The sequence below is a fragment of the Sorangium sp. So ce145 genome, from assembly GCF_051525985.1.
GTDB lineage: Bacteria > Myxococcota_A > Polyangia > Polyangiales > Polyangiaceae > Sorangium > Sorangium cellulosum_B.
Map to the genome: position 1 here is coordinate 10,288,249 of NZ_CP150315.1, position 230,686 is coordinate 10,518,934.

At 71.7% G+C, this 230,686-nt stretch carries 178 protein-coding genes, 1 other RNA gene and 2 pseudogenes (1 of these 181 cut by a window edge); 92 read left to right on the top strand and 89 right to left on the bottom strand.

Annotated elements, in window-relative coordinates; genetic code table 11:
• The first annotated feature begins 238 nt into the window (after positions 1-238).
• The 5 genes from WMF34_RS38190 (at position 239) to WMF34_RS38210 (ending at position 4,506) form a co-directional block, all read left to right on the top strand.
• Positions 239-640, top strand: a complete 402-nt coding sequence (locus tag WMF34_RS38190) for a hypothetical protein (RefSeq protein WP_437990880.1) — start codon at positions 239-241, stop codon at positions 638-640.
• A 118-nt stretch (positions 641-758) separates the two neighbouring features.
• Positions 759-2,129, top strand: coding sequence for a DDE-type integrase/transposase/recombinase (locus WMF34_RS38195; protein WP_437990881.1), 1,371 nt, complete (start codon positions 759-761; stop codon positions 2,127-2,129).
• Complete coding sequence (locus WMF34_RS38200; protein ID WP_437990882.1) at positions 2,126-2,941, top strand: ExeA family protein; 816 nt, start codon at positions 2,126-2,128, stop codon at positions 2,939-2,941. The genes WMF34_RS38195 and WMF34_RS38200 overlap by 4 nt, the downstream gene beginning before the upstream one ends.
• 190 nt (positions 2,942-3,131) lie before the next feature.
• Positions 3,132-3,299 (top strand): hypothetical protein, encoded by a 168-nt coding sequence (locus tag WMF34_RS38205; RefSeq protein WP_437990883.1) that lies wholly within the window; start codon positions 3,132-3,134, stop codon positions 3,297-3,299.
• Positions 3,300-3,423: 124 nt separating this feature from the next.
• The gene (locus WMF34_RS38210) at positions 3,424-4,506 is read left to right on the top strand and encodes a hypothetical protein (protein ID WP_437990884.1); all 1,083 of its coding nucleotides are present in this window, start codon (positions 3,424-3,426) and stop codon (positions 4,504-4,506) included.
• A gap of 703 nt (positions 4,507-5,209) precedes the next feature.
• On the opposite strand, the gene WMF34_RS38215 is transcribed toward WMF34_RS38210, so the two are convergent.
• Positions 5,210-5,353, bottom strand: a complete 144-nt coding sequence (locus tag WMF34_RS38215) for a hypothetical protein (protein ID WP_437990885.1) — start codon at positions 5,351-5,353, stop codon at positions 5,210-5,212.
• 274 nt (positions 5,354-5,627) lie between these two features.
• On the opposite strand from WMF34_RS38215, the gene WMF34_RS38220 reads away from it, so the two are divergent.
• The 14 genes and pseudogenes from WMF34_RS38220 to WMF34_RS38285 all read left to right on the top strand — a co-directional run bounded on the left by WMF34_RS38220 (position 5,628) and on the right by WMF34_RS38285 (position 15,548).
• Positions 5,628-6,578, top strand: a complete 951-nt coding sequence (locus WMF34_RS38220) for a TauD/TfdA dioxygenase family protein (protein WP_437990886.1) — start codon at positions 5,628-5,630, stop codon at positions 6,576-6,578.
• Positions 6,579-6,918: 340 nt separating this feature from the next.
• Positions 6,919-7,170, top strand: coding sequence for an addiction module protein (locus tag WMF34_RS38225; RefSeq protein WP_437990887.1), 252 nt, complete (start codon positions 6,919-6,921; stop codon positions 7,168-7,170).
• Positions 7,171-7,219: 49 nt separating this feature from the next.
• Positions 7,220-7,447 (top strand): annotated as a pseudogene (locus tag WMF34_RS38230) (type II toxin-antitoxin system RelE/ParE family toxin); the annotation flags it as partial.
• A 395-nt stretch (positions 7,448-7,842) separates the two neighbouring features.
• Positions 7,843-8,064 carry a hypothetical protein gene (locus WMF34_RS38235; protein ID WP_437990888.1) on the top strand — a complete coding sequence of 74 codons (222 nt, stop codon included), beginning with the start codon at positions 7,843-7,845 and terminating at the stop codon, positions 8,062-8,064.
• 263 nt (positions 8,065-8,327) lie between these two features.
• Positions 8,328-9,686 (top strand): hypothetical protein, encoded by a 1,359-nt coding sequence (locus tag WMF34_RS38240; RefSeq protein ID WP_437990889.1) that lies wholly within the window; start codon positions 8,328-8,330, stop codon positions 9,684-9,686.
• Positions 9,620-9,943 (top strand): hypothetical protein, encoded by a 324-nt coding sequence (locus WMF34_RS38245; protein WP_437990890.1) that lies wholly within the window; start codon positions 9,620-9,622, stop codon positions 9,941-9,943. Before WMF34_RS38240 ends, WMF34_RS38245 begins: the two co-directional genes overlap by 67 nt.
• Positions 9,940-10,914 carry a hypothetical protein gene (locus WMF34_RS38250; protein WP_437990891.1) on the top strand — a complete coding sequence of 325 codons (975 nt, stop codon included), beginning with the start codon at positions 9,940-9,942 and terminating at the stop codon, positions 10,912-10,914. The genes WMF34_RS38245 and WMF34_RS38250 overlap by 4 nt, the downstream gene beginning before the upstream one ends.
• A 132-nt stretch (positions 10,915-11,046) precedes the next feature.
• Positions 11,047-11,544 (top strand): hypothetical protein, encoded by a 498-nt coding sequence (locus WMF34_RS38255; protein WP_437990892.1) that lies wholly within the window; start codon positions 11,047-11,049, stop codon positions 11,542-11,544.
• Between the two features lie 158 nt (positions 11,545-11,702).
• On the top strand, positions 11,703-11,897 hold the full coding sequence (locus WMF34_RS38260; protein ID WP_437990893.1) for a hypothetical protein: 195 nt from the start codon (positions 11,703-11,705) through the stop codon (positions 11,895-11,897).
• Positions 11,898-12,161: 264 nt separating this feature from the next.
• Positions 12,162-12,413 carry an addiction module protein gene (locus tag WMF34_RS38265; protein WP_437990894.1) on the top strand — a complete coding sequence of 84 codons (252 nt, stop codon included), beginning with the start codon at positions 12,162-12,164 and terminating at the stop codon, positions 12,411-12,413.
• Positions 12,414-12,757: 344 nt separating this feature from the next.
• Positions 12,758-13,192, top strand: a complete 435-nt coding sequence (locus WMF34_RS38270; protein WP_157907204.1) for an ADP-ribosylglycohydrolase family protein — start codon at positions 12,758-12,760, stop codon at positions 13,190-13,192.
• 102 nt (positions 13,193-13,294) lie between these two features.
• Entirely contained in the window at positions 13,295-14,170 is an 876-nt protein-coding gene (locus tag WMF34_RS38275) for an alpha/beta fold hydrolase (RefSeq protein ID WP_437990895.1), read from the top strand.
• 78 nt (positions 14,171-14,248) lie between these two features.
• Positions 14,249-14,668: a hypothetical protein gene (locus WMF34_RS38280; RefSeq protein WP_012240129.1), complete on the top strand. Its 420-nt coding sequence runs from the start codon at positions 14,249-14,251 to the stop codon at positions 14,666-14,668.
• Positions 14,669-14,936: 268 nt separating this feature from the next.
• A complete protein-coding gene (locus WMF34_RS38285) occupies positions 14,937-15,548 on the top strand; it encodes a GyrI-like domain-containing protein (RefSeq protein ID WP_044966811.1) in 612 nt (203 codons plus the stop codon).
• Between the two features lie 82 nt (positions 15,549-15,630).
• Here WMF34_RS38285 and WMF34_RS38290 read toward each other — a convergent pair whose 3' ends face one another.
• Positions 15,631-15,933, bottom strand: a complete 303-nt coding sequence (locus WMF34_RS38290; RefSeq protein ID WP_437990896.1) for a hypothetical protein — start codon at positions 15,931-15,933, stop codon at positions 15,631-15,633.
• 291 nt (positions 15,934-16,224) lie between these two features.
• Here WMF34_RS38290 and WMF34_RS38295 point away from each other — a divergent pair, with 291 nt between their 5' ends.
• From WMF34_RS38295 to WMF34_RS38315, 5 genes are all read left to right on the top strand, one after another.
• Entirely contained in the window at positions 16,225-16,620 is a 396-nt protein-coding gene (locus WMF34_RS38295) for a hypothetical protein (protein ID WP_012240132.1), read from the top strand.
• A 275-nt stretch (positions 16,621-16,895) separates the two neighbouring features.
• Positions 16,896-18,125, top strand: coding sequence for a flavin-dependent oxidoreductase (locus WMF34_RS38300; protein WP_437990897.1), 1,230 nt, complete (start codon positions 16,896-16,898; stop codon positions 18,123-18,125).
• A 229-nt stretch (positions 18,126-18,354) separates the two neighbouring features.
• Positions 18,355-18,708, top strand: a complete 354-nt coding sequence (locus tag WMF34_RS38305; RefSeq protein WP_012240134.1) for a MoaD/ThiS family protein — start codon at positions 18,355-18,357, stop codon at positions 18,706-18,708.
• A gap of 1 nt (position 18,709) precedes the next feature.
• A complete protein-coding gene (locus tag WMF34_RS38310; protein WP_437990898.1) occupies positions 18,710-19,885 on the top strand; it encodes a WD40/YVTN/BNR-like repeat-containing protein in 1,176 nt (391 codons plus the stop codon).
• A 63-nt stretch (positions 19,886-19,948) separates the two neighbouring features.
• Complete coding sequence (locus WMF34_RS38315) at positions 19,949-21,859, top strand: aldo/keto reductase (RefSeq protein WP_437990899.1); 1,911 nt, start codon at positions 19,949-19,951, stop codon at positions 21,857-21,859.
• A gap of 20 nt (positions 21,860-21,879) precedes the next feature.
• Here the strand turns inward: WMF34_RS38315 and WMF34_RS38320 are convergent, their stop codons facing one another.
• From WMF34_RS38320 to WMF34_RS38330, 3 genes are all read right to left on the bottom strand, one after another.
• Positions 21,880-27,288 carry a hypothetical protein gene (locus tag WMF34_RS38320; protein ID WP_437990900.1) on the bottom strand — a complete coding sequence of 1,803 codons (5,409 nt, stop codon included), beginning with the start codon at positions 27,286-27,288 and terminating at the stop codon, positions 21,880-21,882.
• A gap of 297 nt (positions 27,289-27,585) precedes the next feature.
• The gene (locus tag WMF34_RS38325) at positions 27,586-28,527 is read right to left on the bottom strand and encodes a formylglycine-generating enzyme family protein (RefSeq protein WP_437990901.1); all 942 of its coding nucleotides are present in this window, start codon (positions 28,525-28,527) and stop codon (positions 27,586-27,588) included.
• Positions 28,528-28,532: 5 nt separating this feature from the next.
• Entirely contained in the window at positions 28,533-29,627 is a 1,095-nt protein-coding gene (locus WMF34_RS38330) for a PEGA domain-containing protein (protein ID WP_437990902.1), read from the bottom strand.
• Positions 29,628-30,231: 604 nt separating this feature from the next.
• On the opposite strand from WMF34_RS38330, the gene WMF34_RS38335 reads away from it, so the two are divergent.
• Positions 30,232-31,569, top strand: coding sequence for an AAA family ATPase (locus tag WMF34_RS38335; RefSeq protein ID WP_044966822.1), 1,338 nt, complete (start codon positions 30,232-30,234; stop codon positions 31,567-31,569).
• Positions 31,570-31,682: 113 nt separating this feature from the next.
• Complete coding sequence (locus tag WMF34_RS38340) at positions 31,683-32,207, top strand: hypothetical protein (protein ID WP_338055639.1); 525 nt, start codon at positions 31,683-31,685, stop codon at positions 32,205-32,207.
• 138 nt (positions 32,208-32,345) lie between these two features.
• Here the strand turns inward: WMF34_RS38340 and WMF34_RS38345 are convergent, their stop codons facing one another.
• The 3 genes from WMF34_RS38345 to WMF34_RS38355 all read right to left on the bottom strand — a co-directional run bounded on the left by WMF34_RS38345 (position 32,346) and on the right by WMF34_RS38355 (position 40,346).
• Positions 32,346-35,087, bottom strand: coding sequence for a hypothetical protein (locus WMF34_RS38345; RefSeq protein ID WP_437990903.1), 2,742 nt, complete (start codon positions 35,085-35,087; stop codon positions 32,346-32,348).
• A complete protein-coding gene (locus tag WMF34_RS38350; RefSeq protein ID WP_437990904.1) occupies positions 35,084-38,542 on the bottom strand; it encodes a poly-gamma-glutamate biosynthesis protein PgsC/CapC in 3,459 nt (1,152 codons plus the stop codon). The genes WMF34_RS38345 and WMF34_RS38350 overlap by 4 nt, the downstream gene beginning before the upstream one ends.
• A gap of 70 nt (positions 38,543-38,612) precedes the next feature.
• Entirely contained in the window at positions 38,613-40,346 is a 1,734-nt protein-coding gene (locus tag WMF34_RS38355) for a S53 family peptidase (protein ID WP_437990905.1), read from the bottom strand.
• 561 nt (positions 40,347-40,907) lie between these two features.
• Here WMF34_RS38355 and WMF34_RS38360 point away from each other — a divergent pair.
• Positions 40,908-43,343 (top strand): hypothetical protein, encoded by a 2,436-nt coding sequence (locus tag WMF34_RS38360; protein WP_437990906.1) that lies wholly within the window; start codon positions 40,908-40,910, stop codon positions 43,341-43,343.
• Between the two features lie 25 nt (positions 43,344-43,368).
• On the opposite strand, the gene WMF34_RS38365 is transcribed toward WMF34_RS38360, so the two are convergent.
• The 7 genes from WMF34_RS38365 to ppdK form a co-directional block, all read right to left on the bottom strand.
• Positions 43,369-44,898, bottom strand: coding sequence for a hypothetical protein (locus tag WMF34_RS38365; protein ID WP_437990907.1), 1,530 nt, complete (start codon positions 44,896-44,898; stop codon positions 43,369-43,371).
• A gap of 1,107 nt (positions 44,899-46,005) precedes the next feature.
• Positions 46,006-46,329 carry a hypothetical protein gene (locus WMF34_RS38370; protein WP_437990908.1) on the bottom strand — a complete coding sequence of 108 codons (324 nt, stop codon included), beginning with the start codon at positions 46,327-46,329 and terminating at the stop codon, positions 46,006-46,008.
• A 211-nt stretch (positions 46,330-46,540) separates the two neighbouring features.
• Entirely contained in the window at positions 46,541-49,315 is a 2,775-nt protein-coding gene (locus WMF34_RS38375; RefSeq protein WP_437990909.1) for a DEAD/DEAH box helicase, read from the bottom strand.
• 381 nt (positions 49,316-49,696) lie between these two features.
• A complete protein-coding gene (locus WMF34_RS38380; protein ID WP_437990910.1) occupies positions 49,697-50,434 on the bottom strand; it encodes a hypothetical protein in 738 nt (245 codons plus the stop codon).
• Positions 50,435-50,733: 299 nt separating this feature from the next.
• The gene (locus WMF34_RS38385) at positions 50,734-51,465 is read right to left on the bottom strand and encodes a PspA/IM30 family protein (protein WP_044966827.1); all 732 of its coding nucleotides are present in this window, start codon (positions 51,463-51,465) and stop codon (positions 50,734-50,736) included.
• Between the two features lie 89 nt (positions 51,466-51,554).
• A complete protein-coding gene (locus tag WMF34_RS38390) occupies positions 51,555-53,099 on the bottom strand; it encodes a hypothetical protein (protein ID WP_012240150.1) in 1,545 nt (514 codons plus the stop codon).
• Between the two features lie 202 nt (positions 53,100-53,301).
• Positions 53,302-56,064, bottom strand: coding sequence for a pyruvate, phosphate dikinase (ppdK, locus tag WMF34_RS38395; RefSeq protein ID WP_437990911.1), 2,763 nt, complete (start codon positions 56,062-56,064; stop codon positions 53,302-53,304).
• Between the two features lie 190 nt (positions 56,065-56,254).
• On the opposite strand from ppdK, the gene WMF34_RS38400 reads away from it, so the two are divergent.
• The 3 genes from WMF34_RS38400 (at position 56,255) to WMF34_RS38410 (ending at position 59,351) form a co-directional block, all read left to right on the top strand.
• Positions 56,255-57,193: an FKBP-type peptidyl-prolyl cis-trans isomerase gene (locus tag WMF34_RS38400; RefSeq protein ID WP_231864474.1), complete on the top strand. Its 939-nt coding sequence runs from the start codon at positions 56,255-56,257 to the stop codon at positions 57,191-57,193.
• 65 nt (positions 57,194-57,258) lie between these two features.
• Positions 57,259-58,488, top strand: a complete 1,230-nt coding sequence (locus WMF34_RS38405) for an AAA family ATPase (RefSeq protein ID WP_012240153.1) — start codon at positions 57,259-57,261, stop codon at positions 58,486-58,488.
• Between the two features lie 182 nt (positions 58,489-58,670).
• Entirely contained in the window at positions 58,671-59,351 is a 681-nt protein-coding gene (locus tag WMF34_RS38410; protein ID WP_012240154.1) for a c-type cytochrome domain-containing protein, read from the top strand.
• Positions 59,352-59,394: 43 nt separating this feature from the next.
• Here WMF34_RS38410 and WMF34_RS38415 read toward each other — a convergent pair whose 3' ends face one another.
• The 5 genes from WMF34_RS38415 to WMF34_RS38435 form a co-directional block, all read right to left on the bottom strand.
• A complete protein-coding gene (locus WMF34_RS38415; protein ID WP_012240155.1) occupies positions 59,395-60,042 on the bottom strand; it encodes a hypothetical protein in 648 nt (215 codons plus the stop codon).
• A 133-nt stretch (positions 60,043-60,175) separates the two neighbouring features.
• A complete protein-coding gene (locus tag WMF34_RS38420; protein ID WP_012240156.1) occupies positions 60,176-61,909 on the bottom strand; it encodes an ABC transporter substrate-binding protein in 1,734 nt (577 codons plus the stop codon).
• Positions 61,910-62,230: 321 nt separating this feature from the next.
• Complete coding sequence (locus WMF34_RS38425; RefSeq protein ID WP_437990912.1) at positions 62,231-64,036, bottom strand: acyl-CoA mutase large subunit family protein; 1,806 nt, start codon at positions 64,034-64,036, stop codon at positions 62,231-62,233.
• Positions 64,037-64,117: 81 nt separating this feature from the next.
• A complete protein-coding gene (locus WMF34_RS38430; protein ID WP_437990913.1) occupies positions 64,118-64,624 on the bottom strand; it encodes a hypothetical protein in 507 nt (168 codons plus the stop codon).
• A gap of 82 nt (positions 64,625-64,706) precedes the next feature.
• Positions 64,707-66,776 (bottom strand): OmpA family protein, encoded by a 2,070-nt coding sequence (locus tag WMF34_RS38435; protein WP_437990914.1) that lies wholly within the window; start codon positions 66,774-66,776, stop codon positions 64,707-64,709.
• A 442-nt stretch (positions 66,777-67,218) separates the two neighbouring features.
• Here WMF34_RS38435 and WMF34_RS38440 point away from each other — a divergent pair, with 442 nt between their 5' ends.
• Positions 67,219-67,986: a DUF4215 domain-containing protein gene (locus WMF34_RS38440; RefSeq protein WP_437990915.1), complete on the top strand. Its 768-nt coding sequence runs from the start codon at positions 67,219-67,221 to the stop codon at positions 67,984-67,986.
• A 25-nt stretch (positions 67,987-68,011) separates the two neighbouring features.
• Here the strand turns inward: WMF34_RS38440 and WMF34_RS38445 are convergent, their stop codons facing one another.
• From WMF34_RS38445 to WMF34_RS38475, 7 genes and pseudogenes are all read right to left on the bottom strand, one after another.
• Positions 68,012-68,269 carry a BolA/IbaG family iron-sulfur metabolism protein gene (locus tag WMF34_RS38445; protein WP_012240161.1) on the bottom strand — a complete coding sequence of 86 codons (258 nt, stop codon included), beginning with the start codon at positions 68,267-68,269 and terminating at the stop codon, positions 68,012-68,014.
• 124 nt (positions 68,270-68,393) lie between these two features.
• Positions 68,394-69,575 (bottom strand): thiolase family protein, encoded by a 1,182-nt coding sequence (locus tag WMF34_RS38450; protein WP_012240162.1) that lies wholly within the window; start codon positions 69,573-69,575, stop codon positions 68,394-68,396.
• A gap of 9 nt (positions 69,576-69,584) precedes the next feature.
• A complete protein-coding gene (locus WMF34_RS38455) occupies positions 69,585-71,966 on the bottom strand; it encodes a 3-hydroxyacyl-CoA dehydrogenase/enoyl-CoA hydratase family protein (protein ID WP_012240163.1) in 2,382 nt (793 codons plus the stop codon).
• 394 nt (positions 71,967-72,360) lie between these two features.
• On the bottom strand, positions 72,361-72,636 hold the full coding sequence (locus WMF34_RS38460; protein WP_012240164.1) for a hypothetical protein: 276 nt from the start codon (positions 72,634-72,636) through the stop codon (positions 72,361-72,363).
• A 274-nt stretch (positions 72,637-72,910) separates the two neighbouring features.
• Positions 72,911-73,129 (bottom strand): hypothetical protein, encoded by a 219-nt coding sequence (locus WMF34_RS38465; RefSeq protein ID WP_437990916.1) that lies wholly within the window; start codon positions 73,127-73,129, stop codon positions 72,911-72,913.
• Between the two features lie 213 nt (positions 73,130-73,342).
• Complete coding sequence (locus WMF34_RS38470; protein ID WP_157907208.1) at positions 73,343-73,750, bottom strand: hypothetical protein; 408 nt, start codon at positions 73,748-73,750, stop codon at positions 73,343-73,345.
• A 106-nt stretch (positions 73,751-73,856) separates the two neighbouring features.
• Positions 73,857-74,037 (bottom strand): annotated as a pseudogene (locus WMF34_RS38475) (hypothetical protein); the annotation flags it as partial.
• A gap of 305 nt (positions 74,038-74,342) precedes the next feature.
• Here WMF34_RS38475 and WMF34_RS38480 point away from each other — a divergent pair.
• On the top strand, positions 74,343-75,137 hold the full coding sequence (locus WMF34_RS38480) for a hypothetical protein (protein WP_437990917.1): 795 nt from the start codon (positions 74,343-74,345) through the stop codon (positions 75,135-75,137).
• Positions 75,138-75,401: 264 nt separating this feature from the next.
• Here WMF34_RS38480 and WMF34_RS38485 read toward each other — a convergent pair whose 3' ends face one another.
• From WMF34_RS38485 to WMF34_RS38500, 4 genes are all read right to left on the bottom strand, one after another.
• Positions 75,402-76,571, bottom strand: a complete 1,170-nt coding sequence (locus WMF34_RS38485) for a trypsin-like peptidase domain-containing protein (protein ID WP_012240169.1) — start codon at positions 76,569-76,571, stop codon at positions 75,402-75,404.
• Positions 76,568-78,373 (bottom strand): zinc ribbon domain-containing protein, encoded by a 1,806-nt coding sequence (locus WMF34_RS38490; RefSeq protein WP_012240170.1) that lies wholly within the window; start codon positions 78,371-78,373, stop codon positions 76,568-76,570. Before WMF34_RS38490 ends, WMF34_RS38485 begins: the two co-directional genes overlap by 4 nt.
• Positions 78,374-78,421: 48 nt before the next feature.
• Positions 78,422-80,359, bottom strand: coding sequence for an NADH-quinone oxidoreductase subunit NuoH (gene nuoH, locus WMF34_RS38495; protein ID WP_012240171.1), 1,938 nt, complete (start codon positions 80,357-80,359; stop codon positions 78,422-78,424).
• Between the two features lie 133 nt (positions 80,360-80,492).
• Positions 80,493-81,284, bottom strand: coding sequence for an ABC transporter ATP-binding protein (locus tag WMF34_RS38500; protein ID WP_437741927.1), 792 nt, complete (start codon positions 81,282-81,284; stop codon positions 80,493-80,495).
• 96 nt (positions 81,285-81,380) lie between these two features.
• Between WMF34_RS38500 and WMF34_RS38505 the strand changes: the two genes are divergently transcribed.
• The 6 genes from WMF34_RS38505 to folK all read left to right on the top strand — a co-directional run bounded on the left by WMF34_RS38505 (position 81,381) and on the right by folK (position 85,821).
• Positions 81,381-82,133 (top strand): polyhydroxyalkanoate synthesis regulator DNA-binding domain-containing protein, encoded by a 753-nt coding sequence (locus tag WMF34_RS38505; protein WP_012240173.1) that lies wholly within the window; start codon positions 81,381-81,383, stop codon positions 82,131-82,133.
• Positions 82,134-82,218: 85 nt separating this feature from the next.
• Entirely contained in the window at positions 82,219-82,854 is a 636-nt protein-coding gene (locus WMF34_RS38510; protein ID WP_437990918.1) for a sigma-70 family RNA polymerase sigma factor, read from the top strand.
• Complete coding sequence (locus WMF34_RS38515; RefSeq protein ID WP_437990919.1) at positions 82,851-83,717, top strand: anti-sigma factor family protein; 867 nt, start codon at positions 82,851-82,853, stop codon at positions 83,715-83,717. The genes WMF34_RS38510 and WMF34_RS38515 overlap by 4 nt, the downstream gene beginning before the upstream one ends.
• Positions 83,718-83,812: 95 nt before the next feature.
• Positions 83,813-84,769 carry a glutathione synthase gene (gene gshB / locus WMF34_RS38520; protein ID WP_012240176.1) on the top strand — a complete coding sequence of 319 codons (957 nt, stop codon included), beginning with the start codon at positions 83,813-83,815 and terminating at the stop codon, positions 84,767-84,769.
• A gap of 55 nt (positions 84,770-84,824) precedes the next feature.
• Positions 84,825-85,211 (top strand): hypothetical protein, encoded by a 387-nt coding sequence (locus WMF34_RS38525; RefSeq protein WP_012240177.1) that lies wholly within the window; start codon positions 84,825-84,827, stop codon positions 85,209-85,211.
• A gap of 112 nt (positions 85,212-85,323) precedes the next feature.
• The gene (folK, locus tag WMF34_RS38530; RefSeq protein WP_012240178.1) at positions 85,324-85,821 is read left to right on the top strand and encodes a 2-amino-4-hydroxy-6-hydroxymethyldihydropteridine diphosphokinase; all 498 of its coding nucleotides are present in this window, start codon (positions 85,324-85,326) and stop codon (positions 85,819-85,821) included.
• A 31-nt stretch (positions 85,822-85,852) separates the two neighbouring features.
• On the opposite strand, the gene WMF34_RS38535 is transcribed toward folK, so the two are convergent.
• From WMF34_RS38535 to WMF34_RS38545, 3 genes are read right to left on the bottom strand one after another with little or no spacing between them, the layout of a single operon-like run.
• Positions 85,853-86,422 carry a hypothetical protein gene (locus WMF34_RS38535; RefSeq protein WP_080599131.1) on the bottom strand — a complete coding sequence of 190 codons (570 nt, stop codon included), beginning with the start codon at positions 86,420-86,422 and terminating at the stop codon, positions 85,853-85,855.
• A gap of 4 nt (positions 86,423-86,426) precedes the next feature.
• Positions 86,427-87,203, bottom strand: coding sequence for a 3'-5' exonuclease (locus WMF34_RS38540; protein WP_012240180.1), 777 nt, complete (start codon positions 87,201-87,203; stop codon positions 86,427-86,429).
• Complete coding sequence (locus WMF34_RS38545) at positions 87,200-88,294, bottom strand: DsbA family protein (protein WP_437990920.1); 1,095 nt, start codon at positions 88,292-88,294, stop codon at positions 87,200-87,202. Before WMF34_RS38545 ends, WMF34_RS38540 begins: the two co-directional genes overlap by 4 nt.
• 59 nt (positions 88,295-88,353) lie before the next feature.
• Here WMF34_RS38545 and WMF34_RS38550 point away from each other — a divergent pair, with 59 nt between their 5' ends.
• Positions 88,354-89,151, top strand: a complete 798-nt coding sequence (locus WMF34_RS38550) for a response regulator transcription factor (protein ID WP_012240182.1) — start codon at positions 88,354-88,356, stop codon at positions 89,149-89,151.
• A gap of 73 nt (positions 89,152-89,224) precedes the next feature.
• Here the strand turns inward: WMF34_RS38550 and WMF34_RS38555 are convergent, their stop codons facing one another.
• Positions 89,225-90,595, bottom strand: coding sequence for an OmpP1/FadL family transporter (locus WMF34_RS38555; RefSeq protein WP_437990921.1), 1,371 nt, complete (start codon positions 90,593-90,595; stop codon positions 89,225-89,227).
• A 134-nt stretch (positions 90,596-90,729) separates the two neighbouring features.
• On the opposite strand from WMF34_RS38555, the gene WMF34_RS38560 reads away from it, so the two are divergent.
• Positions 90,730-91,407: a hypothetical protein gene (locus tag WMF34_RS38560; RefSeq protein ID WP_080599132.1), complete on the top strand. Its 678-nt coding sequence runs from the start codon at positions 90,730-90,732 to the stop codon at positions 91,405-91,407.
• Positions 91,408-91,420: 13 nt separating this feature from the next.
• Here WMF34_RS38560 and WMF34_RS38565 read toward each other — a convergent pair whose 3' ends face one another.
• The 4 genes from WMF34_RS38565 to WMF34_RS38580 form a co-directional block, all read right to left on the bottom strand.
• A complete protein-coding gene (locus WMF34_RS38565) occupies positions 91,421-92,617 on the bottom strand; it encodes a metallophosphoesterase (protein ID WP_437990922.1) in 1,197 nt (398 codons plus the stop codon).
• Between the two features lie 99 nt (positions 92,618-92,716).
• Positions 92,717-93,616, bottom strand: coding sequence for a hypothetical protein (locus WMF34_RS38570; protein WP_437990923.1), 900 nt, complete (start codon positions 93,614-93,616; stop codon positions 92,717-92,719).
• Positions 93,617-93,909: 293 nt separating this feature from the next.
• Complete coding sequence (locus WMF34_RS38575; protein WP_012240187.1) at positions 93,910-96,015, bottom strand: hypothetical protein; 2,106 nt, start codon at positions 96,013-96,015, stop codon at positions 93,910-93,912.
• A 69-nt stretch (positions 96,016-96,084) separates the two neighbouring features.
• On the bottom strand, positions 96,085-98,106 hold the full coding sequence (locus WMF34_RS38580; RefSeq protein WP_157907210.1) for a SpoIVB peptidase S55 domain-containing protein: 2,022 nt from the start codon (positions 98,104-98,106) through the stop codon (positions 96,085-96,087).
• A 129-nt stretch (positions 98,107-98,235) separates the two neighbouring features.
• Here WMF34_RS38580 and WMF34_RS38585 point away from each other — a divergent pair, with 129 nt between their 5' ends.
• The 17 genes from WMF34_RS38585 to WMF34_RS38665 all read left to right on the top strand — a co-directional run bounded on the left by WMF34_RS38585 (position 98,236) and on the right by WMF34_RS38665 (position 115,870).
• Positions 98,236-98,478 carry a hypothetical protein gene (locus WMF34_RS38585; protein WP_012240189.1) on the top strand — a complete coding sequence of 81 codons (243 nt, stop codon included), beginning with the start codon at positions 98,236-98,238 and terminating at the stop codon, positions 98,476-98,478.
• Between the two features lie 37 nt (positions 98,479-98,515).
• Positions 98,516-99,499, top strand: a complete 984-nt coding sequence (locus WMF34_RS38590; protein ID WP_437990924.1) for an aldo/keto reductase — start codon at positions 98,516-98,518, stop codon at positions 99,497-99,499.
• Positions 99,496-100,281 (top strand): phytanoyl-CoA dioxygenase family protein, encoded by a 786-nt coding sequence (locus WMF34_RS38595; RefSeq protein ID WP_012240191.1) that lies wholly within the window; start codon positions 99,496-99,498, stop codon positions 100,279-100,281. Before WMF34_RS38590 ends, WMF34_RS38595 begins: the two co-directional genes overlap by 4 nt.
• 344 nt (positions 100,282-100,625) lie before the next feature.
• Positions 100,626-101,321: a cytochrome c3 family protein gene (locus WMF34_RS38600; RefSeq protein WP_012240192.1), complete on the top strand. Its 696-nt coding sequence runs from the start codon at positions 100,626-100,628 to the stop codon at positions 101,319-101,321.
• Positions 101,318-104,317, top strand: a complete 3,000-nt coding sequence (locus tag WMF34_RS38605) for a TAT-variant-translocated molybdopterin oxidoreductase (protein WP_437990925.1) — start codon at positions 101,318-101,320, stop codon at positions 104,315-104,317. Before WMF34_RS38600 ends, WMF34_RS38605 begins: the two co-directional genes overlap by 4 nt.
• On the top strand, positions 104,314-105,747 hold the full coding sequence (nrfD, locus tag WMF34_RS38610) for an NrfD/PsrC family molybdoenzyme membrane anchor subunit (protein ID WP_012240194.1): 1,434 nt from the start codon (positions 104,314-104,316) through the stop codon (positions 105,745-105,747). The genes WMF34_RS38605 and nrfD overlap by 4 nt, the downstream gene beginning before the upstream one ends.
• Positions 105,737-106,504 carry a DUF3341 domain-containing protein gene (locus tag WMF34_RS38615; RefSeq protein ID WP_437990926.1) on the top strand — a complete coding sequence of 256 codons (768 nt, stop codon included), beginning with the start codon at positions 105,737-105,739 and terminating at the stop codon, positions 106,502-106,504. Before nrfD ends, WMF34_RS38615 begins: the two co-directional genes overlap by 11 nt.
• Positions 106,501-107,106, top strand: coding sequence for a c-type cytochrome (locus tag WMF34_RS38620; RefSeq protein ID WP_437990927.1), 606 nt, complete (start codon positions 106,501-106,503; stop codon positions 107,104-107,106). Before WMF34_RS38615 ends, WMF34_RS38620 begins: the two co-directional genes overlap by 4 nt.
• Positions 107,103-108,308, top strand: coding sequence for a hypothetical protein (locus WMF34_RS38625; RefSeq protein WP_437990928.1), 1,206 nt, complete (start codon positions 107,103-107,105; stop codon positions 108,306-108,308). Before WMF34_RS38620 ends, WMF34_RS38625 begins: the two co-directional genes overlap by 4 nt.
• Before the next feature lie 10 nt (positions 108,309-108,318).
• Positions 108,319-108,975 carry a hypothetical protein gene (locus WMF34_RS38630; RefSeq protein WP_012240198.1) on the top strand — a complete coding sequence of 219 codons (657 nt, stop codon included), beginning with the start codon at positions 108,319-108,321 and terminating at the stop codon, positions 108,973-108,975.
• On the top strand, positions 108,975-109,817 hold the full coding sequence (locus WMF34_RS38635; protein ID WP_012240199.1) for an SCO family protein: 843 nt from the start codon (positions 108,975-108,977) through the stop codon (positions 109,815-109,817). Before WMF34_RS38630 ends, WMF34_RS38635 begins: the two co-directional genes overlap by 1 nt.
• Positions 109,818-109,847: 30 nt before the next feature.
• Positions 109,848-110,792 carry a cytochrome c oxidase subunit II gene (coxB, locus tag WMF34_RS38640; RefSeq protein WP_231864477.1) on the top strand — a complete coding sequence of 315 codons (945 nt, stop codon included), beginning with the start codon at positions 109,848-109,850 and terminating at the stop codon, positions 110,790-110,792.
• Positions 110,793-110,811: 19 nt separating this feature from the next.
• Positions 110,812-112,449: a cytochrome c oxidase subunit I gene (ctaD, locus tag WMF34_RS38645; protein ID WP_012240201.1), complete on the top strand. Its 1,638-nt coding sequence runs from the start codon at positions 110,812-110,814 to the stop codon at positions 112,447-112,449.
• Positions 112,446-113,132, top strand: coding sequence for a cytochrome c oxidase subunit 3 family protein (locus WMF34_RS38650; protein WP_044966841.1), 687 nt, complete (start codon positions 112,446-112,448; stop codon positions 113,130-113,132). The genes ctaD and WMF34_RS38650 overlap by 4 nt, the downstream gene beginning before the upstream one ends.
• A gap of 15 nt (positions 113,133-113,147) precedes the next feature.
• On the top strand, positions 113,148-113,645 hold the full coding sequence (locus tag WMF34_RS38655) for a cytochrome C oxidase subunit IV family protein (protein WP_012240203.1): 498 nt from the start codon (positions 113,148-113,150) through the stop codon (positions 113,643-113,645).
• A gap of 193 nt (positions 113,646-113,838) precedes the next feature.
• Positions 113,839-115,311, top strand: coding sequence for a sensor histidine kinase (locus WMF34_RS38660; RefSeq protein ID WP_012240204.1), 1,473 nt, complete (start codon positions 113,839-113,841; stop codon positions 115,309-115,311).
• A 7-nt stretch (positions 115,312-115,318) separates the two neighbouring features.
• Positions 115,319-115,870: a response regulator transcription factor gene (locus WMF34_RS38665; RefSeq protein WP_437990929.1), complete on the top strand. Its 552-nt coding sequence runs from the start codon at positions 115,319-115,321 to the stop codon at positions 115,868-115,870.
• On the opposite strand, the gene WMF34_RS38670 is transcribed toward WMF34_RS38665, so the two are convergent.
• Positions 115,867-117,063: a trans-sulfuration enzyme family protein gene (locus WMF34_RS38670; protein ID WP_012240206.1), complete on the bottom strand. Its 1,197-nt coding sequence runs from the start codon at positions 117,061-117,063 to the stop codon at positions 115,867-115,869. The genes WMF34_RS38665 and WMF34_RS38670 overlap by 4 nt on opposite strands.
• Before the next feature lie 85 nt (positions 117,064-117,148).
• Here WMF34_RS38670 and WMF34_RS38675 point away from each other — a divergent pair, with 85 nt between their 5' ends.
• Positions 117,149-118,813, top strand: a complete 1,665-nt coding sequence (locus WMF34_RS38675; RefSeq protein ID WP_437990930.1) for a nitrite/sulfite reductase — start codon at positions 117,149-117,151, stop codon at positions 118,811-118,813.
• Positions 118,814-119,031: 218 nt separating this feature from the next.
• Here WMF34_RS38675 and WMF34_RS38680 read toward each other — a convergent pair whose 3' ends face one another.
• The 5 genes from WMF34_RS38680 to WMF34_RS38700 form a co-directional block, all read right to left on the bottom strand.
• Positions 119,032-121,146 carry an ATP-dependent helicase gene (locus WMF34_RS38680; RefSeq protein ID WP_437990931.1) on the bottom strand — a complete coding sequence of 705 codons (2,115 nt, stop codon included), beginning with the start codon at positions 121,144-121,146 and terminating at the stop codon, positions 119,032-119,034.
• An 88-nt stretch (positions 121,147-121,234) separates the two neighbouring features.
• The gene (locus tag WMF34_RS38685; RefSeq protein WP_437990932.1) at positions 121,235-122,218 is read right to left on the bottom strand and encodes a hypothetical protein; all 984 of its coding nucleotides are present in this window, start codon (positions 122,216-122,218) and stop codon (positions 121,235-121,237) included.
• A gap of 61 nt (positions 122,219-122,279) precedes the next feature.
• The gene (locus tag WMF34_RS38690) at positions 122,280-123,650 is read right to left on the bottom strand and encodes a serine/threonine-protein kinase (RefSeq protein ID WP_437990933.1); all 1,371 of its coding nucleotides are present in this window, start codon (positions 123,648-123,650) and stop codon (positions 122,280-122,282) included.
• A complete protein-coding gene (locus WMF34_RS38695; RefSeq protein WP_012240211.1) occupies positions 123,647-124,639 on the bottom strand; it encodes a serine/threonine-protein kinase in 993 nt (330 codons plus the stop codon). Before WMF34_RS38695 ends, WMF34_RS38690 begins: the two co-directional genes overlap by 4 nt.
• A gap of 191 nt (positions 124,640-124,830) precedes the next feature.
• Positions 124,831-126,216: an extensin family protein gene (locus WMF34_RS38700; protein WP_437990934.1), complete on the bottom strand. Its 1,386-nt coding sequence runs from the start codon at positions 126,214-126,216 to the stop codon at positions 124,831-124,833.
• A 224-nt stretch (positions 126,217-126,440) separates the two neighbouring features.
• Here WMF34_RS38700 and mrtC point away from each other — a divergent pair, with 224 nt between their 5' ends.
• Positions 126,441-127,283 carry a myxosortase MrtC gene (mrtC, locus tag WMF34_RS38705; protein ID WP_437990935.1) on the top strand — a complete coding sequence of 281 codons (843 nt, stop codon included), beginning with the start codon at positions 126,441-126,443 and terminating at the stop codon, positions 127,281-127,283.
• Positions 127,284-127,340: 57 nt separating this feature from the next.
• Here mrtC and WMF34_RS38710 read toward each other — a convergent pair whose 3' ends face one another.
• The gene (locus WMF34_RS38710) at positions 127,341-128,522 is read right to left on the bottom strand and encodes an AI-2E family transporter (protein ID WP_012240214.1); all 1,182 of its coding nucleotides are present in this window, start codon (positions 128,520-128,522) and stop codon (positions 127,341-127,343) included.
• Positions 128,523-128,664: 142 nt separating this feature from the next.
• Here WMF34_RS38710 and WMF34_RS38715 point away from each other — a divergent pair, with 142 nt between their 5' ends.
• On the top strand, positions 128,665-129,408 hold the full coding sequence (locus WMF34_RS38715; RefSeq protein WP_437990936.1) for a TM2 domain-containing protein: 744 nt from the start codon (positions 128,665-128,667) through the stop codon (positions 129,406-129,408).
• 84 nt (positions 129,409-129,492) lie between these two features.
• Here WMF34_RS38715 and WMF34_RS38720 read toward each other — a convergent pair whose 3' ends face one another.
• From WMF34_RS38720 to WMF34_RS38765, 10 genes are all read right to left on the bottom strand, one after another.
• Complete coding sequence (locus tag WMF34_RS38720) at positions 129,493-131,646, bottom strand: beta-galactosidase (RefSeq protein ID WP_437990937.1); 2,154 nt, start codon at positions 131,644-131,646, stop codon at positions 129,493-129,495.
• A 98-nt stretch (positions 131,647-131,744) separates the two neighbouring features.
• Positions 131,745-133,265, bottom strand: coding sequence for an NADH-quinone oxidoreductase subunit N (locus WMF34_RS38725; protein ID WP_012240217.1), 1,521 nt, complete (start codon positions 133,263-133,265; stop codon positions 131,745-131,747).
• Positions 133,266-133,268: 3 nt separating this feature from the next.
• Positions 133,269-135,542 (bottom strand): complex I subunit 4 family protein, encoded by a 2,274-nt coding sequence (locus tag WMF34_RS38730; protein WP_437990938.1) that lies wholly within the window; start codon positions 135,540-135,542, stop codon positions 133,269-133,271.
• A gap of 7 nt (positions 135,543-135,549) precedes the next feature.
• Positions 135,550-138,141, bottom strand: coding sequence for an NADH-quinone oxidoreductase subunit L (locus tag WMF34_RS38735; protein WP_157907212.1), 2,592 nt, complete (start codon positions 138,139-138,141; stop codon positions 135,550-135,552).
• A gap of 207 nt (positions 138,142-138,348) precedes the next feature.
• A complete protein-coding gene (gene yihA / locus WMF34_RS38740) occupies positions 138,349-139,116 on the bottom strand; it encodes a ribosome biogenesis GTP-binding protein YihA/YsxC (protein WP_157907213.1) in 768 nt (255 codons plus the stop codon).
• A complete protein-coding gene (locus WMF34_RS38745; protein WP_044966844.1) occupies positions 139,113-139,451 on the bottom strand; it encodes a gamma-butyrobetaine hydroxylase-like domain-containing protein in 339 nt (112 codons plus the stop codon). Before WMF34_RS38745 ends, yihA begins: the two co-directional genes overlap by 4 nt.
• A gap of 238 nt (positions 139,452-139,689) precedes the next feature.
• On the bottom strand, positions 139,690-140,709 hold the full coding sequence (locus tag WMF34_RS38750; RefSeq protein WP_437990939.1) for a Gfo/Idh/MocA family protein: 1,020 nt from the start codon (positions 140,707-140,709) through the stop codon (positions 139,690-139,692).
• On the bottom strand, positions 140,706-141,107 hold the full coding sequence (locus WMF34_RS38755; RefSeq protein ID WP_437990940.1) for a hypothetical protein: 402 nt from the start codon (positions 141,105-141,107) through the stop codon (positions 140,706-140,708). The genes WMF34_RS38750 and WMF34_RS38755 overlap by 4 nt, the downstream gene beginning before the upstream one ends.
• Positions 141,108-141,162: 55 nt before the next feature.
• Entirely contained in the window at positions 141,163-142,116 is a 954-nt protein-coding gene (locus tag WMF34_RS38760; protein ID WP_012240223.1) for an acetyl-CoA carboxylase carboxyltransferase subunit alpha, read from the bottom strand.
• A 122-nt stretch (positions 142,117-142,238) separates the two neighbouring features.
• On the bottom strand, positions 142,239-144,122 hold the full coding sequence (locus tag WMF34_RS38765; protein WP_049876505.1) for an adenylate/guanylate cyclase domain-containing protein: 1,884 nt from the start codon (positions 144,120-144,122) through the stop codon (positions 142,239-142,241).
• Positions 144,123-144,392: 270 nt separating this feature from the next.
• Here WMF34_RS38765 and glpK point away from each other — a divergent pair, with 270 nt between their 5' ends.
• Both glpK and WMF34_RS38775 read left to right on the top strand, forming a co-directional pair.
• Positions 144,393-145,904, top strand: coding sequence for a glycerol kinase GlpK (gene glpK, locus WMF34_RS38770; RefSeq protein ID WP_437990941.1), 1,512 nt, complete (start codon positions 144,393-144,395; stop codon positions 145,902-145,904).
• 276 nt (positions 145,905-146,180) lie between these two features.
• On the top strand, positions 146,181-146,966 hold the full coding sequence (locus WMF34_RS38775) for a UPF0158 family protein (RefSeq protein WP_012240226.1): 786 nt from the start codon (positions 146,181-146,183) through the stop codon (positions 146,964-146,966).
• A gap of 96 nt (positions 146,967-147,062) precedes the next feature.
• Here the strand turns inward: WMF34_RS38775 and WMF34_RS38780 are convergent, their stop codons facing one another.
• Both WMF34_RS38780 and WMF34_RS38785 read right to left on the bottom strand, forming a co-directional pair.
• Positions 147,063-148,400, bottom strand: a complete 1,338-nt coding sequence (locus WMF34_RS38780) for a carbohydrate porin (RefSeq protein ID WP_157907214.1) — start codon at positions 148,398-148,400, stop codon at positions 147,063-147,065.
• 1,286 nt (positions 148,401-149,686) lie between these two features.
• Positions 149,687-150,388, bottom strand: a complete 702-nt coding sequence (locus WMF34_RS38785; RefSeq protein ID WP_012240228.1) for a hypothetical protein — start codon at positions 150,386-150,388, stop codon at positions 149,687-149,689.
• Positions 150,389-150,488: 100 nt separating this feature from the next.
• On the opposite strand from WMF34_RS38785, the gene WMF34_RS38790 reads away from it, so the two are divergent.
• On the top strand, positions 150,489-150,974 hold the full coding sequence (locus WMF34_RS38790; protein ID WP_012240229.1) for a nitrate reductase associated protein: 486 nt from the start codon (positions 150,489-150,491) through the stop codon (positions 150,972-150,974).
• A 129-nt stretch (positions 150,975-151,103) separates the two neighbouring features.
• On the opposite strand, the gene WMF34_RS38795 is transcribed toward WMF34_RS38790, so the two are convergent.
• Genes WMF34_RS38795 through folP form a run of 3 tightly spaced genes read right to left on the bottom strand, consistent with a single transcriptional unit; the run spans position 151,104 to position 154,259 of the window.
• Positions 151,104-152,042 (bottom strand): CdaR family protein, encoded by a 939-nt coding sequence (locus tag WMF34_RS38795; protein ID WP_012240230.1) that lies wholly within the window; start codon positions 152,040-152,042, stop codon positions 151,104-151,106.
• Positions 152,039-153,343 (bottom strand): diadenylate cyclase CdaA, encoded by a 1,305-nt coding sequence (cdaA, locus tag WMF34_RS38800; RefSeq protein WP_012240231.1) that lies wholly within the window; start codon positions 153,341-153,343, stop codon positions 152,039-152,041. Before cdaA ends, WMF34_RS38795 begins: the two co-directional genes overlap by 4 nt.
• Positions 153,336-154,259: a dihydropteroate synthase gene (gene folP / locus WMF34_RS38805; RefSeq protein ID WP_437990942.1), complete on the bottom strand. Its 924-nt coding sequence runs from the start codon at positions 154,257-154,259 to the stop codon at positions 153,336-153,338. The genes cdaA and folP overlap by 8 nt, the downstream gene beginning before the upstream one ends.
• Positions 154,260-154,781: 522 nt before the next feature.
• On the opposite strand from folP, the gene WMF34_RS38810 reads away from it, so the two are divergent.
• From WMF34_RS38810 to WMF34_RS38820, 3 genes are all read left to right on the top strand, one after another.
• Positions 154,782-156,731 (top strand): HDIG domain-containing metalloprotein, encoded by a 1,950-nt coding sequence (locus tag WMF34_RS38810; protein ID WP_437990943.1) that lies wholly within the window; start codon positions 154,782-154,784, stop codon positions 156,729-156,731.
• Between the two features lie 65 nt (positions 156,732-156,796).
• On the top strand, positions 156,797-158,524 hold the full coding sequence (locus tag WMF34_RS38815) for an acyl-CoA dehydrogenase family protein (protein WP_012240234.1): 1,728 nt from the start codon (positions 156,797-156,799) through the stop codon (positions 158,522-158,524).
• Positions 158,525-158,804: 280 nt separating this feature from the next.
• Positions 158,805-160,016, top strand: a complete 1,212-nt coding sequence (locus WMF34_RS38820) for a serine/threonine-protein kinase (RefSeq protein WP_437990944.1) — start codon at positions 158,805-158,807, stop codon at positions 160,014-160,016.
• 69 nt (positions 160,017-160,085) lie between these two features.
• On the opposite strand, the gene WMF34_RS38825 is transcribed toward WMF34_RS38820, so the two are convergent.
• Positions 160,086-160,838, bottom strand: a complete 753-nt coding sequence (locus WMF34_RS38825) for a hypothetical protein (protein ID WP_012240236.1) — start codon at positions 160,836-160,838, stop codon at positions 160,086-160,088.
• Between the two features lie 66 nt (positions 160,839-160,904).
• Positions 160,905-162,005, bottom strand: a complete 1,101-nt coding sequence (locus tag WMF34_RS38830) for a DUF362 domain-containing protein (RefSeq protein WP_437741988.1) — start codon at positions 162,003-162,005, stop codon at positions 160,905-160,907.
• A 344-nt stretch (positions 162,006-162,349) separates the two neighbouring features.
• Here WMF34_RS38830 and WMF34_RS38835 point away from each other — a divergent pair, with 344 nt between their 5' ends.
• The 10 genes from WMF34_RS38835 (at position 162,350) to WMF34_RS38880 (ending at position 173,225) form a co-directional block, all read left to right on the top strand.
• Positions 162,350-162,976 (top strand): ComEA family DNA-binding protein, encoded by a 627-nt coding sequence (locus tag WMF34_RS38835; RefSeq protein WP_437990945.1) that lies wholly within the window; start codon positions 162,350-162,352, stop codon positions 162,974-162,976.
• A gap of 266 nt (positions 162,977-163,242) precedes the next feature.
• A complete protein-coding gene (locus WMF34_RS38840) occupies positions 163,243-164,730 on the top strand; it encodes a UDP-N-acetylmuramate--L-alanine ligase (protein WP_437990946.1) in 1,488 nt (495 codons plus the stop codon).
• Positions 164,727-165,599 carry an inositol monophosphatase family protein gene (locus WMF34_RS38845; RefSeq protein ID WP_437990947.1) on the top strand — a complete coding sequence of 291 codons (873 nt, stop codon included), beginning with the start codon at positions 164,727-164,729 and terminating at the stop codon, positions 165,597-165,599. The genes WMF34_RS38840 and WMF34_RS38845 overlap by 4 nt, the downstream gene beginning before the upstream one ends.
• Positions 165,600-165,689: 90 nt before the next feature.
• A non-coding RNA gene (gene ssrS / locus WMF34_RS38850) (6S RNA) lies at positions 165,690-165,882 on the top strand.
• Between the two features lie 402 nt (positions 165,883-166,284).
• Positions 166,285-166,989, top strand: a complete 705-nt coding sequence (locus WMF34_RS38855) for a hypothetical protein (RefSeq protein WP_437990948.1) — start codon at positions 166,285-166,287, stop codon at positions 166,987-166,989.
• Between the two features lie 3 nt (positions 166,990-166,992).
• Positions 166,993-168,810, top strand: coding sequence for an MXAN_5187 family protein (locus WMF34_RS38860; protein ID WP_437990949.1), 1,818 nt, complete (start codon positions 166,993-166,995; stop codon positions 168,808-168,810).
• Positions 168,811-168,853: 43 nt separating this feature from the next.
• On the top strand, positions 168,854-170,407 hold the full coding sequence (locus WMF34_RS38865; RefSeq protein ID WP_437990950.1) for an OmpP1/FadL family transporter: 1,554 nt from the start codon (positions 168,854-168,856) through the stop codon (positions 170,405-170,407).
• A 170-nt stretch (positions 170,408-170,577) separates the two neighbouring features.
• A complete protein-coding gene (trxB, locus tag WMF34_RS38870; protein ID WP_437545928.1) occupies positions 170,578-171,537 on the top strand; it encodes a thioredoxin-disulfide reductase in 960 nt (319 codons plus the stop codon).
• 10 nt (positions 171,538-171,547) lie between these two features.
• The gene (locus tag WMF34_RS38875) at positions 171,548-172,651 is read left to right on the top strand and encodes a uracil-DNA glycosylase family protein (protein ID WP_437990951.1); all 1,104 of its coding nucleotides are present in this window, start codon (positions 171,548-171,550) and stop codon (positions 172,649-172,651) included.
• A gap of 1 nt (position 172,652) precedes the next feature.
• The gene (locus WMF34_RS38880; protein ID WP_437990952.1) at positions 172,653-173,225 is read left to right on the top strand and encodes a DUF2085 domain-containing protein; all 573 of its coding nucleotides are present in this window, start codon (positions 172,653-172,655) and stop codon (positions 173,223-173,225) included.
• Between the two features lie 3 nt (positions 173,226-173,228).
• Here WMF34_RS38880 and WMF34_RS38885 read toward each other — a convergent pair whose 3' ends face one another.
• Together WMF34_RS38885 and WMF34_RS38890 are read right to left on the bottom strand one after the other, a co-directional pair.
• Positions 173,229-174,584 carry a hypothetical protein gene (locus tag WMF34_RS38885; protein ID WP_437990953.1) on the bottom strand — a complete coding sequence of 452 codons (1,356 nt, stop codon included), beginning with the start codon at positions 174,582-174,584 and terminating at the stop codon, positions 173,229-173,231.
• Positions 174,585-175,130: 546 nt separating this feature from the next.
• Positions 175,131-175,910 carry an ExbD/TolR family protein gene (locus WMF34_RS38890; RefSeq protein ID WP_012240248.1) on the bottom strand — a complete coding sequence of 260 codons (780 nt, stop codon included), beginning with the start codon at positions 175,908-175,910 and terminating at the stop codon, positions 175,131-175,133.
• Between the two features lie 62 nt (positions 175,911-175,972).
• Between WMF34_RS38890 and WMF34_RS38895 the strand changes: the two genes are divergently transcribed.
• From WMF34_RS38895 to WMF34_RS38905, 3 genes are all read left to right on the top strand, one after another.
• Positions 175,973-177,601, top strand: a complete 1,629-nt coding sequence (locus tag WMF34_RS38895) for an AMP-binding protein (RefSeq protein ID WP_437990954.1) — start codon at positions 175,973-175,975, stop codon at positions 177,599-177,601.
• Between the two features lie 73 nt (positions 177,602-177,674).
• Complete coding sequence (locus WMF34_RS38900; protein ID WP_012240250.1) at positions 177,675-178,280, top strand: hypothetical protein; 606 nt, start codon at positions 177,675-177,677, stop codon at positions 178,278-178,280.
• Between the two features lie 137 nt (positions 178,281-178,417).
• Complete coding sequence (locus tag WMF34_RS38905) at positions 178,418-180,406, top strand: hypothetical protein (RefSeq protein ID WP_437990955.1); 1,989 nt, start codon at positions 178,418-178,420, stop codon at positions 180,404-180,406.
• Between the two features lie 188 nt (positions 180,407-180,594).
• Here the strand turns inward: WMF34_RS38905 and WMF34_RS38910 are convergent, their stop codons facing one another.
• From WMF34_RS38910 to WMF34_RS38920, 3 genes are all read right to left on the bottom strand, one after another.
• Entirely contained in the window at positions 180,595-181,512 is a 918-nt protein-coding gene (locus tag WMF34_RS38910) for an alpha/beta fold hydrolase (RefSeq protein ID WP_437990956.1), read from the bottom strand.
• Positions 181,513-181,617: 105 nt separating this feature from the next.
• Complete coding sequence (locus tag WMF34_RS38915; RefSeq protein ID WP_437990957.1) at positions 181,618-183,243, bottom strand: multiheme c-type cytochrome; 1,626 nt, start codon at positions 183,241-183,243, stop codon at positions 181,618-181,620.
• A gap of 110 nt (positions 183,244-183,353) precedes the next feature.
• A complete protein-coding gene (locus WMF34_RS38920; RefSeq protein WP_012240254.1) occupies positions 183,354-184,826 on the bottom strand; it encodes an MlaD family protein in 1,473 nt (490 codons plus the stop codon).
• Positions 184,827-184,931: 105 nt separating this feature from the next.
• Here WMF34_RS38920 and WMF34_RS38925 point away from each other — a divergent pair, with 105 nt between their 5' ends.
• From WMF34_RS38925 to WMF34_RS38940, 4 genes are all read left to right on the top strand, one after another.
• Positions 184,932-186,089 carry a CAP domain-containing protein gene (locus tag WMF34_RS38925; RefSeq protein WP_437990958.1) on the top strand — a complete coding sequence of 386 codons (1,158 nt, stop codon included), beginning with the start codon at positions 184,932-184,934 and terminating at the stop codon, positions 186,087-186,089.
• Positions 186,090-186,265: 176 nt separating this feature from the next.
• On the top strand, positions 186,266-188,731 hold the full coding sequence (locus WMF34_RS38930; protein ID WP_437990959.1) for an Hsp70 family protein: 2,466 nt from the start codon (positions 186,266-186,268) through the stop codon (positions 188,729-188,731).
• Positions 188,731-189,114: a hypothetical protein gene (locus WMF34_RS38935; protein ID WP_012240257.1), complete on the top strand. Its 384-nt coding sequence runs from the start codon at positions 188,731-188,733 to the stop codon at positions 189,112-189,114. The genes WMF34_RS38930 and WMF34_RS38935 overlap by 1 nt, the downstream gene beginning before the upstream one ends.
• A complete protein-coding gene (locus WMF34_RS38940) occupies positions 189,072-190,646 on the top strand; it encodes a hypothetical protein (RefSeq protein WP_437990960.1) in 1,575 nt (524 codons plus the stop codon). The genes WMF34_RS38935 and WMF34_RS38940 overlap by 43 nt, the downstream gene beginning before the upstream one ends.
• 187 nt (positions 190,647-190,833) lie before the next feature.
• Here WMF34_RS38940 and WMF34_RS38945 read toward each other — a convergent pair whose 3' ends face one another.
• Together WMF34_RS38945 and WMF34_RS38950 are read right to left on the bottom strand one after the other, a co-directional pair.
• Entirely contained in the window at positions 190,834-191,952 is a 1,119-nt protein-coding gene (locus WMF34_RS38945; RefSeq protein WP_437990961.1) for a cation diffusion facilitator family transporter, read from the bottom strand.
• A complete protein-coding gene (locus WMF34_RS38950) occupies positions 191,949-193,181 on the bottom strand; it encodes an acetyl-CoA C-acetyltransferase (protein ID WP_012240260.1) in 1,233 nt (410 codons plus the stop codon). Before WMF34_RS38950 ends, WMF34_RS38945 begins: the two co-directional genes overlap by 4 nt.
• A 120-nt stretch (positions 193,182-193,301) precedes the next feature.
• On the opposite strand from WMF34_RS38950, the gene orn reads away from it, so the two are divergent.
• Positions 193,302-193,865 (top strand): oligoribonuclease, encoded by a 564-nt coding sequence (gene orn / locus WMF34_RS38955; protein ID WP_012240261.1) that lies wholly within the window; start codon positions 193,302-193,304, stop codon positions 193,863-193,865.
• 105 nt (positions 193,866-193,970) lie between these two features.
• Here the strand turns inward: orn and WMF34_RS38960 are convergent, their stop codons facing one another.
• The 4 genes from WMF34_RS38960 to WMF34_RS38975 form a co-directional block, all read right to left on the bottom strand.
• Complete coding sequence (locus WMF34_RS38960; protein WP_157907218.1) at positions 193,971-194,114, bottom strand: hypothetical protein; 144 nt, start codon at positions 194,112-194,114, stop codon at positions 193,971-193,973.
• A 224-nt stretch (positions 194,115-194,338) separates the two neighbouring features.
• On the bottom strand, positions 194,339-195,658 hold the full coding sequence (locus tag WMF34_RS38965; protein WP_437990962.1) for a serine/threonine protein kinase: 1,320 nt from the start codon (positions 195,656-195,658) through the stop codon (positions 194,339-194,341).
• Between the two features lie 283 nt (positions 195,659-195,941).
• Positions 195,942-196,397 carry a helix-turn-helix domain-containing protein gene (locus WMF34_RS38970; protein WP_044966860.1) on the bottom strand — a complete coding sequence of 152 codons (456 nt, stop codon included), beginning with the start codon at positions 196,395-196,397 and terminating at the stop codon, positions 195,942-195,944.
• Positions 196,398-196,505: 108 nt separating this feature from the next.
• Positions 196,506-198,317: an ABC transporter ATP-binding protein gene (locus WMF34_RS38975; RefSeq protein WP_437990963.1), complete on the bottom strand. Its 1,812-nt coding sequence runs from the start codon at positions 198,315-198,317 to the stop codon at positions 196,506-196,508.
• Between the two features lie 198 nt (positions 198,318-198,515).
• On the opposite strand from WMF34_RS38975, the gene WMF34_RS38980 reads away from it, so the two are divergent.
• Both WMF34_RS38980 and WMF34_RS38985 read left to right on the top strand, forming a co-directional pair.
• Complete coding sequence (locus WMF34_RS38980) at positions 198,516-198,893, top strand: hypothetical protein (RefSeq protein WP_012240265.1); 378 nt, start codon at positions 198,516-198,518, stop codon at positions 198,891-198,893.
• Between the two features lie 444 nt (positions 198,894-199,337).
• Positions 199,338-199,850, top strand: coding sequence for a hypothetical protein (locus WMF34_RS38985; RefSeq protein ID WP_437990964.1), 513 nt, complete (start codon positions 199,338-199,340; stop codon positions 199,848-199,850).
• A gap of 80 nt (positions 199,851-199,930) precedes the next feature.
• Here the strand turns inward: WMF34_RS38985 and WMF34_RS38990 are convergent, their stop codons facing one another.
• Together WMF34_RS38990 and argS are read right to left on the bottom strand one after the other, a co-directional pair.
• Positions 199,931-201,163, bottom strand: a complete 1,233-nt coding sequence (locus WMF34_RS38990) for a choice-of-anchor L domain-containing protein (protein WP_437990965.1) — start codon at positions 201,161-201,163, stop codon at positions 199,931-199,933.
• Positions 201,164-201,333: 170 nt separating this feature from the next.
• Entirely contained in the window at positions 201,334-203,067 is a 1,734-nt protein-coding gene (gene argS, locus WMF34_RS38995) for an arginine--tRNA ligase (protein WP_012240268.1), read from the bottom strand.
• Between the two features lie 114 nt (positions 203,068-203,181).
• Between argS and WMF34_RS39000 the strand changes: the two genes are divergently transcribed.
• Both WMF34_RS39000 and WMF34_RS39005 read left to right on the top strand, forming a co-directional pair.
• The gene (locus WMF34_RS39000) at positions 203,182-205,389 is read left to right on the top strand and encodes a protein kinase domain-containing protein (protein ID WP_437990966.1); all 2,208 of its coding nucleotides are present in this window, start codon (positions 203,182-203,184) and stop codon (positions 205,387-205,389) included.
• Between the two features lie 161 nt (positions 205,390-205,550).
• On the top strand, positions 205,551-205,871 hold the full coding sequence (locus WMF34_RS39005) for a hypothetical protein (protein ID WP_012240270.1): 321 nt from the start codon (positions 205,551-205,553) through the stop codon (positions 205,869-205,871).
• A 284-nt stretch (positions 205,872-206,155) separates the two neighbouring features.
• On the opposite strand, the gene WMF34_RS39010 is transcribed toward WMF34_RS39005, so the two are convergent.
• Positions 206,156-207,535, bottom strand: coding sequence for a GH1 family beta-glucosidase (locus tag WMF34_RS39010; RefSeq protein ID WP_437990967.1), 1,380 nt, complete (start codon positions 207,533-207,535; stop codon positions 206,156-206,158).
• A gap of 57 nt (positions 207,536-207,592) precedes the next feature.
• On the bottom strand, positions 207,593-207,796 hold the full coding sequence (locus WMF34_RS39015) for a CopZ family metallochaperone (protein WP_437990968.1): 204 nt from the start codon (positions 207,794-207,796) through the stop codon (positions 207,593-207,595).
• A 103-nt stretch (positions 207,797-207,899) separates the two neighbouring features.
• On the opposite strand from WMF34_RS39015, the gene WMF34_RS39020 reads away from it, so the two are divergent.
• Positions 207,900-208,679, top strand: a complete 780-nt coding sequence (locus WMF34_RS39020) for a helix-turn-helix domain-containing protein (RefSeq protein ID WP_437990969.1) — start codon at positions 207,900-207,902, stop codon at positions 208,677-208,679.
• 15 nt (positions 208,680-208,694) lie between these two features.
• Positions 208,695-209,123, top strand: coding sequence for a membrane spanning transport protein (locus WMF34_RS39025; RefSeq protein ID WP_437990970.1), 429 nt, complete (start codon positions 208,695-208,697; stop codon positions 209,121-209,123).
• A gap of 11 nt (positions 209,124-209,134) precedes the next feature.
• On the opposite strand, the gene WMF34_RS39030 is transcribed toward WMF34_RS39025, so the two are convergent.
• Positions 209,135-210,361 (bottom strand): ROK family protein, encoded by a 1,227-nt coding sequence (locus tag WMF34_RS39030; RefSeq protein WP_437990971.1) that lies wholly within the window; start codon positions 210,359-210,361, stop codon positions 209,135-209,137.
• An 839-nt stretch (positions 210,362-211,200) separates the two neighbouring features.
• On the opposite strand from WMF34_RS39030, the gene WMF34_RS39035 reads away from it, so the two are divergent.
• On the top strand, positions 211,201-211,896 hold the full coding sequence (locus WMF34_RS39035; RefSeq protein ID WP_437990972.1) for a Kazal-type serine protease inhibitor domain-containing protein: 696 nt from the start codon (positions 211,201-211,203) through the stop codon (positions 211,894-211,896).
• A gap of 64 nt (positions 211,897-211,960) precedes the next feature.
• Here WMF34_RS39035 and WMF34_RS39040 read toward each other — a convergent pair whose 3' ends face one another.
• The 9 genes from WMF34_RS39040 to WMF34_RS39080 form a co-directional block, all read right to left on the bottom strand.
• Complete coding sequence (locus WMF34_RS39040; RefSeq protein ID WP_437990973.1) at positions 211,961-212,710, bottom strand: hypothetical protein; 750 nt, start codon at positions 212,708-212,710, stop codon at positions 211,961-211,963.
• A 656-nt stretch (positions 212,711-213,366) separates the two neighbouring features.
• Complete coding sequence (locus WMF34_RS39045; protein ID WP_437990974.1) at positions 213,367-214,284, bottom strand: metallophosphoesterase; 918 nt, start codon at positions 214,282-214,284, stop codon at positions 213,367-213,369.
• Between the two features lie 308 nt (positions 214,285-214,592).
• Positions 214,593-215,696 carry an alpha-hydroxy acid oxidase gene (locus WMF34_RS39050; RefSeq protein WP_437990975.1) on the bottom strand — a complete coding sequence of 368 codons (1,104 nt, stop codon included), beginning with the start codon at positions 215,694-215,696 and terminating at the stop codon, positions 214,593-214,595.
• Between the two features lie 211 nt (positions 215,697-215,907).
• Positions 215,908-216,948, bottom strand: a complete 1,041-nt coding sequence (locus tag WMF34_RS39055; protein WP_437990976.1) for an expansin EXLX1 family cellulose-binding protein — start codon at positions 216,946-216,948, stop codon at positions 215,908-215,910.
• Positions 216,949-217,005: 57 nt separating this feature from the next.
• On the bottom strand, positions 217,006-218,370 hold the full coding sequence (locus WMF34_RS39060; RefSeq protein ID WP_437990977.1) for a hypothetical protein: 1,365 nt from the start codon (positions 218,368-218,370) through the stop codon (positions 217,006-217,008).
• A 264-nt stretch (positions 218,371-218,634) separates the two neighbouring features.
• Positions 218,635-224,340, bottom strand: a complete 5,706-nt coding sequence (locus WMF34_RS39065) for an AAA family ATPase (protein WP_437990978.1) — start codon at positions 224,338-224,340, stop codon at positions 218,635-218,637.
• Between the two features lie 379 nt (positions 224,341-224,719).
• Positions 224,720-225,661 carry a hypothetical protein gene (locus WMF34_RS39070; RefSeq protein WP_437990979.1) on the bottom strand — a complete coding sequence of 314 codons (942 nt, stop codon included), beginning with the start codon at positions 225,659-225,661 and terminating at the stop codon, positions 224,720-224,722.
• Between the two features lie 315 nt (positions 225,662-225,976).
• Positions 225,977-227,401 carry a hypothetical protein gene (locus WMF34_RS39075; protein WP_012240298.1) on the bottom strand — a complete coding sequence of 475 codons (1,425 nt, stop codon included), beginning with the start codon at positions 227,399-227,401 and terminating at the stop codon, positions 225,977-225,979.
• Complete coding sequence (locus WMF34_RS39080) at positions 227,398-228,945, bottom strand: YncE family protein (protein ID WP_012240299.1); 1,548 nt, start codon at positions 228,943-228,945, stop codon at positions 227,398-227,400. Before WMF34_RS39080 ends, WMF34_RS39075 begins: the two co-directional genes overlap by 4 nt.
• A gap of 523 nt (positions 228,946-229,468) precedes the next feature.
• On the opposite strand from WMF34_RS39080, the gene WMF34_RS39085 reads away from it, so the two are divergent.
• Positions 229,469-230,362: a fibro-slime domain-containing protein gene (locus WMF34_RS39085; RefSeq protein ID WP_012240300.1), complete on the top strand. Its 894-nt coding sequence runs from the start codon at positions 229,469-229,471 to the stop codon at positions 230,360-230,362.
• Between the two features lie 94 nt (positions 230,363-230,456).
• Here WMF34_RS39085 and WMF34_RS39090 read toward each other — a convergent pair whose 3' ends face one another.
• Positions 230,457-230,686, bottom strand: partial view of a hypothetical protein gene (locus tag WMF34_RS39090; protein ID WP_437990980.1) — the 3' portion only. Its footprint extends 19 nt past the window's final position; the window shows 230 of its 249 coding nt (coding positions 20-249); its start codon lies beyond the right edge, outside the window; its stop codon occupies positions 230,457-230,459.

Below are 230,686 nucleotides of genomic sequence, written 5' to 3' on the forward strand. Positions count from 1 at the left end.
TCGTGCTCCGGTTCGCGTGTCGAGGAATCGAAGCGGTCACAGTCTCGTCCACAGCGCGCTCGATATCAAGAGCTGGCAGCAGCAGTTGCCGACGGTCGAGGCGGTGCGCCCCGCTCGCTGCCCTGCGTGCGGAGCGGCGAGCCACCCCGTCGGGGCACCTCTTGGCCTCCACGGCCATGGCCTTCGCGAGCGGCAGGTGCGTGGCCCGGCCGACCCGAACGCGCCCGCCGTTCTTCTCGTGCTCAAGCTGCGCCGTTACCGCTGCCTGCCCTGCGGGGCGGTGATCCTCGTCGGTCCACGCGAGCTGCTGCCGCGGCGGCACTACAGCGCCGCGGCGATCGGCTTCGCTCTTGCGCTCTACGGGCTGGTGCTGGCGACCGTCCGCGAGGTGCGCCGGCGGATCAGCCCGCAGACGATCCTGGGCGCCACGGCCTTCACCGGCTGGGCCACGCTCCGCCGCTGGACGCGCGCCGTCGCGCATCGACGCCTCTTTGCCGCACTGCCGTTGTCTGATCCCAGCGCGATGCTGCGCCGCGTGGCAGCGAGCGCGGCGGCCTCGCTCGCCGCCTACGCGGAGCCGACCTCCCGGGGCGAAGCGCTGGAGCACCGAGCGTTCCTCGGCGCCGCGCACGCAGCGTGAGGGCGGCTGACAGCGACGAGCCCAGAGAACAAGGCCCACCCGAGAGGATCCCTCCCTCGACGAGCCTCGGTGGCGCACAAGGGCCCCGCGCCGCAGGGCGCAGAAAGGACCCTTCGATATGGATCTCGGACCTGCCGATCACGCCGAGGCCGTCGCGATCTTTCGCGCTTCGGTCATCGGCCCCGTCATGCACCGCGAGCTCGGCCGCGGACGGCTCGCCACCGAGCTGCGCGCCTTGAGCGCCCAGCGCTTCCGGCCGCCGGGCGCCGACAGCACGCGCACCTATTCGGTCCCCACGCTTGAGCGCTGGCTGTACGCCTACCGCGCCGCAGGCCTCGCCGGCCTTCGTCCCGAGCCGCGCTCCGATCGCGGCTTCGCGCAGGAGCTATGCGCCGAGCTGCGCGAGCTCTTGCTCGACATCCGGCGCGAGCATCCCGCGGCCTCGGTGTCGCTCATCCTGAGCACGCTCGTCGACGAGGGGCGCATCGATCCGGGCCAGGTCTCGGCGCCGACCGTGCGACGGTTGTACGCGGCGGCGGGTCTGTCGCGTCGGGCGGAGCGCTCGGAGCAACAGCCGAGGACACGACTGCGCTGGCAGGCCGAGCGGCCCGGAGCGCTCTGGCACGGTGACGTCTGCCACCTGCCGCAGTGCAAGATGGGCGGTCGGACGGTGCCTGTCCGCATCCATGGCTTGCTCGACGATGCCTCTCGCTACGTCGTCGCGCTCGAGGCGCACTCGACCGAGAGGGAGGTCGACATGCTCGGACTGCTCGTGGACGCACTTCGCCGTCACGGCAAACCGGATGCCCTTTACCTGGACAATGGCTCCACCTACCGGGGCGAAGTCCTCCGGACGGCGTGCTCGCGGCTCGGTATCACCCTGCTGCATGCGAAGCCCTATGACCCGCAGGCACGCGGCAAGATGGAGCGCTTCTGGCGGACGTTGCGCGAGGGGTGCCTGAGCTTCCTCGGCGAGGTCGCGTCGCTCAAGGACATCGACGCTCGGCTCAGGGCCTTCCTCGAACGACGTTATCACGCGGCGCCGCACGCCGGGCTGATGGGCAAGAGCCCCGCGAAGCTGTACGCGCAAAAGCCCGCCGGCGACGGCGCGATCGAGGAGCGGGCGCTGCGCGCCGCGCTGACCGAACGCAGCCGGCGGCGCGTGTCCAGCGACAACGTGATCTCCATCGACGGTGAAGCCTGGGAGCTCGACCAGGGCTATCTGGCTGGCCAGCTCGTCACGGTGGCTCATTGTCACGTCGCCCCGGACGCGACCCCGTGGGTCGAGCACGAGGGCAAGCGCCTGCCGCTCCGCCTCCTCGATCCGGCGAAGAACGCGCGGCGCCGGCGGCCGCCACGCGGCGGTCCGCTCGCACAAGGGCCGAGCCGCCCCACCGACTTCGATGTGACGAGAACGCTGCTGCGGGCTGGAAGCGAAAGTCCGCAGGCCTCGCAGCCCGACGACAGCTCCGAGGGAGGTGCTCGATGAGCGAGTCCTTCGTCCGATTCTTCGGGCTCTCCGAGTCGCCCTTCTCCAAGGAGATCCCGGACAGCGATCTCTGGCTGCCGCCCTCGAAATATGAGCTCGTCGAGGAGCTGTGCGACGCGGTCCACGAGCGCTCCCAGGTGCTGCTCGTCGGCGAGCCGGGCGCCGGCAAGACGTGCGTGCTGCGCGCGCTGCGCCATCGCTTGCCGCAGGCCGGATTCCGCCTGACCTACTGCCACAACGCCACGCTCGGACGCCGCGATTTCTACCGACAGCTCTGCCAGGCCCTCGGCCTGACCCCTGCCGCGACCGCGGCCGCCGTCTTCTACGCGATCAGCGCGCACGTCGAGAACCTCGGACGAGAACGGATTCACCCGGTCTTTCTGCTCGACGAGGCGCACCTACTTCATCAGGACACGTTGGACCATCTTCACATCTTGGCAAATTACGAATGGGACAGCCGGGCGCTGCTGAGTCTGATTCTGGTGGGGCTGCCCGACCTCAAGGACCGGCTGGAGCTGCGCAAGAACCGCTCCCTGTACTCGCGGATCGACCGACGCCTGTCGATCGGACCGATGACGGCGGATGATACGAGCGAGTATGTCCGCCTGCGGCTCGGCCGTGCCGGCTGCGATCGCGATCTCTTTACCTCCGAGGCGCTGACCTCGCTGCACGAGGCCGCCGGCTCGAGCCTGCGCGAGATCGACCGCGTGGCCACCGCCGTGCTGCGCGAGTCGGCTCGGCGGAAAAAGAAGCTCGTCGAGCGGGACGTCATGGCCCGGGTGATCGGCGACGTGAAGGGTGACGCCGACTGAACGGCGTCTACGCTCACGCGTGGCAGGCGCCGGCAGCCATCGCGCTGTCGGCGCCTACGGGCCATTCGACGCGATGGCCATCGCGCGTTGAGGGCCCCCGTGCGCCGGAGATGGCCATCGCCCAGCGGCGCGGCCCGTGCAGGCGGGTGATGGCCATCGCCCTCCTCGACCTTGCCCGCGCAAGCTCGTGATGGCCATCAACCAGACGGCGCGCAACGCCATCAATCAGCCTGAGCGTCAACAATGCCCCACGCTGCCCGGCGCGCTGCCGAACAAGGCGGTGGTGTTCGATGTTCCGGGCAGCCCGGCCCGCGGAACACCGTCAACGCGTTCGGCGGGTGAGTCCAAGACAACTTGACGTTGGTAGCAGGCCACATGCAATCTGACATAGTGTGTGAAATATGACTAAACAGAAGGCGAAGCCGCAGCCCGTACGGAGTCATCGCGTAGCAGGTTCATCCGCAGCAGCGACCGCTGCTGCGATGGCGCACAAGTGGGACCTCGCCTACGCGCTTAATAACCTCGGCGTCGTCACGCCATTCGAGAGCGAGTTCCTCGCCATCGTCCCCGCGTCAGATCCCCGTGTGGTGGAACTCGGACAGCGCTCGGCGGCATCTAGAGCCCTAATGTCAAGGTTCACAGATCCCTATGGCAGAGCAAAGAACGCATGCGCCCTGATCGTCCGCAGTGACGCTCCCGACAGCTGGCGAACCAGGCAAGCAATCGTCGGATTCCGGGACGTCTTCGCAATATCGTCGCTCGCGTACGGTTGCCAGATGGCGCTCACCACTACGGTGGGATGGAACCTGATCTACACGACTTACTTCGACCTGTACCCCATCGTCCCGACCGACGATGGGGACGATCTCATGACCATCACGGCCGCGGTCCGCGGATTCGACCCGGCCGCCGATTTTCGTGGCCAGGTTTCCCCGTATGTTATGAGCACGAATCTGTTAAGGCCTCAGCCCGATCCCATGCTCGTCGACAGGCTTCGCGACGAGTGGATCAGACACGTGCAGAGTAAGTCAAAGACACGTGAGGCTCTGTTCCGGTCCATGGAAGTGGCATATCAAGCCGCAAGTCTTCCGTTGGCCAACTCCGCCTACGAGCATGGCGCGAGAGTTGCTCTGTGGGTGAGTGCCTGCGAGATTCTCGCCAACAGTGCATCCGGGCGTGCGAATCTCGGTACCGTACTTGATCTGCTGGGAAAGGCGAAGTGGAACGATCGAAAGGTCGGCCACCGGCGGTACGTGGTCGAATATCCGAGGAATAATAGGAGACGAGTCAGCTTTGTCGGAAAGCTGTACCGGGAGCTCTACGTTGCTCGCAACGATTTTCTACACGGGAATCCGGTGCAGGTGGATCGGCTGTTCCCGTTCAAGGACAAGGAGAAGCCGTTCCTTAATCTGTTGGCACCGCTAGTCTACAAGGTAGCCGTCATGTGCTATGTCGACGAACTGCGCGACAAGCGACGCCGAGACGCGAAGGTCAAGCAGGATCTGGCCGACCTCTGGGAACAGGGAACGCTGGAAGAGGCATTCCTGAAGGTAGCGGAGGGATAGGCGAATTCAAGGTGCGCTCTTGAAGCATCGGCCCCATTGCTGTGCTGCGTGCGCCGGCCAACAACGGCCTGCACCCGACGGTGCGCGGAGTCTCGCTCCGCTCGGCACCGCGCCCCGCGGGTGAGGCCGCTGCCGTTGCGCGGGCGGAGCAGCGCGGGAAGCCGGGAGGCGCCCCCTCGACGTCGCCAGGGCTCGGAGCCACGTCGCCTGCCGAACAGGTATCGAGCATGCGGAAGACGGTGAGCTACGCGGCGTTGTTGCTCCTCGCCGCCGTTTCTTCGGTCCATCGGGGTGGCACGGTCGGTCGTCCACCACAGCCCGCGGAGTGTGGAGTTCTCCTGCATCGCGGACGGCGCCGCGGCCACGGGCGCGAGACGACGCCGGGGCTACCCAGGAAACTCACCGGGGCTGCCCAGGAGCCGTACAATGGTGACGAAGGACACCAACGGGGGCGCGCAGGAGGGGCGCGGAGGCCGCGCAGGACAGGGGCGAACATTGCGCAGGACACCAGCGGGGGGTGCAAAGGAACGCGCCCAGGCCGCGCAGGAACCCCCCCGGGGCTGCGCATGAGGGTCGACGGGGCCGCACAGGAGAGCACCGGGTCTTGCGCAGGAAGGCCAATGGCCTGCGCAGGACGGCCGGCGGCGCTGCGCAGGAGGCCGCCGCGCCGCCGCTCCGCCTGGTCCCCCGCCCCGCGATCACCTCACTGCCGTGCGCGCCGCGCGCCCCGCACGCCGCCTCCGCCGCCGCCCTGGCCCGGCGTGCCCCAGCCGCCGTCGCCGGCCCAGTCCGCTTCCTGGACGGCCTCGCTGATCGGTCCCCCCGGGGATTGCTTCGTGCGCAACACCGCACCCGCAACCCTGCTGCCTGCGGAGCAGGCGCGGCGGCACATCACGCTTCCGCCACCTCGCCGAGCCTCGTCGAGAGCCCCCCCTTGCTCCACGCGCGCTCGACGCGACGGACCGCGCGACCGCGTCGCCACGGCGGGGTGGCGCCATGCCCCGAGCTGTGCGGCCCTACAAGAATTGCTCGAGTCACCGGACTGGAACGGCACATGCTCAGGGCGAGCCGCGAGCTGGCGTCCAGGCTCGTTCATCTTTCAAGACTGCGAGAAGAGTGCCATGTCCGCCCTCATTGCCGAACAACAGACCCACCCTCTGCGGCTGGATGTACGACCGCTGACGCCCGTGATCGGGGCGGAGATCCACGGCGTCGACCTGCGCAAGCCGCTGGCCCCCGCCACGGTGCAGGCAATCGAGCAAACCCTGCTCCAATGGAAGGTGATCTTCTTCCGCGAGCAGGACATCTCCAACGAACAGCTGCTCACCTTCGGCCGCTCCTTCGGCCCGCTGACGCCGGCCCACCCGATCGCGCTGGGGCTCCCTGAGCACCCGGAGATCTGGGAACGAAAGGCCGCCGAGTACAAGGAGAACCACCGGTCGGACCTCTCCATCCCCACCGCCAAGCCGCCGCGCGACTACAAGGGATGGCACATCGACATCACCTTCGTCGCCAACCCGAACAGGTACTCCATCCTGCGCGGCGTGGAGATCCCGCCGTACGGCGGCGACACGCTCTGGAGCAACCTCGAGTGCGCCTACGACGGCCTGTCGCCCACGATCAAGGCGCTCGTCGACGGGCTCCAAGCCGTCCACCGCACGAGCAGCTATGATAGCGGAGAGCCCAGGCCTGGCCGCAAGGCCACAGGCCCGTTCGCCGCGCTTCACCCGCTCGTGCGCGTGCACCCGCGGACCGGGCGCAAATCGCTGTTCGTCAACCCGGGGACGACGAGCCACATCGTGGGCCTGCGGGAGCGCGAGAGCCAGGCGCTGCTCGACATGCTGGCCGACGAGGTGACGCGGCCCGAGTACGCGGTGCGCTTCCGCTGGACGCCCAACGCGATCGCCGTATGGGACAACCAGGCCACCGCCCACGCCGGCCCCATCGACTACGCTCACTTCGACCTGCCGCGCGTCGTTCGCCGCATCACCGTCGCAGGTGAGCTGCCCCAGGGGCCCGACGGGTTCCGCTCGCGGCCGCTCGAAGGCGAGCTGTTCGGCGTGCTCGGTTGACGCCGCGCCGCCACGCCGTCTCCGCGCCGGCGCCCCGGCTGGTCGGGTGGCCCCGCCCTCCGAAGACCGTGCCGACGATGGCCGCCTGTCAAGGCTGATCGAGTTCTCCGTGAAGCCCGGACGGGTGGCTCGCCGGCGGCGAGGAACCCTTCCGCTCGGGTACGAGCGGCCTCTGGTCGGGAAGGAGCCAGGCTCCGTTCTTCGTGACCTGCAGGCCGGCCCTCGCCGGGGAGCGGACCAAGGACCACGGCCGCCGCGAGTCGCGGCCCCTCGCCCAGGACCCGCGCCGGGGCGGGCCCGGCTCGTGACCCTGCCGAACTTGCGGTAAGCTCCCTGCATCATGAGCGAGGTCGAGAATGTCCTGGTCGCAGCGCTGCGTCTGTCGGCGGAGGACCGAGCGGCCGTGGCGGCCGCGCTGATCCAGAGCCTCGACGAGACCGAGCAAACGACCGAGAAGGTCGAGGCTGCGTGGGCCGAGGAGATCCAGCGACGTCTCGCCGACGTCGACGCCGGGGTCGTCACGCCGGTCCCTTGGCCGGAAGCCAGGCGCCGCATCCTGGCGGCTGCAGACGGACGTCGTGAAGCTCCTTGAGGTCCTGCCAGCCGCACTCGCGGAAGCCGAGTAGGCTGCGGCGTGGTACGCGGAACGGGATCCACGCGTAGCGGCACGGTTCGCCGAAGAGATCGAGGCGGCATTCAACCGAATTGCGGAGGCGCCGGACAGCTGGCCCTCCACCCGTTACGGGACGCGTCGGGTGCGTTTGACACGGTTTCCCTATCTCGTCGTGTACCGAGACGAGCCAACGCGCATTCTTGTCGTGGCCATCGCACACGCAAAGCAGAGGCCGGGCTACTGGAGGAAGAGGTGATGGGAGCGCCGCATGCGGTCCCACCAGGCCCTTGGACGCCGCGCCGCACACGCCGAGCCCGCCCCTGCGGCCGCCGCCTCCGCCGCCGCCCTGGCCCGGCGTGCCCCGGCCGCCGTCGCCGGCCCAGTCTGCTTCCCAGCCGGCCTCGCTGATGCGCCCGTCCTCCGCGCCGCCGGGTAATCCGTCACCGCCCTTGCCGCCGACGCTCGGGAGCCCGCCCTCGCACGGGTTCACCACGGCAGGCCCGCCCGCCACGGTCTCCGCCGAGCGCGCATCCCCTCTCCGTACATCCCATCGGCGCCGTCGGCTGCGTCGCTCGGCCCGGGCAAATCCTCGCCGTCATGGCCCCCCAACCATAGGAGGGGCGAAACCTGCCTCGGAGGATCTCGACCTCGGTGTTCGACTGGACGAGCATCGTGATCGGGCCAAATGAAGTGAGGATCATGTCAACGATTCTCGATACCCCGTCCGCGCCCGTGTCCTCGGCGGTCGCCGGCACGACGGTCAGCGGAAAATCCGAGAAGCTCGGGGCGGTGCGGTCGGCATCGTGGGTCCAGGCGCAGCTTGGCTGCCTCATCCCATCGAAGGGCCGCCTTCGCTCCACAGCCTGCGGGTGAGGCGGCGCTGAGGGCGGGAGCGCGGCGGCGGAGACGGGGGGCGGGGCGGACGCGGATAAAGCTGCATTGGCGGAGCCCATGACGCGCGCCATAGCGGCGGGATACCTCCCGGCCGCGAGCCCCCTGCCGCGCGCCGCGTGATTGACGGCTTCTGGCGGGAGCACCAGTGAATGTACAAGGCTGGCGTCGGTCGCCCCCGTCGAGGGCACGAATGCGTCAACCGTCGGTCGCGGCACCGCGGCGCCGAGGAGGAGGACCTCGCCATGAATCCACTGTTTTCCACGGGCCGCGCCCTGGCGATTGCCATCGCCCTCGCCCTCCCCGCTGCCGCCTTTGCGGAAGAGCGCCGCCCCCCGCAGTTCGTCGTGTTCTCCTTCGATGGGTCGCTCGCGCTGGACCGCTGGGAAGACACCCTCCGCTTCGCGCGCGAGCTCAGGGCGAGACAGGCGCCGGGCTTCGGCTTCACCTACTTCATCAGCGGGGTCTATTTCCTCGCGCCCGAGAACAAGACGATCTATCACGGGCCCAGGCACCACCCCGGCCAATCGGACATCGGCTTCAGCGGCAGCAGGGCCGACATCCTCGAGCGCATCGATTACGTCAATCAGGCCGACGCGGAGGGGAACGAGATCGCCTCGCACGCCAACGGGCATTTCCAGGCCACGGAGGAGGGCTGGACAGAGGAGGACTGGGGGAGTGAGCTCAGGCAGTTCAGCCTGCTCACCTTCGATGAGGTCTTCAGGAACAACGGCTTCACGGCCGCCGAGGCGGCCGTGCATGCCTGGCGCCCCGGGATCAAGCCGGGCGTGATCGGCTTCCGCGCTCCCTACCTCGCGGTCACCCCCGGTCTCTGGCCTGCGCTGAGGAAGTTCGGCTTCAAGTACGACGCGAGCCGCACGGCGCCGGCGGATTACTGGCCAGAGAAGCTCGATGGCGTGTGGAACTTCCCCCTGGCCGAGCTGAGGATCGCGGGCACCGGCAAGAAGACCCTCTCGATGGATTACAACTTCTACGACGCCCAGTCCAGCGCGCGGCCGGTGAGCGATCCCGTCAAGTGCAAGCAGTTCGAGGATCAGACCTACGAGACGTACCTCGACTACTTCCAGGGCAATTACAGCGACAACCGAGCGCCTCTTCACATCGGCCACCATTTCTCGCTCTGGAACCAGGGCGCCTACTGGAACGCCCTCAAGCGCTTCGCCAGCGAGGTCTGCGGGAGGCCCGAGGTGCGATGCGTGACCTACCGAGAGCTCCAGGAGAGCCTGGAGGCCTTCGGCGAGGAGCGGATCGCCGAGTTCCAGAGGGGAAACTTCCCGCGGCTGGATCTCGACAATCCGCGGATTGCCGCCTCTCCCGAGGGAGGCGATCGGGCAGCGGCGCCCCCGCCCAGCCCGGCGGCGCCGCCGCGAGCGCGGGGTCGCGTCCGGCGACCCGCATGCTGTCTTGGAGCCTCTGCGCTGCGTAGCGTTCCGCGCCGGAGGTGTGGATGGACGAAAGCAGACGCAGCTGGCGTGACCGGGTGGCGCACTGGCACAAGAGCGGGCACTCTGCCCGCGTGTTCGCGGAGCAGGAGGGGGTCAGCGCAGGCACGCTCTACTCCTGGAGCCGCCTGCTGGGGATGAAGCGAAGCGAGTACCGGCAGTTGTCGGAGAAGGAAGGGCCGGCCTCGGCCGGCTCGACCAGGCACACCTTGACAAGGTGGGGCAGCCGTCGGATACGCTATCTTTCCACGATGTATGGAAGCGACACGAGGGGGTGGGGTCGGACAGATGCCCGGATCCAGAGGACATACGCCTCTTCGGGTCGCGCGGCACAGTTGATTGCGATGCTGGCCAGAGACCCTGAAAGCCCGTTCCTTCATCTACCCAATCTTCAATGACACCCATCTGGACTACCGAACTTCCGTACTCGCTGACCGGCTCGATGGCACCTGTCTTTGATCCCATGACGGGATCTGTGCTGGTCTCGGATGGCTGGGGCACTCCTTTCGCGTCGTTGTCGCTTCGGCGCGTGTCATTGTCGGATGGCGAGGTCACCGGCACCGCTCGCGTCCGGTCCGCCGTGTATTCGACGGCTTTGAGCCCCTCGTCAGAATCCCTCCTTGTCGCATCCGGCAAGCGCCTTCTTGAGCTTGAGCGAGCGACTCTGCGCGAAATAAGGCGTTGGGACAAGGGTGTACCACAGTACGCTCACCACTCTGTGCGCATTGGCGAGCTCGCTGTGTGCATGTCCTCGCGAGGACCGACGGTAGGGCTCTTCAATCTCGATGACGGCTCCTGTCGCCGCAAGACAGTCGGTTCCTGCCAGGGGCTCTATCGTCACGACGCTCGAAGCGCGCTGATCTGTTCAGGCAGCGAGGGCGTCGTTGCGATGCTCGATGCCGCCAAAGTGACCCTCACGACGATCGCAGCGCCGGGCCCTTTCATTCATGCAGCGTACGCGGACCAAGCAGCTGTGGTTCTCCTTGGTCTCGGCGTTCCGTTTGACGTGACCAGTCAGAGCGTGACCCACAATCGCATGTCAGGACGCTTGGCATTCGTGCAAGCTCAGCCTGGCGCCAAGGTGGTCGCGATGGATGCCCCCGTCCCGTTCTCCTGGCTGAGCCTGAGTCCTGATGGCCGGCAACTCGTTCTTGCTGATGGGCAGGATGTCTATGTGTGCACGTGCGACGGAACCTTCGTGGACGTCGCGGCGCAGCATAAGCTCCCTGCCTCGTTCGAGGTCGCGCTGGTCGTTCACGATCGTGAGCTTCTGATTGCAATCGACACGCAATCCAAGCAAGGAGCTGTGTCTGCGTGGCGTATCGGGCTCCAACGGTCGCCATCGTCATCCTGGCTAACGAGTGCATGAAGCCGGCGGCTTGGTTCCCTGAAGAGGGCATCGCCGCTGGGCGCCGTGGCGCGTCGAAGGCCCAGCAGTCATACGGCGCCCAGCTGTCTTGCCACCCGGCGCGTTGCGGTGCTATTTTCCGAGCTGCGGGTCATGCACAGCCGTCAGGCCGACCTACGTGACCGCTTCCTGCGCGCTTCCATGAACCTGATTCAGCTGGCCGACGCCCTGACCGCATGCGCCGTCGCTGATCCCTGGGCGTTCGACGGCGGCGACTTCCTGGACACGCTCTCCCGGATCGAAATGACGGCCGGCATTCTTCAGCCGCCGTTTTGCACGGAGCTCGAGCTGAACGATCGCTTCATCGTCGTCGATCACGAGGCCCACGTGCCAGCGTCCTCTGTCTGGGGCTTCGCCGCTCGTGCGGAGCTTGAAGCGTTCATCCTTGGCCCCGCGGGGCTGACGAATCCGTTCACGACCTTCTGCGTCGCCTTCGTGGACGGCAGCTGCTGCCCGTTTCGGCTGCTCTACGTCGATGGCGCACGAGATGTCGAGTTCAGCAAAGCCGCGCAGCTGGAGCGCGACCCCTTTGGGCATGAGTATCCGGAGCTCCGGCTCGAATGGTCGCCGACCGCGCAACGTCGCTCGTGACGCGTCCGCGCAGAGAGAGGCCCAGAGGCCGCCTGACTGGCTAGCTCCGAGCACCGCGGTGCCAAGGTCGTTCGGATGGTCGGTCGACTCGCCCTGCGCGAAGGCGAGCGTCCCCCGTGGCGTCAGAGCGACTCGAGGTACGCCACGAGCCTTCTCGCATGGCCGCCCTCGGTCACCTTTCTCTGCCCATCGAGCAACGGCACACCCTCCAGGTCGCCGGACTTCCCCTGCATCACAAGGATCCATTGAATCGGATCCTGGTCGCGCAGGCCCAGGTCGAGGACATCCAGATCGTCACCGCCGATCGACTCCTGGCGCCCTACGATGTCCGTGTGATCTGGGCAGATGCATGAGCGTGCAGCGCGACGATGCCGGTGCTCGGGTAGCCGTTCTCGCCCCCTTGCCACCTCGCCCGCCCAGCCGCCGGCTCCTCCCGCTCCTCCCCCGGCGCCCCCCTTGGACGCCGCGCCGCACACGCCGAACCCGCCCCTGTGGCCGCCGCCTCCGCCGCTGCCCTGGCCCCGCGTGCCCCAGCCGCCGTCGCCGGCCCAGTCCGCTTCCCAGCCGGAGGCCGCATCGCCGTGGGTGGCGGACCCGAGCCATGCTACAGTTCCCCTATGTCCACCGAGGAACTTCTCGCGCAGGTGCTGCTGTTGCCCCGCCACGAGCGGGCCCGGCTGGCAGAAGAGGTGCTTTCCAGCCTTGAGGAGCCCGACGCCGAGGAGGTCGCAGCAGCGTGGACGGATGAGCTGACGCGCCGGGCGCGCGAGGTCGCGGAGGGTAAGGTCCAGACGGTCGACTGGGGCACGGCGCGGGCGGAGATCCTGAAGGAGCTCGAGGACCGGCGTGCGGGTCGAGCTTCATCCTGAAGCGCGCGCTGAGCTTCGTGCGGCGGCCATCGGTACGACGAGAGGCGCCCCGGGCTGGGCGACGAGCTCATCGCCGAGGTCTCGTCGATGCTCGATAAGATCGGAGAGGCCCCGACATCTTTTCGGATCTGGCCCGGGACTTCTCCTGTACCACGGAGCATTCGCAGAGCGACCGTCGACCGTTTTCCGTACGTCATTGCGTTCGAGATGCACCCCGAGCACACGCTCGTGCTCGCCATCGCGCATGCAAAGCGACGTCCGCTGTACTGGCTCACTCGTGCCTTGTGAATGGCCCGCCCAATACGGCAATGCACGCGACGCCGCTTTGCGCTGCGGGTAGATCAATGACGACCGTCGAGAGGCGAACGCGCGCACGCAGCTGCCTCCTCGCTGGTGCGCTCGGCGACGCATGGGGCGGTCCGTACGAGGGCCTTGCCGGGCCGGTACAGCCCGTCTTCCGAGAGGCTCCGCGGCTCTCCGATGACACCTGGCTGACCCTCGCCACGTGCGAGGCCATCGTGCTGAGCCGAGGACGCGTACAGCCGGAGCGGATCGCCGAGCGCTTTCGTCACTGGTTCGAGACGGGCCGCATCTCCGGCGTAGGCTCTGCGACGCTCAAGGCGCTTCGCGATCTCGCCGCTGGCGCCCACTGGGCTCTTGCTGGAGCTCGCGGTGAGTTCGCCTCAGGCTCGGGTGCTGCCATGCGCGCAGCGCCGTTGTCGTTCTTCCTGGACCCGAGCGTCGAGGCGGACCGTCGAACGATTCGGCAGGCGAAATAGGCCGCTTGAAGGGGGGGAGACAATAGCCGGCGCGCGATGGGCGTGTCACCTTCTGCCGGGAGGCCCGTCAGACGATTGAAGACATCGAAGGAGCCAGGTGCGATGAAAAAACCGGAGCTGGTGAGGTTCGAGATCGAGGGTGCCGAAATGGCGGTCCGCCTGGCGGGCGATCGCGAGAAGCCGGCGATCCTCCTGATCCACGGCTTTCCAAGCTCCTCGGAGTCGTTCCGGAACGTCATCGACACCCTCGCGCGGGACTGCTTCGTGATCGCCCCGGACCTTCCGGGGTTCGGCGGCTCCGAGCCGGTCGAGCGCCCCTCATTCTCGCGTTTCGCGGACATGATCGACGGACTGCTCGCGCGGCTCGGAGCCGGGTCCTTCCACCTCTACCTCCACGATTATGGAACGGCGGTAGGACTTCATCTCGCCACGCGCGCGCCGCGCAGGATACGCAGCCTCATCGTCCAGAATGCCAATGCTCATGAGAGCGGGATGGGGCCGCAATGGTCGGCGACCAGGGCCTACTGGGACGATCCCACGCCGGAGCGGGAAGCCGAGGCGACCGCGCACCTGACCTTCGAGGGGACGCGCGACCAATATCTGGGTGGCGTGCCCCGGGACATCGCCGAGCGCATCAATCCCAGGCTGTGGGAGGAGGACTGGCGGATCATGTCGCTCCCCGGCCGGCTCGAGACGCAGCGTGCGCTGGTGCTCGACTATCGCAGCCATGTCGCGAGGTTCGGGGAGATCGCCGATTATCTCGATCGCTGGCAACCCCCGGCGCTGATGCTGTGGGGGCGGCACGATATCTTCTTCGATCTCGAGGAGACCCTCTCCTGGATGAAGGCGCTCCCGCGCATGGAGGCGCACATCCTCGACGGCCCGCATTTCCTGCTGGAGACCCATCCGGCCGAATGCGCCGCGTTGATGAGCGCCTTCGTATCGTTCGTCGACTCGCGCATCATGTACGGCGGCTAACTGGCGCTTACAGCGGACGAGCTTGCGCTCGCCGCCGAAGCGCCGGTATCTTCGGCGAGCGGAGGCGGTAGGGGCGCGATGCGATCGGTCGTTGTTTTCCTGCGGGACACGATGGAGTCTGCGGTCACGGCGTACCTCGACGCCGCCTACCCGGAGCAGCGGGACCCGTGGGTCGTGTTCGTGGCCGGTGACGCCTGCCTGTACATCAACCTGTACCGGCACGGCCCTCTTGAGCACGAGCCGGAGGACTGGGCCGACATCGTCCAGAGGTTCGGGGGCGAGCCGGCGGTCTGCGTGATCGCCGACGTGTCCGGGCGGCACCCCGGCGACGCGCAGGTGGCCGGGTTCGTGGCCGGGCTGCTGTCCCGGTTCAGCGGGGCCGCGATGGACGACTACACCGCGCACCTGTGGTCGCTGGACGAGCTGCGGGGCGGGCACCGGGTTCGGGGGCACCCTTTCTTCGACTACAACGGCTGGTTCGCGGAGAAGAGCCGGTAGGGCCGGACGCAGGCGCTGCACCTGCGCTTGCGGGTTTGTGGGCTTTTGCGCCGGAGAGCAGCGGATTGTCCGTCAGCTTGAGCGCCGCGCCATGAACATCGAACACGGCTCGGTCTCGGAGAGTGGCCATGTCCCCGGGCATTGCTGCGAAGGAGTCGAAGCGCTAGAGCTTGCCGGTCGGCAAGAGGCGCCTGACCGGCGCTCGCAGCCGACGGCGCTGACGCGCCCCGGCTGGAGCGCAATACGTTGGCTATCATCAGGTGCATTCGTGTCGAAGATTGATCTCAAGAGGGAGCTCAAACATCTCTACCAGGCATCCGCGAAGGAGGTGGTTCAGGTTGACGTGCCGGCATTTCGGTTCCTCATGATCGACGGCGAGGGCGACCCCAACACATCACAGGCGTATGCCGCGGCAGTGGAAGCGCTGTTCTCCGTTTCCTACACGACGAAGTTCATGATAAAGAAGGGGGCGCAAGGAATCGACTATGCGGTCATGCCTCTCGAAGGCCTCTGGTGGTCGGATGACATGTCCGCCTTCACCTCCAATGACAGGTCGAGGTGGAAATGGACGATGATGATCATGCAGCCTCACTTCGTGGAGGAAGCGGTGATTCAGGCGGCCATGGCGGAGGTGAGGCGAAAGAAGGCGCTCCCCGCGGTTGACGCGCTCAGACTGGAGAACTTCACGGAAGGGTCATGCGCTCAGATACTTCATATTGGCCCCTTCACTGAAGAAGGGCCGACCATTCAGCGAGTCCATGACTTTATCGTTGCGCGCTCGGCGCTTGCAGGAAAGCACCATGAGGTGTATCTGAGCGACATACGCCGCGCCGATCCGGCCAAGTGGAAGACCATCATCCGCCAACCTATGATGCGATAGCCGACAGTTCGTTCGAGCCGGCGCCGCTTCGCGGCGCGGCTCGACTCAGCCGCCTGCCGGCCAATGACCAGGGCGATCGGCCTCAGCGGCCCTCTCGCGCCGCAGCCCTCGCCGCGCCGAGCCCCATTCCGAAGAGGGCCGCGAGGATCCGGCCCAGCGCCGCCCCGAGGCCAGGCGAAGGCTCGTCGCACAGCGTCGGTGCGACCGAGAGTCGCAGCCGGTCCCGGAGGATCTCCTGAGCGCGGCGAATGGATTGCGGATCCCGGCGGTCGAACCAGATGGCTTCGCCAGATGACTCGCTGGCCTCGGGGCCTTCGTCCTCCACCGGCCCGAGGTACAGGGTCACGGTGTGTCGTCCCAGTGTGGCAGGCGGGTCGATCCGCATGTTTCTGGGAAACAGCGTGCTCCGCGCTCGTGACAGCTCTGTGGCGCAGGCGAAGACTCTCCGTTGCAGCGCGGCGCTCACCCCGCGGGCGGTGGAGCGGACGCGGCCCCGTCGATGCATGGATAAGTTGCTGAACCAGCATCACTTTTCCGGGAGGGATGCGGATCGCGGAAGGTCCTACATGTCCACCAGCGCGTGCAGCGTGGCTGTACGGTGGGATGGCCACGACGCGGACCAAGCGGAGGCGCGCGGCCCCTGGACGCGTTATGGACACCTGGATACGCTCGTCGAATGAACGACTTGTTCGACGGTGACTCGAACGATCTGTTCCCGCCCGCCGACCGGGCGAAGATCGAGGCGCTCACGGAGGATCCGGACGCGACGGTCGGCTACGAGCTGAGCAAGGGGATGCTGGTCTGGTCGGATGAGATACCGCGCGACATCGATATGTCCACGTTCAAGAAGATTGTGATGCTCCTTGCCTATCGATCCATGATGTACCGGCCCGAAGAGTTCCGAGATAGCCAGAACGAGCTCGTTCGTGACTGGTTCCCGACATGCCGCGCGACATGGGAGAGGGCGAGGGCCAGCGGCCTCCGGTGGATCGGCTTCGCGCCGTCGCGCACCGATCCCGCGAACCTCGCGCGGCTCCTCGAGCTCGAGAAGAGCGAGTTCTCGGACATGTAGCCTGCGGGTGATCCCGAGGGCGTCCTGCTCGACGACCTTCAGGACCGGATCGGGAGGAGACGACCAGCTGCTCGGATCGAGCACGGTGCTGGACGCCAGGTACGTGCTGTCCTCGAGCGACGGCGAGGCCATCGTGGTATGGAACCGTGGACCGCTCGGCGCGCTCATTGCAGTACACGGCGGCCGCGATGATGACCCTCCGCGGCCGCCGCGCCGGCGATCGGCGGCGGCTTCAACGAGGGGCGGCGTCGAGCCGCATGTCTACGGGAGGACTTATGCAGGTGATCGTCGCGGGCGGTGGGATCGGCGGCCTGGCCGCGGCTCTGGCGCTGCACGGCTCGGGTCATGAGGTGACGGTGTTCGAGGCGGCGCCCACCATCCTGCCGCTCGGGGTCGGCATCAACCTCCTGCCCCACGCCGCCGAGGTGCTGGGCGAGCTGGGTCTTTTCGATGCCCTGTCGGCCCAGAGCGTGGCGACCCGCGAGCTCATCTATTTCAACCGCTTCGGCCAGCGCATCTGGGGCGAGCCCCGCGGCCGCTTCGCGGGTCATGCCACCCCGCAGCTCTCGCTCCACCGCGGCGCCCTCCAAGGCGTGCTGTTCGACGCCGCCGTCGAGCGGCTGGGCACAGGCCGGGTGCTCTGCGATCGGCGCCTCGCGGGCCACGAGCAGGGCGGGGGCCGCGTCGAGGCGCTCTTCCTCGATCGCGCGGGCGCGGCGTGGAAGGTCTCCGCCGATCTCCTGATCTGCGCCGACGGCATCCACTCGGCGGCGCGCGCCGGCCTCTATCCGGACGAGGGGCCGCCGATCTACGGCGGTCGCATCCTCTGGCGGGGGACCAGCCTGGCGGCGCCCTTCCTCACCGGCGCCAGCATGATCATCGCCGGGCATCAGGACCAGAAGTTCGTCGTCTATCCGATTTCCCCACCGGGGCCGGACGGCCGCCAGAGGATCAACTGGGCCGCCGATCTCGCGATCGCCAGGAGCCTGCGACGGGAGGACTGGAACCGGCGGGGCGACCCCGCGGACTTCCTGCCCAGGTTCGAGGACTGGCGCTTCGGCTGGCTGGATGTGCCCGGCCTGGTCCGGAGCGCCGAGGCGATCTACGAGTTCCCGCTGGTCGACCGCGATCCGCTGCCGCGCTGGAGCCATGGACGCATGACGCTGCTGGGCGACGCAGCCCATCCCATGTATCCGAACGGCTCCAACGGGGCGAGCCAGGCCATCCTGGACGCCCAGGCCCTGGTCCGCGCGCTCGACGCCCATGCCGATCCGGTGGAAGCGCTGGCCGCCTACGAGGCCGAGCGCCTGCCCGCCACCGCCGCCATCGTCGCGGCCAATCGCCGCAACGGTCCGGAGCAGTGCTTGCAGATCGCCTATGAGCGCGCGCCCAACGGCTTCGACCGCATCGAGGACGTCTTCGCCCCCGGCGAGCTGGAGGCCATCGCCGCCCGCTACAGGGTGCTGACCGGCCTGAAGCACGCCTCGGAGCCCCCCGTGCGCTGACGAGAGCGCTGACGAGAGCCCCCGGCACGCCCGAGATCCGCGAGAAGCCGGCTAACGTGCCAGCCCCTTGTCAGCGGCAACTCATCGGCCCCAATGAGGGCGCACGCTCCCACCGAATCAACCTACCTCGACGCAACGCGGCTGCGGAGGTGGTAGCGGAAGGGGAAGCGGGAACGGGCACGGGAACGGGCGTGGGAAGGCTTGGGCCCTGAGAACATCGGGGCTCTGCGTGGGGCTGCGTCTTGCCTGCCGGCCTTTGAAACCAATTGACGCGCGGCGAGCCCGGGAGTACGCCAAGCACGCCATGCCGTCTGTCCACCTGACGCGCCACCTCTACACCTTCTTTCCGCACCTCGAAGGTCAACACCTCATCGTCGAGGCGTCGACAGCAGGTGAGGTCGTCGCGGCCCTGGAGAAGCTCGCGCCCGGCATCGGCTTCTACATCTGCGACGAGCGCGGCCGCTTGCGGACGCACGTCAACATCTTCGTCGGCAAGCAGATGATCCGCGACCGCAAGGGACTCACGGACGCAGTCGCTGCCGACGACGAGGTCCATATTCTGCAGGCGTTGAGCGGAGGGTGAAATGGCAAGCCGTATCCTGGTAGGCACGCGAAAAGGCACGTTTATCGTCGAGAAAAAGAACGGCTCGTGGAAGCCGCGCCTCGCGGGCCACGCCGGCGGCGGCGTCAACTATGTCGCGCGCGATCCCTACACGGGCAAGCTCTGGGCGCTGCTCGGCTTCGGCCATTGGGGGGCCAAGCTGTCCGTCTCGACGGACGAAGGCGAGACCTGGAATGACAACCCCGCCCAGATCAAATATCCCGAGGGCGCTCGCTACATCGGCCAGGACATGTACGAAGACGCCGGCAGCGACTTCGGCGTCGGCATCAAGATCGTCACGCGCCCGGCCACGGTGCAAAAGCTCTGGATCATCGGCTTCGGCCCGGGCGGCGCGGTCTACGTGGGCACCATTCCGGGTGGCTTGTTCGTCAGCCGCGACGGCGGCGGCTCCTTCGAGCTCAACCGGCCGCTCTGGAACCACGAGTCACGCGGCGGCGACCTGTTCACAGGCGAGGGCAAAGGCGAGACGAAATGGTTTGGCACGCCGGCCTCCGAGGGTGGCGAGTTCGCCCCGGGCATTCACTCCATCGTGGTGGACCCGCGTGACCCGAAGCGAATGCTCGTCGCCGTGTCCACGGCGGGCGTCATCGAAACAGCGGACGGCGGAGAGACCTGGCAACCGCGCAACAACGGCATGCGGCTCGATCACACGCCCGAACCAGACGCCGAGTGGGGCCACGATACGCATTACATCGAGCAATGCGAGGGCGATCCCGACCATGTCTGGCAGCAGAATCACGTCGGGATCTACTACAGCAGCGACGGCGCCAAGAGCTGGCGCAAGGTGAGCCGTCCAGAGCAAGGCGTGCATTTCGGCTTCCCCATCACAGCGGACGCGAGGGACGGGCGCACGGCGTGGGTCGTCCCCGGGAAATCGGACCAGCAGCGAATCACCGTCGACGGCGCGCTCTTCGTGGCTCGCACGAAGGACGGCGGTGAGACCTGGGAGCAGCTCCGCAGGGGTTTGCCGCAAGAGCAAGCCTACGACGTCATCTACCGCCACGCGCTCGCCAACAAGGACGGCACCGTGGCATTCGGCACCACGACGGGCAATCTCTACGTGAGCGATGACGGCGGAGACGGCTGGACGACCGTCGCCAATAACCTGCCGCCGATCTATTCAGTACGCATGGCGTGATAGATCACAACATCAGCGCGAGCGCTTGCATCGATCCGCGGACCTGGCTACGTCATCGTCTCCGTGACTCCCGCCCCCTCGCCCTACGGTGTCCTAGGCCACCTCGACGTCCCCCTCGGCCTCGGCCTGCTCCGGCTGGCCACGGAGGGGCGCCCCTCAGAAGAGGACGCGACCGCCGTCATCCACGTTGCCCTCGATCGAGGCATACGCCTCCTCGACACCGCCGATTCTTACTGCCTCACCGACCGCGAGGCCCACTACGGCGAGCGCCTCGTCCGCAAGGCGCTCGACGCGTGGTCCGGCCCGCGCGACGACGTGCGTGTCATCACCAAGGCGGGCCTCACCCGACCCAAAGGGCGATGGGTCCCGGACGGCGGCCGCGACCACCTGCGCCGCACGGTCGAGGGCAGCCTGAAGGCGCTCGGCGTCTCGCGGATTTTCATGCTCCTCCTCCACGTGACCGACCCCAAGACCCCCCTCGAAGAGAGCCTCGCCGCTCTCGCCGAGCTCCAGAAAGAGGGCCTCGTCGAGCACCTCGGCCTCAGCAACACCTCCATCGCAGAGGTCCGCCAGGCCCAGCGGCACTTTCCGGTGCGGGCCATCCAGGAGGAGCTGAGCGTCCTCGATCGCGGCAGCGCAGCCCGAGGCCTCTTCGAGCTCGCCAAGCAAATGGGCATCCCGTTCCTCGCCCACCGGCCGCTCGGCGGTCACGCCAAGGTCGATAACCTCCTCAAGAACCGCGCGATCAAGCCCATCGCCGCGCGGCACAGCGTCACGTCCCAGGAGGCGGCCCTCGCGGCCCTGCTCGATCTCGGCCCCCCGGTCCTTCCCCTGTTCGGGGCGACCAGGCGGGAGAGCGTCGAGTCCTGCTTGCGCGCGCTCCGGATCCCCTTTGGCGCGCGCGATCGCGCCGACCTCTCGAAGACCAGCTTCGCGCCCACGGCCGATGTGCTGGCCTCGGTCGCGCCACCCGTGATCCCCGCCGGCCTGCGCAAGCTCGAGCCCGGAGAGGGCCCCGGCGATGCGCCCGAGGTGGTCGTGATCATGGGAATTCAAGGGGCAGGCAAATCGTCGGAGGTCGCCCGCTACACGGCCAAAGGGTACGCGCGCCTGAACCGCGATGAGCTCGGCGGCACGCTCGACGGCGTGGTCAAGAAGCTCGGAGAGCTGCTCTCCTCGGGGCAGACGCGGGTGGTCCTCGACAATACGTACGGCACGCGCGCGTCGCGCTATGCGGTGCTCCGGATGGCGCACGCGCACGGCGTGCCGGTCCGGTGCCGGTACCTGGCCACGCCCATCAACGAGGCCTACGCGAACGTCGTCCTCCGCGTCCTCGAGCGCTACGGCAAGCTGCTCGGGCCGGAGGACATGAAAGCGCTCGGCAAAGAGGATCCCAACCTGCCGCCGCCGCAGGCGCTCTCGCGGTGGGCTGCGAATTTCGAGGCGCCGCACGTGGATGAGGGCTTCTCGGTGGTCGAGGAGATCCCGTTTGCCCGGCGCGTCGATCCGCTCTTCACGGGCAAGGGCCTGCTCCTCGACGTAGACGGTACGCTGCGAACGACGAAGAGCGGCGAAATCTACCCGCGCGATCCCGACGACGTCGAGCTCCTGCCCGGTCGGCGCGCGGCCCTGGAGCGCTGGGTCAACGACGGATACACGCTCTTCTTCGTGTCGAACCAGAGCGGCATCTCGAAAGGATCGGTGACCGAAGAGGCTGTCCTGGCCGCGTTCTCGAGGACGATCGAGCTCCTCGGCCTGCCCGTGGCCGAGGTCGTGTACTGCCCGCACCCGGCGTTTCCGGTCGGCTGCTTCTGCCGCAAGCCCCTGCCGGGGCTCGGGATATCGCTGATCCAGCGCCACAAGCTCGCGCGCGAGCACCTGGTCATGGTCGGCGATATGGAGAGCGACCGGGAGTTCGCGCGAGCGCTCGGGGCGAAGTACATGACGGCCGAGGAGCTCTTCCCGGGCAAGTGAGCGCCCGCGATGAGCCGACTTCACGGCTCTTCCCAGGAGCGCTCGACCGCAGGCCGCTCCCGCTCGACGCGCCCGCTCCCCTCCTCCTGCCGGTCGCGGAACGGCGTCGACGCCGGCGGGAAGTCGCGGAGGCCGCGGCGGGCGGTGTAGTCGTAGCGGAGGAAGACCAACCCCGCGGCGCGCGGCGAGGTCTCGGCCAGGCTCGGGACGTCGAACAGGAACGTCCCTTCCACGCCGAGCGAGGCGCGGTGCCCGCGCGCGAGCCAGCTCCAGAACGTGAGCCCCGCGGTGAACGCGTCGCGCAGGAAGGCCTCGTCGCGCGTCTCGTTCACCGGCCGGTAGCTCGCGAGCCAGCCGAGCTGGATCCACGGCCACAGCCCCCGGCCGGGGAGCAGGTCGAGGTCGAGCGTCGCGTCGATGCGGTCGAGCTCCGACGGCGCCGGGCTCAGGCGCAGCGACGTGCCCGCCGTGACGAGCGCGTCGACGAACGGCCGGTACCGCAGGCGCGCCCCGAGCGAGGCCTGCGTGTCGTGCTTGGCGCCGTACAGCGTGTAGACGTCCTTGTCGGCGCCGATGAAGCCCCGCAGCGACTCGTCCACCATGAGCCACGTGAAGCCCGCCCACGGCGAGAGCGTGAGCCCGCCGAGCGGGATGGACCAGAACGCGGTCGCGCTCGCCCTGGCGCCCATGGCGTCGCTGGCGTCCGGCTGGAACACCACGCGGCCGCTCAGCGAGCCGCCGGGAACCCAGCCGCTCGAGCTCAGGTCGAAGCGCGCCTCCGCGCCGAAGCTCTCCGGCCCGTCGCGCAGGCGGCCGAACCCCGCGGCCGCGATCCAGGCGCGCCGCTCGATCAGCTCGCGGTGCACGTCGACGCCGAGCTCGAGGAAGCGGACCGGAAGACGGTGGTCCTCCTCGGCGAGCTCGCTGTCGGCGAGGCGCGCGTAGCCGCCGACGGAGAGGGGCCCCGGGTCCGGGTCCTCTCCCACCGGGGGTGCCGGACGAAGCAGCTCGTCCGCGGGCGCGATCGGCGCAGGGGGCGGCGGCGCGGGCGGCGGCACGCGCGGGCGGGGCGCGCCGTTCGCGACGGCGAGCTCGACGCGGAGCAGCGCCCGGCCGCCGGGCGAGGCGACGCGCAGCACGTGCGGGCCCTCGGGGAGGACGGCGACGCGGGACTCGACCTCGCCGCCGAGCCAGAAGAACGGCTCGCGCGTGACGCCCAGGCGGCGCGCGGCGCGGTCCTCGGAGGCGTCGAGCGCGAGCGTGCCCTCCTCCACCGCGCCGCCGCTCGACTCGCCGCCGGCACCGTCGAGCGGCGCCACCGAGAAGCGCAGCTGGCCAGAGGGCGCGGCCGCGGCGACCTCGGGATGGCAAGCCGGATCCCCGCCGTCCACGGGCGCGGCGCGCGCGCGGGGCGACGCGCACTCGTAGGCGGCGCGCGCGCGGATGCGCACCACGGTCGGGCCGACGAACGCGAGCTCCAGGGGGCGCGCGGGGTCGATGTCGTTCCAGGTCGACAGGACGCGGCCGGAGAAGGGCTGCGCCGCGCCGGCCGCGGTCGCGCGGATCCAGCCGAGGACGCTGCGGTCCGCCGGAGGCCGCGCCTCGATGCGGTGGCTGCCCCGCGGCACCTGCACGACGCAGCGGTCCGCCATCGGCGCGGGCGCCGCGGAGCACGCGACGGGCTCGCCGTCGAGCGCGATCGAGAACGCGCAGGGGGTCTCCTCTCGGTCGAGCGCCCGGCAGACGCCGTCGAGCACGATCGCGCCCGGCGCGGCGCGGTCGAGCCGGAACTCGGCGCGCGCGCCGTCGGTGATGAGGAGCGACGCCTCCGGCGCATCGACGAGCGCACGCCGCACCCGGACGCGGAGCGGCAGATCGCGATCGGCCCTCGCCCGGATCTCGAGCGTGGCCGTGCCGGCCGTGGCGTCGGCGCGCGGCGGCACGGCCCAGCCGGTCACCGGGGCCAGCCGCGCGAGGGAGGCCGGCGGGAGCTGGACAGGCGGAGGCGCGGCGCCGGCGGGAGGAGCCACGGCCGGGCCCTGCGCGGCGCTCCCCGAGGCCGCGGGCGCGGCGCCTCGCTGACCGGCGGAGGCCTCGCGGGCGGCCTCCTGGACGGCGAGCTCGGCGAGCACGAGGGCGCGCAGCGTGAGCCGTCGATCGGGCGCCGGGGCGGCGGAAGCCACGTCGGTGGCCAGGTTCGCGGCCCGGGCGAGCGCCGCGGAGGAGCGGTGGGCGAGCCCGATCCGGGTGAAGGCGTCGGCGGCGAGCTGCACCTCGCCGGAGCGCTCGGCAAGGAGGCCGAGCAGCAGCGCGTCCGCGCCCGAGCTGTCGCCTGCAGGACCCGCGAGCAGCGCGACGCCGCGCCGCGGATCGACGCCGGCGCGCGCGTCGCGCGCCGCCGCGAGCGGCGCGCGGTCGTCGGGCAGCGGGAGCGGCGGCACGCGCGCGGGCAGGCCGAGCGGGACCGCCACCGGGCTGCCCGGCGGCAGGGTCAAGGCGATGCTCGACGGCGCGCCCGCGGTCGACGCGCCGGGCAGATGCGCCGCGTCCCAGGGATCCTCCTCGGCGGGGCGGTCGAGCGCGGCGAGGGCCGGGAAGCCGAGGGCGTCGAGCGCCGCGGCGCGCTGCGCGTGGAGCGCGGCGCGGGCAGGTGAGGGCGCGGCGCGGAGGGCGCGCGTGGCGCCCCGGATCTGCTCGAGGGTGCCGTCGACGGGCGCGCCGTCCGGCGGGCGCACCGGCGTGACGGCGCGCGGGGCGCCGGGCGCGGCGGGGTGCAGGCGCACCGAGGCGCGGAGCAGCGTCGGCGCATCGGTCTCGACGCGCAGCTCGTGCGCGCCGGCGGGGACCGGGACCTCGATCGAGCCCGTGGCGCCGGCGCGCACCCAGGCCTCGTGGACGGCGGCGCCAGCGCGCACGCGGAGCACGCGCGCGGGACCGTCGGCCGGGGGCGGCGCGCCTCGCGCTCCGGGCGCCAGCGCCGCTGCTCCGGGCGCCGGCGCAGCGGCGCCTTGCGCTCCAGGCGACGGCGCAGCGGCGCCTTGCGCTCCAGGCGACGACGCAGCGGCGCCTTGCGCTCCAGGCGACGGCGCAGCGGCGCCTTGCGCTCCGGACGCCAGCGCCGCCTCGCCCGCCACGGCGGGCGGCGCGAGGACGACGCGGGCCAGCGTGGCGCGCTCCGGGTCGGGGAGCACGAAGGTCGCGGAGCCGTCGACCCAGGCCCACTGCACGATCTCGCGCAGCGAAGCGCACGGCGCGCGCCCGCTGCGCGGGATGCGCGCGAGCACCGGCGGAGCGCCCGCCGGCCGCTGGAACGTGCGCGCCCCGGGCGCCACGGCGACGACCGACGTGAGCCCGGCGCCGCCGTGCACCGCGGCCGGCGCGCCGTCGATGAGCACCGGCGACTCGGGGACCACCTGGCTCGAGGCGCTCCGCAGGAGCACCCGCGCGTGGGCCCCCGGCGGCGCTTCGACGTCGATCTGCGCGCGCGCGGCGTCGAGGAGCGTCCAGCGGAGCCCGGACCCCGCGTCCACCTCGCAGAAGCCGTCCGCGGCGGCGCGCCCCGGTGCGCCGCCTCCCGCCGGCGGCAGCGCGTCGCGAGGCGGCGCGATCGCGCTCCACGCGGCCACGCCGTCGGGGAGGTCGAGCGCGTCCCACGGGGCCTCGCGCGCCCAGGCGGTGCGCGCGAGCGGCGCCGCGCTCTCGACGTCGCCATGGCCGAGCGCGTAACGCTCCGCGAGCGGCGCCCCCGCTGGCCGGCGGCCGTCGCTCGGCGGCGACAGCGCCGCGCCCAGCGCGGACACGGCCGCGACGTCGTCCGGGTGCGCGCGGCCTCCGGCGGGCTCGCGCGGCGCCGCGGCCCCGGGCCGAGCAGGCCCGGACCAGGGCGCATCCGCGGCGCCCGGCTCCGCGTGCGCCGCGGCGAGCCGCGCGAGGATGGCGCGCTGGAGCGACGTGGCGCCCGCCGCCGCGCGGCCCTGCGCCGCCGCATCACCACCTTGCGCCGCGACCAAGGCCTGCGCCGCCGTGTAGGCTTGCGCCGCGCGCGCGAACGCCGCGCCGGAGGAGGGCGCCCACCGCACCGACTCGGCGAGGAGGAGCGCCCGGAGCGGCGGCGGCACGGCCGGCCGCGCGGCGAGGTCGAGCGCGGCCTTCGCGGCGTCCGGCGCGGCGGCCCGGTCTGCGGCGGCGAGGAGCCGCGGCGCCTCGGCGTGGACCGGCGCGCGATCGCCGTCGCCGGCCTGATCGCGCCGCGCCGCGCGATCGAGCAGGGCGGCGCGGTCGCGCTGCGGCGTGAGGAGCTCGGCGACGCTGGCGCGTTGCTGGTAGCCGCTGGCGGCGACGGCGAGCTCCCCCTCGACGACGTCGACGGTCGCCGCGCGCGCATCGACCGGCAGCGGCACCCGGATCCACCGCGGCTCGCTCCAGCGCGCGGCGTCCGCGAGGCGCGACCCGGTGCGAACGACGAGCTCCCGGACGACGGCGCCGCCGGCGCGCACCACGACGCGCGTGGTCCCGTAGGTGCGCGCCCGGAGGGCGATGCGCAGCACGTCCGCGCCGGGCGCGCGGAGCTCGAGCCGCGCCCCGGCGCCGAGCGAGCGCCATGGCGTGGCGCGCTCGACGGTCGGGAGATCGGAGCCTTCGCGGCCTCCGCGCAGCTCGACGCCGCGCGCCACGAAGTACGGCTCGACGAGCGGCCGGAGGAGCAGGGACTCCTCGAGATAGCGCGCGGTGAGCCATGCGGCCGCGGCCGGGGCGAGGCGCGCGGAGGGCGCGCCCGCCGCGGCCGGGGCGGAGAGCGCCGCGCGCGCGGCGTCGACCCAGCGGAGCAGCGCGGCCGCCTCGCCCGGCGCAGTGGCCGGCGCGGGCGCGCGGCCGCCGAGCCATGCGGCGACGTCCTCGTCGAGGCGGTACCAGGCCAGCGGCGCGCGCTCCCGTGCGGCGACCCGCACGGCGACCGGCGTGCCCCCGGCGCCGCGCGCGGCGGCCGCGCGCACGACGACGAAGCGCGCGCTCGACCACGTCGGGACCGCGAAATCGCGCGCGCCGGCCCTGGCGGGAGGCAGCGGCATCCAGGTGATCACATCGGGCACGCTCCCGACGCCGGAGCCGAGGCCGATCCCCGCGACGTCGCCCCGCACTTCCAGCCGGTCGCCTGGCTCCACGGGCACGAGGAGCAGCTGCCCTGCGGCGAGCGCGACGGGCGCGGCGGGGTCGGCCGCCACGGGCGCGGCGCGCGCCTCGTCTGGAGCGGGAGCGCCCTGCTGCGGGCCGTTGCTCCACAGCGCGACGCGGACGCTCTCGGGCGCGACCCAGGCGAGCGGCTCGGCGGCGGCCGCTTCGCGGGCGCCAGAGGCGCCGAAGGCGAGCACGAGCGCCGCGGCGAGCAGCGCGCGGCGGGCGGCGGCCCCGAGGAAGGCGTCGAGATCCACGGCGATTACCCTTGCACCATGCCCGCTTACGCCCCGCGCCGTGATCTACCGGGCTACCCGATTTCCGGGTTCGAGCGCAAGCGCGCGATCGGCGAGGGGGCCCGCGTTCCCGGGCACCGGTCCGACCGCCCACAGGACACCGGAAACGCTCGCGGCCGACCGGTCCTACCGCCTCCGGGACACCGGAAACGCTCCCGGCCGGCCGGTCTTACCGCCCCGGGCGCACCGGAAACGCTTCCTGAAAGCCACCGAGTCGACGGCACCACAGGCCTCGGTGCCGCCGTCGTGTCGCCGCCCCTACTCGTCCCGCGCGCAGCGGAAACCGTAGAAAGACAGCGCCCTCTCCGGAAGCTCGCCGATACGGTACGTCGGACTGAGCGTCTCCTCGGTGTGCGAGAACGCCCCTCCGCGGGAGCCCCTCCCGAAGCCTCCGTCGGTCAGCGCCGCGCAGTTGGTGCACGTCCCCGTCAGATCGGCGTGGTAATCGAGGACCCACTCGAACAAGCTGCCCGCCAGATCCGCCTGCTCCCATCTCCCGTCGCCCGCAGGGGATTTCGACCCGACGGACGGGATCGGGCACACCGTCGTCGTGGTATCGCAGTCGAACACCGCCAGATCCTGGCTCGGGGCCTCGTCTCCCCACGGATAGGCGCGGTGATCGTTCCCCCCGACAGCGGCGTAGTTCCACTCCGCCTCCGTGGGCAGCCGGCCCTCGTCCCAAGCACAGAACGCGAACGCGAGATACCAGCTCACGCAGTTGATCGGCGCGGCCTCGTTGCCGGCGGGCTCATCGGTCCACGTCCGGAAGTTGGAGTCGCATTGCAGCGAGGCCCGCAGCTCGTCCTGCCCCGCGGGCAGGCTCGCATCCCACGCCGGGTCCCAGCCGCTGCCCTGGATGAGCGGATGAGCGCCCACTCCCGCCTTCGGCCTGGTCGCCGGATAGCCCGCGACGAACTGCCGGAACCGGCCTACCGTCGCCTCGAAGCGATCGAGCTGGAAATCGGCGACCGTGGCAGGATAACGCACGTCGTTCAGGCGGTTGAACTGGCCGCCCACCACCTCGCCCGCCGCGCAGCAGCTCTCGTCGGCCGCCGGACCGCAGGTGGGCGCGACCTGCTCGCAGTGCGGCACGACGAAGACGTCGGGCTCCACGTCAGGGATGCACGCGCCCGCCGCGGCCAGCGGGATCGCCAGCGCGGCAAGAGGCCTGAAGACCACCACGCGGTTGCTCTCGCCCATGCGCATCAGAAGCTCCCGGAGATGCTGGCGCCAGCGCCGGACGGCGCGATCCAGGGGACCGCGACGGCCGCCGGCGCGGGCGCCGCCTCGTCGCCCGGCCGGACGATCCCATAGACCGCCACCCCCATCGCGACGAGCCCCGCGGCGCCCAGGCCGACGAAGAGCCCGAAATCGCGGTTCTTGCGCGCATTGTCGGCCGCGAAGTCATAGCCGGGGTCGCAGTACGTCCCGCCCGGGACCTCGCGGCAGTTCTCGCGCAATGCGCTGATCGCGGAGAGGTCGTCGATCAGGAACCCGACCGACGCGCCGGCGAGCGCGATCCCGGCGGCTCCGGAGATCCAGGCCCAGGCCGGGGTGCCCCCGCCTCGCGCTTCGTCCGCCTTGGCGGGCAGCGTCGCGGCGCTGGCCGCGGCCGCGGCCGCGGGTCGCAGCGTGAGCTCGACCGTCGTCGTCTCGCCCTCCGCGAGCGTGATCGAGCGGGTCTCTGCCTCGTGCCCGGGCGCGCTCGCGCGGATCTCGTGCGGGCCGGGATCCACCGGCAGGGGCTCTCCGAGCGCCGCTACCGGGAGCGCCGTGCCGTCGCGCAGCACCTCCATGCCGGTGGGCGCGCCCTTGACCACGATCACGAGCTTCGGTACGCGCGGCTCGAGGGCCGCGATCCCCTTGTTCGCGACCTCCTCCAGGCTCCGCCGCCGCTGCTCCCCGGCCGTCTCGCGGTTCAGGACGAGGGCCCGATGGTAATCGTGCCAGGCCGTCGCGAGCTTGCCCTCGCGCTCGCGGCAACGCGCGATGTTGATCTGGGTGCTCGCCGAGGGGTTGAGCGCGAGGCTCGCCTCGAACTTCGGGCACCCCGCCGCGTCGTCCCCCTTGTCGACGAGCGCGCGCGCGGCCTTGAAGAGCGCCTCCGCGGCCACCGGGTCGCGCGGCGGCTCCTGCGCGTGCGCCGCCGCGCCCCCGAGCGCGACCGCGACGGCAGACGCGAGGCCGGCGAAGGCGCGCGCGACTCGCGCGCGGCTGGCACCGCGGCGGGTGTCGGCGAGGCGAAGGATGGGCACCGCAACAAGGCATTTCCCGAGCGGGCTCGTCGTCGTTTCCGCCATGTGTGCTCGTTCCGCTGCTGCGAGCCGCGGGGGCGCGCGGGGAGACCCTACAACAAAAAAGGCGCACGACCAACCCATCAATGAGCGAGCGCATGGTTCGGCTTGACCAGGAGAGCCCCTTCCAATGCGATCCGCACCGCTCGACGTAGCTCCCACGTGGCTGTGCGGCGCGCGGTGCGTGCACACCGAGACCGGGCGGACTTCGGCAGCTGCGACCATCGCGACAACGGAGGCGTGCGCGAGCCGCGCACCGTGCCATTTCGTTCCCGTCGGCGATAAACGCTTTCAGATAACCCACTTGGCTCCGCACCTGCATGGATTACCGGGCCCGAGGGCCTCCCGCTGCGCTATCAGGCGAGCTCTTCCGCCGGAAGAACGCCTGGCCATCTGCTGCGAGCAGCCGCCGGCCGAGCGCTCAGCCGACGCGGTTGCTCTCGGCAGGCCGGTCGCCCGCCCTTGAGCCGGGTGCCGGCTCAGTTTGACTTCGGCGACACCGCACCGGCAAGAGCCGCTGGCGCCGCCCGCTTCGCATGGCCGGCTCAGCCCCGAGAACCGCTGGCCCGCGGGACTCATGTGCTGTAGGCTCTGCCACAAGGGCGCCGGAATGATCACCCGCATCGAGATAGACGGGTTCAAGTCTTTTCAGGGCTTCGCCCTCGATCTCGAGCCGTTCTCCGTTCTGATCGGCCCGAACGGAGCCGGAAAATCGAACCTGCTCGACGCGCTCTCGCTGCTTGCGCGGCTCGCGGGCAGCCCGCTCGCCGCAGCCGTCGGAGAGGGGAGAGGGCGGATCCGCGAGCAGTTCCGTCGCCGGGACGAAGAGCCGACCACGACGGTCGAACGCGGCTTCGGTGCCCTCGCCAGCATGGCGCTCGCGATCGAGGTGATCCTGCCGCGTTCCGCGGTGAGGGTCGGCCTGCGCGACGTACCGCTCCAGGCGACGCGGCTCCGTTATGAGGTGAACATCGAGCTTCAGCAGCTCAGCTCCATGAGAGAGCGTCTGACGGTCGTTCGCGAGGTGCTGCGGTCGATGACGTCGGATGAGGATGCATGGCTGAGGCGCCATCCAGCCTTTGCGTCGCGCCTACGCCATGGAGATGGCGGCGCGCTCGTGGAGTACGAGCGGGCTCTGACCGTGGCGGATCCGAGCGCGTCCCAGTTCTCGATGACAGCGACCGTGCAGTACGTTCCCGAGGCAACGTTTCTCTCGGAGCCGGAGATGCAGGCTCGCTCGCCGCACCTGCGCGCCGTCGCCGAGGAGCTCAGCGGCCTGCGCGTCCTGCACCTGGAAGCCCAACGGATCCGCGAGCCGAGCGAGCCTGGCGCACCAGCGAGGCTCTCAACGGACGGCGCCAACCTGGCGGCTACGCTGGCGGCGCAGAGCCCCGGCGCGATCGCCGAGATCCGGGCGGACGTTGCGAGCCTCGTACCTGGAGTCCGCACCTTCGAGGTCGTCGTCGAGGGCGACACGCTCGTCGTGCAGATGGAAACGTCCGATGGCCAGCGCCTCCCCTCGCGTGTCCTCTCCGACGGGACGCTGCGCATCCTGGCGCTCTCGACAGCGCTCCGTGCAGACGCATCGAGCGCGTTGATCGCGATCGAAGAGCCGGAGAACGGGCTCCACCCTGCGCGCGTACGGACGCTCATCGAGCGGATCCTGGAGGCGACGCAGCGCCCGGTCGCCAGCGACACCGAATCGGCTGCCGCTGGCACTGCGCAGGTGCTGATCACCAGCCACTCTCCAGTCGTCCTCGCGGCCCTGATGGATCACCCGGAGTGCATCATGGCGCTCGACCTGGTACGGCTGGGCAGCGGGCTCCGGCATACACGGGTACGCAGGGTTGCGCCTGTCGGTGTCATCGATCGCGAACAGTACATCTCCACAGCAGAGCTCCGGCGCATTTTGGAGACAGCCAGCCCCGCGGAGCTCGCGGAGGCATGACGTATCTGTGTGCAGGGCTCTTCGCCGAGGGGAAAACCGACTATGCGTTGCTACTGCCGCTCCTCGATCAGCTGATCCCCGCGCTCGCCGCCAAGGTGCTTCCCGAGGTTCCCATGATCGGCCCGAGCGTGGGCATCGACGCCCCGGCCCGCACGTCACGGCGGCGCGACGTCCGGATCGCGGCCTCCATTCGCGCGTATTGGGAGCAATGTACGCTCTTCGTCATCCACTCGGATGGATCGGGCGATTCCGAGCGGACACAGCGCGAGCAGATCGAGCCGGGGCTGGAGCTGGCCCGGGCAGAGTTTGCCGATCTGGCGGCCGCAGCGTGCGTTCCTGTGCGCGAGATCGAGGCATGGCTCCTCGTCGACGCGCTGCCGTTCCAGAAGCTGCTGCCGCCGATGTCGCCGCTTCTGCTACCGGCGGATCCAGAGAGCGTGCTCGATCCAAAGCGTGCGCTGGAAGAGGTCCTCACAGCGAGCGGCGGCGGTCGCCTCTGCGGTGCCGATCTCTACGATTTCTTCGGCGCCAACATCGACCCTCGGACGCTACGCCGACTGCCCGCGTTCCGCCGGTTCGAGGAGCAGCTCGCCGAGGCGATTCTCGCGGCTGCGCGGCCTCGATTCGCGCACACCTGATCGAGCCACGAGCGGTACGACAGCCACTGCCGACGTCCCTGGAAGACGCACTCTCCAGATCGCCTTGAACGTAACGCCCCAATACGCAGCGTCTCACGGGGTGCGGCAGCCGAGCGCTACGGCGCCGCCCGCTCCTCCTCACGGATCGTCCTCCACCCACAGCCGCGGCCCGTCGTCCCGCCCCGGCGCCTTCTGCCCGACCAGCACCGCCCCCACCCAGACCGCCTTCGCCGGCTCCCCCGTATCGCCCGGCTGCGGCCCCAGCAGCGACAGCCTCACCACCCGCTCCCCCGGCGAAAGGTCGTCGCCCAGCCGGATCACCGCGCGCCCCACCCCGTCCGTGCCGCGCTTCTCCGTCGCCGCCTCCCACAGCGTCGCGCGCGTCAGGTCGCCGCCGCGGCCCGCCAGCACGCCTTCCGGGATCGTCACCCGCCGGAAGAACGCCGCCTCCCGCGACGCCGGCTTCGCCCCCTCGAGCCGGTACCGGATCCGATAGTCCGCGTTCTCCCCGGGCGTCACCACGAACAGCACCAGGTGCAGCGTCTCGCCCGCCTCCTGCTCGAACTCGTACGTCATCGGCCGGCCGCGCGTCAGCTCGAACACGTCGCGCCGGCGCACGATCGCCCCGCCGTTCGCCGGCGGCGCGTCCGTGTACGCCACCCCCGTCTCGCCCAGCCCCTCGACCTCGATCCGCCGCGCGCCCGCGGGCGCCGCCACCCGGAGCGACCCCGACAGCGCCACGATCGGCTCCTTCAGCGCCACCTCGCCGTCCACGCGCACCGCCACCTCCTTGCCCAGCGACGCGCGCGCGGCCCGGTAGATCACCGACAGCCGCCCGGCCCGCGCCCCCGCCCCGTCCACCCGCACGTCCTTCGCCACGAGCAGCGGCGTCCACGCGTCACCCGGCGACGGCTCCCCCGCCGACTGCCACGCCGGCATCAGCAGCCGACGGCGCACCGGCGCGTGCTCCGGGACGAGCACCCGCTCCGGCCGATCCGCGTTCGACCTCCCGCCCTCCCCCGCCCGCTCGATCCGCACCTGCTCGCGCAGATCCGAGAAGCGCTCCTTCCGCTCCAGATCGTCGAGGTTGAGCGCCCGCACGTCCGTCCACGTGCTCACGTCGAACGGCGCGTAGCGCCACGTCTCGTCCTCGGCCAGCGTGACCCGGTACGGCAGCCGGTACAGCGTCTCGTTCACGCCCGGCTCGATCGCGCGCAGCCGCAGGCGCGTCCTCGCGTCGCCCGTGATCTCGATCCGCTCCACCCCCGCCGGCGGCCGGAGGATCGCGAGCCGCGGCTCGGACGCGTCGAACCCCTCGTTCCACCACTCGAACCGCGATCGCGGGAGCGTCACCTTGAGCTCGGCCCGCTCCGACGGCCCAGGACCCCACCGCGCCACCACCGTCGCGTCGCCCTGGTTCGCGCCCCCGCTCGCGTCGATCTCGGTCCGGATCAGCAGCCCGAGGAGCTCTTGCCCGGGCGCCATCCGCGCGATCACCGGGTCGCTCGGATCCAGCGCCAGGTAGCGCACGATCCGCACGTCCGGCGGCGTCTGCAGCCGCGCCGGAGCCGCCTCCGCTCGCGCCGCGGGCGGCTCCGCGGCAGTCCCCGGCGGGAGCGCCTCCGGCGCGGCGCCGGGGCCGCCCGCGCCCGCGGGCGAGGGCATCGCCGGGTGGACGATCTCGCCGATCTGCTGCATCGCCTGCGCCTCCGGCGCGCCGAACCGCACGCCGAAATCCGGGCCGACGCCGTCGATCACCACCGTCCGGATGTCCTCCCGCAGGAGCCGCACGGTGGCCCTCCCGAGCGGGCCGAGCTCGACGCTCGCGGACCCGCTCGCGCCGTCGGCGACCCGCACCGCGCGGCCCGGCGGGCCCTCGATGTCGAGCGACAGCGGGCCGCGGAAGTTCAGCGCGGCCGCGCGGCGCTCGCCGATCACGAACTCGGACGCGCCGCGCCCCTCGGCGCGCGGGTAAGGCATCCGGAACCGCCGCAAGAGAAGGCGCGACATGTCGTAGTCGATCCCCTCGCGGCCCCCCGCCTCGAGCCGCCGCGCCCAGCCACGGAGCAGCTCCTTGCGCGCCGGCTCCGGCAGGTCGGCGAAGCCGAGCGCCGACGTCCGGAGCCCGAGCTGCCGCCGCTCCTCCGCGTCGAGGCTCTGCTCGTAGACCGCGCGCGACGCCTCGCTGCGCTGGTAGCGCCCCTCCAGCCGGGACAGGATCGTCAGCTCGCTCGGCACGCGCGCGCCGTCGCCGCCGTCGCTCCCCACCGCGGGCTTCGCCCGGAGCCGCACCTGCCCGCCCTGCGGGAGCACGTCGTGCGTGATGAGCAGCGTCGAGCGCGGATCCGTCACCGCGCCCCCGCCGCTCGCGAGCCGCGCCGCGTACTCGCCCTCGCCGAGCGGGCGATCCGGATCGCAGCTGACCCGGCTCTCCAGATCGATCGCGTGCCGCGCGACCTCCTCCCCGCGCTCGTTCACGAACGCCGCGACGAACCCGTACGGGTAACGCCGCGCCGAGTCGCAGGCGTCGGTCCTCACGCTCCCCCAGGTCGTCACCTCCACCGCGTCGATCTCGGCCGGGACCTTGATCACGAGGTCCCGCTCCGGCTCGATGTGGTAGGCGAGGATCTCGTCCTCGGCCGGCAGCGCGCTGCCCAGCGGCGGCGCGCTCGACAGCTGCGAGAGCGCGAACGCCGTCACCCCGAGCAGCGCCATCGCGATCAGCCATCGCGGGTTCAGCGCCCTGCGCGGCGCGCCGTCGCGGGCACGGAACCCCGCCGTCGCCAGGCGCGCCCGCGACGGCGGCCGCGCCGCCGCGCTCCCACGCGGCGCGGCCGCCTCGTGGCCCCCCGGCGCGCGGCGCTTCGCCGGGGCGGTCACGGGGCCCCCTGCTGCGGCGCCGCCCCGGGCCCGGCCGCCTCGACCCGGAGCGCGCTCGTGCCGACGGTGACCGCGCGCCGCAGCCGCGAACCGCCGGGCACGGCCGCGCCCGGCACCGCGACGAGCGCGCCGTCGATCGGCAGCAGCTGCGCCTCCCCCGGCCGCGCCGCGATGACCCACGGGCGCCCCGTGATCACGTCGCGCCCGATCTCCACATGGCACTGCGCCTCGCGCCGCGGCGCGGCCGGCGCGCTCCCGCGCAGCGCGGCCGCCGCCGCGGCGCGCGCCGCGGCCGCCAGCCCTGCCCGAGGCGCCAACGCCACCGCTGCCCGCGACGCGTCCGACCCGGCCCGCGACGCGTCCGCCACCGCCGCCCGCGTCGCGTCCGCCTTCGCCGGCCCGGCCGTCGGCGCCGCCTGCGTCGCGAAGTGCGCCCTCAGGTAATACGGGTTCCGCTCGGTCGTGTAGCGCCGGAAGGGCTCCATCGCAGCGGAGAGATCGCACGCCGCTGTCACACCCCGGGTCGGGCAGAGCTCGTCCCCGCTCGCGCCTGCGCCGGCGCTCCCCGCGCACGACGCGAGCGCCTGAGCGCGCGCGGCCACGTCGAGCGGCTCGGGCGTCACGCCGAGCCGCGCGAGCCGCGCCTCGAGGCGCGTCTCCCCCTGCCCCGGCTCGACGAAGCGCCGGAGCTCGAAGAAGCGCCGGACCGCGCTGCCCATGTACACGATCGCGAACCGCCCCTCGGCGAACCGCTTCGCGTAGGCCATCGCCATGTCCGTCGCTCCGCTGAACGGCACCTGCTCGCGCGTACCGTCGAAGATCCCCACGCGCAGCTCGAGATCGCGCAGCGTCTCCAGCAGCGGCCCCGCGAACGTCGGCACGTGCCCCGGCCGCACGACCTCGTACCCGAACGAGACCACCGCGTCCCGCTCGTAGGTCCGATCCGCCTCGATCGCCTGCACCGACAGCGCGTTGCCGCCGTCCCCGACCCAGACCTCGTGCGCCCGCTGAAAGTAGCTGCGCAGCCCCTCGGCGCGCCGCACGTCGGCGGCCCCGCCCGGCTCCGCCGTGGGCACCGCCCCGGCGAGCAGCAGCGACTGCGCCGAGAGCGCGTCGGCGAGCGCGAGCCCCGCGCCGAACACCCCGATCTGCCACCGCGGCGCGGGCACCTCGACGAGCATCGCGCCCGTCAGCGGCGACCTGACCGCCTCCGTCGAGGGCGGCGCGGGCAAGATGGCGCTTGTCGACGCCGCAGGCGGCGACGCCGACGCATGCGCCAGCACGAGCCACGCCGGGTTCCCGCGCCGCTCCGGGCCGCCCTCGGCCGGCCCGGGCTCCGCGATGCCCCACGCCGCCGGCGCCGCGTCGGTGCCGCCGATGCGCACCTCGCGGAAGCCGAGGCGCCCGAGGATCGCCCGCTCCCACGCGGTCGGCGGCGCCGCGCCGGATGCGCCGCCGGGGCGCGTCGCCGCCGCGATCAGCCGCGGCGCCACCACGGCGTCGAACAGCCTGAGCTCCTCGAGCGACGGCGGGCGGAAGCGGCCCGGCTGGACCTCCGTCAAGGACACCATCCGCTTCGCGAGCTCCTCCTCCAGCGTCCCGGTCCAGCGCACGGCCTCCGGAGCGCCGAGCGAGCGCGCGCCGACCGCCTCGGCGACCTCGCGCGGCACGTGCAAGCGCGGCGCGTCGCCGAGGGGCGTGGACGGCTCCGCCGCCGGGCGGAACGTCATCGCTGTCTCGGCGCCGAGCCCCAGGCCGATCGACACGACGGGCAGCCCCGCCGGCGAGCCGACCACGCTGAGCTCCGGCCCGTCGCCGCCGCCCGGCTCGACGAGCAGCACCTGGGGGCTCTCCATCGCGTCGATCATCGCGGCCACGAACGCCTCGTCGTGGCGGCGGATCGCCCCGTGGCGCGACAGGAGCACGACCCCGGCCGCGTCGAGCAGCTCCGCGACCCGGAGCGCCACCGCCGGCAGCGCCGAGCCGAGCTCGGTGGGCGCGGCCAGCACCAGCCACTCGGGCGCGGGCGCGGACATCGCGCTCCGGCCGACGCGCTTGCGGATCGCCGCCCGCGGCGCGCTCGGCGTGTCGTCCGGATCGTCGAACCGCGGGCTCAGCACGTACCACGGCCGCTCGCCGTCGCCCTCCCGCGCCACCGACACCCGCGCGCGCTCCGCCGCGCCGAGCAGCTCGTCCGCCGGCTGCCCGTCGCGCAGCACGCCGCGCGCGAGCCGGTGGGCGATCCGCCGCGACTCGATGTCGGCGGCGATCGCGGCCGCCCTCGGACGCGGGCCGGGCCGGGGCGCCGTGTCCGCCAGCACGAGCGACAGCGCGGCGCTCTCGATGCGCGGCAGCGGCCTCGCCGCGGCCGCGGGCGGCGGCGGCGCGCCGCCCCAGCCGAGCGCCACGAGCGCGTAACCGACGCCGTTGCCGACGAGGAACGCGGTGAACGACACCTGGATCGTCGGCATGATCACGATGCCGACGTGCTCCTTGTTCCACATCTTCACGGCGAGCAGGCTCGGGAGCAGGTAACCGAAGCCGAAGTAGTCGACCATCTGCAGCCCCGGCGCGTACCGCACCATGGCGAAGCCGATCGCCATCTTCACGAGGAAGCCGAGCACGTACACGAAGATCATCCGCCGCGGCCCCACGAGCAGCATCCGGGAGAACGGGCGGACCGAGGTGATCCAGCGCGAGAGGTAGAAGACGACCAGCGCCTCGATCGTCGTCGTGAGCAGCTTCGTCGGCTCGTACCACGCCACGGCGAGCAGGCCGGGCACGAGGATGCCGTTGTAGTCCCACCCGTAGCGGACGTTGTTGCGCGCGCCGAGCAGCGCGCCGATGACCAGGATGATGTGGGCCTTCGGCAGCTCGAGGAACTCGAGCGACAGGCTCTCGTTGAGCACCTGGAAGCGCGAGACCGAGAGGTTCGTCGTCCGGAGCAGCACGCCGAGCACGAGCGCCGTCAGCGCCGTGACGACCGCGAGCCGCGGCGCCGCGCGCAAGAAGCCGCTGTTCCAGAAGGCGTTCGCGATGAGCGGCACCAGCACGAGCCCGATGCTGTAGAGCTCCCGCGAGTGCACGAAGTCGTAGCGCGCCGAGACCTCGGGCACGACGAAGCCCTCGACGAAGAGCCGCACGATCACCGCGCCGACGATGAACAGGTAGAACCGCTCGCGCCCGAACGCCGTGGACCACGCGCCCGTCCGGGTGATCCAGCGGCCGATCAGCGCGACGAACAGGTACGTCACGATCGACTCCGCGACGATGAACACCGCGGTGACCGGGGCCGCGAAGAACACCGTCGCGAGGTAGCCGGGCACGACGAGCCCCGCGTACGTCCAGCCGAGCGTCTCGGTGAAGAACGTCCCGAAGACGAGGCCGATCAGGACCGCGGTGTGGAGGCTCCGATCGAGCCCGTTCGGTGGAAAGAGCGGCAGGTTCTCGAGCATGCGGCGGGGCGGCGGCGGCGGGGCGGGTCGGCGCGCGCCGCCGCCCGGCGCGGTTGCCAGGGCGGGCGCGCTACGGCAGCGTGGTGGCCAGGCCGATCGCGCTCGGCGCGCCCCAGCCCGTCGGGTAGTCCCAGCCGGGCCCCGCGGCAAAGAACTCCGTCTGGCCGCGCACGACGTCGCGGAACGTCGCCTGCACCGCGGGGGTCGTATAGAGGATCGAGTTGAGGAACCCGGCGCGCGGCAGGCCCTGCGCGGCGCGGTAGCTGTTCACCACGGCGATGAGCCCCGCGAACGCGGGCGCCGAGAACGACGTCCCCCCGTACGTCCGCCACTCGCCGAGGTAGTAGACCCAGTACGGCCTCGGCGAGGGCGCGGCGTGCATGGCGACGTCCGCGACCGCCCGCTTGCCGCCGGACCCCTCGACGACCCCGACCTGCCAGGAGGGGATCGGGAACGAGAGCGTCGGGCCGGAGCCGGAGCCGGACCAGGCGAGCTCGTCCTCGACCTCGCCGTCGTCGTCGAGCCAGAGCGACGTCCCGCCGACCCCGGTCACGTACGGGCTCGCCGAGGGCGTGTCGGTCTGCGCCGAGTCGCCGGTCGCCGCGACCACGGTGATCCCGAGCGCCGCGGCCATCTGCGCCGAGCGGTGGTACTGGAGCCGCACGGCCGGCGGCTCGGAGTCCTCGCGGTGGGCGAACGAGTCCGTGATGACCGACACCTCGCCGCGGCCGATGGCCTCGTTGAACGTGTAGACCATCGACGTGTTGCGCGCGTCGGGGCCCTGGTACACCACGAGGTCCGCGCCCGGCGCGAGGCCGCCCGACCACGCCACGTCGAGCGTCGACTCCACGTAGCGCGTCGCGACCGGCTCCATCGTCTGGACGACCTCGGGGTTCGCCCGCTCCACGCCGAGCGCCCGCCAGAACGACTGCAGGTCCTTGTACTTGAAGGTCGCGCCGATCGTGACCCCGAGCTTCACGCCCTCGCCGGTGAACCCGAGCTCGTAGAGATCGTCGACGTCGTACGCGCCCGCGATCAGCGCCGGGGTCAGCCCCCCGTCGACGCCGGCCGGCGGATCCGGCTCGATCTCCCCGGCCTCGCCCGGGAGCGCCCGCGTGCTCGCCGCGAGATCCGCGGTGATGATGCCGGTCGTGCGAACGGACACCCACGTCGGCACGGTGAGCTGGCCGAGGGAGCCGTAGACGTCGAAGGGCGGATTCCCCGCCTGAGGGTTCTCTCGCTCGAAGACCCGGAGCTCCGTGTCGAAGGCCTCGTTGAACTGGCTCACCGTGCCGGTGAACTGGATCAGCAGCCGGTTCGTGGCCGTGAAGTTCACCTGCATCCCCTGCTCCTCGAGCCAGAGCTTCACGAGGTGCACGTCGCGCTCCCGCGGCGCGTACGCCGCGATCCACTCGTCCCGGGTGAGGTACTGGCGGAACCGCGGGCCCGTCGGGTCGTAGATCTCGGCGATCCGCTGCTCGAGCAGCCCCGAGTTGCGGATGGGGAAGCCCATCAGCGCGCGGACCACCTCGTCGCCCCCGGCCACGCCCTTGTCGGTGTACACGCCCGGCAGCGGGCTCGGGATGCCGTCCGTGGCCTCGGTGGGCTCACGCTCCTCCTCGGTGAAGTCGGGCAGCTCGTCCGGCAGCTCCTCCCCACCGGCGCCGCCTGCCCCACCGCCGCCGGCCTCGGCCGCGCCGCCGCCGCCGCTCCCGGCCGCGCCGCCGCCGCCGCTCCCGGTCGCGCTGCTGGCGCCCCCGCCGCCTCCCGCGCCCCCGCTGCCCGAAGAGTCTGCGATTTGCACATCCGACTCGCAGCCACAGCTGGAGGCCGAGAAGGCCACGCTGCTGACCAAGCTGAGCAGACCAAGGACGGGCGCGGCACGAAGCACAGGTGAAGCACGGCGCATACGCACCAAGGATTCAAGCCCCTTCCGACAGGCCGATCCAGCCGAATCGTCACAGCGCGCTGACGTCGCATCACACGTGCGCCGCCCGCAACACAACGCGCGTCGGCGGAGCGTTGGGAGCACCACGTCGCACCCTGTCGCGAACCGCTACGCCGCGGAGCCGCGGCCAGGTCGGAGATCGCGGCGCCGCGTCCAGGTCGGAGATCGCGGCGCGCCGGAGGACGAGAGAGGCGGGCACAACGGCTGCGCCTGGGGCCCCAGGGAGCGACCTTCTCGTCGCACAGCCGATGTTTTTGGCGCGGCGGCCCCGGGTGGACAATTGTATTGATTCGACCACGATGCGACGCTCAGGCTGCTCGGGGCGTCCCGCGACCCCCTCGATGGCCGCGGCCTTCAGCGATTATGGCGAAGACTTACCGTCCGCGGATCCCCAAGCCCTTTCGCATCCCGCGCCCGATGGCCGCGCAGGCGGAGGCGACGCGCTTCGGGTGGCTCACGCCTGACGTGCTCTCGATCGTCGCGGGGGCGCTGATCGCCGCCGTGGCGCCGCTCGATCGGCTCGACTACGTGGCGCGCGGCCTCACCGCGTCCGCGCTCGCCGACGCCGCGCCGTCCGCGCAGGTGCTGCTCGTCACGGCCTCGCCCGAGGCGCTGCGCGAAGGGCTCTGCGAGCGCTCGCTCCCCGGGCTGCTCGAGCGCGGGCGCGCGCGCGGCGCGCTGCTGATCCCCCCGGCCGACGCGTTCTGCGGCGGCGGCGCCGCCGCGAGCCGCGCGGGCGCCGCGAGCGCCGCGGGCGCCGCGCCGATCGTCCGGATGCCGCCCGAGCTGCTCCGCCTGAGCGCCGGCGATGTCGTCGGCTTCTTCCCGCTCGCGGCGGGGGAGCGCGCGCCGGAGCTCGGCGCGCTCGGCGTCTCGGCGGCGCCCTGGGTGCTCAAGAAGGCGCCGCAGAGCGTCCCGGCGGTCAGCCTGCGCGATCTCGCGGACGGCCAGGTCCCCGCGAGCGCGCTCGAGGGCCGCATCGCCGTGGTCGCGGCGGGCGCCGGCGGCGTTGCGCCCCAGGCGGTCGCGACGTCGGCGCTGCCGCCGGCGAGGGGCGTCGCCGCGGTGCTCGGCGGGCTGCTCGACGGCGGCCGGCGCGCCTCGGCGCCGGCGTGGGTGCCGGCGCTGTTCGTGCTGCTCGCGGGCGGGCTCGTGAGGAGCGCGCGCCGCCGTTACGGGAGCCTGGTCGCCACGGCCGCGCTGTTCCTCTGCGTGTTCGCGCTCGCGGCGGGGCAGGGCGTGCTCGCCGCGCGGGCCGAGGCGAGCCTCATCGCGCTGCCGAGCGCGCTGTTCGGCCTCGCGGTCGCGTTCACGGGGGTCATGATCGTGCGCGGGCTCGTCGTCCAGCGCTCCGTCGATCGCGCCGCGGAGCTCATCCAGCGCGCCGCGCTGTTCCGCATGCAGGGCGTCCACACGCTGCCGGACGAGGAGTTCTGGCCGCGCGTGGCGCGCCTCGCGGAGCAGGCGCACCCGGCCGATCTCGTGCTCGTCGCGGAGCTGCCCGCGGGGAGCTGGCACCTCCGGTTCTGGAACGACAGGCAGGGCGGCGGCGAGAGCCTCGTCGCCGAGCTCCGCCGCGACGTCCGCCGCCCGCCGTACAGCAGCGAGCAGGGCGTGCCGGCGATCCGCCTCTCGCGCCGGTTCCTGGCGAAGCAGGACATGCCGGCGGTCGTGGTCCCGCTCATCGCGTTCGGCGAGATCGAGGGGTACGTGTTCTTCTGCGGCCCGGTCGCCGAGTCGACGTTCTCACGCGAGCCGGAGCGCGCCGAGCACGTCGGCCGCGAGCTCGCGCTGCTCCTGCGCAGGAAGCGCCTCGCGCGCACGGCGCAGGCCGGCGCGGGCGAGGCGCGCGGCGGCGGCTCGCCGGAGGACGATCTCGTCGAGGGCGCGCGCGTCGCGCTCGACGACCTCCAGCTCTTCGGCTCGATGCTGCGCAGCTCGCCCGTAGGGCTGCTGTACGCCGACGCCTTCGGCGACGTCCGCTTCGTCGCGCCCGAGTTCGCGAAGTGGCTGCGGGCGCGCGACGTCACGGTGCCCGCGGAGAGCGCGAGCGCGGCGCTCCCGCCCGGCTCGCTCACCCTGGGCGACGTCCTCGGCGCCACGTCCGCGAGCGACGCTGCCGTGTCGCTCTCCAGCGTGATGGCGAGCGACGACGGCATCGAGCTCAGCGTCAGCGCGCCCGAGCCGGCCGTGCTCTCGGTGCGCCCGCTGCGGCGCGAGTCGGACGGCTCCTCGTGGATCGCGGGCTACGTCGCCGCGCTGATCCCCGTCCAGCAGGCGGCCCCGGTGTCCGACAACGTGCGGCCGCTCGCGGTGCGCGACGCCGCCGACCCGCTCTGCGCCTTCCAGCTCGGCGACGTCGTGGCCGACGCCGTCGCGAGCGCCGCCCGCGCGACGGGCAGGGCCGTGCGGCTCGAGCCCATCCGCGGCGCCACCCACGCCCTCGGCCACCGCGGCGAGCTCGGGCAGGTGCTCGAGGCGTTCCTCACCGACGTCGCGGGCCGCGGGCTCCCTGGCCACGGCCCCGTGGTGTCGGTGCGCGAGGCGCCCCAGGGCGTGCAGCTGTCGATCCTCGACGTCGGCTTCGGCCTCGGGCTGCCGGAGTCCGCGCTCCAGCGCGTGCTCACCGCCCCTGGCTCCGCCCCGGCCGGTCTAGAGCCGCTCGGCCGGCTGATCGTGGCGGTCGAGGACAGCCACGGTCACGCCGAGCTCAAGACCAACGACGGCTGGGGCATCACGCTCACGGTGACGCTCCTCAGGGCGCACCCGCGCGCGTTCGTTTCCGCCAACGAGGGCGGCAAGCCGGCCGCGCAGCAGAACGTCATCGCGATCGGCAGGGCGGGGCCGAAGTAGGCGCGGGCGCCGGGGCGTGGCGTGATCAGGTCGCGGGCACGACGGTGATCTCGCCGGTGGTGTAGAGCGCCGAGGTGTCCCAGGCGAGGCCTGGGGCGAGCGGCACGGTGATGTTCACGGCGGCGAACGTCCCCGCGAGGTCACCGCCCCAGCCCAGCAGGGCGATGGTGTCCCCGACCTGAAACGACACGGAGCTGTCGGCCGGCACGACCTCCAGCGCCCCATCGACGAGGAGGTCCCCGTCGACCTCGAGAAGCGGCGAGGGGCTCGATCCCCCGACGACGATCCTCAGGGTGGCCCCCGGCCCCTGGCTGTAGTTGCCGACGATGGCCGTCGCCGGGTGAGCCTCTCCGACCGAGAGCTCGCCCGACTGCGTGTTGGCGAGATCTCCCACGAAGCTGCCGGTTTCGAGGCGCCCGCCGGCGAAGTCGAGGTCTCCCTCCTCGACCTCCATGGCGCCCGCGATGAGGTCGCCGTCCTCGAGGCGCACGGAGGGCCCCAGGTAGGGATAGAGGCCGACGGCCTTCGGCGCGGTCCGGAGGAGGCCGTCGATGCTCACGAAGGCGTCCTTGCCGACCACGATCGACGGAGACCGATTGCCGCTGGCAAAGACGGTGACGTCGCCGCTGTTGAGCCATGACGCGTAGACGTCATTCACCTTGATGAAGGCCCCGCCGAGCTCGGAATGGATCTCGGTATCTTCCGTCACGAGGGTCCCGTACGCCCCGATGGTGAGCTCGCCATTCCCTTGCACCGTCCCTACGCGAAAGAGCCCCTGGTTGGTCCACGTACCACCCCAACCGCGCACGCTGGCCGCGGGGCGCATCAGAGCGTCTCGGTAGCCGATCCTGGCATTGATCGTGGAGACCTCGGCCCGGTCGATGTCCAGCGTGCCGAGGCTGTACATCCCCACGACGAACTCTCCTGTGCTCACCCACTTCGTCGCGGAGCCTGCCGCGGTCACGTGGCCGTTGCAGCTCGAGCAGCCCGACGCACCGCCGATGTAGACATTGTTCGAGAAGAAGCTCGCCCCTTGCTTGAGCTCGACGCTGCCCTGCGCCCTGAGGCCGACGTACGTATCCCCCAGGCTCGTCACGGTGGCGTCATACCCTTCGACGCGCAGGACCCCGTGGTTCTGCGAGGAGCGATCGCCCACCACGAGATCCTCGGTGAGCACCTCGGCGCCGCTCTGGACGACGAGCAGCCCATGACACTCATCGCCGCTGACGCAGATCTGGATGGATCCGCTGTTGGTCCACTTCGAGCCGTACCCGATGACCTGAACCGTGCCGTTGCGATCATTCCCCACCAATGCGCCCGCGCTGAACAGCTGCCCGCCGCTCGCGACGATCACCTCCCCGCTGGTGAAGGTGGGCTCCCAGGGGTTGCTCGCGCCGCCCACGCGGAGGGTGCCCGACCCCAGATCCCACGGGTCGCTTGGGTTCTGGGGCGACACATCCCCCGTGATGGTCACGTATGCATGAGCTGTTCCCGCCGTGCCCAGCGACGCCGCCGCGAGCAGGGTCGATAGAGCATATCGAATGTGCTTGTCCATAGATCGTACCCTCCGCCAATGGTCCAATGGCCATGAGAGCCCACCATCGCCCTGATGCCCCCGCGACGCGGGAGCGTCATGCGCGCGCAGTCCCCCACGATTGACTCTATAGATGGGTCAGTCGACCATGGCAACACAATTTAGTAATTTAGTTGCATTTGGTCATTTGTGCGTTCTGGCGTGCATTTGGCGTGCATTTGGCGTGCATTTTGGTCCGGACGAGATGGTCCAGGCCGCAGAGAGCAGGCCGCGAAACTCCGCGGCTCCCACTGCCGGGAACCGCAGAATCAAGCGCGGCTGGACTCCGAGCGACTCGGTCGATGGTCGATGGTCGATGGTCATGAGAGCCCGCCGTCGCCCTGACACCCCCGCGACGCGGGAGCGTCATGCACGCGCGGTCTCCCACGGTTGACTCTATAGATGGGCCAGTCGACTATGGCAACACAATTTAGTAAGCCGCCGCATCTTCGCGTTTGTGGCGTTTGCGGCGTTTGCGGCGTTTGGAGCGTTTGGGTCCGGACGGGACGGTCCAGGCCGCAGAGAGCAGGCCAGGAGCTCCCGCGGTTTTCCTGGCCGGGCACCGCGGGATCGCCGGAATGAGGGGACCGCCAAGACGCCATAAGACGCCAAGATTCTTGTGTTTTTCTTGGCGTTTCTGGCGCGCTTGGCGCACTTGGCGGCTCCAAGGACCCCACCTTCGGCCAAAGTACCCCACCACCCATCGCCTCGTAGACGGGGCGAAGCCCCCCGGACGTCCCACCGGGCGCCACGCGCCCCCGCCCTGCTCCCGTCTAGCAACGGCGCTTCCAGCGCGAACCGGCTGGCCCGATCGATCGCACCACCAGCGGAGTCGGCTGCGGCTCATCGCGCTCTCCTCGAACGCAGGTGATGCCCGATGGTCCCCACCGGTCACCGCGAATCCACACGGCGTACGCCCCTCCGATGCCGCGCGCGGCCGAGACATTCACGCCGAGAAGCGACGACGCGCTCTCCAGAGGAGGCTCGCCGCGCGGCAGCGACCGACGCGGGACCCGTCAGCCGCTCCCTGCAGACGCGCTCTCTGCTCTGCGCGCGGGACGCGATGATGCCGAGACATGGAGCGCCGCATCACGCCCGGCGCTCCTCGACGTCCGGGAGCGAACGCGATCCATGGAACGCGACGCAGCCGATCCGCTCTGCGCCTTCCAGCTCGGCGACGTCGTGGCCGACGCCGTCGCGAGCGCCGCCCGCGCGACGGACCGGGCCGTGCGGCTCGAGCCCATCCGCGGCGCCACCCACGCCCTCGGCCACCGCGGCGAGCTCGGGCAGGTGCTCGAGGCGTTCCTCACCGACGTCGCGGGCCGCGGGCTCCCTGGCCACGGCCCCGTGGTGTCGGTGCGCGAGGCACCCCAGGGCGTGCAGCTGTCGATCCTCGAACCCTCGCGAAGACACTCGCTCGTGACAAGGATCGACGGAGCCCCGGCGCTGCCGCGTCGACCAGCTCCCGCAGCAGCGCGAGACCGTGATGTACGCCTTCTCAGAACGCACCGACTACAGAGTTGAGTGCTGCGGGCGAGTTTTGCGCAATACATCCTACAGAGCTGAGCGCTGCGGGGCGGGCTCCGTGGAGCACATCCTCTAGAGTTGAGTACGCGACCGGGATCTACCGCGCTGCGCGCGGCTCGGCAGCGCGCTGGGCCGCTCCGGCCCCCAGCCTGTCGATCCAGGTCGCCGCCTCGTCCACGGCCGATCTCGCGAGCGCCGCATCGAGCGTCACGCCCGCGCGCGCGAGGGTGCCGAGGTCGTGGAGCCGCGCGAGCACGGCGTGGGCCTCGACGGGAAGCCCGCCGCTCGGCACCAGCTCCCGGTACACCACCGCGACGAGGGCCGCGTGCGACTCGGGCGCCGGCCCTTCCAACAGGCCCGTGATGGCCCCGGCGAGCGCCTCGTAAGCGGCTCGGGCAGCGTCCGCGGCGAAGCCCGCGTCCAGGACCACCTGCGCGAGCCGCAGTCGGTCCTGCGCGGCCCTCTGCGCGGCCTCTACTCGCGGGCAATGCGCGCGCGGGCGATCTCCGCCCGCCTCCGCGGCCTCCCCGCCGCCCGCCTCCGCGGCTTCCCCGCCGCCCGCCTCCGCAGCGCCGGCGAGCAGCGCCGCCGGCGCGGCCTCCTCCGCGGCGACCTGCGCCACGGAGGCTCGCGCCACGGCGCCGCTCGCCGGCGCAGCCTCGCTCGCCGACCATCCGGCAAGCAGCGCCGGCGCGGCCTCGCTCGCCGGCCATCCGGCAAGCAGCGCCGGCGCGCCCCGTCCTCCGGCCGCGTCGCCCGCCGCGGGCAAGGCCGCATGCACCTCCTCCGCTACCCCCTCCGACGCCGCGCCCATCGCTCCCTCCTCGGCCGCCGCCAGCACCTGCCGCATCTCGCGCAGCACCACCGAGAAGCTCGGCGCCGAGAGCTCCTCCACCGTGGCGTCGGCGCGGAGCGACGCCACCAGCACCTTGCGCTTCTCGCTCAGGATGCCCTCGATGCCTCGCTCGATGCCCTCCTCGGCGCAGAGGTAGGTCACGCTCACGCTGCGCCCCTGGCCCAGGCGGTGCGCGCGGGCCGTGCGCTGGTCGAGCCGCGCCGGGTTCCACGGCAGATCCAGGTGCACGACGTAGCTCGCCGCCTGCAGGTTGAGGCCGACGCCTCCGGCGTCCGTGCTCAGGAGCACCCGCACCGCCGGGTCGTCCCGGAACCGGTCGAGCAGCGCCGGGCGTCGGTCCGTCGGCACGTCGCCGTGGAGCATGGCGTGACCGACGCGCAGCCGGTCGAGCCGCTCGCTGGCCAGCTCGAGCATCCCCACCCACTCGGAGAACACGATGACCTTGTTCCGGGGCTGCGCCGTCACCTCGGCGATGAGCGCCTCCAGCTCGTCGAGCTTCGGAGACGCCTTCTTGCGGCGCCTCGGATCGCACAGCTCCAGGGCGTTGCACGCCTGCCGCGCCTTCATGAGCATCATCATGAGCCGGTCCAGCTCCTCCTTGCGCAGCGCCCGGCGCTCCGCGATCGCGAGCAGCCGGGCCGCCTGCGCGCGGTAGTCCGCCTCGAGCTCGCGCTGCTCCCGCGTGAGCGGCGTGTACCGCGTCTGCTCGAGGAGCGGCGGCAGATCGAGCAGCACCTCGGCCCGCTCGCGCCGGAGCGCGACCGGCGCGACGCGGCGGCGCAGCTCGCCGAGGTTCCGGTAACCGACGATCCTGCCGCGCTCGTCCTGGCGGTGGAAGTCGGCGTTGAACCGCCAGAGCGGCCCGAGCAGCGCGGGGTCGACGAGCTGCAGCAGCGCATACAGGTCGTCGAGGCGGTTCTCGACCGGCGTCCCCGTGAGGACGAACAGGAAGCGCGACGGGATCGCGCGCAGCGTCGCGGCCGTCTTCGTGCGGAAGTTCTTCGCGCGCTGGGCCTCGTCGAGCACCAGCACGTCCGCCGCGAGCGCCTTGAGCCGCGAGAGCTCGCGCCAGGTGAGCTCGTAGCTCAGCACCGTGTACGCCGCCTCCATCGCGAGCGCCCCCGTGCGCTGCGCGGGAGAGCCGCCGAGCACCGCGGCGCGCTCGCCCGTCCACCGCGCGATCTCCTGCGCCCACTGGTGCTTGAGCGACGCCGCCGTGACGATGAGGACCCGCCGCGCCTCCCCGCGCCGCCGCAGGAGCTCGCACGCCGCGATCGCCTGGAGGGTCTTGCCGAGGCCCATGTCGTCGGCGAGCAGCGCCCGCCCGTTGCGGAAGAGGTGGAGCACGCCCTCGCGCTGGTACGGGAAGAGCGGCAGCCCGAGAGCCTCCAGCGCGCCCTGCTCGCGGCCCGCCCGCGCATCGAGCGAGCGCCGGCGGCGCTTGCGCCAGATCGCCCCAGCGAGCCGCTCCGCCGCCGGCAACGCCGCGTGGACGATCCTGGACGCGGGCGCGTGATTCCCGAGACCTCCCTCCGACGCCATCCTCAGGAGGCCGCCGGCCTGCACGAGGCGCGCGCGCTCCTCGCGGAGCGACGCGGGCCATGCGCCGACCGCGAGCAGGCGCAGGCCGTCCTGCGCGTCGACCGTGAGCGTGGGCCGCGCCGGTGCGTCGATCCGGGCGAGCGCGCGGCGCCACGCCGGACGCTCCGCGACCGCGCGGCGCACGGCCTCGAGGTGCTTGCACGTGCCGAGCTCGTTGCCCAGGAAATCAGGGCAAGAGCAGGTGTCGTGGCGCGCGCCGGCGTCCACGAGATCGACGACGTACCGCCCCCCGCTCCCGCTCGCCACGGCGTAGTCGCCGTCGACTCGACCGCTGAGCGGCGTGACGGAGAAAGGCTCGCTGTGCGCTCGATAGACACGCACCTCACGCTCGTACCGGCGGACCGCGTCGGTGTCCTCGTAGTCATCGCATCGCGGGGAATCCCAGCGGGTCGGCTCGATCGAGACAGGGCGCACGGCGCAGCTTTGCCGCAGCCGCCGGGTTATCGCAACAGCCCAGAGGAGCGAACCGAGCATTGCATTTGGAGCCAGCTATTTCTCACCAGATCGACCGCGCCCACGGCCCAGCCCCCTCGCGCGGGACGGAGAACGCGCGAGCTCGAGCATGAAAGGGACTACTTGATCCGACTCCCGAACTCTTGCCGCAAACCGACCCGGAGGTTCCGCAAGCGGCAGAGTCGTCGAAGAGGGGGGTGAGCGCCATCGGCGTCGGCTCCACGCCGATGCGGCTTTGCCCAGAGAGAGCCCACATGAAGGCGGGAAGCGGGAAGATCATCAAGGTCGTCTTCCCGCCTTCCTCCATGTTCAAATTTGACCACTACCCGAGGGCGACGTTCTCTATTCGATCGAGAGGATGACGGCATCGTCCGTCACATGGGCCACGTCGAGCGTTCCGGTGAAGAGCTCCTCGAACGTGAAGTTGCGGAGGACGAGCGTGTAGCTCCCCTCGCCGATCGCCGCCGCCGCGTCCGAGAACGAGTGCTCCAGGCTGTCGATATCGATGTCCACCTCGAACCCGCGCGACGCGATCCAATAGGGATTTCCCTCGACCAGCACGGGCACCAGGGCGCACTCGTCGTTCGTGGGTTCGCCGCCGATGAAGTCGGTTTCCCCGACGCCCCAGGCCCCGTCCACGAACGTCGCGCAGCCCGCCGTGGCGGCGTCGTCGGGGGCGATCGCGAGCTCCGTCCTGTCGAGGCTGGTGCCGCCCGAGCCGCCGCCCTCCGCATTGCCGCCCGTGCCCGCGCCACCTCCGCCTTCGGCGCTGCCGCCCGTGCCCGCGCCACCTCCGCCTTCGGCGCTGCCGCCCGTGCCCGCGCCGCCGCCTTCGGCATTGCCGCCCGTGCCCGCGCCGCCTCCGCCTTCGGCGCTGCCGCCCGCGCCCGCGCCGCCGCCGCCTTCGGCACTGCCGCCCGCCCCCGCGCCGCCTCCGCCTTCGGCACCGCCGCCCGCGCCCGCGCCACCGCCGCCTTCGGCACTGCCGCCCGCCCCCCCGCCGCCGCTACCAAAGCTGACCTCATCATCCCCGCAGGCGACCAGCATGCACCCAAGAAAGACGATCGAACTCCACTTCATGCGCACCTCGGCTCTCTGTGACGCGCGGCAGCGTAACATGAGCTACAGATGCGCAAAAATACCGGCCCTGGCGGCTGCACCCGCGATCGCGCAGCGCGCGCTGCCCCGCGGCCCACGCGTGCCGGCGTGAGCGACGCCGCCCCCACCGCTCCGTCAGGGAGCCTTCGTCAGCTGTCGAAGGAAGGATGCTCGCCGACGCGGAATGACGCTCGATGCATCGCCAGCGCCGCGGCGCGTCCGGCGAGGACGGCCGCCGCTCCCCCGCCCTCCTGCCGCGCTTCTTCTCAGTTCTCGGCCCCTCAGGACCCGATCCGGATCCGCTTCTTCAGCGCGGCGAGCTCGTCGTCGACCGCCGACCCGCCCGGCTTGTCCGCGCTGCCGGCGCCGGCGCCGCCGCGGCCGTGCTCGAGCTGGGCGAACTTCGCCTCCAGCTCGGCCGCCGACAGCCCGCCGCCGGAGATCGCCTCCTCGATCTCGCGCGACGCCGCGACCTGCGCCACCTGCCCCTCGACCTGCTCCTCCATGCGCCGGAACTCGGAGAAGGCGCTCTGGCCGCCCCTCGCCCCGAGCCCCTCGGCCCCGCCGCCGGCGCGCTGCTGCTGGATCTGCGCCGCGAGCGTGCCCTTCCGCGCCTGGAACTCCTCCTGCTTGGCCTCCATGCGCTCGAGCTCGGTCTTCATCGAGAGCACCGCCGAGCGCTGCTCCGCGCGCATCGCCTCGGCGCGGTCGCGCTCGCCCACCACCCGCTTCTTCTGCACGAGCGCCTCGCGCGCGAGCTTCTCGTCGTTCGCCTTCAGCGCGAGCTCGGCGCGCTTCTCCCACTTCTCCGCCTCGGCGTCGAGCTCGTCGACCTTCTTGCGCAGCACCTTCTCGGCCGCCACCGCGTCGACCAGCTCCTTCCGCGCCGCGCGGACCTGGTCCTTCATCTCCTCGACGATGAGATCCAGCGACTTTTTCGGATCTTCCGCCTTGTCGAGGAGCGCGTTGACGTTGCTCGAGATGACCTTTCCCATCCGGTCGAAGATGCCCATGCCGCTAGCGTGCACCGCCCCGCCGCCCCTGTAAAGCGCCCGCGCGCGGGGCCGCGGGCGCCCCCCCGCGGCCCCGGGGAGACCGGCGATCAGGGAGGCGGCGGGTACGCCGGACCGAAGCTCGACTCCACCGACGACCGCGTCGTCAGCAGCGGCGTCTTCAGCGTCTCGTCCTCGTACAGCGGCCTCACCACGCAGGTGTCCTCCCCGCACTCCCCCCCCTCGACGAACGCGACGTCGGCGACCAGCCAGTACCGGGTGCTCCCGTCGGCCGGCGCGAACGTGACGGGCGCCTCCGGGTCGTAGAACCCCGTCGGGCCGAGATCCGCCCCGAGGGAGCCATTGCAGAAGATCTTGATCCGCGGGTGAACCGCGTAGTTCCGGCCATGCGCCGAGTAATAATGGACGCCGATCCGCGTCCACTGCCCGAACGGCGGAAAATCCACGTTGATGTTCTCGGGCGCGCAAAAATCATCGCTGTCCGGGTCCGTGACGTCGGGGTCGCACGTGATGTTGTCGATATCGAGCCGCGGGTTGTAGCAACCCTTGCCGAGATCGCGCCACGCCTGCCCGGCGCCGCGAGGGGCGTAATAACACGTGTTCTTGGCCTCCTCCGGATCCGCATACCAGCTCACCGGCTCCGGCGGCGACGCGACGTCGCTGAACCACCGCAGCTCCGGATCCGACCCCAGCGTGTCCACGGTGCAGTTGTTGTAACCGCAGTCGTCCGGCGAGCCCGCGACCGCCCACGGCCGCGTGTCGCCCGGCTTGTGCAGGTGCAGATCGAGATCCACCCCTTCGCCGCCGAGGTCGTGCTCCCACTCGAGCTCGACCCGGAGGCCGGGCGCGCCGACGTAAAGGGCGTACTCGCACGAGTCGGTCGCGCCGTCGGCGAGGCGCTTCGTGTAGATGACCGTGTACTCCCCCGACTGGAGCGGCTTGTAATCATCCGCCGGGCTCGCCCCGGAGACCGCCGGACACGGGTCGATGCCCGCGGGGCAAACCACGCTCCAGGTCTCCGAGCCAGGCTCGGCGTCCACGCTGAACGTGCCTGTCCCCTCCTTCAGATCCACGTTCGCGAACGGAGGTACCCTCAGCGCGTGGCACCCCGCGGGGTTCTCGCTGAAGCACGCCTCGGTCGCGTGGCTGCCGCCAACGCAGGGCCCCCAGACGCCCACCTCGTTGCAAAGCTCGGTGCCCGGAAAACACCCCTCCGCCCCGCGGTACGACGGATCACCCATGAAGCACGCGTGCGCCTGCCCCGCGACGCAGGAGCACGTCTCGTCGACCTGACCGTCGCAGTCGTCGTCGAGGCCGAGATGGTTGAGATCGCAGAGCTCCTCCGGACCGCACTGGGTCCCGCACGGGTTCACGGCAGCGTCGCCGGCGCCTGCGTCGTCGTCGCCAGGGGCAGACCCGCCAAGGCCGTTATCCGGAACGAAATCACCGCTGCCGCTGCCGCCCCCGGACGCGCCGCCGCCGCCCGCGCCACCGCCGCCGTCGCCGGGCGCACCGCCGCTCGCGCCGATCTCGACGTGCGGACCCGAGGCGTGGCAGCCGACCGCGACGAACGCACCCGATGTCGCGGCCCCGAGAAATGCGAGGAGCGCAGAGGAGACGCCGAGATGACGCATGAAACCTCCATGTCTCGCCAGCGCGCGGTGGAGCCGCTCGGGCAGTCAGGCGCGCCCGGCGAGACACCGGCGATGAACAGCGAGGTTCCTGGTTTAGCAGACCTGGCGCAATACCAAAGCTCGCACGAGCATAATCAAAGCACGCTCGTGAGAACGGATGTCCCGACGCCCTGTCCGGGCGTATGTCGCCGGAGGGTGGGTGTCAGTCCGTCGCGCGCGGACCCCTCGCGGCCTCGGCCGCGAGCGCCGCTTGCGCCGCGGCGAGGCGGGCGATGGGGACGCGGAACGGGGAGCAAGACACGTAATCGAGCCCCGCCCGCTCGAAGAACGCAATCGAGCTCGGGTCGCCGCCGTGCTCGCCGCAGACACCGAGCTTCAGCCCGGGCCGCGCCGCGCGCCCTCGATCCCGCCCGATCTCCACGAGCTCTCCGACGCCGGGCACGTCCAGCGACTGGAACGGATCCTTCGTGAAGATGCCGGCCTCGACGTACGCGCCGAGGAACCGGCCCGCGTCGTCGCGCGAGATGCCCAGGCTCGTCTGCGTGAGATCGTTCGTGCCGAAGCTGAAGAACTCGGCCTCCTCGGCCAGCTCGCCGGCCCTGAGCGCGGCGCGCGGGAGCTCGATCATCGTCCCGAACCGGACGTCGACCCGCCGCCCCTTCTCGGCGAAGACCTTCTCGGCGACCCCCTCGACGAGCGCGCGCGTGAGGGCGAGCTCGCGCCGGGTCATGCTGAGCGGGATCATGATCTCCGGCTCCACCTCGATGCCCGCCGCCGCGACCTCGCACGCCGCCTCGAGGATGGCGCGCGCCTGCATCTCGTAGATCTCCGGCGACGTGATCGCCAGCCGGCAGCCGCGGTGGCCGAGCATGGGGTTGTACTCGGCGAGCTCCTCGCTCTTGCGCTGGAGATCCTCCGCGGAGACGCCCGTCGCCCTCGAGAGCTGCTGGAGCTGCGCCTCGTCCTGCGGCAAGAACTCGTGCAGCGGCGGATCGAGCAGCCGGATCGTCACCGGCAGGCCCGCCATCTCCCGGAAGACGCCCACGAAATCGCTGCGCTGGAACGGGAGCAACTTCGCGAGCGCGCGCCGCCGCCCGAGCTCGCCGTCCGCGAGGATCATCTCGCGCACCGCCTGGATGCGCTCCTCGTCGAAGAACATGTGCTCGGTGCGGCAGAGCCCGATGCCCTCGGCGCCGAAGTTGCGCGCCGTCCTCGCGTCGTGCGGCGTGTCCGCGTTCGACCGCACCCGGAGGCGCCGGACCGCGTCGGCCCAGGCCATGAGCTCCTCGAACTCGCCGCTCAGCGCCGCCGGGATGGTCGGCACCGCGCCGAGGTAGACCGTGCCGGTGCCGCCGTCGAGCGTGATGAGATCGCCGTCCTTCACCGTGATCGAACCGGTCGCGCGCCCGTGATCGTCGTAGATCGTCACCGCCATCCGGCCCTGGCTCACGCTGATGGCCGAGCAGCCGGCGACGCAGCTCTTGCCCATCCCCCGCGCCACCACGGCCGCGTGGCTCGTCATGCCGCCGCGGGCCGTCAGGATGCCGCGCGCCGCCTTCATGCCGTGGATGTCCTCCGGCGACGTCTCGGACCGCACGAGGATCACCGCCCTGCCCTGCCCCGCGCGCCGCTCCGCCTCGTCCGCGCTGAACACCACCTGCCCCGTCGCCGCCCCGGGGCTCGCCGGCAGGCCGCGCGCGAGCAGCGACTTCGGCGCGCTCGGGTCGATGCTCGGGTGCAGCAGCTGATCGATCGAGCCCGGATCCACCCGCAGGATGGCCTCCCGCTGGCTGATCAGGCCCTCCTTGGCCATCTCGACCGCGATGCGCACGGCCGCGCGGCCCGTGCGCTTGGCGGTGCGGCACTGGAGCAGGAAGAGCTCGTTCTGCTGGATCGTGAACTCCAGGTCCTGCACGTCGCGGAAGTGCTGCTCGAGCTTGCCCTGCACCTCTACCAGCGCCGCGTACGCCGCGGGCATCCGCGCCTCGAGCGAGCTCTCGTCGTCTGCACCGCCGCCCTCGCCGGGCCTCGACAGCGGGTGCGGCGTGCGCACCCCCGCGACGACGTCCTCGCCCTGCGCGTTGGGGAGCCACTCGCCATAGAAGCGCCGCTCTCCCGTCGACGGATCGCGCGTGAACGCGACCCCCGTGCCGGAGTCGTCGCCCAGGTTGCCGAACACCATCGCCTGGACGGTGCAAGCTGTCCCCCAGGCCTCCGGGATGTCGTGCATCTTCCGGTACACCTGGGCCCGGTGGTTCTTCCAGCTATCGAATACGGCGCCGATCGCCCCCCAGAGCTGCGCGTAGGGATCGTCGGGGAACGGGCGGCCCGTCGCCCCGAGGACGATGTCCTTCTGGCGCTGGATCAAGGCCGCGAGCGACTCCGGATCGAGCTGGGAGTCGGGCACCTTGCGCTCGAGCTCGGCGGAGTTCAGGCGCGTCGCGTCGACGCCGAGCTTCGCGGCGGCCTGCCTGCGCGCGCGGCCGAGCGCCTCCTCGAAGCGGTCGCGGGGCACGCCGAGCACGATATCGGCATACGCCAGGATGAACCGCCGATAGGCGTCGAGCGCGAATCGCTCGCTGCCCGTGCGCCGCGCGAGCCCCCGCGCGATCTCGTCGTTCAGGCCGAGGTTCAGGATGGTATCCATCATTCCCGGCATGGACGCGCGCGCGCCCGAGCGGACGGACACGAGCAGCGGCGCCTCGGGGCTGCCGAACCCCGCGCCGCGCAGCGACTCCAGCCGGCCGATCGCTGCCTTGATCTCGTCCTCGACGCCGGCGGGGAGCGCCTTGCCCGAGGCGTAATAGGCGTTGCAGACCTCGGTGGTGACCGTGAAGCCCGGCGGCACCGGGATGCCGAGGCGGGTCATCTCGGCGAGCCCCGCGCCCTTTCCGCCGAGCAGATCCTTCTGCTGTGCGTCCCCGTCCGCCTGCCCCGCGCCGAAGAAATATATCGATCTCCCCATGGCGGGCGCACGCTAGACCGTCCTCGCAGTCAGGTCGAGAGCCGTCGAACGGCGGAATGGAGGTGCGACGGACGGACGGCCGCCGACGGCCCCACTCCGATCCAGAGCCGTCGGAACCGCGGCGTGCGCCTCACGCGTGCAGCTCACAAAAATACCGGCTCTCGACGGCGGACGAGCTATGAAGCCGCGCATGAAGCGCTTCTCTCTCGTCCTCGTTGCGATGTTCGCCGTCCCCCTCACCGCGTGCGACCAGAAGCCCGCCTCACAGGCGATCGCCGACGCGCCGGTGAGCGCCTCGGTCAAGCCCGCCCCGCCGCCGGCGCCCACCCCCGAGCCCGCCGCCTCGCCGCAGCCGCCGCCCGAGCCCGCCGGCCTGCCCGCGCCGCCGGACGTCGCGGCGCCGCCGGCCGACGCGCAGAAGACGGCATCGGGCCTCGCGTCCAAGGTGCTGGCGCCGGGCAAGGACACGGCGCATCCCGGCCCGGACGACAAGGTGACGGTCCACTACACGGGGTGGACCACGGACGGGAAGATGTTCGACAGCTCCATCGTCCGCAACGAGCCGGCCACCTTCCCGGTGGGCGGCGTGATCAAGGGGTGGACGGAGGCGCTCCAGCTCATGAGCAAGGGCGAGAAGCGCCGGCTCTGGATCCCCGGGGCCCTCGCCTATGGCGACACGCCGGCCCAGCCGGGCGCCCCGGCCGGAATGCTGGTGTTCGACGTCGAGCTGCTCGACTTCGCCCCCGCGCCGAAGCCGCCGCCCGCGCCGAAGGACGTGAAGGCCGCGCCGAAGACCGCGAAGAAGACCGCCTCCGGGCTCGCCTACCAGGTCCTGCAGAAGGGCACGGGCACCGAGCACCCGAAGCCGACGAGCCGCGTCGTCGTCCACTACACGGGCTGGACGACCGACGGGAAGATGTTCGACAGCTCCATCGTCCGCGACGAGCCGGCCACCTTCCCGGTGGGTGGCGTGATCAAGGGGTGGACGGAGGGCTTACAGCTGATGGTGAAAGGCGAGAAGGCGCGATTCTGGATACCGGCCGACCTCGCTTACGGCGACAAACCCACACGGCCCGGCGCGCCCGCCGGCATGCTGGTGTTCGACGTCGAGCTCATCGACTTTCGCTGAGCCGTCGGCCGGCGCTTTACATCCGGCCGACTGCCTGGTCACATGATGGCTGCGAGCGGCCAGGCATGCTGACATCCATCCGACTCAGGAACTTCAAGAGCTTCGCCGATCAAACGGTGGAGCTGTCCCCCTTCACGCTGCTGCTCGGGGCCAACGGCTCCGGGAAGAGCAACTTCCTCGACGCCCTGCGCTTCCTGCAGGGCGTCGGGCTGGATCTACCCCTGTGCGACATCTTCCGCGGCCGCGTCGACGGCAGGCGCGAGGTGTGGCCGGGCCTGCGCGGCGGCACGCAAGGGGCCACGCACAGGGGCGCCAAATCGTTCACCATCGAGAGCCGATGGGCGATCGGGAAGGAGGAGCTCACACACAAGATCACCTGTCAGGTCGAGCCTGACGTGATCGTGGAGCACGAGTCGCTCGAGGCGAAGTCGGCCGGGGGCCCGCTCTTCGACACGCCGGCGTCGGCGCTGAAGGGGCTGGAGGGGTTCGCCTCGGGCGGAGCGATGAAGGCGGCGTCGAAGAAGGGCCGCTCGATGCGGATCGCATCCATGGATCGCAACCCCGCCCGGCGCAGCCTGCTCGGCCAGATAGAGCACCACCGCGGGCGCGGCGAGGACGTGAGCCTCGCGGACGTCATCGCGCTCTGCAACGCGCTGCAGGTCGCGATGCGGAGCACGCTGTCGCTCGACATCGATCCTTCGCGGATGAGGGGTTATGTGCCGCACGAGATAGAGAACCTCGGCGCCGGCGGGCAGAACCTCTCCGCCGTGCTCCGCTGGCTCTGCCAGGAGGCCGAGCACAAGGCCGACGTGCTCGGCTGGGTGCGCTCGATCTTCGCGCCCGAGATCGAAGATATCGAGTTCGCCGAGACGGGCCTCGGCGACGTCATGATGGTGCTCGTCGAGAAGGGCGGCGCCCGCGTCCCGGCGCCGAGCCTCCCGGACGGCGCGCTGCGCGCGCTCGGCAAGATCGCCGGCGTGCTCACCGCGCCGGAGGGGTCGCTCCTGCTCATGGAGGACCCGGACGCCGGCTTGCACCCCGAGCGCGCCGCCGTGCTCGCGCAGCTCCTCGAGGGGGCGGCGCGGCCCTCCGTCTGCCAGATCGTGGCGACGACGCACTCGCCCGCGCTGCTCAGGGGGGTGTCGAAGCAGGGCCTCAGCCGCGCGATCGCGTTCCAGCGCGACCCCGAGACCTCCGCCACGACGACGCGCCGCCTCGCCGACCTCCCGCGCTTCGAGGACCTGGCCGAGCGCGATCCCGGAGAGCTGCTCTCCTCGAAGGCGCTCTCCGCGTAGACGCGACGAGCCGATCCCGGTACAGCACCATCATTTCATTGCAGTGTCGCAAGCTCGCGATAACGATAACTATTTTCACTTCATGAAATGCATTGTGGATGCGCACAATGCCATCTAGGGTCCTCCGCGAGTTGACGGCGCGGCGCTCGCCGCGCGAACACAGCGTCAAAGAGGGTCCTCACATGCTTTCCCAGAAAACTGCACTTCAACTGGTCCTCTGTCTGACCATCGGGTTCTCGGCCGCTGCCTGCTCTGACGACGGTGGCGAGACCGACAACAGCACCAGCACCAGCAGCTCGACCAGCAGCAGCGCCACCAGCAGCAGCAGCGCGGGCCAGGGCGGCGGCACCGGCGGGACCGACGGCCAGGGCGGCGGCACCGGCGGGACCGACGGCCAGGGCGGCGGCACCGGCGGTTCGGATGTCGGCACGGGCGGCCAGGGCGGCGGCACCGGCGGCGCCGGCACCGGCGGCGAAGGCGGCGAAGGCGGCGAAGGCGGCTCCGCCCCCGCCGGCGACCCCCTCTGCGGCGCGGGCACCGCGACCTTCGCTGATGTGCGGCCGATCCTGACGACGACCTGCGCGGGCTGCCACGGCAACGCCGGCCCCGCGGCCGCCGGCCTCGATCTCCGCGCGAACGCGGCCCATGGCGAGCTCGTCAACGGGAACAGCTCGGAATGCACCGGCCGGAAGCTCGTCGTGCCGGGCAAGCCGAGCGAGAGCTACATCATCAACAAGGTGCGCGGCTCCGGCCTCTGCGGCGACGACACGCGCATGCCCCCCCCGGACTCGGGCAATGCCCTGCCCGAGGCCAGCATCAAGAAGATCAACGACTGGATCTGCGCCGGCGCTCCCCAGCAGTGAGCCCGTCTGCCCGGCTCAGCGCCTGTCCCTGCAGCGCGGGCGCTCAGTAGACCTTGCAGCGCGCGCCGCCCGCGGCGCGCGCATACGGGATCTTCGCGCTGCGCCCCTTCACGTAGATCGCCCCGCCCGGAGCGGGCCTCGGGATCACGGCGCCCGTCGCGAGCGGCCGTCCTGTGGGCAGCTCCTCGACCTCGATGACGATATCGTTCCCTTCCTGATCGACCGCCGAGATCGAGGGTCGCCGGCTCTCCTCGTCGGGAGCGCCGCCAGGGCAGGGCACCCCGCGCGCGCTCAGCGCGATGGCCAGCGTGTTGGCCGAGGTCTCCGGCGCGCCGGCCGCCCACTGGAACCTGGGATCGCGCGCCTCCCCCACCTCCACGGCCAGGCAGCTGCAGCGCTCCTTGCGCGAGTCGGCGCGCGCGAGCGAGAGATCGTGCCGCACGCCCACCCACGCCGAGGGCGCCCGCTCCTCGGGCGTCGACGGGGCGCCGCCGAAATCGTCGGGCACGCCGAAAGCCCTGCGCGGCGCCTTCTTCTTCGCGCCCGCCTGATCCGCCGGCGCGACGGGATCGACGGTGCCGCCCTCCCAGAACGCCGCGGCGCCCGCGTGCTGGTTGCCGCCGCAGGCGGCGAGGAAGACTCCGGAGAGGAGCGCAGCGAAGCGCGCAATCTGGACGCCCGAGGGGAGCATGCAGCGCGATCTTCGCACCGGCGCCGCCGGCGGCCAAGGTTTGTGCTGGGTCGGAGAGAAAAGAGAGAGAAACGCTGCTAGGCGAGAACACACGCGCTGCGCGCCGGACGCCCGGCGCGCAACGCAGGAGCCGTCACTTCGGCTTGATCTCGGTCAGGACGAGCAGGTAGTCCGGCGAGTTGTTCGGCGACAGCTTCGCGTACGGGTTCTCCTTGCTGGGCCACCCGACGAAGCGCTTCGTGCTGTACTCGCCCCAGGACGGGTTCTTGAACAGCGGGATGACCGGCACCTGCGTGGCGTAGATCATCTGCAGGTCCTCGACGATGCTCTTCTGCTCCGCCGGATCCGTCGCGGCCGCGAACTTCTTGAACAGCGGCTCGGCCTCCTTGGCGGCGAAGCGGTGCCAGTTGCGGTTCGAGACCTCGCCGACGGCCTTCACGAACTCCGGCGCCATGAGATCGCGGTAGTAGTTGAACGGCGTGGGCTCGGTGTTGGTCCAGCCCATCGACATGTCGAACGTGCCCTTCTGGAGCGCCTCGAAGAACGCGCTGAAGTCGTACGTCTTCAGCGTGGCCTCGATGCCGACGGCCTTCAGGCTCTGCGTGGTGATCTGGACCGCGCGCACCCAGTCGGACCAGCCGGTCACGACGTTGATGTCGAACTTCAGCGGCTTGCCGTCCTTCGCGCGGATCCCGTCGGCGCCCTTGGCGTAGCCGGCCTCGTCGAGGAGGGCGTTCGCCTTGGCCACGTCGAAGGTCGTCCAGTCGCCGGCCGCGGCGGCCTTGTCGCTGCGCCAGCGCCCGTAGGCGTCGTCGAGCCCGGTCCCGTCCGCGCCGACCGTGTAGCCGTTGACCGCGACCTTCGCGATCTGGGCGCGGTCGATGGCCATGCTGATGGCCTTGCGCAGCTTGATGTCGTTGAACGGCTTCTTCGTGGCGTTCGGGTAGAGCGTCACGGTGCCGCCGACGAGCGGGAACCAGTAGTGGTTGTTCTCCGGGTCCTTGGCGACGTAGGTCTTGTCGATGTCGGGCACGAAGTTGCCGGCCCAGTCGACCTCGCCGTTGATGAGCGCCAGGTTCGCCTGGTCGTTGCCCGGGTACGCCGGGAAGCGCAGGCCCTCGACCGCCGGCTTACCCTTCTGCCAGTAGTTCGGGTTCTTGCCGAGCTCGTAGATCTGGTTCTGGAAGGTCTTCACCTCGGTGAAGGGCCCCGTCGCGACCGGGTTCTCGTTCGTGAACGTGACCGGGTCGGCGACGTCCTTCCACTTGTGCTCCGGCACGATCGGCTGATGGCCGATGTAGGTGAGGCCGGGGACGAACGCCTCCTTGAAGACGAACTCGACCGTGGTGTCGTTCTTGGCCTCGACCGAGTCGACGAGCTTCCACACGCCCGTGAGATCGAGCGCCGGGAACTTCTTGAGGAGCCCGAACGTGAACGCGACGTCCTTCGCCGAGAAGGGTTGTCCGTCAGACCACTTGACTTCGGTGCGGGTCGTGAAGGTGAGCTTCTTGTTCGCGTCGCTCCACTCGTACTTCGTGGCGAGCCAGGGGACGTACTCGCCCTTCATCGTGTTGTACACGATCATGGGCTCGTAGATGCCCGCGACGGTGGGGAAGCGCGTGGCCCCCTCGCCGAGAAGGGGGTTGAAGTTACGAACCCAGGACGCCTGCTGCTCCCTGGAGATGGTGACGAACTTCGCGCCGCCCTTCGCATCGCCCTTCGCAGCCGGCCCGGCCGCGGCACCGGCCGAGCCCGCGGGCGCCGTGCCACCGGACTCGGACTTGTTGTCGCAGGCCGCCGTGGCGCCGACAGATAGGACGAGCGCCGAAAGGGCAAAAATGCGGCGCGACATGGATCGACTCTTCATAAGCTTGCTCCTACGCGGCGACCTCGGTCGCCCACGACGATCCTCTCACTCGACCGACAGCTCGCAGCGCCGCAGCGCAGCGACAACAGCAGACCGTACGGCGGCGCCACGGATGAGCCGCGACTGCGGCAACCTGACGCCGGCGCACTCTACCGGCCGACGTAGAGAAGTGTCAACCTGACGAATCGAGGGATTCCCCGGCCACCGCGCCGCCCGCGACCTGATCGGATGCGCACGCCGGGGCCGCGGCGCACCGCAGCAAGCCGCGCGCGCTCCTACCCGCGCGATTACCCGCGCGATTCCCCGCGCGTTCCGGCGCGCTCAGAACTCGGCCGGATCGCTGTAGGTCCCCAGGACGTCGCGCAGCACGTCGCAGATCTCCTGCTCGGTCGCGTAGGCGCTGGCCGCCGCGATGAGGGGCGGCATCAGGTTGTCACGGCCGCGCGCGGCGCTCCTCACGTCGGCCAGGGCGCGCCGCACCCGGTCCTGGTCGCGCTGGGCCTTGACCCGGGCCAGGTTCTCGCACTGAACGCGCTGCACCTCCTCGTCGATCCGGAGGAGGGGGATCGTCTTCTCGCCCACCGCGGCGTAGCGGTTGACGCCCACCATGATCCGCTCGTTCGATTCCAGCTCTCGTTGAAACCTGTAGGCCGAGGCGGCGATCTCGCGCTGCGGATACCCCTTCTCGATGGCGGCCACCATCCCGCCCATCTCGTCGATCCGCTGGATGTACTCGAGGGCCTCCTTCTCCAGGCGGTCCGTGAGCCACTCCACATAGTAGCTCCCGCCGAGCGGATCGATGGTGTTCGCGACCCCGCTCTCGTGGGCGATGATCTGCTGGGTCCGGAGGGCGATGGTCACGCTCTCCTCGGTCGGGAGCGCGTACGTCTCGTCGAGCGAGTTCGTGTGGAGCGACTGGGTGCCGCCGAGCACGGCGGCGAGCGCCTGGAGCGAGACGCGGACCACGTTGTTGTACGGCTGCTGCGCCGTCAGCGACACGCCGGCCGTCTGCGCGTGCGTCCGGAGCTTCATGCTCTCGGCCTTCTTCGCCCCGTACCGCACCTTGAGGAACCGCGCCCACATGCGGCGCGCGGCGCGGAATTTCGCGATCTCCTCGAAGAAGTCGCTGTGGACGTCGAAGAAGAACGACAGGCGCGGCGCGAAGGCGTCGACGTCGAGGCCACGGGCGACGCAGCTCTCGACGTAGGCGAGCCCGTCCGCGAGCGTGAACGCGAGCTCCTGCGCGGCGGTCGAGCCCGCCTCCCGGATGTGGTAGCCGCTGATCGACACCGAGTTCCACCGCGGCACCTCGCGCGCGCAGAACTCGATCATGTCGGTCACGACCCGCATCGCCGGGCGCGGCGGGACGAGCCAGGCGTGCTGGGCGATGAACTCCTTGAGGCAGTCGTTCTGCACGGTGCCGCCGATGCGGCTCCGCGGGATCCCGCGCTTGTCGGCGAGCGCGATATAGAACGCGAGCAGCACGGCAGCGGGGCCGTTGATGGTCATCGACGTCGTCACCTGGTCGAGCGGGATGCCGTCGAAGAGCACCTCCATGTCGCGGAGCGTGTCGACCGCGACACCGCACATCCCCACCTCGCCGAGCGACCGCGGAGAGTCGGAGTCGTAGCCCATGAGGGTCGGGAAATCGAAGGCGGTCGACAGGCCCGTCTGGCCCTCTGCGAGCAGGTATTTGAACCGCGCGTTCGTCTGCTCCGGCGTGCCGAAGCCCGCGAACATCCGCATCGTCCAGAGCCTGCCGCGGTACATCGTCGGCTGGACGCCCCGGGTGAACGGGTACTCCCCGGGCAGCCCGAGATCCGCCGCGTGGTCGACCGGCGCGTCGGCCGGGGTCGCGAGGTCGGGGACGTCGATGCCGCTCCACGTGGTGAAGCGCTCGCTCCGCGGCGGGAAGCGCGCCGACGCCTCGGCGACCGGGCCCGCGCGCCACGCGGCCACCGCGCGCCGGAGCGCCGCGAGCCCTGCCTCGTCGAGCGCGAGCCCCTCTCCGCCCCCGCCGTTCGTGGAGCGGAGCGCGTCGCCGCCGCGCTCGCCGGCGTTTTCCGGGGACCCGACCGCTCGGTCCGCCGCGGTCTCCGGAGGGGGGGTGATCTCTCGAGGCGCCATGGCCGGCATTTTAGCGCGGCGCGCGCGCGACGACGCCGGACAATGCCGGCGAGCGCGCCGGGGCGGCGGGCGTGCGCCGCATCACGGGCACACCGCGTGGAACACCGCGGAGGCGACCGGCGTCGCCCCGTCCTCCAGCGAGTCCTCGATCGCGCCCGTGATGCGGATCCCCTCCGGGGCGCAGAGCGCCGCCGCGACCTCGGCCGGGAGCGTCCCGCCCTGAGCGCCGGTATCGACGTTGAACGCCATGGTGACATCGCTGTCCGGAGCGACCTCGACCGGCAGCGCCGCCGTGGTCTCGACGGGGAGCGGCTCGACGATCGAGGTCTTCTGATCGGCGCTCGTGATCGCGAAGGTGCGCACCGCGACGCGGCTGGGCCCGCTGGCCCGCGCGCTCAGGTGGAGCTCCAGCGCGAAGCTCGCGGTCAGGCCGGTCCCCAGCGCATTCGAGGAGACGGTCGCCTCAGGCGCCGCAATCGACGGCTCGACGAACACGGCCGCGTCGGTGTTGATGCAGCCGCTCGCCATCACGGCGAGCGCCGCGGCGGCGAGCGTGGTGGCGGCGGAGCGCCTGGCGCGGGCCTTCATGGGCTCACTCTCTCCCGGCCCGACCGGTCCTGTCCAGATCGGCGGCGCCGCGGTTCTGCTCCGGGCGGCGCCGCGTCTCCGCTCAGGGCGGCGGCGGGATGACGCCCTTGGAGCGGGCCAGGGCGCAGCCCAGCTCCACGTTGGTCGGCCCCTTGTCGGTCCGCACGACCTTGAACTCGACGCGCCGGTTCTTCTCCCAGGCGGCCGCGTTGTGGGCCGGATCGATCGGGCAGTACTCGCCGTAGCCCATCGAGCGAACGCTGTTCTTGTTGACGCCGCGCTGCGCCAGTGCCGCGGCGACCGCGTCCGCGCGGGCCTGGGTCAGCTTGAGGTTGTACGCGTCGGCCGAGCGCTCGTCGGCGTGCCCCTGCACCTCGATCATCGTGAACTCCGGGTGGTGCTTCAGCGTCTCGGCCACCGCCTGCACGATGCCGAACGACTCCGGGAGGATCTCGGCGCTGCCGGTCGCGAACTGGATCTTCTCGAGGATGACGATGTTGTTCTCCTCGATCACGACGCTGCCCTTGTCCGGGCACCCGTCCTCGTCCTCGAGGCCGTTGAACGTCTCCGGATCGTTCGGGCACTTGTCGACCACGTCCGGGATGCCGTCCCTGTCGTTGTCGGGCTCCGGGCACCCGTCCTCGTCCTCGAAGTCGTCCCTGTCCTCGGGGTCGTTCGGGCACTGGTCGGACTTGTCGGGGATGCCGTCCTTGTCGTTGTCCGGATCCGGGCAGCCGTCCTTGTCCTGGAAGCCGTCGCGATCCTCCGGGTCGTCCGGGCACTTGTCGCGCGAGTCGAGGATGCCGTCGCCGTCGCGATCGCCGTCGCTCCCCTCCGGGCAGCCGTCGTCGTCCTCGTCGCCGTCGCGGTCCTCCGGGTTGTTCGGGCAGCGGTCGTCGACGTCGAGGATGCCGTCCTCGTCGTTGTCCGGATCCGGGCAGCCGTACTTCCCGGGGGGCGAGTCCGCCTTCGTGTCCTGGAAGCCGTCGTAGTCCTCGGGCTCGTCGGGGCAGTCGTCCTGGTCGTCCTTGATGCCGTCGCCGTCCCGATCGCCGATCGACGGCTCGAAGACGAACCCGATGGTCGCGCGCTGCGCCGCGGACTGGAACCCGGGCGTGTACCCGACGCCGGCGCCGAGCATGAGGAAGCTGTTCCGCTCGATGAAGAGCTTGATGCCCCCGATCGCCTCGGCCGACAGCTTCTGCTTGGCGCTGTCGCCGCCGCCGACCTGCTGGGTCAGGTAGGTCTCGACCACGAGGTCGAGCGGCGTGAGGACGCGGTAGCTCATGCCGGCCCCGGCGGTGATCAGGTCGGAGTACTCGAGGTCCCCGTGCTCCAGCTGGAAGGTCGCGCCGTCCTGGCGCAGGCCGAACACCGGGTTCTTTCCGGCGTGGCCGCGGTAGCCGACGTTCGCCGCGATCCGGAACGGGTTGCTCGTCCCGAGCCGCTTCTCCAGCACGAGCTGCGGCCAGAAGAAGAACCCCGGATCCGACGCGAAGTCCTGGCTCCCGCCGACCCCGATCCCTGCCTGGGCGATCACCGCGAGCCCGATCACGTCCTGATCGGGGCGGAGGATGCGCGCCTTCGCGTGCACGGCCAGGTTGCCGAGCGCCTGCGCGTCGAGCGAGTCGTCGTTGTAGTTGGCGCTGCCGCCCGGGCCGATGTCGTCGACCGGCTTGCCCCCGTTGAGCACCACCGGGACCGAGAGCCCGACGACCAGGAAGTTGGCGATGCCGTAATCGAACTGGAACGTCCCCTGGAACGCGTGATTGAGCATCACCTCCGTTCCCCGGTCGTTCTTGGTGAGCGGCAGGATGTTGTGCCCGTAATCGAGCACGAGCCCCAGGCTGATGTCGTTCGCGCCGAGGATGTCCGCCCCGTTGACGGAGAAGAGCCCCTTGGAGTCGACCGCCGGCCGGAACAGGTGCAGGTCCATGCCGTCGCCGTTGGCGCCGTCTCCCGTGCGCGTCTGGGCCGCGGCGTCGCCCGCGGCGGCGGCGGTCATCGCTGCGCCGAGGACGAAGGAGAGCAGCCCGGCGCCCAGGCGGGAGGCTCGGCCGGGGCGCGCCTGGGCCGGGAGCCGGGCGTCGTTCGCCCCAGGAGCGCCTGGGAGCGGCGGTTCGGCGGGGAGCAGCGGGGAACGAGGCGTCATGGGAGGGTCCTCGGGATCGTGTGAGGTCGCTATCAGGCCAGCGCGTGGGGCGCCCGGCGCCACGTACCATCGCGCGAATTCCGGTGTCAAACAGACGACGCCGCGAGCGCGCGGCGCGAGCGAGCGCGGCGCCCATTTCGACGTGCCACGCGGCCGCCACGCGACCCTCCGCGCGCCCGGCGCCGGGCGCTCAGCTCGGGCGCGGCGCGCGCCCGCCGCCCCCTCGCGAGGGCCCGCGATCCGCCGGAATCATGAGTTGATGCACGCGGATGCGCGCCGGCGGGGCGCGCGGCCGAACGCCGGGACGTCCGGGTAGGGCGAAGTTGTCCGGACGATCGGAGCGGAGTATTCCGTGGAAGGTTGGGGCAACACGTGCTCGGCGCGCGCTCGAGGGTCGAGGGGAGGCCCCCGTCGCTCGCGGACCTCGCTCCTGGAGGAACAGATGCTGTTGACGAGATGGACTGGGGCGGCCGCGGTGATCGCGGCCACGGCGCTGCTCTCGTGCGAACGGGAAGGCGCGAGCGACGGCGACGGCGGGGGCGGCGGTTCCGGATCGAGCACGAGCGGGTCGAGCGCCGCGTCGAGCGCGACGACGGCGGGCTCCGGCGGGGCCACGGGCCAGGGCGGCGCGGGCGACGGCGGCCAGGGCGGCGCGGGCGACGGGGGCCAGGGCGGCGCAGGCGACGGCGGCGCCGGAGGCGGCGTGTGCGGCGACGGCGCGGTGGGCGGCGCCGAGGGCTGCGACGACGGCGGCACCGCGGCAGGAGACGGCTGCGACGCGGGCTGCGCCGTCGAGCCCGGCTACACCTGCGCCGGCGCGCCGAGCATCTGCTCGACGATGTGCGGCGACCGCCTGGTGCGGGGCGCCGAGGCCTGCGACGACGGCAACGTCCGGAACGAGGACGGCTGCAACGCCGTCTGCGTGATCGAGGCGGGCTACGAGTGCAACGGCGAGCCCAGCGCCTGCGGCCCGCTCTGCGGCGACGGCCTGCTCATCGGCAACGAGGGCTGCGACGACGGCAACACCGTCGACGGCGACGGCTGCAGCCCCGATTGCGACGTCGATCACGGCTACCTCTGCACCGGCGAGCCCAGCGTCTGCGCCCCCGTCTGCGGCGACAGCATCGAGGCGGGCCTGGAGGAGTGCGACGACGGCAACACCGCCGACGGCGACGGCTGCAGCAGCACCTGCCAGGCCGAGAACGACTGATCCGCGCCGCCGAGCGGCGCCCCTCTCAAGGCGTACGCGTCTTGAGGCTGTCGATCGCGTGGACGGGCGCCTGGTCGCCGGCCATGAGGTGGGCGATCGCCCCGTAGACCAGCCGCTGGCTCTCCAGCATGCTCTTGCCGGCGAACACCGGCGAGGTCACGACCAGGTTGAAGTGGCCCCCGCCGCCGGTCACCTCGGCGGTGGAGCCCTCGATCTTCGCTTCGATGGCCTGCTTCAGGGCCTCGGGGATCGACCCCTGAAAGGTCGTCAGGTGGCTCGGCATGGGCGATCTATAGGCGATCGCCCCGCCGCGGGAAAGCCGGAGCGCGGGGCTCGGGCCGCGGCGGGGCGCGCTGTCGACGTGGCCGACGCGACGGGATGGGAGAGGCGGGATCGGCGCGGTGGGATCAGGCGCGCGCGGTCGCGCCGGCCAGCTCGATGAGGCCGGCCGCGCCCATGCCGCCGCCGATGCACATCGTCACGATGGCGTACCGGCCGCCGCGCCGGCGCAGCTCGTAGAGCGCGGTCGCGGTGAGCTTCGCGCCGGTGCACCCGAGCGGGTGGCCGAGCGCGATCGCGCCGCCGTTCACGTTGAGCTTCTCCTCGGGGATCTCGAGCGTCCGCTGCACGTAGACGGCCTGCGAGGCGAACGCCTCGTTGACCTCGAAGAGGTCGATGTCGGCCATCTTCAGCCCCGTCCTCGCGAGCAGCTTGCGCACCGCGGGCACCGGGCCGATGCCCATGATGGCGGGGTCGACGCCGACGGTCACGAACGCCCGGAAGTACCCGAGCGGCTTCACCCCGAGCGCGTCCGCCTTCGCCTTGCTCATCACGAGCGCCGCGGCGGCGCCGTCCGACAGCGGCGAGCTGTTGCCCGGCGTGACGCTCCCCTTCGCCGAGAACGCCGGCTTCAGCCCCGCGAGCGCCTCCGCCGTCGTCTCCTTGCGGATCAGCTCATCGGTGCGGAAGTCGAAGAACGCGCGCTTGCCGTTCTCGAAGCGCACCCCCTTCACGGTGACGATCTCGTCCTCGAAGCGCCCGGCCGCGCGCGCCGCCGCCGCCTTCTGGTGGCTCTTCAGCGCGAACGCGTCCTGGTCGGCGCGGCTCACCTGGAAGCGGTTCGCCACGTTCTCCGCGGTGATGCCCATCGGCGTGTACACCGTCGGACACCGCTCCATCGCCTCCGGCGACGCGCTCAGCTTGTTGCCGGTCATCGGCACCATCGTCATCGACTCGACGCCGCCGGCGATGGCGATGTCGAGCGATCCCATCGCGATGCTGCCCGCCGCGCTCGCGATCGCCTGGAGCCCGCTCGAGCAGAAGCGGTTGATGGTGATCGCGGAGCCCTCCTGCGCCATCCCGCCGAGGAGCGAGACGACGCGCGCGATGTTGAGCCCCTGCTCGCCTTCCGGCATGGCGCAGCCGAGGACGAGGTCCTCGACGTCCTCCGGCTTCACCTGGGGGACGCGCTGGAGCAGCGCGGCGACGACCTCGCCGGCGAGCTCGTCGGGGCGCTTCAGCGCGAGCGACCCTTTGTGGGCCCGGCCAACGGCCGAGCGGACGGCCTCTGCAATTACGACGTCGACCATGGCGTTCACCTAGTTCCGGAGGGGCTTGTTGTTCATCAGCATGTACTGCATTCGCTCGGCGCTCTTGGGCTCGCCGCACAGGCTGACGAACGCCTCGCGCTCGAGCTCGAGGATCTCGTCCTCGGTCACCTCGCGCGCCCCGCCGCCGGCGCCGCCGCAGAGCACCTCGGCGAGCTTGCGCGCGATCTTCGCGTCGTGCTCGCTGGCGTGGCCGCCGGCGACAAGCGTGTCGATCATCATCTGCAGCGTCGCGATCCCGCTCTCGCCCGGCAGCTTGTACGCGCGCGGCACGGGCGCGTGGTAGCCGGCCTCGGCCAGCCCGATCGCGCGCGCCTTCACCTCGTACAGCTGGCGGGCCCGGTCGAACGAGACGCCGTCCGTCTTGCGGAAGAAGCCGAGCGCCTTCGCCTCGTCCGCGCTGGTGGCGACCTTGGCGAGGGCGATGTTCTTGAAGACCTGCGTCACGATGTCGTACGTCGGCACCGTCACGCCCTCGGGGATCCCCTCGAGCGCGCGCCAGAGCATGTTGAGCGTCCCCGCGCCGCCCGGGATCAGGCCGACGCCGACCTCGACGAGCCCCGCGTACGTCTCGGCCGCGGCCTGCACCGCGTCGCAGGCGAAGCAGAGCTCGAGGCCGCCGCCGAGGGTCATCCCGTAGGGCGCGGCCACGACCGGCACGCTCGCGTACTTCAGCCGCTGGGTCGCGTCCTGGTACGCCTTCACCATCTTCCGGATCGCGTCCCAGTCCTTGTTGCCCGCGGCCATGGCCACGAGGAACAGGTTGGCGCCGACGCAGAAGTGCTCGCCCTGGTTGAAGACCACGAGCGCGCGGAAGTCCTGCTCGGCCTTCTCGGCGGCGAGCGAGAGCATCCCGATCGAGTCCGGATCGAGGCTGTTCGCCTTGGTCTTGAAGGTGACGCCGAGCACGCCGTCGCCGAGGTCCCAGGCCTCCGCGCCGTCGTTGGCGAGCACGGCCTTCGCGCCCCTCGCGGCCGCGCGCGCGCCGGCCAGCGTCACGTTGCGCGGATCGACCGGCCGGGCGACGTACTCTCCCTTGAGCAGATCGAACACCGCCCCATCGGCGCGGTAGAACGACGTCGCGCCGCTCTGCTTCATGCGGAGGATCGACTCGGGCAGCTGGATGCCGTCCTTCTGCATGCGCTCGACGGTCTCGGCGAAGCCGAGCGCGTCCCAGGTCTGGAACGGCCCGAGCTCCCAGTTGTACCCCCAGCGCATGGCGTCATCGATCGCCACGATGCTGTCGGCGATCTCGCCGACGCGCCGCGCCGTGTACGCGAGCGATCGGGAGAGCACCTTCCAGGCGAACTGCCCGGCCTTGCCGGGGTCGCTGGCGAGCTTCTTCACGCGCGCGGCGGGGTCCTCGATCTTCTCGCACGACCTCGTGGCCTTCTTGATCGCCTCGTCGCCGCCGTGGGGGCGGTACTCGAGCTTGGCCGGGTCGAGCGTCTCCAGGCCTTCCTTGGCCTTGCGGTAGAAGCCGCCCTTGGTCTTGTCGCCGAGGAGCTTCGCCTCGATCATCTTCCGGATGTAGGCGGGCACCTTGAAGACGTCGCGGTCCTCGTCGCGCTCGAGCGCCGAGTAACAGTTGTCGGCGACGTGGGCGAAGGTGTCGAGCCCGACGATATCGCCTGTCCTGAAGCTCGCGCTCTTCGGGTGGGCCATGGCGATGCCGGTGATGGCGTCGACGTCTTCCGGCGCGAGGCCGTCCTCGATCATGAGGTGGATGGCGGTCAGCATCGCGTGGGTGCCGATGCGATTGCCGACGAAGTTCGGGGTGTCCTTGCCGAAGACGAGGCCCTTTCCGAGCACGTCCTCGCCGAGCTTCCGCACGCGGGCGACGACGGCGGGATCGGTGTCGGGCCCGACGACGAGCTCGAGGAGCTTCATGTACCGGACCGGGTTGAAGAAGTGCATGACGAGGAATCGCTTGCGGAAGTCCGCGGAGCGCCCTTGCATCATCTCCTCGATGCGCAGCCCGGACGTATTCGACGCCACGACCGCGTCGGGCCGCAAGACCTCTTCGAGCCGCGCGAAGAGGGCGCGCTTCGGCTCCATCTTCTCGATGATGGCCTCGATAACGAGGTCGCATTGGGCGAGCTCGGCGAAGTGGTCTTCGGTGTTGCCGGTGCGCACGAGGCGGGCGTTCGACGGGTGGAAGAACGCGGCGGGCCTGGCCTTGAGGGCCTTCTCGAGCCCGCCTGCGGCGAACCTGCTGCGGGCGGCCGGGTCCTTCTTCTCGGCGTCGGTGAGGTTCGGGGGCACGATATCGAGGAGCAGGACCTCGATGCCGGCGTTCGCGAGGTGGGCGGCGATGCCGCTGCCCATGACGCCCGCGCCGATGACGCCCGCGCGGCGGATTGGTTTCGTCATGCAGATCCTCCGGAGAGATGAATGGGGCGCAAACCATTGACGGAAAGGGCCCCGAGCGCAAGCGTATCCGAGGTGGACGGCCGCGCGGGAGAGCGAGCAAGGTTACGCGTCGCCGTCGAGGGCGCGCGCTGAATCGGCGAGGCGCCGCGGGACGCCGGGCGGACAAGCGCGGGTGTGCGACACCGAGCGACAGCTGCAATGAGAGGCGGCGCACGGCGTCCCCTGGATTACCGATGCCCCGTGCGTTCCGGTGATCGACCGTCCTCAGAGCACTTCCGTTTCCGGGAGAAGCGCGGGGAGATGGGATGTGGGTTTCTGGGATGGACTGAGCATGGCGCCCGGTGCGAGCGTGCTCAGGCGAGGCCGCGCGGGCGGGCCGGCTGGGGTCGGCCGCTCAGTGCCATGCCTGAGCGGACTGAACTGGCTGTCCGGTGCGGTCGTGCTCGGCGAGGAGGCGCTTCGAGATCTCGACGCACTCGGTGCAGGTGGCGAAGCGCGACTTGTGCAGGCACTGGATCCAGGTCGCCGACCCTTGTGCCAGGAACTCCTCCGGATCGAGGTGCTTGCCGCAGGCGACGCAGTGGATGTGCTTGTGCTCGTGAGGCTGCGCCGGGCGCGCGGGCGCGAGCGCCTTCCGCTCGCGCTTGGTGAGTCGCTTCTCTCGCTTCATGGTCTCCTCGATGGCGGGTGGCCGCACGGCCTCGTGCGGGCGCCGGTGAAGCTACCACGCGCCGCTCGGCGAGAGTTCCGGACGGCGGCGCGGCGGCGCGGGACGGACCTGCGCGACGTCGCCCGCGGATGGCGGCGGCGTGTGGGCGTGTGGGTTGACTTCGTCCAGGGGGTGTGCGTACCGGGCGAGCCGACCGCGCCTCCCCGGGCCCGCGCTGCGCTCGGACGGCGTTGCGAGAGCGGCGCGGAAAGTGGGCGCAGTGGGCCCGCGCGCGTTACCCCTCGCCGTCCTCGCAGCCACGGAGCGCCTCCTCTTCGTCCATCTCGGCGACCTCGGTCGCGTAGTACCGAAGGGAGTGATAGGTTCGTCGCAAGGCCTTCAGGAAATCGAGCCCATCCTCGAGGTTGTAGACGCGCTCGTAGCTAGGCAGCCCTTGCTCGAGGATGTCGCCCACCGCGTTCATGCAATCCGGGTGGAGCTTCACGATCTGCACGGGGGGCCCGCCGACCCGAGGACGAAGCGAGCCAGCGGGACGACCACCTGGCGCGCCCTGACGAGGTGGAGCTCCACGAATTTGACCTTGGCCATCTTGCTCTCCCTCTATCTGGGTTTTCAGCTCTTCGTCGAAGTTCGGGCCGGCGTATTTACGCGGCAGCACGTGGGGGAGCCACCACCGCTCTTCACGCGCCGCCTCGCGTCTCCTGCTTCAATGCGACTCTACGAAGATGACGGAGGTAGCCTGCTCGATCTCCGGTTTGTCGTAGACGATCCCCCCCGCGTCATTCTTGCGATAGATCTGGAACACCTGGACCGCTTCGCCAGAGGCTAGCTCCACGACGGCATGGATGGCGTCCACGTCCTCCGATGCGCCTCGTTCGCGGACGCGCACGTCTCGATAGAGCACGACCGCTCGGAGCTCCTCGGCCGCCGCGCGCTGCCGGAACGCGGTCGTGAGGAGCGTCCAGCCGTTGACACCGCCGTGCGGCGCCACGCCGATGGCATACTTCCCGGCGGCGTCGACCGCGATGGAACCGGGGAGAAATGTCCCCTGTTCCTCCAGAGCACTCTTTGCGACGTCGAGCACCAGCGCAACGAGACGCGAGAGCTCGCCCATCCTTTCGTGACGTTCGTTATTCATAGACGGTAGGATCGACTCTGATGGTTGATGGAGGTCTCGATGAAATACAGTGAGCCGCAAGGCGGAACGAACATGTCCTCCGTCATGACGTGATGCCGAGCAAGAAGAGGGCGTCCGCCCACAGCGGCCAGAGCGTGCGGAACGGGTGGGTCGCCAGCACGACGCCGCCGCGTGGAAGGCGCCGCACGTGGTAGGGGGGCGTGGCGCTCGATGAACTGGACGTGCTTGCGCGAGGTGACGTCCGCCTCGTAGGTGGGCGCGCCAGCTTTCGTTTCATTGACGTTCATCCGTCCTCAACGCACGAACCATCGCCGGGCTGCTCCGTGGCAGCGCGCCGCGCGTGCTTCGTGCCGTGAGGGGCCGCCCGCGCGTCCGACGGAGTCCGCGATTGTCCCCAAGGACGCCAAGTCTACGGAGCGCCGCTCGCACCAGACCGATAGAGCAAAAAACCGACGGTCTCTCACTCCCGCGCGCGCAACAATCCTCTTTCAACCGTCGAAACACCCATTGTAGCTTCTGCTCTCATTGCCGCCGTCCGGATCCCCCGGTCGGCAGGGAGGAACTCAGCATGGATTATTCGGACGAAGTCCTCGAGGCCACGCCTGAGCGCGTCACCAAGTTCTTGACGGGGATGGGCGCTGTCGCCGCGATCCGCACGTCGATGGCCGAGGCGGGGATGACGGATGACGACATCCTGGAGGGCCGCGCGCTGCTCCTCGACGTCCTCGCCGCTCCCCGCAAGATGGGCGCGCCGCCCGATACCGACGATGCCAGGGCGCAGCGCGCCGCGACGACGGAGCTCGACCAGTGGGACGAGCCCAATTTCACCCGTCATGGCGCCGCGCTCCGCCGTCGTTTCCCCGACGTGAACGCTTATGTCTTCAAGGACCTCGCGCCCTCCACCGGCACCGCCGCCGTCCAGGGAGTGGCCACCTTCCTCGCGCGGCTCGATGCCCTCGAGAATGGCACCGACCCGGGCCGCGCTGGAACGAAGCAGGGCGACAAGAAGGCCGTTGCTTTCCTCGCGACGCGCAGCCTCGACAAGGCCGAGCGCAAGCGCCTCCAGGGGCTCGTCGACGTCGCGCTCGGCCCGACATCCCCTTTGCCCGAGCAGGCCGAGCTCCCGGAGACGGCGCGCCGGCGCGAAGCGCTCGTGAAGCTGCGCTCCTGGTTCGACGAGTGGTCGACCACGGCCCGCGCCGTCATCAAGAAGCGCGGTTACCTCATCCGCCTCGGCCTCGCGAGCCGCAAGGCGCGCCAGCGCAAGCCCACCGCCGCGCCGCCCAAGCCGGGCAAGCTTACGGCCACGCCATCCCAGCCGACCTCGCCGGGCGAAGCGACCCACGAGAGGCACATCGAGTAGCCCGGCTCACAAACCAACGCCTCCGGCGCGCCGATGAGACCTTCCGACGCGCTCCGGAAGCTTCCGACGCGTTCTGAAAGCTTCCGACGCGCTCCGGAGCACGAAATTTCGCGTACTTAGCAGCGTCCGTTGCGCCCCCGGCGCCGTCCGACACGCGCTGGAGGACGAATTTCCCGGTAAATTCCGCATCTCGCCTCCACGCCGGAAGCTTCCGGAGCGCGTCGGAAACCTCCGGAGCGCGTCGGAAGCCTTCGACCCGCGTCCTCAGCGCCCCGCCGCCGACTCGAACCTGGGCGCCGCGTCGAACGTCTCCGCCAGCGTCCTCCGGTACTCGTCGGCCATCTGCACGAGCCCATCGATGAGCAGCGCCACGTCGTGGTCCGCGCACCCCTCCAGCGACGCCACGCACGACGCCGACACCTCGTCGCCCGTGAGCGACACGCGGAACTCCCCCGTCGTCTGGTCGTTCATCGTGAGCAGGAACCGGTAGAACGGCTCGTGGTTCGCCGCAGGCAACCCCACGACCGGCGCGCGCAGCGTCAGCAGGCGCCCCGCCTCGTCGATCTCGATGTCCACCTGCGTCGCCGCCTCCGCCGTGGGGTACGGCCGCTGCGCGATGCGCCACGCCCTCGGACCGACGCGCACCCGGTTGGCGATGAGCCCGAGCGTCGACAGGCCCTGCCGGATCACCCGCTCGACGCCCGCGCGCGCCGGGCACGGCGGGTACGCGTGCGGCAGCAGGCGGCCGCAGCCCAGGCACCTGTCGCACTCGACGTCGAACGGCTCCTCGCACGCCGGGCAGCGGTACACCGGCGCCCGATCCCTGAGCTCCGCGAGCGGCCGATCCCCGAGGGCGAGCAGCGGCTGGAACGCGCCCGCCGGGACCACCACGCAGTGACCCGCGAGCTCCCCGGCCGCGCCGGACGGCGCCGCGACCACGCCGATCACCCGCCCCTCGGGATCGAGCACCGGCGCGCCGAGGGGCGCCGCCACGTCGAGCTCGAACACCGGGAGCTGCCCGTCGACCTTGCGCGCCACGTGGCAGACCCGCGCGACCGCGAGGCGCAGGCTCTGCCCCGGGAGGCAGCTCAGCACCGCGGCGCGCTCGCCGAGCCGCGGCTCGGCCGCGGCGCGCGCGGCGAGCGCCGCGACGCCGGGCGGATCGGCCGGCGCGACGAGCGCAACGTCGCGGCCCACGTCCGCGGCGATCACCCGCCCCGCCATGCCACGCCCGTCCTCGAACGCCAGCGCGACCTCCGTCGGGTAGCCGAGCCCGCGCCGGCTCGCCACCACGACGCCGTTGCCGAGCGCAACCCAGCCGGTCGTCACGAGCGCGCCGGCGCGGATCGCCACCACCGAGCGGCGGGCGCGGGCGACGCGCTCGTGGAGCAGCGCGAGATCGCCATCGCCGTGCGCCGCCAGCTGCGACGTCATTGCGCGACGATCCTCGAGAGCGCCGTCATCAGGAGCTCTATCGTGCCGGGTTTGGCGCCGTCCCGCTGCGCGTAGGCGACGATGTCGCGCAGCCGCTGCTCGGTCTTGGCGGGCAGCTTCGTGCGCACGAGGAGCTCGGACAGGGCCCCGATCGCGAGGAAGTGGCGGAGCATCGGGTCAGCGGGCGCGCGCTCGATCTCGCGCAGGTAGCGGCCGAGGTGCTCGCGCGCGAGCGCCGCCGTGGTGAGCGGATCGATGTGCAGCGGCTTCTCCTCGGGCACCTGGCCGCGCACCGCCACGAGCCGCTCCATCGCGAGGAGCGCCGGCTCCGCGACGCCGGCGGTGTTCCCGCGGCGCGCGCCGCCCTCGGCCTGGATGAGCTCGCGGGTCGCGGCCGCCGTGCAGCGGTAGAGGTGCGCCACCGCGTCGGGCATCGCCTCGCCGTGCTCGTAGATCGCGCGGAAGACCGTGCACCGGATGAGGAGCACCATGACGCCCGGCCGCTCCTGGAAGCTGAGCGCCGCGCCGAGCACCTGCGCGTCCCGGAGCAGCTGGCAGAACCGATCGGCCGCCGCGTTCGCCGACTCCGGGCGGGACGGGATGCTCCGGCGCGACGGAGGCTCGATCTCCACCTCCGGCAGCGCGGGCGGGCGCACCGACAGCGGCGTCGCCGCCATGGAGGACGCGCGACGAAAGGGCACGGTGCGCGCGCTGCGGCGATCGCTGACCTGCGCCGGCGTCTCCGCGGCCGCCGCCTGCTCACCGGGCAGCGGCGCCGCCGTCACCGCGCTCCCCGGGGCCGGCTTCGCGGCGCCGCCCTCGGACCCCGGCATCGCGGCGCCGCCGCTCGCCTTCGACGCCGCGACGGCGTCGTGCGCCGGCGGGAGGATGCCAGCCTTGGGCGCGGGCGCGCCGCCGTTCTTCGACGACGCGGCGCTCGGCGCCGGCATCGGCGCCGACGCCAGCGACGGGGACAGGATGTCGGGGATCGCGTCCGCGTCGCGGATGGGGCGCGCGACCGACTCGGGCAGGCGCGGCAAGGGGGGCGCCGCCCACGCCGCCAGCTCCTCGAGCGGCGTCCGCGCCCCCGAGACCGGCGTCGCCGGCGCGCCGGCCCTCACCGACGGAGCGCTCTGCGGGCGGGCAGGCGCGGGCGGGACCGTGAGGTTCTTGAGCGGCCGGGCGCGGCCGGCGGAGGCCCACGTGAGGCTCGCCCGCTGCTCCTCGGAGAACGGCGGCCGCGCGTCGAACCACGCGCCCATCGTCTCCCCGAGCCGCTGCGCCGCCTCGCCGCTCTCGCGCAGCGCCTGGCGCAGCGCCTCCGGCGTGAAGGCGGCGACGCGGCCGACGCGGCGGAGCAGCAGCAGATCCTCCCGCATGCACAGCCGGAACGGCTCGGGGCCGCTCGACAGCTCCAGCGCCGTCCTGAGCAGCGGCACCCGGTGCCGCTCCGCGACGCGCACGACGGGGACGTCGATCGACACCCGCTCGTTCGCCGCGTCGAGCGAGACGAAGAGCGTCATCGCCCCGAGCGGAACGATCCACCCCACGCCCTCCTGCAGCGTCGTCGCCTGGAGGCTCGCCCCGGCCTCCGCGGAGGCGCAGTGCGCGACGAAGCGCACCGGGTCGCGCGTGCGAAAGGCGTCGATCGAGCTCCCGTCCCAGTCCGCGTCCGCGGGCGGCTTGCGCGAGGCGGAGAGCACCGGCGACCGGTCCACCCCGCACGCCTCGCACCGCGGCCCACGCAGCGGGAACCCGCACGCGGAGCAGAAGTCGGAGGCCGGGCTCGAGGGGACCGCCACGCCGACAGCATACCTCAGCGCAAGGCCGAGGTGGCACCGCGGTTGCGCTCAGAGGAACGGATTCAGGTGGAGCGCAACCTTGGCCTCCCGCAGGTTGTGCTGGACCCTTCGGATGAAGTGGATGAACAGGTACGCCCAGACGGCGAAGGTGACGACGCTGATGACGAGCTGGACCGTCTTGCTGACGCCGATCACCATCCAGAGCGCCGTCAGAAGGAAGGCCGCGAACGACAGCGGGACGAACCACTTCCAGCAGAGGTTCATCATCTGGTCGATGCGGACGCGCGGCAGCGTCCAGCGGATCCAGATGACCACGAAGACGAGGGCCCAGCTCTTCAGCAGGAAGAGGAAGACGCCGACGAGCTGGAGCCCGAAGCTCGCCTCCTGCTGGGCCGGCGAGACGCCGGGGATCTGCCAGCCCCCGAGGAAGAGCGCGCTCGCGATGCCGCACATCACGAAGACGTTCGCCCACTCGGCGAAGAAGAAGAAGAGGTACCGCATGCCGGAGTACTCGGTCGAGTAGCCGGCCACGAGCTCGCTCTCCGCCTCGGGCAGGTCGAACGGCGCGCGGTTGCCCTCCGCGAGCGCCGTCGTGAAATACAGGAAGAACAGCGCGAACGTGATCGGGTTGCGGAAGACGAACCAGTGCCAGGGCCAGCCGCCCACGTCGAGGAGCGAGGGCCCGGCGCCGCCCTGGGCGCCGATGATGTCCTGGAGCCGCAGCGAGCCCGTCATCATGACGATGCACACGATCGCGACCGCGCCGGGGATCTCGTAGCTGATGATCTGCGCCGCCGAGCGGATCCCGCCGAGGAGCGACCACTTGTTGTTCGACGCCCAGCCGCCGGTCATGAGGCCGATGGTGACCAGCGACGTCACGGCGATCACGAAGAGGATCCCGATGTCGAGGTCGGCCGCGATGAGGTACTGGCCGAACGGCATGACGACGAACGTGGCCGACACGCCGACGAACACGAGGTAGGGCGCGAGCCGGAAGAGCGCCTTGTCGCTCTCGGCCGGGATGACGTCCTCCTTCATGATCGACTTGATCCCGTCGGCGACCCACACGAGCAGGCCCTGCGGCCCGGCGCGGTTCGGCCCGATGCGGGACTGCATGCGCGCCGAGACGCGGCGCTCGACCCAGGTGATGATCCCCGCGGTCGGCGCCATGAAGAGCAGGATGATCGCGGCGGCCACGCCGAGGAGGATCCCGGCGCCGAGCAGATCGGTCGGGGCGCTCGCGTGGAACCCCTCGGTCGAGAGCTGGATCTCGGACGGGGTCGCGCCGCCCCGGCGGATCCCGACCGCCGACCGCCGCTCGTGGCCGCTCGGGATCACGTCGGCCTTCGAGAGGACCTTCACGCCCTCGAAGCGCGTGATGACGTCGCCGGGCTGGAGCCCCGCCTGGCTCGCCGGGCTCCCGTCGCGCACGCCCGTCACGACGAGCCCGCCGGCGGGCGGCGACTCGGCCGCGACCTCGACGCCGAAGAACGCGAGCGCGCGCGCCCCCTCCTTCACGCGCGCCTCGATGACCGCGCGGCGCGGGGTCGGCGGGAGGAAGTCCATCGTGACGCCCCTCACCGTGCCGTTCACGGGGAGCGCCCCCTGCGCGGTCGCGGGGATCTCGACGACCACGTCGCCGTGGAAGGTCGTGTGCACCGCGTCGTCGCCGCGGCCGGCGAAGCGGGACTGCAGGCCCTCGGAGAAGACCAGCGAGATCTTCGTGCTGCTGACCTGCGCGCCCTCGATCTCGATGCTCTGGCCGGTGAGCGGCGCCTGGCCGGGGCGGCGGAGGGTGCCGCGGAACGTGACGACCGCCTCCTTCGCCTCGGCGGTGGGCAGGTTGGTCCCGAGGATCTCGATGCGGTCGCCGAGGTCGACCTCGCGCGGCACGACGTCGACGACGCTCAGGAGCTCGGGCGCCGTCCTGCTCTCGGCGCAGCCGGCCGCGCCGAGCAGCGCGAGGAGGGCCAGGAGGCACGGCAAGAAGCCTCGAGAGAGAGCTCTCCAGGGAGGAGATCCGCGCATGGTGCCGCTTATAAACCGCGCCGCTCGCGCGGTCGAGAATGCGGAGAAAAGCGCTCCTGCTCGCGCTGTCTGTTTACCTACCGGTTACCGGCTACCGGCCCCGGACGGGGAGGAAGTACCGGCTGCCGTCGAGCTCGTTCACGCCCACGTAGAGCTCTGCCTCGAACACGTCCTTGAGCCGGCGGTAGGTCATCACCTCCTCGACGGTGCCGTGGGCGACCAGCCGCCCGGCCTTGAGGAGCGCCACGCGGTCGGCGTACTGGGCAGCCGCGTTGAGATCGTGCAGCACCGCGACGCAGGCGAGGCGCCGCTCGGCCACCTCCCTGCGCACGACCTCGTGGACCTCGATCGAGTGGCGGATGTCGAGGTGCGCCCCGGGCTCGTCGAGGATCAGCACCTGCGCCTCCTGCGCGAGCGCGCGGGCGATGGCCACCCGCTTCTGCTCGCCGCCGGAGAGCTCGGCCACCGGCCTCCCCGCGAGCCCCACGAGATCGCAGGCGTCGAGGGCGCGGGCGACCGCCTCCTCGTCCCGGCCGGCGGCGAGCATCCACGCGCCCTGGTGGGGCGCGCGGCCCATCATGACGACCTCGCGCACCGTGAAGCCGGGCGCCGAGGCGATCCCCTGCGGCACGACCGCCACGCACCGCGCGATCGCCCGCCGGTCCATGCCGGCGAGCGGCCTCCCCAGCAGGGTCGCCTCGCCCCGCGCCGGCCGCAGGGCCCCCGAGAGGACCCGGACCAGCGTCGATTTTCCCGCGCCGTTCGGCCCCAGGACGGCGCAGAGCTCGCCCGCGCGCACATCCAGGCTGATCCCCTCCAGCGCCAGCCTCCCGGTGGGATAGCTCGCGGCCACGTCACGCAGATCGATCGCCGGCCCCTGCACGCGGTCTCTTTTGTCGAATGATTTGAGTGATATCGAGTGATCTTCCCTTGCGCGAGGTTTCTTGCGGTGGTCCAATCGACTCGAGGCGTAGAGGAGATGGAAACGGCGAAGGAGACTCTGGGAGGCGGCGAGGTACCGCGTCGCGTTATTAAGCGCTACTCCAATCGGAAGCTCTACGACACGAAGGACAGTCGTTACGTCACCCTGCAGCAGATAGGGGAGATGGTCCGGGCTGGCGAAGAGGTCCAGATCATCGACAACGCGACCAAGGAGGACAAGACCGAGGTCACGCTGGCGCTGATCATCTCGGAAGATCTCAAATCGCAGCCGCGCTCGGTCCCGCTCGGCACGCTGAGAGATCTGATCCAGGAGCGGGGCGAGCGGCTGCTCTCGCAGCTGCGCGAGGGCCCGATCGGCCGGCTCATCCCCGGCGCGGTCCCTGGCGAGGGCGGCGTGGCGGCGCCAGGAACGGCGCCCGCCCCGGGGACGGAGCAGGCGACGCCCGCGTCGCCCTCGTCCCATCCGCCCCCGCCGCTCGACGCGGACAGGTCGAGCCACGCGAAGGGGCGCCTGAGCGGGATCGTCGAGAGCTCGAAGCAGACGCTCGATCAGTGGCAGCAGGCCGTCGACGAGCGCATCCGGGCCATCCTCCCGGGCCTCGGGCTGGTCCGCGATCTCCAGTCCGATGTCAAGCGCCTGTCGCAGCGCATTGACGAGCTGGAGGCGAAGCTCCAGGGACGCGCGGGTGAACCCATCGAGGGCGCGGCTCCGCACCAGGCGGGCTCCGGCGCGGACGAACCCGCGGGCGAGGGCCGCGAGGGTCAGGGGAGCGAGAGCCGGCTGGAATAGCCCTGGGCGCTCCTCTGTTCCCCCGGGCGAGCCCATGCCGTTCTTCTTCAGCAAGAAACCTGCGTCCGTAGCGCAGGACCTGTCGTTGGCCAGCGCCGACGGTGGCCGCGCCGACGCCTTCGAGATCGAGCTGCTGGGTCATCTGGACACGCTCTACGGCGTGAGCTGCCGGATGACGAAGAGCTCGACGGAGGCGGAGGATCTGGTCCAGGACACCATCGTCAAGGCGATGCGCGCCCGGGATCAGTTCGAGCCGGGCACCAACCTCAAGGCCTGGCTGCTTCGGATCCTGACGAACACGTTCATCAACCGGTACCGTCGCGGGGGCCTCGAGCGAGGCATCTTCGACGGTCCCGACGCCGAGCCGCTCACCGATGCGTGGGTCGGCGCGACGACGATGCGTGCGATGCGCGATCCGGAGACCCAGGCGCTCACGCCGCTGGTGGAGGCGGAGGTGCAGCGCGCCCTCGACGCGCTGCCCGAGGAGTTCCGGCTGGCCGTGGTGCTGTCGGACATCGAGGAGCTCTCCTACAAGGAGATCGCCGAGGCGATGGGCTGCCCCATCGGCACGGTGATGTCGCGCTTGCACAGGGGCCGCAAGCTCCTCCAGAAGACGCTGCGCGAGCACGCGGTCCTGATGGGCATCGTCAGCGACGACGCGGCGAAGGACGCGCCCGCCGACCTGGACGCGTACCGCAAGCGGAAGCGGGGTGCCGCATGAGCGCTGCGAAATCGATCGAGAGCTGTTCGCGGTTCGACTACGCGCTGTCCGCCTACGTCGACTGCGAGCTGGATCCTGACCACGCCGTCGATCTCGAGTCCCACCTCGTCCAGTGCCCTCCGTGCTTCGAGCAGGTGAGGCTCTTGCGCTCGCTGCGGGCGAGCCTGAAGCGGGCGCGACCGTCGGGGTGCCCGGACGCGCTGCGGGCGCGCGTCGCCGCGGCGGTGGCGCACGAGCAGGCGCGCGACGCGGCGCAGTCGGCCGAGGCGAGGCCGCGCCTCGTGCACAGGGGGTACGCGATCGCGCTCGCCGCGGCGGCGGGCGTCGTCTTCGTCGTGGGCGTGGCGCGGCGGCCGGACGCGTCGGCGGAGGCCGCGAAGGCGGACGCCGCGAGGGCGGCGGTCGATCGCGCGGCGTCCATCGAGAGCGTCGAGGTCCTGCTCGACGATCTCGTCACCCAGCACGCGCAGCCGCTGCCGCCGGAGACGACCAACCCGGAGGATCTACCGCGCTTCGATCCGTTCGTCGGCGTCCCGGTCCGCAGGCCGCACTTCCAGTCGATACCGGCGAACTTCATGGGCGCCCGCGTGCACACGATGCGCGATCGGCGCGCCGCGCTGCTCCAGTTCGTGGTGCGGGGCAATCACCGCGTGACGGTCTACATGTTCAACTCGCGCGCGGTCCCGGTGCAGAAGGCGCAGCCGATCCTGCAGCCGCGCGTCGTGCGCGAGCGCCCCGTCTACGTGGGCAACATCAACGGCTACTCGGTCGCCGCTGCCGAGCGCAGCGGCGTCGGCTACGCGCTCGCCTCGGATCTCGGCGACGACGTCAGCACGCAGCTCGTCCTCGCTGCGATGCAGTGAGCGCGCCGGCGCCCACTCCATGGCGGGGTGCAGACGCCGTTCTCTCCCCTCCCTCGATCATCCCACCCCGACCAACCCCTACCGCGAGAGACCGCATGCGCTTCGTCTTCGTCATGGATCCGCTGAGCCGCGTGACGCACGACAAGGACACGTCGTTCGCCTTCATCCGAGCGGCGCAGGCGCGCGGCCACGAGAGCTTCCACTGCTTGCCGCGCGACCTCTCGATCGAGGGCGGCGAGGCGCACGCCTCGGCCTCGCCGGTGCTCATCGGCGACGCGCCCCCGTTCATCTCGCTCGCGGCGGGCCCCGAGCGGCTCCGGCTCGCGGACGTGGACGCCATCTTCATCCGCAAGGACCCGCCGTTCGATCGCAGCTACCTGTACGCGACGCTGATCCTGGAGCGCGCGCGGCGCTGCCCGCTCATCGTGAACGACCCCCGCGGGCTGCGCGACGCCAACGAGAAGCTCTACGCGCTGAACTTCCCCGAGTGGACGCCGAGGACGCTGGTCACCGCGGACCGCGAGCAGATCCACGCGTTCGTGCGCGCCCTCGGCGGCACGGCGGTGATCAAGCCGCTCGACGGCGCGGGCGGCCTCGGCGTGCTGCAGATCAACGAGCGCGACAAGAACGCGCGCGCCATCGCGGACATGATGACGAACGAGGGGCACCGCCTCGCGATGGTCCAGGAGTACCTGCCCGCCGTCGTCCACGGTGACAAGCGCGTCCTCTTGCTCGACGGCGAGCTGCTCGGCGCCATCCTCCGGGTGCCCCGCGACGACGATCACCGCTCGAACATCCACGTCGGCGGGCGCGTGGTCTCGACGGAGCTCTCGCCGCGCGAGCTCGATCTCGTCCGCGCGGTCGCGCCTCGCCTCCGCGCCGACGGCCTCTTCTTCGTGGGCCTCGACGTCATCGGCGAGCGCCTGACCGAGGTGAACGTCACGAGCCCGACGGGCATCCAGGAGCTCGGGCGCTTCACCGGCGCGGATCCGGCGGCCAGGGTGATCGCCTGGGCCGAGGAGCGGGCGCGCGGCCAGGCCGCGCGCGCGTGAGCCACGTCGCTCCGGAAAGTTGGCCCGGAGCGCCCGCTTCTGCGAAGGCTCCCCCATGGGCGACTCATTCGAGCGGTGTGCCGTCTGCAGCGACGGCGAGCAGGGCGATCGGGACGGCGGTGCGCCCGGGGATCCTCGCGCGAGGACGCGGATGGCGCGCGTGGTCATCCAGGGGCGCTCGCTGAGCCTGTGCCGGACGCACGCGGCGACCGTGGCCGTCGCCATGCCGGAGACGTTCGAGGAGATGCGCGCGCTGTTCGTGGGACTCCAGCGCGGCGCCCAGCCGGCGCAGCGTGGCGCGCAGCCGGCGCAGCGCGATCCGTCCGTCGAGCGCCGCTCCCCCATCCCGCGCCGCAGCCCCGAGGATCGGCGCGTCTTCCCCCCGCGGCCGGAGGGCCGGCGGATCGGCGCAGGACGCCGCGCCAGCGATCCGGGGGAGTGATCGAGACCGCCGCGCCGGCGCCCTCCTCGCGCCGATCTCCGGAGCGGCGCCCGCTCTCCGCGCGGAGCGCCGCGGGCTGCCGGATGCGCGCGGCGCGTGGTAGGTTCTCGCCATGAGATCCCGCCGGCATGTCGTCATCGGGCTCGGCTCGAGCGTGGGCGATCGCCTGGCGACCCTCCGCGCCGCCATCGCGGCGCTCGGCGCTGATCCCGATCTCGACGTCGTCCTCGAGTCGTCGCGCTACGAGTCCCCGCCCGCAGGCGGCCCTCCGCAGGGCGACTACGTGAACGCCGCGGTGCTCGTCGCCACGTCGCTGCCCGCACGCCAGATCCTCGATCGCACCCTCGCCGTGGAGCGCTCGCTCGGGCGGACGCGCCCCGATCCGGTGCGATGGGGGCCGCGCACGATCGATCTGGACCTGCTCTGGATCGAGGGCGAGGTCGTCGCGGAGCCGGATCTCGAGGTGCCTCACCCGCGGCTCTGCGACCGTGTGTTCGCGCTCAGGCCGCTGCTCGACGTCGCCCCCGACGCGCGCGACCCTCGCACGGCCGTCGCGTACGCCGCGCTTCCCGAGGCGAGCGCGCCCATTCGCAAGCTCGCTCCGATCTGATCGGCGCGGCTGCCACGCGCGGGCGCGGCGCTCAGCGCGAGCGCGGCGGGCCGGAAGCGGCGCGGGAGCGGAGGCCGGCGCTGCCGCCCGCGTACGACGCCGCGCTGCCGATCGTGACCACCACGACCAGCAGCAGCGCCCACCCCAGCGCGCCCGCCGGCGCGCCCTCGGCGAGGGCGAGCGCCCACGCGAGCGCGGCGACGACGGCGCCGCTCGCGGCGGCCTCGCGCCGCCCGGCGCGCCCGCCGAACCGCCCCACGAGGTAGCCGCCGGCGACCCCGGCGAGCGCGAACGCGATCACGTTGAGCCCCACCATCGCGAGCCGCACAGAGCCCTGTGCCCCGGCGTCCCCCGCCCGCTCGATCATCCGGCGCAGCAGCGTGTTGACGAGGCCCGCGAGCGGCAGCCACGCGATGAAGATCGCCACCGTCCCGAGCGCGATCCAGTGCCACGGCGGCCGGTCCTCGCCCTCGTCGTCGCCGCCGCTCTGCAGCACGGGGAGCTTGCGCTTCTCCGGCGCTGCCACGCCGCCCCGAGGAGGCGCCGCGCCTGCCGCGCCGCTGCCGATGACCGGGAGGCGTCGCTTGGGCGCGTCCCCCATGGCGTCAGCTGGGCTTCGAGGTCGGGGGCGGCGCGGCGGCAGGAGCCTTCCGCCAGAACTTCCGCGCTTCGTCCTGCTGGCGGACCAGCCGCCGCTGCTCCTGGATCAGGCCGCCGTACGCGCGAGGCACCCGCGGATCCTTCGCGAGCGCGTACAGGACCTGGAGCGCCGCCTCGGCGTCGTCCGTCGCGCGGTGCGCCTTCTCGAGCGAGATCCCGAGCCGAGCGGCCATGTCGCCGAGGGCGCGGCTCTCCTCGTTCTTGTAGAGCTCACGGGCGAACGTGAGCGGATCGACCCAGTCGACCTCGCGCCGCATGGCGGGCGGCGGCTCGCGCGGGCGCATGCCCACGCGCTCGAGCTCGGCGAGCAGGAACGAGCGGTCGAAGGTGGCGTTGTACGCCGCGGGGATCGCCCCCTTGAAGCAGCCGAGGATCTCCTCCGCGACCTCGGCGAACGACGGCTTGCCTTCGACGTCCGCGTCCTTGATCCCGTGGATGGCGGTGCTCTCCGCGGGGATGGGCCGCCCCGGGTGGATGAGCCAGTTGTAGCGCGTCAGGATCTCCCCGGAGCGGCCGATGACGATGCCGAGCTCGATGATCCGATCGCCCGCAGGATCGCGCCCCGTGGTCTCGACGTCGACGAAGGCGATCGGCTGGTCGATCCAGGCGCTGCCCGCGTCGATCTCGGACGCAACACCGACGGCGCGCACCTTGAGGAGGTGCGCGATCCCAGGGTAGTGCCGGCCCGTCGGGAAGCAGCCGCACGGGTCGGCGACCTTCACGGCGTCCTCGGCTTGGCGGGCTGGACGGGCTGGACGGGCGCAGCCGAGGTCGCGGGGCGCGCCGCGCCGCCCGCCGGCGCGCTGGTGCCGGCGGCGGGGGTGGCGCTGGCCGCCGGGGTGGCGCTGGCCGCGGGGATCGCGCTGCCGGAGGGCGACGCGTCGCCTGGCTTCGGGGGCGCAGGCCGCGGCGTCTTGCCGAGGAGCTCCAGCTCGAGCTTGACCCACGCCTCGAGATCCTGGCCGGGGTTCGAGAGGAGCTGGAGGTTGACCTCGCGGCCGTTGATGAAGACGAGGGGCGTCCCCTCGAGCCCGACCCCGTCGGCCTGCAGCTTGTCCTTGTCGATGCGCGCCTTGGTGTCGGTCGAGACGAGATCGGCGCGGAACTTCACCATATCGAGCTTGAGCCGCTGCGCGTAGCGCTCGAGGTCGGCCTGCTCCAGCTTGTCCTGGTTCTCGAAGAGGAGGTGGTGCATCTCCCAGAACTTGCCCTGGTTGAGCGCGGCGGTCGCCGCGCGCGCGGCGGGCTCGCCGTGGACGTGCGCCGAGAGCGGGTAGAACTTGAAGACGAGGCGCACCTGCCCGTCGAAGCGCTTCACGAGCCCCTCGAGCAGCGGCGCCATCAGCCTGCAGAACGGGCACTCGAAGTCGGCCCACTCGACGATCGTGATCGGCGCGTCGGGCGGCCCCATCTCCGGCGAGCCGTCGGTGGCGAGCGTCTTCACCTTGTTCGCGTCGAAGCGCATGTGGAACGCGTCGTCGCGCTCCTTCTTCGACCGGCCGTCCTTGACCAGATCGAGCAGGAGCAGCGCGGCGGGGAGGCACGCCTTGCACGGGCGCTGCTCCTTCACGCACTGCGCGATGCTCACCGGCGTGTCCGGGCAAGGGGAGAGGAGCTCGGAGACCTGTGCCCCCCACTCCCGGCGCTCGCGGGGAGTCAGCGAGGAGGTGTCCACGCCCGGCAGCGAGACCGACACCTCCGGGTTCGCGGCCGGTTTGGGCTCGTTCGAGCTAGGGTTCCCAGGACAGCCCGTGGCGCCGATCGCGAGCAACGGCAACGCGAGGAGCGGCGGCATCCAGCGCAGGAATGACATCGCGGCGCGAGCTTAGTCGGACCCCTTGCGAGATGCTAGCGCGGGTGTAGCGTCAAGAGGTGCGGAGCGTCCTCTACCGCTTCCCGGATCTGCAGCAGTTCGAGCAAATCGTGTGCGATCCGGAGGAGCGTGACCTCGAGCTCGGACTGCCCGCGGGGGAGGTCGTGGCCGATGGCGAGTGGGTGCTCGCCATCTTCGAGCTGGGCGAAAACCGCCGCGCGACGTCGGCCGCGGCGTGCGCGTCGGTCTCACCGGAGGGGGCGCGGCTCACGTTCGAGCCGCGCGACTGGCATCGCCTCGCCCACTTCGCGCGGACGGAGGCGCCCCGCCCCGGATCCGTGCCCGACACCGACGCCGCGGCGCTCCTCCGCGCCGCGGACGGGGCCGGGCCCGCCGCGTCATCCGGCGTCCAGGGCGCCGGCCCGGCGGGCCGGGCGCCGACGCCCCCTGCGCCGCCTCGGCTGAAGGGCAAAGGCTCGCGGGTCCTCGTTGTCGACGACGACCCCCACATCCGCGAGCTCCTGTCGGCGATGCTCGAGGCGGTCGAGCTCGCCGTCGTCGCCGTCGCCAGCGCGGAAGAGGCGCTGGCGCAGGTCCGCGGCGCACCGTTTCACCTCGTGGTCCTCGACTGGAACCTCCCGAAGATGACCGGCATCGACCTGTGCCGGACGCTGCGGCAGGAGCCCGGGCTCCGCGATCTTCCGGTCCTCTTCCTGACGGCGCACGCCTCCTCGCAGGACATGGTCGAGGCCTTCGCCAGCGGCGCCGACGACTACATGGTGAAGCCATTCCGCGCCCCCGAGCTGGGCGCTCGCATCTTCAGCCTGCTCCGCCGGACCCGGCGAGGCACCCCCTGAGGCGCCTCGCCGCGGCGCGGCGGCCCCGCCGTGACGCGGGCTCGCGCTCGGGCGCCGCGCTCAGGTTCCGCGCTCAGAAGGCGACATCGACGTTGAGGTTGATCACGCCGATGCTCTGCGCGTAGTGCCCGCCGGAGTCGGGAGCCCTCGAGTTGGGGTGCAGGCCGGCGGTGATGCTGTCCCCCGTGGTGTCGCGGCTGACGTAGAACAGGTGGGTATACGACGCGGCGAGGTGCAGCTGCTTCGCGACATGGAAGCGCCCGCCGAGGGCGAACGAGACGTCGTGGAAATCGACGCCCGATGGGTCCAGGGTCTCGTCCGGAACCGCGTTGGAGTCGTACCCGACGCCGCCGAAGACCTCGATCGCAGGCCGCGGCCAGTGGCTCCAGCCTGCCCGCACGCCGAACGTGTCGTTCCAGCGGCGAGGGATGTTCTGCACCACGCGGGCGCCCTCTCCGGCGAAGCCGTCGCGGTCGATCTCGCACGCCGCGCCGACCTGGGTGAGGCACTGGTTTTCCATCGAGCTCCACCGCGTCCAGTCGCCGAAGAGCCGGATCTCGAAGCGCTCCGCCGGGACGAAGCGGGCGCCGAGCCGCACGATGTCCGGCAGGCCCTGGTGCAGCTCCACGTCGCTCGGGGAGCTCGACACGCCGCTGAAGCGGTTGGTGAGCGTGCCCTCGAGCGACTCTCCCCCCGTGACGTTCGGCCGCGACTGGTACGACGCGCCGATCCAGAGCTGCTCCGGCACCGCCTCGACCAGCGCGCCGACGCCGAAGCTCGCGTGGAAGCCGCTCACCTCGAGCAGCGAGCGCCCCTCGGTCGCAAGGAGGTTGTCGCCGGAGGCGTTGCGGGCGCGCACGGTGTTCACCTGGGTCCGAATCAGGTTGCCGGAGAGGCCGAGGCTGAGGCGCAGCGCCGGGATCTCGTAGGCGGCGGCGAGGGTGAAGAACATCGCCTGGAGCGAAGACTCGATGGAGTGCCAGCGCTGCACGCCGTCCACCGGCCCGGCGAGCTCGCGATTGCCCTCGAACGCCGCGTTCGTGTCCCAGGACGCGGCGCCGCCGAAGGGCACATAGACGCCGGCGCCCAGCGCCAGATCGCCGAGCCTGGCCGACGCGCCGAGCATCGGCGAGGCAGCCACGTTGAACAGGCTCGCCGCCCCCGTGTTCGCCCGCGGCACCGTCACGTCATCGGTCGCCGCCGCCGAGTGCGTGTAGGACGCGGCGCGCAGCGCGATGTTTCCGTCCAGGAACAGATGAATCCCCTCGCTCTCGGCGAGGCCTGCGGGGTTGTAGTAGACCGCGGTCGGATTGCTCGTGATCGGGTTGCCGTGCTCGCCGCCAAACCGCGCGGTCGCGAACCCGCCGGCGAGCGCGGATCCGGTCCAGGCGAGACCGCCGAGGAGGCCGACGGAGATCGCGAAACAGGGACGGTTGATGGACATATCCGGTGTTCTCGATTCTGAGGCGGAGGAATGCGGCGCCTGCGGCGGACCCTGCATGGTAGGGTTGCAACACCTGCCACGTCGGGGAAGGTTCTACCCGATCAAGTCAAATGTCACCTTTCGCACGGTGTCAAATGCTTTTCTCCCGCACCATCCGGACAACGCTCGCCTCAGCTGCCTTCACCACCACGGCGCTCCTCATCGGCTGCGCCGACCCGGCAGGCAGATACGATGACTTCGAAGCTCGCGATACGACGATCCGCGAAGACCAGAGCAGCGGCGAGGGTGGTGGTGGCGGCGCTGGAGGCGGCGGGGACAACTGCCTGCCGGAAGCGGGCGCCGTCGATGGCGATTTCCTCTTCAGCCTCTCGGCCTATCTCAACCCGCGGGCCCCTATCCTCTTCGTGGCCAGCCTGACCACCCAGGCCAGCGACGGCGGCCTGAGCTTCTCGCTGACCTTCCAGCCGCTCGTGGCCGCCGATCGCAAGACGCCCACGGGCGAGCCGTTCGACGTGGGTCCCTTCGAGCTGTCCGCCGATGGGACGTTCACCGCGCAGCTGCCCACGCTCGTCGTGCCGGGCGACGCCAACCCCATCTCCGGCAGCGAGCTCGAGGCCACCATCACGCTGACCGGCGGCTCCCTCTGCGCGCCCGCCGACTTCATCTGTGGCATTGTCACCGGCACGACGGCGAGGCCGCTCCCCCTGAATCTCAAGGGCTCTGCCTTCGCCATGGAGCGAATCGCCGATCCGAGCAGCTACCCGGCGCCGGTCATCAACTGCAAGAGAGACCCGGCGAACCCGCTCCCGTGAGCGCCCGGTCGGGTCACGCCACGGCCTCCGCCGCGGCGGCGCCTTCGAGCTCGATCAGCGAGATCTCGGACGGCGCGCCGACGCGCATCGGCGGCCCCCAGTAGCCCGTGCCGCGGCTCACGTAGATCTGGCTCTCGCCGTGCGAGGACAGCCCGGCAACGTAGGGCTGGTCGAGCCGCACGAAGAAGTTCCACGGGAAGATCTGACCACCGTGGGTGTGGCCGCTGAGCTGCAGGCCCACGCCCCGCTCCGCGGCCTCCACGATCTGCTTGGGCTGGTGCGCGAGCAGCACGAGCTCGCGAGAAGGGTCCCGCCCCGCGAGCGCGCGCGCGAGGTCGGGGCCGTGGCCGCGGCCCATGCCGCGGGAGCTCCAGTCGTCCACGCCGGCCAGGTCGAAGCCGTGCTCGCCGTCGCCGATCGAGACACGCTCGTTGCGCAGCACCGTCACGCCGAGCCGGCGGAGCTCCGCGATCCACGCCTCGGCGCCGGAGTAGTACTCATGGTTGCCCGTCACGAAGAAGACCCCGTGCTTGGCGCGCAGATCGGCGAGCGGCGCAGTGTGCTCGCGGAGCTCTTCCACGGAGCCGTCGACGAGATCGCCCGTGATCGCGATGAGATCCGGATCGAGCGCGTTCACGCGCGCGACGACGCGCTCGAGCCAGGCCCGGCCGATCGTCGGGCCGATGTGGAGGTCGGTCAGCTGAACCACGCGAAAGCCCGACATGGCCGCGGGGAGGCGGCGCAGGCGGACGCGCACCGGGCGGACGGCGACCTCGCCGAGGGCGCTCGCGGCGCCGGCGACGCCGAAGCCCATGGCGAGCGCCCCGGCCGCGCCCGCGAGGGCGCGCGAGAGGAAGGTGCGGCGCTCGCCGTCGAGCGGCTGGTTCAGGAGCGCGGTGACGCCGTGGGCGCCGAGGCGGACGAACTCGGAGGTCAGCAGGAGGAAGAAGAGCAGGACGGCGAGCCCGACCCACGTGTAGACGATGCCCGCGACGACGCCGGCGATGTGCCGGGGCAGCGCGCGGGTGAGCAAGAGGCCGAGGGGCACCAGCGAGGCGAGCACCACGAGGGCCACGCTGCCGGCGCGGTGCCAGAGCGGGCCGAGCTCGGGCGCGCGGATCAGGCGCTGCCAGAGGTAGTAGTGGACGCCTGCCACGATGGCGCTGAAGACAGCGATGAAGACGACGAAGGAGAGGAGAGGCCGCTGCACGCGTCCAGCATGACCACGGCGGCGCGCGCCCGCCGCTCCGTTCCGCGCCGGAGCCGGGCTCGACAACACTTCTTCACGGAGCGACGCGGCGGGCGGCGGCTACGACGTGCTCACGCACACGCCGAACCCGGCGGGGTAGATCGCGCTGCCGCCCTGGCACTTGGCGCCTGCGCCGCACTCGGGCGCCCTGCTGTCGATCCGGCAGAGCTGCTTGCACTGGTCCGTCAGCATCGAGCACACGAAGCCGGGCGCGCACGGGCAACGCTCGTCGGCCCGCCCCTCGCCGGGCACCACGCAGCTCGTCGTCCCATCCTCGCGGACGATCGTGCAGGTGAGGCCCGTCGGGCACACGCTGTCGTTCAAGAGCTCGCAGTTCGTCGCGGGAACACAGACGGGAATCGGGACCGGAGCCCTCGCGCTCGCCTCGACGACCGACTCGGCCATCGGCCGCTCGTCGCAGTACGTCCCCGCCGCGCAGCTCTCGACGTGACCACAGCAGTACTGCCGGCACACGCCGCCCTCCCCGTCGGCTGCCACGCACCCCAGGCCAGCCGCGCAATCGGCGGCGCTGTGACAAGGGCCACCTGCCTCGAAGCGGCCCGCCGGCCCGCAGCTCGGGATCGCATCACCGTCGTCGAGCACGAGCTGGCAGTGCAGCGTCTGCGCGGCAGGGAGCCCCGTCCCTGTGCCCGCGTCGCCGTCCGACGAGCACTCGGCCGGCTCCCCGCCTGGGGTGCAGCCATCGCCGCACAGGTAAGCGAAGCGGGTGTAGGGGTCCTGCGCCTCCGGAGCGGCCGGGATGTTGAGGTCCTCGTTCACGACGCCGCCGGCACCACCGTTGCCGCTGGCGCTGCCGCTCGCGGGCGGTGGGCTGCCGCCCGATTGGGTCGACTCGCCCACGCCTCCCCCACTCCCGAACGCCGCCCCGCCGTCTTCGTACCCACCCGCCGAGGCGTCGTCCACCGAGCACGCGGAGAGCGCGAAAACCCAGGTCGCCATGAGGCCAGAAAGCAGACGGGCGTGGTGTGAGCTCATTCCAGGACCACCAGAAAAGCACAAGCGGAATGAGCGTATCATGTCGCCTCCTGCATTCACAGAATGTGCCGATTCCGTGTGTCGTCGCCAGGGCGCCGAGCGCAACCTGGGTGAGGACGCCGCCCTGTGCGCTGGGGTGAGGACGCCGCCCTGTGCGCCGCGCGCACGGGGGCACCTCGCCAGCGGGCATCCCTGGCGCAAGCATGACGCCCGTGTCGCGCCGCGCGCCGGGCCCCGCGCGAGGGGTGTGACGGCGCCTACCGCGCCTCGATGTCGCGGGTGACCACGTTGCCCGCGCTGTCGTAGGCGCGCACCGCGAGCAGGTGCGCGCCCGGCGGCACGATCGCGCCGAGATCCGCCTCGAACGGCTCGACGGCCTCGTCGAAGACGCCGTCGCTCGGGAAGATGGGCCGCCACTCCTCCAGGCCCGCGATCGAGACCTCGACGCGCGCGACCGGACCGAGGCCGTCCGCGACCTCGCCCGTGAGCCGGCGCCCCTGCAGCGCGAGCGCCCGGAACACCGGCGGCGTGCTGTCGACGAGGACGGTGCCGGACTCGAGGCTGTGGCGCAGCGTGCGCTCGGGCGGGTTCGCCAGCTCGTCGCTCGCCTCGACGAGGATGCGGTACTCGCCTTCGGGAAGCGCGGTCGTGTCCCATACGTGCTCGGCGCGCGTCACCTTCTCGCCCGGCTTCAGCAGGCTGCGCCAGGTCGACTGCCCCTCCATCCGGTAGGAGAGGCGGTAGCGGAGGTCGTCCTGGTCTGGATTGTCGACCTTCCATGTCAGCTGGAGCGCGCTCACGGGCTTCGGCGCCTCCCCGCCCGATGGCGGGAGGCTCGAGCGAGAGGGCTTCGTCTGCCCCTTCGGCGCGGCCTCGATCGACGTGACCACGGCGCGGGCGTTGTCGGTGACGAACGAGAGCTTCACCTCGCGGAGCACCGCGCCCGGATCGCGGCGCCAGCGCGCGCGGATCTGCGCGAAGCGCGCCGGCGGGCTCTTCACGTCGCCCGGCGCGGCGAGCGCCGTGGACCACGGGCTCCAGGTGCCGTCCGGCGCGTCGGTGTTTCCGCTCCGGGTCTCGAGCTCCAGCGCGCCGTCGGAGCGCCACGAAAGGCGCCCGAACGTGGCCCGCAGCCCGGCGTCGAGCACCTTGCTCGTCCACACCGCGTCGGCGCCGCCGACGCCCTTCACCTCGTGGAAGACCGCGGGGTCGGTGGTCGCGACGAACCTGCGCCGCCCGGCCATCATGAAGGCGCCGACCTGGCGCTCGTCGGTGTCGGCGACGAGCCGCGCGACGTGGTTGTCGCTCACGGTGTAGAGCTGGCCTTCCGCGCCGGTCCCGACGTACGGCGTAAAGTCGTCGCCGAGGCCGAGCGAGACGTAGTGGGTGTCGTCGTCGCTCATCATCTTCTCGGCGACGCCGCTCCGATCGAAGCGCATGAGCACGCCCTTGCCGGGCTTCGGCGCGCGCGCCGGCTGCGGCGACGGCGGCCCGCTCCGGTTGCGCTTCGGGGGGGCGAACGCCTCGGCGTACTTGTTGGCGATCGCGTAGATCGCGCCGCCCTTCGCGCCCGGCGCGATCGCGATGGCCTTCACGTCGTCGGCGTCGAAGTCGTAGAGCACGGTCGCGCGCCCGGGCGCCGTGACTTTGTAGAGGAGCGCCTTGCCGTTCGAGCCGGCGTAGACGGCGCCGTCGTCCCCGACGGCGACGCACATGAGGTGCGGCTCGTCGCTGTCGAAGTACACCTGGGCCTTGCCCGCGGCGTCGACGCGGAACAGCTTCCCCCCCGAGCCGGTCGCCGCGTAGAGCGCCTTCGCCCGGGGATCGTACGCGAGGCCCCACACGTCCTCGGTGTCGGGGAGCTCGGCGAAGACCTTCGCCGGACCACCGTTGCCGGCGCCGCGCGGCAGGCGGAAGAGCTTGCCCTCGGGGAAGGTCCCCGCGATGACGTCGCCGCCTTCCGCGAGCGCGAGCGCGCTGACCGCCATCTGCCCGGTCGTGGCCACGAGCGCGACCCGGCCGCCCGAGACGCTGTAGATCTTCCCCTCGTTGCCGGTGCCGAGCAGCACCGTCCCGTCCGGCAGCACCACGGAGCTCCAGATGGACGTCGCGTCCGGCAGCGGCGTCGCGCCGAGCGTCAGCCCGGCGCGCACGGCGCCGTTCGAGTCCACGCTGACGCCGGTGAGATCCCCGCCCTTCAGGTCCTCGAGCGATCGGAGCTCGAAGCTGCGCGTGCCCACCGCGTGGGCCGGCAGCGCCACGAGCCCCACGGCGGCGGCGGCGGCGGCGAGGAGCCTGCGCGGAGAGGGGACGGCGCGAGGGTGAGGCGATCGGGAATGGGCAGAAGAGCGCTCTGTGCTCATGGGTCGCAAGATGGAGGGGGTCAGGGAGAGGGGGATCAGGAAAGAGAGGGAGGCGGGAGACCGGCGGGCTCAGCGGAGGATAGGCCGGACCGTGACGCTCACGGAGTCTTTCCCGACGAGGAAGCGCTTGAGGGACACCGGCACCTGCACCTGCGCGCCGAAGGTCTCGGGCGCGTCGGACGCGGAGCTCGGGCGCAGCGTGTCCATCGCGCCCGGGGGGAGCCGCGAGGCGACCTTGCCGCGGTACGCCGCGCCGTTCTCCCGGAGCCGGAACGTCGCGACGACGCTCTCCGCGTCGTGGGTCTGGCTCGGCAGCATCGCCACGAGCTCTGCGACGTTGTTCGGGGTCGCCATCGGGCGCTCCACCTCGTAGCCGGGCGCGAGATCGATGTCCACCCGGCCGCCGGCGAGCTCGCGCGGCACCGGCACCTCGATGACGCGCGACTCGACGAGGCCCTGGTGGGGCTGGAGATCCAGGCGGATCCGCGCGGGCGCGCCCGCCTCGATCTCCGGCTCGAGCACCTTCGCGCCGCGCAGCAGCACGACCTCGCGATCGAAGGTGACCTTCACGCGGGTGTCGACGCGCTCGATCGAGACGTCCTCCCAGGGGTTGTTGAGCAGGGCCCCCATCGCCCGGACGAGCCGGCTGCGGACGAAATCGTCGCTGCTGAGCGGGGTGCCGTTGCCGGCGCCGAAATCGACCAGCGAGATGGTGCCGTAGCGCCCGATCTTCACCTGGCTCACCGCCCGCCAGGTCATGTCCCGCCGCTCGGCCGTCGTCGCCTCGACGGCGTTGCCGACGGCCATCGAGACGAAGGCGGGCGCGAGGAACTGATCGTGCGCGACCTCGACGTTCCACGTCGGGTGCGGCGCGCCCTCCACGCCGTCGATCTGGACGCGCATGGGGAAGACCGGCGCCTTCGCCGAGCTGTCGACGACGATCGCGGCCTGCCGATCGTTCACCAGCGTGCCCAGCGGCCGCACCGCCTCGCCGATCTTGAAGCTCCGGTTCTGGCTCGCGAGGATCCAGTGGACCCGCGCGATCGCGGCGGGGAGGTTCGTGACGCCGCCGTTCATCATCGGGTGGCCGAACGCGACCAGCTTGTCGCCCGACACGCGCGTGACCGTGCCGATGCCCATCGCGGAGATGTCGCCGCGCACGAGCTCGACGCCGATCGCCCCCCCGTCGACGTACCTGGTCGGCGCGCCCGGCTCCGGGCTCGCGGACGAGCCGCCGCCGGCCTGCATCGGATCGAGCCCCATGGGGCCGAGCAGATCGCTCGCGATGCGCAGCGACGTCCCGCCGAGCCCGCCGAGCATCACCGGCGTCGAGGCGCGCGCGAGGCCCGTCGACTCGGGCGGGGCGAGCGACGGCGCGACGCGCGCGGCGATCTGGCTGGCGTGGCCGGCGAGGTCGTAGGCGTCGACGGCCCCCAGGAAGCCGCGGCTCCCGTGCAGGCGGGCCGGCGCGGCGGCGCGCGGCGGCGGCGTCGCGCCACCGGCGCGGCTCACCGGGGCGGGCAGCGGGCCGCCGACCTTCGGGGCGATCCCGCGCGGGAGCGGCCGCGCGAGCTCGTCGAGCATCGACTTGATCGGGGTGACGCCGGCGATCGCCTCCGCGCCGAAGAGCCAGCCGTACGCGTAGGCGCCGATCATCTTGCCGTTCAGGTAGATCGGGCTGCCGCTCATCCCCGCCACGGTGCGCGCGACCTCGAGGCGCGGGTGCTGCGTCTTGACGAGGACGAGGTCCTGGTTCGGCCGGAAATTGCGGAGCGTCGAGATGACCTCGACGTCGAACTTCTCGGGCGTGGTGCCGGAGAAGACGGTGAGGCCGTACCCCTTCATGCCCGGCTTCACCTCGGAGAGCGGCAACGTATCGGGCGGAGCGGAGATCGCCTGGGCCGCGCCGACGCCGACGGCGACGCTGCACGCCGCGCCGGCGAGCAGGCTCAGGGGGATGAGGCGGCCGTCGCGATCGACGAAGGCGCGGGCGGCGCCCGCGATCGCCCTCGCGCTGCGGGTCGCGAGCGGGGCGGCGCGCGCTGTGAGGAAGGAATCCGGACGAAACCACGGCATGTTGCGCAGAGGCACGGGCCAAGCTTAGCCCGGATTTGGTAGCGCGACAGAGCGGGGGCTCGGGCCGCGCCGGGAGGTCGCCGCGCTGCCCAGGGTCGCCGTTTTCCAGAGGCGGGGCCCGCCGGCGACGCTAGGCTTCGCCCCGTGAAGGATATCGCGGCGACCGCGACGCTCGTCCTTTCGTTCGCCGCCTGGGTGACCACCCACGTCGCGCTGGCCGCGCGGCTCGCGCTCCGGAGCCAGCCGCGCTGGCGCGGGCTCGTCGCGCTGGTGGTGCCGCCGCTCGCGCCGATGTACGGCTTCCGGCTGGGGTGGCGGCGGACGAGCACCCTGTGGCTCGTGTGGCTGATCGTGTACGTGCTCGCGCTCCTCGTCGCGCGGGCGTGAGGAGCAGCGCGTGGCGCCTGACGTGAAGGCTGACGGCATGAGGGCTGACGGCGTGAAGGAGGAGATGACGGCGAAGCGGCGCCCGGGCGCGCCGCCCGCGATCCTCGTCGGCACGATGAACTTCGGCGGCCGCACGCCGCCCGAGGAGGCCGAGCGCATCACCCTGCGCGCGCTCGAGCGAGGGATCACCGCGTTCGACACGGCGAACCTCTACCAGGACGGCGCGTCCGAGCGGATCCTCGGCCGGGCGCTCCGGGGCCGCCGGGCCGAGGCGCAGATCGCCACCAAGGTCGGCCTGCGCCGCGTCGGGGGCAGGCCCGAGGGCCTCGGGCGCGAGCGCGTGATCCGCGCCGTCGAAGAGAGCCTCGCGCGCCTCGGCACCGACCGCGTCGACGTCTGCTATCTCCACGCACCGGACCCGGAGACGCCCATCGAGGAGACGCTGTCGGCGATCGACGCCCTGCTCGAGCAGGGGAAGATCCTGCAGTACGGGGTCAGCAACTTCGCGTCGTGGCAGATCCTGGAGATCATCGCGCGCCGCGACGCCGTCGGGAAGCCGCGCCCCGCCGCCTCTCAGGTGCTCTACAACGCGCTGATCCGCCAGCTCGACGTCGAGTACGCCGCCTTCGCGCGGCGGTACGCGCTGGCCACCGCGGTGTACAACCCGCTCGCCGGCGGGCTCTTGACGGGGCGGCACGCGGGGCCGGAGGCGACGCAGGCGGGCTCGCGCTTCGAGCGCAACGGCGTCTACCAGCGCCGGTACTGGAGCAGGCGCATGTTCGAGCTCGCAGCCGGCTACGCCGCGGTGGCGGCGGACGAAGGAATGAGCCTGCTCTCGCTGTCGTACGCCTGGCTCGCGGGGCGGGACGTCGTCGATTCCATCCTGGTCGGCCCGGTCCGGGCAGAGCACCTCGACACGGCGGCCGACGCCGTCGGGCGCCCGCTCTCGGAGGAGGCGGCGCGGCGCATGGACGCGCTCTACCGCGATCACCTGGGCACCGACGCGAGCTACGCGCGATGATCGAGCTCCTGCTGCCCGGGGCCAGGGACCTCGATCTCGCGGGCCCCCTGGCCGACTACGCCGCCCGCGGCCACGCCCGCCTCGGGCGCGTGATGACCGACGCGGGGCTCGCGGCGCTGCGCGCGCGCTCGGATGACCTGATGCTCGGGCGCGTCACGTACCCCGGGCTCTTCTTCCAGCACGACGCGGCGTCGGGCCGCTACGAGGATCTGCCGTACGGCAAGGGCTACCAGGGGCCGAGCACGTCGTACCGGAAGCTCGAGAAGCTCGAGAAGGACCCGCTGTTCCTCGCCTGGATCGAGAACGCGCTCTTCGAGCGGATCGCGCGCGCGATCATCGGCGGAGAGGTCTCCATCTACCGGGCCGTGCTCTTCAACAAGGCCGCGTCCGGAGGGACGCCGCTGCCCTGGCACCAGGACGGCGGCAGCTACTGGGGGCTGGATCGCGACCCCGAGCTGCAGATCTGGACCGCGCTCGACGACGCCCCCGCCGACGGCGGCTGCGTGGAGGTGCTGGAGGGCAGCCACATCGACGGGCTCGCGACGCCGCTCGGCGGCGTCGTTCCGAGCGACCGCGTGCGCGCGGCCGACGCGGACGCCCGCAAGATCGCGCTGCCGGCGCGCGCGGGCGAGGCCCTGCTGATCCACAACTACCTCTGGCATTGCTCCGCCGTGAACCGGAGCGGCCAGCCGAGGCGAGCGTTCACCGTCTGCTACATGAGCAGGGCGACCCGCTGCCTCCGGAAGAAGAAGGCCCCACGCACGTTCACGCCGGTGTTCTGAGCTCCCCCCGGGCAGGCGGCCTCGGCGCGGTCGGCGGCCCCTCGCTCGCCAGCCCCCCCCTTCCCCTGGCTCGCACCGGCTTCCCCGGGGCGTTCTCCGGCCGGCGTCGACGTTTCGAGAATTTTTCGATCCGGCGTCGCATCCAGTTCGCCCCCGTGTCGTAAGGACGGACGCCTGCATCCGCGGCAACTTGCCGCGCCCCCGCGGCGACCTGCCGCGGCGTGGAGCCTCAATTACCCACAGCGGCAATCTGCCGCAGTCACGCGGCACTTTGCCGTCTTGTCGCACCCCGCCAGCAAGCCATAACTGCGCCCGCGCGTCCCTCCGACGCCCACCACAACCCTATGGCTCGGTTCCTGTTCCCACGATGGGCCAACAAAGTGGTTCCGCTGGGGCTGCTCTTCGGAGTTCTGCCCCTCGGCGCCGCTGTGATCGGCGGATTCTGGTACTACGGTACCAACAAACATCTCGAGGTCGGGTATCAGCCGGATCAACCGGTTGACTATTCCCACAAGCTGCACGCCGGCGACCTCGGCATCGACTGCCGCTACTGTCACAGCACAGTAGAGGTATCCAGCTTCGCCGCAGTTCCCCCCACCGAGACGTGCATGAACTGTCATGCCAAGGTGCGGCGGGACAGCGAAAAGCTCCTCCTCGTGCAGGAGAGCTGGGCGACGGATCAACCCATTCCCTGGGTGCGCGTCCACAACCTTCCGGACTACGCCTATTTCGACCACTCGGCCCACCTGGCCGCAGGGGTCGGCTGCGTGAGCTGTCACGGACGCGTGGACCAGATGCACAAGGTCCGGCAGGTCCAGCCGCTCACCATGGGATGGTGTCTGGACTGCCACCGCGATCCGGGTCCCAACCTCCGCAATCCCGCCGACGTCACCAAGATGGATATGGCGCCCGCGACGGCCGCCATGGCGGGCGCCGGCATCCCCGCGAGCCACGAGCCTTACCAAGATCGCGTGCCAGCGGTCACTTCCTCCGGGCGGCAGGTGCAGGCGCCGCTCCACTGCTCGGGGTGCCACCGATGAGTAAACGAACTCCCCTCCCCCTCGCCCAGGACCTCTCCGGAAAGACCTACTGGCGCAGCTTGGACGAGCTCTCCGGCTCGCCCGACTTCGTCGACGCGCTCGGGCGCGAGTTCCCGCCGGCCGCGTTCGAGCCGCCGGAGGGCGTCGGGCGGCGCACGTTCCTGAGCCTCATGGGCGCGTCGCTCGCGCTCGGTGGCCTCGTGGGCTGCCGCCGGCCTGTCGAGCAGATTCTTCCGTACTCGCGGTCCCCGGAGGAGGTCATCCCGGGCAAGCCGCTGTTCTTCGCGACGGCGCTCCCGATGATGGGCACGGCCTTCGGCGTCATCGTCGAGAGCCACGAGGGGCGGCCCACCAAGATCGAGGGCAACCCGAAGCACCCCGAGAGCCTCGGCGGGACCACCCTCTATACCCAGGCCGCGGTCCTCGACCTCTACGATCCCGATCGCAGCAAGTCGCCGCGCGAGGGCGCGAACGAAAAATCCTGGGACGACGCCGCGGCGTTCCTCCGCACCGAGGGCGACAAGCTCCGCGGCCGCGGCGGCAAGGGGCTCACGATCCTGACCGAGGCGCACCGGTCGCCGACGCTGGCCGCGCGCCTCGCCGATCTCCGCAAGACGCTGCCCGAGGCGCGCGTCGTCCGGTACGAGCCCTTCTCGCGCGACGCCGCGCGTGAGGGCGCGCGGCTCGCGTTCGGCAAGCCGCTCGAGACGACGCTCGACCTGACGAAGGCGCGCGTGATCGTCGCGCTCGACGCCGACCTGTTCGCCTCCGACGGCAGCCCGCTCAAGCAGGGGCGCGCGTTCACGGCGGGCCGCGCGGTCGACAAGGACCCGAAGGCGATGAACCGCCTCTACGCCGTCGAGAGCACCTTCACGATCACCGGCGCGGCCGCGGATCACCGGCTCCGCATCCAGAGCCGCAAGATCCCCGCCTTCGCCTTCGCCCTCGCGACCGAGCTCGGCAAGCGCGGGGTCGCGCTCGACCCGCAGCTGCTCAGCGCGCTCGAGGGCAAATCGGAAGGGCTCGACGCCAAGGCGACGCGGCACGTCGCCGCCATCGCCGCCGACCTCGCCGCCAACCGCGGCCAGGGCGCGGTCGTGGCCGGGCGCTCGCTGCCGAAGGAGGTCCACGGGCTCGTGCACCTCATCAACCTCGCGCTCGACAACACGGGCAAGGCGGTCCGGCTCGTCGCGCCCTTCGACGACTCGCGCGAGGGCCCCGAGGCGCTCGTCGAGCTCGCGCGCTCCATCGAGAAGGGCGAGGTCGAGACGCTGATCATCCTGGGCGGCAACCCGGCCTTCGACGCGCCCGCGGACGCGCGCTTCGCCGACGCGCTCGCCAAGGTGCCCGCGAGCGTGCACGTCTCGACGCACGTCGACGAGACGAGCGAGCGCACCCGCTGGCACCTGAACCGCGCCCACCCGCTGGAGTCGTGGAGCGACGTGCGGGCGGAGGACGGGACGGCCAGCATCGCGCAGCCGCTCATCGCGCCGCTGTTCGGCGGCAGGACCGACGCCGAGGTCATCGAGCTCCTGCTCGGCGGCTCGCGGACGGCGTACGACCTGGTGCGGGCGACCTGGCTGACCGCCGAGGGCGCGAAGCGCACCGAGGACGACTTCCGCCGCGCGCTGCACGACGGGCTCGTCGCGGGGAGTCAGTTCGCGGACGAGCAGGTGGCCGCCGCGGCGCAGGGCGCGATCGAGGCGCTGCGCGCGTTCGCGCCCGCCGTGGGCGAGGGCCTGGAGGTGACCTTCCGGCCCGACGTGCACGCGTGGGACGGCCGGTTCGCGAACAATGGGTGGCTCCAGGAGCTGCCCCACCCGATGACGAAGCTCACCTGGGGCAGCGCCGCGAACCTCTCGCCCTCGACGGCGGCGCGGCTCGGCCTGAAGGACGGCGACGTCGTGACGCTGACCGGCAGCGGCGCGTCGGTGCGGATCCCCGTCCTCGTCGCGCCGGGGCAGGCGGACGACTCGGTGGGCATCACCGTCGGCCAGGGGCGGCGCGCGAAGCTCCGGGTCGGCCATGGCGTCGGCGTCGACACGACCCCGCTGCGGAAGAGCGACGCCTTCGAGCTCGCCGGCGGCTTCTCGCTCGAGAAGACCGGCGAGGTCGTCGAGCTCGCGCGCACCCAGGAGCACTTCGTGATGGAGGGCCGCCCGCTCGCGCGCGAGGGGACGCTCGCCGAGTTCCAGAAGGACGCGGCGTTCGCCCAGAAGCAGGTCCACGTGCCGCCGCTCCTCAGCCTGTTCAAGGAGCCGAACCGGCGGCAGGGGCACGCCTGGGGCATGACCATCGACCTCAACGCCTGCATCGGCTGCAACGCGTGCGTCGTCGCCTGCCAGGCCGAGAACAACATCCCGGTCGTCGGCGCCGACGGCGTGCGGCAGACCCGCGAGATGCACTGGCTCCGGATCGACCGGTACTTCCAGGGCACGGACCCGAACGAGCCGGAGAGCATCTCGCAGCCGCTCCCCTGCCAGCACTGCGAGAACGCGCCGTGCGAGCAGGTCTGCCCGGTCGCCGCCACGACGCACAGCCCCGAGGGGCTGAACGACATGGCGTACAACCGGTGCGTCGGCACGAAGTACTGCGCCAACAACTGCCCTTACAAGGTCCGTCGCTTCAACTTCCTCGAGTACGGCCAGCCGGACTCGGAGGAGCGGAAGATGCAGTTCAACCCCAACGTCACCGTCCGATCGCGGGGCGTCATGGAGAAGTGCACCTTCTGCGTGCAGCGGATCAACCACGCCAAGATCGACGCCAAGCGAGAGGGGCGGGAGCACATCAAGGACGGCGAGATCGTGACCGCGTGCCAGGGCGCTTGCCCGACGCAGGCCATCGTCTTCGGCGACCTCGACGACCCCAAGAGCCAGGTGGCCGCGGCGGCCGCTAGCCCGCGCGGTTACCGATTGCTGGACGAGATCAACACCAAGCCGCGGGTCACGTACCTCGCCAAGATCCGCAACAAGAACCCGGAGCTCGCCGACGCATGAGCGCCACAGCACCCCTCCAGGTCGATCACCCCCGGCTCTCGGACCGCGCCGCCCTCTTGGACGAGGCGCCGCTCGTGCAGGGGAAGGACGACTTCCGCTCTCTCACCGACAAAGTCGCGGGCATCGTCCTCAGCAAGCGCCCCCCCGGGTGGCTCGTCCTGCTGTGCCTTGCCATCAGCATCCTCTTCATCCTCGCTGGCTCGCTCGTTCACCTCGTCGGGACCGGTATCGGTATCTGGGGGCTGAACACCACGGTCAACTGGGCGTGGGACATCACCGGCTTCGTGTTCTGGGTCGGTATCGGCCACGCCGGCACGCTGATCAGCGCCATCCTCTTCCTCTTCCGACAGAAGTGGAGGACGAGCATCAACCGCGCCGCGGAGGCGATGACGATCTTCGCGGTCGCGTGCGCCGCCATCTACCCGGTGGCCCACCTGGGCCGGATCTGGTTCGCCCACTGGCTGTTCCCGATCCCGAACCAGATGAGCCTCTGGCCGAACTTCAAGAGCCCGCTGCTCTGGGACGTGTTCGCCGTCTCGACGTACGCGACGGTCTCGACCCTCTTCTGGTTCGTCGGGCTCATCCCCGATCTCGCCACGATCCGCGACCGGGCCACGACCCGGACGAAGCAGATCGTCTTCGGGATCCTCAGCCTCGGCTGGCGCGGCTCGCACCGCCACTGGCTCCACTACGAGAAGGCCTACCTGATCTTCGCCGGGCTCTCGACGCCGCTCGTGCTCAGCGTGCACACGATCGTGTCGTTCGACTTCGCCGTCTCGATCGTCCCCGGCTGGCACACGACGATCTTCCCGCCGTACTTCGTCGCCGGCGCCATCTTCAGCGGGTTCGCGATGGTCGTCACGCTGATGGTGTTCGCGCGCAAGGCGTTCGGTCTCGAGGGGCTCATCACGATGCGGCACCTCGAGAACATGAACAAGGTCATCGTCGCGACCGGCACCATGGTCGGTTACGCGTACGGGATGGAGCTCTTCATCGCCTGGTACAGCGGCAACGGCTACGAGCAGTTCGCCTTCCGGAACCGCATCCTCGGCCCGTACGCCTGGGCCTACTGGACCATGGTGAGCTGCAACGTGATCTTCCCGCAGCTCTTCTGGTTCAAGAAGGTGCGCACCAGCATCCCGGCGATGTTCATCATCTCGATCCTGGTCAACATCGGGATGTGGTTCGAGCGCTTCGTCATCATCGTGACGAGCCTCCACCGCGACTTCCTCCCCTCGAGCTGGACCTACTTCCGCCCGACCATCTGGGACATCTCGACGTTCTTCGGTTCGTTCGGCCTCTTCTTCACGCTCTTCCTGCTGTTCGTCCGCTACCTGCCGATGGTCGCGATCAGCGAGGTGAAGGGGGTCACGGCGGCGGCCGATCCTCACGGCTCGCACAGCAACGACGAGGCTCATCATGCAGCGTAACAGCGATGCTCGACGCCAGAAGCGCTCCGGGAAGCCCTCCTCGGCCGAGGAGGCACGAGCGCTCAAGGACTCCGCGCGCGACAGCCAGCCCGACATCAAGCCGCAGGGCCACGTGCCCGAGGACGACGCGGAGTACGACGAGCCCCGCGAGAGCGGGCCGCACGGTCAGGCCGCGCTCGCGATCGAGCGCAAGCAGGAGCGCAAGGCCGAGCAGGAGGCGGACGGCGAGTCGACCCTGTTCGGGGTGATGGGCTACTTCACGACCCCGAAGGACATCTTCCACGCGTGCGAGGCGCTCCGGGACGCCGGCTACAGCCGCTTCGACGCGCACACGCCGTTCCCCGTGCACGGGCTGGAGAAGGCGATGGGGCTCAAGCCGTCTCCGCTGCCGTGGCTCGTGCTGGGCGGCGGGACGGCGGGGCTCGCCAGCGCCATCGCGCTCGCCTGGTACACGCAGTACTACGACTATCCGCTCATCATCAGCGGCAAGCCGTCGTTCTCGTACCAGGCCTTCATCCCCATCTTCTTCGAGCTCACGGTCCTCTTCGCGGCGCTCACGTGCTTCTTCGGGCTCTTCGCGCTCGGGCGCCTGCCCACCTTGTTCCACCCCACCATGACGCACCCCTCGTTCCCGCGGGCGACCGACGACGCCTTCTTCATCAGCGTCGAGGCGAGCGACCCGAAGTTCGATTCCACGGAGACGCGCAACCTCCTCCAGCGCCTCGGCGCCCAGGGCATCCGGGAGGTCTCCTCGTGAAGCGCTGGTGCATTCCCCTCCTCGTCGTCCTGGCGGGCTGCCGCGGACAGGCGAGCAGCGATCCGCCGATCCACCTCTTCGGAGACATGGACTGGCAGCCCAAGTTCCAGCCCGAGGAGGGCACCCGCCTGTTCCCCGACGGGCGGGCGATGCGGCCGATCGTCGAAGGCACGGTGGCCCAGGGCGCGCTCGACGAGAGCGACGCCTACCGCACCGGCAAGGACGGCGAGACGTTCCTGGCGTTCGCGCCCATCACCGTCGATGAGGCGGTGATCCGGCGCGGCCAGGATCGCTTCAACATCTACTGTGCACCGTGCCACGACCAGAGCGGGAGCGGCCAGGGCATGGTGGTGAAGCGCGGGTACCCGCCCCCCATCGACCTCGCGTCCGAGCGGGCCCTCGGCCTGCCCGACGGCGAGATCTTCAACGTCATCACGAACGGCGTGCGCAACATGCCGTCCTATCGGAAGCAGATCCCGGTCAAGGACCGGTGGGCGATCGTCACGTGGGTGCGCGTGCTGCAGCGCAGCCAGCACGCGCGCATCGACGACGTGCCCGAGGCCCAGCGGGGCAACATCGCGAAGGAGAGCGGAACTCCATGAAGTCCCACGGAAGTGCTCTGGCCGAGGACGCGAAGGTCCTCGATCCGGCGGTCGCGAAGCGGCTCGTCTCGGGGAGCATGGTGCTGGCGATCGTCGGCGTGGTGCTCTCGGCGGCGGCGGCGGTCTCCGACGCGAAGCGCTTTGCGTTCTCGTACCTCACCGGCTTCACGTGGCTCGTGACGATCGGGCTCGGCGCGCTGTTCTTCGTGATCATCCAGCACCTGACCCGCGCGCGCTGGTCGGCGGCCGCGCGCCGCCACATGGAGTGGATGAGCGGCATCCTGCCCGCCTGCATCGTGCTCTTCCTCCCGGTCGCGGTGCTCGCCCACGACATCTACCATCACTGGATGGGGCCCGACGCGGCGAACGATCATGTGCTCCACCAGAAGGCGCCCTACCTGAACCCGACGTTCTTCTACATCCGCGCCGCGGTGTTCCTCGCGGCGTGGGCGGGCCTCGCGCTGTGGTTCATCAAGACCTCCCGCGCGCAGGACAAGAGCGCCGATTTCCGGCCCACCGCGAGGATGCGCGCCGGCGCGGCCCCGGCCGTCATCGTCTTCGCCCTGACCATCTCGTTCGCGGCGTTCGACTGGCTGATGAGCATCGACCCGCACTGGTACTCGACGATCTTCGGCGTCTACGTGTTCGCCGGATCGGCCACGAGCTCCCTCTCGGCGCTCGCGCTGATCACGATCGCGCTCCACAAGGCGGGGCTCCTGCGCAAGGTGAGCAACGTCGAGCGCCAGCACGACATCGGCAAGCTGCTCTTCGGTTTCACGATCTTCTGGGCCTACATCGCGTTCTCGCAGTTCATCCTGATCTGGTACGCGAACATCCCGGAGGAGACGATCTTCTACCAGCACCGCTGGGAAGGCTCGTGGAAGGTCGTGAGCCTGGCCTTGCTGTTCGGGCACTTCGTCGTTCCGTTCCTCGTCCTCCTGTCGCGGCACGCGAAGCGGAGCCCGCTCGTGCTCGGCGCGGCGTCGGTGCTCCTCCTCGTGATGCACTACGTCGACCTCTACTGGCTCGTCATGCCGAACGTGGATCACCACGGCGCGCACCTGAGCTGGATCGACCTCGCCGGCTTGCTCGGCCCGCTGGGCGTGGGAGCCTGGATGCTCGCGCTCCAGGCGGCCAAGAGCCCGCTGTATCCCCTGAACGACCCTCACCTTGCCGAAGCGGCTCGGATCGACAACCCGTAAGGAGCCGGCCATGAGCGAAGCGACCGACAACACAGCGACCGATCACGCCGAGGCCCAGGCCGAGGTGGATCGACCGAACAACTCGCTCATCTTCGTGATCGTGATCGCCACGCTGCTCTCGATCGTGGTGACCGTGCTCTTCGTCAACGAGATCTTCAAGGCGACGATGGAGCGGGAGATCTCGACCAAGGTGCTGGAGCCGCCGAGCAGCGGGGTCCGCAGCCTGCGGGCCTGGGAGAAGGAGCGGCTCAGCCACTACCAGTGGGCTGACGAGAAGAAGGGCGTCGTCCGCATCCCGGTCGATCAGGCCGTCGCGCTCACCCTGAAGGACTACCAGGAGAAGCGCGTGAGGACCGCGGCCGCTCCCGCCGCGACGACCGAGCCCGCGCAGCCCGCGGACGGCGCGGCGAAGCCCGCCGAGGGCGCCGCCGCCGGCGAGCCGTCGAAGGGCGAGGACGCGGCGAAGCCGGGCGACAAGGACGCGGCGAAGCCGTCGGACGCCGCCAAGCCCGCCGAGACGGCCACGCCCGCGAAGCCCGCCGAGACGGCCAAGCCCGCCGACGCCGTGAAGCCCGAAAAGCCCGCGGACGGCGCGGTGAAGCCCGCCGCGCCTGCAGGCGCGGCGCCCAAGCCCGCAGCCCCGGCGACCCCCGCTCCGGAGCAGTGATGTCCCGCCCGCTGTCTGCCCTGCTCGCCGTTCTCGCGCTCGTGGTGGCCACGGTCACCCCGGCGCGGAGCGCGCGAGCCGCGGACACGACCATTCCGACGGAGCTCGCCGGCATCGACATCGAGGAGCGGCCGGGAGCCCTGCTCCCGCAGAAGCTCCGGCTCCGCGACCAGTCGGGGCAAGAGGTCGAGCTCGCCAAATATGCGGCGGGCGACAAGCCCCTCGTCCTGGTGCTCGGTTATTTCGAGTGCCCGATGCTGTGCTCGCTGGTCCTGAACGGCGTGCTCCAGGCCATGAAGGAGAGCGCCTGGACCGCGGGCCAGGAGTACCGCGCCCTCGTCGTCAGCTTCGACCCCCGCGACACGCCCGAGGCCGCGCGCAAGAAGCGGGCGAACTACATCGAGGCGTACGGCAAGCCGGTCACCGGCGACGGCTTCGACTTCCTCGTCGGAGACGAGGCGTCGGTGCGCGCGCTCGCCGACGCGGTGGGCTTCCACTACCGGTGGGACGAGACGACCGAGCAGTACGCGCACGCGGCGGGCGCGTTCGTCTTCACGCCCGACGGGCGCCTGTCGCGCACGCTGTACGGCATCTCCTTCCCACAGAAGAACTTCGGCCTCGCGCTGCGCGAAGCGGGCAGCGGGCAGGTCGGGAGCGCCTGGGATCGGGTGCTCTTGTTCTGTTTCCATTACGATCCCAACGCCCGCGGGTACGTCCTGGCGACGAGGCGGCTGATGATGGCGTCAGGCGTCGTCACCGTCGTGCTCATCGGGCTCTGGCTCATTCGCTTCTGGCGGACTGAACGCTCCCGCACGAGGGCGCGTGTAAACGAGGCTTCCTAGATACAAGGTGGCGGAGCCACAACTATGGTGATGAAAAACCCGATCGAACTCGGCTCCTTCTGGCTGCCCCGCCAGGGCTCGACGCTCGCTGAGCACATCGACGCCGGCTGGGACGCGGCCTACTGGACCGCCGTCATCTTCTTCATCCTGGTCACCGGGGCGGTCGTGCTGTTCGCCCTCAAGTACCGGCGGCGCAGCGAGCGCGACAAGACGAGCCCCATCGATCACAGCACGACGGTCGAGGTCGTGTGGACGCTGATCCCGCTCGCCATCGTGATCGCGCTCTTCTTCGTGGGCTTGCGCGGCTACGTGCACGCCTCCGTGGCGCCGGCCGAGTCGTACGAGATCAACGTCACGGGCGAGATGTACATGTGGACGTTCACCTACCCCGACGGCACGACGACGGTGAACGAGCTCGCCGTGCCGCGGGGGCGCCCGGTGCGGCTCATCATGAGCTCGAAGGACATCCTCCACAGCTTCTACATCCCGGAGTTCCGCGTGAAGCAGGACGTGGTCCCGGGGTCGTACACGTCGCTGTGGTTCGAGGCGACGGAGACGCGGGAGACGGTGCTCCTGTGCACCGAGTACTGCGGCTCCGGTCACTCCGACATGCTGGCGACCGTCAAGGTGCTGGAGCAGTCGGACTTCGAGAAGTGGCTCGAGGGCAACAACAACAGCGACCTGCCGCCCGAGGAGCTCGGCAAGCTGCTCTTCGCCAAGCGGAGCTGCGCGACCTGCCACTCGCTCGACGGGACGCGCATCCAGGGCCCGTCGCTCAAGGGGCTCTTCGGCCGCGAGGAGGAGCTCGCGGACGGGGCCAAGGTCATCGCGGACGAGAACTACTTCCGCGAGAGCCTGTTCAACCCCGGCGGGCAGGTCGTTCGCGGCTATCCGCCGGTGATGCCGTCGTTCAAGGGGCTCCTCAAGGACAAAGAAGTGGACGCGCTCATCGCTTATCTGAAGTCGGTGAAGTGAGCGCCGGGGAGAAGCAGTCATGTCGCAGACCGTAACAACCCTCGACGTCAATACGGCACCCGCCGGCGGCCACGGAGCGGACTACATCCGGGCCCAGAGCGGGATCATGTCGTGGCTCACCACGGTCGATCACAAGCGGATCGGCCTGATGTACCTCATCAGCACGTTCATCGCGTTCGGCATGGGCGGGCTCTTCGCGCTGATCCTCCGGCTCGAGCTCCTGACGCCGAAGGAGACGCTCATGAGCGCGAACACCTACAACCAGATGTTCACGCTCCACGGCGCGGTGATGACGTTCCTGTTCATCATCCCGAGCATCCCCGGCGCGCTCGGCAACTTCCTCCTGCCGATCATGATCGGCGCGAAGGACGTCGCCTTCCCCAAGCTGAACCTCCTCAGCCTGTACCTCTACTGGATCGGCGCCCTCTTCACGCTGTCGTCGCTCGTCACGGGCGGCATCGACACCGGCTGGACGTTCTACGTGCCGTACTCGAGCACGGTGACCACGACGTCGGTCCTGAGCGTCACGTTCGGCGTGTTCATCCTCGGCTTCTCCAGCGTGCTCACGGGGCTGAACTTCATCGTCACGATGCACAAGCTCCGGGCGCCCGGGATGGGCTGGTACAAGATGCCGCTCATGCTCTGGGCGATCTACGCGACGAGCATCGTCCAGATCCTCGCCACGCCGGTCCTCGGCATCACGCTCCTGCTGCTCATCGCGGAGCGCGCGTTCAACATCGGCATCTTCGATCCGGCGCTCGGCGGCGACCCGGTGCTCTACCAGCACTTCTTCTGGTTCTACAGCCACCCGGCCGTCTACATCATGATCCTGCCGGGGATGGGCATCATCAGCGAGCTCATCGCCGTCCACGCGCGGCGCAGGATCTTCGGCTACAAGGCGATCGCGTTCTCCAGCATCGCCATCGCGCTGGTCGGCTTCCTCGTGTGGGGCCACCACATGTTCACCTCCGGCCAGAGCGAGTTCGCGGCGATCATGTTCTCGTTCTTGACCTTCCTCGTCGCCATCCCCAGCGGCGTCAAGGTCTTCAACTGGACCGCCACGCTGTGGCGCGGCTCGATCAGCTTCAACGCGCCGATGCTCTACGCGCTGTCGTTCCTCATCCTCTTCTCGATCGGCGGGCTCACCGGCGTCTTCCTCGGGATGCTCAGCGTCGACCTGCACCTGCACGACACGTACTTCGTGGTCGCGCACTTCCACTACGTGATGGTGGGCGGCACCGTCATCGCCTTCATGGGCGGGCTCCACCACTGGTGGCCCAAGATGACGGGGAAGATGTACTCCGAGAAGCTCGCCGCCGTCGCCTGCGTGCTCATCTTCATCGGCTTCAACGTCACGTTCTTCTCGCAGTTCGTCCTCGGCAGCCGCGGGATGCCGCGCCGCTACTACAACTACCTGGACCAGTTCCAGCCGCTGCACGCGTTCTCGACCGTGGGCTCGTGGATCCTGGGCACCGGCTTCCTCGTGATGACCATCTGCTTCATCCGCTCGCTGCGCTCCGGCGCGCCGGCGCCGGCGAACCCCTGGGGCGGGCTCAGCCTCGAGTGGACCACCGCTTCCCCGCCCATCACCGAGAACTTCGTCCGCACCCCGGTCGTGACCAAGGGCGCCTACGATTTCAACACGGAGAACGCATGAGCGCGCACGCCGAGGCCGCCGACCGGCCGAACAAGGCAGGCCCGATCCTGTCCCCCAACTTCCACGTCGCCCATCATTTCGATTCCGCCGACACGCAGTTCGACGCCGGCAGGATGGGCATCTGGCTCTTCCTGGTCACGGAGATCCTGCTCTTCGGCGGGCTGTTCTGCGCGTTCGCCATCTTCCGGGGCTGGTTCTTCGACTCGTTCGTGGAGGCCCACCATCACCTCGACAAGGTGATGGGCGGCATCAACACGATCGTGCTCATCTGTTCCAGCCTCACGATGGCGCTCGCCGTCCGGTCCGCGCAGAAGAGCGACCAGAAGACCACCACCCGGCTGCTCGTGGTGACCCTGCTCTGCGCGGCCGTGTTCCTTGTGATCAAGTACTTCGAGTACCAGCACAAGTTCCACGACGGCCTCCTGCCCGGGAAGTACTTCACCGCCCAGGGCTTCACCACGGCCCACGCGGGGATCTTCTTCGCCATCTACTTCATGATGACGGGCATCCACGGGCTGCACGTCGTCATCGGGATGGGGCTCATCACGTGGATCCTCATCCGCAACCTGCGCGGTGAGTTCTCGAGCCGTTACTACTCGCCGGTCGAAGGGGTGGGGCTGTACTGGCACCTCGTCGACCTCATCTGGATCTATCTCTTCCCCCTGCTCTACCTGGTGGGCTGAGGCCTAGAGGACAGCATGTCGACACACGCAGAAGCAGCTGGCGCGCACGGGCACGGGCACGGCCATGGCCACGGCGCAGACCACGTGCCTCACGTCCTGCCGCTCAAGGTCTACATCGCCACGTGGCTCGCGCTGCTCGTGCTCACGGTCGTCACCGTGGGCGCGAGCTACGTCGACCTCGGCGCGGCCAACCTGGCGATCGCGGTCCTCATCGCGACGACGAAGGCGGGCGTCGTGGCGCTCATCTTCATGCACCTCAAGTGGGACCATAAGTTCCACACCCTGATCTTCGCGTCGTCGCTCATCTTCCTGGCGATCTTCATCGGCTTCACGATGTTCGACACGGCCAACCGGGGCCGGGCCGAGGGGATCGAGGCCGAGCGGCCGGCGGACATCAAGGCGCCGTTCGACGGCAAGCGCGCCGCCGACGACTGGAGGATGAAGCGGGCGCACAAGGCGCCGCCGCCGCCCGCGCAGGGCGCGCACGGCAACGGAGCCGAACAGGCCAAGTGACCGGCCCGGGGCCGAGCGCCCCGCTGGCGCGAGGCCGAATGTAATCCAGCCAACAATTCTAACCCACGGTATTCGCTGGGTTTTTTCCTGACACCCCCCGGATGTGGGCCGGGGCGCACCTCGCGCGTGCTCGCGGCTTTCGTGCGCGGTACAAGGGAGCGGATGCAAGGCCACGTCGGAAGGTTGCTCCGGGATGGACGCCGGACGCCTCGACCGCGCCCTGGAAAGCCCCCCTGTCCGCGCGCGGATGCACTCCTCCTTCCAGCCATGGTCGCTTGACGCAGGGCACGACCCCGCCAAGAGCAGCGCGCCCCCTGCAGCGCGCCGGCGGCTCGCGGTCCTGCTCTCCGGGCCGAAGCCCCCTTCCTGGGACACCGCCGACAGGTGGCTGATCCAGCTGCGGTGGGGGGCGATCGCGGGGATGATCGCGACGACGGTCGCGGGCAGGAAGCTCGTCCCCGACCTCGGGCTCGCTCCGCTGATCGTCGGCATCGCCGCGATCGCGGCGGCCAACGTCGCCTGGACCTTCCGGGTCCGGCGCGCGCGCCGGCCGGACGGGGGCGAGCCCTCTGCGCGCGAGCCCGCGCAGGATCACGCGCGCGCCCAGCTCGTGGGCGACGTGATCGCGAACGCCTGGATGCTCTGGTTCTCGGGCGGGCTGGCGAACCCCTTCGCCGTCTTCCTCGCCTTCCATATCGCGCTCTCCGGCCTCCTCTGCCCGCGGCGCACGACCGTGCTCGTGGGCCTGTTGACGCTGGCCGCCATCGCCGTGCTCACGTACGCGACGCCGCTGCCGCTCGACGCGGCGCCGCTCGGCGGCGAGCGCATCCGGCGGCTCGGCGACCTCGTGTCGCTGACGTCGCTGACGCTGTTCCTCGGCTTCTTCGTCGTCGTCTACGCGCACAGGCTCGAGGAGCTCCGGCAGCAGAGCCAGCGGAACGAGCGGCTGGCGATGCTCGGGCGCATGGTCGGCGGGATGTCGCACGAGCTCAGCACGCCGCTCGCGACGATCCTCCTCGCGAGCAAGGACCTCGTCGACGTGGCCCGCGAGACGGGCTCCGAGGACGCCGCGCGCATGGCCGAGACCGTGGCCGGCGAGGCGCGGCGCGCGAGCGACATCATCGGGCTGATGCGCGGCCAGATCCGGCTCGATCAGCGGATGGAGCCGCTGGAGCTCACCCGCTTCGTGCGCGACCTGGCGAAGGTCGAGCTCGCGCGGCTCGGCTACCGCGGCGAGCTCGCGTTCGACACGCCGCGGCCGGTGCAGGCGGACGTGCTGCGGCCGGCGCTCTGCCAGGTGCTCGTCAACCTGCTCGCCAACGCCGCCGAGGCGACGGCCGACTCGGCCGAGCAGCGGATCGAGGTGAGCGTCGTCGAGCGCGGCGACCTCTGCGAGATCGCGGTCTCCGACAGCGGGCCGGGGCTCAACCCCGACATCGCCGGGCGGCTCGGGGAGCCGTTCCAGACGACGAAGATGGAGCAGGGAGGCATGGGGCTCGGGCTCTACATCAGCTCGATGATGGCCTCCCGCATGAACGCGGTGCTGCGCATGGAGAGCGTCGAGACCGGCGGCGCGAAGGCGACCTTGCGCCTCCGCCTCGACGGGGGCACGGGCCCCATGGACGCGGATCTCCCCGGCGCGCTGAAGCGCTCCGGGGCCGCTTGAGGTGAAGATGACGCGACGGATCGAGACGGCGCTCCTCGTGGACGACGACGACGCGTTCCGCACGACCCTGCAGGGCGCGCTGCGCCGCCGCGGGGTCGTGGCGAGGACGGCGGCGACGATCGACGAGGGGCTCGTGGCGCTCGAGTACGAGCCGGTGGACCTCGTGGTCATCGACTACCGCATGCCGCGCGGCGACGGGCTCAGCGCGCTCGCCCAGTACCGCAAGCTGCAGCCCGACGCGGCGATCGTGATGCTGACCGGGTTCGGGGACATCCCGCTCGCGGTGGCGGCGATGCGCGAGGGCGCCGACACGCTGCTCAGCAAGCCCGTCGACGCGGACAAGCTGCTGCGCGAGGCCGCGAGCCTCCGGGACCGCCAGCGGCCCCCGCCCTCGGCGGCGACGACGCCGCCGCCGGGGAGCCTGAAGCTCGACGATCTCGAGCGCGAGGCGATCCGCGCCGCGCTCCGGGAGTCGGGCGGCGTGGTGGCCACCGCGGCGAAGCTGCTCGGGATCGACCGGCGGACGCTGCAGCGGAAGCTGAAGAAGCTCGGGGGCTAGGCCCCGCCGAGCGCGTCGAGCGCGCCAAGGACGTCCCTCACGACGTCCTCGGTCTCCTCGATGCCGACCGACAGGCGGATCAGCGCGGGGGAGATGCCGATCGCCGCGAGCTGCTCGTCGCTGAGCTCGTGGAAGCTCATGATGCAGGGCTGCTCGATGAGCGTCTCCACGCCGCCGAAGCTCGGGGCGATCGCGGCGACGCGCGTGCCGTCCACGACGCGCGACGCCGCCTCTCGCCCGCCGCGCACGGTGAAGCTCACGACGCCGCCGAAGCCGCGCATCTGCTCGGCCGCGACCTTGTGATCCGGGTGCGACGGGAGCCCCGGGTAGAACACCCGCTCCACCGCGGGGTGCGCCTCGAGCGCGCGCGCCACGGCGAGCCCGGTCGCGTTCTGCCGCTCGATGCGGAGCGCGAGCGTCTTCATCCCGCGCCCGATCAGCGCCGCGGCGTGGGGATCCATGATGCCCCCAAGGACGCTCCGCAGGTCGCGGATCAGCGAGATCAGCGCGCTCGATCCGGAGACCGCGCCGCCCAGGACGTCGTTGTGGCCGGACAGGTACTTGCTGGCGCTGTGGACCACGAGGTCGATGCCGCGGCCGATCGGGTCGGAGTTGCAAGGGGTCGCGAACGTCGCGTCGACGACCGTCTTCACCCGCGCCTTCTTGCAGATCTCGGCGAAGCGGGACAGGTCGATACAGTGGAGGTAGGGGTTCGTCGGCGACTCGCTGAGCGCGAAGCGGGTGCGCGGCCGGATGGCCGCCTCGAGCTGATCGAACGCGCCCGGGTCGATCAGCGTGTGCTCGACGCCGAGCCGGGAGAGCACGTTGATCACGAACTGCCGCGTGCGGCGGTACACGTCGCGGAACAGGATGACGTGGTCGCCCGCCTTGAGGAGCGCGAACGCCGTGGTCGTCACCGCCGCCATCCCGCTCGCGAAGAGCAGGGCGTCCTCGGCGCGATCGAGCGCCGCGATGCGCTGCTCGACCTCGCGCACGGTGGGGTTGCCGTAGCGGCCGTACTCCTGCCGCTCGGGATCCGCGTCACCTCCGGCGAAATAGCGCTCGAGGTCCGCCGTGTTCGCAAAGGTGTAGGTCGCCGTCTGCGCGATCGCAGGCGCGAGGGTGTGGGAGGGGCGCTGGCGGAGTACGCCCGCGTGCACAGCTTCGGTCGAGTTCGGCAGAGCGGTCTTCATGGTGCTGGGGGCTGGAACCCTCATGGAACCGGCCGCGATAATTGTCGCACTTGACGCGTCGGAAATATAGGGAATACCATCGGATATGTCGCAACGAGTCGAGCGCCTTGCGGCGGCCATCGACGTACACGCCGAGAACGTCGCCAAATTCAAACGTGGTGAGCTGACCCCCGACCAGTTCCGTCCTTTGCGGCTGGCCATGGGTGTCTACGCGCAGCTCGCGCACGTGAAGCACATGCAGCGGATCAAGATTCCGGGAGGGCAGCTCACGGCTGCGCAGCTGGAAGCCCTCGCGGAAGTCACGGAGCGGTGGGGTCGCGGGCTAGCGCACGTCACGACCCGCCAGGACATCCAGCTCCACTACCTGGAGATCGAGGAGACGATCGACCTGCAGCGCGTGCTCGCGCGCGCGGGGGTGACGACGGTCGGCGCGTGCGCGGACACGCTGCGCAACATCACCGCGTCCCACCTCGCTGGCGTTGTCGAGGACGAGGTGTTCGACGTGACGCCCTATGCGCTCGCGGTCACCGAGCATTTCCTCTTCCACGAGCACAACCGGCGGCTGCCGCGGAAGTTCAAGGTGGCCTTCTCGGGGAGCGCGCGCGATCACGCGCAGATCATGATCAACGACATCGGTCTGCTCGCGAAGATCGGCGACCGCGGGCGCGGCTTCACGGTCTACGTGGCCGGCTCGCTCGGCTCGACGCCCGAGATCGCGCACCTCTGGAAGGAGTTCATCCCGGAGTCCGATCTGCTGCCGATGTGCGAGGCCGTGGTGAGCGTGTTCCACCGGGACGGAGAGCGGAAGAACCGGAAGAAGGCGCGCCTCAAGTTCCTGCTGCGCAAGATCGGCGAGGCCGAGTTCCTGCGCAGGCTCGACGAGGAGTTCGCCCGCATCAAGGCGGAGCGCGGCGACGCGCTCGCGGCCGAGCTGACGGAGCAGGTGGCCGGGTACCGGGAGAGCGCTCCGCCCCCGCTCACGCCGCTGCGGGAGACGCTCGGCGACGGCGCGTTCGCGCGCTGGAAGCGGACCAACACGATCGCGCAGACGCAGACCGGCTACCGGGTGGCGACGGTCAAGCTGCCGCTCGGCGACATCACGAGCGAGCAGCTGAGGCGCCTGGCCGACCTCTCGCGGCGCTACGGCAACGGCGAGGTGCGGGCGACGAACACCCAGAACTTCGTGCTGCGCTGGGTGCCGGAGGGGCAGCTGCTCAACCTGCACCGCGAGCTCTCGCAGATCGGCCTCGCCGAGGCGGACTCGGGGCACATCACCGACGTGGTGACCTGCCCGGGCGGCGATTACTGCACGCTCGCCATCACGAAGAGCATGGAGGTCGGCGCGCGCATCCGGGATCACCTGGTGCCGAACGGCAGCCGCCAGGAGGCCGACGACTTCGTCAGCGCGCTCGGCGAGTTCGACATCAAGATCTCGGGGTGCCCGAACTCGTGCGGTCAGCACCACGTCGCGGACATCGGGATGACGGGCCTGATGGTGAAGGGCAAGGACGGCGTCGAGCGCCCGCACTACTCGCTCCGCGTGGGCGGCGGCTGCGGCCCGAGCGCGCGCATCGGCGAGCGCCTCGACGGCCGCATCCCCGAGGAGGAGACGCCCAAGGTCATCGCCGCGATCGCGCGCTTCTACATGGCCGGCCGCGCCGAGGGCGAGAGCTTCCGCGACTTCGTCACGCGCAAGGGCGTGCAGGAGATCACCCGCGCCGGCTTCGCCGCCGCCGAGGGCGCGCTCTGAGCCCCCCCTCCCCATCCCGCCGCACCTGACACCTCGCCACATCGCCAAAGCAGCCAGGACGCCGTCTCGTTTGGCGTCCTGACCCTACCGCTGCCGAGCGGGGCTCACCCGCACAGGAGACGGGCCCAGATCGGCGTTTTCGGCGCGCAGGCGTGCTCCAGCACGCCGAGCACCGAAGACGTCGAGGTGGGCCCGTATCCGCAGCGGGTGAGCCCCGCTCAGCGGCGGCGCGGGATGAGGGGGGGATCTCCAGCGAACGGGTTCATCGACAGCGCGGCCAGCACGCCGGCCGCCCCTGCCTTCACCTTCTCCATCCCCGGAGCGACCGGCGCGAGCTCCTCGCGCTCCTCGAGGAGCTCGGGGGGGATCTCGAGCATGAACCGGCTCGGCGTCCTCGGCACCATCTTGCCGCGCGAGCCGCGGTGCTTCGCCCGCGTGAGGTAGAGCCGATCGCGGGCCCGCGTGACCGCGACGTAGAAGAGCCGCCGCTCCTCCTCGATGCTGTGGCCGCCCGTGTCGCCGCCCTCCGCGCCGCTCGGCGCGGCGTCCGTGGCGCGCTCGTCGAGGCTGCGCTGGTGAGGCATCAGCCCCTCCTCCAGGCCGATCACGAACACGTACGGGAACTCGAGCCCCTTTGCGCCGTGCATCGTGGTGAGCGTCACCCGGTCGGTGGCCTCCTCTTCCTCGGAGTCCTGCCGCAGGGCGAGCAGCCGCAGGAACTCGGCGAAGCTCGCGCGGTCCCCCTTCCCCTTCTCGTCGCGGCGCGCGAAGACGTTGAGCAGGCCCTCGATGTTGCCCCAGCGGCGCGCCGCGGCGTTGGCCGTGGACGAGCCGGCCATGATGTCTTCCTTGAAGCCGGCGTCGGCGAGGAGCGCGCGGGCGACCTCCGCGGAGGGCTCGCCGCGCTCGAACCGCGCGCGCGTGGCCTCGATGATCCGGAGCAGCTGGCGGCAGCCCTCGATCGCGGCGGAGGTCAGCTCGTGGACGGCGTGCGGCCGCGACACCGCCGTCCAGAGCGACGCGTCGTGCGCCGTCGCGTAGGCGCCGAGCTTGGCCACCGCGGCGTCGCCGATGCCCCGCGCCGGGTAGTTCAGGATGCGCCGCAGGCACATCTCGTCGCCCGGGTTGAGCGCGACGCGGAGGTAGGCGATGAGGTCCTTGACCTCCTTGCGCTCGAAGAACTGCTGGCCGCCGATCATCCGGATCGGGATCTGCCGCTCCTTGAGGGCCGACTCGATCGCGGCCGCCTGGAGGTTCGAGCGGTACAGCACGGCGATGTCCTTCGGCCGCGCGGCCTCCCGCTCCAGGAGGCGCTGCGCCTCCGTGGCCACGAAGCTCGCCTCGACGTCGGGGTCCACGCAGATGATGGACCGCACCTTGTCGCCCTCCACCCGGGTGGCGATGAGCGACTTCTTGTGCCGCCGGGCGCCGGACTTGGCGAGCACCGCGTTCGCGACGTCGAGGATCGGCTTGCGGGAGCGGTAGTTGTGCTCGAGCTTGACGACCTTCGCGCCGGAGAAATGCTCCTCGAAATCGAGGATGTTGCGCACGTCGGCGCCGCGCCAGGCGTAGATCGATTGGTCGTCGTCGCCGACGACCACCACGTTGCGGTGCTCGCCGCAGAGCAGGCGCAGGAGCTCCAGCTGGGCGCGGTTCGTGTCCTGGTACTCATCGACGATCACGAAGCGGTAGCGCATCCGCCAGCGCTCGAGGACGTCGGCGCGCGTCTGCCAGAGGCGGACCACCTCGCAGATGAGATCGTCGAAGTCGAACGCCTGGAACGAGCGCAGCGCCGCCATGTAGCGCGGGTACACGAGCATCGAGATCTCGTCGTACTCGTCGATGCCCTTGCCCTGCCGCTGCGCCTCGGCCCAGGTCTCGGCGTCGAGGAACGCGTTCTTGGCGTTCGAGATGCGCGAGAGGATCGCGCTGACGTCGTAGCTCTTGCCGGCGCGGAGCTCGCGGAGGATCTCGCGGATGACCCCCAGGGCGTCGGACTGGTCGAAGATGGCGAAGGAGCCGCCGCGCAGGCCGAGGGCGCGGGTCTCCGCGCCGAGCACGTCGAGCCCGAAGCGGTGGAAGGTGCAGACCTTGAGCTCGCGCGCGACCTTGGAGCCGACGAGCTTGCCGACGCGCTCGTGCATCTCGGCGGCGGCCTTGTTGGTGAAGGTCATCGCCAACATGGAGCGCGCCGGGATGCCGCGATCGAGGAGGCGGGCGATCCGCGTGGTCACCACCCGGGTCTTGCCGGAGCCTGCGCCGGCGAGCACCAGCATTGGCCCGAGCTCGTGCTCGACGGCCGCACGTTGAGACGGGTTCAATAAGTCCGACACCGTGCCGTGGCCTAGCCCGGCGCGCGGCGGAGCGGGAGCTTGATTTTGTCGGAGCGCGGAGGAGGCGCGAGATGCCCGCTGGAAAGGCTCAGATGCCGGGCGGCGTGGCGAACTGCCCAGGGAACGGGTTCGCCTCCCGGCGGCGCTGGACCTCGTCGAACGTCCAGGGCGTCGTCCCGCGCTCGTTGAAGAGGGCCACGCCGATCACGCCGACGTTCCTCGTGTCGCCGTGCTTCTGGTTCGCATAGGAGCCGCGGACCGAGCCGAAGCGGAACGCGGCGACCGTGTCGACGGACTGGCGGAAGCCGTCGATCTCGAGCTCGCCGTGGGGCTCGATCAGGTAACCGCGCTTGCTGAACGTCGCGGCCTGGCCGTCCATGACGTCGAGGCCGTCGACGGAGACGACGCACTCGATCCGGGTCGGCGTGAGGTTGCGCAGCACGATGCTGTAGCGCTGGCCGGCCTCGCCGATGACGTGGCTCTTCTCGCCGGCGACGAAGCCGCTCAGGAAGCCGCCGCCGTCGCCGCGGAGCCCGACCGCGACGGCGCCGCCCGCCAAGGTGAACGCCCGCGGCGACGTGCGGCGGAAGCCGGACGCGCTCGCCATGGCGCGGGCGCCCTCGGCGTCGTTGTAGAACAGGCTCGCGACAACGAAGGGGCGGTTGACGTCGGCCCGGACGAACGGCGCGGTCGAGATGCGCGACACGCGCGTCTCCCCCCACTCGGTGCCGAGGCCCGGGCGATCGATGGGCTCCGGCGCGACCTGGCTGCTCGGCGCCTTGCGCGCGGCCCCCTCGGCGCGCGAGGCGCCGCCCGTGGCGGAGGGCCGCTCGATCTCGGCCGAAGGCGCCGCGGGCGAGGCGTCGATCGACGGCGGCGCGGCGGGCGCGCCCGGCTCGTCGAACGCGGCGCCGTCCTGGAACCCCTGTGCGCTGGAGGGCTCGGGAGCGCCCGTGATCGCGCGTCCCCCCTTTGCCGTGGAGTCCGCCGGCCGGGCCGCTGTGCTGCCGCCGCAGCCGGCGGCGCCCGCGAGGAGCGATATCGCCAAACAAGCCAGCCCGATTCGTCGCATCCGGTTCATGGTCCCTCCACTCCGCATTTGCGGTGTCGACCAGAGAACGGGCGCGGCGAGGCTACCTTACAGCCGAGCGCGCCTGCGCCCCGGCGTGCGCGGACGGCGGCGCGGGCGCGGGGTGCTCGCTGGCCGCGATCCAGCGCTGCGCCAGCGCGAGCCCGAGCGCGGCCGACGCGACGGCGAGCGCGCAGACGGCGAGCGCGGAGGCGCGCGACGCCGCACGGGCGACGGGCCGCGCCGGAGGTGCGCGCCGCGTCGAGCGCGCCCTCGGGCGGCGCGAGAGGCGCGCGGCGCCGGCCGACGCGGCGAGCAGCGGTCGGCGCTGCGCCTCGGCGGATGCCGAGTCGCACGCAGGCGTGCAGGCCGCGACGGCGTCGGCCGCGGTCGGGGTGAGCGCGGTCGCGCTGACCACCGGCCCGGCGCTCGACTGCGATCCGTCGTGCAACCGGACGTGCACTCGGCGCACAGCGGCTTCCATGTCGGCGGCCGTCTGGAAGCGATGCTCGGGCGCCTTCGCGATCGCGCGCAGGATCAGCCGCTCGAGCGCCGCCGGGATCGGCTGCGGCGCGAAGCGCGAGGGAGGAGGAGGCTCCTGCTCGCAGTGAGCGAAGCGGAGCGCGTCGCCCCGGCCGCGCAGCTCGTCGAAGGGGCCTCGCCCGGCGACGAGCTCGTAGAGGACGAGCCCCATCGCATAGATGTCCGCGCGCGGATCGATCGGCTGGGCGGCGCACTGCTCGGGCGCCATCGTCCTGGGTGTGCCGATGACGGCGTCCGGGGCGGTCAGCGAGGCGCTGGCGTGGAGGAGCTTCGCGACGCCGAAGTCGAGGACCTTGAGCGTGCCGTCGTCGCAGAGGAACAGGTTCTCGAGCTTGAGATCGCGGTGGACGATGCCCGCCGCGTGCGCGAGCGACAGCGCGGACAGGGCCTGCAGGACCAGGTCGAGCGCGGTCGGGACCGCGACCACGCCGAGGCGCGCGAGCTCGGTCCGGAGATCGCGCCCCTCGAGGAGCTCCATCGCAAAGTACGGACGGCCACCGTCGGTGACGCCGAGATCGAACACGTCGGGGAGACCCGGGTGGCGCAGGCGGGCGATCGAGCGCGCCTCGGCGCGCAGGCGCGCCGAGAGATCGCTGCGGCCCGCGTGGCTGCGGTGCAGCACCTTCACCGCGAACCGGCGGCCGAGCGCCCGGTGCTCGACCTCGTACACCTCGCCCATGCCGCCCTGACCGAGCAGGCGCAGCACGACATACGGTGTGCCGGGGAGCGGCTCCCCCTCACCCGGCGCGCGGAGCGGCCACGCGCCTTCGGACGGCTCGCCCTCGCCCGGCGCGCGGAGCGACCGCGCGAGAGGCGCCCTCGGCGCGAGCGACACCCCGCGCGCGTAGAGCAGCGTGCGCGCCCCGGAGCACTCGGCGGACGCGCCGCTCATCGCGCCTCTCCGACCGCGAGGTGCGCCCGCGCGCTGCGCTCGCCGTCCGGCGGCGCGGCGCGCCCCGCCCCGCCGTGGGCCGGCGTCTCCCTGCCCCCGCCTTCGCCCAGCGCCTCCGCGAGCGCGGCGGCCATCGCGTCCGCCGTCTGCCAGCGGAGCCCCGGATCCTTCTCGAGCGCGCGCGCGACGGCATGATCGAGCGCCGGAGGCACCCAGAGGAGCGAGCGAAGCCGCGGCGCCGGTGTGTTGAGGTGCGCCCGCATCACCGCCATCGAGTCGACCACCGGAAACGGACCGCGCCCGGTGATCGCCTCGAAGAGCAGGAGGCCCACCGCGTACACGTCCGTGCGAGCGTCGACCTCCTCGCCGCGGATCTGCTCGGGCGACAGGTAGCGCGGCGTGCCGAGGACGTTCGAGCCCGTCGACGGCTCCAGCCCCTCGCGGCTCACCTTCGCGATGCCGAAGTCGATGAGCACGGCGTGCTCGGCCTCGGGCACACCGGGCGCGCTCTCCAGATCGGCAACGCCTTGCTCGGCGCAGCTCGCTTGCGCGAGGAAGACGTTCGCCGGCTTGATGTCGCGGTGGACGATGCCAGCGCGGTGCGTCGCCGCGAGCCCGCCGAGCACCTGGATGGCGATGTGCACGGCGGTGGGCGTCGCGAGCGGTCCGCGCGCGTCAAGCCGCTCGCGCATCGTCTCGCCGAAGAGGCGCGGCATGACGAGGAAGGGCCGGCCGTCGCTCGTCACGCCGACCTCCTCGACCTTCACGATGTGGGGATGGTTCAGCGCGGAGAGAGCGCGCCCCTCCTGGACCAGGCGCGCTCCGATCTCGCTCGACCCCTCGTGCATGGCGCGGAGCAGCTTGAGCGCGCGCAGCTGGCCGCGGCGCCCGGTCACCTCGAAGACCTCCGAGCACGAGCCTGCCCCGATCCGACGGAGCACGCGGTACGAAGTCCCCGGCAGCGGCTGTCCGTCTTTCTTTTGCACCATGTCCGTCGACCTCCCTCGCGGGGGCGCGCGGCGGAGCGCCGGCGCCTTCGTTCGGGAAGGGAATCGTCGCTCTCGTGGCGGAAGTTGCGCGAACAAACCGCTCAGATCGTCAAAAAACGCGCAATCAACGGATGTGCAGTGGGGCGCGCTGCGAGCCGTTCAGGGCTGTACAAGGGGCGCGCGGCCTTCGCTCAGTGATAGAGGAACCACCGGACGCCCGGCTTGATCTCCATATGGTAATGGTCGGCGTGCGCCGCATTGAAATTGGGCGTCAGCACGTAGGTAAAAATCCCGAGGTCCGCCGCTTCGCACACGATGGACCGGAGCTCGCGCGCCTCGGGGAGCTCGGGCTGGGGCACCCCCTCACCGCAGGTCTTGTCCCCGATGCGGCCGTGGAAGTGGCGCGCGACGCTGATCCAGGTGCCGTCGCGCTTCTTGAGCGCACCGACGTCGATGGCCAGGCCGGCGGGGTGCCGCGTGCCCGGCGGAGCCCACGTGCCGCGGGGCTTCTGCCCTGCATCGCTGCGCAGCGCGACGTCGCCACGGTGCTTGACCGGAGACGTTGTCGCCCGGGTCGGCCCCGCGGCTTTGCGCCGAGCAGCGCGGCGCGCTCCGGCCTTGCCGGCGTCCTTCTTGGCCGGCCCGCTGCGCGCAGCGATCGTCCGCGTCCGCTGGCCAGGAGCCTTGGAAGCGGCGCCTGGATCGGCTTCCAGGGCGGCCTTCTCCTTCGGCGCCGCCCCCGCTGCGGCCTTCTCCTTCGGCGCCGCCCCCGCTGCGGCCTTCTCCTTCGGCGCCGCCCCCGCTGCGGCCTTCTCCTTCGGCGCGGCCTCCGCGGATCCCTTCTCCTTCGGCGCGGCCGCCGCTGCACCCTTCTCCTTCGGCGCGGCCTCCGCGGATCCCTTCTCCTTCGGCGCGGCCGCCGCTGCACCCTTCTCCTTCAGGCGTCGCGGCCGCTCCTCAGGTGCCTTGGACGTCCCATCGAGCGCGCCCTTCTTGCCGAGCTCCGCCGGCGGCGCAGGCTCGACCGGCGAGGCCTGCCTCGTCGATTCCTCGCGGGCAGCGCCGTCCGCGGCCGCTGCCCGTTGCACGGCGCTGTCAGCGGCCTTGGCATGAGCGATCGGGTGCCCGTGCTCTCCGTCGCCGTCCACGCCCTCGCGGCCGCGCATCGGCACGTTGGGTCGATACATCGTGTAATGGACGACCTCGTCGATATCGTGCCTCGAGAGCACGGCCGCAAAATCGTCGAGGGCGAGCGCGAGGCGCGCGTCCAGGATCTCGAACATGCTCGTCACGCGCTGCTCGGGCGGGAGCACCGAATGAAAGTTCACGCCGTTCAGCCGACCCGTGAGCCGGATCGGAGCGCGCACCCCAGGCGCGTGGTCGACCTTGAGGTACAGGATCTTCCGCCGATCCAGCTCCGCCAGCGCCTCCTCGTTCGTCATGTTGGCGTAGCGGTACGCCGGAGACGCCTCGGCGACGCTCGCCTCCGGCGTCATGAGGAACGGCGACGCGGCCGACGCGGGCGCCGGACCGAGCGTCGCGACGGACGCAAGCAGCGCGCAGGCCAACGGCTTCATCAGACAGCGAAGTCGGGAAAACGCCACAGCGGCCGCACTCTAACGTGGCCGGGCTGGAAGGCTAGAAAATGGGCGGTGGCTGGACCCGTGTGCAGCCCCCGAATCGCGCCGCCCCGAGCGCTGACCATCGCGGAGGGACATCGTGGCGGCTAGGCTGAGCGCGCGCGGCCGCGATCCCCGCGTACGCCCCCGCACCGCGCGCTCCCCTCCGCGACGAACACGCCTTGCAGCCGCCCACACCCATCGAACCGAGCCGAGACGCCAGCGCACCTGCCGGCGACGAGACACCTGGCGCGCCGGCAGACGCGAACGCCGCGAACGCCGCGAACGCCGCGCACGCGAGCGTCGACGAGCGCGCGCGCCCGCGGCCGCCCGAGCCGACCGCGGCGCGCGCGCTCCTCGCCGCTGGCATCACGACCGCCGCCGTGACGGCGGTGTCCTACGCCGCGCCGAAGAGCTACGCCGGCACGCTCGTCGGCCTCACGTTCTTCGCGGCGACGTCCTGGCTCGTGCTGAGGTACGACGAGTCGACGATCCGCGCCCACGGCCTGTCCCTCGGAGGGCTCCTCGAGCCCGTGCCGCTGTCGGCGAGGCGCCTCGCCCGCGCCGCGCTCCACGCCGTCGCCTGGGCGACGCTGGTCGCCACGATCGTCTTCCCGCTCTTCTGGCTGGGCTACCGGCTGTACTGGGGCGCGACCTCGCCGTTCGTGCTGCGCCCGCCGCCCTCGCTCGCCGACGAGATCGCCGCGCAGCTGCTCGTTGTCGCGCTACCCGAGGAGGCGTTCTTCCGGGGCTACCTCCAGAGCGCCCTCGACCGCGTCTTCCCGCCGCGATTCCGCGTCGCCGGCGCGACGCTCGGCCCGGCGTGGCTCCTCTCGTCGGCGATCTTCGCGATCGGCCACGTACTCACGATCCAGCACCCGGCCCGGCTCGCCGTCTTCTTCCCCGCTCTCCTCTTCGGCTGGCTGCGGGCGCGCACGGGCGGCATCGGGGCGCCGGTCGTGTTCCACGCGGCGTGCAACCTCCTCTCCCTCACCCTCGCCCGCGGCTACGGCCTGTCGCCGTGAGCGCCTCGCTCGGGGGCGCGGACCGCGCCTCTCGCGGCGCTCCGCCGCGCCGCCGCGTCACACCGGCGGTCGCGACGTCGGAGGCGGTCGCGAGGCCGGCGGCGGTCGCGATGTCATCGAGGGGGGCGGCTGCGACGTGTGCGGGCCCAGCGGGAGGCCCGAACCGGAGATGCCCGCGCGCGTGTCGACCGCCCAGAGGACGATCGCGGCGACGACCGGGCCGATGAAGATCCCCGCCGCGCCGAACAGCTCGAGCCCGCCGAAGATGGCGAGGAGCGCGATGAGGGGGTGCATCCCGCCGTGCGAGCTCTGGACCCACGGCCGGATCACGTTGTCCGAGAGCCCGATGAGGACCGCCGCGGCGCACATGCCGATGCCCGCCCCGATGCGCCCGACGACGAACAGGTAGACGGCGGCCCCCAGCGTGACCGGCGTGGTGCCGATCATGGGGACGAGCGAGAGCAGCGTGGCCAGGAGGCCGAGCAGGAACGCGCCCGGCACCTTGCAGGCAAACAGCGCGATCGTCGTCAGCGTCCCCTGGACGGCCGCCGTCGCGAGCAGGCCGAGGACGGCGCCGTGCACCGTGTCCTGGATCGACGCGAAGAGGACGTCCGTCTCCTCGTTCCTGAACGGCGACTGCGTGAGCAGCCAGCGCAGCAGCAGGCCCCCGTCGCGGAGCAGGTAGTAGAGCCCGACGATGAACAGGAACGCGTCGACGATCGTCTGCGGCACCGCGGCGACCATGCCGCCCGCGAAGCCGGCGATCGAGCTGCCCACCCGCTCGAACAGGTTGCTCACGTACGTGCGGACATCGTCCCCGGACAGGCCAGCCCTGTTGAGGAGCCCCGTTATCCTCCCGTCGTTCAGGAGGCCTTCGACCCGCTCGATCGTGTTCGACCAATCCCGCGCGAAGAAGCGGCTTATCGAGGCGGAGGCCTCGATGATGATCACCGCGAGCGGGATGCACACGAGGATGATCACGCCCACCGTCGAGATCGCGGGCGCGAACTGGCGGAAGCGGCCGAGTCGAGGCGCGAGGCGGCGCTGGAGCGGGGAGACGAGGAGCGCGACCAGACCGCCGAGCAGGACGGGGACGAGCAGCCCCTTCACCATCCAGAAGAACAGAGCGATGAGCCCCGCCCGGAGGGCGAACGACAGCCATCGATCGGACTGAAAATCTTGCTGCATCGCCGGGTGCGCTCGCTCCTGCGCCGCGCTCAGCGGCCCATCGTGGGTCAAGGTAGGGTGGGCCTCCGGCAACCACCAGCGATTTCCGCGTTGCGCAAGCGCGGCGCCGAGGTTCCAGGATACAGTCAGGCTCGGCTGACGACCGCGGGGCGCACGGCCGCCTCCACAGCCGCATCAGCCGGAGGGAACGAACATGAGCACGAGCGGAGGCGGAGTTCCGCCCGGAGGCGGAGGCTGGGGCAACGCAGGCGGCGGTTGGGGGAATGGCGGCTGGGGGTCGAGCCCGCCCGGCGGCCAGGGCGTGGCGCCGGGCGGCGGTGGCGGCGCGTCCTCGGCGGGCGGAACCCCGCCGCCTGGCGGATACCCGCCGCCGGGCGGAGGATACCCGCCGCCTGGCGCAGGATGGGGCGCGCCCCCCGGCGGCTACGGCGCGCCGCCAGGAGGCGGCTGGGGCCCGCCGCCGGCTCACGGCGGCGGACCGCCTCACGGCGCCCCGGCGCAGGCTTATTCCGACAAGGACCAGGCGACGGCCTTCATGCTCGCCGTGTTTCTCGGGACCTTCGGCGTCGATCGCTTCTACCTGGGTCAGACGGGGCTCGGGCTCCTCAAGCTGTTCACGTGTGGTGGCCTCGGCTTCTGGAGCCTCATCGACACGATCCTGATCGGCACCGGATCGATGCGAGACGCCCAGGGGCTCGTGCTCAGGCGCGACGCGCCCGTCGGCCACCCGACCAAGAGCCAGTCCACGCTGTTCTTGCTCTCCTATTTCCTCGGCTACTTTGGCGTAGATCGCTTTTATCTGGGACAGACCGGGCTCGGCATAGCGAAGCTCTTGACGTGCGGCGGGCTCGGCATCTGGTCGCTGATCGACATCCTCATGATCGGCATGGGCCGCTTCCGCGACGCAGAGGGCAACTCGCTGCGGTTCGAGCGCTGATCGAGGGGCACACCGGGTCAGGAGGGGAGCGAGCGGAGATACCGAGCCTCGCTGGCCGTCGCCGCGCGGCGCGCGGCGACGGGGCTACTCCAGCGCGAGCATCCGCACGGAGCGAGGCACGAGCCGCACCTCGAGCGCCCCGCGCCGCGCCTCGAAGTGCGCGTCGTCCAGCACATCGCGCGCGCGCTGGGCGCTCACTGTGACGCGCGCCACCACGTCGGCGTCTCCGGGGTTCAGCAAGAAGAGCACCCGCGGCGTGCCCGACGCGTCCTCGTGCAGCGTCGCAAAGACACTGTCGGGATCACACGCGAAGGCCGGCAGGCCGAGCGCGTCGATGGCGCGCGACACCGCGGCGTCGGCCGCGGCGGGGTCGTCCTGGAGGAGCGCCGGCAGGTTCTGCCCGGGGGCGAGGAGCCGCTTCAGATCGTAGGGCCGCGGCAGCTGGCGGAAGGCGCCGTCGAAGGTGGGCTCGCGGGGGCCGAGCGTGATCAGCGTCCCCTGCCGGGACGTCACCTCCAGCCACGCGAACAGCTCCGGGCTCAGGCCGCCCGAGGTGGCGCAGATGACCCAGCGCGCCCCGGCGAGCGAGATGTCGCGATCCTCGCCACCGACGTGGGCGTAGGGGACGCCGCGCGCGTCGAGCGCCTCCTCGAACGCACGCACGAACGTGTCGGACTCCACCGCGAGCGGGTAACCGAGCCCGAGGTCGTCCTCGAGGCAGCGATCGCGGGCGCCGAAGTTCATGATCGAGAAGAACGCCCCGGTGAGCGGGCCGAAGGCGTGCATCACGCGGGAGAGCCGGCGCTCCGTGCGCGGCGTGACGATGCGCACCGGCGCCGGGCGGCGGAGCTCGTGGAACCTCGTCGCCTCGAGGGCCGCGGAGAGCCTCCGCCAGAAGGCGGCGAAGGGGCGAGGGCGGCCGCGCGGATCGATCGGCGCGCCGATCCAGCGGTCGCGCTCGACCGCCATGTAGATGTTGTACCCGCGCAGCCCGTACGCGAGCGCGGCCATCATCACGAACACGCTGTCGCGCTCCTCGAGCGGCGGGAAGAACGGCGGGAAGCCGGCGCCCATCTCGCACGCGAACGGCGGCAGCGAGAGCGCCTCGCAGCGCACGGCGAGCTCGCTCGTACGGCGGGCGAGGATCTGCCGGCTGCTCGGGCTCGCGATGCTGTAGTAGTCGAGGCCGACGAGGTCGACGACGCGCGAGATGCGCGCCGGGTTGAGCGGCGTCGCGTCCTGTCCCATCGGGAAATTGTGCATCGTGGGCAGGCCATCGACGCCCGCCGCGGAGAGCGCCCTCGCGAAGCGCCCCATGGCGGTCTCGAGGAGGTGCTCGTGGAACTCGCTCCAGTCGAGGTGGCGCGCGAGATCGGCCGGCGTCTCGGCGTCGAACGCGACCGGCGGCGTGATCGTGGCGAACCGCAGATCGCCCTCCTCGGCCTGCGCGCGCTCGCGGGCGATCGCGCGCACGAGCGCCGCGCCGACGTCCTCGGTCGCGTCGCCCTCCGGCGCGGGCTCCACCCTCCTCGGCGCATACGCGCGCTGGAGCGCCTCGATCGTCCGGTACTTCTCGCGCAAGAAGTCGCGGTACAGGGAGATCGCGTCCGGGTGGTAATCCTGGTCGTACGCCCCGTCGCGGAAGTAGAGCGCGCCCTCGTTGTCGATCTGCAAGAGCACGATGGGCCCGTCCGGGTAGAGGTGCGGCTTCAGGACCGGGGCGAGCGCGTTGAAATAGCGGGCGACCTCGTCGTGGAATGCGTTGCTCGCGTAGCTCGGGACCGGGAACCCGTACGGCAACATCGGGAGCACGACCGGGTTGTTGCGCGCCGAGCGGGCCTGGCAGCTCGGGTCCCAGATGACGCGCTCGGGGATGCCGAAGCAGGTGAGCTCCGCGTTGATGTGCGGGCCCGGGCGGGCGATGACGTAGAAGCCGAGCTCGTGCGCGAGGCGGAGAAAGGCGCCGACGTCGCGGCGCGGATCGAGCCGGCCGAAATCGAACTGCCCCGGGCCGGTCTCGTGAACGGCCCACGGCACATAGATGTCGATCAGGTGAACGCCGAGCGAGCGCGTGGCCTCGAGGCAAGCGCGCCAGTGCTGCGGGTCGAGCCGCCAGTAGTGCACGCTGCCGGCGTACAGCGGGACCAGCTTGCCGCCGATGTCCAGGCCGCCCGGGACAAGGCGTACCCCCCGCGCGAAACGTTCCTCTGGAGAGCCCGCGTCCTGGGTCGTGGCCACGCGCGCGCACACTAGCAAGGATCGCGGGGAGATCGATACCGCCGCGTTCGGCCCGGCGCGCGCTGGATTGGGACGGCGTCGGCGCCGTGGCGCAGCGCTCAGCGCAGCATCGACACCGAGCGCGCCACGAAGTCGTAAACTGGCCCCCAGTAGACCCCGAGCAGCACGGTCGGAATCGCGAGCGCGCACGCCGTCCCGCCGAGCAGCGGCCGCACCGGTGTGGGCTCGGTGCGATCGCTCCTGTCGAGATACATCGTGCGGAGCAGGCGCGCGTAATAGAAGAGCGAGATCACGCTGTTCAGCACGCCGACGACCGCGATAACCCAGCTCCACGCGCCCCCGGCGGCGAGCAGCGCCGAGAAGAGGTAGAATTTGCCGATGAAGCCCGCCGTCGGAGGCAGGCCGGTGAGCGAGACGAGGAACACGGCCATCGCCGCGGCGACGAGCGGGGCGCGGCGCCCGAGCCCCCGGAAGGCGGCGAACGTCTCGTCTCCGCCGCTCTCCTCGGCCACGGCCATCACCACCATGAACGCGCCGAGGTTCATGAAGCAGTAGGTGACGATGTAGAAGGCGATCGCGGCGACGCCGGCGCCGCTGAACACCGAGAAGCCGAGCAGCATGTACCCCGCGTGCGCGATGCTCGAGTAGGCGAGCATGCGCTTCACGTTCTCCTGCTCGAGCGCCGACAGGTTGCCGACGGTCATGGTCGCCATCGCGAGGCACCCGAAGAGCACCGGCCAGGGCGTCGCGACGCCGGGCGGCGCGCTCCCGGCGCCGAGCGCGTCCGAGAAGAAGCGGATCAGCACCGCGAAGCCGGCCGCCTTCGGCCCCACCGAGAGGAACGCGGTCACCGGGGTCGGCGCGCCCTCGTACACGTCGGGCGTCCACATGTGGAACGGGGCGGCGCTGATCTTGTAGCCGAAGCCCGCGAGCATGAAGGCCGTGCCGACGAACACGACCTCCGGCACCTTGCCCTGCTGCGCCGTGAGCGCGGCGATCCGCGCCGCGCACTCGTCGAGCCGCATCGACGCGGTGATGCCGAAGATCCAGCTCATCCCGTAGAGCATGATCCCCGACGCGACGCCGCCGAAGATGACGTACTTGAGCGCCGCCTCGCTCGATTTCGCGTCGTTGATCTTGAAGCCCGCCAGCACGAAGCTGATGACGCTGACGAGCTCGAGCGACAGGTAGATGAGCAGCAGGTGGCGGCTCGCCGCCATCAGGTTCATGCCCAGCGAGAGCACGAGGATCAGCGTGAAGAGCTCGCCCGAGTCGCGGCGGAGCTCGGGCTCGATCCCGGGGGCCCGCGGGGGCACCAAGAAGAGGACGATCGCCCCGGTGACGAGCGCGAAGATCACGCGGAAGAGGTTCGAGAAGCGATCGAACGCGAGCAACCCGTGGAAGAGCGCGCGAGGGGCGGCGTCCGTCGCCAGGAAGTACGCGCCCAGCCCGCCAGAGCAGGCGAGCGCAGCGAGGCTGAGGATCACGAGGCCGGCGAGCTTGAGGCGCGCCGGGGACGCGAGGTCCCACACGACGAGCAGCAGGGCCGCCGCGATGAGGACGAGCTCCGGCGCGAAGTAGGCGAGGCTCGCGACGTTGTCGAGGGTGCGGGGTTCCACGGCTTACCTGGCGCTGGCGAGGGCGCCCTGGCCCGGCGAGGCGCCCTCCTCCGGGGCGCCCGCGCGGGCGTACGCGGCGCCGCCCACGCCGTCTGCGCCTGGCGCGCCGGCGATCTGGGACTGCCCCGGCCTGTCGACGAGGCGGTGCACGTCGAGGGCCCCGCGATCGATGAGGCTGAGCAGCGGGCGCGGCCAGAAGCCGAGGACGAGGACCAGCGCCGCGAGCGGCGCGATCGACGCGAGCTCTCGCCCGCTGATCTCCGGGAACTTCCCGCCGAACGGCTCGAGGTACTTGCTCTGCCGCCACGACGCGCGGAACGTGCCGAGGAACATCCGCTGGAGGGCCCAGAGGTGGTAGGCCGCGGTGAGGATGACGCCGACGGCGGCGAGGATCGTGAGGGCGCGGTAGCGCGGGAAGGCGCCGATGAACGTCATCGCCTCCCCCCAGAAGCCGGACAGGCCGGGCAGGCCGAGCGACGCCATGAACGCGAAGCCGACGAGCGCGGTGTAGAGCGGCATCTCCGAGGCGAGGCCGCCGAACCTGTCGATGTCGCGCGTGTGCACGCGGTCGTAGACCACGCCGACCAGGGTGAAGAGCATCCCGGTGATCAGGCCGTGGTTGAACATCTGGACGAGGCAGGCCTGGATGCCCTGCGGCGTCATCGCGCCGAGCGCCAGCAGCGTGAAGCCCATGTGGCTGACGGAGGAGTAGGCCACGAGCTTCTTCAGGTCGCTCTGCGCCATGGCGCAGAAGGCGCCGTAGAGGATGTTGACCACCCCGAACACCGCCATGGCCGGCGCGGCCCACTGCGTCGCCTCGGGCAGCAGGGTGAAGTTGATGCGGAGGATGCCGTAGGTGCCCATCTTGAGGAGCACCCCCGCGAGGATCACGCTGATCGCGGTCGGCGCCTCGACGTGGGCGTCCGGCAGCCAGGTGTGGAACGGGAACATCGGGATCTTGATGGCGAACCCGACGAAGAGCCAGATCCAGACCACCTTCACCGCGGCGACGCCGAGGATCGTGAGCCCCTGCGCCGCCCAGGCCACCCGCGAGAGCTCCGGGATCGAGAAGATGCGCTCGGTGGCCTGGCCGTCGACCAGGTAGGTGTGGCCGGCGTTCAGGTAGAACCAGATGAACGCGAGCAGCATGAAGACGCTGCCGGCCAGCGTGTAGAGGAAGAACTTGATCGCCGCGTACTCGCGCCGCGGTCCGCCCCAGATGCCGATGAGGAAGTACATCGGCAGGAGCATCACCTCCCAGAAGACGAAGAAGAGGAACAGGTCGAGCGCGATGAAGACGCCGAACATCCCCGTGACGAGGAGGTTGTACATCGCGAAGTAGCCCTTGAGCTGGTCGTGGACGCTGTAGCTCGCGAGGGCGCCCACGAACGAGATCAGCGCCGTGAGCAGGACCATCGAGATCGACACGCCGTCGACGCCGACGAAGTACTCGACGTTCAGCGAGCGGATCCACACGCCGTGCTCGATGAACTGGTAGCCGTCGTTCCCGTCGGCCCTGGTGAAGCCCCGATCGAACTGCGCGTAGAGCCACGCCGCGAGCACGAGGTTCACGCCCATCAGCACGACGGTCATCAGCCGGAGCTTCCTGTCGTCCCGGTAACGCAAGAGGTGCGCGAGGAAGACCGCGACCACGCCGAGCAGCGGCAGGAACGTCAGGATCGAGAGGATGTGGTCGCCGACGAAGCCAAGGCTGCTCCCGCGCTCCGCGTGGATGCCCATCGCGACGGTCCGCGCTACACCCAGCGCGCCGGCCGCGCCGGCCGCGCCGGCCGCCACCGCGTCCGACTCGACGACGACGTGCCCGTAGAGCTCCCGCGCGCGCACGCCCGCGGTCTTCCACCGGACCACGACCTTCCGGCTCGCGCCCGGCGGGAGGGTCGCCGAGGTGCCGCCGCCCTCGAGCTCCACGCTGACGCCCGGCGGGACGCGCGGGTCCTCGGGGGACGTCCGCACGATCACCCGCGTCACCTTCAAGGGGCCGTCGCCCTGGTTCTCGATCGTGAACGAGCCGACGTGATCCGGCCCGCTCGCGGCGAGCTCGACCGGCGCGCCGGGCGGCTCCGCGCGCAGCGCGATCTGGCCGCGCGGCCCGGGCGCCCTCGGCGCTTCGAGCGCCTGCGCCAGCGCCGGCGGCGCCGCCCCGAGCACGACGGAGAGCGCGACCAGGAGGGGGATCAGGAGCTTCATCGAGGTGGACCTGGCCGATCTCGCGAGGGCGAATCCACGGCGCATGCTGACGAGGGAGAGGTTCGACATCGGCCGTTCACCGCAGGAAGTAATGAACGATGCTGAACAAGGCGACGCCGCCCAGGAGGAAATAGACGTAGCTCTGGATGCGCCCGGTCTGCAGAGAGCGGAGCTTCGCCCCGGCGCTCAGCGTGCCCTCGGCGACGAGGTTCACGACGCCGTCGACGAGGTACCGATCGATGGCGCCCGTGACCCAGGCGGCGGCCCGGGTCAGGACCGCGATCCCGTTGACGATGCCGTCGACGATCCAGCGGTCCATCTCGGCGAAGAAGAGGCGCAGCGAGAGGGCGGCGCGCACCACCGTCGCGTCGTAGATCTCGTCGACGTAGTACTTGTTCGAGAGGAGCTGGAAGCCCGGGAGCCGCCGCTCCTCCTCGGCCCAGCGCGGGGAGCGGCGCGCGCCGTAGCGGGCGCGCGCGAGCGAGAAGGAGACGATCGCGCCGCCGACGGAGAGCGCCATGAGCGCGAGCTCGAGCCCCAGCCCGTGGCGCCGGAACGAGACCTCCGCGTGAGCGAACACCGGATGGAGCCACGCCTCCAGCAGGGGCTCGCCGTGGCCGCCGACGAAGTGGCTGGAGAAGCCGAACACGACGCCCGCGCCCGCCGACAGGACCGCCAGCACCGCGAGCACCCAGGTGATCGCCGGCGGCGACTCGTGGACCTGGGTCTCGATCTCCTTGCGGGCGTGGGGCCCCTCGAACGTCAGGAAGTAGCTCCGCCACATGTAGAACGAGGTGCCGAGCGCCGCCGCGAGGCCCATCCCGTAGAGGAGCAGCCCCGGGATCGGGCCGGTGTTCTCGGTGCCGAACGCCTTCCAGAGGATCTCGTCCTTGGACCAGAAGCCCGCGAAGAACGGGATGGGCGCGGCGGTGATGGCGAGGCACGCCGCCTGGTACGTCCGCGCCGTGAGCGGCATGACGCGGCGGAGGCCGCCCATGTTGCGCATGTCCTGGGCCGCGGCCTCGTCGTGCTCCACCGCGTGCATCCCGTGGATCACCGAGCCGGAGCCGAGGAACAGGCACGCCTTGAAGAAGGCGTGCGTCATCAGGTGGAACACGGCGGCCCAGTACGCCCCGACGCCGACCCCGATGAACATGAAGCCGAGCTGGCTCACCGTGCTGTAGGCGAGCACCTTCTTGATGTCGTACTGGAAGAAGCCGATCGTCGCCGCGAGAAGCGCCGTCGAGGCCCCGATGAGCGCGATGACGCCGCCCGCGACCGGGCTCAGCGAGAACAGGAAGCTGAGGCGCGCGACCATGTAAACGCCGGCCGTGACCATGGTGGCGGCGTGGATCAGCGCGGAGACGGGGGTCGGGCCGGCCATCGCGTCCGGCAGCCAGACGTGGAGCGGGATCTGGGCGCTCTTGCCGGCGGCGCCGACGAAGAGGAAGAGGCAAGCCAGCGTGATCAGCGCGACGCCGCCCCACACCGTCTTCGACTCGAGGGCATCCTTGAGGAACGCCTTGCCGCTCGCGTCCTTGATGACGAGCTGATCGTGGATCTCGCGGAACGTGACCGTCGAGCCCACGGTCGCCACCACGATCTCCTTGCCCGGCTCGACGCGCATCCGCTCGATCGCGGCGATCTCGACGCCATCGCCCCCGATCACGGCGCCGTCGCCCGGCACGATCACAACGGAGTGCGCCCCGGCGTCGATCTCCTTGCGGATGAAGGGGGACACGCCGAACGGCCGCGGGCTCGAGGCGAGCTGAGCGGCGTCGGCGATACCGAGGTACACGCGCGCGCCGGGATGACCGGTGAAGGTGAGGTATCCCTTCGCCCCTGCGAGCGGCTGCGCCTTGCGCTCGCCCGCCTTGCCGCCGGCGCCGTCCTTCGCCCCGGCGGAGGCGCCGTGATCGCCGCGCGCCTCCGCGGCCACCGCGATGAAGCGCGCGCGGTAATCGGAGAGGAACCGGCCGTCGTCGAGCCACCTGGCGCCGAGACCCCAGAAGAGGAGCGCGAGGCCGCACACGAAGCCCCAGTCGCCGATCCGGTTCACGACGAAGGCCTTCATGCCGGCAGAGGCCTTCTTGTAGTCGCTGTACCAGAACCCGATGAGCAGATAGCTGCAGAGGCCGACGCCCTCCCAGCCGAAGAACATCACGATGAAGTTGTCCCCGAGGACGAGGAGCAACATCGAGAAGACGAAGAGGTTCAGGTAGGTAAAGAATCGCCAGTACGCCGGCTCGGCCTCCATGTACGAGGCGGCGTAAACATGGATGAGCGTGCCGACGCCGGTGATGATCAGCGTCATGAGGCAGCTCAGCGGATCCATCACGAACGCGAAGTTCGCGTCGAGCGATCCGATGCGGATCATCTGCCAGGCGAAGCTGTAGAGCGCGCGTTCCCCCGGAGCGAGCCCGATGAGCTGGACGAAGCTCGCGAGCCCGAGGGCGAAGGCGCCCAGCATGGCGCCCACGGCGACGAGCGTGACGCCGAGGCTCCCGATGTGGAGCCGCCTCGACACATCGCGACCGAACGCGCTCCGCTGCAACGCGCGGCCGAACAGCGCGTTGATCACCGCGCCGAGCATCGGCAGGAGCGGAATCCACCAGAGTGGCGTCAGCGCCGTGTGGACGTGCGTGACCTGGCCGGAGTAGTCGGGCATCGTTGGGGCAGCCGGTGAGAACATGGGCCGGCACGCGCGTCTTGCTCTGCAACCACCCCGCGACGTGTCAGTCGGCTCTGGTGACTCCCCCGCGGAACCGGAGGAGCCGCACGTTAATGGAGGGTCACAGGGCGGGTCAATACTTCCATCGGCCCTGTTCCACGGCGAGACGCGCTGTTCTTGCGCGCATCTCGCACCTCTGCGAGGTCAGCCGTCGGTCGTCCGCTGGTCATCGTCCTCGCGCGCGGCGCCGCCGCTCGATGACGGCGCCGCGCCGCCGAGCTGCGTCACGCGCCGGATCGCGAGCCACAGATCCCGCCTGCCCTCGCCGGTGATCGACGAGAACCCGATCGCGCGGCGGAGACCGCCGCCCGCCATGCGCGGGGCCGCCGCGGACAGCTGGTCCAGCGCGCGCCGGACCGACGAGCGCTGCACCTTGTCGACCTTCGTCGCGACGAGCAGCAGCTCCACCGGCCGTCGCGCGACGTCGCGGGACGCCTCGATGAAGCGGATGAGCTCGAGATCGTCCTCCTCGAGGCCCCGCCGCGCGTCGACCAGGAGCAGCACCGCGGCGAGCGTGACGCGCCCGCGCAGGTACCCCTCGATCAGCGACGCCCACGCCGCTTGCTCGGACTTCGAGCGCCGGGTGAAGCCGTACCCCGGCAGATCCACGAGCTGGAACACCGCGCCGTCGCGGGCCCGCGCCTCGTAGAGGTTGATCTGCCGCGTCGAGCCGGGGTTCGAGCTCGTCCGGACGAGCCCTTTGCGCTCGACGAGCGTGTTGATGAGGCTCGACTTGCCGACGTTCGAGCGCCCGGCAAACGCCACCTCCGCGCTGACGGGCGGAGGGAGCGACGCGAGCGAGCCCGCGCCGGCGACGAAGGACGAGTCGACGATCTGGAACGGATCGAGCTGCCGCTCGGCGCGCGCCGGCGGAGCAGCTTGAGGCTTGGGGGCGCGGCGGGAGGTGGTCACTTCGAGCGGGGCGGCTGGAACTGCGGCTTGCACTCGTCGCACTGGCAGAGCGAGCGCAGGTACCGGAAGGTGTAGATCCCCGAGTCGTGCCGATCGCCCCACGTGAACTGGAGCGCGTAGTTGCCGACCTGCTCGATCTCGCGGACGTTCAGGTCGCCGCCGGGCACGAAGTTGATCGTGCCGCCGTGCCCCTGGCAGTTCGCGCACGGGCAGTACCCGCGCAGGATCTCGTGCGGAAGGACGCTGCGGTGGCCGTCGGCCCAGTGGATCTCCATCACCCGCGCGCCGTGCGGCGCCTTGACCTGAGTGGGAGTCAGCTTCGGATCCTGCGGCATCGTGCCCTTCCAGGCGACGGCAGTACCACGCCGATCCGGCGCTGCAAAGCGCCGCGGCGCGTCGGCCGCGCGCCGCTCCGCTTTTCTCGGATCCCGCGGTGCCTCCGGGGTTTCCAGGGCTCCCCCAGGGCTCGCCCGCGCCGGCGCTCTCCGCGCCCTCCCGGGCGCCTCGGGCCAGCACAGGAGCGGGAGCGGACCGCGGCTGCGCACGTCACGCGCGTTGCGCACGTCACGCACGTCACCCTGCGGCGACCACCCGCGCATCGACGGGGGCGAGCGTCGCCTCGACGCGCTCGAGGATCCGCACGACCGCGGCGCCCTCGTCGAGCGGCGTCAGCGGCGGCGCGCGGTCCTCGACGCAGCGGAGGAAATGCTCGATCTCCACGGAGAGCGGCTCGCGCCACGGCACCTCTAGCTCGCTCCCGGCCGGCGCGAGCTCGAGGTGCGCGGCGCGCTCGCCGGCCGGCGGGCCTGCCGCGGCGCCGCGCGCGTCCAGGAACACGATGCGGTCGGGCGCGCGCACGTCGTCGAAGACAAAGGCGCCCGCGCTGCCGACGAGCCGCAGCCGCCGCTCCTTCGTCGGGCTCGACGAGCAGAGCTCGATCCGCGCCGCGAGGCCGCTCTCGAGGCGCGCCTCGAGCGTGACGAGCTCGCCGCACGGCGCGAGGTGGGCCCGCGCCTCGGCGAGCGGGCTCGAGTCGAGCGCCGAGAGCAACGAGAGATCGTGCGGCCCGAGCGTCCAGAGCGCCGACCGGGCCCCGCCGCCGGCGCCGGCGACGCCGGCGCTCATCGACAGGCGCGCCGCGCTGAAGCTCACGAGATCGCCGAGGCGCCGCTCGCGCGCGAGCGCGACGAGGCGCACCACGGAGGGGTGGTAGCGGAGCAGGTGGCCGACCATGCCGATCCGGCCGAGCGCAGCGGCGCGGGAAGCGCAGCGATCGGCCTGCGCGGCGGAGAGGGCCAGCGGCTTCTCCACGAAGACATCGGCGCCGGCCTCGAGGGCCCGCAGCGCGAGCTCGGCGTGGCTCGCCGCGGGGGTCGCGATGATCACCGCGTCCACGCGCGCCGCCAGCGCCTCGTCGATCGTGCGCACGAGCCGCGCCCGCGGGGCGAGCGCGCGCGCCCGCGAGAGGCGGCCGCGGTCGACATCCGCCACGGCGACCACGCGCGCCCGCGCGTTCTCCGACAGCGCGCGGAGGAGCTTCTCCCCCCACCGCCCGCAGCCCACCAGCGCAACCCGGACGTTCGCGGCGCTCACGGCGCCCCCGGCGCCGCGGCGGACTCGGCCGGCCGGAGCGTGAGCTCGCCGAGGATCGCCTCGCCCTCGGCGTTGCCCGGGTGGATCGAGGGCCCGTTGATGTCGACGAGGAAGTCGTACCGCGCGCGCGCCTCGCCCTCGATCGTCGCGCGCACGCGGACGTGCTGGAAGCAGGCCGACTCGGTGGTGGCGCTCCATGCGGGCGCCTTCCCCGGGTGCCGCGCGCCGATCGCCTCCGGCACGCTCCGGCCGCCCTCGGGGCGGTACTGCTGCACGATGCCGAGCGCCGCCCTGCGGTCCGAGGCGTTGAACCTCGATTGCGTCCAGAGGACCGCGCCGCCGGCGGCGGCGCTGGTGCCCACGAGCAGCAGCATCCGCACCGCCTTGCCGTAGTCCATCCGCGAGCCGTATAGCCCCGGCGCTCGAGGAGGGCCAGCCGGGGCGGCGCGCCGCCTAACCCACGAACGACCCGAGCCCGCGGAACCTGCGGTACCGATCGTCGACGAGCTCCTCCGGCCCGAGCCCGTCCATCGACGTGAGCGTCGCCCAGAGCGCCTTGTCGAGCCGCGCCGCGGCGTCGTCGTGATCCTGGTGCGCGCCGCCGGTCGGCTCCTCGACGATCGTGTCCACGACGCCGAGCTGCAGCAGATCCGGCGCGGTGATCTTGAGCCGGGCCGCGGCCTCGTCGGCGCGGGAGCCGTCCTTCCAGAGGATGGCCGCGCAGCCTTCCGGCGAGATGACCGAGTAGCAGCTGAACTCGAGCACCAGCACCCGGTTGGCGACGCCGAGCGCCAGCGCGCCGCCCGAGCCCCCCTCGCCGATGACGGTCGCCACGATCGGCACCCCGACCCGCGCCATCGCGGCGAGCGCGGCGCCGATCGCCTCGCTCTGGCCGCGCTCCTCCGCGCCGATGCCCGGGTAGGCGCCCATCGTGTCGATGAACGTCAGGATCGGCAGCCCGAACCTGTCGGCCATCTCGTAGAGCCGGATGGCCTTCCGGTAGCCCTCCGGGTGCGGCATCCCGAAGTTGCGCTTCACGTTCTCCTTCGCGCCGCGCCCCTTCTGGTGGCCCACCACCACCACGCTCCGCCCGTGGTACGTCGCGAGCCCGCCCACGATGGAGCAGTCGTCGGCGAAGCGCCGATCGCCCTTCAGCTCGACCCAGTCGGTGAACAGCCGCTTGATGTAATCGAGCGTGTACGGCCGGTTCGCGTGGCGCGAGAGCAGCACCTTCTGCATCGGCGTGAGGCCCGCGAAGATCTCGCGCGCCAGCCGGCCCGTGTTGTCCTCGAGCTGGGCGAGCTCCGGCTCGAACCGCGGGTCCGCCGCGGCGAGCGCGCGCAGCTCCCGCACCTTCTCGATGAGCTCTGCGACAGGTTTCTCAAAGGGTAGGATCGAAGCAGCCACGGCCCGGACCCTAACGCTGCAGCGGGCGGACGGCTACGGCGCTGTGGTGCCGCGCTGCATCGTCCACGGGATGACGCGCGCGCACACCCCGGCCGATCGGCCGAGGCGACGCGTCACCTCGGTCATTCGGGGAGGGCGTTGGTCGGCTCGGCGTGGATGAAGGCGTTCGCCGGGACCTGCGACATCGGCCGGCTCCGGATGACGTTGTAGATCGTGACCGGCTTGTCCTTGCCCTTCACCTTGGCGGGCTGGAGCTCCTCGGTCTCGAACCTTCCCCCGAGCTGCGCGTACGTGCTCTCGCTGATGACGATCTGCCCGGCCAGCGCGATGGAGCAGAGCCGCGCCGACGTGTTCGCCACGTCGCCGATCACCGTGTAGCTGAGCGCCTTCGAGCTCCCGATGTACCCGGCGACGAGCGGGCCGGTGTGGATCCCGATGCCGACCGCGAGCGGAAGCTCGCCCCTCTCGAGCCGCTCGCGGTTGAACTCGCCGAGCACCTCGCCCATCTTCAGGGCGCACTCCACGCTGCGGACCGCATCGTCCCGGTGGGCGACCGGCGCGCCCCAGAGCGCCATGATCCCGTCGCCCATGAACTTGTCGAGCGTGCCTTCGAACTGGAAGATGGTGTCGACCATCCGCTCGAAGTACAGGTTCAGCATCTCGACGAGCTCCTCGGGCCGCTTGCTCTCGGCCATGCGCGTGAAGCCGCGGATGTCGCTGTTGAAGACGGTGCACTCCTCGACGTGCTGGCCGCCCTGCTTCACGGCGAGCTGGCCGCTCAGCACGCGCTCGGCGATGTTCGGCGAGAGCAGCCGGCGCAGCTGCTCGCGCGTGACGATCTCGTTCTCGATCTTCTTCCCGAGGATGTTGATCTCGATGAACATCGCCGCCTGGTAGGCGATGGCCGTCACCAGCTCGAGGTCCTTGGGCTGGAACTGCGCGAGCGTCTCCGAGTCGAGCCAGAGCACGCCGAGCACCTCGCTGTTGTGCTGCAGCGGGGCGACGATCGCCGAGCTGATCCGGTTCAAGATCATGCTCTTGCCCTTCGACGCCGCGAAGTCCATCGCCGCGTCGTGGGTCAGCACCGCGGCCCGCTCGTGGACGACGTGGTTCAGGATCGTCGACGACACGCTGATCGGGGCCGTCGTCCCGTCGCGCCGCTGCATGGCCTGCGGGGTGAGCTCGCCGTTCTCGTTGCGCAGGAAGATCACCCCGCGGTCGGCGCGGATGAACTTGAACACGCTCGTGAGGATCTTCTCGAGCAGCTTCGTCGTGTCGCGCTCGGCGGCGATCTCGCGGGACAGCTCGTGCGACAGGCGCAGCCGCTCGTAGTCGGCGCGCAGCTGGTTCATGTCGTTGGCGATCCGATCGAACGCCAAGAACCCCTTGTCGACCGCGGCGATCTGCGTCCCGATCTGCCGGGCCTGATCGTTCACGTCGATGCGGGTGCCCTGCGCGACGAACGAGCCGCCGTGCGCCCCCGAGCGCCCCGGCAGCGGCGCGGTCCCGCCCGGCCCGGCGCCGAGCGGCGGTGGCGGCACGTACGGCTGCCGCGTCACCGGCGGCGCCACCGGCGTGCCCGGAAGCGGCGGCTGCGGCGGCTGGCGCTGGTACTGCGGCTGCTGCGGCGGATACCCGTGGCCCGGCGGCTGCGCCGGCGCCGCGCCCTGGTGGTTGACCACGGGCGGCCAGCCCGGGACGAGGGGCGGCGCGACCGGGGCGGCCGGATCGTCGAAGCGGCCACGCGTCGACCCCAGGGCGATCTCGTCCCCGTGCTTCAGCGGCGCTTCGCCCCGGACACGCTCGCTGTTGATGAACGTGCCGTTCAGGCTCCCCAGATCGCGCAGGACGAAGTGATCGCCCCGCTGCTCGATGATGCAGTGCTCCTTGGAGACGATCTTGTCGAGCAGCTGGATGGAGTTGTTCGGGTGGCGCCCCAGCGAGTTCACGGGTCGCAGATCGATCGCCTGCTGGCCCTCGGCGGTCTGCAGGATGAGGCGGGCCATCGGTTCTGGCAGATTACCCAGCCGGGCACGGACCGACAATCTTTCCGGCCGAAGTCCAGCGCCGGCCGCGGGGAGCGACCGTGCCGGGCCGCGCAAAATGCGCCTTCGCCCCGCGGGAAACACCTGCGCCGAGCTCGACCGCCCGGGGCGGCTGTCGCCGGCTGTCGCATGGATACCTGACCGGATGATTAGCTTACCGGGCCCTGCATCTCATGGCGGGCGTCGCCTGGAACGGCTATGCGCCCACATGCCGCCGCGTTAGTCGGCCGCATGGATTCCGCGTACCTCCTCGCGATCGATCAGGGCACCACCGGAACGACGTCTCTCCTCATGGACACGTCGGGCGCGACGCTGGGCCGCGCGACGCGCGAATTTCGCCAGCACTTCCCGGAGCCGGGCCTCGTCGAGCACGACCCGGAGGAGATCTGGCAGAGCGTTCAGGATGCCGTGGGCGAGACGCTCAGGGCGGCGGGCGTGGCCGGCAGCGCGATCAAGGCCATCGGCATCACGAACCAGCGCGAGACGACGCTCGTCTGGGAGCGCGCGACCGGGCGCCCGATCCACCGCGCGATCGTGTGGCAGGACCGCCGCACGGCGGCGCGCTGCGCCGAGCTCCGCGCCGCGGGCCACGAGCAGGCGGTCGAGGAGACCACCGGCCTCGTGCTCGATCCGTACTTCAGCGGCACGAAGCTCGCGTGGCTCCTCGACAACGTGCCCGGCGCGCGCGCGCGCGCCGAGCGCGGCGAGCTCTGCTTCGGCACCATCGACAGCTTCCTCGTCTGGCGGCTCTCGGGCGACGCGGCCGGCGGCTCGCCGGTGCACGCGACCGACGTCACCAACGCGTCGCGCACCCTGCTCATGGGCCTCGCGTCGCTGAGCTGGGACGACGCGATGCTCGCGATGCTCCAGATCCCGCGCTCGCTCTTGCCGCAGATCGTCGGCTCGGCGGGCCGCATCGCGGCGACTCGCGGCTTCCCGCACCTGCCCGACGGCATCCCGATCGCCGGCATCGCGGGCGACCAGCAGGCGGCCCTCTTCGGCCAGGCCTGCTTCGCGACGGGCGACGCGAAGTGCACCTATGGCACCGGCGCGTTCGTGCTGGCCAACATCGGCGATCGCCCGCTCAGGAGCCGCTTCGGCCTGCTCACCTCCGTCGGGTGGAAGATCGGCTCCGAGGTGGTCTTTGCGCTCGAGGGGAGCGCCTTTATCGCCGGCGCGGCGGTGCAGTGGCTCCGCGACGGCCTGGGCCTCATCAAGAGCGCGGCGGAGATCGAGGCGCTCGCCCGCAGCGTGCCCTCGAGCGAGGGCGTCACGTTCGTCCCGGCGCTCTCGGGCCTCGGCGCGCCCTACTGGGATCCGGACGCTCGCGGGATCATCTCCGGGGTGACGCGCGGCACGACCGCGGCGCACCTCGCCCGCGCGACGCTCGAGGGAATCGCGCTCTCCGTGACGGATCTCGTGCGGGCCATGGCCGACGACCTGGGCCACCCGCTGCGCCGGATGCGCGTGGACGGCGGCGCCGCCGCGAACGACCTGCTCATGCAGTTCCAGGCGGACGTGGCGAACGTCGCTATCGAGCGCCCCACCGACCTGGAGACGACGGCGCGAGGCGCGGCGATGCTCGCCGGGGTAGGCGCCGGCCTCTTCCTCACGAAGGAGGACGCGGCCCGCATGTCCCGTGTGGGGCAGAGCTTCCAGGTCGAGATGAGCGAAGCGGCTCGATCCGCCCACCTCCACCGCTGGGCCGACGCCGTCGCCCGCACGCGCGCGAAGCGCAGCTGAGCACTCGCCGATTCCCCTGAATTTCCACGCTGTTTTCCGCTTGAACCAGGTCTTCCGAAGCTCTCTCCCGAGCCGTCATCGCGCCGCGGCTCGGCGGCCGAACGGGCTTCCGGATCAAGGAATCAACCCTAGGTTGCGAGAGTTAGGCCCAGAAGCCCCCAACCAGCGTAGAGTGCTATGACGACGGCGCATTTCCGTTCAAACTTGGTGCACTTGAACCGAGGCGCGCGGCCAGCCCACCGCCGCCTCGCTGCTTTCGATGGAGACGAGGAGGACATGCCGACTACCGAGAATGCTTCAGCCGGCGGGACGGCCGTTCGCGACATCCCGATCGACTGGGAGGCGCTGGAGGACGCCTTCGAGAACAACGCCCCAGAGGTGCACTCGTACCTGCACCTCGGCACGGGCGACGTGCTGCGGGTGGTCGACGGCGTGGCGGATCCGCAGATGCACGCGCGCATCGCGGCAGACGCGAACTACCTCCGGATCGATCCCGTGAGCTCGCGCGAGCAGTACCGGTGGATGGAGCGCTACATCCCGATGGTGGAAGACATGGATCTCCAGGCGAAGCTCAGCCAGGCGATCGATGGCAAGGGCGCGTTCCGTCGCTTCAAGGATGTTTTGATGTCCTACGGTCCGGAGCGGGAGCGCTGGTTCGCGTTCCGCAGCGAGCGGCTGCGGATCTTCATGGAGGCGTGGCTCAGCGCCCACGCGCTGAACCCGGTCCCTCGCCCGCTCTGGGTGCCGGAGGTGCCGTCTCGTCCGGAGCCGATCGTCCCGGCGGCCCCTGCGGTGGAGCCGCCGGCGCGCGAGCGCGAGGAGACGCGAGAGCCCCGCCGCGGCAAGAGCGTGGAGAGCCTGCGCAAGAACCTCCGCGACATCGCCGAGGCGCTCGGTCCGCGGGATCTCGACACGCTGACGGCGTTCGCGGAGTTCCTGAAGGCGCGCCGCGCGGCGCGCTCGTTCGCGCACCACTACCACGAGGCCCAGGGGCCGGTGGACGACGACGCCGGGCCTGCTTCGCAGGAGATCGCGAGCGAGTCGCGCAGCGACACGGCGTGAGGGCGCGCCGCCGGCGCCGCGATCGCGGCGCCGGGGCGCTGGCCTGAGGGTGGGTGGGGGAACGGAGGGGAGCGACGGCTTCGAGCGCCGAGCGGTCTAGAAGTACCAGTCGGTGCGGGCACCGATGTACTGGCCGAGCTTCGAGCCGACGCCCGGACCGGCGCCCGTCCTCTGCAGGTAGCCGGACATCGCCTGATCCCTCGCGGCATCGTTGTAGATGGCCAGCGAGTAGATGAGCTTGAAGTGCGGCCGCGCGCCCGCGCTCAGCTCGCCCGTCGGCACGAGGGTCGGGACGACCGAGACCTTGACCGCGGTGCCCAGCTCGCCATCGCCGTCCTTACGGCCCTGGAACGAGGCCTCGACGACCGGGTGGAAGTTCTTGTGCGCGAAGATCGTGGCGTTCGCCTGGACCGAGAAGTCCATCTGCTTCTCGAGCTCCGTGGCGGGCGCGGCGCCCACGGCCTCGTACGCCGCCTTCGTGTAGTGGAAGGTGGCGAGGCCTTCCAGGGCGGCGGCGTCGCCGAGCCGGAAGCCGACGTGCTCGACCGCCTCGATGGCGAAGGAGCCCGCGTAGGTGCCGAACGAGTCCGAGTTGGGGTCCGAGTTCGGGGCGCCCCAGGTCTGGTACGTCTTCGCGCCGCCGGCGGCGCCGTTGGCGATGCCGGTGCCGAAGCGCACCGCCGTGTCGCTGAAGTTGCCCTGGCCGAGGCCGAGGTGCAGCTTCGCGCCGATGACGCCGCCGAAGTCCGCCGGCGCGTTCTCGGGCACCGCGTAGCCCTCGCCCAGCTTCGCGGCCGGCAGGACGTGGAACTCGCCGTGGACCTTGACGTGGTGCTTGGCCTCGCCGCCGAACTCCGCCTTGTAGTTGCCGGCGAAGATGGTGCGGAAGCGCTCGAGGTTCCCGCCGGGCGCGTCCCCGTTCACGTCGATGTTGTAGGGGGGCCTGGTGTCTCCGAAGCCGCGATACCCGAGGATCGCGAGCTGCAGGCCGCCGTACTTGATACCGCCGCCCTGGCCGCTGAGGTCGTCGAGGTAGAAGTAGTCGCCGATGGGCGCGTACTGCTCGCGGAAGAACTTCGCGCCGCCCCAGACGCTGAGGCCCGGGACGAGGAAGTTGCCGGCCTCGATGTACGCCTGGTTGAACTGCACCGTGATCGACTGGCCACCGTTCGAGGACGGCTGCATGAACGGCCCGCCGTACTGGTTCCAGATGGCGAAGGTCATCTCGGACTTGACGTAGAAGTCATCCGGCGTCGCGCCCTTCACCACGTGCGCGACGAACGACGGCTCGGAGTAATCGCCCTCTTCGTAGCGGCCGCCGATGCCGAACCCGAGCAGGTTCAGGGACGCGCCCTGGACGTTCTGCCCGTAGACCGGGGACCACGCCATGCCGAGGCGTGAGTACCAGTGCCACTCAAAGTTCTCGCTCCCCACCGCGTGAGCCGACCGCGGCGCCGCCGTGAGGCAAAGGGCGGAGACGGAAAGCAGCCCGAGGGCTCGGACAGCGGCGCGCCGACCCGCGATTCGCTTGCTGGGGACCGACGACCTGTCTCTCATAAGTGATGTCATCGAACGACGCTCCTATCCATTCTCTGGGAGTGTGCTTGGGGTGATGGGAGGTGATTCGGCCAGATGGCCAAGCGCGGCAGAGGAAGTGGCCTGTCAAGAGAATCTAAGTTGACTCTGTAGGAAAGAGCCACCCGCTGCCACACATGCGGGGCCCGCGGTGGGCACAGTTAACAGGAACGTTCTGTTCATGTCAAAGGTCTCCGAACACCCTTCGGCAGTTTGTCATCTTCTGCGGCGCGTTATTATTAAGTAATCGAAATCACTTGATTAAGCAGGACCCGCTCTCTTCCTCGGACCAGGAACGGGGGCCCGGAATGACGCATCGCACCAAAAACAGGCTCGCGCTGGCTCTCGCGCTGCCTGAAGTGTTGCAAGAAGAATTCACGGGTGCCCCGGGTGCGTTACTTGGTGCGCGCCGCGCACGTGAGACGGAAAGGAAGGCTGCATTGGCGAGCCCCGGCCAGCTGCGTTTTCGCACCGCGATGGCTCCGCCGCGCGCGGCGGCGTGCCGCGTGTTTCGGGACCTCGAACCTGGCTTTTCATGTCGACACCCGGCCGGGGCGTCGCCGCGGTGCTCGTCTCTCTCCTGGGTTGAACCCAGGGCGAGCCGTCGGCCCCGCTGAGCGTCATTGACGCTCGCCGGCGCGCCGAACGCGTCGCGCCAGCGAGCGGATCCTGCGCGCGCGCGCAGGACCATGCCGCGGAACACAGGCCGCGCAGGCAGATCGCCCTTCGTCGACAGGATAACGCATTGCGTTGCAACAGCGCAACGACCGACGCAGATCCAGAGCGGGTCAGTCTCGATTGCAGTGCAGCGTGGGTGGACATGTTCTTGTCCAGGAAGGGCGGTGCGCTGTCGCCCCGAGACATCCCATCTGCTTCGGCGAGGCCGGCTGGTGCCTGGCGGGCCTCCGGGCGCGGTCGCGGCGCGCGCCGCGGTGCCACCGGCTCGCCGCACCGAACGCTTGAGTCGTTGAACGAGAGGCCTCCATCCTCTGCATGAGTAACGGCTCGTGAGCCCTCTTCACGATGTCTGGTGCTGTCCTTCGCTATCGAGAGGTCGAATCGACCCGCGAGATGGACTTCTGCTCTCCTGCCGCCCGGGCGTGCGGCTCGACGTGGCGCGCAGCTGGCCGGTCGCTCGGCGCGGCTCAGCGTGCGGGCGTGATGCTCAAGGAGACCCGGGCCCGCGCGTTCTGGTAGTACGCGTCGAGCGCCTGGGCGAGCCGCTGCCCCACAACCCAGCGCTTGAGCGCCGGGGCGACCTCCTCGTAGCGTTGATCCTTGAACGGCGTGGCGCCGGAGCGCAGGACGATCTTGAGCTCGAAATCGGTGGGCTCGAGCATCGGCGCGACCATGCGATCCAGGTACAAGCTCGCGCGCGCCTGGCGGCGCAGCAGCGCGTCGAGCTCGTCGGAGCTCATCCCCTCGGCGGCCGCCGCGGCGAGGAGGCGCGCGCGGCCGCGAGCGCGCTGCTCCAGCGCGATCCGGGCGGCCTCGGCCCGCTGCGCCACCTCGGCCGAGGTCGGCGCCGGCGAGATCGGCAGGCTGGCGAGCAGCGTCTCCGCGATGTGCCTGTCGAGCGCGGCGCGGACATGCCTGTCCCGGTACAGCCCGGGCTCCGCGTCGGGATCGGCGAGCGCCTCGAGGCGGGCCTCGAAGGCGAGCTCCCGCTCGAAGATGAACTGAGGCCGGCGCACGCCGCCCGTCTCCGGCGCATGCCAGCGCACGACGACGCGGTCGAGCGGCACCGGCGCCGCCGCCGACGGCGCGACCTGGCCGTGGGCGCTCGACGTCGGCGACGCGAACGCGAGCGACGCGAGCAGCGTCGTGAGGAGCCCGGAGCGGCGCACATCGGCAGGCTAGCGCAACCGCGCCGCGCATCCCATTCCGGGCAGCGCCGCGCTCGCGGAGCGCCCGGGGCGCGGGCGGCGGGTATAGAATGGCGCCACCATGTACAGGCAGTTCGCGCTCGAGGGCGAGGTCCACACCTCGCTCGACTGTGTGCCGCTCTCGGTGCGGCGGAAGCTGGACCTCGCCGAGATCAAGATCTCTCTCGCAGGGTGGCAGGCGCTGTCGCGCGCGGAGCGGCTCGCCCTGTGTCACCTGCCGGCCGACACCGACGAGGACGTCGCCGTCTACGCCGAGGTGCTCCGCGGCTTTGCCGAGCGCGCCGGGGTCGCCCTCGCCCCCCTCGCGGGCGCGCCGGTGCGCCGCGCGGCCTGGGATCGGGACAGCGTGAGCGCGCGGCTGCGCGAGCGGCTCGGCCCGGACGGCGCGCTCGACGAGGGCGCGCTCGGCCGCCTGGCGGAGCTGACCGAGGAGGAGCGCTACGCCATCGTCAAGCTCGCCGATCCGAAGCGCGGGCCCGAGAAGCTGCGCGCGCTGCTCGGCGAGCTCGGGCTGTCCCGGGACGCCGGCGCTGCGCGCTCGCCGTGAGCCAGGCCGCGGCGAGGATCCCGGGCGCAACGAAGGCGCGGGGCAGCGCGCTGTCCGCGCGGCTCGCGCGGGGCGAGCTCGTGGTCCCCTCGCGCTGACGTTCGGCGGCGGAGCGTCAGCGCGCCGCGCTCACCACTTCACCATGACCTTCGACGGGTTGACCTCCGCGGTGACGCGCGGAACGTCGACGAGCACGTCGAGGAAGTCGCTGCCCGGCTGGCTCAGATCGAGGTTCGCCGCCTTGGGCTCCACGCGCGCCACGATCGCGTCGGCGTTGACGGCGCCCACGTCCTCCGGCGTCCCCGTGATCCTCACCTGCACCACGGCCGGCGCGACCGTCGCGCGCGGGATGCCGATCACCTCGACCTTGCGCTCGAACGTCCGCGTGGCGAGCTCGCGCCCGATCTCGAGCGTCGCCATCACGCTCTCGGAGCTGTACGTCACGAGCTTGGGCGGCCGATCGAGCGCCAGCTGCCGCTGGTAGGTGCCCTCCGTGAGCCCGCTGATGTCGAACGGCGCGGAGCGCGCGAGCTGCATCACGTCGACGACCGAGCGCGGGCCGCGGGCGCTGACCATCGGCGGCTCGACCGAGACCATCCCCTTCACGAGGAACCCCTGCGCGGTGTCCCCGGTGCGGGGGACGTGCACCGGGATGGCCCGGGTGACGACGTCGTCCCAGCCGAGCTCGATCGTCGACGGGTACATCTGCTCGACCATCAGCCCGGCCGGCACGTGGAACATCGACGCGTCGAGATCGATGTGCGTCACCGTGCCGTTGCGGAGATCGAGCCGCAGGGTTCCGAGGCTCTCGGCGCGCAGGTCGTCGAGCTGCGTCCGGGAGCCGCGCACCGTGACCGCCACCTCGTTCGGGATCTGGGTCATGAGCTGCCGGTTGCTCGACTCGGGCGGGAGGATCGAGACGACGCTGAGCATCAGCGTGCGCTGCGCGTTCTCCGCGCCGTGGATGAAGGCGTAGAGGCACAGCGCGAAGGTGATCGAGAGCAGCTTGAGGCCGAGGTTGTCGAGCAGCGCCGAGCGGAGCGCCTCGCGGATGCCGGCAAGCGTCATGGCTCATCTCGCGGGGGCATCCCCTCCGCGCTCCCCTTGGATGCGGCGGTCGCCGCGACCTGCCCGGTCGGGACGAAGGTGCGCTGTGACGGGACGGGGGAATCGGTCGCGGCCGCCGCGGGGACGTCGACCATGGCCGGCCGGCCGCGCTCGGACGGGCGATCCGCGTCCTGCGGCGCGGCCGTCCCACCGGCGCCGGCCCCGGCCGCGGCGCGCAGGTCGGCGCTGGATCCCGTCGCGGCGCGCGCCTCGGCGCCCGAGCGCATCGGCGTGGACGTCGACATCCGCGCCATCGGCCGCGCGTCGGGCTCCACGGCCGCCTTGATCATCGAGGACGTCTTCGAGACCGGCGCCGCGGGCTTGGCCTCGATCGGCGCGGGCTTCGCGGCGGCGGGCTTGCCGGGCTCGTGGGCCTGCCCGGCGCCTTGCGTCGCGCCCACGGCGGGGCCGCGCGCCGGCGTCGGGAGGCTCGCGCGGCCGACCTGGGCGACCTTCTTGGCGAAGCGCCGCCTGCGCGACGAGCGGCCGAAGAGCCCGAGCAGCGCGTGACGCAGCGACTGGCCGTCGAGGTTCGAGACGATGTTGCCGCTGAAGCAGAAGCTGATCGTGCCGCGCTCCTCGCTGACGACGACGACGACGGCGTCGGTCTCCTCGGTGATCCCGAGCGCGGCGCGGTGGCGGGAGCCGAGGCTGGCGTCGAGGATCTTGGTCTCCGGCATCGGGAAGAAGACGCCGGCGCGCGCGATCTTGAGATCGCGGATCAGCACCGCGCCGTCGTGCAGCTTGTTCACCGACTCGGGGACGAACAGCGAGACGAGCAGCTCTCGGGTCACGACCGAGTCGATGTGGATCCCCTCGCTCTTGACGAACTCCAGCACGTTGGCGTCCTGCTCGAAGGCGATGATCGCGCCCATGCGGTGGCGGGCGAGCTCGGTCGCGGCGGCCACCACCTCGTCGATGACGCGCGACTGCTGCTCGCGGCCGCTCGTGAACCAGTTGCTGCCGCCCACGCGGATGAGGGCGCGGCGGATGTCGTTCTGGAAGACGACGACCACGATGAGGATGATCGAGGAGAGGAGCCAGGAGAGGAGGTTGAGGAGCGTGGTCAGGCCGAAGATCTTCGCCCCGAGATAGATGAGGAAGACGATGCCGAGCCCGAGGCCCATCTGCATCGCGCGGGTGCCGCGCAGCACGAGGAGCGCGCGGTAGACGACGTAGGCGACGATGAAGATGTCGAAGAAGTCCCGGATGACCTGCGTCGCCGGCCTCACCGAGAAGAGGCGGAGGAACCCTTCAACCATCGGCTCGCGCCCCCTGGGCGACGGGGCCGTCCGGGCGCCGACGGTCGCCGGCGCCCGCGCGCTCGATCGCGCGCATCACGTCGAGGGCCTGGCGCACGGGGCGGACATCGTGGACACGGACGGCCGCGGCGCCGCGCGCGGCGCACGCGATCGCGGCGGCGACGGTGCCGCCGAGGCGGTCCGGGGGCGGCGCGAGCAGCGCTTCCTCGCCGCCGCCCCGCGCCGCGGCCTCCGAGGCCGCGGCGCGCGCCAGGAACGACTTGCGGCTCGGCCCGACGAGCACGGGAAAGCCGAGGGCGCAGAGCTCGTGCATCCTGGCGCACAGCTCGAGCGACTGCCGCGCGTTCTTCGCGAAGCCGAGGCCCGGATCGAGGACGAGCTCGCCCTCCGGCAAGCCTGCCTCGAGCGCCCGCGCGGCGGCGCTCGACCACTCGCGGGCCACGTCGGCCACGACGTCGTCGTAGGCGTCGTCGGGGTACGCGGAGAAGCCGGCCATCGCCGACATCGGGCCGCGGCTGTGCATGAGCACGAGCGACGCCCCGCGCCGAGCGCAGAGCGCGCCGAGCTCCGCCGCGCTGTCGAGCGAGATCGAGTTGACCACGGCCGCGCCATCGTCGAGCGCGCGCGCCGCGACGGCGGGAGAGGTCGTGTCGATGGAGACCACCGCTCCCCTCTTCACCGCGTCGCGCACGCTCCCGCCGATGCGCGCGATCTGCTCGTCATCCGGCACGGGCCGCGCGCCCGGCCGCGTCGACTCCGCGCCGATGTCGATCATGTCTGCCCCCTCGGAGAGCATCGCATCGATCTGCGCGAGAGCCGTATCTTCATCCGCAAAGCGACCGCCGTCGGAGAACGAGTCCGGCGTGCGGTTCAGGACCCCCATGATCACCACGCTCCTGCGGCGTTCGAGCAGCATGCGCAGCGGGGACATTTCCTGTGGGTAGCAACTTTTGCGCCGAACGGCAATTGTCTGCTCGAATCGATGTTTTCCAGGAGCAATTGGAACATCGCGAGGGGGGTCCGGCGCGTCGCGCTCTGCCAACCGCCGGCTGGGCCGGCGGGCGTGCCGGCGTTGGACGGCGCACCGGCGTCCACATTCTTCGGCGCCGGCTTCCCGGCGGCCGTCCCGCGCTCGGGCGGGCACTCAGCGCGAACCATGGGGAAGAAACGGCGCGGAGGGAACGGAGGGTACGCAGAGAACGGAGGCAATCAGGCAAGGGGATGCAAGGGAAGCAAGGGGATGCAGGGGGGCGCGGCGCCGGGGGCCCCCCCCAACGCTCCGCACGCCGCTGACTCGGCCTTGCTTCTTTGCTAGGGTCCCGCCTACACATTGACATCGGCGGCCCCTCGCGGTCGTCCGGTGGAGGCGGGGACACGCGCGAGCGTGCCCCGTCAACCGTTTCTCAGGCTGCATCAGCGGACGAGACCGAGCGGTTCCATGCTGCGCACGCGTATCCGGGCAGGTCCCCTCGCCGGCTTCGTCTTGAGCGCCCTCTTCGCGGCGTGCTTCGCCGTGCTCGGCGTGGGCGAGCTCTTCATCCCTGCGCTCACCCCCGAGATGGGCATGCCTGCGCCCGTGACGCTGCGCGTCCCGTACGGTCCGCGGATCGTGCGCGACACGCACGACGGGAGCTTCACGCTCTCGTACGAGCACAGGCGCGTGATCGTGCCGCGCGGCACGGTGCTCTCGGAGCACAACGAGGATCACGACGCCGCGATGGCGTACGAGACGGTGCGGCGGATGCGGCGGCCCGGGCTCGGCGCGCGCCTCGCGAGCATGTACGCCATCTACCTCATCGTCTGCCTGATGCTGACGGTCTACCTGCGTCGCTTCGGGCAGAACCGCGTGCGGCTGCTCCGCACGCAGGTGGGCATGTTCGTCCTGATGACGGGCTCGCTCATCGTCGCGAAGCTCCTCCTGCTCTTCACGGCGCTGCCCGAGTTCTGGATGCCGGTCGCGGCGCTCCCGCTCTGGGTGGCGATCGCGTTCGATCGGCGGACCGCGTTCCTGGTCGAGGTCGGGGTCGCGTTCATCGCGTCGTCGCTGCTCCGGTTCGACGTCGTGCTCCTGTCGGTGCTGCTCGTGCGCGGCATCGCCGCGACGATGTTCTTCTTCAAGCGCAAGGGCTCGCGGCAGCTGCTCGTCGCGGGCAGCCTGGCGGGCATCGCCGGCGCGATCGGGTTCATCGCGCTGACCGTGCTGTTCGAGGGGAGCTTCGATCTCGGCGCCGATCTGAAGCGCTGGCTCGGCTCCAACGTGCTCGCCTGCATCGGCGGGGGGCTGCTCGTCGGCGTGCTCGGTCGGAGCCTGAGGGAGCCGGCCGAGCGGGCGATGGGGCACGTTCCCCGCGACAAGCTGCTCGACCTCACCGACCTGGAGCAGCCGCTGCTCAAGAAGATGGCGGCGGAGGCGCCGGGCAGCTGGGAGCACGCGCGCGCGATGGCGAACCTCGCCGAGGCCTCGGCCGCGGCGATAGGCGCCGACGCGCTGCTGACGCGCGTGGGCGCCTACTACCACGACCTCGGCAAGACGGTGCAGCCCAAGTACTTCATCGAGAACCTCCCGCCCGGCGAGCGATCGCCGCACGAGGAGCTCGATCCGGAGGTGAGCGCCGACGCGATCATGGCGCACGTCGTGATGGGCACGAAGATCCTGCGCGAGGGCAACATCCCCGAGCCGGTGGTCGAGTTCGCGTACACCCACCACGGCACGCAGGTCGTCGAGTATTTCTGGCACAAGTGCGTCGAGCAAGGGAACCCGAAGGACCTGACGCAGGAGCACTTCCGCTACCCCGGCATGAAGCCGCAGACGAAGGAGACGGCCATCCTGATGCTCGTCGACTCCATCGAGGCGGCCTCACGGACCATCTGGCCGCCCGAGCACAAGAAGTTCGAGGAGATGATCCAGCGGGTGATGTTCTCGAAGCTCGCGTCTGGCCAGCTCGATCAATCCGGGCTGACGATCGAGGACCTGCGCATCATGACGAGCCGGATGGCGTCGACGCTGGTCAACATGTACCACGGGCGCATCAAGTACCCGTGGCAGCGCGAGAGCGATCGCGCCGGGCACACGCCTGCGCCGCCGACGGTCACGCCGCACCCCACCCGCCCCGGCACGCCCACGCCCGTCCCCACGTCCAGCGCGCCGGGTCGGGACGGGAGCGCCGCCCCGCCGCCCTCCTCGAGCGTCAGGGGAGCTGCCCCGCCGCCCCCCGCGAGCACCCGGGGCGCTGTCCCGCCGCCCCCCGCGAGCACCCGGGGCGCCGTCCCGCCGCCCCCCGCGAGCACCCGGGGCGCTGTCGCGCCCGTCGTCGTGAGCGAAGCCGGAGGGCCCGTGAAGGACGAGGGCCCAGCGGAGTCCGTGCGAACGCCGAGGAAGACGCACTGAGCAGGCCGGGCGCGCCGCGCGCTCCCGCGGAGGCCGAGCGGCCTGCTCGAGGAAAGGACGGTCCGATGCCTCCCACGATCGAGCAGAGCTTCATGAAGGCCCTCTTCCACGGCATCATCGCCGAGGACATCATCTTCCCGTATCCCGAGATGCCCGCCGAGGACCGGGAGACGACGTCGATGATGCTCGACAGCGTGCGGCGGTTCTTCGCGTCGAGCGTCGACAGCGGCCGCATCGACCGGGAGCACGCCATCGATCCGGGCGTCCTGGACGAGATGAAGAGGCTCGGCCTGATGGGCCTGCAGATCCCTTCCGAGCACGGCGGCGTCAACCTCAGCAACATGGCGTATGCGCGCGTGATGCAGGAGATCGGCGGGCTCGACGCGTCGATCGCCGTCACCCTCGGCGCGCACCAGTCGATCGGCTTCAAGGCGATCCAGCTCTTCGGGACGGAGGAGCAGAAGCAGCGCTATCTCCCGAAGCTCGCGACCGGCGAGTGGATGGCGGCCTTCGCCCTGACGGAGCCGGGCGCCGGCTCCGACGCCGCGGCGATCAGGACGCGCGCCGAGCTGTCGGCCGACGGCTCGTACTACACCCTGAACGGGTCGAAGATCTGGATCACGAACGGCGGCTTCGCCGACGTCTTCACGGTGTTCGCCCGGACCTCGGCGCTCGAGGAGGGCAAGAAGCCGAAGCTCACCGCCTTCATCGTGGAGCGGAGCATGGGCGTGAAGAGCGGGCCGAACGAGCAGAAGCTCGGGATCCGCGGCTCGTCGACGACGGAGCTCTTCTTCGACGACGTGAAGGTCCCGCGCGAGAACGTGCTGGGCGAGGTCGGCAAGGGCTTCAAGGTCGCCGTCGAGGTGCTCAACAACGGGCGCCTCGGGCTGTCGGCGGGGTGCGTGGGCGCGTGCAACACGCTGATCCGGATGGCGCTCGACCGGGTCCAGGAGCGGCGCGCGTTCGGCCGGAGCATCGGCGACTTCGGGCTCATCAAGGACAAGATCGCGACGATGCTGGCGCACACGTACGCGCTCGAGTCCATCACGTACCTGACGGCGAGCCTCGTCGACGCCAAGGTCCCCGACTTCTCGATCGAGAGCGCGATCTGCAAGGTCATGGGGAGCGAGACCCTGTGGTTCGTGGTCAACGAGACGCTCCAGATCGCGGCCGGCATCGGCTACATGGAGGAGTACCCCTACGAGCGGCACCTGCGCGACGCGCGGATCAACATGATCTTCGAGGGGACGAACGAGATCCTGCGCTGTTTCATGGCGCTCTCCGGGATGAGCGGCCCGGGCAAGGCGCTCGCGGACGTCGCGAAGGCGATGCGAGAGCCCATCAAGGGCTTCGGGCTGCTCAGCGATTTCGCGCTCCGCAAGGCGCGCTCGGTGCTCGGGCGCGAGCGGATGTCGAAGGCGCACCCGCTGCTCAGCCGGGAGGCGGTGATCTTCGAGGACTGCACCGCCGAGCTCGCCACCCACAGCGAGGACATGCTCCGGAAGCACGGGCGGGAGATCGCGGAGATGCAGTACGCGCAGCGCCGCATCGCGGAGATGGCCATCGACCTCTACTGCATGGCCGCGTGCATCTCGCGCACGACCCGGGCCATCGAGCGGCGCGGGGAGGACGGGGCGCGGCGGGAGATCGATCTCACGACCGTGTTCACCGGCATGGCGCAGAAGCGGCTGAGGCAGCACGTCGCCGACTTCCAGAAGAACGACGACGAGCTGCGCAAGGCCATCGCGGTGCGAGCTTACGCGGATCGCGCCTACCCCTTCGACATCCTGTAATCGCAGGCTGCCGCACCTCGACGGACATCGATTCACCTCAAGTCACATCGATTCACACGGGCGCCACGCGCGCTTCGGCGCAGTACGCTCATTCATTGTGAGCTGCGCTCTGTTTCGGGACGTTTTCAGCTCACCGCCTGGACGGATTGCTCTATAGTTTGATCAGGCGTAGTATTGGCGGTGGGCCCTTCGACAGGAATCGGGTGATCACTTGTCCCAGGCTAGAGCATTGGGTGGCAGGTGCGGAGCCATGAAGGAGACTGCTGAAGGTCGTGCCGTCATGGACAAGTACCGTCTCGAGCGCAGGCTCGGAGGCGGTGGGATGGGAGATCTGTGGCTGGGCTTCGATATCAAGCTCAGGCGGCGGGTCGTCATCAAGTTCATCCGGAGCTTCGCGGCGACGGAGCCAGAGCTCGTCGCCCGCTTCGAGCGCGAGGCCCGCGCGTCCGCGCGTGTCCGGAGCCCCTATGTCATCGAGACCTATGATTACGGCGTCGATCGCGGCTGCGCGTTCATCGTCATGGAGTACCTCGAGGGAGAGGACCTGAATCGCCGCCTCGAGCGCGAGGAGCGGATCCCGCTCGCGCAGGCGACGGCCTTGTTCACGCAGCTCGGCAAGGCGCTCGACGCGATCCACGCCGCGGGGGTGATCCACCGGGATCTGAAGCCGGGGAACATCTTCATCACGTCTTCGGCGGGCGACGATCTGGTCAAGGTGCTCGATTTCGGCGTCGCGAAGTCGTCGTGCTCGCGCGATCGGATCACGAAGACGGGCATGGTCCTCGGGACGCCCAGGTACATGAGCCCCGAGCAGACCATGGCGCCCAGGCAGGTCGATTACAGGAGCGATCTCTGGTCGATGGCGGTGATCCTCTACCGCGCGATCACCGGCCAGTGTCCCTTCGCGGGCGCCAACATCAATGAGCTGGTCAGGCACATCTGCCAGACGTCGTTCCCGAAGGCGTCCAAGCTCGCGCCGGAGCTCCCGCCCGGGATCGACGCGTTCTTCGCCCGGACGTTCGAGTTCGATCCGGAGGCGCGGTTCCAGTCGGGCAAGGAGATGATGGAAGCGTTCTCCGCGATCGTGCAGGTGCCGACCTCCCCGCCGTCGTCGGAGTCGCCGCGCGCGATCCCCGTCCCGCCGCCGTCCGAGCGGAGCGCCATCGTGAAGCGGAGCGCGGTAGGCGCGGTCGCGGCCCCGCTTCGCTGCGCGGTGGATGATCAGACGACCATGGCCGCCATGCTGGCGGCGCCGGCGAACGACCTCGGCAGCCCCACGGCGACGGACGCGGCCGTCGAGCCCGCCTCCGCCTCGTGCGACCGGCACAGCGAGGTCGTTCTGGACAGCCGCGTCCTGCCGCCGCTCCGGGTCCCCTGGATGGTCGCCGTCGGCCTGCTCATCGCGGCCGCCTGCGTTGTCTTCCACAGCGTGGCTGAGGGCGCGCCGTGGTCGCTCGAGGCCGCGGAGAGCCCGGCGGCCGGAGGACCGTGATCTCGCGGGGCGTCGCGACGCCGCCCTGACGCTCGTATCGCCGGCCATCGCCGGGGCGCGGCGGCGCCGTTACCGCGCGCTGGTCGTGGGCGCGTCGGTGATGCCGGACGTCCACTTGAGCTTCGGGGCGCCCTCGTCGATCCAGCGGTCGCGCACCCGGCGCGCGAGCTCGGGGTGCTGGGTCGACTTCACGGCCATCGCGGCCACGAGGCATGTCCCCGGCCACGACTCGTAGACGGCGATCGCGCCGACGTACTCGTCGCTCGCGAGCACCGAGTCGACGCTGCCCTGGAGGACCTTGAACACGAGCGGCCGCACCTCACCGTCGATCTCCTGCGTCGTGCGGATGATCTGCGCCTCCCCGAGCCGCACGCCATAACCATCGGCGAGCGGCGCGTTCTTCGCCCAGAACTCGTCGAGGCAGCTGTCGGGGTCGCTCGGCCCCGTGGTGGTCGTGTAGACGACCGACAGGGCGGCGTAGTGCTCGTCGCCGTACCGGAAGGTCGCGCGCGTCGGGTAGGTCAAGATCCGCACCCTGCGCCAGCTCTTCCAGTCGACCAGGGGTACGTCGAGCGTGTTGAACCGGTCCTGCCGCCTTCCCCACGGCTCGGCCAGCAGCCGCTCCAGCGCGGCCCGCTCGGGGTCTGCCGCGTCGCCCCCCGGGTTCTCGCGGGTGACCGACGCCGGCGTCGGAGGCAACCCCGGCGGCCTCGTCGGGGGGGTGCTGCTGCAGGCGACGAGCGCGAGGGACGCGAGGACCGGGACCACCGGCGCGGCCCTCCGGCGGGTGGACGAGCGCGCAGTCGACCTGGAGCAGGACATGAGCAACACGAGCCTCGGCGAGCGGCCTCATCGACGGCGGTCACGCGGGCGGATCCCGCGGCGCCGCTACAATCCGACCTCGCGCATCGCGATTTTATTCTTGTCGAAGACGCCCAGACCGAGCTCGCCCGCGATGCGAATGTACGAAGGTTCACGGCTCGCCTCTTTCAGCGTGGGCAACCCGTTCTCCTTGCGCCACGTCTCGACGACGCCCCAGCCGATCACGTCCATCGCGACCGGATCGGTCGTGGCGTAGACCGACTCGTGGAGGACGCGCCGCTTCGGGTTCTTGTCGAGCGGGCCCTGGTCGTAGATGAGCTTGAAGCCGTCCGTGATGTGCAGGCGGACACGGCTCTTCACGATGTCCTGCCCGTAGAGCTCCGCGATCTGCGGGCTCGCGGTGTGCTCGTGGAAGGAGTGCGGGTTGATGGTCGCGCCGTGGGTGATGTTCTTGAGGCAGCCGGTATAGCCGCAGATCGAGTGGTCCTTGATCAGCGAGACGTTGATCACCGCCGTCGCCTGGGTGAACGGGCGCACGAACTTGGTGGGGATGCCGCAGACCGAGATGCTCGGCATCACCGCGTCCTTGTTCTCGTGAACCGCGGCGCGGATCCCGGCCGGGAACTCGGCCGCCGGCTTGGCGCTGCGGTCGGCGCAGCGGGTGCCGGCGAGGAAGGACGGGTACTGCTCGAAGATCTCCACGTTCTCCGCGGGGACGCCGGCCGCGATCACCCCGCGCACGATCTCGAGCACGAGCTCCTTGTTGGTGGCCATGGTCGCCCCCTTCTGGCCGGCGATCCCGTTGGTCTTGATCGCCACGCGGTCGTCCTTGTGGACGAACCGCGCGAAGGCGGCCCCGAGATCGGCCTTCCCGGTGAGCTCGGCCATCGCCCGCTCGAGCATCACCTTCGCCGCGGACGCGTCGGGCCAGAGGCCGTTCGGCTGCATCGAGTTCGACTTCGTGACCTTCACGATCTTCCCCGGAATGGAGAGCGGCGTGAAGCCGGGGGGCGGCGCGGCCGCGAGGCTCAGGGGCGCCTCCGCGAACGCCGCACGCGGGCCGAGGAGCGCGGCGCCCGCGGCACCGGCGACGAGCCCGCCGAGGAAGCCTCGGCGCGAGCGCCCCGCGGGGCCGGGATCAACGAAGCGACGGGGATCGTGGGGCATAAGACCTCGTGGTGAGCGCCTCGCGGCGGCGGTGAATGCCGCCGGTCGCGGGGCGCCCGGGGCGCTGATGGTAGCCGAGCTTCTCGCTCGAGACACGGCGCTCGGCCGCCCGGCGGCGAGGTCGACCGCGCCGCGCCGACCGCGCCGCGCGCCTCCGCCATGGCGGCGCCAGGCCCCGGAGCGCCTCCCACCCGGGATTTTGCTCGGGTTTCCAGGCAATCGCGCGCCGGCACGCCGCTCGCTTGGCGGTGGCGGCGACGCCGAGGAGACGAACGCCGCTCACGGGTGCGCGGAGGACGACGTCCTTGGCACGAGACGGGAAGACCGGAAGGAGACGCGGCACGATGCAAGCGACATCGAAGGGGACAGGCTCGCCCGCCGGGCCGGCCGATGCAGCGCAGGACGACGAGGTGATTCGCCCGTGGCGAGAGCGGGCGCTGGCGGCGCTGAGGGACTCGGCCTGGACCGCGCTGGGCGGCAAGGTCGCGGCCTACATTGCGGGGTTCTTCGCGCTGGCGCTCGTGGGCTCCGGGCACGCGCTGAGCCTGCTCCCGGCAACCCCGGCCCGCCCGGCAGACCCGACCGCGGAGCTGGCGATGGTCGCCGGCGATCCAGCGCCGCCCCAGGCCGGAAGCCCGCCGCCCCAGGCCGGAAGCCCGCCGCCCCAGGCCACCTCCGAGCCCGGCGCCGACGCGGGGGCTGCAGCGGTAGAGCCGCCGCCCAGCGATGGCGGGGCCGGCGCTCCCGCGGGCGGCGGCGTGACCGCCGACGGAAAGGTCGTGCTGAACCTCGCGACCGAGGCGGACCTCCGGCGCCTTCCCGGCGTCGGCCCGGCGAAGGCGGCCGCGATCCTGGCGCTGCGAGCCAAGCTCAAGCGCTTCCGGAAGGTCGATGACCTGCTCCGGGTCAAGGGGCTGGGCCGGCGATCGCTGAAGCGGCTGAGGCCGCTCGTGCTCGTCGATCCGCCTTGACGCTGGACGCGAGCCGCTGCGCCAGCTCGCCGCCTCGGTCGAGCCGTCCAGACAGGGAGTCTGCCAGGACCGGTCAACGCGCGGTGCGTGAGATGTCGAGTCGAGGCGCGCTCGTTCTCTTCGGTATCCCCGCGACGAGATCGCGCGCGCGACTCCAGACATCGCGGACGCGGCGCGCGGCCACTCCCCGGGATCGGCGCGGTCTGGCGAGCTCTCGCGCGGATGCCCCCTTGCCCCCCCGGGGCGCTCGGGCACACTGCGCCGCGATGCACGTCCACTTCGTCGCCGTCGCGGGCACCGGCATGGGTGCGCTGGCGGGGCTCTTCAAGGCCGCGGGGCACGACGTCTCGGGCTCCGACGTCTCGTTCTACCCGCCGATGGGGCCGGCCCTCGAGCGGTGGGGCGTCCGCCTCTTGACCGGGTTCGATCCCGCGCACCTCGACCCCCGGCCCGATCTCGTCGTGATCGGCAACGTCTGCCGCCCGACGAACCCCGAGGCCCGCGCCGCGATCGACGGAGGCATGCGGGTGACCACGATGGCGCACGCGCTCGCGGATCACATGCTCGCCGGCCGCTCCCCGCTCGTCGTGGCCGGCACGCACGGCAAGACGACGACGAGCTCGATGTGCGCGTGGATCCTTCACGAGGCGGGCAGGGACCCTGGCTTCCTCATCGGCGGCCTGCCGAAGAACTTCGAGGCGAGCTTCCGCCTGCCCCGGAGCGCCTCGTCGGCGAGCGACCGCCGCGGTCTGCCGCTCCTCGGCGAGGCGGGCGCCGGGCGCCGCAGGACGCCGTTCGTCGTCGAAGGCGACGAGTACGACACCGCCTTCTTCGAGAAGACGCCGAAGTTCTGGCACTACCAGCCCGAGGTGGGCGTCGTCACGTCGATGGAGCACGATCACATCGACATCTACCCCGACGCCGCGTCCTACGAGGCGGCGTTCCGCGGGTTCGTCGAGCGGATCCCGGAGACCGGGCTCGTCGTGGCGGCCGCGCACGATCCGCGGGTCGTCGAGCTGGTGTCGCGATCGGCGCGCGCCGAGGTCGCGTGGTTCGCGCTCGAGGGCGACGACACGCACGGGCGGCCGCCGCACTGGCTCGCCGCGCCCGCGGAGGCCGGCGAGAGCGGCCAGTCGTTCGATCTGTACGCCGGCGGCGTCCTGGCCGGGCGCTTCGCCCTGCAGATGCCGGGGCACCACAACGTGCGCAACGCCATCGCCGCGATCGCGGCCGCGGCGCAGGGCTTCGGCGTGCCGCTCTCGACCGCGACCACGGCGCTCGCCGGCTTCGCGGGCGTCAGGCGCCGGCAGGACCTCCTCTTCGAGGCGCGCGGGGTCCGCGTCTATGACGACTTCGCGCACCACCCGACCGCGGTGGACGAGACGCTGCGCGCGCTCCGATCCAGGCACCCGGCAGGCGCGCTGTGGGCGGTGTTCGAGCCGCGCAGCGCGACCGCGTGCCGCGCCCTCCACCAGGAGCCTTACGCGCGCGCGTTCGAGGCGGCCGACCGCGTCGTGCTGGCGCCGCTCGGGCGCCCGGACATCGCCGCCGGCGAGCGGCTCGATCTCGACAGGCTGGTGCGCGACATCGAGCGCGGGGGCAAGCGCGCGGAGGCGGCGGCCTCGGTGGACGCGATCGTCACCGCCATCGCGCGCGACGCGCGGGAGGGCGACACGATCGCGCTCCTGTCCAACGGGGCGTTCGGCGGCATCTACGAGAAGCTCCGCGGCGCGCTGTCGGCGGGGGCGCGATGAGCGCGCGCCGATCAGCCGAGCTGCACGAGCTTTCCGAGATCGCCCTGCGCGTCGCCGAGGAGGCGGCGGCGCTCGTCCAGGCCGGGTTCCGGGCAGGGCCGCGCGGCCTGCGCGTGGAGGAGAAGGGGCCGCACGATCTCGTGACCGAGTTCGATCGGGCGAGCGAGGACCTGCTCGTGGCGCGGCTCGACGCGCTCACGCCCGGCGTCGCCGTCGTCGGCGAGGAGCAGAGCGCCGCGCGCCGCGCGGAGCCGCGCGGCGGGCTCGTCTGGTACGTGGATCCGCTCGACGGCACGACGAACTTCGTCCACGGCCATCCGTTCTGGTGCGTGTCCGTCGGCCTGATGGAGGACGACGTGCCCGTGGCCGGCGCCGTCGTCGCGCCCGCGCTCGGGCTCCGCTGGACGGGCTTCCGGCCGCGCGAGGCCGCTCGCGCGCCGGTGAGCACGGCCGCGATCGACGGAGAGGCGCGCCGCAACGGCGAGCGATGCGCGGTCAGCGCCACGGCGTCGCTGGAGCGCGCGATGGTGGCGACCGGCTTCCCGCCGATCCGCGACCGGGCGCCGGACAACAACTTCGACGCCTTCATGACCGTCAAGCGCAACGCGCAGGCCGTGCGTCGTTGCGGCAGCGCGGCCATCGATCTCTGCATGGTCGCGGACGGAGCCTACGATGCGTACTGGGAGCGCCGGCTGCATGCATGGGACGTCGCCGCCGGAAGCGCGATCGTGCGCGGCGCGGGCGGCGTCATCACCGCGCTCGACGGCGGTCCGCCGAACTACCACACAGGCAACATCGTGGCGTCGAACGGCCTCGTCCATGCCCCCATCGTCGCGCTGTTCTCTCACCCGGGCTCGCCGACCTGCTAGGCGCCGGCGACCGGCGAACGCGGCCATCAAAACATGAGAACCTGCGGAAGAGCTGTTGACGGAGCCGCCCAGTGAACTATCCTATGGTTGTTCCCTCTGCCGACTTCGTGAGGCGCTGGACGATTGAATCCCGAGTAAGCAAGAACCAGGGAGCCAGCAACGATACCGTGGTGAGCTAGGCCCGGAACCATTCACCGGGAAGCCTGAAGCGGTACTTAGGCTCCCACCTAGCAGCTATGCTAGGGGTTCAAGTCCTTCGGCCCACGTCCTCGGCGGTACGGAACATCTCTCCCCTGCGGGCCGTCCAAGCGGCCCGCAGTTTTTTGATGCCCTCGACATGCGCCCGGCGACCGGCGCACCGCGGCATCACGTGACGGCGGGGGGTACCCCCGCCTGGGCGCGGCGCCGCGGCGCTCGCGGCACCGGACAAGGCCAAGCACACCGCACGAGAAACGGGAGCCCGGAGGGCGGCGCAGGCGGGGCACGCGGCGCGCGGCCCGGCTTTTGTTTCCGTTCTCATCCCCCTTCCGGTAGCTTCGGGCCTGCGATGGATACGAGATCCCCTCGATCTGCAGGTGCGCAGCACGACGAGCAGCGCCTGCTCGTTGGCGCAGCGCGGTTTGGGTCGTTAGGCCTCCTCGCGCGCCGCCTCCCCGGCAGCTCGCGCTTCGTCCGGCGCCTGGCCTTGACGCTCGCGATCCTCACCGTGCCCGGGGCCGCCCTGGCGGCGGTGACGATCAAGGGCCGGGCCACGGGCATGCCCAAGCTCCTGAACCCGGTCTGGAACGAGGCCAAGGACCCGAAGGCGAACCGGTACACCTTCCGCGAGCCGTCCCCGACCGTCCGCGCCGATGTCCGCGCGCTCTTCGGCTACGCGCCGAAGGAGCTGTGCATCGCCGCGCTCGGCGAGAAGGGCGCGCCGCTCAAGACGCCGCGCTCGATCGTCATCGCGGGCGGCCGCACCTCCCCGGTGACGATCGTCGTCGCCGAGGGCCAGCAGATCCAGTTCGAGAACCAGGACCCGTTCCCGCACAAGATCTACGACGTCGGCAACAAGGGGCTCCAGCCGGTCGAGATCGCCGCGGCCAAGACCCGCGCCTGGACACCGCCAGGCCCCGGCAAGTACGAGCTCCGCGACCAGCTCGCCCCGAGCGTCCGATCGTGGATCGTCGTCGAGCCGAGGGCGGTGGCCGTCGCCTACCCGGATCGTCAGGGCAACTTCGCCATGGAGATCGAGGCCGGCACGTACACGCTGCAGGGCTACTTCAACGGCGAGCCGGTCGGGAAGGCCATCGCGGCGATCGTGAAGCCCGGGCCGGACGAGCAGTTCATCAGGGAGCCGGTCGTCGTGGGTGAGACCGGCGGACCGAGCGCGGAGGCTGGAAAGTAGGCCATGCTGCTGTCGCGTTTCTGGTACGGGGTGCTCGCGCTCGCGCTCGGCGCCGCGGTCTTCGTCCTCTTCGTCGCCGCGCAGCTCTACAACCGCTCGAGCCACCGCGCGATGAGCGAGGCGCTCAGCGCCGACTCCAGCGCTGTCGAGTGGTTCCTCAACGACGACGCCCGGAAGCGCTCGAGCGCGCTCATCCGGGTCGCGCTGAACCCGGCCCTGCGGACCGCGCTCGCCAAGTCGTCGGCCGAGGCCAAGCCCGGCGCCGAGGTGCGCGAGAAGGCCCGCACCGCGCTGCGCACCGCGACCGCGGAGGTGCCCCCGGAGCTCAAGTTCGATCACGTGTGGGCCGTCGACGCTGCGGGGCGGGTGGTGGCGTCGGTGGACTTCGAGCACCGCGAGGACTGGGAGCTCGGCGGCTACCCGCTGGTCGCCGACGCCCTCCACGGCTGGATCCGCGATGACGCGTGGGTCTGGAAGGGCCGCATCCTCCGCGTCGTGGCGCGCCCCGTCGAGCAGGACGTCAACGGCGAGCCGGTCGGCGCCGTGATCGGCGCCAAGCTCATCGACGACACCTTCGCCCGCGCCGTCACGAAGCGCACCGGCGCCGCCGTCGGCTTCTACGCCGAGGGGGCGCGCGTCGCCTCCGGCGCGCCCGAGGGGTTCGACAAGGCGAACCTCGACCAGATCACGCAGGATCTGAAGCTGCTCGACGACAACAAGGACTACATCGAGAAGGGGCGCTCGGAGGTCCGCGTCATCGGCCAGCACCTCGGCGTGGTCTACGCGCGGCTGCCCGGCGAGGCGTGGGAGCTCGGCGCGGGCTACGCGGTCGGCCGCCTCGCGGCGTCGGTCGACTCGCCGCTCAACTTCCTCGACAAGGCGAACAACGACGACAAGAGCGAGGTGCCCACGGTGCTGATCCTGGCCGGCGTCCTCGCCATGGCCGCGATCGGGCTGGTGCTCTCGTTCCTGGAGCACACGCGGCCGCTCCATGTCTTCCGCGGCGAGGCGGCGCGCTTCTCCAAGGGCGAGGTCGACGTGCTGGCGCCGAGCCGCTTCCGCGGCGCCTACCGGAAGATCGCGGCCGACATCAACGACGGCGTCGAGAAGGTGGCCGCGAAGGGCGGCGCGCCCCGGAAGGCCGCGGACCTCGAGCAGGTGCTCGGCCCGATCCCGACGCAGCCGGCGATGAGCGCGTTCTCGGTGCCGCTCGGCCCCGGCGAGCCGCGCCCTGACTCGCGCCCCTCGTACCCGAAGCCCATGGTGAGCCCGCGCGGCCCCACGCGGCGGCCCGGCTCGCACCCGCTCAGCGGCCCGCCGCCGGCCCGCGACTCCGTGGAGCCGGTCGAGGCGATCGAGGAGGTCTCGGACGCGGGGATGGCGATCTCCGCCCTCGATCCCGCGGGCGCTCCCGGGCGCCCGCCGCCGCGGCGCCCGCCGCCGCCGCCGCCGCCCAGGGCGCCGGGGGCGCCCGCCGCGCCGAACCCGCTCCCCGAGCCGATGAGCGCGCCGGCCGCGCAGGCCGCGCCAGCCGCGCCGGCCGCGCAGGCCGCGCCAGCCGCGCAGGCCGCGCCGGCCGCGCCGCAGGACGGCGCGGGAGAGCCGGACGAGCTCACCGAATGGAACGCCGTCTACGAGGAGTTCCTGTCGGTCAAGCAGCAGTGCGGGGAGCCCACGAACGCGCTCACCTTCGAGAAGTTCAAGGGGACCCTGCAGCGCAACAAGGACGCGCTCGTGGCTCGCCACAACTGCTCGCGTGTTCGCTTCACGGTCTACGTGAAGGACGGCAAGGCGGCGCTCAAGGCGTCTCCGGTGAAGTGAGGCCGCGCGGCGGGGATCGCCGCGCGGCGGGGACGGGGGGGTCATGAAACGAGGATCTGCCGGCGCCGCGGGCGCCGCGTTCGCTGCGATGGTGGCCGCCGGCGCCGCGCGCGCGTCGTCGGGGCTCGACTCGCCCGACATCGGGGTGCTCCAGCTCGGCCGCGGCGGGGCGTGGGTCGCGCGGGCGGACGATCCGCTCGCCGCCTACTTCAACCCGGCGGGGCTCGCCTCACAGCGGAGCGGCGCCCACGGCGGCGTCCACTTCATCCAGCTGGCCCAGTGCTTCACGAGGCTCGGCCCCGGCGGCCGCCCCGTCCCGCCGAGCGCCACGACGGCGATCCCGGCGCCCGGCAGCGACGGGGGCCCCGACCCCGAGGTGTGCGCCGAGGGCGGCCTGTTCCCGAACCCGCAGCTCGCGGCGACCCTGCGCTTGAGCGACGCGCTCGCGCTCGGCGTCGCGGTGCTCGGCCCGCACGGCGTCGGCGAGCGGGCATGGCCCGAGTCGCTCCAGTACACGCACCCGAGCTTCGGCGACATGACGCAGCCGTCGCCCCAGCGGTACCTGCTCACGTCGCTCGACGCCCTGATGTTGATGCCGACGCTCTCGGTCGGCTTCACCCCCGCGGAGGGGGTCTCGCTCGGCGCCGGCTTCATCTGGGGCACGGCGGCGATCGATTTCGTCAACTTCAGCGAGGCGCTCTCGGGCGAAGGGGGCGACGACTTCAAGGCGCACGGCGATCTGCGCACGCGCGCGGAGGCGACCGACCTCTTCATCCCAGGCTTCGTCCTCGGCGCGCGCTGGGCGGCGGCGGCTCACCTCGACCTGGGCGCATGGTTCAAGTGGCAGGACGCCGTGCGCGCGAAGACCGATCTCACCATCGAGTCCCGCTACTGGACGCCGGCAGGGGCGAAGGACGAGGACCCCTGCAAGGGCGAGGCGCCGGAGTGCAACGTCACCGAGGAGCAGGGCGCCGGCGATCTCACGATGCGGATCCCCATGGAGGCGAAGCTCGGGCTCCGGTACCACATGCCCCGCGCCGGCGCGCGGCGCGCCTCCGCCGCCGAGCCCCGCGTCCGCGACCCGATGGCGGATGACCTCTTCGACGTGGAGCTCGACTTCACCTGGGCGAACAACAGCGCGGTCGACGCGATCGAGGTCCGGTTCCGCGAGGGCATCCCCGTGCGCGGCACGACCGTGGGCACGGTGCCGCCCAACGCCGACGTCCCGCACCGCTGGCGAGACGTCCTGGGAGTCCGGCTCGGCGGCGATTTCGTCGTGCTCCCGAGCCTCCTCGCGCTGCGCGCAGGCGGCTTCTTCGAGACCAAGGGGCAGGACGACGCCGATCTGAACCTCGACTTCCACCTCGGCTACCGGATCGGCGTCGGGGCCGGCGTGACCGCGCGAGTCGGCCCGGTCGACATTTCAGCCGCGTTTCAGCACACGTCCTTCGGTGCGCTGGACAACGGCGGGAACGGGCGCCTCAAGGCCGTATCCGGCGCTGCGCTGAGCGGCTACCGCAGCATCCAGAGCGTCAACGGCGGCCGCTTCGAGAGCAGCCTGGACGAGTTCGGTCTGAGCGGAACCATGCGCTTCTGAGCGGGCGGCTGCTCGGACGTGGCTCCGGCGTGGCTCCGGCGTGCCTCCGGCGTGCCTCCGGCGTAGTGGAGCGGAGCGCAGGACGCGCGGAGCCGCGGTGCAGCGGAGGCGCGCCGGACCGCCGGGGCGGTCGACGCGGAAGGCGGTCGCGCCTATAAGATGCCTCCACCATGAGTGAATCGAACGTCCGCAACCTGGTCATCATCGGCTCCGGCCCCGCCGGGCTCACCGCCGCCATCTACGCGGCGCGCGCCAACCTGAAGCCGCTCCTCATCGAGGGCTTCAGCGCCGGCGGCCTGATCCCGGGGGGCCAGCTCATGTTCACGACCGACGTCGAGAACTACCCCGGCTTCCCCGAGAAGATCACCGGCCAGGAGCTGATGCAGCGCTTTCGCGATCAGGCCGCCCATCAGGGCACGGAGATCGTGACGGCGGACGTGACCAAGGTCGAGCTGACGGGCCACCCCTTCAAGGTGTGGGTGGAGGACACGCTCTACCTGGCGAAGGCGGTGGTGATCGCGACGGGCGCGCGCGCCAACTACCTCGGCCTCGAGAGCGAGGACAAGCTCAAGAACAAGGGCGTCAGCGCCTGCGCGGTCTGCGACGGCGCGCTCTTCCGCGGCCAGGACGTCGTGGTCGTCGGCGGCGGTGACACGGCGATGGAGGAGGCCACCTACCTGTCCGGGCTCTGCAGCAGCGTCACGCTGGTGCACCGCCGCGACGAGTTCCGGGCGTCGAAGGCGATGATCCAGCGCGTGGTCGAGAACCCGAAGATCAAGATCCTCTACAGCCACGTGGTGGAGGAGGTGCTCGACGTGAAGGCCGACATGGTGACGGGCGTCCGCGTGAAGAGCACGAAGACGGGCGACAGCCACCTCGTGCCGGCAGCGGCGATGTTCGTCGCGATCGGCCACACGCCGATGACCGATCTCTTCGTCGGGCAGCTCGACACGCACCCGAACGGCTACCTGAAGACGGTGCCGGGCTCGACGCGCACCAACATCCCGGGCGTCTTCGCCGCGGGCGACGTGCAGGACTGGAACTACCGCCAGGCCGTCACGGCCGCTGGCACGGGCTGCATGGCGGCCCTCGACGCGGAGCGCTGGCTCGCGCAGCAGGGCGGCCACTGAGAGGACGACCATGGTCGAAGCGCTGCGCGAAGAGCTCGCCGATCTGACCGCCTCGGTCCGGGCGTTCCTGGAATGGCACGCAATGACCGGCGCGGACGGAATGCCGGGCCACCCAGCAGCGCTCCACGAGGCGCTGGGCGCGGCTTCTTCGGACGGCGCTACGCCGGCGCCTCGGCGGCCGGAGCGCGGCTTCTCCGGGCAGGATGCGCCGTCGCCGCCGGTGGCGCGAGGGGGCAGCGGCGCGGCGTTCTCGCCGCCGCCGCCGCGCGGTGGCGCCGCGGGCGCCCCGCTGCCGCCTCCGGAGCAGCGCGAAGCCGCCGCGAGCGCCTCCCTGCCGCATCCGGAGCAGCGCGGTGGCGCTGCAGGCGCCTCCCCGCGGCCGGAGCAGCGCGGCGGCCTCGAGTCGCAGGGGGCCTGGTCGCCGGCGCAGGCGCAGCGAGGTCCCGAGCCGTCGCCCCGGCCTGCCGTGGGCGCCGCACCGGCACATCGCGCGGATACGGCTGCACGCGCGAGCGCAACGCTGCCGGACACGAAGGAGGAGCGCGCGGCGCGGCTCTCGCTCCTCGCGGAGGAGGTCCGCACCTGCCAGAAGTGTCCGCTCCACGAGGGCCGCACCCACACCGTGTTCTCGCGCGGCGACCCGAGCTCCGAGGTGGTGTTCGTCGGCGAGGGGCCAGGGGCGGAAGAGGACCTGCAGGGGCAGCCGTTCGTCGGCGCGGCCGGGCAGCTGCTCGACAAGATGATCGCGGCGATGGGGTACCACCGCGACGAGGTCTACATCTGCAACATCGTGAAGTGCCGGCCGCCGAAGAACCGGAAGCCAGAGCCGGCCGAGATGGCGGCCTGCAGCCCGTACCTCACGGCTCAGCTCGCGCTGATCAAGCCGAAGGTGATCGTGGCGCTCGGCGCCACCGCGGTGCAGGGGCTGATCGGCACGAGCGAGGGGATCACGAAGCTCCGTGGCACGTGGAAGCTCTACAAGGGCTCGATCCCGATCATGCCCACGTTCCACCCGGCCTACCTGCTGCGCCAGCCGAGCGCGAAGCGCGAGGTCTGGAGCGACCTGAAAGAGGTGATGCGCCACCTCGGCAAGAGCGCGCCCGACAGAGGCTGAGGTGGCCGCGTGCGCTTCCGGGCGCGGGCAGCCAGCGGCTCAGGTACCCGCCGTCCGCGCAGGCGCGGAGCCGCAGGCGCTCGCCGCTGTCGGCGCAGGCGCCGAGCCGCACGCGCCCGGCGAATCGAGCCCGGCCGAGCGGCCCTCGCTGCTGTCGATCGTGCGCTGCGCGCTGGTCCTCCTCGGCGCCCTGCCCTGGTGCCTCCCCCTCGCGCGGAGCCGCGCGCCGCTCGGAGAGCTCGGCGCAGCGCTCGATCGTGTCTTCGCGCCGATGTGCCACCGGATGCCCGAGCGATCCATCGCGCTCGACGGCGTCGTCATGCCGCTCTGCAGTCGCTGCGCTGGCATCTTCGCCGGGATCGCGGCGGGCGCCGCGATCGCGCGCCCTCGCCTGGCGATGGCGGCGTGGCGCCCGATCCTCATCGCCCTCGCCGCGCTGATGGCGGTCGACGTGGCGACCCAGGACCTCGGGCTGCGCCCCGTCTGGCATGCGAGCCGCCTCGCCACGGGCGTTGCCTTCGGTTATGCCGCGGCCGCGGCGTTCCTCGCGCAGATCGCTCGCCGCCCGCTCTAGGCGCTACTTGCGGCCGCCCATGGCCCTGCACTCGTGGACGGGGCCCTTCGTGGCGTTGCGAACGCAATCGCTGTACGCGGCGAGGCCGTCCTTCCACTTGCCCGTGTCCTGGAGCGCCGAGCCCAGATAGAGATAGGGGAGCGCGTCGCTCGGATCGGCCGCGATGGCCGCGCGAGATGCCTCGATCGCGTCCTTGTACCTGCCGCGGTTGAGGAAGCTCAGCGCCTCCTTCTTCAGCTTGCCCGCGTCCTCCGCGCTGGCCGCCGGCGCCGCGGCCTTTTCCGCGTCAGCCTTCTCCGCCGCATCAGCCTTCTCCGCAGCGGCCTTTTCCGCGTCAGCCTTCTCCGCAGCGGCCTTCTCCGCGTCAGCCTTCTCCGCCGCAGCCTTCTCCGCGTCGGCCTTCTCCGCGTCGGCCGCCGCCTTCACCGGATCGGGAACGGCGCCGGCCCCTTTTGCAGAGGACTCCGTCAGCGCCGACTCGGTTTGCGCAGGCGTCTTCGCCCGTGCCGGAGAGGGAGCGCCCGCCGCGGCCAGGAGCTTCGTCTCGACGGGCGCTGGCTTCGGAGCCGGCGCGGCCATCGCGACCGGCGCCGGTGAGGACGGCTTGCTCGAGAACACCGCCTTGGTGACGACCGCCACGGAGATCACCCCGGCGAGCCCCGCGACCGCCGCGACGATCCGACGAAGGCGCGCCCGCCGGGCGAGGGTCTCGGGCGACAGCTGATGAACCACGACGAGGCGCTCGTCAGCGTGATCGTCGGGGCCGCTGGCCACCTCGGCGAGCGGCGGGAACGACTCCTCCTCCTCGCGCCGAAAGAACGCTGCCGTGGGCGAGGAAGGGTCTATCAGATCGAGCGCATCCTCGTCGGACGCCAGCTCATCGGGCGGGGACGCAAGGGCACCCGGCTGGCTCGGGGCGCCGGCTTGTGGAGCCATGATCAACGGGTCGTGCTCCAGCGCCTTGTCAGGGTCCGCGCCGTCCGTGTCGCCTGGAACGGCGCGCTGCGCGGCGAACGCCTCGGACGCCGGCGCGAGCGCAGCCACCGGCGCAGCCGCGGCCACCGGCGCAGCCGCGGCCACCGGCGCAGCCGCAACGACCGGCGCAGCCGCAACGACCGGCGCAGCCGCGGCCACCGGCGCAGCCGCAGCGACCGGCGCAGCCGCGGCCACCGGTGCAGCCGCAGCGACCGGCGCAGCCGCGGCCACCGGCGCAGCCGCAACGACCGGCGCAGCCGCGGCCACCGGCGCAGCCGCAACGACCGGCGCAGCCGCGGCCACCGGCGCAGCCGCAGCGACCGGCGCAGCCGCGGCCACCTCCGCGACGATCGGCGCGGCGGGCGCCTCGAGAGCCGGCGACACAGCGGGAACGTCGTCCGCGGCGCTGGCCGCCAGCGCGGGAGCGGCGGAACACTCGGCTACCTCGGCGACGACGTCCGAGCCGCTCGCGACCGGCCTCGCGGAGTCCCTGGTCGCGACGGCCGGCCCCTCAGGCGCCGCCGACGCCCGCGGCTGGGAGGCCCGGGGACGGAGACTTCGGCCCCTGTTCGCGCGGGCCGATCCAAGAAGTCGCTTCGACATGTCCGAACCATCCTCCCGTGATTGTCACGCCCCCGATGGCGCAGGGGACCGGCGACTCGCCCTATTCATGATCCAGGCCGACCCCAACGGCGAGCGCTCGCCCGTGCATTTCCGTGCCTTCGCAGCGCCATCGAGTGTGCCGGATCGTGCCGCGGTCACCCCAGCCAACCCTACCCGCGCTCGAACGAGCACACACGCGATCTCGCCCCACCGCGTTCGACAGCCCCTCCGCAAAAATGCGCACCGAGCGCACCCGCTGCCCCCTGCGGCCGGTCCGCCCTGAAGGCACGGCGATCCAGGTGATGGAGCCCCCCGGCGCCGCGCACGTCAGCCTCCACCGAGCTGCACCGGCCGCCCCGCGACCGGGGCAGCGCGGAGCAGGACGAGCGTGTCGAGCTTCTTCTTCGCGTCGGAAGCCATGACCGTGCCCGCCAGGTTGTGCGCCATCTCCCAGGGCACCTCGTCGTCCGCCGAGAAGAAGGCCACCGTCGCGCTGCACGCGGCGATGTCCTTCGTGAGCTGCTCGCCGGTGTTCGACAGATCCGGGCCGGCGAGCCCCTTGCGCTGCTTCTTGCCCATGCCGCCGCCGAACGGCCAGATCGCCGTCGCGAGGTCCTTCAGCACCATCGTGCTGACGGCGCAGGGGGGCGGCTTCGACGCGCGCCCCTCGGGGACCACCGTGATCTCCTTCGGGAGGTCGTCTCGCCCGTCGGTCTTGATGACGACCTTCGGCGCGCCGGCCGCGCCGAGCTCGGTCACGACGGCGGCGACGGCGCTCGGCTTCGCCCTCTTGTCGGCCAGCAGCGTCACGGGCTTGCCCTCGATCGGCAGCTCGCGGATCACCTTCGTCAGCTTCTCGGGCCCCTCCTTCTGCGCCAGATCCACGCGCTGGCCGCCGATGTAGGGGCCCATGGAGTCGACGAGCAGCTCGGGCATGCCCTTCGGCTTCGGCGGCGCGACGGGCGCCTCGACGCTCGGGGCCACCGTGGCGGCCGCGCCAGGCTCGGAGGGCTTCGGCGCGCTCTCGCACGCCGCCGCGGCCAGGAGCAGGCCGGCGGCGAGCGCGAGGCGCGGCGAGGCGCTGACAAGGAGGCAGGAAGCTCTCATGACGCGGCAGTGTAACCAACCGGCCTGGCTCCGCGCACCTCCGCTGTGCGAGAGTTCGCGCGATGGCTTCTCCGCTCGTCGAACGGCTCGCGCAGCTCGGCTCGTCCGCCCGAACCGCGGTCGAGGACGAGCGGGGGCAGACCACCTTCGCGGCGCTCCTGGAGCGAGCCCTCCGCGTCCGCGGCGCGCTGCTCGCCGGCGGCTCGCGGCGCGGCGCGGGTGAGGCCGAGCGCCCGAGCTCCCTCGAGGGGGAGCGCATCCTGCTCCTCGTGTCGCCCGGCGCGGCGTGGGTCTCGGCCTTCCTCGGCACGCTCCTCGCCGGGGGGATCGTGCTGCCGCTGTCGGCGCTCTATCCGCCGGCAGAGCTCGAGTGGCTCGCGAGCGACGCCGGCGTGCGGCGGATCGTCACCGACGGCGAGCTCGCCGCCGTGGCCGCCCCGATCGCGCAGGGCCGCGCCGTGCTCCGCGTGGAGGATCTCGAGCGCGCCGCACCCGGGCGAGACGCGGAGATCTCCGACATCGCAGCGGGCGATCCGGCGCTCCTGCTCTACACGAGCGGCACGACCGGCAAGCCGAAGGGGGCGCTGCTCACGCACCGCAACCTGGCCGTGCAGGCGGAGCTCCTGCGCGCGGCCTGGGGCTTCTCGGATCATGACCTCTTGCTGCACGCGCTGCCGCTGCACCACCTCCACGGCGTCGTCATCGCGCTCATGACGTCGCTGCTCGCGGGCAGCGCGACCAGGATGCTGCCGCGCTTCGACGCCCAGCGCGTCGCCGCCGAGATCGCGCGCCGCTCGGTGACGTCGTTCATGGCGGTGCCGACCATGTACCAGCGGCTGTTCGAGCACGTCGACCGGGGCGGCGCGCCCGGCTTCGCCGCGGGGGCGCAGGCCCTGCGGCTCGCGACGAGCGGCTCCGCGGCGCTGCCGGTGACGCTCGCCGAGCGCTGGCGCGACCTCACCGGCACGATCCCGCTCGAGCGCTTCGGGATGACCGAGATCGGCGTCGGCATGAGCAACCCGCTCGATCCAGGCGCGCGGCGGGCAGGCTGGGTCGGCTTCCCGCTGCCGACCGTCGAGGCCCGCATCACGGACGACGCGGGCAACGCGTGGGCGGCGGGTGAACGACCGCCGGGGGAACGGCCGGCGGCCGACCCGCCAGCGCCGGGCGACGCCGCGGTCGCGCGAGGCGAGCTCTGGATCCGCGGGCCCAGCGTCTTCAAGGGGTACCTCGGGCGCGAGGACGCCACCGCCGCGGCCTTCCAGGACGGCTGGTTCCGCACCGGCGACGTCGCGGAGCGCTCCAGCGACGGGCGCTTCCGGCTCCTCGGGCGGACCTCGGTCGATATCCTCAAGAGCGGCGGATACAAGCTGTCCGCCCTCGAGATCGAAGAGGCGCTGCGGGAGCACGGCGCGATCGCCGAGGTCGCGGTGATCGGCGTCCCTGACGAGGCGTGGGGAGAGCGCGTCGTCGCGGTCGTCGTCGCCGCGCCCGGGCGAGAGGCGGAGTGCGCCACCGGACCGCTCCGCGCCTGGGCGAAGGAGCGCCTCGCGCCCTACAAGGTGCCACGCGAGTCGATCGTCGTGCGGGCCCTGCCGCGCAACGCGATGGGCAAGGTCGTCAAACCAGAGCTCGTGAAGACCATCGCAGCGGGCATTGCCGTGGAGGAGCGCGGTCCTCTCACGCGGTAGACGCGCGGTCGTCGCTGCTTGACCGACGCGCTCGGCTCCGGCCTACTCGACGCCAATGCAGCCTGCCAGCCCCATGGTCCAAGCCCAAGCCGCGTACGGCGGCCTCGCGGTTCAACCGTTCTCGCACCCCACGTACACGATCAAGCGGCCTTTCTGGTCGCTGCTCGGCCGCAAGTTCCACGTCTATGCGCCCGACGGCTCCCTCGTCTGCTTCGTCAAGCACCCGCTGCTCAAGCTGCGTGAGGAGTTCACCCTCTTCGCGGACGAGTCGGAGTCGCAGCCGCTGCTCACGATCCGCTCGCGGCAGGTCATCGCCCTCAACCGGTGCCTCGACGTCCTCGACGCACGCACCGGCGAGCGCGTCGGCACCATCCGCTCGCGCGGGCTCAAATCGATCGTCCGCGACACCTGGGACATCCTCGACCCCGGGGATCAGCCGGTCGGGCTGATGCAGGAGGACGGCGCCGCGCTGCTCCGCCGCATGTTCCCGCTCCTCATCGGGAAGTGGCACATCGAGCTCCACCAGCAGGAGGTCGCGAAGGTGAAGCAGGTGTTCCGGTGGTTCGTGAAGGAGTTCACGCTCGACCTGTCGATGAACCAGGGGCGAATCGACGCCCGGTTCGCCATCGCCTGCTCCCTGCTCGCCCTCATGGCCGAGACCGCGCGCGAGTCCCGCTAGGCGGCCCCCACCCGAGACCCGCGGCGGCCTCGCGAGAGGCCCTCGGATGCTGCGGCCGGCGCGGCCTTCGGTCGCGCGCACTGGCCCGCTCGCCGAAACTTGGCCCATTTCCGCGAGCTCTGCGAGGGTCCCGCGCGATGCGCCTCGATCCTGTCTCCCGCCTCGACTCCGCCTCCGAGGAGGGCCGACCGACGTCCCCCCCTGCGCCCCCGTGCGGCACGGCCCGCTTCGCCCCGAGCGAGCAGGGCGCCGACTCCGAGCGCGAGCTCAGGTCGCAGCGCTTCCTCTGGGCGAGCGCCCCGGCGGCGCCGGACGGGCAGCTCCGCGCGACGATCGAGGAGGCCGTCGAGCTCGCGCTGGCCCTGCGCGGCGCGCTGCCGCCGCGGGTCCAGGCAGGCGCGCCGCTCGAGGTGGTGATCGCCGACCAGATCTTCCGGGCCAGGGCGCTCGGCGCCGCGGGCCTCGCCGTCGCCCTTCCGCGCCTCGCGGGCGGGCGCTCGGCCTCGCCGCGCGCGCTCCACCCGGACGACAGCGCGACGCTCCTCGCCTGGCTCGGCGCGGCGCGCGAGGCGCCCGTCGCCCTCGTCTTCGACGAAGACGACAGGTCCGCGCAGGTGCTCGCGCCGGTGCCCCTCGCGGACCTCGTCGAGAGGAGCACGCGCGACGGGTACGGCGCCGTCTCCTCCATGTCCCCGCGCGGGCAGGCGCGGAGCCTCGCGGCGCGCGGGGAGGAGCGCCCCGCCGGGCCGGCGCAGCCGGGCGCCGGAGCGAGAGCCCCGGTCGAGGCGCTCCCGGCGGGGCCGACAGCCGTGAACGAGGCGCTCCAGGCCGGACCGACAGCCCCGGACGAGGCGCTCGAGGCCAGGCCGACGGCCCCCGAAGCGCACGGAGCGCCGGCGTCGCCCGCCTCCGCCGAAGGGCGGACGGACGGGCGGCTGCGCGGCGTGCTGCCCCCCCGCTCCTCGAGGATCCGCCGCGCGGACGCGCCGGCGGCCGTCGCCGCGAGAAGCGCCGTCGCGGCGCGGGCGCCGGGCGCGAGCACGCCGCCGGCCACGGACGAGACGGCCGCGATGGCGCCCGCCAGCGCCGAGCCGAGCGCGCCGGCCGCCGAGCCGGGCGCGCCGCACGAGGAGCGCGGCGCAGCGATGACGCTCCGGCCGCCGCGAGGGGCGCACGAGGCCGCGCCGAGCGCGCCGAGCGCGCCCAACGCCGACGGAGCCCACGCGGACGCCGACGCGCCCCCGCAGGCGCGGCAGGAGCGGAAGGCGCCGCGCGACCGGGTCCTCAGCGCGGCGGAGTGGCGCGCGCTCGCCGTCGAGCTCGACAACGCCCGCGGCCCGAAGCCGGTCCGGGTCATCGAGCAGCTGTTCGCGACCCACTACACGCCGCTGCTCGGCGCGACGCTCGCCGGCGAGACGGACGCTGCCGTGCGCGGCGTCGTCGACAGCTGGAGGAGCAGCTTCGAGCACAGCTACCGGGAGGCGTTCTCGGCGCTGCGCGTGACCGGCAAGCGGCCGCCCATGGTGTTCGATGCGCCGGACATCGCCGCCCGCATCGCCCGGCTCAACGGGGCCCGCGGGGTGAAGCTCCTGCTCGTGGACGCGATGCGCTTCGATCTCGGCGAGCGGGTCGCCGCGCACCTGAAGGAGATCCTTGTGGATCGGGCCATCCTGGTGGAGCGATCGCTCCTCTGGGCGGCGCTGCCGCCGACGACGACCGCGCAGCTCTCGCTGCTCGCCCGAGGGCCGGACGGGCTCCGCGAGACGATGCCACCGAGCGAGGCGGAGCCCGCCATCGCCCGCGGGCGCGCGGTGGCGACGCTGCGGCGCGAGCGGGTCGGGTCGCGCGAGCTGATGAAGCTCGACCTCGTGGAGGCGCGCCTGCGCGCCGCTGGGCCGCCGTTCGCCGAGCGGATCGAGGCCATCGCGGAGGAGGTCGCCGACGTGATCGCGCGGTTCATGGCCAGCCTGCCGCCGCGGACGCTGCTGCTCGTGTTCGGCGACCACGGGTTCCGCATGACGCCGATGGGAGACGGCAGCGCGACCGGCCCGGCGTCGCAGGGCGGAGGCTCGCCCGAAGAGGTGCTCGTCCCGGCGCAGGCGTGGCTCGTCGGCGGCGTGCACTGAGGCCCTCGACGGCGATCCTCCCATCCCGGACCACGATCCTCCCATCCCGGACCACGATCCTCCCATCCCGGACCGCGATCCTCCCCTCCCGGACCACGATCCTCCCATCCCGGACCGCGATCCTCCCATCCCGGACCACGATCCTCCCCTCCTGAACGGCACGGCGATGTCGTGCCGTCGCATGAGGACTACAGGGAGGGAGCTGCTCCGGCCGAGAGGAAGGCGGTGAGCGCCGGGAGGACGAGCGCCGGCTCCTCCAGGTGGGGCGCGTGCCCGAGCGGCACCATGTGCAGCGTGGCGCGGGGGATCGCCGCGGCCGCGGCGATGCCGATCGGCGCCGGGAACACGTCGTCGCGCTCGCCCCAGAGCACCAGCGTCTCCGCGTCGATCTCGCCGAGCCGCGGGAGGCGATGGGGCACGGCGCCGAGGGCGGGGAACAGCGCGTTGAACGCGGCGACGGGCGCGACCCGGCCGTCCGGCACGGCGTAAAACTCGCCGTGCAAGGCGGCCAGACGCTCGCCGAGCGGGGTGGGCCGCGGCGGACGGAGGCGCCGGAAGAGCGCGGGGCCGAGCACCCGCACCAGGCGCTCCGGCGGGGCGCGGAAATAGGCGCGGCTCCACGCGGTCATGACGGGACCGACCCCCATCGCGCCGATGAGCACGAGCTTCCGCGGGCGCGCGCGCTTGCGGAGCGCGATCTCCGCCGCGACCAGCCCGCCCAGGGAGTGGCCGACGAGGGCGGCGCCGCCGAGATCCAGCTCGAGGAGGAGCTCCTCCACGGGATCGGCGAAGAAGCGGAGGCCTTCCTCGAAGCCCCCGCCCTCGAAGGGCGGAGACGACGCGTGGCCGAAGCCGGGGAGATCCACCGCGACGACGCGGTGGCGCCGCGCGAGCTCGGGGAGCAGCGGGAACCACGTCGTCGCGGCGTTCCCACGGCCGTGCAGCAGGACCACCGGCGAGCCGCCGCCGCCCTCCAGGTAGCGGAGCGTCGAGCTCAGCGCGGCGCGGCGATGCACAGCGAACGGCGGCGCGCCCGCGGTGAGCTCCGCAAGGATCGCGCTCTCGACCGGGCCCAGGCGGGAGACGACGGCGTGGACGTTCGTCACAGGCGCATTCCGTAGCGCGATCGAAACGGCGCGGGAATGCCCAGCCCAGAAGCAGCCCAGAACCAGAAGAACCAGCGAGAGAGGGCCGCCGCCGCGCCCCCTCCTTCAGTCCCTGCCGTGCCCGGGCCCGAGGATGAGCTGCATCTTGGCCATGGGATCGAAGCCCTCCACGTGCGGCGGGTGGTGGCACTGCGTGACGCAGCTCTGGGGCGGGGGCGACAGCACGATGAGCCCCTTCTTCTCGGGATCCTTCGCGTGAAGCGAGCCGGGGCCGTGGCACTCCTCGCACTGCACGTTCTGCAGCGACGCGTTGTGCGTCACCGTGGAGCCGCCCGGCTTGCCGTACCCAGTCACGTGACAGCTCACGCAGTCCAGGTTGAACTCCTTGAAATCCTGCTCCAGCGTGGCGTAGGCCCGCGCGTGCGCGGTGCCGTCGAAGACCTTGCGCTCCTCGTCGTGGCAGTTCGTGCAGGCGTCGATGCCGATGTAGCTGGCCTCGCCCTTCGCCGGCTTCTCGGGGACGCGATCCGCGAAGGCCTGCTTGTTGTGGTCGTTGACCCGCTTGTAATAGGCGAGGAGCTGCCCGGCGACGTCCTTGTCGGCCCCGAGCTTCTCGCGCACCTCGACCGAGCTGTAGCGGAAGAAGCTGCCGGTCACCTTCGTCTCCGCCGCCTCGAGCCGCGCCTTCTCGGCCCGGAGCTTCTCGAGATCCGCCTTCCGCGCCTCGACGTCCTTCGCCGACACCCGCTTGTCGCCCTCCCAGCCGTTGAGGCGGATCTCGAGCTCCCGGATGCGCTCCGACAGGCTGATGAGCTCCCCGGCCTTCGCGACGCCGCCCGCGTCGGCGAACACGAGCGGGCCGCTGCCGCCGCCTCGAACGAAGAGGTCCACGACCGCCACCGACTGGAGGTGGTTCGGCGTCTCCACGACCAGCGTCGACCCGATGATCTCCGGCGGCTTCGGGCCGTCGTTGCCGTCGCCGCGCTCGCTCGGCTTGCCGAGCACCAGCACGTGCAGCTCCGGCACGCTGTCCGCGAGCCGCAGCGCCTCGCCCCTGGGCAGCGCCGCAAGCCCCACGAAGACGCTCGCGCCCTGCTTCTTCGCCTCCTCGACGCCCGCCTTCATCGCGTCGATCGCCGGGCCGGCCTTGACGCCCTCGGGGTAGGCGCCGGCGCGGCCCTTCGGGTCGCTCACGCCGATGAGGCCCACCTTCACGCCGGAGACGTCGCGCACGACGACGCCCTGGACGCCCTTCGCGCCCTCGAGGTTCTTGCCGAGCAGCGCCGCCCCGGACTGCTCCTGGTACTTGCCGAGCGCCTCCGCGCCGAGCGCCCAGTCGTTCTCGCCAGGCGCCCACGCCGTCAGCCCGATCTCCTTCGCCGCCAGCGCCATCGCCTCGGCCTTCCACGCGTCCTGCGAGGAGCGCTCCGGCTTCACCTCGGGGTCCGTGAAGAGCATCGGCCCCGCGCCGACCACGAGCCGATCCGGGGCCTCGCCGCGCTGGGCCTCGATCAAGGCGGCGAGGTGGTCGATGCCTCCCAGCTGATCCTTCGTGCAGCCGCACGGCTCCAGCGCGCCAGCGACGGTGCTGAGCACGTAGAGCCGCACCGTCGGCTTGCTCGCGTTCGCGTCCACGTCCGCGTCCGCGCTCACGGCGGCCGTCGCGGGGAGCTTGCACCCCTGACAGGCCGAAGCGAAGGCCGCCGCGGAGATCGCGACGAAGGGGATCAAGAGCGCGTATCCGCGACGCACTCCGCGAAGAAGCGAGCGCTTCATGCTCGCGCTATAGCACAGGGGCCCGGGCGCACCGCCGGGGCCGCGCCGAGAGGGCGGGGGCGCGCTCAGAAGCTCGACGGCGCGAAGGGCAGGACCGTCTTCAGGTCCGCGTCGTTGAACCGGAGCTGCAGGCCGATGAAGTAATCCCGGCGATCGCCGTTCAGGATGTCGTCCATCCCGCCGAGCAGCCACAGCTTCCGGATGAACTCGTACGCGAGCGCGACGCGCCAGCGCGGCGACAGCTCCTCGCCGAAGCCGAAGAGGTCCTGGCGGAGCTCGAACCTGTCGTCGAGCAGGTGGAGATCGAGGCCGAGGCCGCCCGTCGACTCCTTGATGCCGAACCGGCCCGTGAAGGGGCCGAGCCGCTTCGCGAACTGGAACGAGAACCGGAAGGCGTTCGTCGTGATCGTGCGGACCTCGCGGTAGTGCGCGGGCTCGTTCGGGTTGGTCGTGTCGACGTCGATCTGCTGGAAGTCCGTCTTGCCGCGCGGGTCGTTCACCAGCTCGACGACGTAGTACTTGTCCTCCGTCGGCTGGAGCCTGAGCTCGACGTAGCTCTTGATGGTGTTCGCCAGGAAGTTGTAATCGGTCCGCAGCCCGACCACCGTCTGGAACCGGCTGAGGCCGCCGACGAGCTCGCCGACGTTCTCGACGACCGTCTCGACCTCGTTGATCAGCGTCTCGTCCCGGGTGATGCGGCCGAGCGTCCCCTCCCCGCGGTCGACGCGCGCGGCGACGCTGTCGACGTGCTTCAGCGCCGACTCGAGGCTCTCGGTCGCGCGGCCCACGCGCTCCGCGGCGCTCCGGAGCTCCCCGGGCTGCCCGTTCCGGCCGGGCACCTCGGCCGCGGCCGTCATCATGCGGATGTCGCGGCTCACCTGCTCGACGTTGCGCAGGATCTCCCGCAGGCGCGGGCCCGAGTCGCCCGTGATCTGGTTGATGTTGTTGATGGTCTCGGTGACGCCCGCGCGGTTCTCGCGCACGGTCGCGTTCATCTGCTCGGTGACCTCGGCGAGGTTCTCGAGGATCTGCGCGAGCCGCTCCTGCCCGCCCTCGGAGCCGACGGTGTTCCTCAGCGTCTCGGTGACGGTCTTGACGTCCTTCAGGATCTCGGAGACCTGCCCCTGCATCGACTGGATCGTCGGCTCGTCGATGTAATAGAGGACCCTCCCCTCGTCGGGGATGCGCGGCTTGCCCTCGGTGCCGGGCGAGAGCACGACGAACGACTCGCCGATGAGGCTCGTCGCGCGCTTGCCGATGGCCGCGTCCTCGTAGAGCGGGACATCGGGGCTCATCTTGATGTCGATGCGCGCCTGGCCGTTGTAGAGCGAGATCTTGTCGACGACGCCGACCTGGATGCCCGAGATCATCACCCGCGACTGCGGCGATACGCCGATCGCGTCGGGCAGCGTGGCCCAGACGCGGTAGCCGTTCCCGCCGCCGACGTCGCGCGAGACGAAGCGGTACCCGCCGTAGGCCGCGCCCGCGAGCACGATCGTCATCACGCCGACCTTCGCGGCCTTGGAGACCTCAGCCATGCTGCGCGACGGCCACGGTAGCACGAGCCGCCCGCGGGACCGCGCGGCTTTCGCGGCGGCGCAGGGGAACGAGCGCCGGGGCGGGAAACCTGCTAGCCGAGTCGAATGCGGTCATGGTGGGCCAGCGGGGTGCTCGGCGCGGCGCTCGCCTCCGCGGGCGCGGCGGCCGCGGAGCCGCCGGCGCTCACGTGGGAGGCGACGACGCGCTCGCCACAACCCCCCAAGGCGGTCTCGCCGGAGATCGCCGCGCTCGCGGCGCGCTGCGGCAGCGCGGACGCGGCGCTCGCCGCCGTCGCCCAACGCAACGTCGAGCGGCAGCTCCAGGGCGGGGAGATCATGCCGCCCGACGAGCTTTCGTTCACGCTGCGCGCCGCCGGCGCGCCGCACGCCTGGCCGAGGGGATGGTCGATCTCCGGCCGAGGGCTCGGGCCGGCGGAGATCGGGGCGCGGATCGACGGCTGGCTCTCGGGGTGGACCACCCTCGGGGTGCGGCGATGTGGGGTGGCCCAGGCGAAGAAGCCGGACGGGACGGTCATCGTGTCCGCGATCGGGGTGGACGCGCTCGCGGATCTGTCGCCGCTGCCGACGACCGCGCGGGTAGGGCAATGGGTGACCCTCGAAGGGACGATGCGGGTCCCGGCGACCGCGGCGAAGGTGGTGCTGCTGGGGCCGCGGGGCGCGCCCAAGACGGTGCTGAGCTCCCTGTCGGGCGCGCGGCTCCGCTCGAGCTTCGCGGTCGATCAGCCGGGGAGCTGGCTCGTGCAGGTGCTGGCCACGGTGTCGACCGGGCCGAGGCCCGTGCTGGAGGCGATGATCTTCGCGGGGAGCGCTCCGCCGGGCCGGTTCGTCCGCGCGGCGGCGCCGGGCGAGGAGGCCGCGAAGGGGGCGCAGGGCGACGAGGACGCGATGCTGCGGATGATGAACGCCGCGCGGGCGTCGGAGCGCCTGCCCGCGCTCGCGCGCGACGCGGCGCTCGCCGCGCTGGCGCGGGCGCACTCCGAGGAGATGATCAAGGCGAAGATGGTGGGCCACGACGTGGGCTCGGGCGATCCGGCGGCGCGCCTCAGGGCGGCCGGGTACGAGGCGACGATCGCGGGGGAGAACGTGGCCAGCTCGGGCACGACCGAGGGCGCGCACCGCGCGATCTGGGCGAGCCCGTCGCACCGGGGCAACCTGCTCGACCGGCGCTACCGGAGGACCGGCGTGGCGGTCGTGCGCGACCCGACCGGCCGGGTCTGGGTGACGCAGCTGCTCGCAGGGTGACCGCGGGCGCCGCGGCGCTGCGCTGACGTACGCGGTTCCCGTACCCCGAGGGCGGACGCGCCTTGCGGCGGGCGGGCGGGCGCCAGCCGCGCGCCAGCCGCGCGCCAGCGGCTTCGCCGTGCGTGTTCCATGCCTCGCCGGGCGGCTGCCGTGCCGCGCGTGTATCCTTGCGAGCGATGGCTGCACGCCCGCTTTACGTCGGCATCGACCTCGGCACCACGAACTCGACCGCGGCCGCCTTCGACGGCGAGAAGGTCACCCTCGTCAGGAACTCCCAGGGCGCGACGCTCACCCCGAGCGTGGTGCGGATCGACGCGCGCGGGACGGTCACGGTCGGCGCGCGGGCGCGCCGGTTCCTCGAGGGCGATCCGCAGAACACCCGCGCGGAGTTCAAGCGGCTGATGGGCACGGCCCAGCCGATCGAGTTCGCGGCGGCGAAGGTCGCGAAGAAGCCCGAGGAGCTCGCCGCCGAGGTGCTGCGCTCCCTGCGCGCCGACGTCGCGGAGCACCTCGGGGTCCTGCCGGCCTCGGCGGTGATCTCCGTGCCCGCGCTCTTCGAGCTGCCCCAGAGCGCGGCGACGTCGGAGGCGGCGCGGCGCGCGGGGTTCGAGCGCGTCGAGCTGATCCAGGAGCCGGTGGCGTCGGCGCTGGCCGCCGGCTGGACGGTCGAGGAGTCGACGGGCAGCTGGCTCGTCTACGATCTCGGCGGCGGGACGTTCGACGTCTCCCTGCTCGAGACGCGCGACGGGCTGCTGCGCGTCGTCGGGCACGACGGCGACAACTTCCTCGGCGGGCGCGATTTCGACTGGGCGATCGTCGACTGGGCGCTCGCCGAGATCGCGCGCACCCAGGGCGTCACCGTGAGCCGCGCCGACCCGCGGCACGCCGCCGCGCTCCGCAAGCTCAAGCTCGCGGTCGAGGAGATCAAGATCGAGCTCACCCGCGCCGACGAGGCGGCGCTCGCGGTGCCCGCGGCGTTCGAGGTGGACGGCGCGCCGGTCGACGTCGACCTGGTCCTGCAGAGGTCCACGCTCGACGCGCTCTGCGCGCCGATCATCGACCGCTCGGTCGAGGTCTGCCGCCGGCTGCTCGCGGCGCACGGGCTCGACGCGTCGCAGCTCGCGCGCGTCGTGCTCGTGGGCGGGCCGACGGTGATGCCGGCGCTGCGCGAGCGCATCCGGGGCGCGCTCGGGGCGCCCTTCGGCGAGGGGCTCGATCCGATGACGCTCGTCGCGCAGGGGGCCGCGATCTACGCGGCGACGGCGGGGCTCGACGCGCGGGCCTCCTCCTCGAGCGCGCGGCCCAAGGAGGAGGGGCGCCGGCTGTGGCTCCAGTACCCGGCCATGTCGAGCGATCTCACGCCCCACGTGGTCGGCCGCGTCATGGAGGGGCCAGGGGCCGCGCCCGAGCGGATCCGGCTCGCGCGCGAGGGCGACGGGTGGACGAGCGCCGAGGCGCCGCTCGACGCCGAGGGGGCGTTCGTGGTGACCGTCGACCTGCTGCCGCGCCGGCCGAACGTGTTCAACATCGAGGCGAGCGCGGCCGGCGGCGCGCGGGTGCCGGTGCACCCGCAGGCGATCACGATCGTCCAGGGGCTCACGATCGGCGATCCGCCGCTGTCGCGCACGATCGGGGTCGCGCTCGCGGACAACTCCGTGCGCGTCTACTTCGAGCGGGGCGCGCCGCTGCCGGCCCGGCGGACGTTCGTGCACCACAGCGTGGAGAGCGTCCCGAAGGGCTCCGGCGCGTGCGTTCTGAAGATCCCCGTCGTGCAGGGCGAGCTCGACGTCGCCCACCTCTGCCGCGTGGTCGGGACGCTCGAGATCGACGGGAGCGGGCTCACCGCGACCCTGCCCGCGGGCTCGGCGATCGAGCTGACGCTCGAGCTCGATCGGGGCGGGCACCTCTCGGCGCGCGCGCTGATCCCGTCGCAGGGGCTCGTGTTCGAGCGCGTCGCGCACCTCCTCGTCCCCGAGGCGGCGCCGGAGGTGCTCGACGCCTCGATCGCCGCCATGCGCGAGCGGCTCGTGGCGGTGCGCGGGGCCGCCCTGCGCAGCGACGCGCCGCACGCGCTCGGCAAGGTCACCTACGTGGAGTGCGCGCTCGCCGAGGTGGAGCGCGACGCCGCCGCGGCGCGCGGCGGCGACGCCGACGCGGGGCAGAAGGCGCGGCGCGCGCTGCTCGATCTCGACGTCCTGCTCGAGCAGGCCGAGGCCGACAAGCGCTGGCCGGAGCTCGACGCCGAGGCGCAGGCCGCCGTCGCGAGCGCGTCGACGTGGATCTCGCAGCTCGGATCGAGCACCGAGAAGGCGCTCCTCGAGGAGGCCGCGCAGGGCGTGGCGCGGGCGCGCGCCGAGAAGAACCAGGTCGAGCTGCAGCGGCAGCTCCGCCTCGTCCGCAACCTGAGCAGCGCGGCGTTCCAGCGCCACCCGAAGGCGTGGGTGTGGATGTTCGAGGACGCCGCCTCCGAGGCGCACCAGGCCTCGGATCTGGTCCGCGCGCAGCGGCTCGTGCGCGACGGGCGCGGCGCGGCGGAGCGCGGCGACACGGCGGCGCTCAGGACGATCACCGAGGAGCTCTGGCGCCTCTTGCCGGTCGACGCGCAGAAGCGCAGGCTCGGCCACGAGTCAGGGGTGCGGTGATGGACGACGCGCTCGGCCGCATCCGCGACAACCCGTTCTACGTGCTCGGCCTGCGCCCGAGCGCGAGCCGCGCGGAGATCGAGCGCGAGGGGCAGAAGCTGCTCGGGATGCTCGAGCTCAAGCTGGCGAGCGCCGCGACGTACCCGACGCCGGTCGGCCCCGGCGCGCGGACGGCCGACAAGGTGCGGCAGGCGATGGCGGCGCTGCGGGACCCGGAGCGCCGCCTGGCGCACGAGGTCTGGGCGCGGCTCGACCCGAGGCCGCCGCCGAAGGACGATCTCGACGACGACCTCGGCGAGCTGCCGCCGCCGGAGCCGCCCGGGGAGGATCCGCGGGCGCCGTGGCCCGAGGCGCTGTCCGCGCTCGGCTGGAGGGCGAGATGAGCTGGGGCGGCCTCCTGGTGCTCGCCATCGTCGTGCGGGTGATCATCGAGGCGGCCGCGCGGAAGGCCTCGCCCGGGGCTGCGCCGCGCCCTCAGATGCTCGGCGTGGGCCTCTGGAACGTCGTCGTGCTGTTCGTCTTCATGCCGATCGCGATCCTCCTCGCGCTCGCGCTCGCCGGGGGTCAGCTCTGGTGCGCGGTGCCGCTCGCGCCGCTCGCGCTGCTCATGGCGCCGTGGTCCTTCGCTCGCCTCGCGCTCATCCCGCTCGGGCTGCCGCGCGCCGCGTACTTCGTCGCGTCGCTGTCGGACGGGGCCTTTCGCGCCGACCGGCGCGGCGGCGCGGCGCTCGCGGCCGCGTGGGCGCTCTGCCGCGCGCGGAAGCCGGACGCCGCGGTGGAGGCCTGGGTCAGCGAGCGGATCGAGCGCACCGGCGCGGCGCCCGCGCCGTCCTCGGCGAGCGCCGCTCCGCTGCGCGGCGCGGGGATCGCCGCGGGCGCGATGCTCGCCGCGTACCGCGGCGACGTGGAGGGCGCGCGGGCGCTCTTCGACAGCGTCGCCGGCCTGGACGAGCGCGCCTGCCCCGACGAGGCCCGCCGCATCGCCGTGGGCTGGCTCGCAGCCGAGGCGGCCTCCCGCGGCGATTGGGGGGCCGTGAGCGGATACGCGTGTGTGAGCGGCGGCCGGGCGATGTGGTTGCTCGGCGCCGTCGCCGCGCGGCTCGTCGGCGAGGCGCCCGCGCCGGGGGCGCTCGGGCTCTGGCTGCGATGGCTCATCGCGCCCCGCCGCCGCGCCACGCTCCCGCTCGTGCGCCGGGCCCTGGCAGCGGGCGCGGGCGTGCCGCGCCCGGAGCCGGAGGCGCCCGAGCCTTGCGCCGCGAAGGTCGCCGAGGGCGATCTGTGGAGCCGGGCGGTGCTGCTCCACGCCGCGCTGCTGCTCCGGCCCCGGGGCCAGGTCTCGGGCGACGACCTCAGGCGGCTCGGCGGCGCGTGGGACGCGGCGCTCGACGACGAGCGCGCGCAGGCCGAGCTCCGCGAGCGGGCGGCGTCGCTCGGGGCCTCGGGGGCGCAGGCGGCGCTCGGCCCGCTGGCGCGCGCGGTCGAGGAGGACCTCGCCGCGACGCTGCGCGCGGCGCGCGTGCCGCGCGCGGCGTGGGACGACCTCGGCGCGACCATCGGCCGCACGCGCCGGCGCCTCCGCGACGAGCTCCTGTCCGAGGTGGAGATCGCGTGCGACGCCCTGCGCCGCCGCGTCGACGAGCGGCGCGAGCTCCCGGCGCTCTCGGAGTGGCGCGAGTGGACGTCGCTGCGCGCGCAGTACGAAACCGCGGCGGTGCTCGTCGGCGTGGAGTTCCGCCGCCTCGCGTTCCCCAAGCTGCACGCCGACGTGTGCCACGCGGCCGTCTGGCTGTTCAACACGCGCAAGGAGCGGGTGATCGCGAACGCGATGTTCCGCTGGCTCCTCGCCGAGGCCGAGGCGCTCGGCGACTCGCGCCTCACGGCGCTCCAGCGCGGCAACGTCGAGTGCGGGGTCTGACGCGGGGCGGAGAGCCGGATCTAGAGCGGCGCTCAGCCGGCCCTGACACGCGCGCCCCCGCTAGAGCGGCGGTCACCCGCACAGGAGACGGGCCCAGATCGGCGTTTTCGGCGCGGAAGCGCACTCCAGTGCGCTGAGCACCGAAAACGTCGAGATGGGCCCGTATCCGACGCGGGTGACCGCCGCTCTAAGCGCCGCTCCGGTCGCCCGCGGGTCCGTCCCCGCCCGGCGCCCCGGCGCCCGGCCGCCTGAGCGTCACCAGGAGCTCTTCCTGGAGCGGCTCCGGCTGGATCGTGCAGTGGGTGAGCGCGTGCTTCTCGCGCAGCCGCCGGGCCACCGCGGCGGCCACGTTCGTGCCGTGGTGCCCCTTGGCGAGGACGACGTGCACGGTGAGCACGTTGAAGCCGTCGGAGATCGACCAGACGTGCAGATCGTGGAGGTCGACGACGCCGGGCACGCTCCGGATGGTGTCCTCGACGTGGGCGAGATCGATCTCGATCGGGCTGCCCTCCATGAGCACGCGGGACGTGTCGCGCACGAGCCGCCAGCCGCCCCAGAGCACGAGGGCGCCGATGGCGGCGCTGATCACCGGATCGGCCCGCGTCCAGCCGAAGGCGAGGATGAGCACGCCCGCCGTGATGGCGCCGACCGAGCCGAGCGCGTCCGACAGCACGTGCGCCAGCGCCGCCCGCGTGTTGATGTTGTGCCCGTGCTCGCCGGTCGAGAGCAGCAGCGCCGCGACCACGTTCACGAGCAGCCCCAGCGCCGCGGTGATCGCCAGCGCCTCAGCGTGCACCGCCTGGGGCGCGCGCCAGCGGTGGGCCGCCTCGATGAAGATCCAGATCGCCGTCAGCGCCAGCGCGACGCCGTTGGCGAAGGCCGCGAGCACCTCCGCGCGCCGGAAGCCGTACGTCCGCTCGCGCGTCCGCGCCTGCGCCGCGATGCGCTGGGCGATGATGGCCAGGCCGAGCGCCGCGGCGTCCGCGAGCATGTGGCCCGCGTCGGCCAGCAAGGCGAGGCTCTTCGACCACCACCCGACCGCCGCCTCGACGACCAGGAACGACGTCGTGAGCGCGAACGCCGCGATCAGCCGGCGGAGCGGCGCGCGCCGGAGATCGTGGCTGTGGTCGTGGCGCTGCGGGTCGCCGTGGTCGTGGTCATGGCCGTGATCGTGGCCGTGACCCGGGGCATGGTGATGCCCGTGATCGTGCCCCCCGCCGCGTCGAGCGCCGCGGCCGTGCTGGTGCTCGTCAGAGGCGCTCCCGTGATCGTCGCGCACCCCCATCGCCGCGCCGGAGCGGCTCACACCCGCTCGAGGATGGTCGCCACGCCCATCCCTCCGCCGATGCACAGCGTGATCAGCGCGGTCGCCTTGCCGGCGCGCTCGAGCTCGTCGAGCGCCGTCCCGATCAGGCAGGCCCCGGTCGCGCCGAGCGGGTGCCCGAGCGCGATCGCGCCGCCGTTCACGTTGACGCGGTCGAGGTCGATGTCGAGCTTGCGCGCCGTCTGCAGCGGCACCGCCGCGAACGCCTCGTTGATCTCCCAGAGATCGACGTCGCGCGCCTGCATGCCCGCCTTCTTGAGGGCGCGCTCCGACGCGGGCGCGGGGGCCGTCAGCATGATCACCGGCTCGGCGCCGACCGTCGCCGTGGCGCGGATCCTCGCGCGCGGGGCGAGCCCGTGCGCCTTCACGTAGTCGCCGGACGCGAGCAGCACGACGGCCGCCCCGTCCACGATGCCGCTCGAGTTGCCCGCCGTGTGGACGTGCCGGATCGACGCCACCTGCGGATAGCGCGCCAGCGCCAGCGCATCCACGGTCTCACCTGCGGGGCCCATCGGCGTCGACCCGAGGCTTCCGAACGCGGGCTCGAGCTTCGCGAGGGCCTCCATCGTCGCCCCGGCCCGCGGGTGCTCGTCCCTGTCGAGCAGCGGCTTGCCGTCGAGATCGACGACCGTGAAGAGGCTCTTCGCGAAGCGCCCCTCGCCCGCGGCCCGCTCGGCCTTGCGCTGGCTCTCCAGCGCGAAGCGGTCGACGTCCTCGCGCGAGAAGCCCTCGATCGTGGCGATGAGGTCCGCCGAGATGCCCTGCGGGACCATCGCGAGCTTCTTGCGGAGGGCGAGGTTGTTCCCGTCGAGGGGCGCGCCGTCCGAGCCCATCGGCACGCGCGACATGCTCTCGACGCCGCCGCCGATGGCGACCTCCTGCTGGCCGGACATGACCCCCATCGCCGCGAAGTTCACCGCCTGCGCGCCCGAGCCGCAGAAGCGGTTGACGGTCACGCCGGTCACGACGTCCGGCCAGCCGGCCGCGAGGATGGCGGTGCGCGCGATGCACGCGCCCTGCTCGCCCGCCTGGGTCACGCACCCGACGACCACATCCTCGACGTCCTGCTTGCGGATCCCGGTCTTCTCGGCGAGGCGATTGAGCGTTTGCGCGAGGAGCTCTTGAGGGTGCACGCCCGAGAGCGCTCCCTTGCCCGCCTTGCCGCGCCCGCGCGGCGTGCGAACGGCATCCACGATGAAGACGTCTCGCATGACAGGCCTCCGAGCCCGGTGTCCGGCCCGTGCTTAGCACAGCGCCCGTTCCCGGGGCAGCCTGGTCGCGCCGGGTCTCGGTGGACCTGAGCCGGCGCGGATCGGCTATGCTCGCCGCCGATGACGGACCGGTCGCAGCGCATGGTGTGGGTCGATCTCGAGATGACGGGGCTCGACGAGAGCTCGTGTGCGATCGTGGAAATCGCGACCATCGTCACGGAGCCCGACCTGACCGTGGTCGCCGAGGGGCCGTGCCTCGTCATCCACCAGCCGGAGAGCGTCCTCGCGGGAATGAGCGACTTCGTCCGCGATCTCCACGAGCGCTCGGGGCTCCTCGAGCGCATCCGCGCGTCCACGCTCTCGGTCGGCGACGCGGAGTCCGAGACGCGCGCGTTCCTCGAGGCGCACTGCGACAAGGGGACGGCCGTGCTGTGCGGCAACTCCGTGTGGAAGGACCGCGCCTTCCTGCAGCGCTACATGCCGGAGCTCCTCTCCTTCCTGCACTACCGCATCGTGGACGTCTCGACGCTCAAGGAGCTCGTGCGCCGCTGGTATCCGCTGCGCGCCGCGCCCAAGAAGCGCGAGATCCACCGCGCGCTCGACGACATCCGCGAGTCGATCGAGGAGCTCAGGTGGTACCGGGCAAACGTGTTCCAGCCGCTCCCGGGGAACGAGCTCCGCTGAGCGATCGCGGTGAGGCGAGGGGAGCCTGAGGGCCGACCGCGTCCTCGGCATCCTCAACCTCGGTCGGCGCCCCGGTCCGCGTCCCCGCCCTCCACCTCGGCATCCTCAACCTCGGTCGGTGTCCCCGCCCTCAACCTCGGTCGGCGCCTCGCCCTCAACCTCGGTCGGCGCCTCGCCCTCAACCTCGGTCGGCGCCTCGCCCTCAACCTCGGTCGGCGCCTCGCCCTCAACCTCGGTCGGCGGGTCCACGTCCCCGCCCAGCCCGCCGTCCGCCCCAAATCCGGCCGAAAAACCGGCTCTGCTGGCAATCGAACAAAAATGTGTCTGCTACGTGAGAAAATTCGATCGATCGAGGCAATGCATTGAGTAGGCTAGCCATGCGTCCAGGCCTCCGGCACGAGGTCTGCGGCGTAGACACCCCGGCGGCCCCAATCCGCCGGGGTGTCGTTTGCTACCGGGCCTGCGGGATTGCCTTAGAACAGCTGGTCGCCGTACCACGGTTGCCCGGGGCTACCCTTGGCTTCCACGGCGGGAGTCGCGACCAGCGGGAGCGGGGCGGGCTCAACAGGGCGCGTCACCCCGGCCTTCGTCGCCGGCGCCTCGACAACAGGAGCCACCGCCCCGGAGGCGCCGGGGTCGCACTGTACCGGGGAGGCTGTCGGCTCATTGTGATGTGAATCACTCACGTGAGCCGGCGGCCCGGCGGGTGGGGGCGGCATCCCACGTCGGGCGATGTACGAGCTCAACGGCACCGCGACGGCGGCGCTCGTCAGCGCGACGAGCAGCAGCGCTCCGCCGGCCAGCAGGACGTTGCTGCGCGAGCGCGGCGCGGCGATCTCGACGACGGGGTGCCGCATGGCCTCCGGAGGCAGGGTCCCGGTGGGCAGCGTGTTGCGGGACGCCGGAGCGGGCACGCTCCGCTCCGTATCCGGCGCCGACTCCTGCGGCGACGGGGCGGCCGCTCCTTGCGGGCGCGGCCCCCTCGGCGGCGGAGCGCCCCCCGCGAGCGGCGCCGCGCCCACGAGCAGCGGCCGCACGGCGGCCATGAGCTCGTGGACCGTCTGGAACCGCGCGTCAGGGTCCTTCGCGAGCGCCCGGGTCAGCGCCTCGTTCACCTGGGACGACACCCCCTCGAGCGGCGGCGGCACCTCGTCGAGCGCGCACATATCCAGATCGTCGCGGCCGTCGAACGGGCGCTGACCCCCGAGGAGGCAATACAGCAGCATCCCGAGCCCGTAGACGTCGGTTCGCGCATCGATCGCGCGAGCATGCGGGTCGTTGAAGAGCTCCGGCGCCCGGTACCGCGCCGCATCCGCCATGGCGTCGTCGGGCGCCCCGAACGGCAGGTGCAGCCCGAACGCCCTCAGGACAGCGGCGCCCTGGCCGGTGATCACCACCGTGTGCGGGCCGAGATCCCCGTGCGCGAGCCCCAGCGCGTGCGCGGCGCCGAGCGTCCGCGCGACGTCGACGACGAGCTCGTACGCGACGGAGCGAAGCCGGGGCAGCAGATCCTCCACCGAGGGATCGTCGCTCTGCCGGGCGGCGACCCACCCCGCGTCTCCCTCCATCCCGCCCGCGATCACAGGCACGATGCCGTGCACCCGCGCAGACAGCGAGAGGAGCCTCTCCAGCGCGCCGCGGAACGCATCGGCGTCGACGCCCATGCCCTCCCGGACATAGAGCGTCACCTCGCGGCCATCGGCGTCGAGCGCGCGATACGCCTCCGCCGGAGCGGGAGAATCGAGGCTCGCGACGATGGTGTACCCCGCGAACTCCTGTCCGAGGATCACCATGGCCCCTCCGCCTCGATCCGCGCGGCGGGCACGGAGGATTCAGGCCTCGCGCGCTGGAAGGAGAGGACGGCGCGGCGCGCGTTCTTCAATGCTGGCTGCGGTGTTGGATCAGCCCAAAAGATTCTGCTCACTGCGTCGGACCTCCGGCACGAGGTTCGAGTCCATGACTCCCCCGGACACGGCGCGGGGAACATCGGTTGGCGGAGACAGTAACAGAGGTCTCACGCGCGCGGAAGCCGTCGCCAGCGCGGACCGGCGCCACGGAGCGCGCGAGGCGGGTCTATCACTTTCCGGAACGACGGCTCGACGGCGGAGTAATACGCCCTGAAAAAGCGCGCTCCGGGCGGGGCGACTTGGGCGGAGCCGCCGGGCGTGCGCGCTCCGGATCTTCGCTGGCGAGGGCGAGCATTGCTTGCTTTCTCGGTGAGTCGTCAGGCTCCATGAGCAGAAAGAGGATCGCGCCCTGGAGCGTCTCCTCGGCCTGGTCAAAGCGCTCTGCCACGATGGACGCGACAGGGCTGCGCCCGTCGCCGGGGAGCAGGAGGCGCGGCTCGCACTGGAGCCCCTGGGCGATCAGGCCGAGGGCGCCGAGCCCGAGATCCCGCTCGCCGCGCTCGACCTGCCGCAGGTACGTGGCCGAGAGCTGCGCCCGCTCCGCGAACTCCTGCATGCTGAGCCCACGGAGCAACCGGAGGATGTGGACCGCCTGGCCGACCTCCTTGGGGAGCGTGTCGCGCATGAGCGCGAGCCTAGCAGGCAGAGCTCGCCCGAGCCCCCGAGAAGGCAGGCCACCCCGCGTGAGGAGCGCGCCCGCTCGCCGGCGCGCCGAGCGCGCCGCGCGGCGGCGCTACAGGTACCCTTCGGCCTGCAGCGCGAACATGCGGGCATAGCGCTGGCCACGGGCGACGAGCTCGTCGTGGGTGCCCTCCTCGACGATGCGCCCGCCGTCGAGCACGACGATGCGGTCGGCCATGCGCACGGTCGGGAAGCGGTGAGAGATGACGATGGTCGTCCGCCCCTTGGACAGGGACCGGAACCGCTGGAAGACCGCGTGCTCGGCCTCGGCGTCGAGCGCCGCGGTCGGCTCGTCGAGCACGAGGATGTCGGCCTGCTCGCGCATGAACGCGCGCGCGAGCGCCACCTTCTGCCACTGCCCGCCGCTCAGCTCGACGCCGCCCTTGAACCAGCGCCCGAGCTGCGCGTCGAGGCCCCCGGGCACGACCGTCACGACCTCGTCGGCGCCGCCCTCGGCGACCGCGCGCGCGACGCGCGGCTCGTCCGCGAGGTGCTCGACGCTGCCCAGCCCGACGTTCTCGCGCAGCGTGAGCTGGTATTGGTTGAAGTCCTGAAAGACGACACCGATCCTCCGGCGGAGCGCGTCGGGCTCCCAGGCGCGGAGATCCTTGCCGTCGAGCAGGATTCGCCCCTCGGTGGGCTCGTACAGCCGCGCGAGCAGCTTGATGAACGTGGTCTTTCCGGCGCCGTTGTGCCCGACGAGCGCCAGGCTCTGACCGCTCGGGATGTGGAGATCGATCCCCCGGAGCGCCCAGCGCGACTGGCCAGGATACCGGTAGCCGACCCCCTCGAACCGCACGCCCCGGTCGCGCGCGCCGTCGGCAGAAAGCGGCGCAGGCGCGTCTCCGCGGCCGGCCGGCGGCGCGGGCGGCTCGCCGGTCGGGATGGACAAATACTGAAAGAGGTTCGACATGTAGAGGTTGTGCTCGTACATGCCGCCGACGCCGGCGAGGACGGCCTGGAACGCCTGCTGGCCTTGCCGGAAGGCGGCGACGTAAAGGACCATCTCGCCGAGCGAGAGGCGCCCCGCCGCGGCGCCGGCCGCCATGGCGCCATAGCAGCCGTAGAACGCGGCGGTGCCGAGGAGCGACAGGCCATAGGACCACCCGGCGCGGCGGACCGCGAGGGCGCTGTCCTCCCGGTAGAACGACGCCGCGAGCGCCTTGTACCGCTCGAGGAACGTCGGCCCGAGCCCGAAGAGCTTCACCTCCTTGGCGTGGCCGTCGTTGGCGAGCACGTACTCCAGGTAATTGAGCCGGCGGGCCTCGGGAGAGCGCCAGTTCCGGAGGCGGAACGCCGCGCCGGAGAAGCGCGCCTCGGCGACCGTGGCGGGGACGGCCGCGAGCACGAGCGCGAGCACCGCGAGGGCGCTGAACCCGACGAGCAGCGCCGCGTACCCCGCGAGCGTGATCAGGTTCTGCACGAGGGAGAAGCTCTCGGTCACGACGGCGGCGGGGCGAGACGACGCTTCGCGGCGCGCGCGGGTGAGCTGGTCGTAGAACTCGGGGTCTTCGAAATGGACCAGCGAGAGCGAGAGCGCCTTCTCGAGGATCATCCCGTGGATGTCGATCGAGAGCCGCGCGCCGAGCAGCTGCCGCGTCAGCGAGAGCCCGCGCTGCGCGAGCGCGAGCGCGGCCACGAGGCCGAGCTCGACCGAGACCCACACGAGCGCCGCGCGCTCGTCGCGGGCGACCACCGCGTCCGTGATCGCCTTTCCCACGTAGGCCACCCCGAGCGGCAGCGCCGCCGCGGCGAGCGTGAGCGCGCCGAGGGCGACGCTCGCCGCCTTCGACGAGCGCCAGACGAGCTGGAGCGTCCGTGGTGTGTAGGCAAAGCTGTCCCGCAGGCGGGAGAGGCCGAGCATGGACGGCGGATTCTAACCACGCCGCGGCGCTCCGCCCGCGAAGACCCGCGAGGGCGCGAGGGCTGAGGGACGCGAGCGCGGCGACCACGGGCGGCCGCGGTCGCGGTCGCGGTCGGGCGGCGGGCGGGCGGGCGGATGCGGTGGCGGACGCGCGCCCGGCGCGGTATCCCGGGCCTCCGAAAGAAAAGGAGGCTCTTCATGTCGAGCATGTCCACGTTGACCATGGGCTACGGAGCGCTGCTCACAGCGCTCGGCGTCGGCGGATTCGCTGCGACGAGCGCGCGGACGGCGCTCATCCCGGCCGGCTTCGGGGTCGTCGCGATCGGGCTCGGCCTGCTCGCGCGACAGGAGAGGTACCGCATGCACGCCATGCACGCGTCGGCCATGGTCGGCGTCCTCGGCTTCCTCGGCTCCGCCCGCGGCCTGACGCAGCTGCCGACGCTGCTCTCCGGCGGCGACGTGGCGCGCCCCCCGGCCGTCATCGCCCAGTCCGTGATGGCCGTCCTCTCGGCGGGCTACGTCGCCCTCTGCGTGCGATCCTTCATCACGGCGCGCCGCGCCGCCGCCCGCACCTGAGCGCGGCGCGCGCCGCCTCGCGCTCCGAGCGCGCCGCCCCGTCAAGGAGCCCAGGCGCGTTCACGGCCCCCTCTTCCCATCACCGTCCAGCCGGCGCGCTCGGTGCGGTCCTGTCGGGCGCGAGAGCCATCGAGCGGCGCGCTCCCGCCGATCCGTAGAGAACGGCCGCTGCGGCCCCTCTCGCGTGGCGCGTGGTGGATGAGCCCCCTCCCCTCTCCTCACCCGCCTTACTCTGCACGTCCCGTCTCTGCGTGTCCGATCTCCGGGCGTCGGATCAGGGCGCTCGCACGCCGAGGACCTCTTCATGTCGATTATTTGACAATCCGGACCACCAGTCCGGAATGCTATAAATCCGCGCGCAAAAGCCAGATCGGTGCCCTCGATGCCCGTGTATGATGTACTGTCATCGTCACCAGACCATCAACTACGAGAAGAGCGAGCACCATGCTTCGACGCGTCATTGCATTGGGGCTGACGGCGCCTTTTTTCCTTTCCTGCGAGGGGAGTGGTGGTGTCATCCAGATCTGGAGTTGCGAGGAGTGTCTCAAGGGCTGGACCTGCACGGCGGACGCCTGCATCCCCCCGCACTGCAGCAATGACGTCACGGATGAGGACGAAGGAGAGACCGACCGCGACTGCGGCGGCTCGTGCAAGCCTTGCGGCTTCGGCGCCTCCTGCGAGACGGGCATCGACTGCAAGGAGGGCGTATGTCGCCTGGGGGTTTGCCAGGCTCCGACCTGCGTCGACGGCGTGGCGAACGGCTTCGAGACCGGCGTCGACTGCGGCACGCGCTCGTGCCCGCTCTGCCCCGCGGGCGAGGCGTGCCTCACCGGCGAGAACTGCGGGTCCGGCGTGTGCAGGGAGCGTGTCTGCCAGGCGCCCTCGTGCGACGACGGGGTCCTGAATGGAAGCGAGCTCGCCGTGGATTGCGGGGGGGACTGCCGGGCATGCCGGTAGCCCGGAGCGCCCGGCGAGGCGACCAGGCCTCGCGACCGCACGCCGACGAGGCGTCGGCGCGGGGAGGAGCGCCCCTCGCCTCAGAGGAACTGGACCGCGGGCACCGTCTCCAGGCTGACCGTGCCGCCGGTCGCGATCCAGCGGAAGCCATCGATGAGCGCGGTCGAGTCGAAGCGATCGTCGCCGGTGTCGAACAGGATGAACCGGAGCGAGATCTCCTCGCCTCCATGCACCGGCGCGCGGGTCTTGAGCCACCGGGTGCCGCCGTCGCGGCGCGGGCTGAACCCCGTCCCCACGAGCTCGTCCGAGCCGAGCGGACATCCGTCGCAGACATCGAAGAACGCGATATTGACGCTGACCGGCCTTCCCTCCCCGTCGAACGAGAGATTGCCGTTGTACGACCCGGGAGGCGCGGGCGTCGCCAGCGCGACGAATTGATCGTTGAAGTCCTCGCAGACCCACTCCGGGTATTCGAACGTATAGAACTTGAAGAGGAACTCGTAGCCGGTCGCGTTCGTCGGCGCGCGGAGGACGACCTCGAGGCCGACGTCGTCGTTGATGAAGCTGGACGGAGGACAGGAAGGGTTGTCCTGAGGGAACCCGGGCGGCGCGGTGCCGGGACCATAACTCGAGCAGCTCCCGGACCAGCAGGCGTCGGGGTGGCCAGGCAGGCGCGCGCTCCCCGTCGAGAGCGCGAGCAGGCGCGCGCCGCCCTGCACGTGCACGTTGGGGCCGAACCCATCGAAGAGGCCTACCGCGGGCGACCGCTCTGCAGGCGAGCCGTCCCCGCGGACATACCTCGCGGAGAGCACGCCCCACCGCCTGTCCTCGCGAGACGCCACGGCACACAGGTCGATCGCCCTGGCCCCGTTCGCCGGATCGAAGTCCTCCAGCGAGAGACCCTCGTCGCACGGCGGCGGCACGTCGTCGATCACACCGTTGCAATCCTCGTCCGCCGGCGCGGGGATCTGGCCGTTCGCGTCAGGCTCGGTGACCTCGACCTCGATCGCGCCTGGATTCACATTTCCATCAACATCGTTGCAGTCGCCCTCCGCGGGCGTGAACCCGTCCCCGTCGCCATCCACGTTGGGATCGGTGACGGGGATTGCGTCACCGGGGCCGAGCCCTGGCTCGCCCGGCTCATCGAGCCCGCCGGGGCCGTCCTCGCCGATGGTTTCCGAGGGCTCCTCGCGCCCGTCTCCCCCACCCCCCGGCGCGGACGCGCCGCCCACCGCGGAGCACCCGAATGCGACGGCGAGCACCGCCATCACGGCCATGCCGGCGCAGGGGAGAGCCAACCGTTGTTCGATCATGCTGCACTTTGCCAGAGGGAACGGACCGACGTCGCGCGCAACCTCGAGCGGGCGAGCGCAACCTCGGTTCGAATGCGCGGGCAGGCACGCGCAGCTCAGGCAGATGCGCATCCTCGGGCGGATGCGCGATCGCCGGACGCGGGCAGGGTCGGGCGCCGCTGCCGGACGCGCTACATCCGCTCCGGCGCCTCGATCCCGAGCAGGCCGAGGCCCTTCGCCAGCACCTCCGCCGTCAGATCGCAGAGCGCGAGGCGCGAGCGGCGCACGTCGTCGCTCTCGGCCCGGAGCACCGGGCAGCGCTCGTAGAAGCTCGTGAACGATCCCGCGAGCTCGAACAGGTAACCGCACAGGCGGTGCGGCTCGAGCGTGGCCGCCACGTCCTCCAGCACGGCGCCGAACCGGAGCAGCTCCAGCGCGAGCGCCCGCTCCGCCGGCTCGCTCAGCACGATCCCGGCCTCGCGCGGCGACTCCACGCCGGCCTTCCGGAAGATCGACCGGATGCGGGCGTGCGCGTACATCAGATAGGGCGCCGTGTTCCCCTCGAACGCCAGCATGCGATCCCAGTCGAACACGTAGTCCTTGATCCGGTCGCTCGAGAGATCGGCGTACTTCACCGCGCCCACGCCGACCGACCGCGCCACGGCGTCAGCGGCCTCGGCGTCGAGGTCGGGGTTCTTCTCCCGCACCACCTTCGCCGCGCGCTCCGTGGCCTCGTCGATCAGGTCCGAGAGCTTCACGGTGTCGCCGCTCCTCGTCTTGAACATCTTCTTGTCGGCCCCGAGCACCGAGCCGAACGCCACGTGCTCGGCCCGGGCCGGCGGGGTGAGCCAGCCCGCCTCGCGCGCGGTCGCGAAGACCATCGCGAAGTGCTGGCTCTGCGGCGCGCCGACGACATAGACGATCCGGCGCGCGCCGACCGTCGTGAGGCGGTGGCGGATCGCCGCGAGATCCGTCGTGGCGTAGCCGTAGCCGCCGTCCTGCTTGCGCACGATGAGCGGCAGCGGCTCGCCGCCCTTGCCGGTGAAGCCGGCCGGGAAGACGCAGAGGGCTCCCTCGCTCTCGCGCGCCAGCCCCTTGCGACCGAGCTCCTCGACGACGTCGGGCAGCATCGGGTTGTAGAAGCTCTCGCCGGCGAAATCCGCGTCGGTCAAGGTCACGCCGAGGCGGCGGTAGACCGAGTCGAAGTAGCGCGTCGACTCGCGCACGAGCTGCCGCCAGAGCGCGAGGGTCTGCTCGTCGCCACCCTGGAGCCGCACGACCCGCCGGCGCGAGCGCTCGGCGAACGCCGCGTCGCCGTCGAACTTGGCGCGCGCCTGCCGGTAGAACGCGTTGAGATCGCCGACCGAGAGCTCCTGCGAGGCCGCGGCCTCGCCGAGGTCGAGCATGTGCTCGATCAGCATGCCGAACGGCGTGCCCCAGTCGCCGAGGTGGTTCTGGCGGATCACGCGGTGGCCGAGCGCCTCGAGCACGCGCGCGAGGGCGTCGCCGATGATCGTGCTGCGGAGGTGGCCGACGTGCATCTCCTTCGCGGCGTTGGGGCCCGAGTAGTCGACGATCACCGTCTCGGGCTCGGCCGCGGGCGCGATCCCGAGCCGCCCGCCGCCCGCCGTCTCGGCGAGCTCGCGCGTGAGGTACGCGTCCTCGAGCGTCAGGTTCACGAACCCGGGGCCCGCGATCTCGACCTTCCGGCAGATCCCGTCGAGCTCCAGGGCCGCCACGATCGCCGCCGCGACCTCGCGCGGCGGCCTGCCGAGGCGCTTGCCGAGCGCCATGGCGGCGTTCGCCTGGTAGTCGGCGTGGGTGGAGCGGCGGAGGGAAGGATCAACCGCGGCGTGCTCGGCGCCGAACGCGGTGGTGATCGCCGCCTGGAATGCGCGGGCGAGGGCGTGGACGGGATCGGCCATGGCGCATCCTTTGGCCCGGGCGCCCGGCCAATTCAATAGGCAAGCCGGCGCGGCCACGCCACATCAGCGCACCTTTGACAAAAATCGGGGTAGGCCGGACAGTTCACGCCTCACGTGAGCGCTTCCCCGCCCCCTGCCCCCGGCGATCCGCCGCCCGCCGCGAGCAACGCGCTCGCGGAGAACGCGGCGGCCCAGCTGGTCGGGACGGTCCTCTCGGACCGGTACCGGATCGTGGAGCTCGTGGCGACGGGCGGGATGGGCGCGGTCTACAAGGCCGAGCACCTGCTCCTGCGCAAGTGGCTGGCGGTGAAGCTCCTCCTGCCCGCGGCGAAGGGCTCCCCGGAGCTCACGGCGCGCTTCGAGCGCGAGGCGATCGCGGGCGCGCACATCCAGCACCCGAACATCGCCTCGGCGACCGATTTCGGCACGCTCCCCGACGGCTCCCGGTTCCTCGTCTTGGAGCACGTCCGCGGCACGACGCTCGATCGCATCATCAAGAAGGGCCCGTTGCCCGCCCCGCGCGCCGCGGAGATCGCGCGGCAGATCGCGGCGGCGCTCGCCGCGGCGCACGAGCGCGGCGTCATCCACCGCGATCTGAAGCCGCGCAACGTCATGGTCGAGGACGGCACTGACGCCGTGAAGCTCATCGATTTCGGCCTGGCGAAGGTGCCGATCGAGCGCCTCTCCACGACGGACGCGCACAGCAGCGAGGCGCGGCCCGACGCCGGCCGGATCACGCTGAGCGGCATGGTCTTCGGCACGCTCGCGTACATGGCGCCCGAGGCGGCGCAGGGCATGGATCACGTCGACGAGCGCTCCGATCTCTACGCGCTCGGGCTCATCCTCTACGAGATGCTCGCCGGGAAGCACCCGTTCGACGCGATCCTGCCCGTCGAGATCTTCCGCGAGCAGCTCCACACGGCGCCGCCGCCGCTCCGTCTGCGCGCCCCGGGCACGGCGGCGCCGCGCGAGCTCGAGGCGCTCGTGATGCGCATCCTGCGCAAGGACCCGGCGGAGCGCCCCGCGAACGCCCGCGCGCTGCTCGCGGCGCTCGACGCGGCCGTGCCGAGGTCCGAGGCGCTCGGCCTCCTCCCCTGGAAGGAGCCGCTCTCGAGCGGGGCGTGGCGGCTCAGCGACCCGCTGCGCGCGATCCCGCACGCCATGCCGCCCGAGCTGCCGGCAGGGCAAGACCGCGCGGGCGCGGCCGGCGGCGCTGCGGCCAGGGGCGGCGCGGCTGGCGGGGCGGCGACCGGCAGCGCCGAGGCCGACGCGTCCGGCCTGCAGCTCGGGGCCGCCGGGGCTGACGGCGAGGCGCCCGGGAAGGTAGCGCGCGGGGCGGCAGGAGGCCGGCCACGAGCGAGGAGGCGCGCGTGGGGCTGGATGCTCGGGGTGGCCGCCGTGGCCGCGATGGGCGCGGCGGGCGCGCTGCTCCTCGGCCGGCTGCCCGCGGGCGCAGACTGGCTGCGCGCGGGCGCCCCGGCGGCCGCCGGCCCGGAGCTCCAGGCGGCGCCCGCAGCGGCGCAGACGGCCCCTGCCGGGGCGCCGGCCGTCCAGGCGCAGGGGGCGCCGGCCGCCCAGGCGCAGGATGCCCTCGGCGCCCCGCTGCAAGCCCCCTCCGAGGCGCCCGTCGCGAGCGCCTCGGCCCCTGGCTCGGCCGACGTCGCGGCGGCGCTGGACGCGGGCGCGGCGGCGCCGGACGCGGGCGCGCCGGCGCTGGACGCGGGCGCGCCGGACGCGGGCGCGGCGCTCGCCGGCCCGGAGCCGATCGAGGCCGCCGGCCTCCCGGCCGAGCGCGAGCGCCTCGTGGCGGCGGTCCGGGCGAAGCGGTGGGGCGACGCGGAGAGCGCGCTGCTCACGCTGCTCGAGAAGGATCGCGCCGCCTTCGAGCAACGCGACGTGATGACGGCCGCGGCCGCCGTCGCCGTGAAGAGCTCGTACCGGACCGGCGGCCGCGCGGACGCGATCTTCGACGCGCTGGAGAGCCGCCTGGGCCCGGAGGGCCTCGACATCGCCTACGAGATCTGGAGCGGCTACGGGGGCACGCAGGGCGGAAAGCGCGCGGCCGCGCTGCTCCGCCGCCCCGAGGTGCTGAAGCGCGCGAGCGTCCCGCTGCGCATCGCCGTGGCGCTGCGCGAGGCCCCCTGCCGGCGCAAGGAGGCGCTCTTCGAGCGCGCGGCGCTCGAGGGGGACGCGCGCGCGCTCGTGTTCCTGGAGATGCTCCGCTCGTCGCAGTGCCAGCCGCGCATCGGGCAGTGCTGCTTCCACCACCACGAGGGGCTCGAGCGCGCGGTGCGCGCCCTGCGGGACCGGCTGCGCTACTGAGCCGACCGCGCCCGCGTGGTGCGGGCTCCCGGCGCGACGCGGCCCCGAGGGCCGCCGAGATGGGCTAGGCTCGCGCCGCCGGGTTCCACGGCGCCCAGGAGGCCAGAGCACGGCGACGGGGCGACCGTCGGCGCGCGGACGACAAGGACGAAGGATCAGGAATGAGCGACAAGACGAATGAGGAGATCTACAGGGCGTATCTGCTGGCTTACGCGTGCAGCGGCGACGCCTCGAAGGTCGCGGTGCTCCAGGACGCGCGCCCGCTGACGGCGGTGGTCGCCGCCGCGCTCGCCCTCGCCGAGCGCGACCGCCAGGCGAGCGAGCCGCCGGACACGTGGGATTCCCTGAGCGAGCGCCTGCAGGCCATGTTCGATGAGTTCGATCCGCACGGGTACGACCTGGCGGGCGGAGGCGACGAGTCGCTCGAAGACGACGAAGACGACGACGAGGACGAAGACGGCGACGAGCCGATCGCCTCCTGAGAGCGGCCCGAGGCGCTTTATCGAGGAGCGGGCGCCGGCGACACGGCCGTTCGCCCGGCGATCACGGGCGAATGGCCTTTCCTCACACCGCCTTCGCTCTGCGGTCGGCGGAGCTCACGACCACCCCATCATCCCCTCGGCGTTAACCAAGCTTCGCGCCGAGTTCTCCTATATCCGAACGTTCACGTTCACGTTGGTGAGCGGGGGCGGGCTTCGTGTCCTGAGCATGACCGAGCCTGGTTAACGCCGCAGATTATCGAGTCGCGGCGCGCGACGAGGCCTCCTCACCCCCCGAGGGTCGCGCCGTTCGAGGCGATGAGCTCACGATACCAGTGCGCCGAATCCTTGAGGACGCGCCGGCCCGTCGGGTAGTCGACGAAGACGAGGCCGAAGCGGTGTTTGTAGCCGTGAGCCCACTCGAAGTTATCCAGGATCGACCAGTGGAAGTAGCCGTTCACGATCGCGCCCTCGGCGATCGCCCGGCGCAGCTCGATCAGGTGGCGCGCCATGAAATCGATGCGCTGGGGATCATGCACCTTCCCGTCGAGCGAGATCCAGTCCCGGGTCGACAGGCCGTTCTCGGTGATCACGATCGGCCGCTTGTACCGCTCGTAGAAGAACCTGGGCCCCCAGTAGAGGCACTCGGGGGTGACCGACCACTCGAACGCGGTGATCGGGTGTCCCACCGGGTGGGGCACCACCTCGGCTGCGCCGTTCGCCCCGGCGCGCACCGGGACTCCCCAGTAGACGTTCACGCCGCAGAAATCGACCGGCTGCGCGATGATCTCCATGTCGCCGCTCCGGACCTCGGGCAGATCGTTCGCGAACAGGCGGAGCCCGTCCTCGGGGTACCTGCCGAAGAACACGGGATCCATCCACCACGTGTTGGTCCACGTGGTCCGCGCGTTCACCGACCACGTGGCCGCGCGCGCCGCCTCCAGATCCTCCGGCGACGAGGTCGCGGGGTATTTCACCTGCGCGACGGGCGCATAATAGACGTTGCTCCTCCCGGGGCTCGCCGCGCGGATGGCCTGCACCGACTTGCCGTGCGCGAGCAAGACGTGGTGGCAGACCCGGAGCACCTCGGCGAAGCGCAGCCGGTCGCCGGGGGCGTGGCGCCCCTCGTAGTGGCCAGCGCCGGCGAACACCTGAGGCTCGTTGAGCGTCATCCAGTCCTTCACCCGATCGCCGAGCTTCCTGACCACGACGCTCGTGTACTCGGCGAACCAGTCGGCGCTGTCGCGGTTCAGCCACCCGCCCTTGTGGTAGAGCGCGAGAGGAAAGTCCCAGTGGAACAGGGTGATGTGGGGCTCGACGCCCGCCTCGAGCAGCGCGTCCACGAGGCGATCGTAGAACGCGAGCCCGCGCTCGTTGACGGCGCCCGTGCCCTCCGGGAGGACGCGCGGCCACGAGGTGCTGAGTCGATAGGCGCGGAGGCCGATGTCGCGCATGAGGGCGACGTCCTCCTGGTACCGGTGGTAGTGGTCGCACGCGACGTCGCCCGTCTGGCCGTTCCACACGGCGTCCGGCTTCCTACAAAACATGTCCCACACGGACGGCCCCTTGCCGTCCTCGCGCGCGGCGCCCTCGATCTGGTACGACGCCGCGGCGGCGCCCCACAGGAACCCTTCCGGAAAGCCCTCTTCGCTCTGCTGTCGCGTCATGGTGGCCGCCACCATACCAAAGGCGGCCGCGTTCCGGCGCCGCAGCGCACCGCGGCGTCAGCCAGCGTCGCGCGCCTCGTAGCCGGCCTCGCGCGCGGCCGCGAGGAGGGCCTCCGCCGCCGCGCTCCCCTCGACGACCGCCTCTCCGCGCTCGAGGCTCACCTCGCTCACCCGCGTCACGCCAGGGACCTTCGCGAGGGCCTTCGAGACCGCCTGGACGCAGTGGCCGCAGGTCATCCCTTCGATAGCGATTCTGCGCATCTCCCCCTTATGCCCGCTCGATGCAGCAGCGTCAACGAGGGCACGCCGGTTGCGCCGGTTGCGCCGGTTGCGCCGGTTGCGCCCGCGTGATGTGCTCTCCAGCGTGACGGCTCTCGAGCACACGGCGCTTGTCGGCCACGGCGGCGTGCACATCATCGAGGGCGCCGGGGGGACGCGCCGCCATGCGCTCCACCTGGTCAAGCTGGTGGTGCCGGTCGAGGGGCCTCTCGAGATCGAGGCCGAGGTCGGGCGGCCGTTCGAGGTGCGCGCGCCCGTGCTCACCGGCGCCGGGGTCGCCCATTCCATCGGCTCTCCCGGCGCGACGGTGACGACCTTTCTTGCGCCCGAGGGGCTCGGCGCCGGCGCGCAGGCGGCCGCCCGCGGGCGGGTGCTCGTCCTCGAAGGCGCGCAGGCCGATCGGGCCCGCGCGGCGGCGCGCGACGTGCTCCGGGGCGGGCTCGATCACGCGGCGACGCACGCGCTCATGAAGGCGTGCGCCGGTGCGTTCGCGCCGGGCGGCCCGCCGGTCGATCGCCGCGTGCTCCGCGCCATGCGCCGCCTGGCGGAGCAGGCGCCGGGCCGCCCCGCGCTGGGGCCGCTCGCCGCCGCGGAGGGCCTCTCTCGCTCGCGGCTCTCCCACCTGTTTCACGGCGCCTTCGGCCACCCGCTGCGCGATTACGTGACCTTCCTGCGCGTGCGGACGGCCATCGGCGCGCTCATGGACGGCGCCCCGCTGGCGCAGGCGGCGCTCGCCGGCGGCTTCCACGACCAGCCCCACCTGGCCCGCGCGATCGTCGCCACGCTGGGCCGCACTCCGGGCTCGATCGCTCGCAGCCGCTTCGTACAAGCCGAGGCCACGGCCGGAGCCATGGTGATCCCCTGAACCCAAGGAGGATCCATGCCCCCCCGCGCTGTCGGCGCAGCCCGCGTCGCCCTCGGCCTCATCGTCCTGCTCGGCGGCATCAACGGATTCGTGCGCATCGTGCCGGTCCCCGAGCCGCTCCACCCGTTCATCCAGCTGCTTGTCGACAGCGGCTACATCCTCGCCGTCAAGGTCGTCGAGATCGCCGCCGCGGTCCTGCTCCTCCTCGACCGCCGCCGCCCCCTCGCGCTCGCGCTGTTATGGCCGGTCGTGGTGAACATCGCCCTGTTCCACCTGCTGCTCGACCCCCGCGCCAGCATCAACGCCGTCGTCCTCCTCGGACTGCTCGGCGCCCTCACCTGGCATGATCGCCACGCGTTCGCGCCGCTCCTCGCCGAGGGGCGATCCGGATCGCCCGCCCCGAAGGGCGACCCGGCGCGCGGAGAGCGCGCCTCGCTCGCCTAGAGCCCCATCACCTACGGCGCGATGTCCTGGAGCACGCCGTCGGGCACGAGGCGGAGCGAGCGAACCGCGCCCTCGCGCGCGAGCAGGAGGGCGCCGAGCACGCCGGCCTCGCTGCCCAGCGGAGAGGCGACGACCGGCACGTCCGCGCCGCGGACGGCGTGGCGCGGCAGCCCTTCGCGCACGCCTGCAAGGAGGATGTCGGGCGCGGCCAGCAGCTCGCCACCCAGCACGATGAGCTGGGGGTTGAGCAGGTTCAGCAAGACCGCGATGCCGCGCGCGAGCTGCGCGCCCGCGTCGTGGAAGATCGCGCGGGCGCTCTCGTCGCCGGCGAGCGCCGCGCTCGCGACAGCGCTGACCGCGTGCGGGCGAGCGAGCGCGGCGAGCTGGGGTGAGCGCGCCGACGCCGCCTCCGCGGCGCGCCGGAGCGCCATGACCGAGGCGAACGTCTCCAGGCATCCGCGGCGCCCGCAGCCGCAAGGAGGGCCGTCGTCCGCAACGCGGCAGTGGCCGATCTCCCCGCTGTACCCCTGCATCCCGAAGAACAGGCGTCCATCGGCGACGAGGCCCGCGCCGACGCCGAGCCCGACGTAGATCCACACATATGACGCGTGCCCCCGCGCCGCGCCGAGCTCCCCTTCCGCCACCGCCGCTGCCTGAGGCAGGTTGTACACAGGCACCTGCATGCGAAGCGCGCGGCTGAGCTCCGCGCGCACAGGGAACCGCTCCCAGCCCAGGTTGGGCGCAAGCACGCAGACGCCGCTCGGCCGCTCGATGAGCCCGGGCAAGACCGCGCAGGCGCCGCGCAGCCGCTTCCGCGGCACCCCACTCAGCTGCAGCACCTTCGGCAAGAGCTCGACGATATCGCGGACCGTCCGGTGCGGATCGCGCAGGACGGTGGGCTGCTCCAGCCGCGCCCGCAGCCGCCCGCGGGCGTCGGCCACGGCCACGGCCGTCTGCTCGACACCGATCTCGATACCGAGGAAGGCCGCGCTGTCGTCGTTGAACTCGAGGAGCCGCGCTGGGCGCCCGCCGCGCGATTCGGTCCCGACATCGCGGACGCTGCCGCTGTCGAGGAGCTCCTCGATGATGGCCGAGACCGTCGGCTTGGTGAGCCCGCTCAACCGCGCGAGGTTCGTGCGGGAGATCGGGCCGTGCTCTTGCACGAGGTCGAGGACGAGGGAGCGGTTGAGCTCCCGAGGGGTGCGGTTGTTCGCCGTCTTGTCGTTGGCACGGACCATTCGAGCAAAACCAGACTTAGCCGTCCTCCCGCAGCAAAAGCAAGGGGGGTCGCAACCGAGCTGTCACGAAAGCGCGCGCGGCGAGCGTGGTCTCCCGCGCGTCTCCGCGTCTCACCCGTGGTTCCCGGCGCTTCCACCCTCTCCCCGCACGTCTTCCCGCTTCCTCTCGTCCACCCTGCGCGTCGCTGCCTCGACGCCGCTCCACCCCGCGGCGCGTCGGCTTATGTCAGCATCACAATCGTCGCTGCCCGGACGGCCGCCGGCGCAGCGCCCCTCCGGCCTTCCACGTAGCAAACTGCCCCGCTTCGGGGGATGGGCTCCTACAGCCCGCACCCCCGTGTGGCGGAACGCCGCATCGCCGCATGTGAGGTGGAAACAGGGAGCACGCGGTCCTCTCGGCGTCCGACCCGCCCGGACCTGGCGATCGCCCCGCTCCCGCTCCCGCGACGCCGCGAAGCTCCGCGGCGGGCGGGCTCATCTCTTCTCCAAGGGAACACCGATTGCAGACGGCAACGAACGAGAAGCGGTGGATGACAGACGGCAGGCGCTCATCGGCAATCGACGCTCAATGAACGACAAACGGCAAACGCGGAAAGCGAGCAAACACCGGGTCGATGAGCGCAGACGCCGTGGGGTATGAAGGGGAGCGATCGTCAAGGCGCTGGAGTCCTGACATGCCGACGCACTGTCACCCCAGGTCGAGCCAGGGCTCGACGCGTTGGAAGACACGGCGACATCGCGCAGCGACGCGTTGCCCAGCTCGCGCGCGATGCGCATGGCCGAGGAGACGCCCGGAGCGCCGGGCCGCTTCCTCACGCTCACGAGGAGTTTTCACGATCATGAAGATGACACATGTTCTGGGTGCCGTGTTCGCTGTGACGCTCGCCGCCTGCACGGCGACATACGATGAGGCCGAGGTCACGGATGCGGAGGAGACCGGGGCCGCCGAGGGCGCGCTCGCGGTGAGCGACGTGGCGGCAGCACCGGCATATTTCGATCACGAGAGCGGCTTCACCCGCGCGCGGCCCGGCGGCATGTGCGGGGGCATCGCCGGCATACGCTGCGCGGCGGGCCTATATTGCGACTTCGCCCCCGAGGCGAGCTGCGGCGCGTACGACCGGAGCGGCACGTGCGAGCTCAAGCCCGACGCGTGCCCGCAGCAGTACGATCCGGTGTGCGGCTGCGATGGCCGCACGTACAGCAACGGCTGCGTCGCGGCCACGGCCGGCGTCTCGGTGAGGAGCGCGGGGGAGTGCGGCCCCACGATCGTTGGGATCGGCGAGAGCTGTGGCGGCTTCACCCTCGGCGGGCCGCGCGTGTGCGGCGAGGGGCTCTACTGCAAGTACGCGCCCTCCGCGATCTGCGGGCGCGCGGACGCCTCCGGCACCTGCGCGGAGAAGCCCGAGGTGTGCACGAAGGAGCTCGCGCCCGTGTGCGGCTGTGACGGCCAGACGTACGCCAACGCTTGCACGGCGGCCGCGAGCGGCACCTCCGTCGACGCGCGGGGCGCGTGCGCGGACGCGCCGATCGAGTGAGCGAGATCGCCGCCCCGCTCCGCGGCGGCTCGGGCGCGAGGAGCGCGGGCGGCGCGGCGCGCGCTCACGGCTTCTTCTCGACGGACTGCACGTCGAGCTGGATGAATTGACCGACGTACGGCTCGGGCGCCGGGGGGACGCCGTCCACGACCAGATGCTTGAAGTTGGCGATGCTGATGTGATTCGGATCCTCGCCCTTGAAGGACACCTTGGCTCCGCCCCGGATCGGAATGGTCTTCGTGTGGTCGATCTTGAACGTATCGTGCCCCACGGTGGGGCTATCGTTGAGCCAGTAGACCTCGGCCGGGTCGGAGACAGAGATGCTGTAGCGGTTGTACGTCGCGTTGTCGGGTGTACCGCCCACGCGGAAGTGCATGCCGTCGGACGTGCCGCCCTTGTAGGTCTCCGGCTCGACGACGCCGCGGAGCCGGACGGTCACCAGATAGACCGTGTCGGGCGAGCCGCCGAACGTCTTGGTCTCGTCGACCAGCGCCGAACACGCACACTCGTCGCTGTTGCCCGGGTCCTTGTCGCACGGCATCTCCCAGCGGAAGCCGTCGATGCTGTCGGCCGCGGCGAGCAGGTTTTCTTCTTGGCCGCCGCTGCCGCCGGCCCCGCCGCTGCCGCCGGCCCCGCCGGCCCCGCCGCTGCCGCCGGCCCCGCCGCTGCTGCTGGAGCTCGCGCTGCTGGAGGCGGTCGTGCTGGCGGCCGTCGAGGCTCCCCCGCCTGAACCCGCAGCGCTCGTCGTGCTGGCGCTGGCCTGGTCGTCCGCAGGCGGGTCGGCGTCGGAGCCGCAGGCAAGAAGGACCAACATCGCAGGAACAACGATCAGAGAGACTCTCATTTTACACCAGTCCGGCGAGGGCGCCGGCAGTTAAGGCTGGGGAGGCGAAACGTGGTTGCCCAGGTATCGCGCCTCGTTCGCGTGGCCAGTTCAGGTTCGTGAGCGGCCCGGTACCCTACCGGACGAAGCCAAAGGAGGATGTGCGCGACCCCAAATGTGAACGTTCACATGCCGGGCGTCAATTCCAATCGACCGACCCGCGGGGTTCCTCGATCGTGCGCGGGGCGCGGGACCGATGCCACGGTCCTGCGCCCGGGGTAGGATGCCGGCATCCTCGGGCGCCGCGCTCCGCCGCGCCGCCTTCACGCTTTGCAGCGAGGTCTGACGAGAGATCCTGGATCTCTGCCCGTCGAATCCTGTGGCCCGGAGGGGTGGAAGCGCGGCGCCGGCCTCAGGCTCCACGTCGGCGGCTCGTGGCAAGGCTTCTATTCCGTCGCCATGTATGGAGCGAGCTTCGGCGTCGCCCTCGGAGGCACGGGCAAGCACATCGCGTTCTGGGGAGGGGTCGATGGCTTCGTCGGCGTCACCGAGTTTGGCCTCCGCACCGTCATGATGCGCCCGAGCTTCGCGATGGCTGGCAGGATCTCTGACCTGCGCAACCAGGGACGGCCTTTGGCGCCGCGGCGCTACGCCCCTCCGCCGCCGGCGCTCCCCTCGCCGTGCCGGTGCACCCGCGCCCGCCGCTCCCGGTTCCTCGCCACCTTCGCCGCGCGGCTCGCCATGAGCTCCGGAGACGGCTTGCGCCCGAGGTGCGGCACCTGCTCCGCGTGGTGCTCGTCGAACGACCCCGGCTCGCTGCCGAGCTCGAAGATCGCGACCTCCCGCTGGCCTCGCTCGCCGAGGCGCAACGGCATCACCGCCGCGCCGATCCCCGCCCCGACGTAGACCGCCCCCTGGCCAGGCTCCCCCCGCTTGCGCGTGCCGTAGAGCCCGTGAATGTACCGGTGCCCCGCGATCTTGCCGATCGAGAGCTCGTTCAGGCGCGCGACCGTCACCTGGCCCGCGTGCGTGTGGCCCGACAGCACCAGCGGGATGCCATGGCGCCAGAGCCCGTCCGCTTCCTCGGCGATGTGCGAGAGGCCCAGCGTCGGCAGATCGCGCCGCATCCCCTTCACCGCCTTCTCGAGCGACGCGTGGCCCGTATACGCGTCGTCGAGCCCCACCACCTGGAGCCGCTCATGGCCCAGCGTGACGACCGTGCTCGCGTTGCAGAGCACCGCGGCGCCGCCCCGCTCGAGCGCGCGCTTCACCGCGTCGGCGCCCGACCAGTGATCGTGATTCCCCAGCACGGCGATCACCGGCGCCTCGAAGCCGCGCACCACCTCCTCCAGCTGATCGAGGTAGAGCTGGCTGTGACACACGAAATCGCCCGTGAGCACGACGAGGTCGGGCCGCTGCAGGTTCGTCAGCGCGACGGCCGCGCGCTGCACCCGCACCGACGTCACGCGACCGACATGCTGATCGGTCAGGTGGGCAATCCGGAGCGACGACATCTGATCCAGGTAGGCCGCCGGCCCCGCGAAGCGCCGGAGCCGGATCCCCATGGTCGGGTCCGCTCCCTCAGACGCTGGCGCCCCCCCGGAGGCGCCAGCGCCTCGCGTGAAGAGCCTCCGCCACCGCTCCCTCGCAGGTACTGCGCTGCTCACGATGGCCGAGTGTAAGGGTGAGGCTGAATGGCCGCCACCTTTTCTTTCGTCGAAGACGCCTTGACACCCCGGTTCAGCGGAGCGCAGCAATTGGTCGACGTGCGCACATGGGCGAGGTGCGCGTCGCGCTCGCCGCCGTCCGCCAGGCTGTACCCGAGACAGCGCCGATCTTGGAAAACTCCGCGCTCGTGCGACTCAGGCATCCATCATCGCGCCTGAGCTCGTCGGATCAGGTCGCGATCGATGGATGCCAGGGTAGGACAGCCGGCGAGCGCCATGGCGATCGAGAGCTCGTCGCGCAACCCCGCGAGCACGCGCGCGACGCCCTCGCCGCCGAGCGCGGCGAGCCCCCACAGGACTGGGCGTCCGACCAGCACCGCGCGGGCGCCGAGCGCGATCGCCTTCAGCACGTCGGTACCCCACCGGATACCGCCGTCCATCAGCACCGGGCACCTCCCGGCGACCGCGTCGGCGATCGCCGGGAGGGCCTCGATCGTCGCGGGGGCGCCGTCGAGCTGCCGCGCGCCGTGGTTGGAGACGACGACGCCGGCGGCGCCCGCCTCGAGCGCGCGGACCGCGTCGTCCGGCCTGACGATGCCCTTGAGCAGAATAGGGAGCCTCGTGAGCGAGGCGAGCCACCCGACGTCGCGCCACGTCAGCGAGGCGTCATGTCGGGAGGCGACGTAGGACGCGAGCAGAGAGCCCCGCTCCTCGGCCGGCGCGGCCGCCGTGGCGTCGACGAGGTTCGCCATCACGAGCCCCTCGGGCAGCGCGAAGCCGTTGCGCACGTCCGCTATCCGGCGGCCGAGGACCGGTGTGTCGACGGTCAGCATCAGCGCCCGGTAGCCGGAGGACTCGGCCCGCTCGACGAGGGCGCGCGTGAGGCCGCGATCCTTGTGGACGTAGAGCTGGAACCACTTCGGCCCTGGAGACGCGCCCGCGACCGCCTCGAGGCTCGTCGTCGAGAGGGTGGAGAGCGTGAAGATGGTGCCGAGCTCGGAGGCCGCCCGCGAGGAGGCGATCTCCCCGTCGGGGTGCGCGAGGCGCTGATAGGCCGTCGGCGCCACGAGGATGGGGAACGGCACCCTCGTGCCGAGCACCGTCGTGCTCATGTCCCGCTCGGCCACGTCGACGAGGACGCGGTAATGGATCTCGAGGCGGCGGAAGGCGCGCCGGTTCTCGCGGAGCGTGCGGCCCTCGTCGGCGCCTGATCGGTAGTAGTCATAGGCCATCTTCGACAGCCGGGCGCGCGCTGCGCGCTCGAAGTCGTCGACGGTGAGCAGCGACGGAGCGGGGCGAGGGTCTTGCACGGTGTTCTCCTGGAGATCCCGGCGGCGCGTCCCGACCGCAGGGGGCGCCCATCCTACCAGCTGGCCCCGCGACCAGCCGGCTGGCGAGCGCGCTTCCCCGCAGCCCGGCGCGGCCGCGGCGCCCGTGGGAGCTCGGCCGCGCCGCGCGAGGGGCGCGTCCACCACCGGACCTCCGGGCGGCCGCCCTCGAGCAGGGGCGCAGGCCTCGGTCTCAGTTGCAGGCGGCGAACTGCCCGCTCGCGGGCTGGTTTCCGGCCTTGAGCTCCAGCATCGCTTCCACGGTGGAACCGTTGATATCGGTCGCGCGGACGTGGTACGGCGCATTCCCCATGTTCCCGTCGCCGACGACGAAATAGTTGTACGGCTCCCGCGTGGCCGTCTTCCACGTGCCGTTGATCTCCACCTCCAGCTTTTCGATCGGGTGCGCGTGCCCCTCGACGAGGATCTGGTTCCAGGCCACGTTGGTCGGCTCCTTGAGCCGGAAGGAGACGGCGCCCGTCGTCGGGCACGGGATGTACCGCCACGAGATCTTCCCCGCCGCGCCGCCGTTCGTGGTCCCCAGATACCCCTCTCGCTCTTCGCCGATCTTGAGAAAGGCGTTCTTGCTGAGATCGATGTGGCCCGTCTTGCACTTCGGGTTCGTGGCGATCGGGCACTGGTCCACGACCATGGCCTGCACCTTGCGCCCGTCGTCCCGGGAGACCTCGACGCACGCGCCGCACATCGCCGCCGCGTTGTAGTCGGCGGTGTTCATGGCGGCGAAGTACTGGCCTCCGCCGAACGGGACGTGCCCGACGACGTCCGGGTTGCGCCCGACGATCGGGTAGCTGCAGTTCACCTCGGTCGAGCCCATGTCGAGCGTGTAGAAGGTGATGGATCCGTTCGCGTACTCCGCGGGATAGTCGCAGCTCACCGGCTCGCTGCCCGTCCCCGTCGAGGTGGTCGCGCCGGTGCTCGTGGCGCTGGGATCGCCGCCGCCGCCGCCGCTCGTCGAGGAGGTGGAGCCGGCCGTCGTGGAGCTGCCCGGACCAGCGCCCGCGCCCGTCGTGACGCCGTCCCCGCCCCCTGCGCCTGTGCCGGCGCTGGCGCTGGCGCCGACCGCGCCCGCGCCCCCCGGCCCGCCGGCGGCGGACGAGGCGCTCTCCGCGCTGCCGGCGTCACCGCCGCCGCCGTCGCTGCAGCCAGCCACGCCGAGCGCGATCAGCGACACGAGCGGCCATGAAATGCCCCTGGGCATAGAACCTAGCTTCATCTCGACTCCTTAAGATTTACGATAGGAATGGATTCGCGAATCCACGCGGTTGGCTTATCACGGCCCCGCGGCGCGCTGCTCGATGAAGGTGCCGGCCGCCGTCGTGTACGCGATCCACAGCGAGCCGCCGCGATCCGCCTCGATCGCCACGTGCTTGAACGACTTGCCCTCCACCGCGACGCAGCGCGCGTGAAACCGCCCTTCGCCGTCGAGCTGCCCGAGCTCGAGCGCGTGGCGCGCCCCGGGCTCGCGCGACACCGGCCGGACCCGGGCCACGTGGATCGGCGAGACGCCCTGCGTGGCCGCGATCGGCGCGGGGCTGAGCCCGTTCGGGTAGAGCGACCAGACCGCGGGCATGTCGTCGCGCGGCGCCTCGTCGACGCGGATCGCCGCCATGCCGAACGCCGAGATGTCCTTCGCCGCCGGCAGGAGCACGTACGCAGGCCCCGAGGCGCCGATGGCGAGCGCGCCGCCCATCCGCGATTCCCCCGCGTCGCCGACGAAGACGACCGCGTCAGGGCCGAGCTCGAGCTTGCCTTCCGCCGTGAGCCCCAGCGTGCGGGCGTGCACCGGCGTCAGCGCCGAGCGCGCGTCGATGTACATCGCGAGCGCGCCTCCCTTCCAGGGCGACAGCGCGACGAAGGTGGCGCCGCTGCCCTCCTCGGAGAGCGGCACGGCGGCCCCGTCGTCGAGCACAGCGAAGGCCTGCGTCACGGCGCCCTCGCTCGTCTTCCGATCCGAGAGAAAGGCGAGCAGCGTGTGCCCTCCGGGCAGCGCGACGGCGGAGATCCCCGTGCCGCGGCGCCCGGCGCCGATGGGCGGCCCCTCGCCGCCGCCGAGCGGGGTCCTCCGGATCGTGCCGCCGTGATCCATGCAGTACACGAACCGGGAGGCCACCACGCACGCCGGCCACGAGGCGCGCGCTGGATCGCCGGCGCCCTCCCCGGCGTCGGGCGCGGCCTCCGCGGGCGGAGAGCCTGGCGCGGTGAGCCCACCGAACGACGGCGCGACGTGCTGCGCCACGCCGTCGCGGTTGAAGATCACCCGGAAGTCGGCGCGCTCCGCCTCGTCGGGAGACCACAGCAGCGCCGGCCCACGGAGCGAGAGCGAGAGCGGCCCTCGGCGCAGCTTGCAGCCTGCGCCCAGCGCGGCGGCGTCCGGAGCTGCCGCGTCTGGCGCGGCGGCGTCCGGTGCTGCCGCGTCCACCGCTGCCGCATCTGCCGCTGCTGCGTCCGCCACCCCGGCGTCCAGCGACAGTGCGCTCGCGGCGCTGGCCGCGCTCGCGGTGGGCGCAACGGAGGGCGCCGGCGCCACAACACCCGCGTCGGGCGCCGGCCCGGCGCCAGGTGCACCCGAGCCGTCACGGCAGGCGGCGAGCGCCGCCAACACGAGCACGCGCGCGCCCAGGGGGGGATAGCTCACCACCGCAGCCCGACTCCGAGCAGGGCCAGGATGTTCCCCGAACGCATGCGGAAGCTATCGGGCGGACGGCGTGTAGCGTCAACCCGGGAAGCATCGCCGGATGCCGTGACGACCCGCGGATCGAAGGGGGAGTCCATGCGAAGCGCCAAGGCTGGTGCTCTCACCACCGCTGCTGAATCGGTCCCGCGAAGGAGGGGAACGCTATGACGAATCGAACGATCCCCAGCAATCACCGCGTGAGCTGCCTCCTGGGGAGACGCGCGATCATATCGAATCGTTCGAGAAGACCGGCGCGCGCGGCGACACCGGCGGTCCGGCGCCGGGGAGCTCGACGGTGAACGTGGCGCCGGCGCCGGGCGCGCTCTCGACACGGATCGAGCCGCCGTGCGCCTGCGCGATCTGGCGGCTGATGTACAGGCCGAGCCCCAGCCCGCCGTAGTGCCGTTCGGACACGGCGCGCTCGAAGCGATCGAAGATCCGCTCCTGGCGCGCCGGGTCGACGCCGATCCCGTGATCCTTCACCGAGAGCCGCGTCGTCCCGGCCTCCTCGCCGAGGACGATCTCGATGGGCTTGCCCGGGCCGAACTTGATCGCGTTGGCCACGAGGTTCGTGACGATCTGGTCGACGCGGGAGCGATCCCAGGAGCCCACGTTCCGGCCGCTGATCCTCAGCGAGACCGAGCAGCCGGCGCGCGCCAGATCCAGCTCGAACCGCGCGATCACGTCGCGCACGACCACGCCGAGGTCGACCTCCGCGAGGTCGAGCGAGACCCGATCCGTGTCGATCCTCGAGACCTCGAGGAGCTCGCGGTTCAGGCGGGCCAGGCGCTTCACCTGCCGCAGCGCGCGCTCGACCTGCCTGCCCATCGCCGGCGGATCGCAGGGCCGACCCGAGCGAAGGCTCCTGTCCATGGCCTCGAGCGAGAGCGTGAGCGACGTCATCGGCGTATTGAGCTCGTGCGTCGCCACGGTGAGGAACTCGTCCCGCATGCGGATGGCCTCCTGGGTGGCGCGGTACAGCCGCGCATTGTCGATCGCGAGCGCGGCCCTGTGCGCCACGTGCTGGACGATCTCCAGGTCGGCCTCCCCGTAGCAGCGCCCCGGCGCGGACGAGACGACGCTCAGCGCCCCGATCGGCCGCCCCCGCGCCATGAGCGGCACCACGATGAGGCTCTGCACCCCGAGCTCGTGGATGAGCCTCGCATGCTCGTCGTCCTCGCAGTATTGCCGGAGCTCTTCCTCGGAGCACCCGGAGACAAGCAACGGCTCACCACGCCGCAGCGCCCTGGCCGCCGGATGGGGCGAGTCCAGGGCAGAAGAATACCGACGCCGCAGCTGCTCGATCAGCGACTCCTTGGCGGAATCCCTGTGCGCCCAGAGGCTTCGCCGGATCTGCTCGCCTTCGACGACATCGGTGATGCACCAGTCGCAGAGCGATTGCACCGCGAGCCGCGCGACGCGCGCCAGCGTCTCCTCGTAATCGAGCGATCCGGAGAGGATCTCCCCGGCCTCGGCCAGGAAGGCCGCGCGCCGCTCCGCCGCCTCGGCCCCCGTCCTCGCGGCCTGCTCCTTGGAGAGGAGCCGCGCGTTCTCCAGGGAGATCGCGGCCTGCGCGGCGAGCAGGGACAGGGCGGTGAGCCGCTCCGGCGGGAACGCGCCGGCGAGAAGGTCGTTCTCTAGGTAGAGCAGGCCCGCCACCTCCGCCTGCCTCAGGATGGGCATGCAGAGGACCGACCTGGGCTTGCGCCGCGCGAAGTACGCGTCGCCGGAGAACTTGCCGTCGAGAGCCTCGGTAGGGCTCAGGATGACGCGCTCCTTCGTCCTTTGCACGTAGCGGACGAGCGACATGGGGACGCGCTGTGAAGCGCCCTCCCCAGAGCGCGGGAGGAGGGTCTTTACCTCCCCGCTCTCCTCCAGGATGGCCTCGGCTCCGAAGGAGAGGCGCTCGTCCTGGTGCAGGACGAGACAAGCTCGCTGCGCGCCGCCCTGCTCGAGGACGACCGTGAGCAGCGTCCGCAGGAGCTTGTCGAGGACGATCTCGCTCGAGAGGGTCTGCGACGCCTTGATCACCGAGAGCTGGTCGAGCTGCTCGAACCGCGCCGCGAAGGAGGCGGTCGGGGCGAGCGGCCTCGCGTCCCAGAGACGCGGATTCCGCTGATCGATGTGCCGGACCTTGCCGTCCGCCCCCCAGCGGACATAGCAGGCGCGGGCCTCGCGGAGGTAGGTGTCGGCGATCAGCTCGAACCCTCGCTCCCGATAGAACCCCGACGCGATCTCGTAGGCCAGCGCCTCGTGGTGGACGAAGCCGCTCGCGCGCCCGGCGCGGATCGCCTGCTCGTAGAGCTGGGCAGCGTCGTCCCATGCGCCGCGGAGACGCGCGATCTCGGCGCCGATCAGCGCCGCCCGGTCGCGGAAGTTCTCGGGGCAGCTCTCCGCCCAGGTGTCGATCTGCCTCTGGTGGGCGGCGAGCGCCTCGAGGTGCCGGCGCCGCTCGGCGGCGTCCGCCGCGCGGCAGCGCGCCGCCCGCGCGAGCGCTCCATAGAAATGGTACTCGGCCACCTCGAAGAACGAGCCCGACGTCCAGAGGAGCGGCCGCGCCTTCTCCGCGGCCTCGAGCGAGCCGTCGAGATCGCCCGCGAGGAAGCGCGCTTGCAGCTTGCGTATCCAGTACCAGCAGGTGGCGATCGCGAGGCGCGGATCGCCCTCCAGGCGCCGCTCGAACCGGCGCTCGTCGAAGTCGACGTCGCTGAACGAGGAGAGATCGGGCAAGAGGCCCCGGAGGGCCCGGATGAGCCTGAGCTGCGCGGTGACGATGTCGACCTCGAGGCCGAACCGCGCCCGCCGCACGAAGTCGAGCGCGCGCTCGGCCTCGCGCTGCACCTCGCCGAGGGGCTCCCCCGCGGCGAGGAGGATCGTGATCAGGCCGTTCTTGTTGTACGAGGCGTACGTGATGTCCCCGGTCTCCTGCCCCGCCTCGAAGCCCCGTCGCAGGAGCTCTAGGCCGGCGCGCATGTGCCTCACCCACGGGTTGACCCGGTGACCGAAGCCCAGGTAGACGAGGGATTTGAAGCGCAGGGCCCCGCGGCGCTCCAGGAGATCGAGGCCTAGCCTGCCGAACCGGTAGGCCATGCGGTAATCGCCGAAGCGCGGCCCGAGGAGCATGCCGAACCAGGTGTAGGCGATGCACGATGCATCGCAGTTGCCGCGCTCGAGGCAGAGGGTCGTCATTCGCGTCACGACGAGGCAATTCAGGTTCGCGTCGGTGAACAGCGCCGGCGACTGCGCGTGGGTCAGGACATCGAGGGTCGCGCGGCACTCCGGGTCCGTCATCTGGGGTGAGTCGATGAGGTCCTCGACCGAACGGCTCCCGAGCAGCTCCCAGACGCGCTCGTATTCCTTCTGTACCTCCTCGTCCGTGGGGTGCGGCGACCACGTGACGCCGACGCGGCGGAGGTAGTCGAGGCCCACGTCGACGCCGCGATCGCTGCGGTCCATGGTCGTGTAGAGGCCGAGGCGCACGCACGTGACGGCGGCCAGATCGACGAGGCTCGCGGCGCGGCGCGAGAGCGCCGAGAGCCGCTCCTCGGCCGCCGAGAGATCGCCGGTGAGGTACTCGCACTCGGCCCGATGGAGCTCGAGCTCGAAGGTGAGCTCGTACCGTCGCTCCCAGCCATCCTCCGGGAGCAGCGCCCTGCCGGCGGCCAGATACCTCAGCGCCAGGACGCAGGCGTTCGACCCCCTGGCGCGCTTGCCCGCGATGAGGTTGAGCTCAGCCACCCGCTCGCGCTCCGCCCGTGATGTGATCAGCGGAGCGCCTCGGTCGAGCTGATTGACGATCTCGAAGATCTTCTCCTCGAGCGCCTCCGGCGCCGCGCGCGACGCGAGCAGCCGGCCGATCCCGAGGTGCACCGCCGGCCGCTCGCCTTCGGGGATGAGCGAATAGGCGGCCTCCTGGACCCGGTCATGGACGAACCTGTACGAGGCGCCCCTGCGCAGGACCAGCCCCGCGCGGACGGCATCCCAGAGGTCCGCGTGTGTCTCCTCCACCGAGCTGCCGCGGACCATCGCGAGGAGGTCGACGCCGGCGGCGCTCCCGAGACAGGCGAGGTGCTTCAGCGCCTCCTGGGCGCCCGGAGGGAGCCGCACGAGCTTGCCGACCATCAGGTCGATCACGTTGTCCGTGAAGCCCTTGTCGCGGATCTTCGCGACGTCCCACCGGAAGCGCTCGGCGCGCTCGTCGAGCTCGATGAGCCGCTCCTCGTGCAGCGCGGTGAGGAACTGGATCGCGAAGAAGGGGTTGCCGGCCGTCTTCTCGTGGACGAGGGCCGAGAGCTGCGCGGCGTCCTCGCTGCGGCAGCGGAGCGCGTCGCCGACGAGCGCGCCGAGGTGCTCCCGGGAGAGCGGGCCGAGCACTATGTCCGAGACGCGCGCGCCGTCCTTTCGCACCTTGTCGAGCGCCATCATGAGCGGGTGCGAGGGCGTCACCTCGTTGTCGCGGTACGCGCCGACGAAGAGGAGGTGGCGCGCCTCGGGGTGGGTCATCAGATCATGAAGGAGCCCGAGGCTCGCGGGGTTGGTCCACTGGAGATCGTCGAGGAAGAGCACGAGCGGGTGCTCCTTCCGGGCGAACGCCCCGATGAACCTCCGGAACACGACGCGGAACCGGTGCTGCGCCTCGGCCAGCGGGAGCTCAGGGACCTGCGGTTGCCGGCCGATGACGAGCTCGACCTGCGGGATGACGTCCACGATGAGCTGTCCGTTGGGCCCGAGCGCGTCGAGCAGCCGCTGCCGGAGCGCCGCGATCCGATCCTCGGGCTCGGCGAGGATCTCGCATACGACGTCCCGGAAGGCCTGGACGAGCGTGAAGTGAGGGACGCCGCGCCTGGATCGTTCGAATTTACCCGAGAGAAACAGGGCCCGTTCCCGGACGATCGATCTGTAGAGCTCGTGAACGAGGGCCGACTTTCCGCTGCCGGAATAGCCGGAGACCAGGACGAGCTCGGGGACTCCCGTGTCCACGACGCGCTCGAACGTGCGCCGCAACGCGCTCACCTCGCGCTCGCGGCCATAGAGCTTCTGCGGGAGCTGGACGCGGCCGGAGATGTCGCGCTCGCCCAGGGAGAACGGCTCGATCCTGCCACACGCCCGGTGCTGCGAGAGGCACCGATCGAGGTCGTGCCTGAGGCCGCGGGCGGTCTGGTAGCGATCCTCCGCCATCTTGGCGAGGAGCTTCAGGACGATCGCCGAGAGGACCTCGGGCACCCCGGGGACGACCGCGGAGGGCGGCGGCGGGGCGAGGGCGACGTGGCAGTGCACCCACTCGAGCGGATCCCGCGCCTCGAACGGCAGGCGCCCCGTGAGCATCTGGTAGAAGGTGACGCCGACCGCATAGAGGTCTGCGCGGCCGTCGATCGCCCGATTCATTCGCCCCGTCTGCTCCGGAGACAGGTACGGCAAGGAGCCTTCGATGAGCCGGGGAGTCCCCACCGGGGGCTGCTCGCGGGGGAGGCGGGAGGCAAGGCCGAAGTCGGCGAGCTTCACCTCGCCCGTGGTCGCGTTGACGAGGATGTTCTGGGGCTTGAGATCCTTGTGGAGGATGTCCCGCTGGTGGAGCTCCGCCACACAGGTGACGAGACGCACCGCGAGATCGAGGAACCGCCCGGCGCTCATGGGCGCGTCGAGGAGGATGAGGTGATCGAGCGACTCGCCGCCGAAATCCTCCATCACGAGCGCCTGCAGCCCCTCGAACGTCTCGAGGGCGAGCGGTTCGACGAAGGCCTCGTGGCGGAGAGCCTTGCCCATCGTGTACTCGCGCCGGAGTCGCTCGATGTCCTGCGAGCAACCGCTCCTCGGGTCGATGACCTTCAAGATCACCGGGCGGCCATCGGCGCTCCGGACCGCGCGAAGCAGGCGGGTTCTTCCGTCCTCGTGGAGGGTCCCGGTGATCGTGTACGGGGAGGGAGCGCCCATCTCCCTGGGCAGCCTCACGAGGACGACACGCCTCGAATCGCTGGCGCCGGTCGGCCGGGCGGAACATCGGGATCGTCGGCGACCCCGGAGCTGCCGAGCCCGTGTGCCGCCTCGAGGGGGCTCAGCCACACAACCGGCGCGCACACACGGCTCCCGCCGGACACCGCGCCGCCCGCCCCGTGCTCCCGCGATCGTGACATCGTCAGACCCCTCCCGTATCGATACACTATCGATACCACGAGGACCCCGCTGCGCCCGCCCCTGGACGGACGGCGACTGCAGGAGGGGATTCACGAAGCGATCGCTCGGCTGCTCGGGCCGCCGGTCGCACCGGACGGGCGAGCCAGCCTGGGTCGATGGTCGGATCAGGATCGGGAATCTAGAAGGCGAACGGCACGTCGATCTGCAAGATCTTGTGCTCTGACGCCTTCATCGGATCATCGAGCCCCATCGCGAACGCGACGCCGGGGCGCAACCACATCTTCTCTCCCAGCTTGAAGTGGCCGCGCGGCCCCACGGCCACCGTCGTCGTCTCGCGCGTCGCGCGGGAGGCGTCCTTCTGCACGGAGACCGGCGTCGAGAGCCAGCGCTGGTGCCGGAGCTCGGCGCCGATCGACAGCATCGGGACGACGAAGTAGCCGAGGTGCACGCCGGCGGTGAAGTTCGTCTTCGACGAGTCCGGCTGCGCGTCCTCCCCGCGGACCCGCAGGAGCTGGAGCACCGTGGCCTCGACCTGCGCGGTGAAGCCGTGCGCGACATAGGCGAACCCGACGCCCGGGAAGACCGTGAGGTCGTTGACGGCGAACATCGCGTTATCCATCGCCGAGCGGGCGTGGATCCCGGCCGTCCTCGCGGGGCCCATCTCCGGGCTCGGCGTGTTGCCGCCGCCAGAGCCCACGGGCACCGTGAGGCCAAGGAACAGGGCGAGTCGCAGCTCCGGCGTGAGCTTCAGCGCGTAGGTGGCGCCGACGACAGGGTTCATGAACCCGAAGCCCGAGTCGCCCGCAGGCGGGGAGTTCGAGACGACGCCGAGCCGCACGAGCGGGGCCAGATCGTCGGTCACCTTGTAGCTGAAGAGCAGCGTGGACGCGACGGTCGAGCCGGAGGAGCTCGCGGAAGGAGCCCTGTAGAAGGCGATCGCGGTGTCGGAGCGCACGACGGACACGGCGACCACCGGACGGAGCTGAAACGGCAACGAATACGGAGGCGGCTTGGGCTTGTCCGCCGGCGGCTCCGCGGCGGCGGGCTCCGTCGCGGGCTGAGCCGACGCCTGAAACGCGGGCAGACAAAGGAGGCTCGCGCCGAAGAACACACGGAACAACGGACGACATGGATGCTTGTTGGTCATGGGCAGCGCAGGGGGGTTGGGCTTCAGGACAACCGCTGTGGCCTCGTCGCCGACGCAACGAGACGGCCTTCGGAACTGCCGTCGGCTCTGCTGAGCCTGCTCCCACTCTCTGCGCAGAGAGGTTTCGCAAAGATGACAGGGACGAAATGATGGCGCCTGTTCGACACCTCTGTTCGCCGGAGATGTCGTTACCTGCGCGCCGCGGAACCTCGGAGAAACCTGCCGGCCATCAAGACGAGCCGCGGGCGAGCGATGCGCGGAGCGCCGATCCGCCGCCGCGGCCGGGCCTCACCGCTCGAGCACCGTGATCGACCGATCCCAGTACGACGCGACCACCGCCCGCGCGCCGTCCTTCGAGACCGCCACGGCGCACGCGCCCTTGCCCGTGGGCAGCGACGCGACGACCCTCGGCGGGTCGCCCGCGATGACCGCGACGCCGCTGCCGACCGGCGGCCACTGGGTCCCGCCGAGCGCCACGAAGAGCGTCTTCCGGTCGGGCGACGTCACGCCCGTCAGCGGCACCCCGCGGAGCGGGAGCGTGCTCTTCACCTGCATCGTCGACAGGTCGATGACGCTCGCGGTCCGCGCCTCGGCGTTGAGCGTGATGCCGTACCGGTCCTCATCGAGCAAGAAGCCCGCGGTCGGCCCGACGCCGACGGGCGTCTTCCTCGTCTCGGTCACCCCGGCGACGCTCAGCAGGATCGCCGTGTTGGACAGCCGATCCGGGAAGAACACGGCGCCGCCGTCCCGCGTGATGTCGCCCTCGCGCGGCTCGCGCCCGACCGCGATGCTCCGCCGGGTCGCGCCGAACGGCGACTCGCTCGGGTCGAACAGGTCGATCCACGCGCCCGCCGGCCGGCCCGCGTGCGTCAGCGCGCCGAGCGCCGCGATGTAGGGGCGCCCCTCGGCCTGCACGAGGAACAGCTGCCCCGTGGCGTGCGGGAGCGTGATGTTCGCGAGCCGCACCCCCGTCGGCAGCTCGAACTTCGTCACGCGCTTCGTGTCCGTCGTCGCCGCGACCACCGTCCTGCCGTCCGGCAGCGCCACGATGTCGCCCGGCGTCCGGCCGACGTCGAGCAGGACCGGATCGCGATCCCACGCGGTCGTGTCCATCACCGGGATCCGCGCGGCGTCCTGGTGCCGCAGCACCGCGACGTAGCGGTCGAACAGGAGCCGGATGTGGTCGCCCTGCGCCGGCATCGACGCCTTGTGGATGAGCTCGCCGCTCTGGAGCTTGTACTCGCGCAGCGAGGCGTCGTCGGCGCTGACGTAGATCGACGCGCCGCTCGGGTTGAAGACCACGTCGAGCGGGTGCACGTCCCCGATCCGGAACTCGCGGGCGCGCCAGGGGCCCTTCGGCTCCGCCGGGGGCGGCGCGGGCTCGGCGGCGTCGGGGCCGAACGCGGCGGGGTCCGGCGCGTCGTCCGCCGTGTCGCGCGCGGCGCGCGAGGCGGCGCCCTCCGGCGCGAGCGCGGTCAGCGGGGGCGCCTCGCCGACGGGCGACTTCAGGCTGGTCAGGGTGGCGATGATCACGGCCGCGACGCCGCTCGCGACGGTCACCGCGGCCCGCGCCAGGCGCGGCTCGCGGCCGGAGAGCGACCCCACGGAGCCGCGGTGGCGCTCGCCGAGCCACCCCTTGCAGGCGCGGCACTTGCGCGCCCCCTCGACGATCCGCGCGCCGCATCTCGGGCACGGGACGCGACGCTCGCTCATTGCAGCACCCATGCGACCTTGGCGCGATCGCCGAGCGCGAGCGCCGAGCCGCCGTCCGGGGCGAGCCGCACCCGCGTCGGCTCGCCGCCGAGCGGGTGGACCTTCGCCGCGTAGCTCTTCAGATCGACAAGGGCCACCGAGCCCGCCCCGTCGCCGCTCAGCGCGACGACCGCCTGCGCCCCGTCGGGAGCGACGGCCATGTCGAGCGCGCGGCCGGGGAACGTGACGGCGCGGAGCAGCTCGCGCTTCGACAGATCGAAGACCTGGATCGCCCGCCCCTCGTTGCACCGCACGATCGCGCGCCGGTCGCTCCGGACGAGCGCGATCTGCTCCGGCTCCCGGCACGTCGTGATGCGCGCCTCCTGCCGGACCGCGCCCGACGGGAGCCAGGTGAGCGGCACCAGCGTGTTCTCGGCCCGGAGGGCCACGAAGCCCGCCGAGCCGTCGGGGATCATGAGCGCGCTGGCCGGGTTGCCCACCATCGAGGTGCGCACGCGATCCTGCTCCGAGCCGAGCCGGCTCGGGTCGAACGGATAGGCGACGCCGCCCGACGGCTCGCGCTGGCCGGGCAGCGGGACCTGGCCCGTCGTCGTGATCGCCCGGCTGCCGCTGTCGTCCACGGCCACGGGGCCCACGGCGTCGTCGCCGAACTGGATGCGCTCGATCTCGGCGTGGTACTCGGTCGCGAGGATCGCCACCGCGTGCGCCGCCGGCAGCGAGGCGAGCGCGCGCCGGCCCGAGGCGCCGACCTGGATGTCGCCCACGGCCTCGCCGAGCTCGATCGTCTTGAGCAGCCGCGTCGTGGCGGCGTCGACCACGTAGATGCGCGAGGACGCGGTCGCGTAGACCACGTCGCCCACGCGGTGCAGGCGCCGGACGTGGGGCGCCTCGGAGACGAGGCTCAGCGCCTGGCCGGTCCGGGAGCTGCGCACCTCCAGGCCGGCGGAGAGCGCGACAACGAAGCGGTCGCGATCGAGCGGGAGCGCGTCGAGCGCGTCCTTGGGGAGCGAGAAGGGCCCGGCGATCGAGGGCGCCTCGGCCAGGTGGCCGACGTCGTTCGGGCGCTGCCAGACGCAGCGGCCGAGCTGGCACGACTCGCCGCTCCAGCACGGCGCCCCGCACACCGGGACCGGGGGAGCGACCGGCGACGCGGCCCGGGACGGCGCGAACCGGTGGGGCGCCAGGTAACGGAGCGCGCCGCCGGTGCTGATGAGCCCCAGGATCGCGCCGATCGTGACGAGCGGGCGCCAGTGGAGGGCGAGCCAGCTCGCGTCCTTGGGGGCATCGGGGATCGAAGGCGCCGTCGCCGGCCGCCTGGGCGCGTCGGCCGGCTCCCCGCACTCGGGGCAGAGGGCGACCCCGGCGGCGATGCGCTCGAGGCAGACAGGACAGGTCGCCTCGCCGGGGCCGGTCGATCGCCGGGGCGGCGGCTCCGGCTCCGCCCACGGGACGGGCACCGGGCTCGCCTCGGCGGCGTGGCGAGCCTCCCGCGCCTCAGCGGCGCTGGAGCCGGGCTCGGTATCGCTCCGCGTCTCGTGATCCACCGCGCACCTGCGTCTCTTCCGTGTCCGTGACGAGCGGACCTCGCGTAACCCGAGCGTGCCCGGAAGTCGAGCCCCTCGTGCCGGCGCGGCGGCCCCGGCGGCGTGGCCCAAGCCACGCGCGGCCCGCGCCGTGGCCGAAACGACGCGGCAGGAGATCGCACCGCCACGAAAGACGCCTCGCGCGGCGGGGCGAGGGCCGCCGGCGCAGCAGAGGGGAACATGGTTGTGACCGTCAGCTCGGCAGTCGGCCGCTGGGCGTCAGCTCGGGAGTCGGCCGGCGGCCGCCGGGTGGCCGAAGCGTCGATATCACCGAATTGACGTGCTCCCTGCTCCCGGCGCGCTTGCGCGCCATGATTCGCCCAGCGAACACCATCAAAAGAAAATCCCAGCACCATCAAAACAATAGGCCCATTTGCCGGGTGCAATTCCACCAGATAACGCGCCACGTCAGCACGCCGGGGGGACACTATCATGCTAATTTACCGGCGGGGTCTTGGGACGGCATCTTAAAACGAGGTTGGCGATGAAAAAGACGGCTGGGTGCGTGGCGGCGCTTGCGCTTGTGGGTGTGCTGGGTGGTTGTAGCGCGGAGAATCAGGGGAGCAGCAGCAGCGGGGGCGACACGTCATCGCAGGGGCAGGGCGCGGGCGGGCCCGGCGGGACCACCGGCGGGCCCAGCGGGACGGGCGGCTACGATGACAGCTTCGGCTCGGTCAATCCCAGCGTCGGCAGCAGCGGTGTCGGCGGGAACCCCGAGGGGGACCAGGGAACCGGCAAATCGTGCGACGGCAAGTTCACCGGCCGGGTGCGCGACTTCTTGGAGGCGCACCCCGACATGGAGCCGCAGGACGAGGGCAAGTGCGTCAACTGCGACGATCACATGATCGTCACGGACACCCTCGGAGAGGACCTGAAGCCCGTCTATGCCGGCGGGGCCGAGGGCACCACGACCACGACCGGCAAGGAGAACTTCGACGTGTGGTTCCGCGACACCGAGGGCGTGAACATGCCGATGAACCTCACGCTGCAGTTCGAGGACCCCGAAGGCGACGGCGTGTGGACGTACAACAACCGGGCGTTCTTCCCGATCGACGAGGCGCTGTTCGGCAACGAGGGGCGGCCGCACAACTACCATTTCACCTTCGAGATGCACATGGGCTTCCAGTACAAGGGCGGCGAGCAGTTCACGTTCGCCGGCGACGACGACGTCTTCACGTACATCAACGGGAAGAAGGTGGTCGACCTCGGGGGCATCCACGTCGAGCAGACCGAGGTCGTCGACCTCGACGACCTCGGGCTCGAGATCGGGAAGACGTATCAGCTCGACTTCTTCTTCGCCGAGCGCCACGTGACCGACTCTCACTTCCGGATCGACACCTCGATCGAGTTCCTCAACTGCGGCATCCAGGTCAACTGACGCCGGCGACGGGCGAGGCCGCGCGCCTGGCCCTCCCGTGGCGCCTCGTCGGGGTGCCCCCTCCCCGCGACGCTCGCGCGCGCGCGGCGATCCGTCAGAGCAGGCCAGGGCAGGCGAACTGCGGCGGAGCGCTCTCGAGCACGGCGCAGCGCGAACCGCACTCCTGGTAACAGTCCATGCAGTCGGCGTACGAGGCGGCCAGCCCGTGCGAGGTGATCTCGCCGACCTGCTCGGCGCACGCCTTCCTCGCCTTCTCCGCGTCGTAGCCGCCGCAGCCGGACACGGCGCCCGCGACCGCGACGAGGGCGGCGACGAACAGCGAGC

Excerpts from the sequence above, each read along its gene's own strand:
- WMF34_RS38195 (WP_437990881.1), top strand. The coding sequence starts at position 759 with ATGGATCTCGGACCTGCCGATCACGCCGAGGCCGTCGCGATCTTTCGC.
- WMF34_RS38200 (WP_437990882.1), top strand. The coding sequence starts at position 2,126 with ATGAGCGAGTCCTTCGTCCGATTCTTCGGGCTCTCCGAGTCGCCCTTC.
- WMF34_RS38205 (WP_437990883.1), top strand. The coding sequence starts at position 3,132 with ATGGCCATCAACCAGACGGCGCGCAACGCCATCAATCAGCCTGAGCGT.
- WMF34_RS38210 (WP_437990884.1), top strand. The coding sequence starts at position 3,424 with ATGGCGCACAAGTGGGACCTCGCCTACGCGCTTAATAACCTCGGCGTC.
- WMF34_RS38220 (WP_437990886.1), top strand. The coding sequence starts at position 5,628 with ATGTCCGCCCTCATTGCCGAACAACAGACCCACCCTCTGCGGCTGGAT.
- WMF34_RS38225 (WP_437990887.1), top strand. The coding sequence starts at position 6,919 with ATGAGCGAGGTCGAGAATGTCCTGGTCGCAGCGCTGCGTCTGTCGGCG.
- WMF34_RS38240 (WP_437990889.1), top strand. The coding sequence starts at position 8,328 with ATGAATCCACTGTTTTCCACGGGCCGCGCCCTGGCGATTGCCATCGCC.
- WMF34_RS38250 (WP_437990891.1), top strand. The coding sequence starts at position 9,940 with ATGACACCCATCTGGACTACCGAACTTCCGTACTCGCTGACCGGCTCG.
- WMF34_RS38255 (WP_437990892.1), top strand. The coding sequence starts at position 11,047 with ATGCACAGCCGTCAGGCCGACCTACGTGACCGCTTCCTGCGCGCTTCC.
- WMF34_RS38260 (WP_437990893.1), top strand. The coding sequence starts at position 11,703 with ATGGCCGCCCTCGGTCACCTTTCTCTGCCCATCGAGCAACGGCACACC.
- WMF34_RS38265 (WP_437990894.1), top strand. The coding sequence starts at position 12,162 with ATGTCCACCGAGGAACTTCTCGCGCAGGTGCTGCTGTTGCCCCGCCAC.
- WMF34_RS38270 (WP_157907204.1), top strand. The coding sequence starts at position 12,758 with ATGACGACCGTCGAGAGGCGAACGCGCGCACGCAGCTGCCTCCTCGCT.
- WMF34_RS38275 (WP_437990895.1), top strand. The coding sequence starts at position 13,295 with ATGAAAAAACCGGAGCTGGTGAGGTTCGAGATCGAGGGTGCCGAAATG.
- WMF34_RS38280 (WP_012240129.1), top strand. The coding sequence starts at position 14,249 with ATGCGATCGGTCGTTGTTTTCCTGCGGGACACGATGGAGTCTGCGGTC.
- WMF34_RS38290 (WP_437990896.1), bottom strand. The coding sequence starts at position 15,933 with ATGCGGATCGACCCGCCTGCCACACTGGGACGACACACCGTGACCCTG.
- WMF34_RS38295 (WP_012240132.1), top strand. The coding sequence starts at position 16,225 with ATGAACGACTTGTTCGACGGTGACTCGAACGATCTGTTCCCGCCCGCC.
- WMF34_RS38300 (WP_437990897.1), top strand. The coding sequence starts at position 16,896 with ATGCAGGTGATCGTCGCGGGCGGTGGGATCGGCGGCCTGGCCGCGGCT.
- WMF34_RS38310 (WP_437990898.1), top strand. The coding sequence starts at position 18,710 with ATGGCAAGCCGTATCCTGGTAGGCACGCGAAAAGGCACGTTTATCGTC.
- WMF34_RS38325 (WP_437990901.1), bottom strand. The coding sequence starts at position 28,527 with ATGGGCGAGAGCAACCGCGTGGTGGTCTTCAGGCCTCTTGCCGCGCTG.
- WMF34_RS38330 (WP_437990902.1), bottom strand. The coding sequence starts at position 29,627 with ATGGCGGAAACGACGACGAGCCCGCTCGGGAAATGCCTTGTTGCGGTG.
- WMF34_RS38335 (WP_044966822.1), top strand. The coding sequence starts at position 30,232 with ATGATCACCCGCATCGAGATAGACGGGTTCAAGTCTTTTCAGGGCTTC.
- WMF34_RS38340 (WP_338055639.1), top strand. The coding sequence starts at position 31,683 with ATGATCGGCCCGAGCGTGGGCATCGACGCCCCGGCCCGCACGTCACGG.
- WMF34_RS38350 (WP_437990904.1), bottom strand. The coding sequence starts at position 38,542 with ATGCTCGAGAACCTGCCGCTCTTTCCACCGAACGGGCTCGATCGGAGC.
- WMF34_RS38360 (WP_437990906.1), top strand. The coding sequence starts at position 40,908 with ATGGCCGCGCAGGCGGAGGCGACGCGCTTCGGGTGGCTCACGCCTGAC.
- WMF34_RS38365 (WP_437990907.1), bottom strand. The coding sequence starts at position 44,898 with ATGGACAAGCACATTCGATATGCTCTATCGACCCTGCTCGCGGCGGCG.
- WMF34_RS38380 (WP_437990910.1), bottom strand. The coding sequence starts at position 50,434 with ATGAAGTGGAGTTCGATCGTCTTTCTTGGGTGCATGCTGGTCGCCTGC.
- WMF34_RS38385 (WP_044966827.1), bottom strand. The coding sequence starts at position 51,465 with ATGGGCATCTTCGACCGGATGGGAAAGGTCATCTCGAGCAACGTCAAC.
- WMF34_RS38390 (WP_012240150.1), bottom strand. The coding sequence starts at position 53,099 with ATGCGTCATCTCGGCGTCTCCTCTGCGCTCCTCGCATTTCTCGGGGCC.
- ppdK (WP_437990911.1), bottom strand. The coding sequence starts at position 56,064 with ATGGGGAGATCGATATATTTCTTCGGCGCGGGGCAGGCGGACGGGGAC.
- WMF34_RS38400 (WP_231864474.1), top strand. The coding sequence starts at position 56,255 with ATGAAGCGCTTCTCTCTCGTCCTCGTTGCGATGTTCGCCGTCCCCCTC.
- WMF34_RS38405 (WP_012240153.1), top strand. The coding sequence starts at position 57,259 with ATGCTGACATCCATCCGACTCAGGAACTTCAAGAGCTTCGCCGATCAA.
- WMF34_RS38410 (WP_012240154.1), top strand. The coding sequence starts at position 58,671 with ATGCTTTCCCAGAAAACTGCACTTCAACTGGTCCTCTGTCTGACCATC.
- WMF34_RS38415 (WP_012240155.1), bottom strand. The coding sequence starts at position 60,042 with ATGCTCCCCTCGGGCGTCCAGATTGCGCGCTTCGCTGCGCTCCTCTCC.
- WMF34_RS38420 (WP_012240156.1), bottom strand. The coding sequence starts at position 61,909 with ATGAAGAGTCGATCCATGTCGCGCCGCATTTTTGCCCTTTCGGCGCTC.
- WMF34_RS38425 (WP_437990912.1), bottom strand. The coding sequence starts at position 64,036 with ATGGCGCCTCGAGAGATCACCCCCCCTCCGGAGACCGCGGCGGACCGA.
- WMF34_RS38430 (WP_437990913.1), bottom strand. The coding sequence starts at position 64,624 with ATGAAGGCCCGCGCCAGGCGCTCCGCCGCCACCACGCTCGCCGCCGCG.
- WMF34_RS38435 (WP_437990914.1), bottom strand. The coding sequence starts at position 66,776 with ATGACGCCTCGTTCCCCGCTGCTCCCCGCCGAACCGCCGCTCCCAGGC.
- WMF34_RS38440 (WP_437990915.1), top strand. The coding sequence starts at position 67,219 with ATGCTGTTGACGAGATGGACTGGGGCGGCCGCGGTGATCGCGGCCACG.
- WMF34_RS38445 (WP_012240161.1), bottom strand. The coding sequence starts at position 68,269 with ATGCCGAGCCACCTGACGACCTTTCAGGGGTCGATCCCCGAGGCCCTG.
- WMF34_RS38450 (WP_012240162.1), bottom strand. The coding sequence starts at position 69,575 with ATGGTCGACGTCGTAATTGCAGAGGCCGTCCGCTCGGCCGTTGGCCGG.
- WMF34_RS38455 (WP_012240163.1), bottom strand. The coding sequence starts at position 71,966 with ATGACGAAACCAATCCGCCGCGCGGGCGTCATCGGCGCGGGCGTCATG.
- WMF34_RS38460 (WP_012240164.1), bottom strand. The coding sequence starts at position 72,636 with ATGAAGCGAGAGAAGCGACTCACCAAGCGCGAGCGGAAGGCGCTCGCG.
- WMF34_RS38470 (WP_157907208.1), bottom strand. The coding sequence starts at position 73,750 with ATGGGCGAGCTCTCGCGTCTCGTTGCGCTGGTGCTCGACGTCGCAAAG.
- WMF34_RS38480 (WP_437990917.1), top strand. The coding sequence starts at position 74,343 with ATGGATTATTCGGACGAAGTCCTCGAGGCCACGCCTGAGCGCGTCACC.
- WMF34_RS38485 (WP_012240169.1), bottom strand. The coding sequence starts at position 76,571 with ATGACGTCGCAGCTGGCGGCGCACGGCGATGGCGATCTCGCGCTGCTC.
- WMF34_RS38505 (WP_012240173.1), top strand. The coding sequence starts at position 81,381 with ATGGAAACGGCGAAGGAGACTCTGGGAGGCGGCGAGGTACCGCGTCGC.
- WMF34_RS38515 (WP_437990919.1), top strand. The coding sequence starts at position 82,851 with ATGAGCGCTGCGAAATCGATCGAGAGCTGTTCGCGGTTCGACTACGCG.
- gshB (WP_012240176.1), top strand. The coding sequence starts at position 83,813 with ATGCGCTTCGTCTTCGTCATGGATCCGCTGAGCCGCGTGACGCACGAC.
- WMF34_RS38525 (WP_012240177.1), top strand. The coding sequence starts at position 84,825 with ATGGGCGACTCATTCGAGCGGTGTGCCGTCTGCAGCGACGGCGAGCAG.
- folK (WP_012240178.1), top strand. The coding sequence starts at position 85,324 with ATGAGATCCCGCCGGCATGTCGTCATCGGGCTCGGCTCGAGCGTGGGC.
- WMF34_RS38535 (WP_080599131.1), bottom strand. The coding sequence starts at position 86,422 with ATGGGGGACGCGCCCAAGCGACGCCTCCCGGTCATCGGCAGCGGCGCG.
- WMF34_RS38545 (WP_437990920.1), bottom strand. The coding sequence starts at position 88,294 with ATGTCATTCCTGCGCTGGATGCCGCCGCTCCTCGCGTTGCCGTTGCTC.
- WMF34_RS38555 (WP_437990921.1), bottom strand. The coding sequence starts at position 90,595 with ATGTCCATCAACCGTCCCTGTTTCGCGATCTCCGTCGGCCTCCTCGGC.
- WMF34_RS38560 (WP_080599132.1), top strand. The coding sequence starts at position 90,730 with ATGCTTTTCTCCCGCACCATCCGGACAACGCTCGCCTCAGCTGCCTTC.
- WMF34_RS38570 (WP_437990923.1), bottom strand. The coding sequence starts at position 93,616 with ATGGCGACCTGGGTTTTCGCGCTCTCCGCGTGCTCGGTGGACGACGCC.
- WMF34_RS38575 (WP_012240187.1), bottom strand. The coding sequence starts at position 96,015 with ATGAGCACAGAGCGCTCTTCTGCCCATTCCCGATCGCCTCACCCTCGC.
- WMF34_RS38590 (WP_437990924.1), top strand. The coding sequence starts at position 98,516 with ATGAGGGCTGACGGCGTGAAGGAGGAGATGACGGCGAAGCGGCGCCCG.
- WMF34_RS38595 (WP_012240191.1), top strand. The coding sequence starts at position 99,496 with ATGATCGAGCTCCTGCTGCCCGGGGCCAGGGACCTCGATCTCGCGGGC.
- WMF34_RS38600 (WP_012240192.1), top strand. The coding sequence starts at position 100,626 with ATGGCTCGGTTCCTGTTCCCACGATGGGCCAACAAAGTGGTTCCGCTG.
- WMF34_RS38605 (WP_437990925.1), top strand. The coding sequence starts at position 101,318 with ATGAGTAAACGAACTCCCCTCCCCCTCGCCCAGGACCTCTCCGGAAAG.
- nrfD (WP_012240194.1), top strand. The coding sequence starts at position 104,314 with ATGAGCGCCACAGCACCCCTCCAGGTCGATCACCCCCGGCTCTCGGAC.
- WMF34_RS38615 (WP_437990926.1), top strand. The coding sequence starts at position 105,737 with ATGCAGCGTAACAGCGATGCTCGACGCCAGAAGCGCTCCGGGAAGCCC.
- WMF34_RS38625 (WP_437990928.1), top strand. The coding sequence starts at position 107,103 with ATGAAGTCCCACGGAAGTGCTCTGGCCGAGGACGCGAAGGTCCTCGAT.
- WMF34_RS38630 (WP_012240198.1), top strand. The coding sequence starts at position 108,319 with ATGAGCGAAGCGACCGACAACACAGCGACCGATCACGCCGAGGCCCAG.
- WMF34_RS38635 (WP_012240199.1), top strand. The coding sequence starts at position 108,975 with ATGTCCCGCCCGCTGTCTGCCCTGCTCGCCGTTCTCGCGCTCGTGGTG.
- coxB (WP_231864477.1), top strand. The coding sequence starts at position 109,848 with ATGAAAAACCCGATCGAACTCGGCTCCTTCTGGCTGCCCCGCCAGGGC.
- ctaD (WP_012240201.1), top strand. The coding sequence starts at position 110,812 with ATGTCGCAGACCGTAACAACCCTCGACGTCAATACGGCACCCGCCGGC.
- WMF34_RS38650 (WP_044966841.1), top strand. The coding sequence starts at position 112,446 with ATGAGCGCGCACGCCGAGGCCGCCGACCGGCCGAACAAGGCAGGCCCG.
- WMF34_RS38655 (WP_012240203.1), top strand. The coding sequence starts at position 113,148 with ATGTCGACACACGCAGAAGCAGCTGGCGCGCACGGGCACGGGCACGGC.
- WMF34_RS38660 (WP_012240204.1), top strand. The coding sequence starts at position 113,839 with ATGGACGCCGGACGCCTCGACCGCGCCCTGGAAAGCCCCCCTGTCCGC.
- WMF34_RS38665 (WP_437990929.1), top strand. The coding sequence starts at position 115,319 with ATGACGCGACGGATCGAGACGGCGCTCCTCGTGGACGACGACGACGCG.
- WMF34_RS38670 (WP_012240206.1), bottom strand. The coding sequence starts at position 117,063 with ATGAAGACCGCTCTGCCGAACTCGACCGAAGCTGTGCACGCGGGCGTA.
- WMF34_RS38675 (WP_437990930.1), top strand. The coding sequence starts at position 117,149 with ATGTCGCAACGAGTCGAGCGCCTTGCGGCGGCCATCGACGTACACGCC.
- WMF34_RS38685 (WP_437990932.1), bottom strand. The coding sequence starts at position 122,218 with ATGCGACGAATCGGGCTGGCTTGTTTGGCGATATCGCTCCTCGCGGGC.
- WMF34_RS38690 (WP_437990933.1), bottom strand. The coding sequence starts at position 123,650 with ATGAGCGGCGCGTCCGCCGAGTGCTCCGGGGCGCGCACGCTGCTCTAC.
- WMF34_RS38695 (WP_012240211.1), bottom strand. The coding sequence starts at position 124,639 with ATGGTGCAAAAGAAAGACGGACAGCCGCTGCCGGGGACTTCGTACCGC.
- WMF34_RS38700 (WP_437990934.1), bottom strand. The coding sequence starts at position 126,216 with ATGAAGCCGTTGGCCTGCGCGCTGCTTGCGTCCGTCGCGACGCTCGGT.
- WMF34_RS38715 (WP_437990936.1), top strand. The coding sequence starts at position 128,665 with ATGAGCACGAGCGGAGGCGGAGTTCCGCCCGGAGGCGGAGGCTGGGGC.
- WMF34_RS38730 (WP_437990938.1), bottom strand. The coding sequence starts at position 135,542 with ATGTCGAACCTCTCCCTCGTCAGCATGCGCCGTGGATTCGCCCTCGCG.
- WMF34_RS38735 (WP_157907212.1), bottom strand. The coding sequence starts at position 138,141 with ATGCCCGACTACTCCGGCCAGGTCACGCACGTCCACACGGCGCTGACG.
- WMF34_RS38745 (WP_044966844.1), bottom strand. The coding sequence starts at position 139,451 with ATGCCGCAGGATCCGAAGCTGACTCCCACTCAGGTCAAGGCGCCGCAC.
- WMF34_RS38755 (WP_437990940.1), bottom strand. The coding sequence starts at position 141,107 with ATGGACTACGGCAAGGCGGTGCGGATGCTGCTGCTCGTGGGCACCAGC.
- WMF34_RS38765 (WP_049876505.1), bottom strand. The coding sequence starts at position 144,122 with ATGGCCCGCCTCATCCTGCAGACCGCCGAGGGCCAGCAGGCGATCGAT.
- glpK (WP_437990941.1), top strand. The coding sequence starts at position 144,393 with ATGGATTCCGCGTACCTCCTCGCGATCGATCAGGGCACCACCGGAACG.
- WMF34_RS38775 (WP_012240226.1), top strand. The coding sequence starts at position 146,181 with ATGCCGACTACCGAGAATGCTTCAGCCGGCGGGACGGCCGTTCGCGAC.
- WMF34_RS38790 (WP_012240229.1), top strand. The coding sequence starts at position 150,489 with ATGTACAGGCAGTTCGCGCTCGAGGGCGAGGTCCACACCTCGCTCGAC.
- WMF34_RS38795 (WP_012240230.1), bottom strand. The coding sequence starts at position 152,042 with ATGACGCTTGCCGGCATCCGCGAGGCGCTCCGCTCGGCGCTGCTCGAC.
- cdaA (WP_012240231.1), bottom strand. The coding sequence starts at position 153,343 with ATGGTTGAAGGGTTCCTCCGCCTCTTCTCGGTGAGGCCGGCGACGCAG.
- folP (WP_437990942.1), bottom strand. The coding sequence starts at position 154,259 with ATGCTGCTCGAACGCCGCAGGAGCGTGGTGATCATGGGGGTCCTGAAC.
- WMF34_RS38810 (WP_437990943.1), top strand. The coding sequence starts at position 154,782 with ATGCTGCGCACGCGTATCCGGGCAGGTCCCCTCGCCGGCTTCGTCTTG.
- WMF34_RS38815 (WP_012240234.1), top strand. The coding sequence starts at position 156,797 with ATGCCTCCCACGATCGAGCAGAGCTTCATGAAGGCCCTCTTCCACGGC.
- WMF34_RS38820 (WP_437990944.1), top strand. The coding sequence starts at position 158,805 with ATGGACAAGTACCGTCTCGAGCGCAGGCTCGGAGGCGGTGGGATGGGA.
- WMF34_RS38825 (WP_012240236.1), bottom strand. The coding sequence starts at position 160,838 with ATGTCCTGCTCCAGGTCGACTGCGCGCTCGTCCACCCGCCGGAGGGCC.
- WMF34_RS38830 (WP_437741988.1), bottom strand. The coding sequence starts at position 162,005 with ATGCCCCACGATCCCCGTCGCTTCGTTGATCCCGGCCCCGCGGGGCGC.
- WMF34_RS38835 (WP_437990945.1), top strand. The coding sequence starts at position 162,350 with ATGCAAGCGACATCGAAGGGGACAGGCTCGCCCGCCGGGCCGGCCGAT.
- WMF34_RS38840 (WP_437990946.1), top strand. The coding sequence starts at position 163,243 with ATGCACGTCCACTTCGTCGCCGTCGCGGGCACCGGCATGGGTGCGCTG.
- WMF34_RS38845 (WP_437990947.1), top strand. The coding sequence starts at position 164,727 with ATGAGCGCGCGCCGATCAGCCGAGCTGCACGAGCTTTCCGAGATCGCC.
- WMF34_RS38860 (WP_437990949.1), top strand. The coding sequence starts at position 166,993 with ATGCTGCTGTCGCGTTTCTGGTACGGGGTGCTCGCGCTCGCGCTCGGC.
- WMF34_RS38865 (WP_437990950.1), top strand. The coding sequence starts at position 168,854 with ATGAAACGAGGATCTGCCGGCGCCGCGGGCGCCGCGTTCGCTGCGATG.
- trxB (WP_437545928.1), top strand. The coding sequence starts at position 170,578 with ATGAGTGAATCGAACGTCCGCAACCTGGTCATCATCGGCTCCGGCCCC.
- WMF34_RS38875 (WP_437990951.1), top strand. The coding sequence starts at position 171,548 with ATGGTCGAAGCGCTGCGCGAAGAGCTCGCCGATCTGACCGCCTCGGTC.
- WMF34_RS38890 (WP_012240248.1), bottom strand. The coding sequence starts at position 175,910 with ATGAGAGCTTCCTGCCTCCTTGTCAGCGCCTCGCCGCGCCTCGCGCTC.
- WMF34_RS38895 (WP_437990954.1), top strand. The coding sequence starts at position 175,973 with ATGGCTTCTCCGCTCGTCGAACGGCTCGCGCAGCTCGGCTCGTCCGCC.
- WMF34_RS38900 (WP_012240250.1), top strand. The coding sequence starts at position 177,675 with ATGGTCCAAGCCCAAGCCGCGTACGGCGGCCTCGCGGTTCAACCGTTC.
- WMF34_RS38905 (WP_437990955.1), top strand. The coding sequence starts at position 178,418 with ATGCGCCTCGATCCTGTCTCCCGCCTCGACTCCGCCTCCGAGGAGGGC.
- WMF34_RS38920 (WP_012240254.1), bottom strand. The coding sequence starts at position 184,826 with ATGGCTGAGGTCTCCAAGGCCGCGAAGGTCGGCGTGATGACGATCGTG.
- WMF34_RS38925 (WP_437990958.1), top strand. The coding sequence starts at position 184,932 with ATGCGGTCATGGTGGGCCAGCGGGGTGCTCGGCGCGGCGCTCGCCTCC.
- WMF34_RS38930 (WP_437990959.1), top strand. The coding sequence starts at position 186,266 with ATGGCTGCACGCCCGCTTTACGTCGGCATCGACCTCGGCACCACGAAC.
- WMF34_RS38935 (WP_012240257.1), top strand. The coding sequence starts at position 188,731 with ATGGACGACGCGCTCGGCCGCATCCGCGACAACCCGTTCTACGTGCTC.
- WMF34_RS38950 (WP_012240260.1), bottom strand. The coding sequence starts at position 193,181 with ATGCGAGACGTCTTCATCGTGGATGCCGTTCGCACGCCGCGCGGGCGC.
- orn (WP_012240261.1), top strand. The coding sequence starts at position 193,302 with ATGACGGACCGGTCGCAGCGCATGGTGTGGGTCGATCTCGAGATGACG.
- WMF34_RS38965 (WP_437990962.1), bottom strand. The coding sequence starts at position 195,658 with ATGGTGATCCTCGGACAGGAGTTCGCGGGGTACACCATCGTCGCGAGC.
- WMF34_RS38970 (WP_044966860.1), bottom strand. The coding sequence starts at position 196,397 with ATGCGCGACACGCTCCCCAAGGAGGTCGGCCAGGCGGTCCACATCCTC.
- WMF34_RS38975 (WP_437990963.1), bottom strand. The coding sequence starts at position 198,317 with ATGCTCGGCCTCTCCCGCCTGCGGGACAGCTTTGCCTACACACCACGG.
- WMF34_RS38980 (WP_012240265.1), top strand. The coding sequence starts at position 198,516 with ATGTCGAGCATGTCCACGTTGACCATGGGCTACGGAGCGCTGCTCACA.
- WMF34_RS38985 (WP_437990964.1), top strand. The coding sequence starts at position 199,338 with ATGCTTCGACGCGTCATTGCATTGGGGCTGACGGCGCCTTTTTTCCTT.
- WMF34_RS38990 (WP_437990965.1), bottom strand. The coding sequence starts at position 201,163 with ATGATCGAACAACGGTTGGCTCTCCCCTGCGCCGGCATGGCCGTGATG.
- argS (WP_012240268.1), bottom strand. The coding sequence starts at position 203,067 with ATGGCCGATCCCGTCCACGCCCTCGCCCGCGCATTCCAGGCGGCGATC.
- WMF34_RS39005 (WP_012240270.1), top strand. The coding sequence starts at position 205,551 with ATGAGCGACAAGACGAATGAGGAGATCTACAGGGCGTATCTGCTGGCT.
- WMF34_RS39010 (WP_437990967.1), bottom strand. The coding sequence starts at position 207,535 with ATGACGCGACAGCAGAGCGAAGAGGGCTTTCCGGAAGGGTTCCTGTGG.
- WMF34_RS39015 (WP_437990968.1), bottom strand. The coding sequence starts at position 207,796 with ATGCGCAGAATCGCTATCGAAGGGATGACCTGCGGCCACTGCGTCCAG.
- WMF34_RS39025 (WP_437990970.1), top strand. The coding sequence starts at position 208,695 with ATGCCCCCCCGCGCTGTCGGCGCAGCCCGCGTCGCCCTCGGCCTCATC.
- WMF34_RS39030 (WP_437990971.1), bottom strand. The coding sequence starts at position 210,361 with ATGGTCCGTGCCAACGACAAGACGGCGAACAACCGCACCCCTCGGGAG.
- WMF34_RS39035 (WP_437990972.1), top strand. The coding sequence starts at position 211,201 with ATGAAGATGACACATGTTCTGGGTGCCGTGTTCGCTGTGACGCTCGCC.
- WMF34_RS39040 (WP_437990973.1), bottom strand. The coding sequence starts at position 212,710 with ATGTTGGTCCTTCTTGCCTGCGGCTCCGACGCCGACCCGCCTGCGGAC.
- WMF34_RS39045 (WP_437990974.1), bottom strand. The coding sequence starts at position 214,284 with ATGGGGATCCGGCTCCGGCGCTTCGCGGGGCCGGCGGCCTACCTGGAT.
- WMF34_RS39055 (WP_437990976.1), bottom strand. The coding sequence starts at position 216,948 with ATGAAGCTAGGTTCTATGCCCAGGGGCATTTCATGGCCGCTCGTGTCG.
- WMF34_RS39065 (WP_437990978.1), bottom strand. The coding sequence starts at position 224,340 with ATGGGCGCTCCCTCCCCGTACACGATCACCGGGACCCTCCACGAGGAC.
- WMF34_RS39075 (WP_012240298.1), bottom strand. The coding sequence starts at position 227,401 with ATGAGCGAGCGTCGCGTCCCGTGCCCGAGATGCGGCGCGCGGATCGTC.
- WMF34_RS39085 (WP_012240300.1), top strand. The coding sequence starts at position 229,469 with ATGAAAAAGACGGCTGGGTGCGTGGCGGCGCTTGCGCTTGTGGGTGTG.